This window comes from Sphingobacterium micropteri (genome assembly GCF_014692515.1).
GTDB classification, from domain to species: domain Bacteria; phylum Bacteroidota; class Bacteroidia; order Sphingobacteriales; family Sphingobacteriaceae; genus Sphingobacterium; species Sphingobacterium micropteri.
The window spans coordinates 173,015-340,653 of record NZ_JACOIK010000007.1; the positions used below are offsets into that span (position 1 = coordinate 173,015).

General features: G+C 43.0%; 136 protein-coding genes and 1 tRNA gene (1 of these 137 cut by a window edge). 97 read left to right on the forward strand and 40 right to left on the reverse strand.

The genetic code is table 11. From position 1 onward, the window contains the following. Positions 1-352, reverse strand: the 5' end (the start) of a protein-coding gene (locus H8B06_RS11150) for a tetratricopeptide repeat protein (protein WP_190994358.1). Its footprint begins 1,031 nt before the window's first position; only the first 352 of its 1,383 coding nucleotides appear in the window; it begins with the start codon at positions 350-352; the stop codon falls past the left edge of the window. A 144-nt stretch (positions 353-496) separates the two neighbouring features. On the opposite strand from H8B06_RS11150, the gene H8B06_RS11155 reads away from it, so the two are divergent. After that, entirely contained in the window at positions 497-1,528 is a 1,032-nt protein-coding gene (locus tag H8B06_RS11155) for a threonine aldolase family protein (RefSeq protein WP_190994359.1), read from the forward strand. Between the two features lie 44 nt (positions 1,529-1,572). Here the strand turns inward: H8B06_RS11155 and H8B06_RS11160 are convergent, their stop codons facing one another. Continuing rightward, positions 1,573-2,082: a GNAT family N-acetyltransferase gene (locus H8B06_RS11160; protein WP_190994360.1), complete on the reverse strand. Its 510-nt coding sequence runs from the start codon at positions 2,080-2,082 to the stop codon at positions 1,573-1,575. 152 nt (positions 2,083-2,234) lie between these two features. Between H8B06_RS11160 and H8B06_RS11165 the strand changes: the two genes are divergently transcribed. After that, on the forward strand, positions 2,235-3,179 hold the full coding sequence (locus tag H8B06_RS11165) for an aldo/keto reductase (protein WP_190994361.1): 945 nt from the start codon (positions 2,235-2,237) through the stop codon (positions 3,177-3,179). Positions 3,180-3,209: 30 nt separating this feature from the next. Here H8B06_RS11165 and H8B06_RS11170 read toward each other — a convergent pair whose 3' ends face one another. The 3 genes from H8B06_RS11170 to H8B06_RS11180 form a co-directional block, all read right to left on the reverse strand. Continuing rightward, the gene (locus H8B06_RS11170) at positions 3,210-3,764 is read right to left on the reverse strand and encodes a hypothetical protein (RefSeq protein WP_190994362.1); all 555 of its coding nucleotides are present in this window, start codon (positions 3,762-3,764) and stop codon (positions 3,210-3,212) included. 27 nt (positions 3,765-3,791) lie between these two features. Then, positions 3,792-4,478 (reverse strand): hypothetical protein, encoded by a 687-nt coding sequence (locus tag H8B06_RS11175; protein ID WP_190994363.1) that lies wholly within the window; start codon positions 4,476-4,478, stop codon positions 3,792-3,794. Between the two features lie 86 nt (positions 4,479-4,564). After that, a complete protein-coding gene (locus tag H8B06_RS11180) occupies positions 4,565-4,900 on the reverse strand; it encodes a DUF4870 domain-containing protein (RefSeq protein WP_190994364.1) in 336 nt (111 codons plus the stop codon). Between the two features lie 263 nt (positions 4,901-5,163). Between H8B06_RS11180 and H8B06_RS11185 the strand changes: the two genes are divergently transcribed. Next, positions 5,164-6,984, forward strand: a complete 1,821-nt coding sequence (locus H8B06_RS11185) for a DUF3435 domain-containing protein (RefSeq protein ID WP_190994365.1) — start codon at positions 5,164-5,166, stop codon at positions 6,982-6,984. A gap of 14 nt (positions 6,985-6,998) precedes the next feature. On the opposite strand, the gene H8B06_RS11190 is transcribed toward H8B06_RS11185, so the two are convergent. After that, on the reverse strand, positions 6,999-7,853 hold the full coding sequence (locus H8B06_RS11190) for an AraC family transcriptional regulator (RefSeq protein WP_190994366.1): 855 nt from the start codon (positions 7,851-7,853) through the stop codon (positions 6,999-7,001). A gap of 249 nt (positions 7,854-8,102) precedes the next feature. Between H8B06_RS11190 and H8B06_RS11195 the strand changes: the two genes are divergently transcribed. From H8B06_RS11195 to H8B06_RS11215, 5 genes are all read left to right on the forward strand, one after another. Then, entirely contained in the window at positions 8,103-9,710 is a 1,608-nt protein-coding gene (locus tag H8B06_RS11195) for a fucose isomerase (protein WP_190994367.1), read from the forward strand. Between the two features lie 3 nt (positions 9,711-9,713). Beyond that, positions 9,714-11,270, forward strand: a complete 1,557-nt coding sequence (locus H8B06_RS11200) for a sodium:solute symporter (protein ID WP_190994368.1) — start codon at positions 9,714-9,716, stop codon at positions 11,268-11,270. A gap of 51 nt (positions 11,271-11,321) precedes the next feature. After that, positions 11,322-12,245, forward strand: a complete 924-nt coding sequence (locus H8B06_RS11205) for a dihydrodipicolinate synthase family protein (protein WP_190994369.1) — start codon at positions 11,322-11,324, stop codon at positions 12,243-12,245. Between the two features lie 70 nt (positions 12,246-12,315). Further along, on the forward strand, positions 12,316-13,629 hold the full coding sequence (locus tag H8B06_RS11210; RefSeq protein ID WP_190994370.1) for a DUF3748 domain-containing protein: 1,314 nt from the start codon (positions 12,316-12,318) through the stop codon (positions 13,627-13,629). Positions 13,630-13,683: 54 nt separating this feature from the next. Further along, positions 13,684-14,991: an acetylxylan esterase gene (locus tag H8B06_RS11215; protein WP_223857622.1), complete on the forward strand. Its 1,308-nt coding sequence runs from the start codon at positions 13,684-13,686 to the stop codon at positions 14,989-14,991. Between the two features lie 70 nt (positions 14,992-15,061). Here H8B06_RS11215 and H8B06_RS11220 read toward each other — a convergent pair whose 3' ends face one another. Next, positions 15,062-16,102, reverse strand: a complete 1,041-nt coding sequence (locus H8B06_RS11220) for a linear amide C-N hydrolase (protein ID WP_190994372.1) — start codon at positions 16,100-16,102, stop codon at positions 15,062-15,064. Between the two features lie 128 nt (positions 16,103-16,230). Between H8B06_RS11220 and H8B06_RS11225 the strand changes: the two genes are divergently transcribed. The 8 genes from H8B06_RS11225 to H8B06_RS11260 all read left to right on the forward strand — a co-directional run bounded on the left by H8B06_RS11225 (position 16,231) and on the right by H8B06_RS11260 (position 24,744). Continuing rightward, entirely contained in the window at positions 16,231-16,659 is a 429-nt protein-coding gene (locus tag H8B06_RS11225) for a hypothetical protein (protein ID WP_190994373.1), read from the forward strand. Between the two features lie 32 nt (positions 16,660-16,691). Further along, positions 16,692-17,921, forward strand: a complete 1,230-nt coding sequence (locus tag H8B06_RS11230) for a glycosyltransferase (RefSeq protein ID WP_190994374.1) — start codon at positions 16,692-16,694, stop codon at positions 17,919-17,921. Between the two features lie 179 nt (positions 17,922-18,100). After that, on the forward strand, positions 18,101-19,837 hold the full coding sequence (locus tag H8B06_RS11235; protein ID WP_190994375.1) for a GMC oxidoreductase: 1,737 nt from the start codon (positions 18,101-18,103) through the stop codon (positions 19,835-19,837). An 11-nt stretch (positions 19,838-19,848) separates the two neighbouring features. Beyond that, a complete protein-coding gene (locus tag H8B06_RS11240; RefSeq protein WP_190994376.1) occupies positions 19,849-20,487 on the forward strand; it encodes a gluconate 2-dehydrogenase subunit 3 family protein in 639 nt (212 codons plus the stop codon). A gap of 73 nt (positions 20,488-20,560) precedes the next feature. Then, complete coding sequence (miaE, locus tag H8B06_RS11245; RefSeq protein ID WP_190994377.1) at positions 20,561-21,142, forward strand: tRNA-(ms[2]io[6]A)-hydroxylase; 582 nt, start codon at positions 20,561-20,563, stop codon at positions 21,140-21,142. A gap of 548 nt (positions 21,143-21,690) precedes the next feature. Beyond that, a complete protein-coding gene (locus tag H8B06_RS11250; RefSeq protein ID WP_223857623.1) occupies positions 21,691-22,725 on the forward strand; it encodes an LLM class flavin-dependent oxidoreductase in 1,035 nt (344 codons plus the stop codon). Positions 22,726-22,744: 19 nt separating this feature from the next. Next, on the forward strand, positions 22,745-23,803 hold the full coding sequence (gene rlmN / locus H8B06_RS11255) for a 23S rRNA (adenine(2503)-C(2))-methyltransferase RlmN (RefSeq protein WP_190994378.1): 1,059 nt from the start codon (positions 22,745-22,747) through the stop codon (positions 23,801-23,803). Between the two features lie 248 nt (positions 23,804-24,051). Beyond that, positions 24,052-24,744 (forward strand): ComF family protein, encoded by a 693-nt coding sequence (locus H8B06_RS11260; RefSeq protein WP_190994379.1) that lies wholly within the window; start codon positions 24,052-24,054, stop codon positions 24,742-24,744. 11 nt (positions 24,745-24,755) lie between these two features. Here H8B06_RS11260 and H8B06_RS11265 read toward each other — a convergent pair whose 3' ends face one another. Then, a complete protein-coding gene (locus tag H8B06_RS11265) occupies positions 24,756-25,124 on the reverse strand; it encodes a VanZ family protein (protein ID WP_223857624.1) in 369 nt (122 codons plus the stop codon). A 227-nt stretch (positions 25,125-25,351) separates the two neighbouring features. Between H8B06_RS11265 and H8B06_RS11270 the strand changes: the two genes are divergently transcribed. From H8B06_RS11270 to H8B06_RS11290, 5 genes are all read left to right on the forward strand, one after another. Continuing rightward, positions 25,352-25,687 carry a PadR family transcriptional regulator gene (locus tag H8B06_RS11270; RefSeq protein WP_190994380.1) on the forward strand — a complete coding sequence of 112 codons (336 nt, stop codon included), beginning with the start codon at positions 25,352-25,354 and terminating at the stop codon, positions 25,685-25,687. 29 nt (positions 25,688-25,716) lie between these two features. Further along, positions 25,717-27,468 carry a PspC domain-containing protein gene (locus H8B06_RS11275; RefSeq protein ID WP_190994381.1) on the forward strand — a complete coding sequence of 584 codons (1,752 nt, stop codon included), beginning with the start codon at positions 25,717-25,719 and terminating at the stop codon, positions 27,466-27,468. Positions 27,469-27,471: 3 nt separating this feature from the next. After that, positions 27,472-29,880: a TonB-dependent receptor domain-containing protein gene (locus H8B06_RS11280; protein WP_190994382.1), complete on the forward strand. Its 2,409-nt coding sequence runs from the start codon at positions 27,472-27,474 to the stop codon at positions 29,878-29,880. Positions 29,881-29,939: 59 nt separating this feature from the next. After that, a complete protein-coding gene (locus tag H8B06_RS11285; RefSeq protein ID WP_223857625.1) occupies positions 29,940-30,821 on the forward strand; it encodes an SMP-30/gluconolactonase/LRE family protein in 882 nt (293 codons plus the stop codon). 67 nt (positions 30,822-30,888) lie between these two features. Then, a complete protein-coding gene (locus H8B06_RS11290; protein ID WP_190994383.1) occupies positions 30,889-32,190 on the forward strand; it encodes a UDP-N-acetylmuramoyl-tripeptide--D-alanyl-D-alanine ligase in 1,302 nt (433 codons plus the stop codon). 83 nt (positions 32,191-32,273) lie between these two features. Here H8B06_RS11290 and H8B06_RS11295 read toward each other — a convergent pair whose 3' ends face one another. From H8B06_RS11295 to uvrA, 3 genes are all read right to left on the reverse strand, one after another. Next, positions 32,274-32,711 carry an RrF2 family transcriptional regulator gene (locus H8B06_RS11295; RefSeq protein WP_190994384.1) on the reverse strand — a complete coding sequence of 146 codons (438 nt, stop codon included), beginning with the start codon at positions 32,709-32,711 and terminating at the stop codon, positions 32,274-32,276. A 67-nt stretch (positions 32,712-32,778) separates the two neighbouring features. Continuing rightward, positions 32,779-34,416 carry an alkaline phosphatase PafA gene (gene pafA, locus H8B06_RS11300; protein ID WP_190994385.1) on the reverse strand — a complete coding sequence of 546 codons (1,638 nt, stop codon included), beginning with the start codon at positions 34,414-34,416 and terminating at the stop codon, positions 32,779-32,781. Between the two features lie 11 nt (positions 34,417-34,427). After that, on the reverse strand, positions 34,428-37,244 hold the full coding sequence (uvrA, locus tag H8B06_RS11305) for an excinuclease ABC subunit UvrA (RefSeq protein WP_190994386.1): 2,817 nt from the start codon (positions 37,242-37,244) through the stop codon (positions 34,428-34,430). Positions 37,245-37,319: 75 nt separating this feature from the next. Here uvrA and H8B06_RS11310 point away from each other — a divergent pair, with 75 nt between their 5' ends. Next, the gene (locus tag H8B06_RS11310; RefSeq protein ID WP_190994387.1) at positions 37,320-39,437 is read left to right on the forward strand and encodes a M3 family metallopeptidase; all 2,118 of its coding nucleotides are present in this window, start codon (positions 37,320-37,322) and stop codon (positions 39,435-39,437) included. 51 nt (positions 39,438-39,488) lie between these two features. On the opposite strand, the gene H8B06_RS11315 is transcribed toward H8B06_RS11310, so the two are convergent. After that, the gene (locus H8B06_RS11315; protein ID WP_190994388.1) at positions 39,489-40,205 is read right to left on the reverse strand and encodes a hypothetical protein; all 717 of its coding nucleotides are present in this window, start codon (positions 40,203-40,205) and stop codon (positions 39,489-39,491) included. A 145-nt stretch (positions 40,206-40,350) separates the two neighbouring features. Between H8B06_RS11315 and H8B06_RS11320 the strand changes: the two genes are divergently transcribed. Then, positions 40,351-40,941: an outer membrane beta-barrel protein gene (locus tag H8B06_RS11320; RefSeq protein ID WP_190994389.1), complete on the forward strand. Its 591-nt coding sequence runs from the start codon at positions 40,351-40,353 to the stop codon at positions 40,939-40,941. Here the strand turns inward: H8B06_RS11320 and H8B06_RS11325 are convergent, their stop codons facing one another. Next, the gene (locus H8B06_RS11325; protein ID WP_190994485.1) at positions 40,942-42,654 is read right to left on the reverse strand and encodes an ABC transporter ATP-binding protein; all 1,713 of its coding nucleotides are present in this window, start codon (positions 42,652-42,654) and stop codon (positions 40,942-40,944) included. It abuts the gene before it with no gap. Between the two features lie 50 nt (positions 42,655-42,704). After that, positions 42,705-43,472 (reverse strand): tRNA pseudouridine(38-40) synthase TruA, encoded by a 768-nt coding sequence (gene truA, locus H8B06_RS11330; protein WP_190994390.1) that lies wholly within the window; start codon positions 43,470-43,472, stop codon positions 42,705-42,707. Positions 43,473-43,896: 424 nt separating this feature from the next. Between truA and H8B06_RS11335 the strand changes: the two genes are divergently transcribed. Both H8B06_RS11335 and H8B06_RS11340 read left to right on the forward strand, forming a co-directional pair. Further along, positions 43,897-44,370 (forward strand): DUF4293 domain-containing protein, encoded by a 474-nt coding sequence (locus H8B06_RS11335; RefSeq protein WP_190994391.1) that lies wholly within the window; start codon positions 43,897-43,899, stop codon positions 44,368-44,370. Next, complete coding sequence (locus H8B06_RS11340) at positions 44,367-44,831, forward strand: hypothetical protein (protein ID WP_190994392.1); 465 nt, start codon at positions 44,367-44,369, stop codon at positions 44,829-44,831. The genes H8B06_RS11335 and H8B06_RS11340 overlap by 4 nt, the downstream gene beginning before the upstream one ends. A gap of 14 nt (positions 44,832-44,845) precedes the next feature. Here H8B06_RS11340 and H8B06_RS11345 read toward each other — a convergent pair whose 3' ends face one another. Continuing rightward, complete coding sequence (locus tag H8B06_RS11345; protein ID WP_130142094.1) at positions 44,846-45,385, reverse strand: DUF2892 domain-containing protein; 540 nt, start codon at positions 45,383-45,385, stop codon at positions 44,846-44,848. Between the two features lie 106 nt (positions 45,386-45,491). Here H8B06_RS11345 and ung point away from each other — a divergent pair, with 106 nt between their 5' ends. Next, the gene (ung, locus tag H8B06_RS11350; protein ID WP_190994393.1) at positions 45,492-46,163 is read left to right on the forward strand and encodes a uracil-DNA glycosylase; all 672 of its coding nucleotides are present in this window, start codon (positions 45,492-45,494) and stop codon (positions 46,161-46,163) included. Here the strand turns inward: ung and H8B06_RS11355 are convergent. Together H8B06_RS11355 and H8B06_RS11360 are read right to left on the reverse strand one after the other, a co-directional pair. Next, positions 46,160-47,236: a DUF6695 family protein gene (locus H8B06_RS11355; RefSeq protein ID WP_190994394.1), complete on the reverse strand. Its 1,077-nt coding sequence runs from the start codon at positions 47,234-47,236 to the stop codon at positions 46,160-46,162. The genes ung and H8B06_RS11355 overlap by 4 nt on opposite strands. A gap of 16 nt (positions 47,237-47,252) precedes the next feature. Beyond that, a complete protein-coding gene (locus H8B06_RS11360; protein WP_130142091.1) occupies positions 47,253-47,723 on the reverse strand; it encodes an Lrp/AsnC family transcriptional regulator in 471 nt (156 codons plus the stop codon). Between the two features lie 330 nt (positions 47,724-48,053). Between H8B06_RS11360 and sufB the strand changes: the two genes are divergently transcribed. Genes sufB through sufD form a run of 3 tightly spaced genes read left to right on the forward strand, consistent with a single transcriptional unit; the run spans position 48,054 to position 51,648 of the window. Beyond that, a complete protein-coding gene (sufB, locus tag H8B06_RS11365; RefSeq protein WP_130142090.1) occupies positions 48,054-49,505 on the forward strand; it encodes a Fe-S cluster assembly protein SufB in 1,452 nt (483 codons plus the stop codon). 28 nt (positions 49,506-49,533) lie between these two features. Beyond that, entirely contained in the window at positions 49,534-50,292 is a 759-nt protein-coding gene (sufC, locus tag H8B06_RS11370) for a Fe-S cluster assembly ATPase SufC (protein WP_190994395.1), read from the forward strand. Positions 50,293-50,340: 48 nt separating this feature from the next. Next, on the forward strand, positions 50,341-51,648 hold the full coding sequence (sufD, locus tag H8B06_RS11375; RefSeq protein ID WP_223857626.1) for a Fe-S cluster assembly protein SufD: 1,308 nt from the start codon (positions 50,341-50,343) through the stop codon (positions 51,646-51,648). Between the two features lie 162 nt (positions 51,649-51,810). Here sufD and H8B06_RS11380 read toward each other — a convergent pair. Next, positions 51,811-51,883, reverse strand: a tRNA-Gly gene (locus H8B06_RS11380). Positions 51,884-52,002: 119 nt separating this feature from the next. Between H8B06_RS11380 and H8B06_RS11385 the strand changes: the two genes are divergently transcribed. The 5 genes from H8B06_RS11385 (at position 52,003) to H8B06_RS11405 (ending at position 56,856) form a co-directional block, all read left to right on the forward strand. After that, positions 52,003-53,562 carry an NAD(P)/FAD-dependent oxidoreductase gene (locus H8B06_RS11385; RefSeq protein WP_190994397.1) on the forward strand — a complete coding sequence of 520 codons (1,560 nt, stop codon included), beginning with the start codon at positions 52,003-52,005 and terminating at the stop codon, positions 53,560-53,562. Between the two features lie 256 nt (positions 53,563-53,818). Next, positions 53,819-54,397, forward strand: coding sequence for a LemA family protein (locus H8B06_RS11390; RefSeq protein ID WP_130142086.1), 579 nt, complete (start codon positions 53,819-53,821; stop codon positions 54,395-54,397). Positions 54,398-54,405: 8 nt separating this feature from the next. Beyond that, positions 54,406-54,840, forward strand: coding sequence for a TPM domain-containing protein (locus H8B06_RS11395; RefSeq protein WP_190994398.1), 435 nt, complete (start codon positions 54,406-54,408; stop codon positions 54,838-54,840). A gap of 38 nt (positions 54,841-54,878) precedes the next feature. Then, on the forward strand, positions 54,879-55,667 hold the full coding sequence (locus tag H8B06_RS11400) for a TPM domain-containing protein (protein WP_190994486.1): 789 nt from the start codon (positions 54,879-54,881) through the stop codon (positions 55,665-55,667). 49 nt (positions 55,668-55,716) lie between these two features. After that, the gene (locus tag H8B06_RS11405) at positions 55,717-56,856 is read left to right on the forward strand and encodes a TlpA disulfide reductase family protein (RefSeq protein ID WP_190994399.1); all 1,140 of its coding nucleotides are present in this window, start codon (positions 55,717-55,719) and stop codon (positions 56,854-56,856) included. A gap of 61 nt (positions 56,857-56,917) precedes the next feature. On the opposite strand, the gene pgi is transcribed toward H8B06_RS11405, so the two are convergent. After that, entirely contained in the window at positions 56,918-58,564 is a 1,647-nt protein-coding gene (gene pgi, locus H8B06_RS11410; RefSeq protein ID WP_190994400.1) for a glucose-6-phosphate isomerase, read from the reverse strand. 95 nt (positions 58,565-58,659) lie between these two features. On the opposite strand from pgi, the gene prfB reads away from it, so the two are divergent. Further along, positions 58,660-59,737, forward strand: a protein-coding gene (gene prfB, locus H8B06_RS11415; RefSeq protein ID WP_190994401.1) for a peptide chain release factor 2 whose coding sequence is annotated in 2 segments (ribosomal slippage) — positions 58,660-58,719 and positions 58,721-59,737 — 1,077 coding nt in all. Because the reading frame shifts where the segments join, the coding sequence is not laid out codon by codon here. 29 nt (positions 59,738-59,766) lie between these two features. On the opposite strand, the gene dcd is transcribed toward prfB, so the two are convergent. Together dcd and H8B06_RS11425 are read right to left on the reverse strand one after the other, a co-directional pair. Next, positions 59,767-60,303 (reverse strand): dCTP deaminase, encoded by a 537-nt coding sequence (dcd, locus tag H8B06_RS11420; RefSeq protein ID WP_190994402.1) that lies wholly within the window; start codon positions 60,301-60,303, stop codon positions 59,767-59,769. 10 nt (positions 60,304-60,313) lie between these two features. Beyond that, the gene (locus tag H8B06_RS11425; protein ID WP_190994403.1) at positions 60,314-61,276 is read right to left on the reverse strand and encodes an isopenicillin N synthase family dioxygenase; all 963 of its coding nucleotides are present in this window, start codon (positions 61,274-61,276) and stop codon (positions 60,314-60,316) included. 297 nt (positions 61,277-61,573) lie between these two features. Here H8B06_RS11425 and H8B06_RS11430 point away from each other — a divergent pair, with 297 nt between their 5' ends. Together H8B06_RS11430 and H8B06_RS11435 are read left to right on the forward strand one after the other, a co-directional pair. Further along, on the forward strand, positions 61,574-62,023 hold the full coding sequence (locus H8B06_RS11430; protein WP_190994404.1) for an acyl-CoA thioesterase: 450 nt from the start codon (positions 61,574-61,576) through the stop codon (positions 62,021-62,023). Beyond that, positions 61,993-63,168, forward strand: a complete 1,176-nt coding sequence (locus H8B06_RS11435) for a beta-ketoacyl synthase N-terminal-like domain-containing protein (RefSeq protein WP_223857628.1) — start codon at positions 61,993-61,995, stop codon at positions 63,166-63,168. The genes H8B06_RS11430 and H8B06_RS11435 overlap by 31 nt, the downstream gene beginning before the upstream one ends. A gap of 23 nt (positions 63,169-63,191) precedes the next feature. On the opposite strand, the gene H8B06_RS11440 is transcribed toward H8B06_RS11435, so the two are convergent. From H8B06_RS11440 to H8B06_RS11450, 3 genes are all read right to left on the reverse strand, one after another. Beyond that, positions 63,192-63,863 carry a hypothetical protein gene (locus H8B06_RS11440; RefSeq protein ID WP_190994405.1) on the reverse strand — a complete coding sequence of 224 codons (672 nt, stop codon included), beginning with the start codon at positions 63,861-63,863 and terminating at the stop codon, positions 63,192-63,194. An 86-nt stretch (positions 63,864-63,949) separates the two neighbouring features. Then, complete coding sequence (locus tag H8B06_RS11445) at positions 63,950-64,558, reverse strand: fibronectin type III domain-containing protein (protein WP_190994406.1); 609 nt, start codon at positions 64,556-64,558, stop codon at positions 63,950-63,952. A 673-nt stretch (positions 64,559-65,231) separates the two neighbouring features. Next, the gene (locus H8B06_RS11450) at positions 65,232-66,197 is read right to left on the reverse strand and encodes a helix-turn-helix domain-containing protein (protein WP_223857629.1); all 966 of its coding nucleotides are present in this window, start codon (positions 66,195-66,197) and stop codon (positions 65,232-65,234) included. A 135-nt stretch (positions 66,198-66,332) separates the two neighbouring features. Between H8B06_RS11450 and H8B06_RS11455 the strand changes: the two genes are divergently transcribed. The 23 genes from H8B06_RS11455 (at position 66,333) to H8B06_RS11565 (ending at position 101,279) form a co-directional block, all read left to right on the forward strand. After that, positions 66,333-67,208, forward strand: coding sequence for a hypothetical protein (locus H8B06_RS11455; RefSeq protein ID WP_190994408.1), 876 nt, complete (start codon positions 66,333-66,335; stop codon positions 67,206-67,208). Between the two features lie 8 nt (positions 67,209-67,216). After that, positions 67,217-69,061: a DUF5123 domain-containing protein gene (locus H8B06_RS11460; RefSeq protein ID WP_190994409.1), complete on the forward strand. Its 1,845-nt coding sequence runs from the start codon at positions 67,217-67,219 to the stop codon at positions 69,059-69,061. A 28-nt stretch (positions 69,062-69,089) separates the two neighbouring features. After that, positions 69,090-71,441: a BACON domain-containing protein gene (locus tag H8B06_RS11465; protein WP_190994410.1), complete on the forward strand. Its 2,352-nt coding sequence runs from the start codon at positions 69,090-69,092 to the stop codon at positions 71,439-71,441. 47 nt (positions 71,442-71,488) lie between these two features. Continuing rightward, on the forward strand, positions 71,489-74,704 hold the full coding sequence (locus tag H8B06_RS11470; protein ID WP_223857630.1) for a SusC/RagA family TonB-linked outer membrane protein: 3,216 nt from the start codon (positions 71,489-71,491) through the stop codon (positions 74,702-74,704). Between the two features lie 26 nt (positions 74,705-74,730). Continuing rightward, a complete protein-coding gene (locus tag H8B06_RS11475; RefSeq protein WP_190994411.1) occupies positions 74,731-76,623 on the forward strand; it encodes a RagB/SusD family nutrient uptake outer membrane protein in 1,893 nt (630 codons plus the stop codon). Positions 76,624-76,642: 19 nt separating this feature from the next. Next, complete coding sequence (locus H8B06_RS11480; RefSeq protein ID WP_190994412.1) at positions 76,643-78,274, forward strand: DUF5123 domain-containing protein; 1,632 nt, start codon at positions 76,643-76,645, stop codon at positions 78,272-78,274. A 208-nt stretch (positions 78,275-78,482) separates the two neighbouring features. Further along, the gene (locus H8B06_RS11485) at positions 78,483-82,820 is read left to right on the forward strand and encodes a hybrid sensor histidine kinase/response regulator transcription factor (RefSeq protein ID WP_190994413.1); all 4,338 of its coding nucleotides are present in this window, start codon (positions 78,483-78,485) and stop codon (positions 82,818-82,820) included. A gap of 125 nt (positions 82,821-82,945) precedes the next feature. Continuing rightward, positions 82,946-84,541 (forward strand): glycoside hydrolase family 28 protein, encoded by a 1,596-nt coding sequence (locus H8B06_RS11490; protein ID WP_190994414.1) that lies wholly within the window; start codon positions 82,946-82,948, stop codon positions 84,539-84,541. Between the two features lie 42 nt (positions 84,542-84,583). Continuing rightward, on the forward strand, positions 84,584-87,172 hold the full coding sequence (gene xyl3A, locus H8B06_RS11495) for a xylan 1,4-beta-xylosidase (RefSeq protein ID WP_223857631.1): 2,589 nt from the start codon (positions 84,584-84,586) through the stop codon (positions 87,170-87,172). Positions 87,173-87,282: 110 nt separating this feature from the next. Continuing rightward, positions 87,283-87,579, forward strand: coding sequence for a type II toxin-antitoxin system HigB family toxin (locus H8B06_RS11500; protein ID WP_190994416.1), 297 nt, complete (start codon positions 87,283-87,285; stop codon positions 87,577-87,579). An 18-nt stretch (positions 87,580-87,597) separates the two neighbouring features. After that, positions 87,598-87,984: a helix-turn-helix domain-containing protein gene (locus tag H8B06_RS11505; protein ID WP_190994417.1), complete on the forward strand. Its 387-nt coding sequence runs from the start codon at positions 87,598-87,600 to the stop codon at positions 87,982-87,984. A gap of 133 nt (positions 87,985-88,117) precedes the next feature. Next, complete coding sequence (locus H8B06_RS11510) at positions 88,118-88,666, forward strand: beta-ketoacyl-[acyl-carrier-protein] synthase family protein (protein WP_190994418.1); 549 nt, start codon at positions 88,118-88,120, stop codon at positions 88,664-88,666. Between the two features lie 46 nt (positions 88,667-88,712). Then, entirely contained in the window at positions 88,713-88,970 is a 258-nt protein-coding gene (locus H8B06_RS11515) for a phosphopantetheine-binding protein (protein ID WP_190994419.1), read from the forward strand. After that, a complete protein-coding gene (locus H8B06_RS11520; protein WP_190994420.1) occupies positions 88,970-90,169 on the forward strand; it encodes a beta-ketoacyl-[acyl-carrier-protein] synthase family protein in 1,200 nt (399 codons plus the stop codon). Before H8B06_RS11515 ends, H8B06_RS11520 begins: the two co-directional genes overlap by 1 nt. After that, complete coding sequence (locus H8B06_RS11525) at positions 90,166-91,230, forward strand: beta-ketoacyl synthase chain length factor (protein ID WP_190994421.1); 1,065 nt, start codon at positions 90,166-90,168, stop codon at positions 91,228-91,230. Before H8B06_RS11520 ends, H8B06_RS11525 begins: the two co-directional genes overlap by 4 nt. Next, entirely contained in the window at positions 91,224-91,994 is a 771-nt protein-coding gene (locus tag H8B06_RS11530; protein ID WP_223857632.1) for a polysaccharide deacetylase family protein, read from the forward strand. Before H8B06_RS11525 ends, H8B06_RS11530 begins: the two co-directional genes overlap by 7 nt. Next, positions 91,987-92,613, forward strand: coding sequence for an outer membrane lipoprotein carrier protein LolA (locus H8B06_RS11535; protein WP_190994422.1), 627 nt, complete (start codon positions 91,987-91,989; stop codon positions 92,611-92,613). The genes H8B06_RS11530 and H8B06_RS11535 overlap by 8 nt, the downstream gene beginning before the upstream one ends. Further along, positions 92,591-93,220: a hypothetical protein gene (locus H8B06_RS11540; protein ID WP_190994423.1), complete on the forward strand. Its 630-nt coding sequence runs from the start codon at positions 92,591-92,593 to the stop codon at positions 93,218-93,220. Before H8B06_RS11535 ends, H8B06_RS11540 begins: the two co-directional genes overlap by 23 nt. A gap of 10 nt (positions 93,221-93,230) precedes the next feature. Further along, complete coding sequence (locus H8B06_RS11545) at positions 93,231-93,605, forward strand: hotdog family protein (protein ID WP_190994424.1); 375 nt, start codon at positions 93,231-93,233, stop codon at positions 93,603-93,605. Between the two features lie 12 nt (positions 93,606-93,617). Next, positions 93,618-94,802, forward strand: a complete 1,185-nt coding sequence (locus H8B06_RS11550; protein ID WP_190994425.1) for a DUF2062 domain-containing protein — start codon at positions 93,618-93,620, stop codon at positions 94,800-94,802. After that, positions 94,802-98,449, forward strand: coding sequence for a 1-acyl-sn-glycerol-3-phosphate acyltransferase (locus H8B06_RS11555; protein WP_190994426.1), 3,648 nt, complete (start codon positions 94,802-94,804; stop codon positions 98,447-98,449). The genes H8B06_RS11550 and H8B06_RS11555 overlap by 1 nt, the downstream gene beginning before the upstream one ends. Then, positions 98,446-99,978: a phytoene desaturase family protein gene (locus H8B06_RS11560; RefSeq protein WP_190994427.1), complete on the forward strand. Its 1,533-nt coding sequence runs from the start codon at positions 98,446-98,448 to the stop codon at positions 99,976-99,978. The genes H8B06_RS11555 and H8B06_RS11560 overlap by 4 nt, the downstream gene beginning before the upstream one ends. Before the next feature lie 14 nt (positions 99,979-99,992). Further along, complete coding sequence (locus H8B06_RS11565; protein ID WP_223857633.1) at positions 99,993-101,279, forward strand: phenylacetate--CoA ligase family protein; 1,287 nt, start codon at positions 99,993-99,995, stop codon at positions 101,277-101,279. Here the strand turns inward: H8B06_RS11565 and H8B06_RS11570 are convergent. Together H8B06_RS11570 and dapF are read right to left on the reverse strand one after the other, a co-directional pair. Next, positions 101,271-104,147 carry a DEAD/DEAH box helicase gene (locus H8B06_RS11570; protein WP_190994429.1) on the reverse strand — a complete coding sequence of 959 codons (2,877 nt, stop codon included), beginning with the start codon at positions 104,145-104,147 and terminating at the stop codon, positions 101,271-101,273. The genes H8B06_RS11565 and H8B06_RS11570 overlap by 9 nt on opposite strands. Before the next feature lie 518 nt (positions 104,148-104,665). Then, positions 104,666-105,460: a diaminopimelate epimerase gene (gene dapF / locus H8B06_RS11575; RefSeq protein ID WP_190994430.1), complete on the reverse strand. Its 795-nt coding sequence runs from the start codon at positions 105,458-105,460 to the stop codon at positions 104,666-104,668. 232 nt (positions 105,461-105,692) lie between these two features. Between dapF and H8B06_RS11580 the strand changes: the two genes are divergently transcribed. The 5 genes from H8B06_RS11580 (at position 105,693) to H8B06_RS11600 (ending at position 109,750) form a co-directional block, all read left to right on the forward strand. Beyond that, positions 105,693-107,219 (forward strand): Do family serine endopeptidase, encoded by a 1,527-nt coding sequence (locus H8B06_RS11580; protein ID WP_223857634.1) that lies wholly within the window; start codon positions 105,693-105,695, stop codon positions 107,217-107,219. A 135-nt stretch (positions 107,220-107,354) separates the two neighbouring features. Next, on the forward strand, positions 107,355-107,792 hold the full coding sequence (locus tag H8B06_RS11585) for a low molecular weight protein-tyrosine-phosphatase (protein WP_190994432.1): 438 nt from the start codon (positions 107,355-107,357) through the stop codon (positions 107,790-107,792). Positions 107,793-107,812: 20 nt separating this feature from the next. Continuing rightward, positions 107,813-108,163, forward strand: coding sequence for a hypothetical protein (locus H8B06_RS11590; RefSeq protein WP_190994433.1), 351 nt, complete (start codon positions 107,813-107,815; stop codon positions 108,161-108,163). A 9-nt stretch (positions 108,164-108,172) separates the two neighbouring features. Continuing rightward, the gene (locus H8B06_RS11595; protein ID WP_190994434.1) at positions 108,173-108,937 is read left to right on the forward strand and encodes a peptidylprolyl isomerase; all 765 of its coding nucleotides are present in this window, start codon (positions 108,173-108,175) and stop codon (positions 108,935-108,937) included. A gap of 48 nt (positions 108,938-108,985) precedes the next feature. Then, a complete protein-coding gene (locus H8B06_RS11600) occupies positions 108,986-109,750 on the forward strand; it encodes an exodeoxyribonuclease III (protein WP_130142042.1) in 765 nt (254 codons plus the stop codon). A 14-nt stretch (positions 109,751-109,764) separates the two neighbouring features. Here H8B06_RS11600 and H8B06_RS11605 read toward each other — a convergent pair whose 3' ends face one another. From H8B06_RS11605 to H8B06_RS11625, 5 genes are all read right to left on the reverse strand, one after another. Further along, the gene (locus H8B06_RS11605; RefSeq protein ID WP_190994435.1) at positions 109,765-111,885 is read right to left on the reverse strand and encodes an ATP-binding response regulator; all 2,121 of its coding nucleotides are present in this window, start codon (positions 111,883-111,885) and stop codon (positions 109,765-109,767) included. Between the two features lie 29 nt (positions 111,886-111,914). Further along, a complete protein-coding gene (trhO, locus tag H8B06_RS11610) occupies positions 111,915-112,901 on the reverse strand; it encodes an oxygen-dependent tRNA uridine(34) hydroxylase TrhO (RefSeq protein WP_190994436.1) in 987 nt (328 codons plus the stop codon). Positions 112,902-112,973: 72 nt separating this feature from the next. Next, positions 112,974-113,210: a DUF3820 family protein gene (locus tag H8B06_RS11615; protein ID WP_190994437.1), complete on the reverse strand. Its 237-nt coding sequence runs from the start codon at positions 113,208-113,210 to the stop codon at positions 112,974-112,976. Further along, on the reverse strand, positions 113,191-113,949 hold the full coding sequence (locus tag H8B06_RS11620; protein WP_190994438.1) for a glycosyltransferase family 2 protein: 759 nt from the start codon (positions 113,947-113,949) through the stop codon (positions 113,191-113,193). The genes H8B06_RS11615 and H8B06_RS11620 overlap by 20 nt, the downstream gene beginning before the upstream one ends. An 8-nt stretch (positions 113,950-113,957) precedes the next feature. Then, a complete protein-coding gene (locus H8B06_RS11625; protein WP_190994439.1) occupies positions 113,958-114,866 on the reverse strand; it encodes a glycosyltransferase family protein in 909 nt (302 codons plus the stop codon). A 148-nt stretch (positions 114,867-115,014) separates the two neighbouring features. On the opposite strand from H8B06_RS11625, the gene H8B06_RS11630 reads away from it, so the two are divergent. Genes H8B06_RS11630 through H8B06_RS11645 form a run of 4 tightly spaced genes read left to right on the forward strand, consistent with a single transcriptional unit; the run spans position 115,015 to position 119,653 of the window. Further along, on the forward strand, positions 115,015-115,695 hold the full coding sequence (locus H8B06_RS11630; protein WP_190994440.1) for an FkbM family methyltransferase: 681 nt from the start codon (positions 115,015-115,017) through the stop codon (positions 115,693-115,695). A gap of 46 nt (positions 115,696-115,741) precedes the next feature. Continuing rightward, positions 115,742-117,196, forward strand: a complete 1,455-nt coding sequence (locus H8B06_RS11635; RefSeq protein ID WP_190994441.1) for a lipopolysaccharide biosynthesis protein — start codon at positions 115,742-115,744, stop codon at positions 117,194-117,196. Beyond that, positions 117,196-118,560 carry an asparagine synthetase B family protein gene (locus H8B06_RS11640; RefSeq protein WP_190994442.1) on the forward strand — a complete coding sequence of 455 codons (1,365 nt, stop codon included), beginning with the start codon at positions 117,196-117,198 and terminating at the stop codon, positions 118,558-118,560. The genes H8B06_RS11635 and H8B06_RS11640 overlap by 1 nt, the downstream gene beginning before the upstream one ends. Further along, positions 118,550-119,653, forward strand: coding sequence for a CapA family protein (locus tag H8B06_RS11645; protein ID WP_190994443.1), 1,104 nt, complete (start codon positions 118,550-118,552; stop codon positions 119,651-119,653). Before H8B06_RS11640 ends, H8B06_RS11645 begins: the two co-directional genes overlap by 11 nt. 10 nt (positions 119,654-119,663) lie before the next feature. Here the strand turns inward: H8B06_RS11645 and H8B06_RS11650 are convergent, their stop codons facing one another. Together H8B06_RS11650 and H8B06_RS11655 are read right to left on the reverse strand one after the other, a co-directional pair. Next, a complete protein-coding gene (locus tag H8B06_RS11650) occupies positions 119,664-120,407 on the reverse strand; it encodes a DeoR/GlpR family DNA-binding transcription regulator (RefSeq protein WP_130142032.1) in 744 nt (247 codons plus the stop codon). Between the two features lie 417 nt (positions 120,408-120,824). Then, positions 120,825-121,814 (reverse strand): aspartate-semialdehyde dehydrogenase, encoded by a 990-nt coding sequence (locus H8B06_RS11655; RefSeq protein ID WP_190994444.1) that lies wholly within the window; start codon positions 121,812-121,814, stop codon positions 120,825-120,827. A gap of 214 nt (positions 121,815-122,028) precedes the next feature. On the opposite strand from H8B06_RS11655, the gene H8B06_RS11660 reads away from it, so the two are divergent. The 3 genes from H8B06_RS11660 to H8B06_RS11670 are packed head-to-tail and all read left to right on the forward strand — an operon-like array spanning position 122,029 to position 124,635. After that, entirely contained in the window at positions 122,029-122,976 is a 948-nt protein-coding gene (locus H8B06_RS11660) for an NAD-dependent epimerase/dehydratase family protein (RefSeq protein ID WP_190994445.1), read from the forward strand. 4 nt (positions 122,977-122,980) lie between these two features. Further along, the gene (locus H8B06_RS11665) at positions 122,981-123,706 is read left to right on the forward strand and encodes a YebC/PmpR family DNA-binding transcriptional regulator (protein WP_190994446.1); all 726 of its coding nucleotides are present in this window, start codon (positions 122,981-122,983) and stop codon (positions 123,704-123,706) included. A 14-nt stretch (positions 123,707-123,720) separates the two neighbouring features. After that, positions 123,721-124,635, forward strand: coding sequence for a hypothetical protein (locus tag H8B06_RS11670; RefSeq protein ID WP_190994447.1), 915 nt, complete (start codon positions 123,721-123,723; stop codon positions 124,633-124,635). Here the strand turns inward: H8B06_RS11670 and H8B06_RS11675 are convergent. Then, the gene (locus H8B06_RS11675) at positions 124,632-125,867 is read right to left on the reverse strand and encodes an NAD(P)/FAD-dependent oxidoreductase (RefSeq protein WP_190994448.1); all 1,236 of its coding nucleotides are present in this window, start codon (positions 125,865-125,867) and stop codon (positions 124,632-124,634) included. The two genes, H8B06_RS11670 and H8B06_RS11675, sit on opposite strands and share 4 nt — an antisense overlap. Before the next feature lie 138 nt (positions 125,868-126,005). Between H8B06_RS11675 and H8B06_RS11680 the strand changes: the two genes are divergently transcribed. From H8B06_RS11680 to proB, 8 genes are all read left to right on the forward strand, one after another. Beyond that, entirely contained in the window at positions 126,006-127,523 is a 1,518-nt protein-coding gene (locus H8B06_RS11680) for an HAL/PAL/TAL family ammonia-lyase (RefSeq protein WP_190994449.1), read from the forward strand. 1 nt (position 127,524) lies between these two features. Continuing rightward, positions 127,525-128,256, forward strand: coding sequence for a 3-oxoacyl-ACP reductase FabG (gene fabG / locus H8B06_RS11685; RefSeq protein ID WP_190994450.1), 732 nt, complete (start codon positions 127,525-127,527; stop codon positions 128,254-128,256). Positions 128,257-128,265: 9 nt separating this feature from the next. Then, on the forward strand, positions 128,266-129,492 hold the full coding sequence (locus H8B06_RS11690) for a beta-ketoacyl-[acyl-carrier-protein] synthase family protein (protein WP_190994451.1): 1,227 nt from the start codon (positions 128,266-128,268) through the stop codon (positions 129,490-129,492). Beyond that, positions 129,485-129,736, forward strand: a complete 252-nt coding sequence (locus tag H8B06_RS11695) for an acyl carrier protein (protein WP_130142023.1) — start codon at positions 129,485-129,487, stop codon at positions 129,734-129,736. The genes H8B06_RS11690 and H8B06_RS11695 overlap by 8 nt, the downstream gene beginning before the upstream one ends. A gap of 13 nt (positions 129,737-129,749) precedes the next feature. Continuing rightward, positions 129,750-130,622 carry an LpxL/LpxP family acyltransferase gene (locus H8B06_RS11700; RefSeq protein ID WP_190994452.1) on the forward strand — a complete coding sequence of 291 codons (873 nt, stop codon included), beginning with the start codon at positions 129,750-129,752 and terminating at the stop codon, positions 130,620-130,622. Then, positions 130,613-131,047 carry a hypothetical protein gene (locus H8B06_RS11705; RefSeq protein WP_223857635.1) on the forward strand — a complete coding sequence of 145 codons (435 nt, stop codon included), beginning with the start codon at positions 130,613-130,615 and terminating at the stop codon, positions 131,045-131,047. Before H8B06_RS11700 ends, H8B06_RS11705 begins: the two co-directional genes overlap by 10 nt. Before the next feature lie 295 nt (positions 131,048-131,342). Beyond that, a complete protein-coding gene (gene proC, locus H8B06_RS11710) occupies positions 131,343-132,155 on the forward strand; it encodes a pyrroline-5-carboxylate reductase (protein WP_130142021.1) in 813 nt (270 codons plus the stop codon). A gap of 2 nt (positions 132,156-132,157) precedes the next feature. Continuing rightward, entirely contained in the window at positions 132,158-132,928 is a 771-nt protein-coding gene (proB, locus tag H8B06_RS11715; protein ID WP_190994453.1) for a glutamate 5-kinase, read from the forward strand. A gap of 64 nt (positions 132,929-132,992) precedes the next feature. On the opposite strand, the gene xseB is transcribed toward proB, so the two are convergent. Next, entirely contained in the window at positions 132,993-133,232 is a 240-nt protein-coding gene (gene xseB, locus H8B06_RS11720; protein WP_190994454.1) for an exodeoxyribonuclease VII small subunit, read from the reverse strand. Between the two features lie 15 nt (positions 133,233-133,247). Next, positions 133,248-134,504, reverse strand: a complete 1,257-nt coding sequence (gene xseA, locus H8B06_RS11725; RefSeq protein WP_190994455.1) for an exodeoxyribonuclease VII large subunit — start codon at positions 134,502-134,504, stop codon at positions 133,248-133,250. Positions 134,505-134,592: 88 nt separating this feature from the next. On the opposite strand from xseA, the gene H8B06_RS11730 reads away from it, so the two are divergent. From H8B06_RS11730 to H8B06_RS11795, 14 genes are all read left to right on the forward strand, one after another. After that, positions 134,593-136,305, forward strand: coding sequence for a serine hydrolase domain-containing protein (locus tag H8B06_RS11730; RefSeq protein WP_190994456.1), 1,713 nt, complete (start codon positions 134,593-134,595; stop codon positions 136,303-136,305). Positions 136,306-136,408: 103 nt separating this feature from the next. Further along, positions 136,409-136,933 carry an RNA polymerase sigma-70 factor gene (locus H8B06_RS11735; RefSeq protein WP_190994457.1) on the forward strand — a complete coding sequence of 175 codons (525 nt, stop codon included), beginning with the start codon at positions 136,409-136,411 and terminating at the stop codon, positions 136,931-136,933. A 124-nt stretch (positions 136,934-137,057) separates the two neighbouring features. Beyond that, on the forward strand, positions 137,058-138,152 hold the full coding sequence (locus H8B06_RS11740) for a FecR family protein (protein WP_190994458.1): 1,095 nt from the start codon (positions 137,058-137,060) through the stop codon (positions 138,150-138,152). Positions 138,153-138,205: 53 nt separating this feature from the next. Then, entirely contained in the window at positions 138,206-141,214 is a 3,009-nt protein-coding gene (locus tag H8B06_RS11745; RefSeq protein WP_223857636.1) for a SusC/RagA family TonB-linked outer membrane protein, read from the forward strand. Positions 141,215-141,228: 14 nt separating this feature from the next. Further along, positions 141,229-142,884: a RagB/SusD family nutrient uptake outer membrane protein gene (locus tag H8B06_RS11750; protein WP_190994460.1), complete on the forward strand. Its 1,656-nt coding sequence runs from the start codon at positions 141,229-141,231 to the stop codon at positions 142,882-142,884. Between the two features lie 135 nt (positions 142,885-143,019). Continuing rightward, positions 143,020-144,405 carry a DNA repair protein RadA gene (radA, locus tag H8B06_RS11755; RefSeq protein WP_190994461.1) on the forward strand — a complete coding sequence of 462 codons (1,386 nt, stop codon included), beginning with the start codon at positions 143,020-143,022 and terminating at the stop codon, positions 144,403-144,405. Positions 144,406-144,453: 48 nt separating this feature from the next. Further along, positions 144,454-145,317 carry a DUF808 domain-containing protein gene (locus H8B06_RS11760; protein ID WP_190994462.1) on the forward strand — a complete coding sequence of 288 codons (864 nt, stop codon included), beginning with the start codon at positions 144,454-144,456 and terminating at the stop codon, positions 145,315-145,317. A gap of 21 nt (positions 145,318-145,338) precedes the next feature. After that, positions 145,339-147,015 (forward strand): DUF6377 domain-containing protein, encoded by a 1,677-nt coding sequence (locus H8B06_RS11765; protein ID WP_190994463.1) that lies wholly within the window; start codon positions 145,339-145,341, stop codon positions 147,013-147,015. Positions 147,016-147,226: 211 nt separating this feature from the next. Next, positions 147,227-150,229 (forward strand): SusC/RagA family TonB-linked outer membrane protein, encoded by a 3,003-nt coding sequence (locus H8B06_RS11770; RefSeq protein ID WP_223857637.1) that lies wholly within the window; start codon positions 147,227-147,229, stop codon positions 150,227-150,229. A gap of 19 nt (positions 150,230-150,248) precedes the next feature. Further along, entirely contained in the window at positions 150,249-151,736 is a 1,488-nt protein-coding gene (locus tag H8B06_RS11775; RefSeq protein WP_190994464.1) for a RagB/SusD family nutrient uptake outer membrane protein, read from the forward strand. A 10-nt stretch (positions 151,737-151,746) separates the two neighbouring features. Further along, entirely contained in the window at positions 151,747-153,210 is a 1,464-nt protein-coding gene (locus H8B06_RS11780) for a SusF/SusE family outer membrane protein (protein ID WP_190994465.1), read from the forward strand. An 11-nt stretch (positions 153,211-153,221) separates the two neighbouring features. Then, positions 153,222-154,982 (forward strand): endo-dextranase, encoded by a 1,761-nt coding sequence (locus H8B06_RS11785; protein ID WP_190994466.1) that lies wholly within the window; start codon positions 153,222-153,224, stop codon positions 154,980-154,982. Between the two features lie 4 nt (positions 154,983-154,986). Beyond that, a complete protein-coding gene (locus tag H8B06_RS11790) occupies positions 154,987-157,497 on the forward strand; it encodes a glycoside hydrolase family 31 protein (RefSeq protein WP_190994467.1) in 2,511 nt (836 codons plus the stop codon). A gap of 1 nt (position 157,498) precedes the next feature. Then, the gene (locus tag H8B06_RS11795; protein ID WP_190994468.1) at positions 157,499-159,673 is read left to right on the forward strand and encodes a glycoside hydrolase family 97 protein; all 2,175 of its coding nucleotides are present in this window, start codon (positions 157,499-157,501) and stop codon (positions 159,671-159,673) included. A gap of 135 nt (positions 159,674-159,808) precedes the next feature. On the opposite strand, the gene H8B06_RS11800 is transcribed toward H8B06_RS11795, so the two are convergent. Next, a complete protein-coding gene (locus tag H8B06_RS11800; RefSeq protein ID WP_223857638.1) occupies positions 159,809-160,669 on the reverse strand; it encodes an AraC family transcriptional regulator in 861 nt (286 codons plus the stop codon). 302 nt (positions 160,670-160,971) lie between these two features. Between H8B06_RS11800 and H8B06_RS11805 the strand changes: the two genes are divergently transcribed. Both H8B06_RS11805 and H8B06_RS11810 read left to right on the forward strand, forming a co-directional pair. Continuing rightward, complete coding sequence (locus H8B06_RS11805; RefSeq protein ID WP_190994469.1) at positions 160,972-161,376, forward strand: L-rhamnose mutarotase; 405 nt, start codon at positions 160,972-160,974, stop codon at positions 161,374-161,376. Between the two features lie 177 nt (positions 161,377-161,553). Continuing rightward, positions 161,554-163,188: an alpha-L-fucosidase gene (locus H8B06_RS11810; RefSeq protein WP_190994470.1), complete on the forward strand. Its 1,635-nt coding sequence runs from the start codon at positions 161,554-161,556 to the stop codon at positions 163,186-163,188. 176 nt (positions 163,189-163,364) lie between these two features. On the opposite strand, the gene H8B06_RS11815 is transcribed toward H8B06_RS11810, so the two are convergent. Then, positions 163,365-164,039: a peroxiredoxin family protein gene (locus H8B06_RS11815; RefSeq protein WP_190994471.1), complete on the reverse strand. Its 675-nt coding sequence runs from the start codon at positions 164,037-164,039 to the stop codon at positions 163,365-163,367. Positions 164,040-164,259: 220 nt separating this feature from the next. Here H8B06_RS11815 and H8B06_RS11820 point away from each other — a divergent pair, with 220 nt between their 5' ends. Next, positions 164,260-165,138 (forward strand): helix-turn-helix transcriptional regulator, encoded by an 879-nt coding sequence (locus tag H8B06_RS11820; protein ID WP_190994472.1) that lies wholly within the window; start codon positions 164,260-164,262, stop codon positions 165,136-165,138. Here the strand turns inward: H8B06_RS11820 and nagB are convergent. Beyond that, positions 165,135-167,057: a glucosamine-6-phosphate deaminase gene (nagB, locus tag H8B06_RS11825; protein ID WP_190994473.1), complete on the reverse strand. Its 1,923-nt coding sequence runs from the start codon at positions 167,055-167,057 to the stop codon at positions 165,135-165,137. The two genes, H8B06_RS11820 and nagB, sit on opposite strands and share 4 nt — an antisense overlap. A 244-nt stretch (positions 167,058-167,301) precedes the next feature. Then, positions 167,302-167,639: hypothetical protein (locus tag H8B06_RS20665; RefSeq protein WP_223857639.1), on the reverse strand; the 338-nt coding region annotated here is incomplete at its 5' end.

The window sequence follows — 167,639 nt, forward strand, 5'->3', positions numbered from 1 at the left end:
GAAGTAAAGGATAGCCTTTTTGGTCTGTAAACAGATATATAGGAGTTGTGAGGCGATAGGTCTTATGAAGTGGGTGGTCAATACTGTCCGACTTAAGTCTGACCATACCTGAGGTAAATTGTTCGCTGAGAATATCCTTGGTTTTTTGTGATATAGAGGTGTTAAAAGGAGAGAACTGTTCATTACGTTGGTGAATTATCAGGAACATTGGCTTTTGTTGCTGTTTCGCAAGGCTAAGCAAGCTATCGTAATCCATCTCTTGCGGGAATTTTGGTTGAGCAACGAGTTGGAAGGAAATGAACCAACTTAAGAAGAACAAAAAAATAACTTTAATAGAAGACTGGTCGATCATCTGATAATAGGATTATGGATTGTTGTTTGTTAAGTAAATATAACAGGCTTGGATGATATCTGCAAGTATAGGGTAGCTATGGGGGAAGTTTCCGAATTTCTTCGAGACTATTTACTTTTGCCTTGATAAAAAGTAAATAGTGATATGTACAGTTTCAAAAATGATTACGCAGAGGGTGCACATCCCAATATTCTCCATAAGCTTATAGAAACCAATTTGGTACAGCAAATGGGCTATGGCGAAGACGGATATTCTGTAGAGGCAAAGGAAATACTTCGCCAGAAGATACAAAATCACGATGCAGCCATCTATTTTGTTTCGGGGGGCACACAAACGAATCTAATCGTCATATCATCTCTGTTACGGCCGCACGAAGCGGTTATTAGTGCCGAGACAGGACATATCTACGCCAATGAGGCGGGAGCAATCGAGGCTACTGGACATCGGGTAATCACTGTTGAAACGAAAGATGGTAAACTGAAACCTGATGGTATTGAAAATATATTACAAGCGTACTCCCTTAGGCCTCATGTTGTGAAGCCTAAATTAGTGTACATCTCCAATTCGACTGAAATAGGAACAATTTATACCAAATCAGAAATAGAACGATTATCGATTTACTGCAAATCCAAAGAATTATATCTATTTCTGGATGGTGCAAGATTAGGGCATGCGTTGACAGCAAAGAACAATGACTTGACCTTATCCGATATTTCTCATTTTACAGATGTTTTTTATATCGGAGGGACGAAGAATGGAGCTTTATTGGGCGAAGCTGTTATCTTTAATAGAGCTGATCTTGCAACAGATTTTGATTATATGTTGAAGCAGAAAGGAGCACTGTTAGCCAAAGGACGCTTATTAGGTCTCCAATTCCTAGAACTGTTTAGAGATGATTTATACTTTTCGTTGGCAAAACACGCCAATGAAATGGCAATGAAAATAGCCCGTGCGATAGAAGCACAAGGTTATTCTTTTCTTACGCCACCGCACACAAACCAGATTTTCCCTATTCTTCCCAAAGCAGTGATTGACGAACTCATGCAACAATATGATTTTTACGAATGGGAAGCTGTTGATGAGCAGCGATCTGTTGTTCGAATCATTACATCGTGGGCTACAAACGAAAATATAGTGGATACGTTTATTGATAGTCTGAAAGGAATAACAAATTAATTTTGTCACAAAATTATCCTATCACAGCTTAATAGGATGGATTTTTAATGTGCTAGAACTTTTTCAAAGGCTTTTCTAGGTGCTCCTCGAAAAATGACCTCCCCACAATAGGTATAGCCCAATTTTTTGAATATATTGAGCATGCCTGGATTATCAAAGTTCGTGTCAGCTTTAACACTGTATATGCTATGTTTTCGCGCGAAATCTTCGATATGCAGTAGCATTTTTTGCGCCAATCCCTTACCTAAATAATTTTCGGAAATAGCCACTCGATGGTAAACAACGAAATCACCTTCCGTTAACCATTTTCCGCTCAAATTGGCGTACTCCGGCTCGTCATTTATCAATATTGCACAATAACCCACGATGGTATTGCCATCTATTAATACGTAGCCGTTTCCCTTTTCTATATCTGCTTTGATCGCGGACGGATTCGGATAACCATCTTGCCATTGATTACTTCCATCTTCTTTTCTCCGTTGTATGGCGCGTGCTAAGATTTCCCAGATTTGGGACGCGTCTACTTGTTGTGCCTGTCTAAAAGAATATTCCATTTTTTACAATACGAATTTACGCTATTTATTACAAACAAATAACATGGTCTCTTTTAATAATCACTAAATTTAAAAATGGTACATAATTCAATGTATCGCTATCCGTCGATTGGCGGATTTGCCTTTTGCGTATGAACAATAAATAATATAATATGGACAAAGTAACAATTAAAAACACCGATTTAGAAATAGCACCTGTTAACTTTGGCGGCAACGTTTTAGGTTGGACATTAGACGAACAAGCATCTTTTGATATATTGGATAAGTTTACTGCTGCCGGTTTCAACTTTATCGATACTGCGGATACCTATGCCTGGTGGGTAAATGGAACCGGAGGACAATCCGAGGAAATTATTGGCAAATGGCTGAAAAGCCGTGGCAATCGAAACCAAGTCGTGATTGCCACAAAAGTAGGTTCGGAAACGAAGGAACATGGGTTTGACATCAGCAAAAAACACATCTTAAAGTCTGCCGATGAATCATTGAGACGATTAGGAGTCGATTGTATTGATTTATACTATACCCATTTTGATGATCATGTCACATCGATAGAGGAAACGCTGTCTGCTTATGATACATTAATTAAAGCTGGCAAAGTCCGCTACATTGCGGCATCCAACCTTTCTCCGGGTCGACTTACCGAGAGTTTTGAGATTGCGGAGAAAAATGGTTTGCCGAAATATGTCGCTTTGCAACCGCATTATAATTTGGTGGAACGTACAGCCTTTGAAACCGATTATGCAGATTTAGTGGAACAGTATAATCTAAGCGTTTTCCCATATTGGTCATTGGCAGCTGGATTTCTGACAGGAAAATACCGAACGGAGGAGGATTTTAATAAAACGATCCGCGGTGGTAGTGTTAAAAAATATTTCGATGATAGAGGGAAAGCTGTTTTGAAAGCATTGGATACCGTTGCGGAGAAACATAGTGCAAAACAAGCTACCGTAGCGCTAGCTTGGCTATTAGCAAATCCGCTGATTACAGCACCTATCGTAAGTGCAACTAGTGAGAGCCAACTGCAGACCCTGTTTGCTGCGCCTGAGCTGAAATTGGATGCCGAGGATTTGGCAATATTGGACGAGGCTAGTAAATAGCATATAGACCCCAGTTTTATTTGGGGTCTTCTACCACCATGCTGCTACGGGCAAAGCATAGTAAGCCGTATCCGGCTCAGCCTGCCAAGGAGCTTGATGGAAGTGCCAGCATTTTTCAATCTTGTAATGGTTTTTTGTAATGTCTTGTTCTCCCCATTGATAGCCCACCTTATATGCCTTGTCGCCATCAGTTATCGTACCAAATATGGTAGGATAGGAAGACCCTGAAACACCGTTGGTATATTGGATAGCCTTTTCCAGTGTCAGTTTTGTTCCTGCTGGAAATATTTTAATCTCGGTGACGTCACCAATTTCTTTTTGTTCACGGATATATTCCCATCGAGGATGCAGACTGTCCAGTAAAACGTATGGATATTTGCTATTCGGATTCATCTTTATTTTTTCTTCGAATACGACAGTTTCCTCATCGAGCGTAACGGTGTTTCCTACCCATTCCTTAAAAGGATCGTATTTATCCAAGTTGGTAGATTTGGTTTTTATCGTAGCATAAAGGAAAAAGGCAAATAGTCCGATGCAGCCAACAATGACCAGCGTGATGATACCCATAATTTTCTTTGCTGTCATGGTGATTTATAAAATGATTACCATCTTTTATTTCTTATCCGTGATATATATCTCTGTCAATCCATCGTCTGATAAGAAACGTATGTTATAACCTGTTTGTTCTGTTAGTTTCACCGGAGGCATGCTTTCCGTTTCAAAATCTGTACTATTAAGCTGTTCTTTTGGCTTATGCCCTTTGTTCATTTCGGTCGATTTTGCGATGTGATAAATGTCTCCTTCAACTTGAAGGACTTTAAACCAGCCAAAACGCCCTTCCATCCCCAGAGGATTTCCTTTTTCTTTATAGATCTCGTAACGGCCAAAGTAGATATCGCCTTCCGCGGGTGCCTGTTCCATAGCAACATACGTAGCTGATTTAGGTAAAGGAGGTTTCAGTTCATTATAAACAATCATGCCGAATACGCCGGTCATGAGGAGGACAAATATCCATCCGATAATGGTGATCTTGAAGATATAGGGAGGCCGGGGAGCTTCTAATGCTTTTTCCTTATAGAACGCTTTCATTTCCGGTGTCCATAAGCGTTTTGGAATCTTTTTATTTTCTATTTTATCCCAATATTCACCATAGGTTTTTTTGGAATTTACGATGTAAAGTGCTGTGCGTATTTTATTACGATAAATGCCCAATACCATAACGTTCCCCGGAGCTTTAGGATTTTGCAGTTTGTCTGTATGATGAGCGCTTTGTTCTATTTTATCAATGGCTATAAACATAATTTATCTTATTAAAGGGGCGTGTTGTTGTAGCAATGCTTGTCGTTCTGTATTAAATACATTGGTCTCCGTTGTCGAAACATTCATTACTCCTTGGAGCTATCTAAAAACGGAAACTGGTCTTCAAATAATTTGCCGATTAAAGGTAAGGGCTTTCGGACTTCATTTGCGGCATTGATAATGCCGAATATCATCAAAATTAAGAATACTACGCTTATCAAACTAAGAGGAGTGCTTAATGTGGGCACAAGCATAATGATGATGTTTAACATTAAATTTACAAGAGTAGCGACGACTAAAAGGCCTAATCCTTGTCGGAGATGATAAGTGCTTAAACTATCTCTTTTTTGCTTTCCGCCGAAGTAAGCAACTAACCATAAAATGCCTAGATAACTCAGAATAGATTGTGTTTTTGAACTCATAATAATAACCTTTAGAAATGTGAAGTGAAGTTCAATATAAAATGTCAAAACCTATGCCTATAATGCTTAACAAAGCGTCTACGGGTATATTTTGCGTATATACAAAGCATCTACATTTTTTGTATGTTTCTGTTTTTCAGTATGTTGTTTTTTTTGTTTCTGTTGGTGATCATTTCCAATACGTTATTTTTTATTAATCTTACGTTAATTAATAATGTATTTTTGTTTATCTCAATTATGTAGATATTATAGCTAAATAAATAATGGATTTAAAGATTTGTTTGTTGGTTGCTATTTCCATAGTATGTCATTCGATTGTCCGGGGACAGCATATTCGTACGTCCACGCAGGAGGTCTTGGATAAGGTAGAACAATTGCAACTACAAAATAGACCACAGGAAATACCGGTAATTTTAGAAGACGCTATACAATCAACACAATCAGCGGATGATCTTGCTTATTTGTATGCATATAAAAGCAGCTATTACATTTCTCAGGACAGCCTTCTAATCGGTAAGAAGTTTTTGGATCTAAGTCTTGAAAATGCCGGTAAATCAAAAAAAGGTACATCCAAAGCTATTGCCTATAGAGCCAAAGCATTTTTTAACAATAGGTTGAATTTACCTGATTCCGTCATAAAGGACGCACTAACAGGATTGAAATATGTGGAAAGCAGCTCGGATGATCCGGTCACGAAATGCGGTCTTAATTATTTGCTTTACGGTGCCTATAGCAAGTGGGATGATGGAGAAAAGATGGAAAAGTATATTCGAGCTAGTGCGAAATATGCGCTTGAGGCTGAAAATGTAAATCTTCAGGCAAATGCTGCCAATGGCATTTCCAGTATGTATCAAGCACGTTATCGGAAAACACCAGAAAGAAATCTCATAGATAGTTCCTTTATTTACCTCAACAAGTCGTTTGCGCTTCACCAAAAGAATCCCGACAAAGTAAGTGGAAATACCTTCGCGATCACGTGTATTAATCTTGCGAATTATTATCTGGAGTTTTCTACCGAAGAAGGAGAAGTAAAAAAACAAAAGGCATTTGAATATTTAGATTATGCGGAGCATAAACTGGAAAAGAAGGAAGCGCTGGATGATATGCTGGTCAATATACTCGGTATTAGAAGTAGTTTTGCGCAGCGAGATGGGGATCTGAAGAAGGCCGAACAGTATCTATTAAAAGGTTTAGGTCTACTGAGAAGTGATAATAGAAATCACTACAAACTGGAGTATGCTGTAAACAAGGATCTGAAAGAGATCGCATTAAAAAACAATGACCTAAAAAGCGCGTTGGCATACCAACAAAGGACCGAGGACTTACTAAGGAAGTCTTTTGACGAACAGCAACTTTTCAATGCCCAGAAATTAGAAGTACAATACGAAACAGAGAAAAAAGATCAGCAGTTGAAACTATTAAGGGAGCGGGAGGAATTCCGTAAGAAACAAAACTATCTGTATGGCGGTATTGCCGTAGCCTTGTTATTCGGAATAATTTTTATGTTTTCTTCCTACCATTTTAAATTAAAGTATTCTATCGAAAGAGAAAAGAAACTCGCTAAAGAAAAGGAAGATGCGGATCATCAAGCAGCATTACAACTTAAAATCGAAAGAGAAGAACAGGCGAGACTAAAGGCTGAGCAGGAACTGTCCGATTTAAAACGTCAGCAATTGGAGAAGGAGGCACTGGCAAATTCCCTGATCATAGATCATAAAAATGAAATGCTTAAACAAATTCAAGGGAAGATTCAAGGCGGTGGCGAGGCTGGAGATATTCAGAAATTGCTGAAAGAAGAAATGTTGTTGCGAGCAGACTTTGAGGATGTTAAAATGCAAATACAGCAGCTCCATCCAACTTTTTTCAACCAATTAACGGAAAAGGCAGTCCAAAAACTGACATCGCTCGATTTAAAATATTGTGCTTATATATATCTGCAAATGACTACAAAGCAAATCGCACAGGCACTGCATGTGGAACCGCAAAGTGTAAGGATGTTTAAATATCGACTAAAACAAAAATTTGAGTTGGGTAAGGATGTTGATTTGGAAAAGTTTTTGATTGATTTAACCGCGTCCATATAGCTCTTTGCACCGAACTATACTAATCTTTTCCTATACCCCGTTGGTGTGATTCCTTTAAAATTTTTAAAATGCCGATAGAAATTGGACGTATTTTCAAAACCACTTTCTACCGCAATATGTTGCATTGTCAGATCGGAATCGATAATAAGCCTGCAAGCGTGATTCAAGCGAACCTCGGTTAGAAAATCAAAATAGGACTTGTTGGTAATCATCTTGAAGTAGCGACAGAAGGATGTGCTGCTTAAATTGCATAATATGGACACATCTTCTATGGATATCTTTTCCCTAAAATTTGTTAACGTATGAGAGAATACCTTATCCATGCGGCTTTCATCAATCTTGTTCAGCTTGTTATAGGCAAAGCTGCTGGATAATGTTTCGTATTCTTCACTGGTAGCGAGTACACGGAATATCGCAAAAAGATAAATTAGTTTTTCCAGACCATTGGTATACTGCATGGCCGCCATTAATTCCTTGATTCGCTCTTTCGTGTCTCCGTGAATGATCAGTCCATTTTTCGATAGTTGCAATAATTTTAATATTTCCTGCGTCTCCGAAACGGTCAAAAACTCTTTGCCAAAACATTCCGGATGAAAATGTAATACGAGCGCCTCCACATGGTTTTCCCCCTGTTTTATTTCGTTGCATTTCCAAGTGTGTGGAAGATTAGAACCTAGTAAAACCATATCGTCTTCGCCAAAATGGTCGATATGGTCACCAATAAATCGCACACCTTCTCCTTTGATAAGATAATGTAATTCTATTTCGGGATGATAATGCCATATCGTACCAAAATGGGGCAATATATCATGCCTTATACTGAAGGCATTGTTGAATGGTTTCGGAACCTGGTGAAACTTCGCTTTCATCTGGATATCTTTTGTTTTTTATTTGTCAGATGGAGCCTTTGATGATTAAAATAATCATTGCTTATGTGCTAATGATTATTTTAATTATGTCGGGTTCATTACATTATATATTTATAAATGGTGTCATGTAATTTAGCTAAAGTCTCCATTTTATACAAATATGTGATAAAATGTTGGATACTTTGGAAAAATTACGCCATGAAATGGCTGGTTTTCCAATGCATCTTTGTAATACCAAATATAAATCACATGACGACAACAAATAATAATCAAGCTTATTTAGTGTGTAGTGGAGACTTAAGACCTTCAGCAAATATCAAGTGTTGGCCGATGCAACAGCAAATGGAAGAAAAACTCCATATCGCCTTGCAAAAGCTAGGCTGGACGATCAAACGGGCGCATACATACGATGAAGAAAAAGGACATGGTTTTATTGACTATCAGCATGTGGGCATCAAAATCTTTAGAGAAATTGATAAAAAAGCCCCACTTATTGTCGCTGAAAGTGTGTGGCAGTATAGCCATCATGTTCTAGCAGGACTAATTTCCCACGAAGGACCGATCCTGATTGTTGCCAATTGGGATGGTACTTATCCGGGATTGGTAGGCGCGTTGAATCTGACAGGCTCTCTTACAAAAGCGGATGTGCAATATAGTTTTCTTTGGAGTAAGGACTTCACGGATGATTTTTTCATTAACAAACTTCAAGACTGGTTGAACACAGGTGCAGTTGAACATGATTATACGCATGTAAAGGCTTTTGAGCCTACATCAATGAAAGCAACAGACCGTGAATTGGCAGCGGGATTCGCAAAAAGAATACAAGATGGTAAGGTGGTTATGGGTGTCTTTGACGAAGGTTGTATGGGAATGTTCAATGCTATTGTACCCGACGCACTGATTCACCAATTGGGTATTTTCAAGGAAAGACTCAGCCAGTCGACGTTGTACGCGAAGATGTTGACTGTATCAGATGAAGAAGCACACGCTGTTTTGGATTGGTTGCTGAAAAAAGGAATGAAGTTCAGTTGGGGGGCAGATCCTGTTAACGAACTGACCAAAGAACAGACATTGGAGCAGTGTAAAATGTATATTGCAGCACTTCGTCTAGCGGATGAATTTGGATGTGATACCATTGGTATACAATACCAACAAGGATTAAAAGATTTAGTGGCGGCGAGTGATTTGGTAGAAGGACTTCTGAACAATACCGAGCGACCTCCTGTTTATGATGAAAAAGGCAAAGAGTTATATCCTGGCGAAGCTTTACCACATTTCAATGAAGTAGATGAATGTGCGGGTATCGATGGGTATGTCACCTATCACCTTTGGAGACAGTTAGGATTGAACGGCGATAATACGCTGCATGATTTGCGTTATGGCGAAAACTTCGTTGTGGATGGAAAAGAGGAATTTGTTTGGGTGTTCTTGATCTCCGGGGCGGTGCCCGCTTCCCACTTTGCTAATGGGTATGCCGGCGCAAGCAGCATGCGTCAACCACCTATGTTCTTTAAAAAAGGAGGAGGAACGCTTCGTGGCGTCAGTCGTCCGGGCAACATCGTGTGGAGCAGAATATATATCGAACAAGACGAATTGTGGTGTGATATCGGTACAGGGCGGGCCGTGGAGCTACCGAAGGAGGAAACAGAAAGACGATGGGCACTCACTGATCCGCAATGGCCGATTATGCACGGGGTATTGGATGGTGTGCGTAGAGATCAGATGATGGCCAAACACAAAGCCAATCATATACAAGTCGCCTATGTTGACGGTGATTTTGAGGTGAGACGAGCAGCAGAAATTAAAGCGGCAGCATTACAAGCACTGGGGATTAAAGTGAATTTTTGCGGTATTTAGGTAATGACAAATCTACCCCTATTTGATTTAGGCATTATTCTGATCTATTTGGTTGGAATGGTTTTGGTCGGTGTCTATTTTTCTCGACGTAATACATCGGCCGATGAATTTACCAAAGCGGCAGGTCGTATCCCTGGCTGGGCGATTGGTATTTCTATTTATGCTACTTTCTTGAGTTCCAATACTTTTTTGGGCGTACCGGGAAAGGCTTACGGAGCTAATTGGAATGCTTTTGTGTTTAGTTTATCCATGCCTTTCGCCGCTTGGTTGGCGACAAAGTACTTCGTCCCGTTCTACAGAAGTACGGGAGAGGTATCCGCTTATACGAATCTGGAAAAGCGATTCGGTACCTGGGCCAGAACCTACGCCGTTGTATGTTTTTTATTAACACAATTGGCTCGGATAGGGTCGATCTTTTTCGGAATCTCCTTGACCTTGCAGGCACTAACCGGATTCGGATTGGTGACGATTATGGTGGTGACTGGTATTTGTATCGTCATATATACAGTGATGGGAGGTATAGAAGCCGTGATATGGACGGAGGTGGTACAAGGTGTCCTAAAGACTTTAGGAGCCATCATTATCATCTTTTTGGTTGTACGTGAAATACCGGGAGGCATATCGGAAATTGTTTCGGTAGCGACTACACATGATAAATTCAGTCTAGGGACCTTTGAACTTGATTTTGTTTCCTCCAGTTTTTGGGTAGTGCTTCTATACGGGTTCTTTATAAACCTGAACAATTTTGGGATGGATCAGAATTATGTGCAACGTTACCATACGGCTACTTCGCAGCAGGAAGCCAATAAATCGGTATGGCTTTGCGTATGGATTTATGTGCCGGTCTCTTTATTGTTCTTTATCATCGGAACCTGTCTGTTTGTGTATTACCAACAACATCCAGAGTTGATCGAGGGCTTGAAATTGCAGGCTGCGGCGGAGCGTCTTGGCATGCCAGAAACGAATTCACAAGTGGTGGCGTTGGCACAACAAATGACAACGGAAGATTATGGTGATAAGGTTATGCCTCATTTTATGGTCAATATGATTCCTACAGGTTTATTGGGACTGATTGTTTCCGCCATTCTATCGGCGGCAATGAGTACGATCAGTTCTGGAATGAATGCTTCAGCTACGGTATTTACCGAGGATATATACAAGCGCTATATCAACCAACAGAGTACAGAGCGCAAGAGCTTAAAAGTATTGTACACGGCAACGGTATTGGTCGGTGTGCTAGGGATGTGTTGTGGTATTGCGATGATCGGGGTGAAGAGTTTGCTTGATATATGGTGGACATTGTCGGGTATTTTTGCCGGAGGTATGTTAGGCCTTTTCCTGCTAGGTATCATCTCGAAAAAAGCAACAAACCGTGCGGCTATCATGGGCGTAACCGTAGGGGTGCTGGTCATTCTCTGGATGTCCTTGTCTTACTTATTGCCTGCCAATTTGGATTATCTTAAATATCCGTTGCATGCGAATATGATCATCGTTATCGGAACGTTGACCATCTGTTTGGTCGGTATGTTGGTTACAAAATTGAGCGGAAACAAAAATTAGGTAGTGGCGACCCCTTGCGGTTGCCCATGAATGATAAATTAAAAAGAAAAAATGAATAACAGCAAAAAATTTGTACCGGTGATGTTGATGCCGTTTAAAGAAGATTTGTCTATTGATTACGATGCATTGGGTAAATTGATTGACTTTTATTTGGAGAGTGGGGCAGGAGGCCTGTTTGCCAACTGTCTGTCTAGCGAAATGTACCAACTATCGGTAGCAGAAATGGTGGATTCCGTGGGTTATATTGTGCAGCGTGTCAATGGGCGTGTTCCTATCGTGGCAACAGGTTCTTTTGGCGAAACCATTGTGGAACAGGCGGAGAATGTGAAGAAAATATATGAAACGGGTGTTTCTGCGATTATTTTAATATCTGGTCTATTGGCGAAGGAGGAAGATTCCGAAGCGGAATTTAGAAAAAATGTCTACGAATTACTAAATTTAACAGGAGACATACCGGTCGGATTTTACGAATGCCCTGTACCTTACAAGCGTATTATATCGCCTGAATTGTTAGGGGAATTGGTCAGCACAGGACGTGTAAAATACCATAAAGATACCTGTCTGGATATCGTAAATGTGCGTCAGAAAATCGCTAATACCCAAAGGGAACCTGCTTTTGGACTGTATGATGCTTATATGGTGCACGCTGTAGATTCTTTAAAGGCCGGTTCTGCTGGGCTATCCTGTATCCAAGGAAACTATTTTCCGGAGCTTGTGGTATGGCTATGCGACAACTACGCAAATACGGAAAGACAAGGCGAGGTAGCTAAAGTGCAAGAATTTTTTGAAACGAATATGGATGTCATGCATGACACCTATCCGGCTAGTGCGAAATATATTTTACAACAACGAGGTTTGAATATCGGATCGGCTTGCAGAAACGGAAGTGTGTTGCCGAATGAAGAAGTAAAAGAGCAGCTGGATTTGTTGTTGCGAGAGTTTGCATACTTATCCGCTGAAATAGATTTGAAGTAGGTTAACCGAAATAAAAGACATATCAAAAGGCTCGGTAATCGTCCTTTCCCTATCTTGTCTAGAAAGTTGTATGGATATTAAGAATAAAGTAGCAGAAAACGAAACCGTTGTAAACATGACGGTTTCCCAAAAAGGCCACACGTTGCATCATAATGGGGTATTTTCTCCTGACGGCAAATGGATTGTATTTGATGGAAGAAACGACGATACAAAAATCGGTGAAACCGCTACCATAGGTATGGTGAATGTAGAAACCGGTGAAGAACGAATTGTTTATCAAACAACGAATCAAACGATGTACGGTCCGGGGGTAGGAGCAGCGTCTTTTAGTCCGGTTCGAGATAGGATCGTTTTTATCCATGGGCTTCCCAATGCCGATCAGGAAAAGCCGTACGATATAACGCGCCGTACAGGGGTTGCCGTAGATTTGGAGAAACCCATGACCCCGGTTTTTTTGGATGCGAGAGATATAGCCGTGCCATATACACCAGGCTCTTTAAGGGGGGGAACACACTCACATTGTTGGAGTGGGGATGGGAATATGCTCAGCTTCACGTATAATGATGAGATGGTAGACCCTCAGCTTCGTGTGGTAGGCGTGATGGTGCCTCATGAGAAAAAGATTGATGTCGATGTAGTTGTGGGTAATAATCACGGGGAAATGTATGCTGCGATTGTATCGGATGTGGTGGCTGAACCGATCCTCGGTACTGATCAAATTAATAAAGCCTTTGACGAATGTTGGATAGGTAGAAAGGGTTATCTGACATCCGAAGGACAACACGTTCCTTATGCCATTGCTTTTCAGGGAAATGTGTTGGACGAGCACGGTGTAACTGTCACTGAGATATTCATTGTGGATATCGATATCGAAAAAATAACGGCCGATACAAGTGCTGTAGGGAAGGTGGGAGAGCGCCCAAAAGTGCCCCAAGGCATTCGTCAAAGACGCCTAACATATGGTGCAGACCTCTCGGATCGGAGACATTGGCTCCGCTCAAGCCATGATGGAAAATATATCTATGCTTTGGCGAAGGATGAAAAAGGTAATAACCAGATAGTAAGATGTGATGTAAACACTGGAGAACTATCTTTTGTGACAAATAATCCGTTTTCTATAACTTCTCCATTTAATCTCTGTAAAGAAAGCAACAAGATTACGTTTGTTGCAGAAAATAATGTGTTCGTTTATGATATGGATCGAGATGAAAATCTCCGGCTTACCCGAAATGATTTGAATGATACACGGGTGATTGGCATACCTTCGTTTTCACCAGATGGAGAGTTTGTGGTATACAATCAGTACGAGCGTGTGGGTAGCGAAGAATATTTGCAGATAAAGCGAGCGATGATTAGCGATAAGACTTCTGTTTTAAAACCCTGAACTTTCTCTTTATAATTCCTTATCTTGAACCGTCAAAAATAATATAAATCGGTTATGAATAGATTCAACTTTATGAAGTTTTTAGCAACGCTATGTTGCTGTGTTTTTGTTTCGTTAGCAGGTTTTTCGCAATCGCGATCAACCCACCCCATCCAAGTACTCGTTTCCCCAGATAAGCTAGACTGGACGTATGAACCTAACGAAGAGGCCTCGTTTAGCATACAGGTATTGAAGCATCAGGTACCGCTCAACGATGTTGAAATAACGTATGCAGTAGGGCCAGAAAAGATGACTCCAGTAAACGAAGGCAAGCTGCAGTTGAAAAATGGCACGGCAGTAGTTAAAGGAAAGTTGTCAGCACCAGGCTTTTTACGTTGCGAAGCGAATGTCACGATCGATGGTAATAGCTACCGTGGTATTGCAACGGCAGGATACGCGCCGCTGAACATCCAACCTACACAAAAGCTGCCCGATGACTTTCAAGAGTTTTGGAACGAGGCAAAGGCAAAAGCGGCAAAAATCCCGATGGATGCAAAGTTGACCTTATTGCCAGAACGTTGCACGGAAACAGTAGATGTGTTTCAAGTCAATATTCAAAACGCTATGGTAGGAAATCGCCTATATGGTATATTGGCTAAACCGAAGAAAGAGGGCAAGTATCCAGCTGTGTTATCAGTGCCGGGAGCAGGAGTTCGTCCATATGCCGGTATTATAGATCTGGCTGAAAAAGGGATCATTACACTACAAATCGGTATACATGGTATTCCGGTCACATACGAAGCGGGGTTGTATGCCGATCTAGGTAGTGGAGCACTGCGCGGATATCCCTTTTTTAACCTCGATAATCGCGATAGCTATTACTATAACAAAGTATATCTAGGTTGTGTAAGAGCAATAGATTTTTTATACTCTTTGTCTGCGTTTGATGCAAACAATCTGCTGGTATGGGGAGGTAGTCAAGGTGGAGCATTGGCGATTATTACAGCTTCTTTGGACGACCGTGTAAAAGGGTTGGTGTCTATTTATCCTGCGTTGAGCGATCTAACCGGTTATCTACATAATCGCGCGGGAGGATGGCCGCATATGTTTAATGCGGCGAATGCATCACAGATGGCTACGGAAGATAAAATTAACGTATCTGCTTATTATGACGTCGTTAATTTTGCGCGGAACCTGAAAATACCTGGGTTTTATACTTGGGGATATAATGACGATACTTGCCCTCCTACCTCTTACTATGCAGCCTATAATGTGATTGATGCGCCTAAAGAATTGTATTTAGTACAAGAGACCGGGCATTGGACTTATCCGGAGCAACAACACCAGATTAGGGAATGGATATTAAAACAGTTAGGGAAATAGGAAAAATATAACAGGGCATCTCTCGCAGATGCCCTATTTGTAAAGTAAGCCAACGAAAATTGATTGGGGATTAAATGCCCATAAACTTAAAAGGTTTAGCTTCTTTAAAAGAGCTGTTTGATAAACCGTTGAATGTAGCATGCCCTTTTAAATCCAACATCATTGTTTTAGCGCCTTCCTGCAAATCAAATTTGGTGAGGTCGACCCAAAATGTATTCGGAGTTAAAACCGTTTCGAAATAATAGACTTTGTTCTTGTGGTCTGCTACAGACCGCCAACGTGTGGATGAGATATTTGGTTCTGCCTCCGAGCTAATGCCAAAAGGCACAGAACAATTTCGGATAACACTGAATACACTGGCAATCGCTATCCGCGTATCGTCCGTTTGCGGAATGGCATTTATGTAATAGGAAGCTCTGACAAACCGATCTGCTGCCCGGTTTGTGCCCGGCAACATAATAGTCCCCGGAATACCTTGCCAATAGTTATTTAAAGCGAGCTGCTGATCGAAAACAGGAGAGTTGGTCATCACGGTATGGGAAGGATCGTGATGGATAACAAGTTTTCCATCTATATATTCGAAAATGGCATTGTCACCTGTAGCATCTGAAATGGACAGATGGAGAGTTGTAAATTTTGTTGTACCAGGAACATAGTCGCTGACGACAACAAAAGGTTCGTCTTTTAATGCTGTTACCGCTTCGTTGACGGTAGCAAAATTATCCAAGACGTATTGCGCCCAAGCCGAGATGGCAATACCTTTTTTCGTGCCTTGAGGATCAAATTTAGGGTAGCTGGATTCTACTAGCCACAACACATTCGCAACAAGCCCTTTTTCATTTAAGCCGTCCGTTGTTGCAATGTCCCAAGCACTCGAAATCACACTTCCATATTTGGAAACCCACGTAACCGATTGCGGGCCAGCTTCTCCACTTCTTGCGATACCGCGGGGAAATACCCAAATGTTGGCCGCAATATCGTCTTTCCAATCCATACTGCGAGCCGTGATAACAGTCTCGTTCGGACCCTTATACACTACCCGTGTACATGCGATTGTTTTCTGTTGAAAGCAAACCAATGCCCCCAAAATAAAAGAGAGAAAATACTTCATAATGAACTAAGTTTATATCAATTAACCTTTATATAGTTTTTTTGTTTTAACGTAAGCCGATTTTTAATTGACTATTTTGGCATCATACTTGGATACCTCCTTTTGTACTTTTAAAGTTTATATCAATAATGAAAGGATGGACATTAACATATAGGAGCTGGGTATTCTTGTTTGTTGGGATGATTTTGGTAGGACTATCGTCCTGTAGTAAAGAGACAGTAGATAATATAGGCCGTGATACTGCCTTGAATATTATTCGTTCAAATAAGTGGTTTGATGTAGTAAAAACGACTTCAAAAACGGATGAAGACCCAGTGCGAGAAGTATTGGTAGGAGAGGGAGAAACGATGGAGTTCAAATCAAACGGATATGCATATGTATATAAAGGTGCAGGAGAAACAGGCTCCTATACTTATAGTATGCCTACCAGTAAAAAAATGATTTTTGCTGGTGTGGAGTATGAAATTCCAGAAAATCTGGTTCAAACGGTAGCTAAATTTACTTTGGTAAATATAACAGGCGATATCACGACAAAAATTGAATTTAGACGGAGATAGCTTTCAAAACGTAAATTCCTTATTTTAGTCCGATGAAAACAATACTTTTCGTCGGACTAGTTTGGCCAGAGCCCCAGTCATCCGCCGCAGGAGTACGTATCCTGCAATTAGTTCGGATGTTCCAAAGTGCCGGTTATCAAGTGGTTTTCGCTTCGGCTGCTGCCAAATCACCCTATAGCCATCCGCTTTCCCAAGAGCGTATTCGGGAGGAAGATATTCAGCTCAATGATAGTCGTTTTGACGCTTTTGTTATCTCATTAAAACCAGATATCATTGTTTTTGATCGCTTTGTCACGGAGGAGCAATACGGATGGCGCGTAAGACACCACTGCCCGTCTGCGCTAACCATATTAGATACAGAAGATCTGCACTTTTTACGACGAGCAAGACAGTTAGCGGTAAAGCAGAACACGACAACAGACTATTATAATGATATTACCATACGAGAAATAGCCGCTATACTACGTTGTGACCTATCCTTGATTATCTCAAAGCACGAAATGCGTCTTCTTTTGGAAACATTTCATTTGCCTGATGACCTATTGTATTATCTCCCTTTCTTAGAACCGGCGATAGAAGAATCAACTAGAAATAATTGGCTTCCATTTGAGCAAAGAAAAGATTTTGTATTCATTGGAAATTTTCTGCATGAGCCTAATTGGCATACCGTTCGGATACTAAAAGGGCACATATGGCCGAAAATAAGGAAATATTTGCCAACGGTGGAGTTGCATATTTACGGTGCATATGCTAGTGAAAAGGTTTATCAACTCCATCAACCCCAAGAGAATTTTTTGATAAAAGGAAGAGCGGAAGATGCCCGAAAAACGCTGGAAGCCTATAGAGTGCTCATTGCTCCGATTCCATTTGGAGCAGGAGTCAAAGGTAAATTTATCGATGCCATGCAAGCGGGGACACCGTCGGTTACGACTACCGTAGGAGCAGAATCGATGTCGGTTGATGGGCGTTGGAATGGATATATGGAGGATGATCCGGATTGCTTTTCCGAGAAAGCGACGCGGCTGTATGGAGACAGGAAGATATGGTACGAATCACAGGAAAGGGGTATAAATATGCTACATGCGACGAGTAGTAAAGAACAATTCGAAGTGCCATTTCTTAGGCATATAAATGAACTGAACATCGGATTAGATACACATCGTCGGAAAAATTTTATCGGGCAGATCTTACATCATCAGCAGCATAATGCTAGCAAATACATGTCACGCTGGATTGAAGAGAAAAACAAACATCTTCGGTAATAAATAGGTTAACATTCTTTTTAAATTAGATTTTTTTTTACTTTAGTTCCGGCTAAGCAGTTATTTGGCTGAAACCTATAAGCTATTTGCTAAAAGGATTAAGCTGTAGGTTTCCGTGTGTTAAAGACAATGTCGTACTTACGGCATAGGGTACAGCAATATAAGAGAGAGAAATATATATGGTTGACTATCAGATAAAAGAAGGACCGGAAGTTTATGACGCTATTGTAGTGGGATCTGGAGCGGGTGGTGGTATGGCAGGTTATATCCTAGCTCACGCCGGACTTAATGTGTTAATGTTGGAGGCGGGGCCTTTTTATGACCCAGCAAAAGATGCATTACAGTTGCGATGGCCGTGGGAATCGCCTCGCAGAGGGGCGGGAACGACTCGCCCGTTTGGAGACTTTGATGCGGCTTATGGAGGCTGGCAATTAGACGGAGAACCTTATACCACGGTAAATGGAACAGAATTTGAATGGTTTCGCGCCCGCATGCTAGGTGGTCGAACTAATCACTGGGGACGTATTTCTTTACGGATGGGCCCTGATGATTTTAAACCAACAGATGGCATTACCGACGAGTGGCCCATCACGTACGAAGAGGTGAAACCGTTTTATGATCGTGTGGACCGGATGATTGGTATCTACGGAACGGTAGAAGGTATACGCAATGAACCCGATGGGATCTTTATGAAACCTCCGAAACCTCGTTTGGGAGAACTTTATATTGCTAAAGGGGCAAAGAAAGCTGGTGTTCCGGTTATCCCTGGACGAGGTGCTGTTTTGACAGAATCTTCTCCGGAGATTAAAGGACGTGGAACGTGTTTTTATTGCGGGCAATGTGGGAGATCCTGTAAGGTTTACGGGGATTTTTCGTCCTCGTCTTGTCTGGTTATGCCGGCTATGAAAACGGGAAACCTAAAAGTGATCGATAATGCAATGGTTCGTGAGGTGCTTACAAACGACGAAGGACTGGCAACCGGTGTTTCTTATGTTGATACGAAAAGCCTGCAAGAATATGCTGTAAGGGGAAAGACCGTTATACTTGGTGCGAGTGCTTGTGAAAGTGCGCGTATTATGTTGAATTCCAAGTCATCGGCTCACCCCGGGGGATTAGCGAACAGCACTGGTTTGGTAGGACGATATCTACATGACTCTACGGGGTCAAGTGCTTGGGGATTCTTGCCTCAATTATTAGATAGGAAACGTTATAATGAAGATGGTGTAGGTAGTGTGCATATTTATTCTCCGTGGTGGGAAGATAATAAAAAGCTGACTTTCCCAAGAGGCTATCATATAGAGTACGGCAGTGGCCTGAATATGCCGGGGTATGGGTTCTTGAACTGGGTTCCTGGCGCTGTTGGAATGGTAGTTGGCAACGGCGGAGAAAAGCGGGACAGTGGTGGATATGGAGCCCTGCTCAAACAAGATTATCGTCGCTTCTACGGAGCGTCTATTGGGATGGCCGGACGAGGTACCGCGTTGGCGAGAAAAGATAATTATTGTGAAATTGATCCTACACGTGTGGATAAATACGGTATCCCCGTATTGCGCTTTCACTACAAATGGGCCAACGAGGAAATTGAGCAAGCCAAACATATGCAAGATACATTTAAGGCTGTTATGCACGAGATGGGTGCCATTGTTTTGTCGGACGAGCAGGGACCGGAAACAAAATATGGACTGGAAGCTCCGGGTGTAATTATCCACGAGGGAGGAACAACCCGTATGGGTAACGATCCCAAGCAATCGGTATTGAACAAATGGGGGCAAGCGCATGATTGCAAGAACTTGTATGTGGTAGATGCAGGTCCTTTTGTGCAGCAAGGGGATAAAAACCTAACTTGGACTATCTTGGCCATGTCCATGCGGACTGCGGAATATATATTGGAAGAGAAGAAAAAGTTAAACGGCTGATCGAAAAAGATATGAACAGAAGAGAATCCCTTAAAGCATTAGGTTTACTTGCGGCAGGAGCGGGTGTGTTAGCTACAGCCTGTAATGGCGAGAGTGCGAAAGAAGCAAGAATCGCCAGCGAGACTGCTAATAAGCTGCCGGGCGTAGAGGATTGGGAACATGAACGTACGCAGAAACTGTTGGAAGAAAAGTTTTTTACGGACCACGAAATGGCGACCATTACGGTGTTAGCGGATATTATTATTCCAAAAGACGAGGTCTCGGGCAGTGCCTCCGAAGCAGGTGTGCCGGAATTTATTGAATTTATCGTGAAGGATCTACCATCGAACAAGATCCCGATGCGTGGTGGGCTAAAGTGGACGGACGTAGAATGTCAAAAGCGATTTGGCCAGGCTTTTATAAAGTGTACGGAGGAGCAACAACTGGCGTTTATCGATGATATTGCCTACCCCGATAAAGCGAAGCCAGAAATGCGTCAAGGGGTTGCCTTTTTCTCCTTAATGCGTAACTTGACGTCGTCAGGGTTTTATACGACTGAAATGGGGGTTAAAGATATTGGTTATGTGGGAAATAGACCGGGCGTATGGAATGGCGTTCCGGAAGACGTATTAAAAGCACACGGGTTTGATCCCGAAAAATTTTTTGGATAGTTTACGGTGAGGGTGTCTAAAAATTGGTGCTTAATGACCTTTTTAGACACCTACATTATTAATGTATCGAAATATGTTAGGATTAAAATTGTTGACAGACCCACGTTGGGCAAATATCGCTGAATCCAATCTGGATGAAATCTTGACGGATCACGCTTGGTGTGAACAGAAAGCGGCATCCAATGCGATCACCTTGATTACGCAGAATCCCGAACATGAAGACCTCGTTCATGAATTGACCGCGATTGCTATCGAAGAAATGCAGCATTTCCAGATGGTGATTGATATTATTAAAGCCCGTGGATATGTGTTAGGAAGAGAAAGAAAAGATGACTATGTAGGACAGCTGATGAAATTCTCTAAGAAAGATGGTTCCCGTAATCAAGCGTTTGTCGATCGTTTACTATTTGCAGCGATGATAGAAGCGCGTAGCTGTGAACGCTTTCGTGTGCTTTCTAAAAATATAAATGACCAGGAGCTAGCAACATTCTACCATGATTTGATGGTTTCGGAAGCAAATCATTATACCACTTTTCTCCATTTTGCACGCAAGTACACAACAGATGTCGATGTCGATAAAAGATGGCAGGAATGGTTGGACTTTGAAGGGGAGCTGATACAGCGTTACGGGAAAAAGGAATATATTCATGGTTAATTGAGGTACTTTTTTTAAGAAAAAAGTACGACAAAAAATCGTCACTTCGAATGTTTGAGAGGAGGAGCAGTACTAAGGATGAATTTCTACATACCTCAAACATTCGTATGTGACCCTTTATGTTAATAAGGGGTAGTACAATGGTATAGTGTGTTAACTCTTTTCAGTTTCGAAAGCACCTAATAAACAGGGATAAAGATGAACAGGGGGTATAAGATAGCACGGATGTAGACACCCACGCACGCGGCACGCGGGCTAAAACGGCCTTATATTGTTTTGCGGTCATTTTTCAGCAGGATATTCCGTTAAAAACGAGCATAATGTTTGAGCGGAGCGAGTATATGCTGTTTAGGAATAGAAGAGAAAAAATAGCAGAACTATACAAATCGTGATTTATGGATTCGTGTTTATTTTGGTATCCATGAGCTCACTACGTTCGGTTTTTTTTCTTTTCCATCTAGGGACAAGAAAAAAGAAATACTTCTTGATATAGGTCAATGCCAGCTGATAAAAACATCCCTACTTTTGTGATAGAAAGGAAAAAAGCTATGATTGAATTAGGAATCGGCATGTTTGGGGATGTACATATAGATCCCATAACAGGCAAAATGCAATCTGCAGCACAACGCACGCAGGAGATAATCGAAGAAATTAAATTGATGGATGAGGTAGGGGTGGATTTCTTTGGGATGGGTGAACACCATCGTATAGAATATGCCATTTCTTCTCCCGAAATTATATTGGCGGCAGCTGCTACGGTAACCAAGAACATTAAATTAGGCAGCGCGGTTTCCGTTATCAGTTCGGCGGATCCCGTTAAGCTATTTCAAGACTTTTCAACGGTAGACCTTATCTCAAATGGACGAGCGGAGATTATGGCTGGTCGCGGATCTTTTATCGAATCTTTCCCGCTGTTTGGCTACGACCTAAAAGACTACGCTGAACTTTTTGAGGAAAAATTAGCATTGCTATTGCGACTTAATAAGCAGGAAACCGTTACTTGGTCGGGGAAGTTCCGAAAACCATTGATAAATCAGGAAGTATTTCCAAGGCCCGTTCATGGTTCCTTACCGATTTGGGTGGCTGTTGGAGGCACTACTTCTTCGGTAATCCGCGCAGGTAAGCTAGGACTTCCAGTCATGTTTGCGATTATAGGGGGGGCAATTGAAAACTTTAAGCATCTAGTTGAGATGTACCAACAAGCTTGGGAGGATAATGGACATTCCATGGAAGACTTTCAAGTGGGCGTTCACATGCATGCGTTTTTTGGAGAAAACGGACAAGAAGTGGCCAACCAATACTATCCACTTTATGCTGCACAGATGAATAGAATCGGTGCTTCAAGAGGGTGGCCGCCTTATCAACGTTCGCAATATGATTTCGGAAGATCTATTCATGGGCATTTGGTGGTAGGGGATGTGAACCAATCGGTGGAAAAGATTCTACATGTGATCGAAATGTTTGGCTTGACTCGTTTTTCCGCGCACATGGATGTGGGTAGTCCGAATCATAAGGACATGATGAAAGCCATAGAGTTATATGGTACGCACATCATACCGAAGGTAAAAGAGGCGTTGAAATAAAATTTGTTATCTTTGCACCGTGGTACAGCAGAGTAAATTAATAGATATCAGAAGTTTAAGCTTATCTGCGTTGAAAGATAAGCTTACTGCGATGGGTGAGCAAGGGTTCCGGGCGAAGCAGGTATATGAATGGCTATGGTCAAAATCATGTACGGATTTCGACCAGATGACAAACCTAAGTAAGGCATTACGCGAGACATTAAAAAATAACTTCGAGATACGTGCTGTGAAGGTCCGGGAGTCACAGGTGAGCTCGGACAAGACCATCAAGAGTAGCTTTACCCTCTATGATGGAAATGTGATTGAAGGGGTACTGATTCCGACTCCGGATCGGATGACAGCTTGTGTAAGCTCGCAGGTAGGGTGTAGCTTGACCTGTAAATTTTGTGCGACGGGCTATATGGAGCGTAAGCGGAATCTCCAAGCTGATGAAATTTACGATCAAGTTGTCCTCATTGCTAATCAGGCGGCAGAAAAGTATAGTCAACCACTGACGAATATTGTCTATATGGGTATGGGTGAGCCGTTGCTGAACTACAGCGGTATGATGAAATCAGTAGAGCGTATCACTGCTCCCGATGGATTGAATATGGCCGCAAAGCGTATCACCGTGTCTACTGCGGGGATCGCCAAGATGATCAAAAAATTAGGCGACGACGAAGTTCGCTTTAATTTAGCGTTATCCTTACATGCGGCGAATGATGAAAAGCGAAATCAGATCATGCCGATAAATGAACAGAATTCCTTAGACGCATTGGCAGACGCCCTAAAATATTATTACGCCAAAACCAAGAATCCTGTAACATTTGAATACATTGTGTTTCATAACTTCAATGATGAACTGCAAGATGCGAAGGAGCTTGCCCGGTTTTGTAAACATGTGCCATGTAAAGTGAATATCATTGAATATAACCCTATCGCATTAGCTGATTTTGTGAATGCAGAGGCAGATAAAATTGAGCAGTTTGCAGAATACCTGCGTAGTCAGCAAATCATCACGAATGTCCGCCGCAGCCGCGGAAAAGATATTGATGCCGCCTGCGGCCAGCTTGCCATCAAAGAAGAAGCCGCAGTTTAGAAAGTAAAGAATAAGGATAGCAGGCGACGAGATGTACCAGTCCCCATTAACAGAGGATAAATAGACAAGATAACACGCTATACAAATGCACTCCCCCCATTAATAGATGATGTGGCATCCGGATGTTTTACAACTGTAGAAATTCATCCTTAGCACTACCCAATATGTAAAATATCCGAAGCCACGAGGTTTTTGCTTCTTTTTTACGGAAAAAAAGAAGTAAATTTGTCGTTACCAATTGTAACAATATGCAAATCAAATCGTATTGGAAGAGTTTTGTCTCCATTTTGTTCCCGCCGTTATGCGTTTCCTGCGAAAATGTCCTTTTGTATCAAGAGGAGTTTATTTGTACCGCGTGTCGCTACCATTTTCCCCTAAATGATCACTATCGTTTCCTACAGAATGAATTAACGCAACGCTTAGTCGGTAAAGCCTCTGTTTATACAGGGGCAGCTTATCTTTCGTTTTCTAAATCGTCTTCTGTACAGACCATCGTTCACAAATTAAAATACCGCGATGATTATCATATTGGAAGATATCTCGGTAAATGCTTTGGTAGGCAGTTACTTGTTTCCCCATTCTATGCCGACATCGATGTGGTGGTTCCGCTGCCACTACACCAGCAGAAAAAACGTAGTCGAGGGTATAATCAGAGTGAATATATTGCAGAAGGTATTGCGGAGGGGATGTCTTTGCCGGTAAATCAGGTGGATTTTATCCGGACGATAAATACAGAAACACAAACAAAGAAAAGTCGTATGGAACGGTATGATAATGTCGAAAATGCTTTTTCCTGCGTTACACCCTCGGCTTTTGAAAATAAACATGTATTGTTGGTAGACGACGTTTTCACAACCGGAGCCACTATAGCTTCGGCAGCACAAACACTCATTGAACAGTGTAACTGTAAAGTTTCAATAGCCGTATTAGCGATAGCGTAGCAACCTTCATACTATATCGACCGTTTCCGATAAAACAAAATATAACTAAAAAGTGCCATTCCGATTCCGACATAATCTGCGAAAATATCCCACCAATCCGCTTGGCGTCCTGTTGATAGATAATATTGAATGGCCTCTGTACCAAAAGCAAAAATACTGGCAACGAAGAACGAGATAAAGACTGCTTTCATTTTGGATGGATTGCCGGCTGGTCGTGACATGGAGCCCCATAATAGCAATGCCGTAAAAACAAAAAAGAAGCCGCAATGTGCCATCTTATCAAACCCTTCAAAAAATCCGACTCCCGGGATATCGTCTGAAGGTAAGCCCATTAGCAATAGCATAAAAATGCCCCAAACGATGGCCCAAATGTAGTTCAACAGGTTTTTCAACATGAGGGATAAAAGTCGTATAAATTGAGGAGCTTTCAAAGCAATTTTATATTAAAAAAAGATTATGGATAAGTATAGATAGCGAATAGGCAATCTGCTGGAACATAAAATAAAAAATTAATTAGCTGAAAATAAGCATGTTGTCATGGTTTTTTGTATTTTTATAGTACTATGTATTGCATAGTACAATATAAAACATATAACTTTGTATTGTTATGATAGCAGAAAACACACAGACCCAAATGCGGAAAGGGATATTAGAATACTGTATCCTTTCCATCATTTCCCGAGGGGAGATTTATGCTTCAGATATTATTGCGGAACTAAAGAAAGCCCAGTTGCTGGTCGTGGAAGGGACGTTGTATCCTTTATTGACGCGCTTGAAGAATAATGGGTTATTGAGCTATACATGGAAGGAATCAAGCTCCGGTCCGCCTCGTAAATATTATCAGATTACGACGGAGGGCCGAACGGTGTTATCTCGGCTAGACGTAACATGGAAAGAACTTGTTTTCGCGGTGGAAACATCCCTGCAAGGACGAAACGACTAATAAGAGCATCTACATATATTAACAAGGTCATGAATAGGACAATTATTATAAATATCAACAGTATCGTCTTCCATATCGAGGAAGACGCTTACGACACGCTACGGTCGTATATGATTGATATTAAAAAGCATTTTGGAAATACAGCTGAAAGCAAGGAGATATTGGAGGATATTGAAAATCGGATTGCCGAAATGTTTAACGAGCGTATCCAAACAGGGCGTAAAGAGGTCATCAATTTAGAAGATGTGCAACGCGTCATTACACAAATGGGTCAGGTGAGCGATTTTGAAGAAAGTGAGGGCACTGCTGTGAACGAGGATTTTCGGCACGAGCAACGGACGGGTCAAGCACCTCATGTGGAATATGTTGGTAAGAAATTGATGCGCGATCCGGATGACAAAATGTTGGGCGGAGTGTGTAGTGGCTTGGCGCGTTATTTCGGTATAGAACCCATTTGGATACGGATTCTATTGGTTCTCTTCTTCTTACTTGGTGGTTCTGGTGTTTTGGCCTATATCATTCTTTGGATAGTGATGCCTATCGCGGAAACCCGTGCCGACAAAATGGCGATGCGGGGTGAAGAACCAAATTTACAAAATTTTAAAAAGTCCTTCGATGAAGAAGCGAAGAACCTTTCCGAAACTTTTTCTGACACAGGAGAGCGTCATGACCGAGGGTCACGTACAGCCGGAAATCTATTGAGTGGTTGTTTAGGGCTGATTGGGAAGATGATTGCGTGGATTATGCTGATTTTTGCGGGACTAAATTTATTGGGCTTGTTCATCTTCTATGTGTTTAATATGATGAACTTCTTTGGACTGGAAAATCCGATGTTTTTCCCACCATTGAAAGGGCTGGCGACCAACGATGGCATTATTGCATTGACTTTTGGCTTTTTGGCGATCGCCATACCATTTTTTGCTTTGTTTTTCTGGCTTACACGTATCTTATTTAAAACAGACAAACTGAACAGCTACTTATCGTTGACGATGTTTGCGGCCTGGATCGTATCCATCGTCGGTATTATCTACTATTGCATAGCCACAGCACAAGATTTTCGGGAAAAGAGTACCATCAACGTGCAAAAAAACATACAACGACAAGAAGTCTACTATTTCGATGAGAAAGATATTCGGGTATTGGATGCCAGCGAACAGGATTCCTTACAGTCTAAATTTAATATTCAGCTAGATGGACAAGACTTGCGGAATTATCTGCATAGTGATATTAATATCTATTTCGAAAGTATCGATTCACTTAGTCAACCCTACATACAGTACAGTTATTCCGCGAAGGGCAAAACTTATCAATTGGCTTCTGAGCGTGCACATAATATTGCTTATGAAGCTATTCAAGAAGGTTCGACGTTCTTGTTTCCCAGTCATTTTTTGCTGATGAAAAACACGTTGGATAGAGATCAGCAGGTGAGAGTGACCGTTTATCTACCGAAAGGTGCAAGAGTCGTGCTTCAGCGGAGTATAGAACCGAAAATTCGGGATATTTCCTATTGGGAATGTTTGAACAATTATCCGGAGGCGGCACAGCAAAAATATACCGATTGGACGATGTCAGGAGCGGGTTTAGTATGTGTACAAAAACCACAGCCCGTGCCAGAAGAGGAGGAGGAGGAAGAAGAAGCCGTGAAATCTAAGATGAAAGCATTATTAGAGGAGATAAAAGATAAGAAAGATTCTATTATCCGGATTGATGGTTCTGATGTGACGATTGAAGTGAAAGATAATAGTGTAAGAATCAATACCAAAAAACAAGAGGAAAACTAATCCATGCGTATTATTTTAAGTTTTTGTGTTCTCCTGTTCACTGTATTTACCGTACAGGCCCAACAAGGAGAGGTAAGCGGTCGTGTCTTTAATGAACAGCGAGAACCGTTGGCAAATGCATCGATTTATGTATTGACTGCAAAAGTAGGAGCTCTCCTAAAAACAGAGGTGACGGATGGACAAGGTCGATATATCATAAAAAATATACCTCCAGGAGAATTTGTGATCCAGGCGTCTTCGGTAGGATACGAAACGACGAAATCTGTCCCCATAATGGTCATGAAGCAATCCGTTGTTGTGGATGATTTAATACTGACCGTACAATCTCGGACAATAGACGAGGTTACTGTAGAAGGGCAGGTACCCCTCGTGCAACAGCGGGATGGGAAACTGGTGTTAAACGTCGAAAATTCTACGCTGGCCGCGGGGAACAATGCCTTAGAAGTGGTACAGCGCGCACCTGGAGTAAGTGTGGATAAAGACGAGAACCTCCAATTAATGGGACAACAGGGCGTGAATGTGACTATTGACGGTAGGCAGACATATATGAGTGGCGAGCAGCTTACGGCATTTCTCAAAGCGACCAATGGCGACCAGATCAAGAGCGTGGAAGTCAGTACGATCCGAAGCGCGAAAGAGGATGCGGAAGGAACGGTAGGTACGATCAACATCGTGTTGAAGAAAAACAGATTAGAAGGTTTTAATGGTTCATTTCTGGCAAGTGCTGCCCACGGTAAACATGCCCGGGGAAATTCTTCGTTGAACCTCAATTACCGAAAAAACAATACGACTATCTTTGGTACTTATGGTTTTACCCGGAATAAAAGACAATTTGATTTGGGTATGGAAAGGGTTATTCCGTCAGATGGTGCCGATCGCGTATTTGATCAGGATGCCTATCTTATAGAGACAAACAAAACGCATAATTATAGAATAGGAGTAGAACAGAAAACCTCGGAAAAAAACACCATGTTATTGCAGTTTTCAGGTGATAACGATGAGGAAATTTCAGATAATACCAGCCTCACAAACATCGGCCCACGCATCGGCGTTGTCGATTCTGTATTGGATGCCTCTTCGAAATCTGTAACACCTTTTAACCGGTATTCCGTCAACTTTAACAACGAGCTCCAATTGGATACGCTGGGGAGTAAATTGGTGCTGGATTTGGACTGGAGTGCTTTCCGCAACAACTCCAATATCAACTATGCATATCGCACTTCCGATCCTGCCGGAAACCTGTTGTATGATCCCGAGCTAGAAAGAAGTCGGATGCCTGTAGATATTGATATCTATGTTGCCAAGTTGGATTTTGAAAAGATGTTGCGAAAGGGTGGAAAATTAGAGACAGGTCTAAAGTATAGTAATGTGCGTTCGGATAATGACTTGCAGTTTGAACATTTTGTAGATAACCAATGGCAAGACTATGCAGGACGTCCCAACCATTTTGTATATACAGAACAGATAGCCGCAGCTTATGCCGACTATAGCCGTGGATTCGGACAATGGTCGATGAAACTGGGGCTTCGAACGGAGTACACCGTTTCCGATGGAAACTCTATTACACTGGAGAAACGTGTGAAACGTGATTATTTAGATTGGTTCCCCTCGGCAAACGTATCCTATACACTGAATGAAAACAATATCCTTTCGCTCAGCTATGCCCGAAAGATAGGGCGTCCAAACTACAGGCATTTGAACCCATTCGAATATTATATCGACAAATTTACATTTATGAGGGGGAACCCTTATGTCAATCCGCAGTATACCAATGGTTTTACTTTAAATTATACCCTGTACAAGATGTTCAATTTTACATTAGGAACGGATTTGACCAGGGATGCGATGGTAGAAAGCTTAGGACAGGATTCGGTGACCGGCCAGGCGTGGATTACCCGGGAAAATTTAGCGAATACGGTAACATCTTATTTGAATATTAATGCGCCGGTAAGAATAGGTAAGTTTTGGACAATGAACAATAACCTGACAACTATTTATATGCATTTCAAAGGGCCTATAGCCGGAGAATATGCCGACTTAGGCTCGGCTTTCTTTCAAGGGCGTAGCATGAATAGCTTTAAACTGAACAAAGCGTTTTCTGCAGAATTGTCTGTTAATTATAATAGTGCATTCCTATATAATGTTTATAAAATTCACGCCCGTTGGGGGACAGATATCGGCGTTAACTATAATTTCAAAGATGATCGAAGCTCTTTGAAATTGGCCGGGACAGATATTTTCCGTACACAACAAAATAATGTTTCTACAGATTTTGGGCAGTTCAACTCCATGATCCGTCAGTATAACGACAATCAAACAATTCGGCTGACCTATACCTATAAATTCGGTAATTTGAAACAGCAAATCAAAAAAAGAGACAACGAATCGGAAGAGGCTAGCCGCGCGCGGTAAATCGTAAACCAAACTCCTAAAAAATTGTTATCTTGTCAGGATTTAAACAAAAGATGATTATGAAAGGATTACTTCTTTTTGCTGTAACGGCTGTAGGAACTACATTATTGACAACCGCATGCGGTCAACGGCAACAACAGGGACAACAAGACGAACAGGAACAACAGGAGCATCAATTACAATTGACGGAACTGTGGGAAACGAAAGATTTACCGACACCGGAATCTGTACTCTATCACGAGGGAAACAACGTATTATATGTGTCGTTGATTGATGGTGATGGGACTGCGAAAGACGGAAAGGGTGGAGTTGCTATATTGAATCTAGACGGAAGCGTCAAGGATCAAAATTGGGTAACCGGCATGAACGCACCCAAAGGCATGGCCATTCATGAGAATTTGTTATATGTGGCCGATATTACCGCCGTCGCTGTCATTGATCTGGAAACAGGCGATGTGCTTCATGAAATTGAATTTCCTGATGCGGTTTTTTTGAATGATGTTACAGTTGACGACGATGGTATAGTTTATGTGTCCGACACCCGTACCGGTACGATCTATCAGATGCAGGATAACCAACCTACAGTATTTTTAAAAGACGCACCGAATGCTAATGGTTTGAAGGTTGTGGACGGAAACCTTTACGCGTTAATAGGTCCCGAGTTATGGAAAATCGATGCTGATAAGAATAGTACGGTAATTACAAAAGGCTTCGAGCTCGGTGGCGATGGACTGGAACCCGTAGGTGATAAGGGGGATTTTCTGGTGACCTGTTGGGGAGGTTTGGTATATTATGTGAAAGCAGATGGTAGTTTCGAGAAGTTGATGGATGTACAAGGGGAGATGAATACAGCAGATTTGGGTATACATCCCGAAAGCAATACGATATACATTCCCACATTCAATAGCAATAGCGTCAAAGCATTTAAGTTGGAAAAATAAATAAAAGAGAGGAGGAAACTCCTCTTCTTTTTTTGAAGGATAACTATCTTTGTCGACGATGAACAGTATGACGACAGAACAATTATATCAACGCTATCGAGAAAGCGGGACGGTATCTACGGATACCCGAAATATAATACCTAACAGTATATTTTTCGCCTTAAAAGGAGAGCGCTTCAATGCCAATGAATTTGCAGCGCAAGCATTGGAAAGCGGTGCTAAATGGGCGGTTGTCGACGAAGCGAAATATGCTGTTGACGAACGCTATATTCTGGTAGCAGATGTGCTGAGTACGTTGCAGGATCTGGCCCGGTATCACCGTCGCCAACTAAATATCCCCATTATAGGAATTACCGGTACAAACGGAAAGACGACGACCAAGGAGTTGTTATATGCTGTGCTGTCGCAACGCTTTAAAACGTATGCTACAAAAGGAAATCTCAATAACCATATAGGTGTTCCGCTCACGTTGCTTTCCATCGATGACAGTATCGAAATGGCCGTTATTGAAATGGGCGCAAATCATCAGCAAGAAATTGCATTTCTGTGTGACATCGCCCTGCCGACACACGGGCTTATCACCAATGTCGGAAAGGCGCATTTGGAAGGCTTTGGCTCGTTTGACGGGGTGAAGAAAGCCAAAGGGGAGCTATATGATTTCCTCAAAATGCAGGATGGGGTGTTGTTCCTTCAAGGAGATAATGAATACCTGCGCGAAATGGAAATGCAACGCGGTATTTCAAAAACTGTTCGCTATGGTTTTTCGTCGGAAAATGATATCGTAGGAAGATTGGAATATGCTAATCCTCTACTTTGTATCTCGTGGAAAACAGACGATACGAAAGATGTTCATGTCGTACAGACCCAACTGACAGGTACTTATAATATAGAGAATATATTAGCTGCGATTGCGGTAGGGCATTTTTTTGGTATAGATGATATACGTATCAATCACGGCGTTGAGGGATATACGCCTACCAATAATCGTTCGCAGATCACAAAGACAGTACATAATACAGTTATCGCCGATTATTATAATGCGAATGTAAGTAGTATGGAGGCTGCTCTGGCAAATATAGCTGTTATAGAAGCCGTTTATAAGGTAATTATACTGGGCGATATGTTCGAATTGGGAGAGGATGCGTGGATAGAGCATCGACGGGTCGTGGATCGGGCGCTAGCCGTGGAGGCGAAGCGGACAATTTTTGTGGGTGAGGCATTCTATGCCCAGAGAAATCCAAAAGCAGAGTTTTACAAAACGACGGATGATGCGAAAGAAGCTCTCCGTGAACGTCCTGTTGTGGATAGTACGGTTCTTCTGAAAGCTTCTCGTGGAATGGCATTTGAAAAGCTGATGGAGGCGTTATAGAACTCATCGCCATAACTCCAGCAAGAGCTATTATTTTGGATTGTTTATAACAGCGAACATTGGGAATAATATATGTCTGAGGTCTACACATCCAGAGACAGGTGCTTCTCTTTATTGATAAGCTGTGCTATACTGGTATCATTTAGGATCTGCAGCATTGCGTTTCGTACCTCGGCAAAAGTGTCTCGAATGCCGCAAGCGTGCTCTTCGACACATTCCTCACAAGAGCGATAAAAATTAAGACTCACACAGGGTAATAATGCGATCGGTCCATCGATTAATCGCATAACCTGGGAAAGGTAGATGTCTTCGGGTGCTTTGTTTAAGCTGTAGCCTCCACCGGCTCCCTTTTTGGAATACAATATACCCGCATTGCGCATTTCTAGAAGAATCTGCTCTAAGAATTTTTTCGGAATACGTTCCTCTTCTGCAATCCTTACAATCTGCATAGGTTCTTTTCCGTAGTTACGTCCTAGCACCATAAGCGCCTTAATGGCGTATTTTGTTTTCTTAGAAAGCATACGTTCCCTTTTTATGGATCAATCAATAATAACCACAAAGATACGGAAAAAATAATATGCTCTTGACTTATTGCCCTAATACCTCTATGATTGGCTTTCCAATGTTACCATTCGGCTCCATAATATGCAAAAGCGAAGCGATCGTTGGAGCGATGTCTACAACATGTACTTCCTTGTTGCTTACACCATGTTGTACTCCCCATCCCATAAATATCAATGGTATATGGGAGTCGTACGGCGACCACACGCCGTGGGTGGTTCCCGGACTACGCGGTGTGCCCGAATACCATTGTGGATCGGCGATAATCTGTATAGCACCACTATGTCTGCGGTTGTAACCGTTGATAATTTTCTCGCGGAGTGGAGCAGGTATAAACATATTTTGATTCCCCTCCATGTCAATAACATACGTAATGCCCTCTTCCTTTTGAAGCGTTTGGATAATAGTCTCCTTAACCTTATTTATATCCAGCTGAAGAGAATCTAGGAGCGAATAGTTGAGATGGACCTGATAGTTTAATAAGCTTCTAACAATTTTATCACTACCAAATTTATCTTGAAGTTCGCTATTTAGATTACGTTGAATCTGACGGGTGAATAAATAACCTGCATTTCCTTTTTCATCTGTGTAATACATTGGGTTGTAGGAAGCGGCGTGATCCGCAGAGAGGAAAAAAGTATAATTACCTTTGCCTACATGCTTATCAAGATAGGCTAAAAAATCGGCGATATCCTTATCGAGTCGGAGGTAGGTGTCTTCAATCTCAACAGCCGAAAGGGAATAGCGATGGCCAACATAATCTGTTGCCGATAAGCTCACACACAAAAAATCGGTATTGCCAGACGGATTATTGCCCAGTTGCTCGTGTTCGAGTGCTTTTTTTGCGAAATCTAGGGTGAGCGTATTTCCTTTAGGAACAGATTTAATCATCTCGTAGCCGGCATCTTTCATCAATTCCGAAGTTTTACGAGGGAAGGTAGGTGTTTCTTCGCCTGCCCATTTGCCTTCATACGGATTGTCATCGGAAATACTATTGATATACGTATCTATAGGGTAAAGTGTATTCCAATCTTCTTTTAAATATTTATCCGCCAGATGCTGCTTATTGAAAGACGCTACCCAGTCGGGCAGATTTTTCATGTAGAACGAACTGGAAATCCAATTTCCCGATTTTCCTTCAAACCAGTATGCGGCGTCCGCAAAATGACCCGCCGGCAGAATAGCACCGCGGTCTTTTAGCGATATACCGATCACTTTCGATTGAAAGTTGGTGCCAAGCTTCAGTTGGTCAGTCATGGTGGAGGCTAGTAGGTTGCGCGGCGACTGCTGTCCGGCTTTTTCCGTCGTGCCTATGCCTTGTACGTTGTCATCCTGTGTACAGTACATGGGCTGGCCCGTTGCTTGGATGATCCAATCATTTCCAGCGATACCATGAATAGAAGGAACCGATCCTGTGTAAACAGAACTATGCCCTATAGCTGTAAATGTGGGAATATAATTAAGTAGCGTGTTTTCACATGAAAATCCTTCATTTAGCAGACGTTTGAAACCATCATCACCATATCTGTCCGCAAATCGATAGAGGTAATCCCATCGCATTTGGTCTACCATCAATCCCACCACCAACTTTGGACGTGCAGGTTGGGCATGTCCTTGCAACATTATAGTTACGGTCAGTAAACCGGTAAAGAAAAATTTCCACATATTAGTTTAGTTTACTTAGAAAGAGTAGATAAAGGTAAATGATTTTTTAAATACTTCCCAGTATAAGATTCGTTACATTCCACCAGATCCTCTGGTGTTCCTTCGAAAACAACCTCTCCCCCCTTATTTCCACCTTCCGGTCCGATGTCGATAACCCAATCGGCCGTTTTTATCATTTCCATATTGTGCTCAATGACCAAGATGCTGTTTCCTAGCGCAATCAACGCATCAAAAGCTTTAAGCAGTTTGTGGATGTCGTGGAAATGCAATCCAGTTGTCGGTTCGTCGAAAATGAAAAGCGTTTTCTTACTGTTGTTCCCTTTGATTAAAAAAGAAGCAAGCTTGATACGTTGGGCTTCGCCTCCCGATAAAGTACTCGATGGCTGACCAAGTTTTACGTAACCCAATCCCACGTCCTGTAAAGGTTTAATTTTCGCAATAACTTTAGGCAGATCACTGAAGAACTCCATAGCTTCGTCCACACTGAGGTCTAAAACGTCAGCTACCGATTTACCTTTGTATTCCACATCTAACACATGTTGTTTGAACCGTTTACCACCACACGCCTCACATGGAAGTACGATGTCGGCCATGAATTGCATTTCGATTTTGACCTCACCGTCCCCCTGGCATACATCGCAACGACCCCCTTCCACATTAAATGAGAAAGCGGCCGGCTTTAACCCGGAAGCCTTCGCCGCAGGCAAATTAGCATAAACCGACCTCACTTCATCCCAACCTTTTACATACGTTACTGGATTGGAACGGGAGGACCTGCCGATCGGGTTCTGATCGATCATTTCGATTTGTTCAATACTTGTTATATCGCCTTCAAGGGCATCGAATATACCTGTTTGCTCTCCGCTGTAATTGCCGATGGCTTTTTGTAAGGCGGGGTATAGAATACGTTTGATAAGGGAGGTTTTCCCCGACCCCGATACACCGGTTACGACGGTAAATACGTTTAACGGAAAGGTTACGTTAATTCCTTTTAAATTGTTTTCCCGAGCCCCTTTTACGATAAGGGAATCACGCCATTTACGTCGCGTTTTAGGCGTAGGAATGGTCAGTTGACTGTTTAGATATTGCCCTGTTAAGCTGTCTTTATCTCGAATAATTTCTGAATAGGTGCCGGCGAAAACGAGTTGACCGCCATTTATTCCGGCTTCCGGACCGATGTCAATAAGATAATCGGCGGCTTCCATCATTTCTTGTTCGTGTTCCACAACAATCACTGTATTACCGACATCGCGTAACGATTTCAATACACCGATTAGTCGCTGGGTATCGCGCGGGTGCAAACCGATACTTGGTTCGTCTAATACATAGATAGAGCCCACGAGCGAACTCCCTAACGATGTTGCTAAATTGATGCGTTGCGATTCTCCACCCGAAAGTGTGTTGCTCAACCGGTTTAAGGTGAGGTAGCTTAATCCAACATCACACAAAAACTGGAGCCTGTTGACAATCTCGGCAAGCAAACGCTTTGCGATTAGTTGTTCATGCTCCGTTAATTTAAGTTCTTTAAAGAATTGGAGAGCTTCTTCCAATGGCAATAAAACAATATCCGTAATCGATTTGCCAGCGATTTTGACATACGTAGCATCTTTGCGTAAACGCGATCCCTTACAATCAGGACAATCGGTTTTTCCACGATAACGGGATAACATGACGCGGTATTGTATTTTGTAGGTTTGTTGTTCCAGCTCTTCAAAAAATTGGTTCAATCCGCCGAAATATTTGTTCCCTGTCCATAATAGTTCCTGTTGTTCAGGTGTAAGATCACCATAGGCACGATGTATGGGGAAATCAAACTTAAGCGCGCTGCGTACCAGACGGTTTAGCCATTCGCCCATTTTCTCTCCCCGCCAGGGAGCAATAGCTCCATCATACGTCGAGCGGCTTTTGTCGGGAATAACCAAATCGGCGTCTATTCCGATGACCTTACCATACCCCTCGCAGCGTTTGCAGGCACCATATGGGTTGTTAAAGCTAAAGAAGTTTGGAGTTGGCTCTTCGAATAGGATGCCGTCTAGTTCGAATTTGTCGGAATAATGCTTTCTATCACCATCGATATCGACGTAACATTCGCCTTTTCCTTCAAAAAAAGCGGTCTGTAGGGAATCAGCCATACGACTGTTCGTCTCGTCTTGTTTATCTAGCCGTATACGGTCTACCACAATCTGGACTTCTCCTGCTTTGAAATCTTTATTTGGTATACGCGTATCTTCGATAATACTTTCTATCTTCTGTATCTTTTCTTCAAACAGAACCCGTACGAATCCTTTTTGAAGCAATAAGGATAATTCTTCTTTTAGCTTTCGTTTATTAATAGGAATAAGTTCCGCGAAAATAGTGATAGTCGTATCTTCCGGATAGGACATCAATTCATCAATAATAGACGATGTGGTGTCTTTCGTAACCTGCTTACCCGAAATTGGAGAAAAGGTCTTGCCAATCCGGGCATAAAGGAGTTTAAGATAATCGTATATCTCCGTGGACGTACCTACAGTAGAGCGCGGATTGGACGTGATTACTTTTTGTTCGATGGCAATTGCCGGAGCGATCCCTTTAATATAGTCTACTTCAGGTTTATTCATCCGTCCCATAAACTGTCTGGCATAAGAAGATAGACTTTCCACGTAGCGTCGCTGACCTTCCGCATAAAGGGTGTCAAAAGCAAGGGAAGATTTCCCTGAACCCGACGTTCCTGTAATGACAACGAGCTTATTTTTAGGGATGTCAACATCGATGTTTTTCAGATTGTTGACCCGCGCACCCTTAATTTGGATAAACGACTTTGCGTTTTGTTCCGATTTTTTTGACATAACCCACAAAGGTAAGGATTTTGTCTGACTCTAATTTGTAATCCTTATCTTTGCCAAAAAACTAAACAACAACGAATGAATAAATTAAAATTTTTACCATTTTGTATAGTCGTTGCTACGGTGGTCGTGGGTTGCCGGGAGGCAGACAACACCCAAGACACAAACAATCCCCTGCTCTCGACTTATGATACCCCGTTCCAAGTGCCACCATTCGACAAAATTAAGGATGAACACTTTCGGCCGGCATTTAAAGCAGCATTAGAACAACACAATCAAGAAATTGATGTTATTGTAAACGATACAGAAAGCCCTACTTTCGAGAATACGATCGTAGCGTTGGAAAATGCAGGAAGCACATTGGGAAATATTTCACGTGTATTTTTTAATCTTAATTCCGCACATACCAATGATTCAATTCAGGCAATAGCCAAAGATATGGCCCCTGTACTATCTGCGCATGGCGATGAAATTTCCTTGAATGAAAAGCTGTTTGCACGTGTAAAAACAGTATATGACAAACGTGACTCTTTACAGCTAGATGCAGAAGATACCAAGTTATTGGAAGAAACCTATAAAGGGTTTGTCCGTGCCGGTGCTAATCTTTCGGAAAGCGATAAGGAGAAGCTAAAGAAAATAAATGCGGAGTTATCGGTGTTAACGAACGACTTCGGACAAAACTTGTTGGCCGAGACCAATGCTTACGAATTGCTCGTGGATAAGGAAGAAGATCTCGCTGGACTTCCTGCTGCTTTAAAACAAGCTGCTGCGGATGCGGCTAAAGCAAAAGGACAAGAAGGAAAATGGATTTTTACACTTCAGAATCCTTCCGTAATGCCTTTCTTACAGTATGCCGATAACCGGGAGTTACGTCAAGAAATTTGGAATGCCTACCAAATGCGTGGAAACAACGGTAACGATAATGACAATAAAGAAATCCTGCTTAAAACGGCAAATCTTCGTTTAGAGAAAGCGAAATTATTGGGTTATAGTTCGCACGCTGCCTATGTGTTGGAAGAAGCCATGGCGGAAAATCCGACAAATGTATATGCGTTATTAAATAGAATATGGACGCCTGCATTAGAAAAAGCAAAAGCTGAAGCAGCCGACATTCAAAAGGAAATTGAAGCCGCGGGAGGAGATTTTCAGGTAGCGCCACATGATTGGAGATATTACCAAGAAAAAATCCGTAAAGCGAAATATGCGCTGAATGAAGAAGAAATTAAGCCTTATTTCAGTTTAGCGGCAGTACGACAAGGTGCTTTTGATACCGCCAATAAATTGTACGGATTAAGTTTTGTGGCATTAAGTAACGTGCCTACTTACCATGAGGAAGTAGAGGTATATGAAGTAAAAGACAGCGATGGCGAACATTTGGGCTTGCTTTACGCAGATTTCTTCCCAAGAGAATCGAAAAGAGGAGGGGCATGGATGACGTCCTATCGTTCACAGCATACAAAAGATGGCGTGCGTGTAGCTCCGGTTATTTCTATTGTGTGCAACTTTACAAAACCCGTCGGCGATGCGCCTGCACTGTTGACGTTTGATGAAGCGACGACACTATTCCATGAATTTGGACATGCTTTGCACGGGCTGTTATCGGATGTAAAATACCGCAGTTTAGCGGGTACGTCTGTGTCACGCGATTTCGTGGAATTGCCATCACAGGTGATGGAAAACTGGGCGGCTGACCCCGAGGTACTGAAGACCTATGCAAAACATTATCAAACAGGCGAAGCTATTCCAGATACATTGATTGAAAAAATGGAACAGGCCGGAACATTTGATCAAGGATTCGCAACCGTAGAGTATGTGGCGGCATCTTTGTTAGATTTGGATTATCATGCTACGACAAAACCTATAGAAGGCGATATAAATGCATTTGAAGCAGCCGGTATGCAAAAAATTGGATTAATTGATGCGATTATTCCGCGCTACAGAAGTACGTATTTCCAGCATATTTTCTCGGGAGGATATTCGGCAGGTTACTATGCGTATATCTGGGCAGAAGTATTGGATTCCGATGCTTTCGCAGCCTTCAAGGAGAACGGTCTTTTTGATCAGGCTACAGCTACTTCTTTCCGGAAGAATATCTTGGAAAAAGGCGGTACGGGTAATCCTGCAGAAATGTACAAACAATTTAGAGGTAAAGACCCTGATCCGGTTCACTTGATGAAAAAGCGTGGATTGAATTAACGACGGATATATTCGTCAATTTCTATAAAAAAGTTTCTCATAGAGCCGCACCTAATATGGTTGCGGCTCTTTGTGATTATTGTGCTCCTGTGTGTAGGGTATAATGTTGTTTTTCACGGATGTATGCGGAGTAGCTATATTGTTCTTCCATAACTTACGCTCCACGATAAAAAACTCGATAGCGGCAATTAAAATGAATAGATAACCGTAGAGTTCCAGACATTCTTCTGCAGCATTTTTCACTCCCCTGAAATAGCTGTCTTCCATTACAGTCTGCCAGAATATTCTACGACCAAACAATCGGGAAAATACATAAGTCGTGATGATACCGGACGTAAGCAGACCAGCTGAAAAAGTGTACCGATAACGGTTAAGTTGCGCAACAAAACGCTGCCAATTTCGAACCACGAGGTATAAGGCTGCTATCAGAATGATCAGAACGGGGAAAAACCAAGCTGTTTGACCAATTAAATTTTCAAAATAAACATCCTGTTCGCGAATCAGGGATACGCTGGTAAAAGCAAAAAGTAAAAGGGCAAGATAGGACCTCGGTCGGGATCGTTTATAGATGATAAAAAGTAGGATACTTGATGTAAGTAAAAAAAAGCTTTGCATATACTCTGTATAGGAATCTTCCGAGAACTTTGTTTCTATCGAACCAATTTGGGCGTCAAATCGTATAAGTTCAGCAAGCAGGAAAGCTGCTGCAACGTAGATAAAAAAACGTATTCCTTGACCTATAAGCGCGCGAATTTTTGAACTTTCCATGTGTGTGTTGTTTTAAAAAAGATAATAAAATGTAATGGTGCAAATATATAGTTGACTTTCACGTTTAATAAGTCAGATTTGATTTGTTGACTAAACTTTTACAATAGTCAGATTTTTGGTGTGCTATCTTTGTATACATTTGTGTATGCTGAAAAGTGATAAAGCCAAGACATTTCGTCTTTTAGTTCTTACATTGCTATTTTTGACCTCTTTAAGTGAGGGTTTTTCACAAGTTGGGGTTGGTGTTAAAGTAGGTGGAAATTTATCAGACGCGGATGCGCTTTCTTTTCGTTCATCGAAACGTCTAGGTTTTCAAGTTGGGATGGCAGTAAGTTATCATTTCCGTCCGAATATGGCCATTCAAGCAGAACCGACGTTTAATCTAACCCGTATACGGGCAAATTCAGAAACCGTCCATGAAACTAAAGGTATTGATAAAGGAAACAAAGCTCTTCATTTTTTTGATCTACCTGTGTTGTTTAGGTTAGATGTTACATCTGGGTTTGCGCTGTTGGGAGGAGTAGAGTTCAACTCGCTTCTCAATGCAGACAGGTACCGTCTGAATAACAGTGACCAGGCTTTTAAAAGTGGAATCCGACTGGGATATACAGTCGGGTTGGAACTGGGTAAATTCTATTTTCGCTATCGTGGATTTGAACGGTCGACGGAGGTGCACCGTAGTTGGACCACTGCGATTCAGCAATATCAAGTCGGCGTAAAATGGAATATCCGCTGATTATATACCTAAAGAATTAAATTGTAAATCGTACAGTTTTTTGTAATAGCCATCCTCGATAGTAAGCAACTCTCGATGTGTGCCAACTTCCTTGATTTCTCCTTTATCGAATACGATGATTTTATCCGCTTTTTGAATCGTGGATAGGCGATGTGCAATAACGATAGCCGTTCTGCCGACCATCATATTTTCGATAGCGGTCTGAATAAGTAACTCGGTTTCTGTATCTATAGACGATGTCGCTTCATCCAGTATCAATATAGCAGGGTCGTGCACCAATGCCCGGATAAAGGAAATTAGCTGCGCCTGTCCAGAAGAGAGGGTGGCTCCCCGTTCTTGAACCTGATAGTCAAACCCTCCCGGCAAACGCATGATAAAATCATATGCTCCAACTCTTTTGGCCGCTTCGATAACTTCTTCCTCGGTAATATGGGGGTTATAAAGGGTGATGTTGTTGAAAATGGTATCGGAGAATAAGAAAACATCCTGTAAAACAGTAGCGATGTGGTGACGCAGCGAATCGAGTTTGTATTGCCGTATATCTTTGCCATCTATTAAAATACGGCCTTGCTGTATCTCATAAAAACGGCTGAGGATATTAATAGTAGATGACTTTCCGGCACCTGTGGCTCCGACTAATGCCAACGTTTCGCCCGGATGGATATGGAAACTAACATTTTTCAACACCCAGTTTCCTTCATTATAAGCAAACCATACGTTATCAAACTCGATTTCACCCTCCATGCTGTCTGGCGAGAAAACACCATTATCCGGTGTAAATTCTTTCGTATCCAATACGTCAAATACCCGCTCCGCAGAAACCATCCCCATTTGTAGGGTATTAAATTTATCTATCAGTTCTCGAATAGGTCGGAAAATCATGTTGATGTACATCAGAAATGCGACCACCACTCCCGGAGAGATCGCATTGGCGAGAATCTGCTTCGATCCGTACCATACCAAAAGACCGATTGCAATAGCCAGGATAATTTCCAAAACAGGAAAAAAGATAGAAAAATACCAATTTGCCCGAATGTGTGCATCCCGATGTTTGCTATTGGCGGTTTTAAACTTCTCCATTTCCTGTTTTTCCCGTGCGAAATACTGGATAATAGCCATTCCACTAATATGCTCCTGCAAGAATGTATTGAGGTTGGATACCCAGGTACGGACATCCACAAAAGCCGATTTCATGGCTTCTTTAAAAATATAGGTCGCCCATATTAAGAGTGGCATAGGAATGAGCACGATAAGGGTCAATTGCCAGTCTGTATAAAACATAACCCCGAAGATGACAACAAGCTGTAGTAGATCTCCAATAATTTGGATGAGTCCCTGGGAGAAAATATTGGATATAGTCTCCAAATCAGAGATGGTACGGGTAATCAATTTCCCGATAGCGGTATTATCAAAATATTTTAATCGTAGATTGATAATATGGTTAAATACTTGTATGCGGATATCACGAATGACATTTTGACCTAATACGTTCGTTGCCAAGGTGTGATAATAGCGAATTATCGTTTGTATGATAAGCAGCGCTATCATGGCCATGAGCATCCAGGTAAGTCCCGATGCATCGGCTTTCAAAATATATTTATCCAAGGTGTACTCCACTAGCATAGGGAGCGCCGGGGCGACCGCAGCCAACAAAATGGTTAATATGACGGAAGCCCAGAATATTCCTTTGTAAGGATCCATGTAGCGAGCCATTCGCTGCAGGAGTTTCGTGTCGTAAGTTTTTCCAGTTATTTTTTGTTCGCTCAAAATGCTGTGTCAATATAAGGATAAACAACTTTTGTTAAATACAAACCGTGTGCCGGTACCGAAGTGCCGGCCTTTGCCCGGTCTTTGCTGCCGATGATGTCTAGCATGGATTCCGGTGCTTTATTCTTCAACCCGATATCCAGCAAGGTTCCCACGATTGCCCGAACCATGTTCCGAAGAAATCGGTTCGCAGTAATATGAAATACGAGTCCCTCATCCGTTTCTTGCCAATATGCTTGTGTTACCGTGCAGATATTTGTGTACACTTGTGTGTGGCTTTTTGAAAAACACCCGAAATCCTGCGTACCTATCAGAAACATCGCGGCGTTATTCATAATCAATACATCAGGGATTTCTCGTAGCTGCCAAGATTTGTGTCGAAGAAATGGGTTTTTCCGAAAGTGGACATGATATTCATAAGCTCTTTCCGTAGCATCGAACCGGGCATGCGCGTCTTGGTCTACGGGAAAAATACGATATACCGCGATGTCGGGAGGAAGCAGTGCATTTAATGAATGCAAAAAGCGACTTTCATCGGGTATACTCGCTTTGGGTATATCCAGATGGATGAACAGTTGTTTCGCGTGTACACCCGTATCTGTCCTGCCAGCACCTATAGTTTCAATTGGATAACGCAAAATCTTATGGAGTGCTTCATTCAGTTTTTGCTGTACGGAGACAGCATTATGCTGTATCTGCCAGCCATGATAAGCCGTTCCGTCGTACGCTATTTCCAGAAAAAAACGTTGTAATGTATCTTCCACTTGACAAAGGTAATGGTTTTCTTTGTTCTTTTTTTCCTCAAAAAAGAACCAAAAAAATCGTCACTTCAAATGTTTTACATATAGGATAGTGCAGAAATAAGTTTGTACAGTTGTAAAACATTTGGATGTGACCTTTTATGTTAATTAAGGGATAGTACAATGCGTAGATAAAAGCGGTCAATAAAGCTCCGCGGTTATGCGGGATAGAACGACCTTGCGTTTTTTCGCGGCCATCTTTATGCCGGCTATTCCGTTAAAAACAGAATGCTGTTTGACCGAAGGGAGTTTCATTCTGTTTAGGAATAGGCAAGTAAAGATAGCGAAAACATGCTCAGTCTTGATTTTTTGTCCCCTTTTTTATCAAGAAAAAAGGGGTAGAAGAACATAAAAAACTATCTTTGTTAAACAAGAATAAAGTATAGTTATGATCCAACGTATTCAAACACTATGGCTGTTGGCAGCCGCTGTTATTTTATTAGGGCTTTTTGTTTTTCCTTATGTGAGCTTTATTGACTTGGTAGGGCTTGGCAAGCAGATTTATGTTACCGGGATATATTCTTCGAATAATAACGAATCTGTGCGGGAGTCGGCCTCTATTGCCTTAGCAATTTATGCCGGAATCGTAACGATCGTACCCTTATTAATTGTTTTTCAATATAAAAACAGAAAGCGACAGGTTCTTTTTATTATAGTTGAAATTGTACTCATTGTACTATTAGGTATATGGATGTGGAGTGCCGCACACGCGACCTTAGATGTTATCAGCCAAAAGCTGCAGGCCGGTAATATTGGCGTAGGTTTTTTCCTTTTGCCCGTAGCCATCATTTTCTTAGGAATGGCTATCGGTGGTATCCGTAAAGACGAAAAATTGATAAAATCAGCAGACCGTTTGCGATGAGAAACTGGGTATATTTCTTGTTTTTAACGTTAGGTATTTTCCTTTCGGGCGAGCTTCTTGCACAAGAACAGGACGAAGACAGCTTAAAAAATATAAAAGATGACATCCAAGTAGATGTGAAATCAGTGAGTACTATAGCTAATGGTGACACACTTTCCATTGAGCTGTTTCTCATTTCTTACCAAATGGATCCGCGGGAATTTAAACTGAATGCGTTTGCTACGCAGGTTTTGGATAGCGAGGGCCATAAACACCTGCTTACCCACATGAAGATGGGGCGGGTGTTGGTGCAATTGGCAGACCGGCAAAATTATTTACATTATTTATTGGAAGAGGATATGCCTGTACCTTTAACGATGCAAGTAGGAGACTGGAAAGGAAAGAAAGCGTCGAAAGTATTATTAGTATTTGAAGACAGTACGGAAGAAGGGCGGTTTATAACACAAGAGGTTGACTTATAGTCAACCTCCGTTTCTTATCTGGAATACCTAAATTGTTGCTTATCCATCAATCCCATTTGATTTTTCATCATTTTAATCTGATCGGCAAGTAATTTATTTTTGTCTGCCTTCTTAGCCTCCGCCAGAAGTTTTTCGGCTTCGCGTTTATTGCGTTTTGCCATGGCCACGCCAGCTAAGCTTAATTTTGCCAAAGCAATGTTATGACTCATGTGTAGGCCCAGTGACAAGGCTTTCTTGAAATATTTTTCGGATTGTAAAGGTGCGCGTTGTGATTCCAAGATACCTAACAGCATGTGATAATATCCATGTTGCGCACTGATTAGTTGGTTTTCATAATTCTTGATGTTTCCTAGCCACTGTTCCGCTTTAGCCATGTTCTCTTTTCTAAGAAACCACTGTGCAATGAGCATATTTTCGTTGAAAAATACCGTAACCCAGGCCAGAATGGTAATAAGAATTCCTAAGATACCCCATCCCCAATGGCCGAACCAAAATAGTGCTACCGTTCCCACCAAAAGTAAGCTACTAAGAATTATACGAACTATATTTGACATATATTTTTATCTGCGTAATTTAAACTAAAGGCAAATATCCGGTTATTTTGGAGTTTATCCAACTTGTTTGCGTGATAAAATTGTAAAATTTATTTAGGTTTGTGTTATGGCAGAACGTTATGACCCCAGTTGGGAACCTATTTTAAAGCCTTTGTTTCGACAAGACTATATGCGTAGTCTTTCCGCTTTTGTGCAACATGAACGGAAACAGGGCTTAGTCTTTCCGCCCGAAAATCTCGTTTTAAACGCTTTTAGACTAACGCCTTTTGAAGATATTAAGGTCGTCATATTGGGACAAGACCCTTACCACAATGATGGACAGGCCCATGGATTGTCATTCTCCGTTCCGGAAGGGATAGCGCTTCCCCCGTCCTTGCGGAATATCTATACGGAGTTGGTGTCTGATATTTCGGGGTTTCAGTACCCGACTTCCGGTAATTTAACGAAATGGGCTAAGCAGGGTGTGTTATTGTTAAATGCGACGCTTACTGTACGAGCGCACCAAGCAGCCTCCCATCAAAAAAGAGGCTGGGAAGAGTTTACTGATCAGATTATTCATCTGGTGTCTCAAAAGCTGGAAAATGTCGTTTTTATATTGTGGGGGAGCTATGCGCAAAAGAAAGCTATGCTGATTGATGCACAAAAGCACCTGATACTAAAAGCTGTTCATCCGTCACCCCTGTCCGCACATCGCGGATTTTTCGGCTGTAAGCATTTTTCCCAAGCCAATGCTTATTTAGAAGCTAAAGGCAGAAAGCGTATTGATTGGCAGATTTAAGCGAAGCGTTCTTTTAGCACGCTAAATTGATATTCCTGATTCGCCAGACGCTGTAGATGGTGGATGCGTATTTTTCTTCCATGCTGTTTTATATGTGTAAAGAGGAGATGGCTGTCATACGTAATTTCAAAAGGTTGTGATAAATCGAAAGATTCCATTGCTTCACCGAGAATGACATATTCCAATTCTCCTTTTGTGGTGAACCGCTTGATAATGACCTGGTCTTCTGGAGCAGGCTGTAGACTGAACCAAGCCCCATCACCTACACCACCTAGATATTGGGCATCCCTTGGCACCGTAATAGGCTTGGAAGTGAACTTCATATAGCCGATAATCAGGTCGTTAGGTAAAAGGTTTGCTTTCTTCTGTGTTACATTGTCTCTCAGCTTCTTTAACAAAAAGCCGAAAGATTGCCAACGGTTCATTCTAAAGTGCTTTAACCCTTGCTCGGGCGAGAACGAATAAATCATACGGTTTGGGACAGCATTTACCACATTGCTGATGGGGCTGGCCTTGATCGTTTCCGGAAAATTAATGCTATGTCGCCAGGTATACTGTTTGGACGAGCGAATGAGCATGCGGGCAATAAAGCGTGAACAATTGTTGTTATTGCGAGCTACAGCACCGTAAGGAAAAGTTCCCTGATGAACACAATCATCGCCATATGCTTTCGCAAGCTCAAAGTTAATATGACGGGCGATAGAAAAATAAAGAACACCGTCTCCATACATGGCGGGTTTCAATGCCTCGAACTGTTCTACAAGTTCTTCCAGGTTGGCAATATTGTTGTTTTCAAATTTGGCTTTGAGTTTTATCTCTAAACGCGGGTCTGAAAATTTGGAGCGCGCGCGGCCGTATCCCCGAGGCGTGATGTAGCGCCCGAAATCATAGAAGAGCATCTCACCGGTTTCTCGCTTAATGATAACGATGCCCGTATGACCCACTTTGAAATTCAAGTTTTTTACAATGCCGATTTTCTTAAAAAACATCATCCACTTTTCGTCTCCCCGGATGGTGGCATCAGGCCATGTTAAAATAAGGGCTAGATCATTATACGTTATACTTGATTGCATGAAATTCCTTTTTAGTTTAATATTCTAAAGGGATGATAGGCTCTTTTTTGCTCGTCGACATGATCATCATGGTCTGAAAGGTCTTGACGAATGGTATTTTCGCAATTTTCTCCATAATGACGGCTTCATATGCTTTGATGTCTTTTACGTATACCTTTAGCATAAAGTCACAATTCCCGGTAACGTGGTGACATTCCGTTACTTCTGGGATGGTTTTGACAGCTTCCACAAATTCTGGGATAGCATTATGCGTGTGAAAGTCTAGCGATATTTGTATGAATGACTTAATGCCCAGTCCCAGTTTTTCTTCATCTACAAACGCATGGTAGCTTTTGATAAATCCCGAGTTTTCCAATTTGCGGACACGTTCCAATGTTGGCGCAGGAGAAAGTCCAATGTTGGAAGCTAGTTGTAAGTTGGTTATCCTTCCATTTTCCTGTAAAAGCTTCAGGATTTTTAAGTCAGTCTTATCTGGTTGATATGGCATTTCTATAGTCGGCTAACGTGAATATTATATTTTATAAAATGTAAATGTACAAAATATTATTTGGCGAGCAAAAAAGTTGCCAGCGTCATATTTGTTATAGATAAAATTTATTTTCTTTTGCTTTCGACATTGTTAAATATTATTTCGAATCATGGTAATGTCAAAAATACTTTAACGAGATGCATTTAGGGGCGTATAAATGACGTTTGTCATTTTTTTTGCTAAAAAGTAGGCTAACGAGGTCGTTAACTTAGGGTATGTCGTCTTTTAATCGTATCTTTGTAGTCCAAAATAAGGTAGGAATCGCCGAATTAAAAAAGGGGTAGAGAAATGAGTACCAAAGACGATGAATTACTAAAAGAGCTGGAGCTCGAAGAATATAAATACGGGTTCACGACGGATATTGAAATGGAAATAGCCGCTAAGGGGCTAAGTGAAGATACTGTTCGTTTCATTTCCGCAAAGAAAAATGAACCTGAATGGTTGTTAGAATGGCGGCTGAAAGCATTGCGTCATTTTCTGACGATGAAGATGCCTACGTGGCAAAACTTTGAAAGTCCGGATGTGGATTTTCAGGATATTTCCTATTATGCCGCGCCAAAGCCAAAAAAACAGTTGGAAAGTTTGGATGAGGTAGATCCAGAGTTGCTTTCGACATTCGAAAAATTGGGAATCCCGTTGGACGAGCAGAAAGTTTTAGCTGGCGTGGTGGCTGTTGATGCGGTGTTTGATTCCGTTTCTGTCAAGACGACGTTTCGGGAGAAGTTGAAAGAGCAGGGCGTTATTTTCTGTTCTTTTGGTGAAGCCGTTCAAGAGCATCCAGATTTGGTAAAGAAATATCTGGGTACGGTCGTGCCACAAACCGATAATATCTATGCGGCTTTAAATTCTGCTGTATTTTCAGATGGTTCCTTTGTGTATATTCCGAAAGGCGTAAGGTGTCCGATGGAACTTTCTACGTATTTCCGGATAAATGCGGAGAACACCGGACAGTTTGAGCGTACATTAATCGTGGCAGAAGAAGGATCGTATGTTTCCTATCTGGAAGGTTGTACAGCTCCAATGCGTGATGAAAATCAACTGCATGCAGCCGTGGTCGAACTGATTGCTGAGCGGGATGCGGAAATTAAATATTCGACTGTGCAGAACTGGTATCCGGGGGATAAGGATGGCAAGGGCGGTATCTATAATTTTGTGACGAAGCGTGGTATTTGCAAAGGAGACAATGCAAAGATTTCGTGGACACAAGTGGAAACAGGTTCTGCCATTACGTGGAAATATCCAGGTGTTATCTTGAAAGGTGATAATTCTGTAGGTGAATTTTATTCTGTCGCAATGACACGTAATAAACAGATCGCTGATACCGGAACAAAAATGGTCCATCTTGGTAAAAACACACGTTCTAAGATTGTGTCAAAAGGTATTTCTGCCGGTTTGAGCCACAACAGCTATAGAGGGTTGGTGAAAATAGGTCCAAATGCCGACAAAGCGAGAAACTTTACCCAATGTGACTCGCTGTTGATTGGAGATCGTTGCGGAGCGCACACGTTCCCTTATATAGAAAGTAGAAACCGTACAGCGATGTTGGAACATGAGGCAACAACATCGAAGATTGGTGAAGATCAGGTTTTCTATCTAAACCAAAGAGGGATTGACCCAGAGAAGGCTGTTGGTTTGATTGTTAACGGCTACGCCAAAGAGGTATTAAATCAACTGCCGATGGAGTTTGCGGTAGAAGCGCAAAAGTTATTGGCGATTTCCTTGGAAGGATCGGTAGGGTAGTCATATTTAAATTTCCAAATTAAAGAAAATGTTATCAGTTAAGAATTTACACGCGTCTGTAGACGGTAAACAAATATTAAAAGGATTAGATTTAGAAGTCAAAGCAGGCGAAATTCACGCTATTATGGGGCCGAACGGCGCCGGAAAAAGTACGTTAGGAAATGTGCTGGCTGGTCGTGACGCTTATGAGGTTACGGAGGGCTCTGCATTGTTGGAGGGCGTTGATTTATTAGATTTATCACCGGAAGATCGGGCTCGTGAAGGTCTTTTCTTAGCGTTTCAATATCCGGTAGAAATTCCGGGGGTATCCAATATTAATTTCTTGAAGACCGCTGTAAACGATATACGGGAGTATAAAGGCTTGCCACCAATGGAGGCAAAAGAGTTTTTACAATTGGTGAAAGAAAAGCAGAAGCTGGTCGATTTTTCCGCAAACCTCGCTAACCGTTCCTTGAACGAAGGGTTTTCGGGAGGTGAAAAGAAGCGTAACGAGATATTCCAACTTGCGATGTTAAATCCGAAGTTAGCGATCTTAGATGAGACCGATTCAGGTCTTGATATTGATGCGTTGCGTATTGTAGCCAATGGGGTAAACCAGTTGCGTTCTGAAAACAATGCATTTGTAGTCATTACACACTACCAACGTTTGTTAGATTATATCATACCAGACTTTGTTCACGTATTGTATAACGGACGCATTGTGAAAACCGGTCCCAAAGAGTTGGCGCTGGAGTTGGAGGAAAAAGGTTACGATTGGCTAAAAGAATACGACACGCAAACCGCATAACGAAATTTATCCATGGATAAAGTAGATAGCGGATTGATAAAAAAGAACATGAGTACAATAGTTGCAGATTCATTATATCAACAGTTGGTTTCGAGTTTTCAAGAGCTCGATATGCAAGAACCGTCACATTTGACAACCTTGCGTCAGGAGGCTTTTGAACGGTTTCAACAAGAGGGTTTTCCAACTGTTAAGAACGAAGAATGGAAATATACCAATATACACCCTCTAATCAATGCAACCTATGCGTTGAACCCTTCGATAGATCCGGACACTGCGAATGTCGATAAAGCGAATATTCCCGGTTTGGATGCCCATCGAATAGTATTGATTAACGGGCAGTATGTTTTGGCGTTCTCTTCTCTTGAAGATGAGATTGGTTTAGTGGTGAAATCCATTAACGAAGCGCATACAGAAGCTAACTTTGAAAAACACTACGCACAGCATGCCGATAAATCGGATAACGTGATGGTGCAATTAAACACGGCGCTCAATACAGCGGGCGTGTATTTGTCGGTTGCGAAAGGCAAAGTGATTTCCAAACCTATTCACATCGTGCATGTAGCAATGGGCGAGGAAGCTTTTTTTGCGCAGACACGTAACCTAATCGTGGTAGAAGCCCATGCAGAGGTGGAAATTATAGAATCTTTTGTTACGATGGATGGTACAGCTCACAATGTACATAACAAAGTGACAGAGATTGTCGTAGAAGAGCATGCGAAAGTGCAGCATTACTATCTACAAGTGGCTGATGCAACGAGCCATTATATCATGCATACGGAGGTTTATCAAGAACAATATAGTCTGTATAACAACTATAACTGTAATTTGCCCGGTGCATCTTTTGTACGGCACAACATCAATGTCCGTTTGGACGCTGAGCAGGTGGAATCACATTTATATGGTATTAATTTAACGGCAGATAAACAGTTGGTCGACAACCATACCATTGTGGATCATATGAAACCACATTGCGAATCTTATGAATGGTATAAGAATATCCCGCAGGACGAATCCACCGCGGTATTCAATGGTAAGATTTTTGTACGTGAAGATGCCCAAAAAACAAATGCCTTTCAACAAAACAACAATATGCTTATCGGCGATAAGTCAGCTGTATATACCAAACCCCAATTAGAAATTTTTGCAGATGACGTGAAATGTTCACATGGTTGTACCATGGGGCAGTTTGATGACGATGCTTTGTTTTATTTACGTGCTCGCGGTATCGGTGAGGAAGCTGCTCGGGTATTATTGGTACACGCATTTGCCTTTGATGTTACCTCCCGTTTCTCTAATGAGAAGGTTCGTCAATATATAGAACATCTCGTAGAAAAGGGATTAGAAAAGAATAAGTAGTTTTTCATATATATTATTAGTGATAAAGGCGTCAGAATCGATTCTGACGCTTTTTTTTGATGTTTATCCTTCTCTATAAAATCAGTAGGAAATATGATGACAGGGGCTCATCCTGATTTACAAAAAAGGAGCCTCCGAATATTTTCAGAGGCTCCTCTTGTGAGCGAAAGACGAGATTCGAACTCGCGACCCCAACCTTGGCAAGGTTGTGCTCTACCAACTGAGCTACTTTCGCTGATGGTGGTACAAAGATAGCGATTCGGAATATATCTGTCAATAGCCTTTGTTTCTTTTTTCGTCGAAAAAAGAAATTACCTTTGTATTGATTTTGGGATAAAAACCCAGCCAACAGCTATGCAGAAAGAAATAGAAATTGCGGTAGCACCGGAAAATATCCAGGACACCGAACATCTGATCGTACTCGGTTGTAAACAGCTGAACGTGGAACGTTCCCGCATACAGGGGCATCATGTCCGCAAACGCTCTATCGACGCTCGAGGGCGCAAAGTGGTATATCGTCTTCGGGTCGTTTTTTATATCGACGGACCACCTATTCCCGACATTCATTTGCCTTCCATTAAGCGGGTACATGATGCCACACGAGTCATCATTATTGGCGCAGGTCCGGCAGGTTTATTTGCCGCATACCGTTGCCTGGAACGCGGACTGAAGCCTATCGTGATCGAACGCGGGAAGCCCGTAAAGGAAAGACGGCGCGATCTTGCTAAAATAAACCGGGAAGGCTTTGTAAACCCCGAGTCCAACTACTGCTTTGGTGAAGGTGGAGCAGGCACTTATTCAGACGGTAAACTCTATACCCGGTCCGATAAGCGCGGCGACGTGGATAAGGTGCTGCGTATTTTTGTACAACATGGTGCGCCGGAAGATATTCTGGTAGATGCTCGTCCGCATATTGGCACGAACAAACTTCCCCACATCATCGAAGACATGCGGAATACCATTTTGGAATTTGGTGGTGAGATCAGGTTCGATTGCCGTGTTGATGATATCTTGGTCGATTTCGGGCAGGTAAAGGCGGTGCGGACATCGACCGGAGAAACGATAAAAGCAGATCATGTCATTGTTGCGACCGGGCACTCCGCTCGTGATATCTTTCATCTTTTCCGGCAGAAAGGCTGGCTGATCGAAGCCAAACCGTTTGCACTGGGCGTTCGCATCGAACACCCGCAGCAGATTATCGATCAGGTACAATACCATTGTTCGACGCGGCCGCAAAACCTTCCGCCAGCTTATTATAGCTTGGTAGAACAGGTCAATCAGCGGGGTGTTTTTTCCTTTTGTATGTGTCCGGGTGGGGTTATTGCCCCCTGCTCTACGGAGCCAGACGAAATTGTGGTGAACGGCTGGTCTCCCTCAAAACGGAATAATCCACATGCCAATTCCGGCACAGTGATCCAGATCAATATGGAGGATGTGCCGAGCGCGCTATCCGATCCTTTTGCTTTATTGCGCTTTCAGCAGGATATCGAACAGCAGGCTTTTCGTTTAGGCGGGGGCAGCTTGGTAGCACCAGCACAACGGATGGTAGATTTTGTCCAGCAGAAAGTATCCGCCACGCTCCCCGAAAATTCCTATAAACCCGGAACAAAAAGCGTCGACCTCAACGAAGTATTGCCAAGCTTCGTACATGAAGCCCTGCGGGGCGCACTCCCGCTTTTCGGCAAAAAGATGAAGGGGTATTATACGAATGAAGCTATATTGGTGGGTGTTGAATCCCGTACATCTTCTCCCGTCCGAATTCCACGGAACAAGGAAACGCTGCAACATCCGGAAATTTCGGGACTTTATCCTTGCGGAGAAGGCGCAGGCTACGCCGGAGGGATCGTTTCCGCAGCCATTGACGGTATAAATTGTGTGGACGCCATCTCAAGAAATGTATACAATATGAGATAGGTAGGCAATGATACGGCATGAAGCCATAATAAAGGAGTCCGTAAAATTTGAGCGATGTCAAATATTCACACTTGAAAGATTGCACTACCCCTCCTTAGCCTCTAAAGGCCACATCCAGGTATTTGAGATATGTACAAACTACCCATAGCACTATCCCTTCCACTCAAATATCTGAAGTGGCGATTTTTTCCGTCCTTTTTTCTAAAAAAAGGACAATAAATAGTATTTTTATAAAAATTTGAATAATATTTTACAGATGAAAAGATTAGTTATTGCAATCGTAGGTTTGTTTACGGCGCTGTCATTCAGCTCTTGTGGATATAACACCATGGTCTCCAAAGATGAGAATGTAAAAGGGAAATGGGCACAGGTAGAAAATGCCTATCAACGTCGTGCAGACTTGATTCCTAATTTGGTCGCAACGGTAAAAGGTGCTGCTGAACACGAAGAAGGCACATTGACCGCGGTTGTGGAAGCACGGGCCAAAGCTACATCCGTAACAGTTGACCCTTCTAATCTATCGGAAGAAGCTATTGCCAACTACCAACAAACGCAGGACGCCCTGTCGCAGTCCATCGGAAGATTGTTAGTGAGTGTGGAAGCTTATCCGGATTTGAAAGCGAATTCGAATTTTCAAGAATTGCAAGTACAGTTAGAGGGAACGGAAAACCGTATTTCTGTAGAACGCCGTTCCTACAATGAAGCTGTTCAAGATTATAATACCACGGTACGGAGCTTTCCAAATAATATTATGGCCGGCATTTTCGGCTTTAAACCGAAAGGAACGTTTCAAGCCGCCGAAGGGTCCGATAAGGCACCTACGGTAGAATTTTAGTGTTTGATATGGACATATTTTCACTGGAAGAACAAGACCGCATTGTTCATGCTATTAGTGTGGCGGAAGCCAAAACTTCGGGAGAGATTCGGTTGGTAATCGATAAACGATTAAGAGCAGCTTCTGCAATGGATGCGGCTGTTTCCTATTTCGAGGAGCTGGAAATGCATAAAACAGGTCTCCGTAATGGTGTCCTTATTTATATGGCCATCGATGACCATGAATTTGCCATTATAGGCGACCGAGGTCTAGATACCAATGTAGAAGCTAATTTTTGGGACGAAACCAAAGAACTGATGGTTTCCTTTTTTCGCCGCAATGATATAGTGCAAGGACTAATTGAGGGGATACACGATGTAGGAGAACAGTTGCAGAAATATTTTCCGCGTGGTGTTGATGATGTAAATGAACTTCCAAATGATATTCATTTTGGAACAAATTAAAAAAACCAATGCGAGTATATATGTTGATTAAACCGACCATGAAATGGATTGGAGTGATGTTGTTTGTGTTATGGAGTTCGATTTTTTCGCTTTATGCACAAAATTTGCCGGAAGCACCGAACCATTTGGTTACCGATTATACGGGAACATTGACTGGAACGGAAGTTCAGGCATTAGAAAGAAAACTACTCGCATTCGAGGACTCTACATCAACGCAGATTGCGGTAGTATTGATACGAACAACAGATGGCTATGACGTCGCAGACTACGCCGTTCGGTTAGGGCAAAAATGGGGCGTCGGGGGAAAGAAATACAACAACGGTGTTCTTTTGTTAGCTGCCCTGGACGACCGGACAGTCACTATTCAAACAGGTTACGGTATGGAAGGCGTATTGCCGGATATTATAGCACATCGGATTATCCAGAATGAAATACGGCCTAATTTTAGTCAGCAGAACTATTATCAAGGACTTGATGCGGCGACAAATGCCATTATTGCCTATACAAAAGGCGAATACAAAGCAGATCCTCGAGAGCGAAGAGAAGGTGGAGGAGGTGTTCCTGTTATCTTGATTGTCATTATAGCGATCGTGATCATCAGCTTGTTTTCGAAAGGCGGTGGCGGTAAGGGCGGACGTGGTGGACGCGTGATGACCGGTAGAGGAGCTTCTGATATTTTCTGGTGGACACTCCTTAGTGGTATGGGAAGAAGTGGAGGCGGCGGCAGTGGCGGTTTCGGAGGTAGTGGTGGCTTCGGTGGAGGAGGAGGTTTCGGCGGGTTTGGCGGCGGCGGCTTTGGTGGTGGCGGCGCGAGTGGACGTTGGTAACAATTCTTATATGTTGTAACAAATTGTTGTCTATGCACGTTATCATAGTATGAGAAAAGGATTATTGATGCTTTTAGGCGTGCTCCCCCTAATGGTGTTTGCGCAGGAAGATTTTACATTAAAGGGGAAAGTGAAGGGGCTCCCCGAAGGAGCAAAAGTTTTTATTCAATACCGAGATAAGGGACAAACGGTTTTAGACTCCGCTGTTGTTAAAAAGAATAAATTCACGTATCATGGATCGGTATCGCAACCTACTCCTGCGGGATTAATTTTAGCCAGCAATGGCGAAACTATGGCCGCATTGCAGAAAAGTAAAGAGAAGCCAACGGAGAATTCCGTTTTTTTAGCCCAAGGCGTTGTCAAATTTGAGGGTAAGGATTTTTTAACCGCCAGAGGAAAAGGAAATACCATTAATAACGTTTACACCAAATATAGAAAGCTGGCAGAGGAAATATATGCGAATTTTACAGCTTTAGAAGCTGAATACGATGCTGCGCCAGATGAACAAAAGCGAGATGAGGCTTTTCTCCAAGAATTGGATACAAAAGCGGAAATGCTTTATAAAAAGCAACATACTCTTGATGAAGAATTTGTAAAAGCTCATCCCAATAACTATATATCGTTGTCGATTTTGGATGAAATCGCGTCTACAGAAAATTTAATCAGTTTGGTAAAGCCGGAATATGAACGCATGTCAAACAGTTTAAAGGCAACTGATTTAGGAAAGCGACTGGAGAAAAAGATAGCGAGCATGGAAAAGTTTGCTGTTGGAGCAGTTGCGCCCGATTTTACATTGCCCGATACCGTTGGTAATAAACTTTCTCTTTCTTCGTTACGTGGTAAATATGTATTGGTTGACTTCTGGGCGAGTTGGTGTGGTCCCTGCCGGTATGAAAACCCAACGGTGGTTGCCGCTTTTGACAAATTTAAAGATAAAGATTTTACGGTTTTGGGCGTATCGCTTGATCGTCCCGGAAGGAAAGCGGATTGGTTAAGGGCCATAAACGAGGATAACCTTGGGCAATGGGCGAATGTATCCGATCTACAATATTTCAATTCACCTGTTGTGGAGCTGTATGCTGTCAGGAGTATTCCGCAGAACTATTTAATTGATCCAGAAGGAAAAATTGTGGCTTCGAATCTAAGAGGGCCTGCGTTGGAGCAAAAGCTACAGGAGATATTAAATTAGCTTTCGAAAAATAAATATAAACATAGGGGCTGTCCATAAGGATGCAGCCCCTATCTTTTTTTTATCGCCAGGCTTTATATTGATTGATTAAGCCATTAGTAGAGACATCGTGTGCATGTACCGGTTCATCGTTTTCCAATTCAGGAAGAATCTTATTCGCCAGTTGTTTGCCGAGCTCCACGCCCCATTGGTCGAAGCTGAATATATTCCAGATAACGCCCTGAACAAATATTTTATGCTCATACAAGGCGATCAAACAGCCTAAAGTGTACGGTGTGATTTTCTTCAGCAGGAAGGAGTTGGTCGGACGGTTGCCTTCAAATACCTTGAAATTTTTCAAGGCCGCAATTTCTGCTTCCGTTTTTCCAGCTTTCTGCAGCTCACCGACTACCTCTTCTTCTGTCTTTCCGTTCATGAGGGCCTCCGTCTGTGCGAAAAAGTTAGATAGCAGTAATTGATGGTGATTGCCGAGGGTGTTATGAGAAACCGCAGGCGCGATAAAATCACAAGGAATTAATTTAGTGCCTTGATGGATGAGCTGATAAAACGCATGTTGTCCGTTCGTGCCCGGCTCACCCCAGATAATCGGCCCCGTTTGATAGTCCACCCGATTACCGTTTCTATCGACATACTTACCATTACTTTCCATATCGCCCTGTTGGAAATAGGCCGCAAAGCGGTGCATATATTGATCATACGGTAAAATGGCATGGCTCTCCGCATCAAAGAAATTGTTGTACCACACACCCAATAAAGCGAGTATGACCGGGATATTCTGTTCAAATTCTGTTTCTTTAAAGTGTATATCCGCAGCATAGGCACCTGCTAACAATTGTTCAAAATTATCATAGCCAATACCCAAGGCGATGGACAGTCCGATTGCGGACCATAGCGAATAGCGACCACCTACCCAATCCCAAAATTCAAACATATTCTTGGTGTCGATACCAAAAGCAGCTACGCCCTTCTCGTTGGTGCTTAGTGCGGCAAAATGTTTGGCTACATCAGCTTCTTTGGCACCCGCTTTCAAAAACCAATCTTTCGCCGATTGGGCATTTGCCATCGTTTCTTGTGTGGTAAACGTTTTGGAAGCGATAAGGAATAAGGTCGTTTCCGGGTTCAATCCTTTTAACGTTTCCGCAATATGCGTACCATCCACATTGGAAACAAAGTGCATATTCAGCCGTGTTTTGTAAGCTTTTAACGCTTCGGTTACCATCACGGGTCCCAGATCGGAACCCCCGATGCCGATATTCACGACATCTGTTATTTCCTGGCCTGTATAACCTTTCCATTCCCCCGAAAGAATCCTGTTGGTGAAATCTTTCATTTGCGCCTGTACGGCCCTTACTTTAGGCATCACATCTTCGCCGTCGACGATAATGGCGTCGCTAGACTGGTTACGTAATGCGGTATGCAACACCTGCCGTCCTTCGGTCTGATTAATTTTTTCGCCGGCAAACATCGCATTGATCGCGTCGTCCAGTTGGCATTCTTTCGCAAGCTGTATCAGCAGTGCCAGGGTCTCATCATCTATCCTATTCTTTGAAAAATCTAATAGAATATCCCCCAAGTTTAAAGAGAATTTCTCGAAGCGCTGTGGATCCTCGGCGAATAGCTGCTTTAGCGATTTCTCATTAATCGAGATATAATGATCTGCCAGGTATTTGTAAGCCTGTGTGGTCGTAAAATCTACGTTTGGAAACATATAATTATTCGTTTATTTGTTAATCAACCAAAGATAGTTTTTTTTGTCTTCTTTTCTGAATTAGGATTCATGAAGGTTTTATTTTACTTTTGAGCATGACCAAAGAACAAATACAAGACTTGAGGGATAGAGTAGGCTCCCTGAGGAGGCATCTTTGACATCGATGCACGAAAATCAGAGATAACAGAAAAGACAGCAATCACCCTACAGCCTGATTTTTGGGATAATCCCAAAGCGGCTGAAAAGGTCATGCATGAGATTAAGAATATAAAGCTATGGACCGAGCATTTCGATGCCGTGTCGGCGGTAGTCGATGATGTCGGTGTGATGTACGAATTTTTTCAGTCTGGCGATGCGAGCGAACAAGATGTGAATGAGCAATATGAGCTCGCGTTGGAGCAAGTAGAGGAGTTGGAGTTTAAAAATATGCTCAGCTCCGAAGAAGATCAGCTTGACGCTATTTTACAGATTACAGCCGGAGCTGGTGGTACCGAATCTTGCGATTGGGCCGCTATGTTGATGCGTATGTATATCATGTGGGGCGAGAAACACGGGTGCAAAGTCGTGGAACAAGATTATCAGGAAGGCGATGTAGCCGGAATTAAAACGGTGACATTGCAATTTTCGGGGAATTTTGCCTATGGCTACCTGAAAGGCGAAAATGGTGTACATCGTTTAGTTCGGATTTCTCCTTTTGATTCCAATGCAAAACGGCATACGTCTTTTGCATCAGTCTATGTGTATCCGTTGGTGGATGATAATATTGAGATCGACGTGAAAGATGCGGATATAGAGTGGGACACGTTCCGTTCGGGTGGTGCCGGAGGTCAAAACGTGAATAAAGTGGAGACCGCTGTTCGCTTACACCACAAACCGACAGGTATCATCATTAAGAACCAGGAATCGCGCTCACAACTTCAGAATAAGGAAAATGCATTGCGTTTATTGAAATCCCAGCTTTATGAGATCGAGATGCGTAAGCGCCAAGAAGCAACAGCCGCTATCGAAGGTTCTAAGAAAAAGATAGAATGGGGATCGCAGATCCGTAATTACGTATTACATCCTTATAAATTGATCAAGGATCTACGCACAAATGTAGAAACCTCCAATACCCAAGCGGTATTAGATGGTGATCTCGACCTGTTTTTGAAAGCGTATTTAATGGAATTCTAAAAGGGGCGTCTATTTAGACGCCTTCTTTTTTAGAATGCATTTTTCCACATCATGCTCTCTACTGGGCGGATGGTTTTATTATTGTATTTGGCGTTTCCTTTGGTATTATACAAGGTTTCGATATCGCCATCGACAACAAAATAAATAAGCTGCCCTACCGGCATGCCGGCATAGACCCGCACGGGCTGTGCCACGGATATTTCCAGTGTCCATGTATTGCAAAACCCCACATCCCCTTTACCAGCTGTCGCGTGGATGTCAATTCCCAAACGCCCCGTACTGGATTTCCCTTCCAAAAAAGGAACGTGCCCGTGTGTTTCGGTGTACTCTAGGGTAACTCCTAAATAAAGTTTGCCCGGCTGCAGCATAAATCCTTCTTCCGGTATTTCGAAATGTGCAATTTCGTTATGCTTTTTAGCATCGAGTACATCGTCTTTATAGGTGGCCAGATACTTGCCCAGGTGAACATCGTATGAGTTTGTCCCCAGGCATTTTCTGTCAAAAGGTTCGATCACGATGGAGCCCTTATCTATTTCTTCTAGAATTCTTTTATCTGATAATATCATGGTTTTGTTATTACATCTTCAATCCAATCTCCCGTAGGCGTTCATCCAAATATTGTCCGGCAGTGTAATCCTGATAAGTCTTTGGATAAGCATCGGAAATGCAAGATTCCAAACAAGCTAGGCTCATGGAAGCCTTTGGATGCAGGAAGAACGGCACCGAATAACGGGAGGTCTTCATCAGTTCTCGTGGTGGATTTACCACACGATGGGTGGTAGACTTGAGTTTATTGTTCGTTAGCCGTTGCAACATATCGCCCACATTGACGACGATATCTTCTCCTTTTGCTTTGATCGGAAACCATGCGCCATCTTTGGTCCAGACTTCCAGGCCATCTGCACTGGCTCCGATAAGTAAGGTGATTAAATTAATGTCTTCATGGGCACCGGCACGAACGGCATCAGCGGGGATCGTGTCTGGATTTTCGATCGGGAAGTAGTGAATCGCCCGCAGAATGGAGTTGCCGTTGATGACAAATTTTTCGAAATAATCTTCTTCCAAATCTAAATACGAAGCGATGGCTTTCAACAAGGCACGTCCGGCATCCTCCAATTTTTTGTACACCTCGCCTGTCACCTCGTTGAATCGAGGCAATTCTTCTACCATAATGTTATCCGGAAAATCCGTTTTCGAGTAATCTTCACCCACGATGGTTTGTCCGCGTTGCCAAAATTCTTTTAAATCCGGTGTGCTGGCATCTTTTGCTTTCTCTTTCCCCTTGGAGGTATATCCCCGTTGTCCGGCTAACTCCGGAAATTCATATTTCCGTTTGACTGCTTCCGGAAGCTCAAAAAAAGATTTTACAACGGCATAAAGCTCATCGATAAGTTCTTGGCTCAACCCATGGTTGGCGATGGTTACGAACCCCGTTTCGTTAAATGCCTTTCCTATATCTTGTACAAATTGTTTTTGTTCTTCCGCACTACCCTGCGTATATTGAAGCAAATCCAACCGGGGAATGTTTACTAATGCCATCGCTTTTTTTCTGTAAAAATAAGGAAAATTGTTTTGATCTTCTTTTTCCCCGTGAAAAAGAAGCAAAAACCTCGTCGCTTCAGATGTTTGAGGAGAGAGATAGTACTAAGAATTAATTTGTACATGCCCCAAACATCTGGATGCGACATTTGAACGTTAAGGGAGGGATCATGCAATTGTACGTTCGGTTTTTGGTTACTTTTTTTACAGAAAGAAGGGTAACCTATTTATATTGCATATGAAAATGAATTTACTTAGGTTTGCTTTACACAGAAGCACGTATTCTTGCTATGCTATATGATAAAAAGAAGAAAACAATTTTATGTGGAGTCCGGGCTGACAGAAACGGTTGACATTCCGGTACGCTTTAGCGAAGTGGATTCACTAGGTATCGTATGGCATGGGCATTATATCCTCTACTTTGAGCAAGGGAGAGAAGCTTTTGGGAAAAGCTACGGTATCGATTATATGACCGTACAAAAGGCCGGATATACCACCCCTATTGTGAAATCCACCTGTACACATAAATTGCCCCTACGATACGGGGATACGGCACGCGTTGTGACCTCTTATCTAGATACCCCTGCGGCCAAAATGATCTTTCGGTTTAAAGTCTATAATAGTAAAGACCAATTGGTTTGTGAAGGTGAAACCATTCAGGTTTTCTTGGATAAAGGCGATAATCTGGTGTTAAACGTTCCCGATTTTATCTTGGATTGGAAAACAAAGGTGGGGTTACGGTCATGATGTTTGATCCGATATATATACACGACAAGAACATCGTCACGCCGTTGGGTGCCACACGGTATTCTGCCGCCGAGCCTTTTGTGATTAATTGGTTGTCACATTGGCCCGAGCTGTTGATGGGAAAAAACAGCATTTTCATGAATGATGTCGGCCGGGATACGCTGATACATGCGTCGAAATTTGACCTGGAGGAAACCAGATACTTGGAGACATTTGCGGATGACAGTACCTTGTTAGAACAGTTGTTATTTAACACGGCGAAACCGGTTGTCGATGCACACGTACCGACGGCACGGACAGCGCTGGTGTTGGCGACGACGAAAGGAAATGTTTCTTTTTTGAAGGAGGCGAGAGCAGCAGATGCACAGCTCCCGGTATTGGCGAAAAAAATGGCGAAGGTATTGGGGTTCCAAACCGAACCTATTATTATATCGCAGGCCTGTGTATCGGGTTTGCTGGCGTTATCGGTCGCCAAGCGGCTGATCCAGATGGGGCAGTACGACGATGCGGTGGTGCTCGCCGGGGATGTTATCAGTGAATTTGTTTTATCTGGTTTCGAAGCATTCCACGCGGTGAGCCGGCTTCCATGTAAGCCTTTTGATAGCGATCGAGACGGATTATCATTGGGCGAAGCCGCTGCCTGTGTATATGTTTCTAAAGAAAAGGGAGAGTTTAAGATCTTGGGCGAAGCGGCCATAAACGATGCGCATCATATTTCGGGGCCATCCCGAACCGGCGAGGGGTTGGTACAAAGTGTTTTGCGCGCTAGAAAAGAAGCAAACATCGATATAAAAGATATAGACTTCATCTCGGCACACGGAACTGCTACCCTGTACAACGATGAGATGGAAGCGATTGCCTTTAATCGGCTGGGGCTTCAGGATGTTCCGCTCCATAGTCTGAAAGGATATTTCGGGCATACATTGGGTGCTGCTGGATTGCTCGAAACAGTTGTTGGGCTGATGTGCCTGCAATTCGGGACGTTGATTCCAACGAAAGGGTTTGAAACATTGGGGGTGTCTCAGCCACTAAATATTATTCAGCAACTAGACTATGCCAAAATGACCCGCTTTTTAAAGACAGCTTCCGGCTTTGGGGGGAGTAATGCAGCGATGATCATAGAAAAAACAACGGCTACCCCGTAAGCATAGCCGTTGTTCAGATAGCGTTACTGTTTTACCGGAAGGGACTTCTGTGTCCAGAGCGTTTGATCAAAATTGTCTATGGCTTCAAAAAAATCCTCCAGCCGTTCATTCAGATCTGTATAGCTATCCACGAGGGCATCCATCTCATCGTAGTATCTTCCTTGCTGTTTTCGGACGAGGCCCAGCGATCTCTTGAAGTCGTCAAGGTCTTCATCAAAGAATACCATGTCGACCGAGCAATCTTTGTAGTTTTCGAAGATGGTCCTGAATTGCGGAAAAGCGACATCCTCCATCCATTTGTCCTGAGCGAAGAGATACTCTTCAGCATCGTAATAATCTTTGGTCAACGTTACCAGTTCGGGTACAAACCGGTCCATGAATGTACGGATCTCCGCCAGCATCCGTATCAGCTGTATCCGGATGGTTGGTTTATACGGATTGGTTTCGTACGCCGTCTGTAGATGTTTAAATTTGGCTTTCGCCTCCTCCAGCAGGCCTTCCAGTTCTTCGACTTGGATACAGAAACCCGTTATCGGCAGCCTTCCCTTGTTTATCCGCTGCTTCATTTCCCAGGTGCGATCGTGGATCTCCTGAAAATACTGTAGTGCCCGTATTTCAAACTCCGATGCTGTTTTCGAGCGGTCGTACCGCAGCGTAATGGTTCGCAAAGGATGGGATTGGGTTGTTATTTCCATTTTTAAAGTTAAGAAGTTAAATGGTTAAAATGTTAATATTTTAAAGAAAGGGAAGCCTCAGATGGAGGTCTTCCCCTTCGATTGTGCTAGACGACTAGTGCCGTAACGGTATCGCTGAAGTTCAGCTCGATGTCCCGTCCGATGTAGGAAGCCCGGAACTCATATTCCTGCAGCTTCTCCAGATTGCGCAGCTCGATGGTCGATTTGCTGTGCAGCACACCTGTCCAATCTTCCGCTCCCTTCTTGCGGTATTCGTAGCGGTATAACCGTGCCGGAGTCCATGATTTCACCCCGATACGGACAATACCCAGTCCCACTTGTACATGTGATACCCGCACGTTTTCCGCTTTGGGCGTCCGGTCGTTACGGTTGGTGTTGCTTTCCGAAGGCCGGTATCCTGCTGCAACAATGATAGCTGGATTGCCCTGCGCCACCGCATCCACATAGTGCGAAAGGCGGTAGATGACATCCTGCAGGTTTTTTCCTGTTTGTCCTTTGAGGATAACGGCGCGTTGGTCGCGGAACGAAGCTTCCGCAAACGCTGCACGATACGCTGTCAAACTGTTTTCCAGCGTTTCTAAACTTGGAACGGGATCGATAAACATATCCTCATTCTCTACCATTTTTTGAAAGATCTGTTCTGCATAACGCAATAGTTCCGTTGCGTTTTTGCATCTAAAATTGGGTTTTGCCATTTTTTTTCTGTTTTGTTCTCCATTCTCGGAGAAGGGTTTAAAATTTAATGAATTACTCCTGTTGTACGTACAGTACAAAGATGCGGTACAAAAACAGGCAAAAGGTGCGTATTTTCGCCAATTTCAAGGGGGGGACGAAAAACTTCTTGGCGAAAAAGCGCATCTTTACGAACGTTGTTGCTTTTCGTTTTTCTGTAAAAATAGAGCTGTAGATGCTTTTAAGGCTGGTTTTAGGTCAAGGTGAGTGAAAAATAAGACGTATAATTTAACTACTTATTTTTCCAGAACTAGTAGTAGTTTTTCCCGAATGAGTAGTTGGTTGATAAAAATAAATAGTTGTTCTGTCCTGTGAAGTAGTTCGTTGGGAAAAATAGGTAGTTGCTCCAATAGAAGAAGTATGTAGAAACATAAAACAACTACTTTGCACGGTAGGATAGGTAGTTGTTTTGGTAGAAAAGGTAACTCTTTTAAAGAAACAGGTAGTTTGCCTCTAAAACCAACTAGCTAGCTGCTCAAGTGAACGCGTTGTTTCTGCCCTGAAACTAGTTCGCAGAGTGAGAACGATAACTTATTTATCAAATGAACTATTTAAAAAAGAAAATGAATTGGTTATCTGCTCCATATCACTACTTTTTTCAGTCTAACAAATAGTTGGATTATGGACATAGTTCGTTTACATGGTCTTGATCAGTGCTTTTCGTTCCTCCCGGGGTGTCCGATGAAAATGTTTCTTATACCGGTTAGCAAAATGTTGTGCATGAGGAAAGTGAAGCATGCTCGCAATATATTCCACAGAGAGTTCGGGCTTTTGCTTTAATAGTTCGCGCGCTTTATGCAGGCGTATCAACATGATAGACGAATTTAAGTTGGTAGTACGTCCTTCGAATGCCCGACTAAGGCTTCGCGTGGAACAATGAAGCGCCTCGGCAATGGTCATCCGATTGAGATCTGCACGCATATAATGCTCGGTAACGTAGCTGATGGCTCGGTGATAAAGCTGGATCAATCCTTCTTCTTTGTCATGCCCTCCTTGCTTATCCAGCTGTTGCATATAGGCGGTATACAACTCGCCCAGTGCCAGCCCGATATGGTGAACGGTTGTAAACGGACCGAATGTTTTTTTGGAGAACTGTTCCAATACCTTCCGTTCGTTATAAGAAATGGTCACTGGGATCGTGATATTGCTTTCCTGCTGATCGTACTGTTTTCGCAACAAGGGCTGTTCAGCCAGAAGCTGCGGTCGCGATGCTCCGGTAATGCCCAGAAGTAGCATCCATTGTTTTTCAACGGCAACTGTTAGGAGATTTTCCTCTTCGGTTACCGTAAAAGAGAAGATGGTGTCGGGCTGGCTTACTTTTCCCGTAGGAAACGATAGCGTACCCTGAAATTGCAGACAGAGCCAGAGGATTTTCTCTTCTTTTTGTGGCAATGGAAAAGCGGTCAACTCGTTTGGTCGCCCTTTTAGCTCACAGAGTATAAAATCATGCGTTTCAAATTGGATATATAAAAGGTGTTCACCTAGCTTCTGTCGCGTTGCCTGATGCAGCACCGTGAGATGCATCCCCTTGAAGGTATCCCGCGTGGCGGGTCTGGCCGACAGGGTTTCTTTCCATACGTGAACAGGGTTTTTATCGAGCATGGTCATAATTTGTGTTGCTCTAATATAGGGATTTTGTACTCTTTTTCCAATTTACCCCCTAAGATTTGCCAAAATTACGCGGTCGCTTTTTGCTGATTGCCGCTACTTTTGCTCCGTAAACCTTAATGAAGTATTATGAAACACCTATTAAGCATGCTGCTTTTTGCCTTATTGCTATCTGCCTGTTCGGATAAGGAAAATAACGAACTGGAGCCGAAGCACATTTCAGAAAACCCTTCTATTTCAACCACCATGAAACTAAAGCTGAACGCGGCTTCCCTGACTGCATTTGCAGCACAGAATGTCAGTGCGATCGATGTTTTTGTCTATCTGGGAGATTCCTTGGTTTTTGGGAAGAATTTAGCACTTGGCGACGGAAACCTACAGATTGAAGTGCCCCTGGGCGAAAGCCTCAAAACCTTTGCTGTCGCAAATGCCGGAGAGATTATCGATCCAGAATCACTACAGAAGGTGCTTATCTCCCAGGATGTTGGTAGTCAAAAGGAAATATATGTTTCCGCCCTAACGACATTTATGTCCGACAAAACGGTAAGTACGGTCAATTTAGAGCTCAAACGGATGGTGGGACAGGCGGTTTTCCAGCCGGTCGAAGCCGTCGAAGAATTGACAGGTATCACGACTTTTGATGCGCTGGACGTCCATTTCAATAATGTGGTGATCGGCTATATGCCCGGTGCCAATCGCTTTGTAATGGATAAGGTGATTGTACGTACCAACATGGCCACGGGCTTTAAAGCATCGGTTTATTCGTTTCCTACACCGGATGCCAATCTAGGCAATATAGAGGTGGTTTACCTAAACGAGGGGAGCGAAGTAAACAGGACATTACGGCCTCTAAGTGTTGCCATAAAATATGAAAGCTCCAAACGCACAGTTGTGAATATGCCTATTCTGAATCCGGCTTTTCTAGCGCATAAATTATCCGCATCCTCCCGGTCAGCTTCCAGCGGTACCTCATCCGGTGTTACCTTTCAGGAGTATCAATTCTAACCCTAAATATGATGAAGAAGAATATACTATACCTATTTTTCCATGTGCTGATCCTTGCTTCGGTATGTGGATGTGCTAAACAGGACGCATACGATTCATCTGTCGTCAGGCAGTACAACATTTACCTGAATGGTAAACCTTGGCAGCTTAATCCCGGGATTTCTACCAAGCCTTTTTTTATATATAAGGATGATACAGGAGATTTTATAGCGAATTATACGAGCCATTACCGCTTTTCTCTTCAAAATGGCAGTTATCGTTTTGTAGCAAGCCCCATGCCGGCTAATCTGATTCCGGATTCGGTCTTGTCGACCAATCTGAAAGATCTGGTGATCAAGCAAGCACCGCGTGCGGATCAGCACGTACAGATTTCTGCAGCAGTGCTGTACAGTTCTCCTTTTGAGCAACCTTTACATATCGATATGATCAGCAGAACCGGAAGGCTACGTCTACAGGCGACAGATACCAAATCCGATAGAAGCTACACCACCGTCCGCGCGGTCGTTACGGTAAAGCGGTCCGGTTATCGGGTCATTGACGAGCGTTATGTTGAAACACCATTGGAAGTGACCCGCTCGATGGCTACAGACAGAGGCGGAGTCAACTATACAGATGATTTCGTGCTGTTTAATACTAAAAATGAAGAAAATGGCGTAGATGTTCGGCTTGAATTGCTGGACGGAACCGGTAGTATTGTTCGTACACGTAAGCTGGATGCACCGATCTCTATATTTTCGGATTCCCTGACGTTGGTACAATTTGGACTCAACGATTCTGAAGATCCAATGATACAGAAGTATAGTGTTACCGTTTTACCCGAAAATTGGACAGAAGAAGAATACGATGCAGAAGAGCCCTTTAGTATACCCGAAGGATTTACGGTGCTAGCGCCGGATGATGACATCAACACGGTATACAATGCATTGAAGAATGACAACGAGGTAAGCGAAGTGAAGCTTTTCTTGAGTGCCGGAACCAGTTATTTCTTTGCTAACGGTACATTGAGCAATATCGTTAAACCGCTGCATATCGTAGGGCAGCAGACTGCTGCAGGACAGCCCGCAGCCACACTCGCTATACAGGGCAATGTTAGTATGGGTACAAATACCGGTACACCGCTCAAGATCAGTACCATCCGTTTTGAAAACCTAGATCTAAAACCTTCCGCAGATTTCTTTAGGTTCCGTGATCAGGATTTTGAAGTGGACAACGTCATATTCCGCAATTGCGAATTCAGGGATCTACCCGCGACGATGTGGTATCAGCAGTCCGATGGAGACCTGATGCAGATCATTCACAACTTTCTTATCGAAGATTGCCGTTTTATCAATCTCAACTTAGGTAGTAGCGGACTGCTGGGGCTAGGAAATAGGCAGATACTACCGATCTATAATATTGTCTTCAAAAACTCGACTTTCCATGCTAAGACTTTGGGAACTGCCGCATTGATTACCAATCTCAATAGGATCGATAGGAATCTCTCCGTGACTATTGAAAATTGTACGATGGTCAATCTTGCCGGCGGAGATATGAAATTCTTTGATCTCAATGGCGCTAATACCGATGCATTCCATCTAACTGTAAAGAATAATCTGATAAGTGGGAATGCCGATGCAGGTCGAGGCACCTGGCTTATTTTGAACAAGGTCAGTAGTAGAGACATAACGAATAACTACTACACCAGTGGCTTTGTACTCAACAACTGGGGCGTATTGACCGGAGAGGAGCCAGTGGCGACACTGTTGCCTATGGCAGCATTGTTCGAGGATCCAATAGCAGGAGACCTGCATATTAAGGATAAGACATCGGAAGTTTATCTGCATAAGATAGGCGATCCGCATTGGCTTAAGTAATTTATTGAAAAACCAATAATCAAAGCAGATGAAAACGATTGCACTAGTTTTAATGATAACTATCCTATGTTCTGGTTGTGCGACTAAGCATGACCTGGATATAAAAAAGGAAGCCGTTGCGTTTAACGTATCCAAAGCCACGGTCAATCTAGCCAATGCTAAGGGCTCCGCAACAATCAATGTAATTGCGGAGGGAGACTGGAGCGCAACAGTAGAAAGTGGAGCAGATTGGATCTCCTTGGGCTCGTCCGAAGGTAGCGGTAATGGCCCGGTCCGTATCATGGTCTCCGATAATACAGCAGAAGGTACCCGCAATGGAAAGATTAATGTATCACAAACAAGCGGTGGGACAAAGGTTTCCAAGGAAGTGGAGGTAAATCAGCTTGGGGCAGATCCGGATATTTTGATAGAATATGCTACGGATGTCATGTCAGCTGCTGGCGGGGAACTGATCGTGACGGTAACATCCAATACAACCTGGGAAGCAGCAATCGATGAGACCTATTACTGGCTTACCGCAGCAGAGCGATTGAAAGCGAAGTCTACCCTTGTTACCGAGGAATTAAAGGTTTTGGTTGCGCCCAATGCAGACGTACAAAGAACGGGCAAGGTTCTGATACAGTCTACCGGGCCCTATGTCATCAATCGATCTGTAGACATTACGCAGGAAGAATCTTTCGCAGAGTTGAGTCTGACGCAGGACGAGTATATCGTTCCGTTCAAGACGGCACAGCTGAACGTACCGGTCGATTTAGGCAACAACGGTACCCGATATAGCATTACTGCGGATCAGGACTGGGTCACTTGGGATGAGGAGGCTTCGACATCTACACAGATCGCCTTGAAATTAAAAGACAATAGCCTGTCTGATTTTCCGCGTACAGCGCGGGTAACAGTCACGAATGTCAACCTATCAGAGACTTTTACCGTATTTCAGTACGGCAAACCTAATCCGCGTATCGGTGACGATGTGACGGTCGTGCCCCAAGCTTTTCCGGGGGCTGAGGGAGGAGGACGATTCACGACGGGTGGTCGCGGAGGCATCGTCTATCATGTCACCAATTTACAGGACTACGATCGTGGAGAATCTCCTATACCCGGAAGTTTGCGCTATGGACTAGATCTCACCGTACCTCGGACAATCGTGTTTGATGTCTCTGGTATGATTGAGCTGAAGCGAAGACTGGGCGTCGTACAGCCCAATGTCAGTATCATCGGGCAGACAGCACCTGGCGATGGGATTACGTTAAAAAACTATCAGCTGGAGATTTCGTCTACGCTTCATAGTGTGAACGCCATCATCCGCTTCCTTCGGTGCCGGACAGGTGACGAGAGGAGTGATCATGAAGATGATGCTATAGGTGGACGCTGGTTCAGGCAAGCAATTATTGACCATGTTAGTTCCAGCTGGTCGGTGGATGAGACCATGTCATTCTATGGTGCCAAAGATCTTACTGTGCAATGGTCTATTGCTTCGGAGAGCCTGAGCGAATCACAGCATGAGAAAGGAGCCCATGGCTACGGCGGTATGTTCAGTGGCGACAACGCGACATCCCATCATGTGCTCTTTGCACATCACGGTAGCCGGGTACCCCGTATCTCCGACCTATCTGCCGACGGACCTGGTATCCCCAACGACTACCACGGCTATTTCGACGTAAGGAATAATGTGTATTACAATTGGAATGGTGCCGGACAAGGGGCATACGGTGGCGCAAATGCCAAGTTCAATCTCGTGAAGAGTTACTACAAAGCAGGACCGGCGACCAATAGTAAGCGCACGAGGATACTTTCCTCTGATCCTTCTGCCCGGATATTTGCAGAAGGGAATTACGCCACCGCGGATCCAAATGTGGTTAACGATAATTGGACGAACGGTATCTGGAATGAGTTTTTTCATACCCTCAATCCTACCGAACAGGAAAAGCAGGCGATGAAGATGGATCAACCTTTCCCTTTTGAAAAAGTGACAACGCATGCGCCGGAGGATGCCTACCGTCGTGTTGCCGATTATGCTGGCGCTTCGCTTCGTCGAGATGCCGTGGATAAGCGGATTGTTAACGAACTGCTGACCGGTACCACGACGTATATAGGCTCGATATCGACCTCGCCTAAGCCCGGTATCATCGATAAAGTTTCCGATACGGACGGTTATCCGGTACTGAAATCTTTGGCAGCATGGCCCGATACGGACGGGGATGGTATTCCTGATATCTGGGAGGAGGCCTACGGACTGGATAAGGGGAATGCGCAGGATGCCAAGGGGTTTGACGTAGATCCTATGGGGCGCTATTCCAACTTAGAGGTATACTTTCACAATCTGGTCCAGCATATTGTCTACTACCAAAATTTAGGAGGTATCCAACAGGAAAAGAAATGAGAAACGAAAATATAATAATAGGTAACCAATTTATAAGCTAAAAATTTATGATGAGCAAAAGATTTTTTTTTAGTTGTTGTGCGATGCTGTTCGCAGCGATTAGCTTTGCGCAAACCGTTGTGACCGGCGTCGTTTCAGATAATGTCAAACCCTTGGGTGGGGTGACGGTCACGGTACGGGGAACCAGCACAGCGGCATCTACTGATAGCAATGGGAATTTTAGAATCAGCGTCGCCGACCCGGAGACAGCGGTATTGTTATTCAGGTTTATGGGGATGCACGAGCAGGAAGTGCGGGTGGATGGACGTCTCTCCGGTATCGAAGTGCAGCTGGTCAATCTGGAAAATCAGATGGAAGACGTCGTGGTGATCGGCTACGGAACGCAGAAGAGGGGAAGCCTAACGGGAACCGTCGCGTCCATATCGGGAGACGTACTGGCCAAAGTTCCGACGGCATCTGTGGCCGAGGCCATGGTCGGAAGGCTGCCCGGTGTACAGATCACAGCGGTGGATGGCGCGCCCGATGCGGATATCACGATCCGTGTACGGGGAGGAGGGTCAATTACACAGGATAATTCTCCCCTCATATTGGTCGATGGATTTGAGGTCGCGAATCTAAATGATGTTCCACCATCAGATATAGAGTCGGTAAATGTGCTAAAGGATGCGTCCTCTACAGCGATATATGGTGCACGTGGAGCCAACGGCGTAATTTTGGTCACAACCAAGCGCCCAAAAGCCGGACGTGCAGTCCTTACCGCGAACTCCTTTTGGCAGATGAAAACGCTTTCGCGTAAGCTCGATGTTATGGATCCTTATGAGTTTGTCATGATGCAGTACGAATATGATCGGCAGCGCTCGTCTAATCCAAGTGGCTTTTTCAACAAGTATGGACAAGCTTTCGAGATGTATAATTACCAGGGGATACGTGGCGTGGACTGGCAGAAGGAGATCTTTGGAGAGAATCCGATTGCCCGGTTCACCGATATCAATCTTTCTGGTGGTAGCGAGAAGACGAGGTACAAATTTTCGTTGGCAAATCAGGATCAACCGGGTATTTTGGTAGGTAACGGGCTGGCTCAAACGAATATCAACTTGACATTGGACACCAAATTGTCTGACCGTCTGACTTTAGAATACCGTACGCGCTTTACGAATCAGCAACTGGATGGTGCAGGTACGGAGGGTGTAAATCTGTTGGATGCCCTGCGTACTGCTCCGACTGAGGGTCTGGATGATTTTATGGCCCTACCCGAGGATAACACCTACTTTGATCCGGACGATTTCATCGAGGTTGTTCGGATGAATCCACAACAGAAGGCGGCAAACAACTACCGTAAGCGGGTGACGCGTACGTTCAACACGGCGGCAGGACTGACTTGGAATGTTTGGGAGAAGCTTTCTTTTAAGACGGAGATATCCGGTGAGTACAAGTACCTTGAAGACCAGCGTTTCTGGGGTGTAGATGAAAATGTAGCCCGCAATAACAATAATTTGCCGGTGATCCAATGGAGTATGAATAAGAATCCCAGATGGCAATGGACCAACCGATTGAACTATGACTTTAATTGGAAAGATATACACGAATTCCAGTTTATGATTGGGCAGGAGGTTCGACACCATGCGAACAGCGGAAAGTCCTATTCATCGCGTTATTTCCCTGAAAATATTACTGGCGAAAAGGCCTTTGACAATATTGCTTTAGGTACGGTCTATGAAAGCTCCTCCTCTGCAGGTTCACCGGTAAGAATTTCGTCCTTTTTCGGCCGTGCTTATTACGGTTATGACGATCGATATCTGGTGACCCTTGCGATGCGTGCCGATGGGTCGACGAAGTTTGCTCCTGGCAATCAATGGGGATTGTTCCCTGCTGTATCTGCAGCTTGGCGTGTGATGAATGAGGAATTTATGCAGGAGGTAGATTACCTGTCCAATCTAAAGGTACGCATCGGATATGGTATCTCGGGCAACGACAGGATCGGAAGTGACCTCTTCGCGAAGTATTATCGTGTGAATCGCAACCGTCCTGTCGGATGGGGTGAGGAGATGGATCATTACTATTACAATTTTTTTGACACGAACAACCTCTACAACCCTACGGTTAGATGGGAGACCACGATTTCGCGTAACGCGGGTTTAGATTTTGGATTTTTTAATGAAAAAATAAATGGTACGGTGGATGTCTATTGGAATACGGTAAAAGACCTGTTGGTACCTTCGGATATTCCGGCGCATTCGGGTTATACCAAGATTATGACCAATGTTGGACAGACATCCAATAGGGGTATTGATGTAGCATTGAATGCTTATGTCGTCGATAAAAGAGACTTTTCTTTGAACGTTAACTTTAACATAGGGTATAATCGGACGCGGATCGACAACCTAGCTACGGGCGAGAATGAATGGATCTTGTCTTCAAATTGGGCGGGTTCACAACTGCTCAATACGGACGATTATCGTGCCTATGTGGGCGGGACTAAAGGTTTAATCTTTGGCTTCGTTAATGACGGTATGTATACAATGGATGATTTTTCTTCCTTCAATACCACTACCAGAACATGGGTGCTCAAGGATGGTGTTGCCAATTCCCGAAATCTTTCGGGAGACCCTCGTCCGGGTAATGCGAAGTTTAAAAAGTTGACACCTGTAGATCCCAATGACCCCAATACCTATGTCATCGGAGACAATGACCGTACGGTCATTGGGGAGACGACTCCGGACTTTTCGGGTGGTTTCGGGCTCGACGCGAGGTATAAAAATTTTGATTTCACCGTATTCTTCAATTATATGGTAGGTTTTGATGTCTTCAACGCCAATAAGGTGATGATGACGTCCTGGTATAACAATAATCGCAACAACCTAAGCATGGATGTGGGAATGGATAAGCGTTGGCGGAATTTTGACGATATGGGCAATGAGATACGTTATAGCCCGGATGCTTTGGCTAAATTCAATGAAAATGCAACCATGTGGAACCCTACATCCATTGGACGTCCTATTGCGATGTCTTATGCGGTGGAGGATGGGTCTTTCCTGCGGTTGAATATGGCCTCTCTGGGTTATACCTTGCCCCAGTCGCTAACCAAACGGGTAGGCATCAATAGGGCACGGATTTATGCGACGGGATACAATCTTTTGACTATTACCAGTTATACTGGATATGATCCGGAAGTCAATATAGAGACTGGGCTTACACCAAATATCGATTATAATTCATACCCTAGAAGTAGGACGTATACCTGCGGGGTACAGTTTACATTTTAATCTTAAAGACTAAAACGAAAGAAACAATGAAAAAGTCATTATATGCAATTTTTGTGGGGTTGATGGTGTCGCTGTCATCATGTGACGATTTTCTCGCGGTAGAGCCACCGACCGGATTTACATCCGAATATATCTATTCGTCCGAATCGGAGATTAAGGCTGCATTGGCCGGTGTATATTCACTGATGCTCCGGGACGATGCCTACGGCAATAGGCTGGCCTATGTCTACAACTCCAACACGGACGTGGAAATGTCCGGAATCGCAACGAGTGCGGCGAACGTAAACGGAGGTGATATGGCTTGCTTTGAGCCCAAGCCCTATTGGACGACATTGAACGGAACCTGGAACACGATGTATGCAACCATCAATCTGACCAACGACATTATTCAGGGGGTAGAAACTTCCGAACTATATCAAAATGCGGATAAGACCAAGACTTCCACTATTACACAAATGTACGGTGAGGCGAAAACATTGCGCGCTATGCTGTACCTTGACCTAATCCGTATCTGGGGTGATGTGGTATTCCGTACAGTGCCTTCCTCTTCCGAGGAAGACTTGTTGGTAGGTGTTACCGACCGCAATGAGATATTGGAGTTTTTGATTGATGATCTGAAGGCGGTCGAACCGCTGATGTTTTACGCCGGCGAATTGGATTATGGCGTAGAACGTGCTTCACGTGAGTTCTGTCAGGGGCTCATCGGGTTGTTGGCGATGAATAGAGGTGGCTGGGCACTGCGGCCCAACGTAAGCAATCCGGCTAGCATAGGCTATATGGAACGGGGTGAGAACCATGCACATTACTATGATATAGCTATTGAATACCTAGGCAAGGTCATTAACGATGGTCGGCATAACCTGACCTTGAGTTTTGAAGAACTGTGGGACAGGGAAAATAATTGGTCAACCCCACACAACGATGATATTATCTTTTCTATTCCGATGCTGAAAAACTCGTCCAGCCAATTTGCCTACTACCTAGGGATTCCCATTACGGCAGGTACGCATCCTTATGGCGGAGCTTCCGGCAATCTCAACCTCAGTGCGCTATATTTATATTCCTTCGATAAGATGGATCTCCGGCGGGACGTTACCTGTGCGCCTTACCGCTACAACGAACGCCTAAATCAGGAGATTCGGCTGGATTTGGCGACATTGCCCACCGGAAAATGGTCCAAACTGAAAATGAATAACCCATTGGGAGCTTCCAGCCAAGCCGGCACCGGAATCAATTTTACATGGATGCGTTTTGCCGATGTGCTGTTGCTTTATGCCGAAGCGGTAAACGAGCAGTTCGGTCCACGCGAAGACGCGAAGGAATGTCTGAAACGCGTCAGAAGGCGAGCATTTGAATCTTCGGATTGGAGTAGCAAGGTGGATGCCTATGTAGATGTGCTCGGCAATAAAGAAGATTTCTTCAAAGCGATTATGGATGAGCGGAAGTGGGAATTTGGTGGAGAAGGTATCCGGAAATTTGATCTGGCTCGCTGGAACAAATACAGTGAAGTGATTTACCAGCTCTACCATGACATGATCAGCTGGGGTAAAGTGGCCAATGGTGGTTTTGATCCGGATATTCCAGATGCCGCAGCCAGCGTCTACTGGCGGAATATACCCGATCCCAACAATTCGGATCGCACGATTCTGGATATAGTGGGTATTGATGAATTCGTACATGCTAGGCCGGCGGGATATACGGAGCACGAACTTGCAAAAAAATGGTATGCACTGGATAATGCCACTGAAAGCTATGAGCCTATTCCTGCTATACGTTGGAGCTTTAGAGGTTTTATCAATTACAATAATGCGGCCCAGGTTAGTCCAACCGACCCCTTGCGGTACCTGTGTCCATACCCAAGTAAGGTGATCACCGACCACCGTGGTAAAATACAGAATTATTACGGGTTTAATTATTAAGGTTATGAAATACAAAACAATGATGAAAAGACTATCTATTTTATCCATCCTGTTCTTAGCCGGTTTTTTTACCTTGCTTTTTAATGCATGCAAAGAGCTAAACTATGATGAAGATATCGACTTGTTTCAGCCCAGATTCGTGTTGTCCGAGCCGCGTGTAGAGAGCAACTCTATCGCTTGTGTCTGGTATAAAGTCAATGATGCGGTATCTTACCAAGTGGACTTTTACCTGGACAATTATTACACCGATCAATTTGCATCGTATACGGTCACCGAGCCGCAGATATTCATAGACGATATTCCGTATGCCACACGATATTATATCCGTGTACGATCTGTAGCTGCGGATACGTTGAACAATTCGCGTTGGACGACGACAAGTGCTTTGACGCAACCGCGCCCGGCATATGCCAGCTTATTGGAGCGTGTGGCCAAAGGGGATATACTGGAAAATTCGGCTATTATACGTTGGACGATTGATTCCGATAATCCGGTGGATAGTATCAGCCTTGTGCCTGCCATGGATGCTGCGCTACCCACTATCACTCGGTACCTGACGGCAGAGGAGATTAACCAAGGGTATGCGGATATTGGCGGACTGGAGAAAAACACATTATATAATGTAGATATTTACGATACCCACAAGCCACGTAAATACGACAAACCTTATAATACGGTTACCTTCCGCACAGCAGGCCCTTCTGCGGAGACGGTCATTGTGGGTGCTACCGACAATTTACAGCAGATATTGACCGAGGCCAATAATAATGCAGATATCCCTGAAGGTGTGGAGTATTATATTCCTGCCGGCTCATTCTACAAACTGGCGCCATTCCAGATTAGGAAAGGTTTTAAGCTTGTAGGTGCGCCAGGAAGCACTAAAGCGCAGATCGAAATGACAGGCAACTGGGATATTTCTTCAAATGCCTATATTGCCAGTCTTGAGTTTGAAAATATTGAGTTCTTTCAAAATTTGGAGGCTGGTTATTTTCTCAATAGTGGTGGAGGCTGGAATTTGGAACAGGTAATTTTCTTTAACTGTAATTTCAAACATTTCAAACGGGGATTCTGGCGTCATCAGGGTAGCTCTTACAAACGGATCGGTCGCCTGGAAATGGAAAACTGTCTTTTCGACGAAAACGGAGGACATACCGGACCATATGGATTATTTTCCATCAACTCCGGAGGCAATGACAATATCGAACATGCCAGTTTTACCAACTGTACCTTTATGCGGGACTACTACGGGACAACAGACCGTACCCGAAATATGCGACATCTGTTTGACTACGGTTCCTCAGCCTATCCGATCAAGCTGGAGTATCGCAATATTTCGATTTATGATTATGCCTACAATCAACGATTGATCAACATCTCTTCGGCAGCAGGCTCGTCATTGGTGTTTGAGAAAGTTCTGATTGCTTCGGCTTCCGGCGCTCCATATGCGATCGCTGCGGCTACGGCGACCAGTTTCGATCAGAATTATGCGACAACGGATTACCTTCCGGGATTGACGCCTATTGCTGGTACGGCATTGGGCGTTAGTGCGGCAGATCTGTTTGTCAATCCGACAGCAGGCAATCTGACCATAAAAGATGTAAACTCACCGATCGTCACCAATCGGGTAGGAGATACGCGCTGGTTGCCTTAACAGGATAATTTAGTTGTGCAATGTGATGAAAGCCCTCCTCGTGAGGGCTTTCTTGGGTGATGTGCTATTATAGCTATAAAACAAGAATGTTGGTGTTTTGGAATATTTAGGTGGGTGAATTGGCATTACTCATCACAAATTAAACCCCAGGCTTGCTTTTTAGCACAAAGACCGTAATATTTGTTTTTGTTTATTGCGAGAGAAGAGGATGAAAATATTTACGCTAACCTTGCTGTTGTTGTCAGTTTTCGTGCGGTTGTGCAGCCAGCCCAGATCGTCTATACAGCATTATAGCCTGCAGGAGGGACTGCCACAGCGTAATATCATGGGCATCACACAGGATAGGAAAGGGTTTATCTGGCTGGGTACTTGGGATGGTATCTGTAAATTTGACGGACATACATTCACCTCGTACAAAACCAGTCCGGAGGATGCTGTGGTAATGACCACCAATCGGGTGGACAAGATATTGGAAGATAAATATGGTTATATATGGCTTTGTGCCTATAACCAGGAGACCTTCAAGTTTGACCCCCGTACAGAAAAGTTCGTAGCTCGCCATCCGGCCGGCAATATGACATTCAAGACCTCGCATATACGCGTACAGCCCTCAGGTAATGTATGGTTGACCTCGGAGAAAGAGGGCGCGGTATGTGTCACGAAATCCGGTGAACATGCTTTTTCCTTGGAAAGAAACAATCTGCCAGGGAATAAAGTCTATTCGGTTTACGAAGATCAAGAAGGGGTATCCTGGATACTTACGGATAATGGTGTGACGCAGGTATCGATAGCTTTGGAAGCGAGTCGGATATTAAATAACTTCTATGCAGCACCCCAATCCGCATCGGTTAAGATGCCATTTTTTTGTGCATTGGAAACCGACGACGAAATCTGGTTTGGTTCCGGCCGAGGGAAGATACTTTGTTATCAAAAAGGAAGTAAAAGCTTTTTGCCTTTTGAAACCGGACTGTCCTCCGATATCGTATCGATGGCCAAAGTCTATGATAACTTATTGGTGATATTGAGTTCTAAAGACGGCTTTATCATCTGTGATCGACAGCGTAGCCAACTAAAAAAAGTGGATAGTTCGACCGCTAAAGAGCTTCCTACCAACGAGATGATCTCCTGCTTTGTGGATAAAAGCCATAATATATGGCTGGAAACCAATTCAAAAGGTTTGGCGCGATATAATATTATAGAGGACAAACTCCGTTATTACAGCCCGAATGATTATGGAAACAATAAGGCGGTGCATCCTTCTTTCTTTATTGTGGAGGACAAGATGGGTGGGATATGGACACATCCGCACGGAGGTTTTTCATTTTACGATCCCAAGACGGATAGGTTGGTGCCCTTCTATAATAATCCGCTATCGTCTGAGTGGCGGTTTTCGGATATGCTGCACAATATTTTTCAGGATCGACAGGGCAATCTTTGGATGAGTGCCCGCTCGGGAGGGCTCGAAAAGATTGTATTTGATAATCCGCTCTTCAGGTTAAATGATTTTTACTCCAATAAGATTTCGGCAACAGGGTTTGAAGTTAGGTCTTTTTTACAGGATGATAAACAACGTATCTGGTTGGGCAGTATGAATGGTTACATTTCTGTTTATGATGCAAACAAAGAGTTTTTAGGTTTTCTAAATAAGGATGGCAGCATTTCAAAAAGCGGAACACCGCTTCGATCGGCTGCAGCCTATAGCTTTCTTCAGGATCGTAAGGGCAAAATATGGATCGGTACCAAGGGGAATGGGGTATACGTGCTTACACCGCATAATGCACAAGGAGAAACATTTCATATCCAGCAGTTCACACACGATGCTTTAGATCGGTTCAGTCTGAGCCACAACGCGGTATATGCTATGCACGAAGATGATCAAGGCCATATCTGGATAGGAACTTTTGGTGGTGGAATCAATCTCTTTGATACACAGCAGCAAAGATTTATCAACCAGAACAACAGGTTTGCCAATTATCCATCGGAAATCGGCCTGCGGATCCGCGATATCAAGAGTCGAGGAAATAAAGTGTATGTGGGCACCACGTTAGGACTGCTCGTGTTAGATATGGATTATGGACAGCGGCAGATTAAAACCCATAGGGTCTATGCTAAACGCGACAAAAAGGAGAGCAGTCTTCGCGCCAACGACGTGTACGACGTGTTGGTAACAGGTAAAAATGAAGTGTATGTGGCTACATTCGGAGGTGGACTGGCAAAAGTTCAACACTTCGATGCAGAGGGATTTCCCGGAACATTCAAGATTTATGATCGCCAGAACGGTCTGTTGTCCAGTATTGTGCTGTCTATTTCCGAGGATGGAGATCAAAATTTATGGATAAATAGTGAGGGTAGCCTCTCACGCTTCGATCCCCGTACGGAATCGTTTGAGCAGTTCAACGACGTGAGTAGGGCCATTCGTAATCAGAATTTTACGGAAGCATCGCCCTTGTTGACGAAAGAGGGAGATCTGATTTACGGATGTGCACACGGTACGTTATCTTTTTCTACACACCAGATCGCTAAAAATACATTCACCCCTTATCTGGCACTGACTAATTTCAAGGTCGCTAATCAGAATTACGCCCTCGCAGTGCAGCTTGATGATGCTGATAAGGTGGTTTTGCAACATGATCAAAATACGTTCAGTGTGGAGTATGCAGCACTCGACTATGCAGACCCCAATAGTATCACATATGCGTATATGTTGGAGGGTTTCGATGAAGATTGGATTTATGGACAACAGCAGCGTATCGCCAACTATACCAATATTCCACCAGGTGAGTATGTATTCAAGGTCCGATCTACCAATAGCAATGGGAGCTGGACATCCAATACCCGAACGATGGCGTTGCTTATCCAGCCATCCTTTTGGCTCACAAAATGGGCCTACTTTATATATATTGTGTCTTTTGGCGCATTGCTGTATATTATCTTTAGGTCGCTGTTCGTTTTCTACCGCATGCGTGACCGCATCAAACTGGAGCAGGAACAGGCGGAGCTGAAGACGCGATTTTTCACCGATATATCACATGAAATCAGGACGCCACTGACGATGATCGTGTCGCCAATCGAACACATGTTACAGCACGGTAAGACCCACGAGGTTCTCAAACCGCAGCTTCAGTTGGTCCTGCGTAACGCCAACCGCATGTTGAAGATGGTCAATCAGATTCTCGATTTTCGAAAGATCCAAAACCGAACCCTACAGATACGGGAGGTTCCGGTCGGAACATTTATGGAAGAGCTCTGTCGGGGATCTTTTCAGATTATTGCGGATCAGGGCGTCACGCTAGTAGTGGACAATCAGGTGGGAGATATGAAAATATGGGTGGATTCCGAAGGACTGGAAAAGCTGGCCTACAACCTCATCTCCAATGCCGTCAAGCATGCTGCAGAAGGTAAGCGCATAGAAGTTTCGGTCCTCTCCAAGGAGAATGCAGTTGCATTGCAGATCAGAGACTATGGAGAAGGCATGACCAAAGATACCCTAAGTAAGCTGTTCACCCGGTTTGTATCTTTCAGTAAGGACAAGAGCAAACCAAGTACCGGTATCGGACTTTCCATTGTACAAGAGATCGTGGACAAGCACCACGCGAAGATATACGTAGACAGTGAGGTTGGTAGAGGTACGACGTTTACTGTCGAGTTTCTATTGGGCCTGGATCATTTTGCCCACGATGCCGAAGTCGAGATCTGTAAGAATGGAGATGCACGGCAGGATTTGGCTATCCCCATTATAGACACCGTCGAACCTGTAGTGCCAACAGATAAAATGTCTGTTCTGGTTGTGGAAGACGATCCAGATCTCCGAACTTTTATCGCTTCGTTGCTTCAGGAACATTACGACGTATGTGTTGCCGGTGATGGAAAGGAAGGATATGAAAAGACCTTAGCGTATATGCCAGATTTTATTTTGAGCGATAGCATGATGCCAACCGTTGACGGGATTACCTTCTTACAAAATGTACGTGAAAACAGGGATATTAGTCATATTCCATTTATTCTATTGACAGCTAAGGCGGGAGAACAGCACGAACTGGAAGGTATCCGCATGGGAGCAGATGACTATATTACGAAGCCGTTCCACGTCAACCTGTTGATCGCCAAGATTGACAACATCCTCAAGCAAAGACGTCTGCATGCCGACCATCTACGAAGTAAGCCAGCCCCGGAACAGACGGAAGAAGTAAAATCTGCTGTACATAATGCCATTACTGTTCAAGACGAGCTGTTTTTACAGAAATTGCAGGAAAGTATACTAGAGCATATTGACGATAGTGCGTTTACAATTGATGATTTGGTCAATTCGACACATCTGAGCCGCCGGGTTTTTTTTAATAAAATAAAGAGCCTCACCGGATTGGCTCCAGTAGAGTTTGTGCGGGATATACGTCTTACCCATGCGTCGACACTTTTAAAGACCCAGTTATATATGATCAAAGAAGTGGTGTATATGGTCGGATTTTCTGACGTACGTTATTTTACCCAGTGTTTTAAGGAAAAATATCAAGTGACCCCAGGACAGTACAAGAATCGGTTTAAATAAGATGGCTATGCCAATTTGACTAACGAATAGTTCCAAAATGTCCACGGTATTTATAGGGTTTATCCCCTATTATTGCAAGACTTGAATAGTTAATTAATACACATTTTAAACTTACAAACTGGTATATGATCAATCTCTGGACAAAAAAAAATATTCGATTCGCCGTTTTGTGCTGTTTGTTGAGCGTCGGATTCCATATAGCTCGGGCTTCAGAAATTCCGTACAAGGATTATCAGCGCTTGTATAAGAAGCTTCCTTTTGAAATGCCCGTTCTTGAGCGCCCTGTATTTCCACAAACTACGGTCAATATCAAAGACTATGGTGGTCAGGCTGACGGAGTTACGTTGAATACAGAAGCTTTCGAAAAGGCAATGGTTGGTCTGTCTGCCCAAGGTGGGGGTACGCTGATTGTGCCATCAGGCGTCTGGCTGACTGGCCCTATCACGTTACGGTCCCATATTAATCTGCACCTGCAGAAAGGTGCGATTTTATTGTTTTCTTCGGATTTTAACCTGTATCCTTTAGTAACGGCTGTTTTTGAAGGTAGGGAGAGTAGACGTTGCCAATCGCCAATATCTGGAAAGAACTTGGAGAACGTGGCGATTACCTGGAAAGGTGTCATCAATGGTTCGGGCGAAGCCTGGCGGCCGCTAAAAAAGATGAAGGTTTCTGAAGCACACTGGAAGAAGGTGGTACAGTCCGGTGGTGTACTTAAAGACCCCGGTCTATGGTATCCTTCGGCCAATGCCCTAAAAGGAGATACCGCCGATCGACAGTCCTTTTCGTCCGAAGCAGATTGGTTGTCCATCAAAGATTTTCTACGTCCTGTCATGATAAGCTTGGTGGAGTGCAGAAATGTGTTATTGGAGGGCGTACTTTTCGAAAACTCTCCAAGCTGGAATATCCATCCCTTCCTTTGCGAAAATCTCATTATCGACAATATACAGGTGCGCAATCCGTCTTATGCGCAAAATGGCGATGGATTAGATATCGAATCCTGTAAGAATGTAATTGTAACCGGGTCTACCTTTGATGTGGGGGACGATGGAATATGCATCAAGTCGGGTAAAGACGAAGAAGGCCGTGAGCGCGGTCGTCCTACGGAAAATGTTATTATCGAAAACTGTAGAGTGTTCCGCGGACACGGCGGTTTTGTCATTGGAAGCGAGATGTCTGGAGGCGTCCGGAACGTATTTGTCTCGGATTGCCAGTTTTTGGGCACGAATATCGGCCTACGGTTCAAGAGCGCCCGCGGTCGGGGAGGTGTGGTCGAGAATATCTATATCCAACGGGTCAATATGTTTGATATTGTCCACGAACCCATGTCTTTTGATTTGTATTATTTTACCAAAAGGACAGACAGCATTCCTGTGGTCGACGTTTCGACACCGGTCTTTAAAGATATATACATCAGCGATATTGTAGCAAGCAATGTGGACAAGGCTATGTTTTTCAACGGTTTACCGGAAATGAATATGTCCAATATCAACGTGAGCAATACCGTTATCACGGCTAGGCGGGGCGCAGAACTATCTGATGTAACACAGGTGAAATTTGAGAATGTGGCGATTTATCCCCAGGAAGGTCCGGCACTGCTGCTGAACAATGTGAAGGATATGTTGGTTAAAGGATTTAAGTACCCGGAGCAAATGAAAGAGCCTGTGCTGATCAAAGGAGCGGAGTCCAGAAACATAAACCTACCGCGTGGTATCGCAAACTAAGAATATACCGAGATAGTACGAATTATTTAAATGAAAATAAATATGATAAGATTTTTTTTAGCTTTTAGCTTATTTATTGCCGGTACAGTGTACGCACAGGAACCCTATAAGAACCCGCAGCTGAGTTTTGAAGTCCGCGTGGAAGATTTATTAAAGCGCCTGACATTAGAAGAGAAAATTGCTTTAATGCAGGATGTTTCGCAGCCTATCGAGCGGTTAGGTATGAAGACTTATAATTGGTGGAATGAGGCTCTTCATGGTGTGGCACGTGCGGGGATCGCTACGGTATATCCGCAGCCGATAGGCATGGCGGCGACGTTTGACAATGAGGCGGTATTTAATGTATTCACCGCTGTGTCAGACGAGGGTAGAGCCAAGAATAGCTACTACCGGCAGCGTGGTGAATATGGACGTTATCAAGGTTTGACCATGTGGACCCCGACGATCAATATCTATCGGGATCCGCGTTGGGGAAGAGGGATTGAAACTTATGGAGAGGATCCCTACCTGACCAGTTTAATGGGCGTGGCTGCCGTGAAAGGACTTCAAGGGCCATCGGATGAAAAGTATGATAAGTTGCACGCCTGTGCTAAGCATTTTGCGGTGCATTCCGGCCCAGAGTGGAACAGGCACTCCTTTGATGCCAACAATATCAAAGCCCGTGATTTGTGGGAAACCTACTTGCCGGCATTTGAAGCGTTGGTCAAGGATGCACAGGTCAAAGAGGTGATGTGTGCTTACAATCGGTTTGAAGGAGAGCCTTGTTGCGGTAGCAATCAGTTGCTCCACCAGATTCTGCGGGAGAAGTGGGGGTTTCAGGGAATTGTAGTCGCCGATTGTGGGGCTATCCGCGACTTCTATGGAAAGGGTGCGCATGAGACACATCCGGATGCGGAAAGTGCTTCGGGACATGCGGTGTTGGCCGGAACAGATTTGGATTGTGGTTCGAGCTACAAAGCACTGGAAGAGAGTGTGCGCAAAGGGTATATTAAAGAATCGGATATCGACGTATCTGTTCGGAGATTGCTATTAGCTCGTTTTCAACTCGGCGAGGTGGATGATAGTAATTTAGTGTCTTGGACCAAAATACCGTACAATGTTGTCGCTTCCGAAGCCCACGATGAACTGGCGGTAGACATCGCCCGCAAGTCGATGACGCTGTTGCAGAATAAAAACAATGTTTTGCCGTTGAGACGAGGGAATCTCACCGTAGCGGTTGTTGGCCCCAACGCCAACGATTCCATTATGCAGTGGGGCAATTATAATGGTACACCGGCTCGTACGATCACTATTTTGGAAGGTATCCGTGCAGCTTTGGGTAGTACGGACAAGCTGATCTATGACAGGGGATCTTCCCTGGTCGAGAATACGCTGATGGAAAGTGCCTTCGGTCAATGTCGTTCGGTAGATGGGCCAGGGTTTAGTGCACAGTACTGGAACAATATGGAGCGTAGCGGAAAGGCCGATGTCAAGACACAGATCACCACGCCTTTCAATTTTAACACTATGGGCGCTACCGTATTTGCAGCAGGTGTGGAACTTACCGATTTCTCCGCACGTTACAATACAGTATTTGTTCCGAAGCGTTCGGGCGAGGTCGTGTTTGATTTTTATGTGAACGGTATCGCTAATTTATTGGTAGATGGCAAAGAGGTCAAGGGCGTGAAGGCGAATCACGGGAGTCGTAAGATGTCTCATGGAATGAAAGTGGAGGCTGGGAAATCTTATGACCTGCAGATAGACTTCTTCTACAACAGAGGCGACGCCCAGTTGATGTTCGATTTTGGATATAAGGAAGAAATTAATGTGGCCAAGACAGTCGAAAAGGTAAAAGATGCTGATGTTGTCATTTTTGTAGGGGGGATCTCTCCGTCGCTGGAAGGTGAGGAGATGGGCGTTAATTTGCCCGGATTTAAGGGAGGTGATCGTACCGATATCGAACTCCCTGCCGTACAGCGTAATTTAATAAAAGCGTTAAAAGACGCAGGAAAGAAAGTGATTTTGGTTAATTGTTCCGGCTCGCCGATAGGATTCGAGCCGGAAGTAGATAACTGCGAGGCCATCTTGCAGGCCTGGTATCCCGGACAATCTGGCGGTAAGGCCGTGGCGGATGTGCTATTTGGGGATTACAACCCCGCGGGTCGTCTGCCGGTAACCTTCTATAAAAATGTACAGCAGCTGCCTGATTTCGAAAATTATGATATGGAAGGCCGCACGTACCGTTATATGAACGAGAAACCGCTGTTTCCTTTTGGATATGGTTTGAGTTACACCACGTTCGCATATGGTAAACCTCGTCTGGATAAGGCTAAAGTAAGGGTCGGAGAGACCGTCCGTGTGACCGTTCCGGTAACTAATACAGGTGGTATGGATGGTGAAGAGGTCGTGCAGGTATATCTGAATAAAGCAAAAGACAAAAGTGGTCCGCATAAAACGCTAAAAGCATTCCAGCGTTTGCATATTCTTGCAGGGCAGACTGTCGATGTTGTACTCGAGCTCTCGGCCAAACAATTCGAGTGGTGGAACGAAGCTACGCAGGAGATGGATGTTAGCGCAGGCAAATTCAATGTTTTTGTGGGTAGCAGTTCGCAGGACAGTGATTTGAAAAAGATAAGTCTGGAACTGTGGTAGGTAGGTTTTTGTAATTATTTTGCAGTATGACAGGGCATCACTAATTTTTTGTGTTAATTTCAAAAATCAAAATAAATTTCAAAAAATAAAATTATCCTTATCTTTGTGTTATGGTAATCATTGCCAAAACATTCATTAATATTTTTGCTCAAAAGCATTCCGCGTCTAGAGCTGCCTTGAATAGTTGGTATCAGATTGTCAAGGAAGTTGATTGGGGAAACTTTAATGATGTACGTCAAACCTTTGGAAGCGTAGATGCGGTTGGGAACGATCGCTATGTATTCAATATCAAAGGGAATGATTACCGATTGATTGCTATGATATTTTTTGATAAACGCACCGTATATATTCGATTTATCGGTACACATGCAGAATACGACAAGCTAAAAGATTGTTCGAAAGCGTAATATTAGACAGGAGGAATCATGATTAACAAAATACGGAACGACAAACAATATCATCAAGTAATGGAGATGATTGAGGGATATCTCCAAAAAGCTACAGATGGCGGAGGATTCCATGCCTTGAATCAACAAGAAGCCGATGAGTTGGAGAAATTAAGCCTATTAGCTGAACGGTACGAGGATGAGGAAATGAAATTGATGCCCGTGCCGTTGACACTTCATGCAATAGTCGAAGCAAAGAGAGAGGAATTAGGAGTTACGCAGAAAGGACTAGCTTCCATTCTTGGGATTGGGGCGCCGAAATTGTCACAGATTCTCAATGGTAAGCGTGATCCTGATGTGGGGTTTCTGAAATCATTGCATCAGAAATTGGGAATTGACGGAAATTTTATTTTAGAAAAGGTGTAGAAATTATCGTCTTTTACCGAGCATGGTTATAACTTGTGTTGCTCTAATATGAACCGCGCATTTATATTTTTGTTTCGCCGAGATTGATGAATAGGACAAATTTTTCTATGTTTGAGGAGAGAATCATGCCCGCATGCTAGAAAACCTCAACATACGGAAATCCTGTGCCATTGAACAACATCAGATTGTTGTCGATGATAAACTGATCTGGTCAAGCGAACCCGATATGCCGTTTTTGGATTTTGCGAAAGGAGCCTTTCATCATCTGGATATCGACTATCCAAAATTCTATAAGATGGATGCGTTGAGCAAGCTCGCATTTTTGGCTGCTGAATATATATTGCGGGGTGAAGATAAGGATGAGCTAGCGCTTGTCTTAGCCAACAGATCCGGTAGTCTGGATACCGATGTAAAACACCAGGAAAGTATTCAGGATACGGAAAACTATTACCCCCGGCCAGCTACTTTTGTCTACACGCTATCCAATATCTGCGCTGGCGAGATTGCTATCCGGCACGGTTTGCAAACAGAGCAAGCTTTTTTTATTGCCGAGGAGTTTCCCGAAGGGACGATCACTGCATATGGTGATTACCTGCTGCAATCCGGTAAAGCAAAGCGCGTCTTATGTGGATGGGTAGAATATTTTCAAGAAGAATATCGGGCACTTTTGTATATTTTTTAGCGAAAGCAGTACATTTTATCTAAGTTTGAGTTTATTTTGAAGAGTGATGACAGCATTAAAAGAAGAGCTAAAAGGAAAAATTATCGACGTACTAAATCTGGAAGATATTACCCCCGAGGATATACAGGATGGCGAGGCATTATTTGACGAAGGGTTAGGTTTAGACTCTATCGATGCATTGGAGCTGATTGTATTGATGGATAAAGAGTATGGTATTAAATTGTCTGATCCGAAGCTGGGCAAGTCTATTTTTCAGTCTATCGAAACGATGGCAACCTATATTTCGGAAAATAGAACGAAGTAATGACAGGCGAGGGCGTTGCGGTAACCGGTTTGGGTGTTATTTCTTCGATTGGCAATACGGTGGAAGAAAACCTGCAGGCTTTACAGGCAGGTAAACATGGCCTTTCACGAATCGCAAACTTTCCGACACGTTTACAAGAACATATTTGGGTGGGCGAGATAAAATCCAGCAACGACGAACTGTCAGACAATCTGGAACTGTTGCCGCCTCATGCCTTCACGCGAACAGCTCTTTTAGGCGCTTATGCTGCCCGCCAAGCGCTAAAATCCGCTAACGTTGACGATGTCAATCAGATAAGGACGGGATTCCTATCATCAACAAGCGTCGGTGGTATGGACTATACCGAACGATATGGTCCCACCTATCTTACATCATCGGAATGGCGTCGTTATATCCCTTCGCATCCAGCAGGTGATTCCTCCCATAAAATAGCGAAATATCTGGGTATAAAGGGACTCGTCACGACCGTAAGCACCGCGTGTTCATCAGCAGCCAATGCCATCATGATGGGCGCCCGTTTGATTCGTTCTGGACGCCTGGATCGCGTCATCGTAGGCGGAACGGATGCCTTGAGCAAGTTTACGATTAATGGATTTCACACCTTGATGATCTTATCGGATGCCCCTTGTCGACCCTTCGACAAGCACCGTAATGGGCTTAACCTGGGAGAGGGTGCGGCATATCTCGTGTTAGAATCTCAAAAAACGGTAAAACAGCAAAGTAAAAATGTGTTGGCCTACCTAACGGGCTATGGCAACGCAAATGACGCGTTTCACCAAACAGCATCTTCGGAAAACGGAGAAGGAGCATTCTTGGCGATGCAAAAGGCCTTAGCCGTTGCGCAGTTGCGACCACAAGAAATCGATTATGTCAATGTGCATGGAACAGCTACACCGAACAACGATTTGTCGGAAGGGCGAGCCATGCGACGTATTTTTAAAAATAAGACACCATCTTTTAGCTCAACGAAGCCTTTTACAGGTCATACATTGGCTGCAGCAGGTGCCATCGAAGCTGTATATAGCATTTTGGCATTGCAACAGGATCTGGTATTTCCGAACCTTCATTTCGATACACCGATGGAAGAATTCGATATGATACCGCAGACAACGGTACAATACCGATCGACGTCTCATGTGCTCTCTAACTCTTTTGGGTTCGGGGGTAATTGTTCATCCCTTATTTTTTCAAAAGCTTGAAAAGACGTGTATTTATAAACGGTATTGGTGCAGTGACGACGCAGGGGGTGTGGCGACCGGATTTTTTTTCAGAAGCACGGGAAATCGATCAGGCTATTACCACTGCTGATCAACCCTCGTATAAAGGACTGGCTTCGCCAGCGGTGATCCGTCGTATGTCGAGAGGTATGAAGATGGGGATGTATGCCGCACAACAAGCGCTGGCGGAGGCTGCTGTGACGACGCCGGATGCCATTATTACCGGAACCGGACTGGGATGCTCCGAAGATTCTGATAAATTCCTCCGTAGTATGTGGGAAAACGACGAACAATTTCTCACACCAACATCTTTTATCCAATCTACGCACAATACCGTCGCTGCCCAGATCGCGCTCCAGCTGTCCTGCAAAGGATACAACGTAACACATGTAAACGGAGCAAGTTCTTTTGAATCGGCTTTGTTGGATACATTATTGTTGTTCGTATCTGGAGAGCATAAAAATGTGTTACTGGGCGGAATTGATGAGGTCGCCAAACAGACTTATGCTTTTCTGCAGGCTGCGGGATATATCAAAGGAGATGGTGTCCGGGAAACGGTTAAAAACAGTCTGTCGCCGGGAGTTAATTATGCAGAAGGTGCACACTTCTTTTCCATGGGCGTTGATCAAACAGCGACCTCCTATGGTGAAGTTGTGGATGTTGCCTTGCAAAACGAGCTGGATATAGCAGAAATAGGACCCTTTTTACAGGATTTCCTGGCGACAAACGATATACAGCCAACGACTATCGATGCGGTTGTCCTAGGCTATAATGGTGATGAACAGGATGATTTGTTCTATGTAGCTATACAGCAAATACTTCCATTCGCCACACCGTTATATTATAAGCAGTTAAGTGGTCAGTTTGATAGTTGTTCGGCTTTTGGGTTAACGGTGGCTGCTTCTGTGCTACAGCAGCAGACTGTTCCTTCTATGTTGTATTGGAACGATAAAAGTCTGCCGAAAACTGCCTGGAAAAATATCTTGATCTATAATCATTATCGGGGTAAAGATCATTCTCTCGTTTTTGTTCGGGCATGTTAAAGCATAAGGTATTATATCCCTTGTTTCTGGTAGCCGGATTTATCACGATGCTCATCGGCATCTTTGGGTACTCTTTTGCCTGGTTTCTTGTCGTTTTACTGTTGTCGGTTGGTTTGACCGCTTGGGGTACGTTTGATATCCGTCTAGGATATTTTATCCCCACTTTTTTTCGGAAAAAACATCATGCGCAACGACAGGTCGCACTGACTTTCGATGATGGTCCTTCTCCTCATACGATCGAAGTGCTGCAATTATTAAAAGCCTACCAGTTTAAAGCGACCTTTTTCTGTATCGGAAAACAGGTTTCGGCGTATCCGCATATCGCCAGGATGATTATCGACGAAGGGCATACCATCGGTAATCATACCTACAGCCATTCTAAAAGTTTTGGTTTTTTAAAAGAAAGGGAAATTGTTACAGAACTGGAGCGATGTAATTTAATTATACAACAAATCGTAGGCAAAAAGCCACAATTCTTCCGTCCGCCGTTTGGGGTGACTAATCCATTGGTAGCAAAGGCTGTCCAACATACAAAACAGCATGTCATCGGGTGGAGCAATCGCTCGTTAGATACGGTGATAGGAGATGATGATAAAATCTATCGCCGGGTGCGCCAAAAGTTGAAATCTGGGGATATTATCCTTTTTCATGATACCTCACAACGTACGGTCGATGCCCTAAAACAATTGCTGCCTTATTTACAGAAACAAGGATATATATCGGTTTCTGTAGATGATTTGTTAAATTTGCAGGGATATGAATGATAAATTACTGTATTTATTGTTTTTTTTGATGCCTTATTGCGGATGGGCACAGACGAGGGAAATGACGGCGAATGAACAAGCCCGCTTCCAGAAGTCCTTACAACAGCTTGTCGAAATCAAGACCGTATCGGCAGATTTTGTACAATACAAGCATCTTAGCTTTATGAAAAAACCGGTGGAGTCGACTGGAAAGCTGTATGTAAAACATCCCGATAAATTGAGTTGGGCATATACGGCACCTTTTCAGTATAAGATGGTGTTTAAAGACAATAAAATCTATATCGATGACCAGGGGAAGAAGCAAACGATTACGATCGGAAACAGTAAGCAATTTGAAAAAATAAGTACGTTGATTTCTTCCAGTCTGCGCGGCGGTAAATACGACGAGAAGGAATTTGCGGTTTCTTATCTGAAGCAAGGCAACGCCGACATGGTGCGTTTGATACCGAAATTAGCGGGAGCGAAAAAGTATATTAAAGAGATTGTACTGTTATTTTCGCCGACGGATAAGCACGTTGAGGAGGTGAAGCTTGTCGAACCTTCCAATGACTATACACGTTTTGTGATAAAGAATAGAAAAGTAAATACAACGATTGATGAATCGATTTTTAACCTGTAGTTTTTTCCTGCTGTTATTTTTTGCTTCTTGTGGCACATACCGTTATCCAAATGCCTCGGGAATCCGCGAATCAACGGCCCAGGAACTGAATAATTATTACATCGATACCACGCAGACTTTTGTGTATCGGGCGAAACTGCATGCCTTTAAAAAGGATATGAATGGTAGTTTGATGATCAAAACCTTGGGGCGAAATGAACATCGTATAGCGTTGGTGAGTGACTTTGGTCAGACCTTGTTTGATGTCAGTCTATCTCCGGATGGATATGAATTGCACTATGCGATGCACGACTTGAATAAACGCCGCGTAGTAAGGGAAATTGTTCATATTTTTCGGACAATGACTGCACAGCGCCATGCGACATCCGCTGTGATGTTTGCCAATCAACAACATTATTATCCGGTGTATGTGTTGGATGACTGCTATTACGTGATAAAAGAACGTAAAGTCGAGCGGATCCAGCAAGCGAAAGGAGCTAAGGAGTATTTAGCGATTGTTTATCAGGAATGGAATGCAGAAGATATTCCCACGAGCATAGCGATAGAACATAAAAAGTATCCCATAACAATAGATCTTGCGCTAGATGTAAATCAATCTATCCTATAAAACGAGTGATATGACCTTATTACCGGATTTTTATCACGTGGAGCATATACGATCTCCGTCGAATAACGTATATGTGGCGGAGGTACATCTAAACCCGTCCCACGCCATATTTGACGGTCATTTCCCGGGTAATCCGGTTGCTCCCGGGGTGTGTATGATGCAGATCGTGAAGGAGCTAACAGAGACAGTCGAACAGAAAACACTTTTCTTAATGCGTGCCACCAATGTAAAGTTTATGGCCTTAATCAATCCCGAGAGAAATCCGGTGTTGCAGTTTGCATTCGAAATCTCCTACGATAACGAGGGGCAAGTAAAAGTCAAAAATACCACAACCTTTGGCGAAACCATGGCACTCAAATTGACGCATACATACAGGGTCGTATAGGAAAATGTAGAAATGGTTGAACACGAAACGATAACAAGAGAAATAGAACGTTTGGGTATTGTCGTTATTATACCGACATATAATAACGAGAAGACCTTGAAACGTGTATTGGATGGTGTGCTTTTATACACACCTGACGTTATGGTAGTCAACGACGGTTCTACAGATACGACATCCACGATCTTGGCCGAATATCCGCAGGTCGAAGTCCTTACCGCCGCATATAATCAGGGAAAGGGCATGGCACTGCGAAAGGGAATAAAGCGGGCGAGAGATCGGCATTTCGAATATGCCATAACCATCGATTCCGATGGTCAACACTACCCGTCTGATATTCCGGTGTTTGTTGATGCTATTGCTAATGCGACCGGTCCGGTTTTACTGATCGGAAGCCGTAACATGCGTCATGATTCTGTGCCGCGAAAGAGTAGCTTTGGAAATAAATTCTCGAATTTCTGGTATTGGTTGGAAACGGGTATCAAATTGACCGATACGCAATCGGGATTTCGGGCCTATCCGCTCCGTGCTATATCACAAAAATTTTATACCCGTAAGTTTGAGTTTGAAATTGAGATTATCGTTCGGGCAGCTTGGCGCGGTGTTGATGTAAAAAACGTGCCGGTTGGGGTGTTATATGATCCGGATGAACGCGTGTCCCACTTTCGACCTTTTAAAGATTTTACGCGTATCAGTATATTAAATACCGCACTGGTTTTTTGGACATTTTTTTATATTCTCCCCCGTAATTTTATCCGAAGCTTTAAAAAAAAAAGATGGTCTGACTTCGTACGGGAAAATATATTAGGCAGTACGGATTCTCCTATAAAAAAAGCATTGTCGATTGGGCTGGGTGTCTTTATGGGTATAGCACCTTTTTGGGGATTTCAGACCGCTATCACGATTACGTTAGCGGTTTTCCTACGATTGAATAAGGTACTTGCTTTCGTTTTTTCCAATATTAGTTTTGCACCATTTATTCCGGTAGTGATATACGCCTCCTTATTGGTGGGCGGTTTGGTATACCCGTCTTCGTCATCATTTCAGCTCGAGGGGGTATCTTTAGATACGATTAAATCCCACCTTTGGCAATATATTATCGGTAGCTTTTTGTTAGCGAGTGGCATGGCTATTTTAATAGGTGTTGTCAGTTATTTTTTTATCAAATTCTACCGCCAAAAATCTGTTTCATCGCCATAATGGAGAAGATATTCTATCATATCTATGTTTGGGTTCAGCGTCATAAAGCGCTTGCCGCCTTTGTCGCTGTCGTCTTTTTAGTGGGTTGCGGCCTACTGGTTTCCCAGCTTCGCTTTGAAGAAGATATTACACAGGTTATCCCGAAAAATGAGCAGGCAGATGAATTTTCCAGAGCGCTGAAGCAAATCAATTTCGCAGATAAAATAACGGTTTTAATTGAAAATAAGAACCATACCGAACCCGACGCCCTTACAGCGGTGGCGCAAGCGTTTATAGATTCCATCCAAACAGACAGTTTATATATCCGTGGCATTACGGGTAGAATAGGACAAGAAGAAATGGAGGATACGTATGATTTTGTGTATCAAAACCTTCCGCTGTTTTTAAACCTAGGGGATTATCGCTCGATCGCACAACGAATACAACCTGACACTATTTCGGAACGGGTTGCTCAAAATTACCGTACCTTGATTTCGCCAACAGGTTTTGTGATGCGGAATTTTGTGCTAAAAGATCCGTTGGGATTGGCTTTGTTAGGTTTGCAAAGGATGCAGCAGCATACGGTGGGTGAAAATTTTAGGCTCTATAATGGGTTTATAACCAGCACCGACACCAGCCAATTACTGCTTTTTCTGGATCCCATTTTTCAGGGTGCAGATACAGAACATAATACGGCTCTGGTAGATCATCTTTATCGTTTGCGAGACACCTTGCAGCAACAGTTTGAGCAGAAAGCCACGATTTCCTATTATGGAACCGCTTTTATTGCAGTGGCGAATGCCAAGCAGATTAAGATGGATATTTCGACCACCGTGCTGATCTCGATGTCGGTACTCATGCTTTTGCTGATCTTGTTTTATCAGCGAATATATATTCCGCTATTGGTCTTTATACCCACCATTTTCGCCAGCTTATTTGGCGCGGCTTGCCTCTACCTGTACAAACCTGTCATCTCGGCAATTTCGTTGAGTGTGGCCGCCGTGCTGGTCGGTATTACAATTGATTATGCGCTGCATATCCTGACACACTATAAGAAATCAGGGAATGTCCGCGAGTTATACCGGGAATTGACGCGTCCGCTGTTGATGAGTGGAGCAACGAATGCGGTGGTGTTTCTCTGTCTGTTATTTGTACGTTCGGAAGCACTGGTGGACTTGGGTATCTTTGCTTCGATCTGTATTTTTTCTTCCGCTATTTTTACCTTGCTCATCGTGCCGCATCTTTATCGTCCGAAGCGTGAACTTCGGACAAATGCTATCTTGGATAAATTGGCGGCATTTCCTTTTGAACGAAGTAAGGTACTGATCGCTATCTGCTTGGTTCTCTTAGTGCTGAGCTGCTTTACAAGCGGGCGGGTAGGGTACAACCATAATTTAGCGGATTTGAATTTTGTACCGCCTGCGTTGCGGGAAACAGCGTATAAATTAGATCAACTCACCAATACTTCTTCCAAATCTGTTTATCTAGTGGCTACGGGCGAAACCTTTGACGAGGTGGCCAAGAAGACAGATCGTTTAATGGGATTTCTGCGTGAGGCGAAAACCAACCAAGAAATTGTAGATTATAATGGTTTTATGCTACCTCTTTCCGCTAGTTTACAACAAGAGAAGATTACGGTCTGGAATCAGTTTTGGAAAAGCCATGCAAAGGAGGAACTTATCGAGCAATTACAAGATGAAGGCGAAAAATATGGTTTTGAAAGGGAAACGCATGCTGATTTTTATACCCTATTAAAAGAATCACCAAAGCCGTTGACGTGGGGCGACTTTCAGTCACAAAAGGCTTTGGGATTGGCAGATTTCATGGCGGAGCAAGATAGCTTTTTCACCATTTCCACCTTAGTAAAGCTGGATGAAGCGAAGCAGGGATCTTTCCTTCAGGCGATCGGGGAAAATACGGATGTCTTTGTTGTCGATCGCCAGCAGCTGAACGAAACATTTTTAGGACAACTGCGTGCTGATTTTAACCGTTTAGTGAGCTATTCCTTCTTTGCGGTGATTTTTATACTTTGGATGTTTTTTCGTCGATTGGAGTTGGTGCTGTTGAGCGCAATTCCAATCGGTCTTACCGGGTTGGTCACGGCGGGGCTTATGGGATTATTTGGGCTGGAGCTTAATATATTTAGTGCGATTGTATGTACGTTGGTTTTCGGACATGGCGTGGACTTCAGTATCTTCATGACGGCCGCGTTGCAGAAGCAGTACAGTACGGGTAAAGATACGCTGCAAACCTATCGTACCTCGATCTTGTTGGCGGTATTGACCACCGTGTTGGCGATTGGTGCGTTGGTCTTCGCTAAACATCCTGCATTATTGTCTATCGCATCGGTTTCCTTGATAGGTGTCTTTTCGGCGGTCATCATTACCTTCGTATTCTACCCGATGTTGTTTCGTTTCTTTATTTCCAATCGGGCGGAGCAAGGGAAATCTCCTTTTACGATAACGATCCTCTTATTGTCGCTGGTATTTTTTGTTTACTACGGAATAGGCTGTTTGGTCATTTCTTTTTTCGGGAGGGTGGTCGTTGCGGTTTTACCGCTGTCAAAGGAAAAGAAAGACGTGTTTTTTAGAAAGACGATGGCTGCATTTATGAAATCGGTGTTATATCTTCACCCACAAACAAGGCATAAGACTATTAATTTAACGGGGGAAACATTTGAAAAACCGGCTGTTATTATTGCCAATCACAGTTCATTCCTTGATACCTTATCGCTAGGGATGCTTGTACCTAAAGCTATTTTTCTCGTAAATGATTGGGTTTGGAACTCACCCATTTTTGGACGTGCTGTGAAGGCTTTGGGGTTTTATCCCGTTAGCCAGGGGCTGGAGAATGGTATGGATATTCTCCGGGAGAAAGTTGCTCAAGGTTACGCGTTGATCGTGTTTCCCGAGGGAACGCGTTCTTATGACAATGTGGTAAAGCGTTTTCATAAAGGGGCATGCTATCTGGCGGAACAGCTGCAGCTGGATGTATTGCCTATATATCTCCTAGGGAACGGGGATGTATTACCGAAGGGTGATGTACTTATCTTTGGTGGTGCTATGACACCGGTTATTGGAGAACGAATAGGGGTAGATGATGTTCGGTTCGGCGAGGGATATCTGGCGCGTACAAAAAGTATTATGCAGTATTTCCGACAACAGTATAGTGCTTTGCGCCGAAAAGAAGAAGGGATGTTCTATTTTCAACGGAAAATACAGCTCGCGTATTATTATAAAGACGAGGATATTTTAAGATCCGTTAAGCATAATATAATGCAATTTGCGGCTTGTTATCACGAACTGCATAAGCATTTAGGAGACGCTGAGCAGATTGTGCATATTTCTGACACATATGGTGAATTTGATTATCTGTTGTCTTTACAAAGTGGCCGCCGGAAAGTATTAGGTATCATCGCGAATCAAAAAAAGCGTTCGGTAGCGGATAGCATTTATTGGAAAAAACAGCGCCAAGTTTGTTTTGTTCCACACCTAGAGGGACAATATGCGGTGCTCGTTGTCCATCCGCTCGTTGAATTTATGCGTTTGCCGATTTCCTCTTTGGAGAGCTTTAAAGAAATCTATACCTTTAAAAAAGAACAGGGTTTACAGTCGTTAGGGTGGAAAGAAGACGTATTATCGGACACACTAATTCGCTATTATAAATGACGGAAGCAACGGATAAACAATATGATGTCGTTATCGTAGGGAGCGGACTCGGGGGCTTGGTGTCGGCAGTTATACTGGCTAAGGAGGGATTGCGCGTTTGTGTGTTGGAAAAAAACAATCAGTTTGGCGGGAATCTACAAACATTTTCCCGTGATAAGAAAGTGTTTGACACCGGTGTACACTATATCGGGGGCTTGACGAAAGGGCAAAACTTACACCTTTATTTTTCCTATCTCGGGATTATGCCGCATCTTCAACTCGAACGTATGCCGGAGGTTTTCGACCATATTTGTTTTGCAGATGAAGAGATCTGTTACCCTATTACACAGGGCTATGATGCGTTTGTGGATGGCTTATCCGCGTATTTTCCGGCGGAACGCGCCGCCTTGGAACAGTATGTTGCTGATTTACAATATACTTGTAAGGCGTTTCCTTTGTATTATGCGGAAGAAGGAGAGGGGTATGCATCGGAGGTTATAAGCCAACGTGTGAAAGACTATTTTACGGAATTGACAGGGAATGAACGGTTACGGGCGGTATTAGTCGGTCATAATTTTTTATATGCAGGGGAAGACGATAAAACCCCGTTTTACGTTCATGCACTTGCGGTGAATTCCTATATCCAAAGTGCTTACAAATGTACGCTTGGCGGAAGCCAGATCAGTAAATTGTTGATTCGGGAACTGCGGAAACTGGGTGGGGAGGCATATAAACGTGAAGAGGTCATGAAATTGGAAATCAAGGAGGGACGGATACGTTGTGCAATAACGGCTCATGGCAAACGGGTTAACGGAAAATTGTTTATTATGAATGTTGACCCTAAACGAGCTTTACAATTGGTAGGAAAAGCGCATTTTCGGAAAGCTTTTTATGACCGTATTCAAACGTTACCTGTCACAACCTCTTCCTTTAGTGTACACGCTGTGTTGCGACCAGCAGAGGTTCCATACCATGCCCATAATGTATATTGCCACCAAAACGCGCATACGGTATGGCACGCAGCTGCTTACAAAAAAGACGATTGGGGCAATATGTTTATGCTGTCGATGACGGAAGACCCTCGGCATCCCGGTTATGCAGAGACCTTTACAGTCTTGACCTATATGCATTTTGAGGAAGTGGAGGCTTGGGCGGATACAATGAATACGGTCGTTCATCCCGATGAGAGAGGATCGGCGTATGAAGCTTTTAAAGAAGATAAAACGAAACAGTTATTCCAGAAAATGAAACATCGTTTTCCTGAGTTGGTGAAGGCTGTGCATCGAACGTATGTATCGACGCCTTTATCCTATCGAGACTATATCGGGATGTACAGGGGTAATCTATATGGTCATATGAAGGATGCCAGCAATCCTTTGAAGACGTTCATTGCACCAAAAACAAAGGTGGAGAATCTGTATTTGACGGGGCATGGGGTGTATATGCACGGTATTTTGGGCGTGACAGTAGGTGCAATAGCAACCTGTTCTGAAATACTAGGGAGATCCTATTTGTTAAACAAGATCGGAAAACGCAAGACAACATCATGAAACAACAGGTCATTATGGAGAAACAATCCCAGGAAGAAATCAGGGCTTACCAAGAGGAACTTTTGCGAAGGCAATTGATTTATTTGCGGGAGCATTCCCCCTATTATAAACAATTGTTTGAAGTTTATCATATTGACATCGACACGATTCGTACCTTGACAGATTTAGGACGGATACCGACAACAAGTAAAGATGATATCCAAGCGCATAATGATGATTTCTTTTGTGTGGAACGCGAAAAGATTATCGACTATTGTACCACCTCGGGAACCTTGGGTAAACCGGTAACTTTTGGACTTACAAACGATGATTTGGAACGTTTGGCTTACAACGAAATGCGGTCGTTTCAGACTATCGGTGTGGATCCGGGAGATGTGGTGCAATTGATGACAACGATGGACAGGCGATTTATGGCGGGTTTGGCCTACTTTCTCGGTCTACGGAAGCTCGGTGCGGGTGTTTTACGTGTGGGATCGGGTATCCCACAACTGCAATGGGATGTTATTTTACAGCATAAGCCCCGATTTTTGATTGCCGTACCTTCTTTTCTCTTAAAGATGATTGAATATGCAGAACAGCAAAACATTGATTATCGCAACGCTGGTATAGAAGCGGTTTTGTGTATAGGTGAGTCTTTGCGGGATGCCTCGCTCAACGATTCTTTGTTAACACAACGCATTCGTGAAAAGTGGCCGTTAAAATTGTATTCTACGTATGCATCGACAGAGATGGGGGCGGCTTTTACCGAATGTGAGGCTTTCCAAGGCGGACATGTGCATGAAGATCTTATTATTACGGAAGTACTGGATGAGGAAGAGCAGCCTGTACCTGACGGTGATCCTGGAGAGCTCGTTATCACGACCTTAGGTGTCCAAGGTGTACCGTTATTACGATTTAAAACGGGTGATATCGTCCGAAAACATACTGCACCTTGTGCCTGTGGTCGTCACACTTATCGGATTGGTCCGGTAGAAGGGAGAAAGCAGCAGATGGTAAAATATAAGGGTACGACCTTGTATCCACCTGCCATGCACGACTTACTTGTTGGCTTTCCCGAAATTGAACAGCATGTCATCGAAATATCGCACAATGATATTGGGACGGATGAAATTGTCATTTATATCAGTACAAAGGAGACAGCCGAAGAATTCCTGATGCAGATCAAAGATCACTTCCGGGCAAAATTACGGGTGGCACCTCGTGTGGAAAAACGACCGTCGGAAGAGCTACAGCGGATTATTTTTAATCCGTTGAGCCGCAAACCGATTACGTTCATAGACAGGCGGGAAAAGCTACCGTAACAATTCCTGTATATCCGCTGTTGATAACGATTTTATAAAGCTTTCTTCTGTGGTAATTAGCGTGGATGACAGTGCTTTCTTTTGGCCTTGGAGCGCTAGTATTTTTTCCTCTACGGTATCTTTGCTAATGAATTTGTATATAAATACATTTTTCGTTTGTCCGATACGATGTGAGCGGTCAATAGCTTGTTGTTCTACTGCCGGGTTCCACCAGGGATCTAAAATAAATACGTAATCTGCTTCGGTAAGGTTAAGTCCTACACCTCCTGCTTTAATGGAGATTAAAAAGATTTGTGTGTTTTCCTGTTCTTTAAAAGTGTTTACCGCATCGGCTCTGTTTTTGGTGTTTCCATCCAGGTAAGCATAGGCTATTTTTTCGCGGTCGAAATAATCTCGAAACAATTGTAAGTGTTTTACAAACTGGGAGAAGATAAGCACTTTATGGCGCTCGGCGATAATAGATTGCAGCATCTCCACCACGGTATCAAATTTACCCGATGAAAAAGCTTCCTCCTCGTTTATCATGATGGGATGGTTGGCTATCTGTCTAAGCTTGGTGAGTCCCTGTAACAACATAATCTGGTTCCCCTGTCCGTTTTGTTGCAGCTGATTGTCCAGCAGGGCATTCCGGTATTCCGATTTTATACGTTCGTATAGCTTCATCTGTTCCTCTGTCATTTCGCAATAAACGGTTTGTTCGGTTTTTGGAGGAAGTTCCTTGGCTACCTGGTCTTTGGTGCGCCGGAGAATAAATGGCTTGATGATGGCTTGTAGACGAGCCGCTTTTTCTTCGTCTTTCTTTTTCTCAATAGGTATTACAAATTCTTTCTGAAAATAACTGTACGAACCGAGCAGGCCCGGATTTACAAAATGCATCTGCGACCATATATCGCCAACGGAATTCTCTATGGGCGTACCGCTTAATACCAATCGATGTTTGCTTTTAAGACTTTTAATCGCCTTAAAGGATTTGGAAGTGGGGTTTTTGATATGCTGGCTTTCATCTAGAATAATATAGTTGAAGAAAAATTTGCTTAACATTTCTACATCGCTACGTACAACGCCATAGGTCGTGATCACCAAATCAAAATGGGAAAAGCCAAATGTATCTTTTAGACGATTTGAGCCGGTGTGAAGATGTATACGAAGCTTCGGCGCAAATTTTTCGGCTTCTTTCTGCCAATTGTAAAGGAGTGATGTGGGCAGTATCAGCAGGGAAGCTTTGGCATGGTCTGTTTCTTTTAAATACTCTTTTTGCCGTTGTAGCAAAGCGAGTGTCTGTACGGTTTTGCCCAAGCCCATATCATCTGCAAGGCATCCGCCAAACTTGTATTCCTGCAGAAAGTGAAACCAATTGTAACCGGCGCGCTGATAGGGGCGAAGTTCGCCTCGAAATCCGGTTGGCATTGGTGCTTCCGCGATACTGTCAAAATTTAATAATTGTTCTAGTTTGCGATGAAAAGAAAGCTCCGTATGCTCCGATATCTCATATAATAGCCCGATATGGGTTTTGTTTAGCTTTAAGCTATGCTTATTCGTCGTAAAAAGGAATAGATGTTCATATTGGGAGAACCACTCTTCCGGAATTAGCGCAATTTCGCCATTAGGTAATGTGAATTCTTTGTTTTTACTTAAAATATGTTCCCGTAAGGCTATAAATGGGATCTCATAGGGGCCAAAATGTGCCACCGCCTTTATGTCAAACCAATCATTACCCTCTTCGATAGCCATTTCCAGAGAAGTCTTTCCGATGAAAATACGTCGGTCACTTTTTGCCTGGGTGATGATAAACCCCTTCTCTAAAAGCAAGTGTTGCTGGTTATTTAACCAATCAACAATAGATTCACGTTCTCCTTTGACGACATAATTTGCGAACAACAAATCTTTTTTGCGAAGGCCTAATTCTTCGATGAAAGTACCTTGTTTTTTTTCCCATACTAGCGAGCGCTTTATCCGATGAAAAATATACGTGTCTGCTTCCTCATGGTGTACTAATCGTACCGTAACAGGATGCTCTGTGCCAGCCGAAAATTCATAAGGGCCATACGCAAAAGTCAGTTGTAAAAAAGACTGGCCGGAAGGGACGTAAAATAGCTTGAGGATGGGGGTTGCGTTTTCTTTATGGGTCTTAATTTCAAACCCCTCGGCATACACATGGTGTTTTTCGATCAGGTTGCTTACAAAAGTTTCAAAGTATCGCCTTTCGGTATTGCGGACGACGCTGATATAACGTTTGTTCAGAAACGGGCTGAGTTTCTTGCCATCTATATCCTGATCAAAATAGTATAAGGTGTTTTCTACCAACAGCCAAGCCTCCTTATTCACGATAACTTGTGCTCCTTTATACATGAAGTCCAATCGATGGCCTTTGTATTTTAGGGTAGGGAAATAGCGTGTTTCTGTCTCGTTACGCCGAAAATGGAATAAGATAGAGGTAGGCTCATCGGCAATATGTATTTCCTGATCGGCAGGATAACCGTCTTTACTCATTAAAAAAAGCGGCTTATCCTGCAACTGCTTTAGTACGGTGAGCATTTTCTGCTCAATTTTCGGACGTATCCGATCGTAAATTTTTTCATCGAAAACATTTCCGAAAAAATCTACAGGACGTATGGCTTTTTTGTTGAATGCTTTGATAATATGTGTTTGTTCGATCTCATCTAATAACGTAATAAGATGATAATCGGTTTCGTCCAATGCCGGTGCAAAATCACCAATAGTATTCGTGAAAATACGTTTATAGCTCAGCGAATAAGAACCATTAGTGTTCAATTGAACAATATGGGGTTCTATCAAGTAGCCCAAATAAGGGTGTTGTCCTAACGAATAGATTAACTTGAATGGTAATTTGCTATCAACCTGCTGCATTAAAATTCCTGAAGTCTTTCAAAAAAGTCTCTAATATAGCGTTTTTTGTTGTTCTTTTTTTAGAAAAAAGAACGGAAAAAATCGTCACTTCGGATATTTGAAATAATGGATCGTGCTAAGGATGAATTTCTACATACTTCAAACATCCGTATGTGACCCTTTGTGTTAATAGGGGATTGTGCAAATGCATGGCGTGTTAACTCTTTTTAGTTTCGGAAGCGCCTAATGAACAGAGATATAAGGTAAAAAAGGAAATAAGATAAACAGGGATAGAGATAAGACGGATGTAGACACCCATGCACGCGGAACGCGGGCAAAAACGGCCTAGCATTTTTCCGCGGTCAGCTTTACGCTGGCTATTCCGTTAAAAGAACAAGAGGGATTAGTGCGCTTGGGTATATGCATTATCCTCCTTTGACATTTAATCTCGCATCCGGATTTTTGAGGTATGTAGAAATTCATCCTTAGTATTATCCCTTATCTCAAGAATCCGAAGGGAGGAGGTTTTTGCTTCTTTTTCACGGGGAAAAAGAAGGCATAGCGCCTTTGAAAACAAATTGAGCCGGCCCTTTCAGCCGGACCTCCGTAAATTGATCACCTATTTTGTGAAAACTGATATATAATTGTCCGCCGAGAACACGAATTGGAATTTCTTGGTATCCCTCTAAGCCTTGGTGTAATGCAACGGTCATAGCAGCAGCAGTTGCACCGGTGCCACAAGCTAGTGTTTCATCTTCTACACCACGTTCAAATGTCCGTACGAAATACCCTTGTTCTTCTTGTTCGATAAAATTGACATTGATACCTTCTTTTTTGTACGTTTCATTATTCCGGATCGCGGATCCTATTTCATAGACATTCTTGTGCTGGAGATCACTGATCCAAGTAACGTAATGAGGAGAGCCGGTATTCAACACATAGGCGTCGCCATCACGCTGTATAGCGGAGACATCAATCATTCCTAAATCAACTTGGTTGTCTTGGATGATGGCTTGATGCTCTCCGTCGACTGCCAAAAAGACAGTTTTTTCTTGAATAATCCCTAAGTCGCGAGCGAAAGCGACGATACACCTCCCCCCATTGCCACACATACTTGCTTCTCCGCCATTGGCATTATAATAAATCATTTCGAAATCAAAATTTTCATTATTTTGAAGAAGCATTAAACCGTCTGCACCAATTCCAAATCTTCTGTCACATATCGCTTTTACTAAATCTTCGTTTTCGCGGTCGAAAAAACCGCTTCTATTGTCGATAAGCACAAAATCATTTCCGGCACCTTGATATTTCGAAAATTTTATTTTTCTATCCATTTGTTTGATTTTTTTATCAAAAATTAATATTCTTGTTACAATACAGCGTTTGATTGTTAAATCATGTTAAAAACCAGATTTATGCCTTTTCGTTAACATTTTTTAACTGTCAAAACTTCCCATGCAATTTCTAATGGTACTACATTTGAACAAGCCATAAAACAAAAGTAAAAGAAAATATTTTTAAAGATAAAAGATCATTACAGTAATTAAGACAATGAAGAAAATAGGAATGAGTTTATTAATAGCTGCCGTTGGAGGTGCGGTGGCTATCGGAGGGTACAAGCTCTTCGAAAATAAGCAAAACGAGCAAATGACCTTCGAAGAGAAACAAAAGGTTTATTTTGCCAATAATCCGGGGAGCGAAATCTTGTCGTCGACAGGGAATCCAGATTTTACAGAAGCTGCTGCAGCGGTTTCACCAGGTGTAGTGCACATCAAGGTGACGATGACACGGCGGGCATCGCAGGGAGGTGGAGGATCTCCTTTCGATATGTTTGAAGAGTTTTTTGGGATGCCGCAGCGCCGTCAACAGCAACAGCCTCGACAAGCAACTGCTTCCGGATCTGGGGTCTTGATTTCACCTGATGGCTACATCGTTACGAATAACCATGTGGTGGAAGATGCAGATAAAATTGAAGTGAAACTAACGGATCAACGAACATTCGAAGCAAAGGTTATCGGTAGAGATGCTGATTTCGACTTGGCGTTACTTAAAGTTAGTGCATCTAGTCTGCCTTTTGTGAAATTCGGTGATTCAGATCATGTGCGGATCGGTGAGTGGGTTTTGGCAGTTGGTTACCCTTTGAGTTTGCAATCTACAGTTACGGCCGGTATTGTTAGTGCAAAAGGACGACAAATCGGTATTCTCGGGGAGCAAGGACAAGGTTCGCCATACGGTTATGGACAGCCCCAAGAGCCCATCGTGCGGACTGCGGTAGAGTCGTTTATCCAAACAGATGCGGTTATCAATAAAGGAAATAGCGGTGGAGCATTAGTAAATACACGCGGAGAGTTAATTGGAATCAATGCGGCTATTGCTTCTCCTACTGGTGTCTATGCGGGTTATGGGTTTGCCATTCCGGTCAATTTAGTGAAAAAGATTGTGAATGACTTTAAGGAATTCGGTACGGTGCAACGTGGCTATGTCGGCGTGAATTTCCGTGAGGTAAACGCGGCTATTAGAGAGGAATTTAAGATTGATGATATTCATGGTCTGTACGTGTTTGATGTAGTGAAGGATGGAGCAGCGGCAGCGGCGGGTATCCAAAAAGGGGACGTACTGACGAAGGTGGAAGGAAACATCATTTATTCGTCTTCTGACTTACAGGAGCGCGTAGCACGGTTAAATCCTGGAGATAAACTAAAACTTACCTACAAACGTGACGGGAAAGAACGTGATGTGACGGTTACCCTAAAAGCACAGGATACCAAGAAATCTGCTACAGAGGAAGAGGCGAGTGCGAGTGCAACAGAAATCTTCAATAAGTTGGGTGCCAGCTTTACGCCTGCTTCCGATGCACAGAAGAAAAAATTTGGTGTAAACTCGGGTGTAGTGATCACACAGGTGCACCGTGGTGGAATGTTTGAGTACTTTGGCGTGGAGAGGGGCTTAGTGGTAACACATGTAAACGGAAAGCCTGTCAATAGTGTGGACGATGTAGAATCGGCATTGGGTAGCACCAAACGAAATATTGTTCGTGTTACCGGCGTTTCGGAAAGTGGAACGACGGAATTCAACTTCCCGATACAGTATTAGTAAGGATCGTCGATTACTTCATAAAATAAATACGCGTCATCTGCTGAAAAAGTAGATGACGCGTTTTTTATCATATAGGTATCAACTTTCTGGATTACCTTTTTGTATTCAAAAGAATAGCGTTATTTTAGAAGCATGAAGATTTTGATGGTTTGTTTAGGTAATATCTGTCGATCGCCACTGGCACATGGCGTAATGCAGCATTTAGTAGAACAGGAGGGGTTAGACTGGGAAATAGATTCCGCGGGGACGGGCGATTGGCATGTGGGACATCAACCAGACAAGCGTTCCATAGCGGTGGCTAAGAAATATGGGGTGGATATAACGCAACAACGAGCCCAATGGTTCCAACGAGATTTTTTTGAACGCTATGATCACATCTATGTGATGGACAATAACAACTTTCGAGACGTTACAGCACTGGCCGAATGTGATGAAGACAGGGCCAAAGTACGTATGTTTTTGTTGAAAGATATCGTGCCAGATCCCTATTTCGATGAAAATCAGTTTGAGCCTGTGTACCATATGATTGAGAAACGCTGTCGCGAACTTATTCGTGAACTGCGTAAATAATTCCCTACTTTTGCTAAGATATGAAAGCATCGGAGATTAATAAAAAATGGACTGAACTACAGCGCGTTATTGCAAGTGATTTCGATATGGAACTTCCCGATATTAAGGTTATGCTGTTTCTCATCGGTGTTCAAGAGCTGGGAAAAGGGCCACAGCAGTTTTCCAAACGGCAAAAAGAAGAGCTTATGCATATTGCTACTTGTCGTTTGTTTAGCGCTATGGGCTTCTACGAACTGAAAGGATTGGATGAAGAAGGGTGGCCGCATTGGGATTTAGTAAAGGCCATTCCCAACTATACGTTGTTAGAACAAGAGATGATTCTAAAATCGTTGATTATTGATTATTTTGAGGATACCTATACCTTATCGTAATTTGTAGTTATGAAGAAATATTTTAAGGAGATAGGCATGCTTATGTTGGGCATGTTTCTGGTTACAGGGGCGTGGGCGAAAATACCGCAATATCATTATGTATCGATAACAACCGATAAAGGTGCGTGTTTATTGAAGCTGTATAACGAAACACCCAAACATCGGGATAATTTCGTTAAATTGGTTAAAGAGGGTTACTATGAAGATTTGATGTTTCATCGGGTTATCCAGAACTTTATGGTGCAGGGTGGCGATCCTAACTCACGTTATGCCGCACAGAAGCAGTCGCTTGGGGATGGCGGATCCGATTACAAGATTCCAGCAGAGATTCAGGAAGGCCTTATGCATAAAAAAGGAACAATCGGTGCTGCACGAGATGATAACCCGGCAAAGCAGTCCTCGGCTTCTCAGTTTTATTTGGTACAGGGACGCGTGTTCTCATCTGCGGCATTAGATTCTTTAGAAGAGTTTCGATTGAAAGGAAAGAAGCTGACTGCACAGCAAAGAGAACTGTATTCGACGATTGGAGGAGCACCGCACCTAGATGGAAATTATACCGTGTTTGGAGAACTATTGCAAGGCGTAGAAACCATCGATAAGATTGCGGTTGTAGAAACAGATGAACGAGATCGTCCATTGGAGGATGTGCGGATGTCGATGAAGTTACTGACTAGAAGAGAGGCTTTAAATCTTGAACGGGAAATGGAAGGACTCTCTCCCAAGACCGGCTTTTTGACTAAGTTTTTTGATCTTTTCCACCCGCGGTATTATTGAGGGATGAAGTTAACCTCTTAACTCTTTAACTTCTTAACAATTAAAAAAATGAAGATCATAACCTATAACGTAAACGGCTTGCGCGCTGCTCTTAAAAAAGATTGGTTGGGCTGGATGAAAATAGTGAATGCAGACGTCGTTTGCTTGCAGGAAATTAAAGCTACGCAAGACCAAATTCCAGAAATTCTCTTATTGGAACAGATGGGATATGAACACTATTGGTACCCGGCGCAAAAGAAAGGATATAGTGGTACGGCTATTTTTACGCGGATTACACCTAAGCATGTGGAATATGGTTGTGGGCATGAAGATTATGACTTTGAAGGGCGTACCATTCGTGCTGATTTTGACGATGTATCCGTGATGAGTGTATATTTCCCTTCTGGAACAACGGGTGATATACGACAGGACTTCAAATACCGTTTCTTAGATGATTTTCAGATATATAGTGATAAGCTCTTGCAGGAAAAGCCAAAACTAGTGATTTCGGGTGATTATAATATATGCCATCGTGCCATTGATATTCATAATCCAAAGTCCAATGCAAATAGCTCTGGATTCTTGCCAGCGGAACGTGAATGGATGGAAAATTTTATCAATTCCGGATATGTAGACTCCTTTCGGCATTTAAACCCCCAACCGCATCATTATACTTGGTGGAGCTATCGTGCAGGGGCACGAGCGAGAAATCTCGGCTGGCGGATTGACTATAATATGGTTTCTACCTCGTTGGCAGACAGCATAGTTAGGGCAGAGATTATGCCTTCTGCTGTGCATTCCGATCACTGTCCGGTGTTGTTGGAACTTCGATAAAACAATAAATAGTTTTACCCGATAATACAAGAAACGAGCTGATGCTCATCCAATGGTTTGCTTAAGATACAGTCGAAGACATACGTTTGACTTTTCTTCATCTCACCTTCCAGGTGCATCGTGTCGGCGGTGAACGCAAATACTTTAACGTCCTCTTTTTCCGGATTATTCCGGATTTCTCGCAACACATCCCAACCGTCGATCTCTGGCATCGAGATATCTGTGATAACGGCGTCTACGGGGTGCTGTTGTAGGAATGTCAACGCATCCTGCGCTTTTTCAAACGTATATACGTTTGGAAAGTCTTTGAAATAATGTTTTAAATAGAGAATATTGATCCGGTTGTCATCTACTAGCACGAGCTGTACGTCTTTTGGGAGGTCGGCCAACGTATAAGCGTTGGACGCATTGCTTTCCAAGCGTTTTTGATTAATAGGTGCAGACAGGATAAAGGTCGAACCTTTTCCCACTGTGCTGTTTAGGGTAATATCACCCTGAAGTTGCTCCGATAGTAATTTGGAAATATAAAGTCCAAGACCAAAGCCCTTCGTTTTACTCCTGTTGTCCGTCATGTAATATTGACGGAAAATTTGAGATTGGTGCTCTGGTGCGATGCCTAAGCCCGTATCCTTCACTTCTACGAAGAGTGTATCTTGGTTGTTTACTTTTTTTGTATATGCTTTTACGCCGACTTCGCCTTTTGGTGTATACTTTATCGCATTGCTAATCAAGTTAGAGACGATCTGTTTTATGCGGAAAGCGCTGCTGTAAATTTCCAATTTGGGATCAATATCTATTTGCTGCGTTAACGATAGGTTCTTCTTTCGTGCTTGATAGGTGTGCAAGCTTATAATGTCCAATAATAGCCGGTAAGGCGGGAAGTATTCATTTTTTACTTCTAATGCTCCTACCTCTAGCTTGCTAAGGTTTAAGATGTCATTCACCGTACTATTTATGACAGAGATTTCATGCGCTGCAGAATCCAGGTATTCGGGCTGAATAGTATCCTTGCTGCCGTTCTTCCGCAAGATATCGATAATCCCTAGGAGTGAATTAATAGGTGACCGTACTTCGTGGCTTATGTTGGCTAAAACGCTCGTCTTTTCTTCCGCAACTTTTGCGGCATAATCCTTTTCTTTTTCCAGTTTCTTTTCGTAGGTGGTAGCTTTGGATTGGTAGTAAAGAATAAACAGAATCATGAGCAACATAACAGATAGGGAGATGATAAGCTGTCCGCGAAGTTGATTTATATTTTCTTGATAGTGTTCCAAGTCTCTAGCCTCCGCCTCCCGTATCGAGACACGCTCTAATTCTTGTATTTTCTCTACGCCTGTACGTAGATTGTTTAGCAGCAGATAATTTGCTTGTATCAGATTACGCTCTTTTTGCCGCATTACAGCGAAATTTTGCTGTAATGTACGCAGACCTCGGTTATAGCTTGTTTGGTTCTGTACAATCAGGTTCTCGACGTTGCGTTGCAGTACATCAATTTGATGGGCATTAAATTGCTGGGTAATAGCAGAATTTAGCAAGGTATCATCCTTCGCATTAAAAACACGATTGAATAGACTTTGCTTTTTGCGTACCGCGGTATCTACGTTAATCTTGTTAAGGGCGGTATCGTTAAGAATTTTACGCATAACAGCGTCTGTCGAAACATGCCTCGGCGGCATAACCTTTTGGCTTTGGGTTAATGCTGACAGGGAATCCTGTGCCATAAAAACGAGATCATTAACGATCTTTTTAAGTTCTGCGAATTCCCCGGCCAGAAGGTCTCTTTTTTGTATATCAGCATTGCTGTGTTGTAAAGAACTGTTCCCGGTGGGAATGTTGGACAACGTGTCAAGATATAATTTAATCGTATCAAGTTTCGCCCGATATTCGTTGTAGGTCTCTTGATCGAAATCTACCGTATATTGTCTAAAAAGATTATCGGCTTCGCCATAAACCGAAAATAGTTGGTATAATGTAGAAGACTGCTTTAACCCAAATGAATAAGCTGCGTCAAGCCGTTCTTTGACTTTTTGGTAGGCTATATACTGGTAAATAAAGACAATACTTATGTATGCAAAAATGGTAATAATTGCACCGATAAGTACTTTTCGCAGTAAAAATGTTTTCTTACTTTTTGGCACGGCTACTGTATTTAGTGGTAGTTTAACCGTTAAACTTTAGCATGCTGTCCCGCCGGACGGTTTTTATGTTTTCTTTTGCTGATTTTTTCTACATTGACCGGTTGAGGTACTTTTACATAATATCCTGTGCCGTCATAAGGCCGTTTACGAGGATGCTCCATACATACCACCGAACAGCAGCCATCCATTTCCCAACCACACGCATCACATTGTGTGAAATGCTCGTTGCATTCGGGGTTGGCACAATTAATCATCTTCGAAGTCACCTTTCCGCAATTTCTGCATGTAGATACGACAGAGGGATTAACGGTGTTGACGTCTACCGTAACGCGATTGTCAAAAACGTAACACTGCCCTTCGAAATCTTTACCGTCGACTTCCTTACCGTATTTAATGATACCACCATGCAGTTGATAAACATCTTGAAATCCTTCTTTTAGCAATAGCGCAGAAGCTTTTTCACATTTAATCCCGCCGGTACAGTAGGTTAGTATCTTTTTGTCTTTATATTGTTCCAGTTCTTTTATCTTTTCGGGAAATTCGCGAAAGTTCTCTATGTCTAATGTTACGGCATTTTTAAACCGACCTACAGCATGTTCGTAATTGGAGCGTACGTCCAAAATCACGACATCTTCCTGGTCCTTCATCTCCAGGAAATCTTTCGGATCCAGGTGTTTTCCTGTCTCCTTGTTAGGATCGATTATTGCCGGATTACGTAAACCGGAATGGACGATTTCGGGTTTGTACCGACAATGCATCTTAATAAAAGAGGGTTCATCCACATCATCTACCTTAAAATCTGTTTTGCGGAATCGCTCGTCGGCATGGGCTGCATCCATATAGGCTTTACAAGCCTCTGGTGTTCCCGAAACCGTGCCGTTTAGTCCTTCGTCGGCTACGATGATGCGACCTACAAGACCAAGTGATTTACAAAATTCGAGATGTTCTGCAGCAAATTGTTCTGCATTTTCGATTGGACTGTAGCAATAGTACAGTAGTGTTTGATATTTTGCCATATTCATTGATACCGCTGCAAACGGCGTTTAATGTTAAAAAATAATTTAATTGCAAAAATAAAGAAAACTTTCTTATTTCTTTATAAGTGGTTTGAGTAAGTACTCCAAACCATTCAGCTTTATTTCATAAAGGGTTGCCAATTGCATACCGAGTTTACCTTTTGGAAATCCTTTTTGATGAAACCAGTTCAGATAGGGTTCGGGCAGATTACATAGTAACCAACCCTGGTATTTGCCAAAAGGCATTTTGGTATTCGCAAGTTCTACTAATATTTCGGGGTTGAATACGTTATTCTCTTGTTTTGCCATGTTTTAATCGGTATAAAATAAGACGGGCGGCAATAACGCCATGATTAACCACGTTGGCGAACGTACCATAGTACTTTTTAAAGATTGCATAACGTTCTTTCAAGCTTTGTCGGTGGCGTTTTTGAGTTGTTCCTCCCACCAGATATTTAGCCACGTATTGGTTAACGTTCACTATTTTATTAGCCTTTTTTGCAGCGCGGATGACCCAATCGATATCCGCACTGAGCTCGTATTGTAAATCATAAGGCGCGGCAATACTTCGTTTTACGTAAATGGCTTGATGACAGATATTCATGCCATAGCGAAACGACTTCCAGTCAAAATGTTTTGGTGTTTTATGACGGCGATCACCGATAATGTTGCGTTCTGCGTCTATCAATTTCGTTTCGCCGTAATAAATGTCTGCATTTTCTGCAGATGAAAAGACTTTTTCCAGCGTCATGTCTTCATATAATTCATCCCCGGAATTGAGAAACAGGACGTACTCACCAGTGGCGACAGAAAGTCCCTTATTCATGGCGTCATAAATACCCTGGTCCTTTTCCGAAATGACAATAGATACCTCTTCTCTGTATCGGTCTATCACAGCAAGGGTGCCGTCGGTAGAGAGGCCGTCTATAATAATATATTCCAATTCGACATAGGTTTGTTTCATGACCGACCGGATCGTGTGTTCAATGCCATGGACATCATTGTAGACAACAGTGATAATAGAAACTTTCGGTAAAAGTTTATTCATTTGTCGTGTCATTTTCTCCTAAATTTTTTAATTAAAAACCGGATTAAGCGTTCGGCTATATTTCCTTTTCGATGTGCATAAAAATGTTTAATAGCCTCATAAGCCTTTTCGTTCTCCCTGATTTCACGCGGAAAATACTTTACCTTTTGGGTCGCCAGTTCTACATGGTAGACATCGTCTATATCCGAGTGGGTTCCCGAACCGTCTGTTCCGATATTCTGTACCATAGAATGTCGAGGGTAGAGGACTAAACCATCCTGATTGAAGACAGAAAGATACCACCGGATAGCCCAGGAGTTAATCTTTCCCGCTTTATACGCCTTAACCTGTTTCCAAAAATTCTCGTTCCCTTCGATACTAAAACGTCTTATATCTTTCCGCTTGAAATGTTTTGTTAACGCATCGATGTCGGGATTAAATTGGCTCCACGCTCTTTTCCATGTGGCCCAACCCCAACTATTTGCAACCCTAAAAAAGAACGTTTTGGGCAAGCGTTTTGGATTTTCTACTGGATACATATAGCCACTGATCTCCATAACCCGTTCGTCATGCTCGTAACAGTGTAGTGCATCATTGAAATAGGTCAGCGCATAGGGTGCGGTCTCCAAATCATCTTCCAGTATGATAGCTTTGCCATGCTCCTCCATGATTTTGGTAACGCCATCAATTACATTTTCGGCAAGCCCCCAATTTTTTTGACGTTCCATAATCGTTATATGCTTAAAATCCCAAGGTTCGCGGATAATAGCACGAACCTGATTGACATTTTCTACGGCATCCGCATTTTTCGCGGCATCCGAGATAATATATAACAGGGAATCCTTGGCCAATAGATTCTTTTCCAACGCCACAAGCGTCCGTCTAGTGTGCTTAGGACGGTTGTATACAAATAATATGATAGGAGCCGGTGTTTGCATGCATTACAAAGGAACAAAGAATGATTCAAAAACCGTGCTAATATTTATTTAATGTATACGGATACCGTAGAAGGCATACATGTGATACTTTTTTTTGGAGTTGGAAAAAATAATATTAATTTGTTGGTTTATTAAGGTGACTGCAAGGATGTTTTCTTTAAAAAAGATTATTTTAAAATATATACCCTTTGACAAATTTTTAAGTGTTCGATCCTATTCGCAGGAAGGAGAGGACGCCGTTCTATTAGGTTTCTATGAGGGAAGGAAGAAATATAAAGGCTTTTACGTAGATGTGGGGGCCCATCATCCCTATCGATTTTCCAATACCATGGCTTTTTACAAAAGAGGGTGGAGAGGTATTAATATAGAGCCAAACCCACAAGCGATGAAGTGGTTTAGATGGTTCCGAAAACGAGACATCAATCTCAATGTCGGCATAGCTGAAAATAACGGAACACTAACATATTACTGCTTTAATGAACCAGCCTTGAATGGCTTCTCAAAAAGAATATCGGAAGAGCGGAATAATAGAACACGGTATTCTATTGTAAACACAATAGATGTTCCTGTTAGAAGATTAGACGCTATTCTCGATGAATACCTTAAAGAAAACACAGAAATCGATTTTTTTTCAATTGATGCAGAAGGATTTGATTTGGCTGTATTGCAATCTAATAATTGGGATAAATATCGACCTCGCTACATCTTAGTTGAAGACGCTTTTGAAATCGGAATGGTTCCAACTACACCGGTTATAGATTTCCTCAAACAACAAGGTTACCGCATGGTCGCAAAGACCAAAAGAACATTGTTTTTTAGCATGGTGTGACGTGTAACGGAAATCTTTGCTAACTTTATAGCTTCAATGTCTTTGCATGAGCGAGAATATCAAGCAAAATACCCTTAAAGGATTGTTTTGGAATGCTATCGACCGATTTGGATACCAATTGGTGATAACGGTGGTGGGTATTATCATCGCTCGTATATCTCCGGTGGAAGATTTCGGGTTAGTAGCAGTTTTGATGATTTTTACCGTAATCTCGACTGCAATCGTAGATAGTGGGTTGGCTACCTCACTCGTGCGTTCCACCCATGTAGATGAAAAAGACTACTCCAGTATGTTTGTTTTCAATCTGGTTGGGAGTGCGGTAGTGTATCTTCTACTGTTTTTTTTAGCGCCTGCTATCGAACGCTTTAATAATATTGATAATTTAGCCTTCTATGCTCGAGTGCTGTTTCTGCAATTGGTGGTACATTCGTTCGGTATTGTGCAATACGTCAAGTTGTTGAGAAATTTTGATTTCAAAAAAACAGCCCGAATCAATGTCCTTTCGGTAATATGTATGGGAATAGTATCTATTTCCTTGGCGCTGATGGGGTTTGAGGTATGGGCCGTTTTGTTGCAGCCGTTGTTTTATTCCATCTTTCGAACCTCTCTGTTGTGGATATGGGGAAATTGGCGAATAAGCTTATTCTTTTCGGGTAGCTCTTTGCGCCGGCATTTGCAATTCTCTCTTTCCTTTATGGTCGGGAACGTATTGGGTAAGTCCTTCTCCTCGATTTATTATTCCTTTATCGGGAAGCATTTTACCACAGAGGAAACGGCTTACTATTATCAAGGAAACAAGTGGGGCGAGACACCTAATCTACTAATTTCCTCTATTATTCAAGGAACAACACTGTCAACCTTGGCTCCAATTCAAAACGACTATTCTCGGTTTTTGAATGCTTGTAGAAAGACCATGCAGACTTTAGCCTTCATCGTCTTTCCGGTGAGCTTCTGTGCTATTGCTGTTGCACAACCGGCTTTTGTCACTTTTTTGACTGATAAATGGAATCACTCCATACCATATTTTCAATGGTTGTGCTTTGCGGGGATATTTATTTCGTTAACGGATCTAAATGTTAATTTTCTGAATATCAAAGGGAAATCCAATTATACCCTATGGTTGGAACTGTCCAAATTTGCAATTGCGATACTTGTTCTGTGGGCAACTTATCGTTTTGGCATTCTATATATTATCTATGGACAGCTAGCTGTACGGCTGTTGCTTTATTTTGTGAATACGATGGTGAGCGGGACAGTGTACGGTTATGGTTTCTGGAAACAGCTTGGGGATATCTTTCCTGCTTTTCTAACAAGCTTAGCAGCTTTCCTGGCTGCTCGGGGAATAGCATATTGCATAGTAGATGTGCCGCATTTAGTTCTGCTATTAGTACAAAGCACTATATTTGTGCTGGTATATATTACAGGAAGTCATGTTTCGCGCAACGTCGTATGGCTGGAATTGCTGGAAATAGGAAAACGTAAATTACCGAAGCAGAAATAATGGAAACAATACATGGAAATTGGGTAGGGTATGGAACTGTTTTTTATAACGAAAAGACAGGAGCCGTTAGTACATCTATAGAAGATGTTATCGACTACAGCAATTTAGAGATAGACGTAAACGGACTAGCCGCATACCTGGATTATGGTTATGCTGTATTTGGGCGAACAGCGGTTAAACATGTAAGGTATCTCTTGCCAAACGAAATGTTATCTGTTGTCGACGGTAAAGTCCAGATAACGGAATATGAAGACCGTATGGTGGACGAATTGGGAAAGCGTTCAAGAGAAGAGGATGTCTTAGGGATGATGGAAGAGCGGATAAATAATTGGGCTGCGTCATTTCAAGAAGATATTCTGATTCCGACTAGTGGCGGTTTTGATTCACGGTTGTTGAATGTTCTGTTAAAGGATCGCCGCAGGATTCGCGCCTATACGTATGGAACATCTTTTAACCAAAATCTTTCGCGTGAAACTGTATATGCAAAAGCACTATCCGAGCGGTTAGGAATACATTGGCAACGGATTGATCTTGGAGAGTTTAATAATTACATTGCCGAATGGTACGCGTTATACGGTGTCTCCATTGCAGCGTCTGGCACCTATCATCTTGAATTTTATAAGCAAATATCCGATCTTGAAAATCATAGAAAACTACATTTGCTCAGTGGTATTATAGGTGATGCATGGGCTGGCGCATTTACTGTCCCCGAAGTTAAAACAATAGCTTCATATCGGACACTAGGACATACTCATGGTATGAGTGCAGATGTAAAACAGGCCGTAGAGGCAGATTATAAGGATGAGTTGGTAGCACCTTTTTTTGAAAAACAAAAGGAATTTTTAAAGATACCAGAATATCGACTGCTAACCACGATGCGTACGAAGATGATGATGTTGCAGTTTTTGGTAACCTTACCGCCTCACTATGGCTTTGACAGCTATTCTCCTTTTTTGGAACAGGATATTGCTTTTGCGATGCTAAATCTCGCGCCAGAAAGAAGAGCAAACAGACAATGGCAACGCGACTTCTTTAAAAAATATAACGTGCTATTTGAAGAGGAAAAACATCGATATACCTATCAGAATTCGCTCAATTATTACGCACTTCTTCATCACCGGTTGGAACCCTTAAATGTTTCGTTGTTGAGAGAGATTATACGCCCTGCTTATCTGGAGTGGATTAATACAACATTAGCATGTATAAATTGGAAAGAGCGTGTCTTCCAAATGTTAATGCATACCCCGAAAGTCAAAGAAGGACTAAAACTATTGGGTTTTAAAAATAGCTTGATACAAGCTTATTTTGCTTATATAACCATCAAACCTTTAGAAATCATGTTATTGAAAAGAAATGCATCATAAGTTACTTTTCGTCGGCGATATTGTTTTGGAAACGGAGCCTGTTTTATCTACAGAACTTCAAGAGATATTTGCGAAGAATGTCATCCGCTCCTGTAATGTGGAGGCTCCTCTACGCGGTAAAGGGCAAGCTATTGAAAAAACCGGTCCATTGCTGAACCAACGTCCCGATGCCGCACGTTTGCTCCAGACGATGGATTTTAATTTATTTGTGATGGCGAATAATCATATCTTTGACTATGGTGAAGAGGCCATGTTTCATACGATATCATCGTTAGGTAAAGAAGAGACAATCGGAGCGGGAGATAAGGAGCAAGCCTACCGACTGTTGGTGAGAACAATAGATAATATCCGTTATGGCTTTTTGGCTTATGGCGAAAGCGGCTATGGAGCGTTAGACGGAAAGAGCACATTAGGATATGCCTGGGTAAATCACCCAAGGGTAAATTCGGATATAGCGGCATATCGGGCAACAGTCGACATGTTGATTGTACAGGTGCATGCAGGTGTCGAAATGATCGATGTGCCTATCCCCGAATGGCGAGATCGATATCGGGAATTGATAGACTGCGGTGCTGATATCGTGATAGGACACCATCCACACATTGTGCAGGGAGTGGAATATTATAAAAGCAAGCCTATTTTTTATAGTCTGGGTAACTTTTATTTTGATGGTATTGCGAACACGAGTATATGGAATACAGGGGCTATCTTACAATTAGAGGTGAAGGATGGGCAGCTGTCTGAGTTTGATTTTCATTTAGTGGAGAAGAGTGGACAAAAGCTTGTACTAAAACCGCAAAACGAATCGAAAGAAATATTGGAAAAACGAAGTGAGATGATGTCCAATGAATCGGAGTACCTGGAATATATTAACAAGGTTGCTGTACAGGAATGGCAGAAACATCACTCCAATTATTATGCAAAAGCTTTCAACGGATTATCTAGTTATACATTTCGTTCGTTATTGAAGCATGTTAAGCGGTTAATTTTCAATAGAAAAATAGATTATAACATCATGTGGCACAATCTAGCTATCGAAAGTAATCTTTGGATCGTTCGACGTGCCATTGAAAGACTTCATCGACAAAAATAGCCTCCCCTCCTTATCTCACCTCAATCTGGTGCGCAAACTCCCTTAATTTAGGATGTTTGGGGTCGAGATCCGTAACTAAATAGGTGACGTCTCGTAGAGGGGCGACACGCATTTTCTGATTAGAATTCAATTTTTCTGCAATACTTAGGATGGCGAGGTTTTTAGAACATTTAATCATTGCGCGTTTAATTTGCACAACTTCCCAATCCGAATCCGTAATACCTTCGTCCAGTGACAAACTGTTTGTTCCAAGTAAACAGAGATCTACTCGTAAGTCAGAAAGCTCATTGATAACCTGTGCACCCGAAACAATGTTTGTGTTCCGAGATAATTTCCCACCGATAAGAATGACATCAATGTTGTCCTTCTCTGCTAATTCCAGTGCAACGAGCGGACTAATGGTGAAGAATGTACATTGAAGATCGTTCGGAACTGATCGTGCCAATTCAATCATGGTTGTTCCACCACCCACTAATACGGTCATCCCACTTTGTATTAATCCAATAGCCTTGTGGGCAATCTCTTTTTTTGATTCTTTCGCATACACATTCCCTTCCTGAAAAGGGAATTGAAAAGATTTGGATAAGGCACCTCCGTATACTTTTAATACCTGTCCGTTCTCGGCCAGTTCGTTTAAATCGCGTCGTATGGTGTCTTCGGACACGTTCAATTGTACACTTAAGTCGGACGATAATACCTTGTTGTGTAGGTTTATCTGGTGAATGATATAGGCTTGCCGTTCTTCTTTTAGCATAATATCTACTTTTATCTTCTTTTTCCCCGTGAAAAAGAAGCAAAACCGATCCCGCCATTTGGCGGGGAGCTCATGGACATCAAAATAAACACTTGTCCATAAAACTCGCCACTTTAAAATTTGATGCGTCCCTCTACCCCGCACTTCTCCCGCATCGAGAATAGTTTTGAATGAAGGGGTAGTGCATCAATGATATTTCTACATATCCAAAATTTCACATGTGGCATTTAGGGGCTAAGGGTGGAACAATACAATTGCATGGGTCCTTCCTTAACTTTAATTGTCGCATCCAGATGTTTGAGGTATGTAGAAACTCATTCTTCGTACTATCCACTATCTCAAACATCTGAAGCGACGAGTTTTTTTGCATACTTTTTTTGAGGTAAAAAAAGTATGAGCCAGTCGCGGCTTGAGCGACTAAATCAATCCTCTTTTAAGGAGTAATTCAGCGATTTGCACCGCATTGGTTGCTGCTCCTTTTCTAAGGTTATCTGCCACAACCCAAAGATTTAATGTTTTGTCTTGCGACTCATCACGACGAATACGGCCAACTAAAACCTCGTCTTTACCATGTGCATCTTTTGGCATCGGATATTGGAGATTAGCAGGGTCGTCAACCACAATAACACCCTCTTGTGCGGCTAGTATCTGACGAACTTCAGCTAGGTCGAAATCATTTTCGAATTCGATATTTACTGCTTCTGAATGTCCTCCCATAACCGGAATACGCACCGTTGTGGCCGTAACACGAATAGAGTCATCACCCATAATCTTATTCGTTTCCTGAATCATTTTCATCTCCTCTTTTGTATATCCATTGTCTTGGAATACATCGATATGAGGGATAACGTTTAAGTCGATTTGATAAGGGTATGCTTTTTCCCCATCTTTTCCCGCCCGCTCATCCATCAATTGATTAACAGCTTTTACACCTGTTCCAGTGACAGATTGATAGGTGGATACGACAACACGTTTAATGGTATATTTTGCGTGTAGCGGTTGGAGTACAACTACCATCTGGATAGTCGAACAATTTGGGTTTGCAATGATCTTATCCGCTGCGGATAGTACATCACCGTTCACCTCCGGAACAATTAACTTCTTGGTTGGGTCCATACGCCATGCCGACGAATTGTCCACTACAGTAATGCCTGCTTCGGCAAACTGTGGCGCATATTCTGTTGAAGTGCCACCGCCTGCAGAAAATAACGCTACATCAGGTCGGAGTGCAATAGCTTCGGCTGGTGTAACGACCTTGTACTTCTTCCCCTTAAACTCGATTTCCTTGCCCTTGCTCCGTTCCGATGCTACAGGAATCAACTCTGTTACCGGGAAATTACGTTCCGATAAAACGGTCAAAATCTCTGACCCTACAAGGCCCGTTGCGCCTACTACTGCAACTTTCATAATTGAATTTGTTTTATTTGTTTATGATATTAAATAATTTACAATAAATTAAGATACCAAAAGTAAGAAAATAAAAATAAATTTTGCAATTTATTGCACACAACGCAACGTTTTTCCATGAAAATTTACAGATTTATAATTCTGGTAAAAAAGGATAAACGAAGCAATCGATTGCTGTCCAATTTTGCCTAAAAAATGCGCTAACTTTGTTTCAATGAAAGAGCGTATACTCATGATTGGTTCGAATGGCCAAATTGGATCGGAGTTAGCAACAGCACTTCGTCGTAAATTCGGTACAGAAAATGTTATCACTTCAGACATTCGGGAGCCGACGGTCTTAAAAAAAGACGAAATTTTTGAAATTATCAATGTGTTGGACAAGCCTGCATTAACGGATTTGTTTGAAAAATATAAACCTACACAACTTTATCTGCTTGCAGCTATGCTTTCTGCAACCGGTGAGAAATATCCGCAAAAAGCTTGGGACCTCAATATAAATGGTCTATTAAATGTGTTGGACTTGGCGGTCGAATTGGATATTAAAAAGATTTTTTGGCCTAGTTCTATTGCTGTTTTTGGTCCACATTCTCCCAAACAAAACACGGATCAATATTGTGTGATGGATCCTGTTAGTATATATGGCGTCAGTAAACTAGCAGGCGAAAGACTTTGTGAATACTATCATCATAAATATAAGTTGGACATCCGCAGCGTTCGCTATCCGGGTATTATCTCCTGGAAGACTGCGCCTGGAGGAGGAACAACGGACTATGCTGTCGATATTTTTATCGAAGCGTTAAAGTATGGTAAATATACCTGTTTCCTCTCCGCCAACACGGCTTTGCCAATGCTCTATATGGAGGATGCGGTGCGTGGAACGATTGAACTAATGGATGCACCTATAGAACAAATTTCCATCCGTTCAAGCTATAATCTCGGTGGATTATCGTTCACTCCTTCGGAGATTGCCAAAGAAATTAAAAAAATTCTTCCTAATTTTGAAATGTCTTATGTTGATGACGACCCTCGTCAAGCAATTGCTGACACGTGGCCGGCAAGTATTGATGATACCTACGCACGCCGGGATTGGAGTTGGGAACCAAAATTTGATTTAGCGTCGATAACAGAAGACATGATTGCGAACCTCAAAACAAACGTATAGAAAAATGGGCAGAGCCTTTGAATTTAGAAAAGAAAGAAAATTTAAACGTTGGGCCAAAATGGCCGTACAGTTTACACGCTTAGGAAAAGAAATAGCCATTGCGGTAAAAGAGAGCGGTCCACACCCCGAAAATAACTCGCGTTTGCGTACAGCTGTTCAAAATGCGAAAGCAGTTAACATGCCGAAAGATCGTGTTGAAGCAGCGATTAAAAGAGCTTCTGAAAAGGACGCGAAAGGATATGAAGAATTTGTATATGAAGGATATGGTCCACATGGCGTACCGGTTTTGATAGAAACGGCAACCGATAATACCAACCGTACGGTAGCTAACATCAGAAGTTATTTTACGAAATCAGGTGGATCATTGGGTAAAACAGGATCACTTGACTTTATCTTTCAACGGAAATCGGTATTCCGTTTTGAAGCTGCGGAAGATATTGATGTGGAAGAATTGGAACTGGAACTTATCGATGGGGGATTGGAAGAATTATATGTAGAAGCTGATGAAGAAGGTAAGGATATTGTCGTCGTCCAAACTTCATTTGAGGATTTTGGAAATATGCAAAGCCTTTTAGAAGAAAAAGGAATTGAAGTGAAATCTGCCAAATTAGAACGTATTGCCCTATCTCATACTTCATTGAATGAAGAACAAGCTGCCGATGTCCTCAAATTAATCGACAAGATTGAAGAAGACGATGATGTACAGGCGGTGTATCATAATATGGATTAGAGGAGTGGAATAGCATGACATTTGAGGAATTTTTTGCCAAAAAGAAAATAGACTTGTCACAATTGCAGGGTGATAATCAGATGCTGTATGATGAGTTTAGGCAGCATTATACTCAAATGGGCGAAAAAAGTTTCGACCATACCAAGAAGTTTTGGTTTAATAAATTACGAAAGCAGTATACGTTGATTGAGGAGGAAACGGTGGTTAGAGATCAAACTGTTTCTGCGGAGATATTAGAGGAGCTTTCTTCGGATCCGGCAACACCAGTAGCTCCTTCGAGCAAGCCAGCAGGTTTCAAGCCGAGGTTTAAGGCGGGCGCTACCAAAGCTGCAGAACCGGAAAAGCCGAAGGAGGAAGAAGAAATCAAACCGGTAGAGCCAGTAGCTCCTTCGAGCAAGCCAGCAGGTTTCAAGCCGAGGTTTAAGGCGGGCGCTACCAAAGCTGCAGAACCGGAAAAGCCGAAGGAGGAAGAAGAAATCAAACCGGTAGAGCCAGTAGCTCCTTCGAGCAAGCCAGCAGGTTTCAAGCCGAGGTTTAAGGCGGGCGCTACCAAAGCTGCAGAACCGGAAAAGCCGAAGGAGGAAGAAGAAATCAAACCGGTAGAGCCAGGAGCTCCTTCGAGCAAGCCAGTAGGTTTCAAGCCGAGGTTTAAGGCGGGTGCTACCAAAGCTGCAGAACCGGAAAAGCCGAAGGAGGAAGAAGAAATCAAACCGGTAGAGCCAGCAACTCCTTCGAGCAAGCCAGCAGGTTTCAAGCCGAGGTTTAAGGCGGGTGCTACCAAAGCTGCAGAACCGGAAAAGCCGAAGGAGGAAGAAGAAATCAAACCGGTAGAGCCAGCAACTCCTTCGAGCAAGCCAACGGGTTTCAAGCCGAGGTTTAAGGCCGGCGTAACCAAAACACAACCGCCTAAAACAGGGGAAGACGATTAAGGATTATTTTCTAACATATACGCCAACGTGCGTATTACCCTGTCATGTTTTTTGACAAACGGATTCTCTTCGTTCCAGACATAGCCCGCTAACACAGCACATATCTTACGTTTGACATCTGGATTTTCAGGACGGTGGAAGAAAAGCGTTTGTAGATTGCCCGTATACCATTCTTTCACATAAGTCGTAAAGACATTAATACCGCGTTGCATATAATCAGCATATTCGACTTGCCAGTCTATTTTCTCTCCCCGCAATTGACGGTGAGCTAGTTTTGCAGAAAGAATGCCTGATTCTGTTGCAAAGCACACACCGGAAGAAAATACAGGGTCTAAAAATTCCGCACTATTTCCCGTTAATGCAAACCCATTTCCAAACATTTTGGAGACAGCAGCAGAATAGTTTTTAAGATGAATAGGTTCGAATTCGAAGTCTGTATTCGCAAAACGTTTGACATAAAAATCAGACAGCTTAATCGCTCTTTTTAAGGCTTCTGCCGTACCGTCGTCTCCCTTCAACTGCTCGATAAAATCCGTGTGTGCAACGATACCCAAGCTTGTCACCCCATTGGAGAAAGGAATTACCCATAGCCAGACCTCGGTATCCAGTACATCAAATGAAATTTGCGTACCTTCTATACCTTCGGGACGGTTAATATCCTTAACATGCGAAAAGATGGCGGAATGTGGATTAAGCTGTGATGGTTTGTCTAAATGCAGTAAACGCGGAAGGACACGTCCGTATCCGCTGGCATCGATGACGAATTTGGCTCTTATTTGTGAGCTGTTCCCAGTTTTATCTTGGATGGTTGTTAAAGAGTCCTTGCCATCAAATTGAATCGCCGTAACAGTGGTCTCAAAAGTGATGTCCACATGTTTTTGTTGCAATGCCTCTGTCATGGCGTAATCAAAATCGGCGCGTGGAACTTGCCAAGTCCAATCCCAACCCTCTCCAAATTTATCACTAAAATCGAAGTCGCTAATGACGTCCCTTCGAATAAAACGTGCCCCCGGTTTTTCCTGAAAATTTTGCGCTTGTAACGCAGGCAACAGTCCCGCTTCGTCGAAATGATCCATGACGCGTGGAATAAGACTCTCGCCTACAACCAAACGCGGAAATTTGGATTTTTCGATAACTTTGATGTGGACATCTTGTTGTTCTAAATAACCCGCGGCAACACAACCCGAAGGTCCCGCACCGATAATTAAAATATCTACTTCCTCGACATGCATAGCTTGATGAATTAAGTAAATTAAAATTAAATTATAGTATTTTTGCAAACGGCTCGATACGATATTGTCCGACAAAAATAGCAGTAAAATCTGTGCTTTTTGATGGTAAATAAAAATTAGTGAAGAATATAGGCGTACATGATTTCGGTAGATAAAAAATTAACATTGTCTCAGTTTTATGAGATTATATTTAAAGGTGAATCTCTTGATATAGAACCGGAGGTACTCCGAGTAGTAGAAGAAAGCCATACTTTCCTGAAAGAATTTGCTGCGAATAGGGTAATCTATGGTGTGAATACCGGCTTTGGGCCGATGGCACAATATCGTATACAAAATGAAGACACGAACCAGTTGCAATACAATTTGATCCGTAGTCATGCTGCGGGAACGGGTGATGTTTTGTCGTTACTTCATGTAAAAGCAGCCATGCTGACGCGTTTGACAAATCTCTCTAAAGGGAAATCTGGCGTGCACGCAAGTGTTATTGAACTGCTCAAGGAATTAATTAATCGAAATATTATACCCGTCATTTTTGCACATGGTGGCGTAGGAGCAAGTGGTGATTTGGTGCAGCTCGCGCATTTGGCGCTGGTGTTAATTGGAGAAGGGGAGGTGATCTATGACAATGAACGTAGGCCTACAATGGCCGTTTTCGAAGAAGAGGGATTAAAGCCTATTGAGGTGGTCGTACGCGAAGGGCTATCGCTGATTAACGGCACATCTGTAATGACAGGCATTGGCATCGTCAATTATTGCTATGCATCTAAACTGCTGGACTGGTCGATTTGGCTTTCTTGTGCGATGAATGAAATTGTTAAGGCGCATGACGACCATTATTCTGTGAGCTTGAATACGGTAAAGTTACATGTTGGACAAAACCGGGTTGCCGCTCTTATGCAGGAGCATCTGATGGATAGCCAATTGATAAAAAAGCGAGAAGACGATTTATATTCGGGGAATAATCAGGAAGACATTTTTAAAGATAAAGTGCAAGAGTATTATTCGTTACGTTGTGTCCCACAGATTTTAGGGCCGATTTTGGAGACCATTGAGCAAGCAGGGAAAATCCTGGAGGATGAGCTAAACTCTGTAAGTGACAATCCGATTATTTCGGTGGAAGACCAAAATGTGTATCATGGGGGGAATTTTCACGGCGACTATATCTCCTTGGAAATGGATAAGCTGAAGTTAGCTATTACGCGATTGACGATGCTATCGGAACGACAGTTAAATTATCTTATGAATGCTAAAATCAATGGATTACTACCGCCGTTCGTGAATATGGGTAAGCTTGGTTTTAATTTTGGGATGCAGGGTGCCCAATTTACGGCTACCTCTACTACCGCTGAAAACCAAACACTTTCCACTTCCATGTATGTGCACAGTATTCCGAATAACAACGATAATCAAGATATTGTAAGTATGGGAACAAATGCTGCGGTGATAGCGAATCGTGTGATCGTGAATGCATTTGAAGTGCTTGCTGTGCAAATTATCGCTGTGAGACAAGCAATTGATATTTTAAATTATCAAAATTTAGTATCTTCAAAAACAAAAGCGGTATACGATGAGATTAGCGAGATTATCCCTGCCTTTTCGGATGACAACCCGCTTTATCCTGCCATTCAGCGGGTTAAAGAATATTTAATGAACTAATATGAAGTGTGCAGTAGTAACAGGTGGGTCAAGGGGTATCGGACGGGCAATATGTAAAAAGTTAGCGGTCGAATTGGGATACCATGTGTTAATTAATTATCAGGGGAATGAAGAAGCCGCTAAAGAAACATTAGCCGCATTGAAAGATGAGGGTGCAACAGGTGAGATTATTAAGTTTAATGTTGGAGATATAACCGATGTAAAGCAAGCATTACAACGATGGAGTGATCGTCATCCTGAAGCAATCGTGGAGGTCATTGTCAACAATGCAGGTATTGCGAGAGATGGTCTGTTTATGTGGATGTCTCCGGAAGATTGGTCTTCTGTGCTAGACGTTTCTTTGCAGGGCTTTTACAACGTGACACATTTTTTTATTCAGAAACTATTACGTCAACGATATGGTCGAATTATAAATATCGTTTCGGTATCGGGCGTTAAAGGAACTGCGGGACAAGTTAATTATTCGGCGGCGAAGGCTGGTGTTGTAGGTGCTACAAAAGCATTGGCACAAGAAATTGGAAAGAGAAACATCACCGTCAATGCTGTTGCTCCTGGTTTTATCCGTTCCGACATGACAGAAGGGATGGATGAAAAAGAATTGAGAAAGATTATTCCCGTAAACCGATTCGGTGAAGTAGAAGAGGTGGCTGATCTAGTCTGTTTCCTGGCCTCCAAGAAAGCTGGTTATATCACGGGAGAAATTATCAATATAAATGGTGGAATTTATGCTTAGGGTTGTAAGATGAGGAAACGTGTAGTCATTACGGGAATGGGTATCTATTCTTGTATCGGTAAGAATTTGGAAGAGGTCAGGCAATCGCTTTTTGAGGGTAAATCCGGTATTGTGATTGATGAAGCCCGATTAGCCTTTGGGTTTCAATCTCCGTTGACGGGCGTGGTGCCTGCACCGGATTTAAAGAGAGTGCTCAGCAGGCGCCAACGTATCAGTATGGGGGAGGAGTCAGAGTATGCTTATATGGCAACAATGGAGGCGTTAGATCAGGCGAATTTGCGAGAAGAAGATCTTGGTAAGCGAGAGGTAGGCATTCTTTTCGGAAACGACAGTGTTTCCAAAGCGGTTATCGAGGCCACAGATATCGTACGAGAAAAGAAAGATACCCAGCTCATTGGTTCTGGAGCAATCTTTAAATCGATGAATTCTACCGTTACGATGAATTTGGCCACAATTTTCGGATTGTCTGGGATTAATATGACGATTAGTGCTGCTTGTGCTAGTGGTTCGCACGCTATTGGCCTAGGTTATATGTTTATCCAGCAAGGATTGCAGGATATGATTATTTGTGGAGGAGCACAGGAAATCAACCCTTATGCTATGGCTAGTTTTGATGGTTTAGGTGTCTTTGCGACGGATATTAGCCACCCACAACAAGCATCAAGACCTTTTGATAAAAGACGTACGGGATTGGTGCCTAGTGGTGGAGCAGCAACAGTCATATTGGAGAGTTATGAATCGGCCGTAAATAGGGGCGCACCTGTCATCGCAGAAATAATAGGTTATGGTTTTTCTTCCAATGGAGGGCATATATCAACCCCTAACATCGAAGGACCTGCGAAAGCGATGCGACGAGCACTCGAACAGGCCAATATACGGGCTGAAGATATTGCCTATATAAACGCACATGCCACATCAACCCCAATTGGTGATGCAAATGAAGCAAAGGCTATTTTAGAAGTATTTGGGAATAGGCCCTATGTTAGTTCTACAAAATCCATGACAGGACATGAGTGTTGGATGGCGGGCGCGTCGGAGATCGTATATTCTACCTTGATGATGCAGCATGGGTTCATCGCCCCAAATATTAATTTGGAGGAACCGGATGATGATATCAGCGAATTAAATTTTGTTTCCCACACCATAAAACAAGAATTTGATATATATTTGTCTAATTCTTTCGGATTTGGTGGAACCAATTCCGCGTTGGTGGTCAAGAAATTTAACGATGGATAAAGCGAGTATATATCAAAAGATAAATGAAATCTTGGTGGAAGAGTTTGAAGTAGATGAGGAGATTATCAGTCCGGAAGCGTCTTTAAAAGAATCTCTTGATCTGGATAGTTTAGACTATGTAGATTTGGTTGTTATTATCGAATCTAATTTTGGCGTTAAACTCGTTGAGGCGGATTTTGATGAAGTAGTTACGTTCCAGGATTTCTATAACGTCGTAGAACAAAAAATGACGATAAGGAGTTAAATCGGAGGGTAATATGAGCCAATGGGACGGAAAATCAAAAGGGACACTCCTTGGCTATAAGATATTTGTCTTTTTAATAAAAAAATTAGGGGTTCGAGCCGCCTACTCATTGCTTGTTTTTGTAGCATTCTATTATTTTCTTTTCTCTCCCAAAAGTTTCCGGGCTATTTATTATTATTTGCGTCATCGGCAGGGTTATGGGGCTTGGAAAGCATTTTGGAAAGTTTATCAAACCTACTTTGTATTTGGACAAACCATCATCGATAAGGTGGCTATCTCTTCTGGTCTACGCGACAGATTTACCTATGAATTTGACGGGATAGATACGTTAAAGGAAGTTCTGGCAAATAAAAACGGGGGTGTTCTCATTTCGGCACATGTGGGAAACTTTGAAATTGCCGATAAATTTTTCGCTGATATTGATTTGGATCTTCAGATTAACCTGGTGACAGCAGATCAAGAGCGTACAATCATTAAAGAATATATCGAACGTATTTCTGAAAAACCGAGTGTTAAGTTCATCCATATTCAAGAAGATATGTCTCATGTCTTTGCTATTAACGAAGCCTTGTCCAGTAACCAATTAATTTGCTTCACCGGCGATCGGTATTTTGATGGTGCTAAAACGCTCACCGCTTCTCTGCTTGGTGAAGAAGCCCATTTTCCGGCGGGGCCTTTTCGTATTGCATCTCGCTTATCTGCTCCCGTTATTTTTGTATATGTCATGCGCGAATCCGGACTTCACTATCATCTTTATGCACGTAAGGCAATCGATGTAAAACGGCGTGATCCACAATCTTTTCTGGCAGCGTACACAAGCAGTGTGGAAAGTATATTGCGGAAGTATCCGCTACAGTGGTTTAACTTTTTTGATTTTTGGAAATGATCTCTTTACCTATTTCGGGCGAAAAGCTATTATCACTCATCCCACAACGCCCACCGATTGTTATGGTGTCTAGTTTAGAAAGCTATGACGATAAGGAACTGGTGTCGACTTTTGTTGTTCGTGAAGGAAATATATTTGTTAATGGAGCAATGTTGGCAGAAAGTGGTTTACTTGAACATATGGCACAATCCATTGCATTGCATACCGGGTATAGTTATTTCTTGAAGGGGGAAGATGCACCGATGGGTTATATTGGTTCTATGCAGAATGTAGAAATTCAGGATCTACCTGTAATAGGAGAGACCGTTTTTTCTACTATCACAATTCTACAAGAATTTATGGGCGTTACATTGGTTGAGATCGAAACAAAATTGGAAGACAGGATCATCGCTCGCGCTCGCATCAAGACGGTGATTGCAAAATAGCATGTCGGCTTTTGTAGTCATTTTGGCAGGAGTGACACCTGCCTCATTTGAAAAAATATGAAAAAAGTTAATGTGTAGGATAAATGCCTACTTGACAGCGGGTTGTGTCGCGTATTTTTTTAAGATCTCCTAGTTTATTTTGCATTGTATTAATTTTCAGCACGTTCCTTGTGGGGTTATGTGTGAACTAATGTTATTACAACAAAAATTTAATCCGATGAAACTTGTATATGCTGCCTTTAAGGAAAGGTTGGTTTATGCAAAGCTTGATCATTTTTAAAAAACAAATTTTACGATGAAAATTCTAGTAATTGGCGCCGGAAACATGGGGCTAACGTATGCTCATGGGATGGCCCAATCAGACTTGTTGAAAGAGAAAGATTTAATGATTTTAGACAACTCAGCAGAAAAAATTGCTGAATTACGAGCAGAGAATACGTTCGATGTCTACGAAAAATTGGAAGATTGTTTGCCTAAAGCAGACATTGTATTTATTGCCGTGAAACCTTATCACAGCGATGAGGTTTTTGAAGCGATCAAAGCGCACAAAAAACCAGATCAGATTTTTGTTTCCATTATGGCAGGCGTCACGATAAAGACTATGCAGGAAGCGATGGATATTAAGAAGGTGGTACGTGCGATGCCAAACCTGGCAGCACAGGTTGGTCACGGGTTTACGTCGTTTATAGGATCCAAAGAGGTTTCCCGGTTGGAACTACTCACGGTAGAAAAATTAATCGACACGACTGGCCGCTCCATCAAGCTTGCGAATGAAATGGAAATCGATAAATCTACCGGTATATCCGGTTCAGGTCCCGCTTACGTATTCTATTTTATGGAATCGATGATGGAAGCCGCTGTCAAAATGGGTTTCAGAGAGAAGGATGCGCGCTTGATGGTCGCACAGACTTTTCAAGGAGCTGTGGAACTCTTTAATAGCTCCGACCTTAATCCGACCGATTGGATGGATAGGGTGGCCTCTAAAGGAGGAACTACGCGTGCCGCATTAGATTCTATGGAAGAAAATAATGTCAAAGAATTGATTAAAGATGCAGCCTATGCCGCGTTTGACAGGGCGGTACAGCTGGGAAAGGAAAGCAATAAATAAACATGTATAAAAAGAGAATTGTTATTAAAGTTGGTACAAGCGTAATGGCCAATCGGGATAATCGGATTATGCTATCGGCTTTAAATAAACTGGTTGATCAAATAGCAAAATTGTATGAAGACAATATCATGACGGTACTGGTCTCCTCAGGTTCGGTAAATGCTGGACGCGAAATATTGGGAGACAGTGTGATAGAAGACAAATCGCAACGAAGACAAGTGTACTCTGCTATAGGACAGCCGCGATTGATGCGCCATTATTATACCCTTTTTCAGAATTATGGTATGCGCTGCGCCCAGGTGCTGGCTACGAAGCGTGATTTCAATCCGGGAGAGCATCGTACCAATATGATTAATTGTTATGAAGGGTTGATGTCAGAAGGTGTTATTCCTATCGCGAACGAGGATGATGCCGTTTCCGTGTCCCATTCGATGTTTTCAGATAATGATGAGTTGGCGAGTTTAATTGCCGAATTAATTCATGCCGATATGCTTATTATTTTAACGGATATTGATGGATTTTATACGGGACATCCTGCCGATGAAAGTTCGAAGTTGATTAGCGAAATTAAGGTTGATCAGCAGGTAGAGCAATACGTCACGAAGACAAACAAAGGCGAGACATCCGGTCGTGGGGGGATGGAGTCGAAACTTAAGGTTGCCAAACATACGGCCGCAAAACATATTCCGACGTATATTGCTAATGGCAAAAGAGATGGTATTATTTTAGACATCATAGCGGGCAAGCCTGTTGGAACGAAAGTGACGGCTTAATGCTTTGTAGATTAAGAACATATCTCCATGCAACATGTTGTGTGGAGATATGTTTTTGATCAAATTATTCCTCTTCCCCGCTACCCAGGACTTCGTCATCGGCTGCGGATTCGACCAGTTTTGCTAGCAGCTTTTCTACTTCCTCTTCTGATGAGGTGAGCTTAGCTTTGCAAATGGCGATGAGTTGAGATGCTCGACGTATCTTTTCTGTTAGCTGGTCGACATCGGTTTGTCCAGATTCGATTTCCGATACAATCCGTTGAAGTTCTTCAAACGCATCATTATAGGTGTATGTATTTTCCATTGTTGGTTTATCTGTTTAACGTTTTTTCATCACTTTACTATATACTGTTCCGTCATACAGGATGGTTTCGATTTCATCGCCCACCTTTATCGAAATCCCCTTCGTAACAGCATGACCGTTAATTTTAGTAATACTAAATCCTTTTTTAAGCAACTGCTTTGGATCTGCCAATTGTAGTAATCTTTGTATACTGTTAAGATCTGCTTTTCGGTCTTTCAGCAATTGCCTACAGAAGAGTTGCAAGTGATTGGTTAATGTTGTCAGTTTATGGTCTTCAGTAGCTAATATAGCTTTGCTATTCCACGATATCGACTGGCTATATTGGGCTAATAGGCGATCTTCTTTTTCAAATAAACTTTTTGAGGCTTGTATGATACGGTTTTGAGCTTCATCCACCGGAATAGCAAATTGATGAAATTTCTGTATTAAGAAGTCGGCTAGCTCACTAGGGGTAATCGCATTCTGATATGCAACCATCTCGCTGACGGTCTCGTTTGTAGAATGCCCGATACCGGTGATAACCGGAATAGGAAAAATAGCAATTGCCTTAGCCAGTTGATAGTTGTTGTAAGAAGAAAGTCCCACCTCTCCACCGCCGCCACGAATAATCGCTACAGCATCAAATGCCTCGGTTTTCGCTGCAATATTGGCTAATTGTCGAATAATAGAGGGAATAGATTTGTCTCCTTGCAATAGTGCGGGAAACAAGGTATACTCGAATTTATATTTCCAGGGATTTCGCTGAATAATTTTAAAAAAATCGGATAGCCCTTTACTCGTTTCCACAGAGACGATTGCGAGGCGCTTAGGCAGGAGGGGAAAAGGTAAGTTTTTATTAGCCCGGAATATACCTTCTGCCTGGAGCTTTTGTATACTTTCTCGTTTCTCTCTTTCCAACTCACCCAACACAAACGTGGGATCTATATCGACGATTTTAAGGCTAAAGCCATACAACGGGTCGTAAGAAATACCTGCTTGGAATAAAATGGTAATGCCGTCTCTCAAGGGCTCATTTAACAGCTTGTGGAACTGCTCATTAATTCGTTGGTAATCAGTTTTCCAGAGTATCGAACGCATCTCTGCTACCACCTTCCCCTCTTTTTTCTCGACAAGTTCTGGATAACAATGTCCCGAGTGGGTATAGTGGTTAAGTTTGTTCATCTCCGCTTTAATCCAATATAGACTTCTGTATCGTTCCGCAATAGTTTTCTGAATACTGCGGGATACTTCCAAAAGAGAAAAAATAGTCTTATTGTCTATAACTTCGGGCATAAATCAAATATAGGGTTTTTGTGTTCTTTTTTTCTCAAAAAATCTTGCGTATATTTTAATACATTTATATTCTAAAATGGCAGTTAAAATGAAAAGTACGATAACTTATTTTTATTTATTACTACTATTATATACCACCGACAGCTTTGCGCAATATAAACAGACTGTTGTCAACAAAGCCATTATGGCTCAAAATGCAGGAAGTATAGTTCCGTTAAAGCGTTTGGATAGGCACCGCATGGCGGTGATTACGCCTTTTCCTAACAAATATGTCCATTTTGTAAATATGGTAAAGCGTTATGCTGATGTGGAAAGTTTTGATTTCAACGGTTATGAAGAGCATACAAAATATCACAATACTATTATTATTGCTGGCACAAAGGAAGATCTCCGAAACGATTTATTGTTGATGGTTCAACAATCAATAGTACATAATAAACAAGTTATTGTCGTACGATTTGAAAATAAGGCTACAACTTCAAGTTGGTCACCGGGGCGTTTACAAGGTCGATTTTCGGAATTGATTTATCCCGAATTTAATAAGGAAGCTCAGCAGTATGCTGCCATGTCGGTTTTTGGGGGGCTAGCTATCACAGAGGGACAAAATAAAACGGAACAGACTCGCTTGCAGTATGCGACGGAAAATTCCTGCGGATTGGATATGGAGGGCATGACAAAAAAGATTGATGCCATTGCTGCGGAAGCTATTCGCGAACACGCGGCACCGGGTATGGTTGTTATGGCCGTGAAAGATGGACAGGTTATTTTTGATAAAGCGTATGGCACGCATACTTATGGTACGAATGCAAAAACGACAACCTCCGATATATTCGATCTCGCATCCGTCAGTAAGATTGCAGGTACAACGCCTGTAATCATGCATTTGCAAGAAAGAGATATTATTCATTTGGATAGCACTATGGGGTGTTATTTAGGGCAGGCACAAGAGACAAATAAAAAGGATATTACACTTCGCAGCGTATTGTTACATGAAGCAGGGTTTACCCCTTTTATCCCGTTTTATCGAAACCTGAAACCAGGTGATTTGGTACATAAACCAGATACAGCTCATCAAGTGCGCGTGGCAGACAAAGCCTATCTCCGGAACAACTATTATAGGGATGTAATGTGGCCTCAAATGCTGGCGTCACCTGTAAAACCGGTTGGCAATTATGTCTATAGCGATATTAGTATGTACGTCATGAAAGAAATTACGGAGCGTATGACGTCCAAGCCAATGGAAGAATATGTGCAGGAACTGCTGTATCAGCCCATTGGTATGAAAACAGCGGGCTATAATCCGCGGCAGCGTTTTGCGAAAGAACGCATTTTACCAACGCAGAACGATACGGTTTTTCGAAAAGAGCTCTTGCAGGGATATGTACATGATGAAGGTGCGGCAATGGCTGGCGGCGTAGCGGGTCATGCGGGACTTTTTGCGACAGCAAATGATCTGGCTATTTACGGTCAATTACTGTTAAATAGAGGTGAGTACGGTGGTATCCGGTATTTCAGGCCGGAGACAGTCGATTTATTTACATCCAGACAATCGTTGACCAGCCGGCGTGGGCTAGTTTTTGATCGAGCTGATCCGGATAAGAAAAAAGAATATCCTTCTCGATTGGCAAATGAATCCGTGTTTGGGCATACAGGTTATACCGGCACGTGTATATGGATCGATCCCCAAAATCAACTTATTTACATTTTCTTGTCCAATCGGGTTCATCCGCAAGTATCGACAAAGCTGTTGGATTTAAATATACGTAGTCGAATACAAGATGCTATTTACGAAAGTTTGTAACCATGACATAAGAATAAAAACGTAATCAATCGAGAATGTTCATAAAAGGATAATATAAGCTTAACCAAGACCCGAGTATAAACCCACTAACTTTGCCTTTCTTATGGAGCACATCAGAGCAATCAAAGAAGATGACCAACGCGCTTTTCAGCAGGTGTATGCGTGTTATCACGCGCGGATTTACGGCTTTATACTACAGCGGACAAAGTCGGAATATGTAGCCGAAGAGGTTACCCAGCTAACTTTTATCAAGCTGTGGAAACAACGGGGAATCCTTAGCGAGCAATTATCTATTGACGTGCAATTGTTTGGTATGGCTCGGCAAGTTATGATTGATGTGCTTCGCAAAGAAGCTACTCGTTTCAAATATGAAGGAGAATTTGCAGAAACCCCGTTTACCAATAGTCTGATTGATGCTATAGAAAGTAAAGACCTATTACAGATCCTAGAACGGGATATTCAGAATATGCCTAAAATGAGACGCTTGGTGTTTGAGCTTAGTCGAAAGCAAGGGCTATCACATAAAGAGATTGCAAACATCTTCTCTATTTCACCTAAAGCCGTCGAATATCATATCGGCAAAGCACTTTTGCAGCTCAAGCAGCACCTCTATTCTATTATGCTGTAGAGCTGTGTCTCCAGCAGGGTTCCATGGATCGGCCGCTAACCGATAGCCCATCAATCCTAGGCTCTAATATTAAAAAATTGTAAAGTCACTGGGGATACCTTGTTGAGCCACGTAATATCTATATATGAGGTTCAGAAGGAAACAACGACGTGGCGAAGCCGACTTGCCAGACGCTAAACAGCAGGTGCGGAAAAAGATCTGGGAAGATCCCACGATCATTGAAGAAATGTTTAACGATGCTGAATGGCAACAATATCAGGAAGGCACAGAAAGTCAAATGCCATCTCAGAAGATGGCACAGCATATTGAGGAAGAGATCCGTCGAGAAGAAAGAAAGGCTCAACAGCGTGAAATACGTTTACAGCGCTCCAGTCGAATTATGCAGGGAGGCATAGCTGCTGCAATTCTCCTTCTTATCTCCTTCCAGGTTTGGCATCAATCACAACAGATAAACCAACACGCGCAGCATCCTAATGTACAAAAAGACATTGCGGTTGACGCAGTACAACCGCAATGGATCTCCGTTGTGAATAATACGGACAAGATGGATACTATACGGCTGCCCGACCATTCCATAGTACATCTATTTGCCCAGAGTAGCTTGCGTTACCGACATGATTTTGTCGGAGAATCACGTGATATACAGCTGGATGGAAAAGCCTACTTCGATGTCGCGAAAGATTCGAAAAGACCATTTAGTGTATACGCGAACGGTACAAAAACCACAGCCCTCGGAACTTCTTTTACAATCGACACCCGCGTGGAACGAGAACACACCGTGGTGGAGCTCCACAGCGGGAAAGTCGTTGTGGCGTCCACAGCCGATATCCCCGTTTTTGAAAACGTGTTTCTTGATCAAAAAGGGGCGAGCTTACTATTTGACGCGAGTATGCATATTGTCCGCCACCAACGAGGTGTAGCGGAAAGGCCTGAGAAAGTAGAGGTTGTGACAGAAAATCCAGAAATGCTGACAACAGGAAACCTGCTGCACATGGAAAATATCCCCTTATCAAATGTTTTTCATGTTTTGCAGGAGACCTACGGTATACCTATACATGCTCGAGAAAACAATATTAACCGTATTCAGTATACGGGGGTCATCAATACGGAAAGTGAAACCCTTGCCGACGTATTAACGGTTATTTGCCTGATTAATGAACTGCATTATGAGCAGGATGAAGAAGGTGCGTATATTATTTATCGCCAAAACGAACAATAAGGAGATGAAACATAAAAACCTATAAGTCAAAACATATGTTTAACACGTATCAATTGAAAAAAAAGAGCGTTCTGTGCTTTGCATTGCTCGTTGCCGGCTTAGTTGAGGCACAGGCCCAGCAAGCACAAGTAAAAGGCGCGACACAAAACGAATCCGGAGAGTTCCTTTCCGGAGTGAGTATCAAGGCCGTACACGGCGAATCCGGCAGAAGCTTTAATACGAGTTCTTCCGATCGAGGTCTCTTTAGTTTTAGTAATCTACCCGAAGGGGGGCCTTACCAGTTCATCTTCAGCTATATCGGTTTCCAGCCGGACACCCTCTCTGGATACCGTATCCAAACCGGAAAGCCATTAGCGTTGAGTGTCAAACTGCAGCCGGTCACTACGGCATTAGAAGAGGTAGTGATTGGCTATGGAACCATCTCTCGGCGGGATGTAACCAGTTCTATTACCACCATCAAAGCCGAAGATATGAATGTTGGCGTATTCTCTTCGCCCGCCCAAATGTTGCAGGGGAAAGTACCGGGACTGACGATCTCGACGAATAACAGTAATCCGAATGCAACACCTTCCATCAGCTTGCGCGGTGCTTCTACGCTGCGTAGCGGCGAGGCGATGGAACCTTATTATGTGATTGACGGGGTTCCGGGCGCATCCCTCAGCCTCGTAGCTCCCGACGATATCGAGTCTATCGATATCCTTAGGGATGCTTCGGCAACAGCTATCTATGGATCGAAGGCAGCAAACGGTGTGATCATCGTTACGACCAAAAGGGGCAAGGCCGGTCAGACTGATATTAGTTATAACGGATATGTCGCGATTGACCAGGTCGCCAACCGCTATGAGATGATGACAGGCGATCAGTACCGAAGCTTTGTGAATGACAATGGCTTCTCGATGGAACCGACCGACGATCTCGGAGCAAATACCGATTGGCAGCGTGAGGTAGAACGTACCGGCGTTTCAAACAATCATAATATCTCGCTATTGGGTGGTACAGAGAAAACACAGTATAGTGCTAGTCTCAATACAATTAAAAACAATGGTGTGATCAAGGGTACAGATATGGGACGGCAGATTGGGCGCGGCTTCGTCCGCACCAAAGCCTTGAACGATCGCTTGACGGCTTCCTTTAATATCAATACCAGTATAACCAAGCAAAATGATGTTTTAGCCCTAGGCGACGGTGTAAGTGTATACGATGCCATGTATTATTACCTGCCGGTATCGCCCGTACGGACCGAGACGGGTGCTTGGTTTGAAAAAACCGATCGTTCGCAATATGTAAACCCTGTATCGTTGATCGAAGAAAACACCAATTTTTCGAAAACGAAAGTGATACAGGCGCATGTAAAAGCCGGTTACGAAATCTTACCCAGCTTGATCTACAATATCGATCTCTCCTTGCAGAATCGCCAGTTTAATCATTCCCAGTATTACACCGCACTATCGATGGCGGCAAGAAATCAGAATGGTAAATCTATTCGTGCTGCTGTGGAAGACGAACGGAAGGTCATGGAGATGAACTTGAGCTACGACAAAACTTTTGACGGTGTTCATAAGATATCGGCATTGGCCGGTTACTCCTGGGAAGAAAACAATAACAATGATGGCTTCCAGCTAACCACTTCGGATTTCTACGACGATGGTTTGACCTACTATAATCCCGGAATGGCTAATGTTGTGGATCTATTAGGTTTTGGCAACTATTACCTTTCCACTTTGCGCATGATTTCTGTTTATGGACGGGTGAACTATGCATACAATAGTAAATATCTCTTCCAGGCAACCGTCAGAAGAGACGGATCCTCTGCTTTTGGAGCAAACAACCGTTGGGCTACTTTTCCGTCTATATCTGCTGCCTGGCGCTTATCCGAGGAACCTTTTATACAGCAATCTGGCATCTTTGATGACTTAAAACTACGTGCCGGTTATGGTGTGAGCGGTAACTCTATGGGGTTTGACGTATTCACTGCACGGCAGGTATACGGCGCGACCTCCAGTTTTTATACCGATGCTTTCGGGAATGACCTCCGCACATTGGCCGCGTTACGCAATGCCAATCCAGATCTACGTTGGGAGCGTACAGGTATGCTCAACCTCGGCGTGGATTTTGCTTTTCTAGGTAATCGATTGAGTGGTAGCATCGAATACTATGATAAAAATACAACTGATCTCATTTATGATTATGCGGTTTCGACGACAAAATACCTTTATGGTTCGTTGACGGCGAATGTCGGCGAAATCAATAATAAAGGTGTTGAGCTGAGCTTACAGGCAATCCCGGTTCGCTCGGGTAGTTTCACCTGGTCGACCGGTGTGGTAGCCTCCCACAATAAGAATATGGTAACACGTATCTCCAATCAAGAGTTTTCCACCGATTATATAGATCTGAGTGACCTTGGTGGAGCCGGGCAAAGTAATGCTTTTCAACAGCGCTTGATGGAAGGCGCACCGATCGGCCAGTTTTATGCCTGGGAATGGGCGGGTTACGATGAAGACGGTATATCTACTTTCTATGTGCGTGATCCAGAAACCGGAGAAAGAACTGGTGAGACCACGATCACGCCGGCTAACAAAGACCGGGCTGTTATCGGTAGCGCACAACCTAAAGTGACGTTAGGGTGGAACAACAGCCTTACCTATCAAAACTTTACGTTAACGGGTATGTTCCAAGGTGTATTCGGTAACAAGGTCATGAACGCAACGCGTGCAAGACACACCAATGTCGTGGGCAATGCCGGCCAGAAAAATCTGTTGGCGAGTGTGCTTGAAACAGAGAACGTAAATGATATCAATGCCCACTATCTGTCCGATCGCTATTTAGAAAAAGGAGATTACCTCCGCCTAGCGAATCTAACGCTATCGTATAATATCCGTAATCTGAGCAGCCAGTTTAAGAATATCCGCGTTTATGCCACGGTAAATAATGCTTTTGTCTTGACCGGCTACAAAGGAGTAGACCCTGAGGTAGACTTAGGCGGACTGACTCCTGGCATTGACAACCGTCAAACTTATCCGCGCACACGTACCTTTATGTTTGGACTAAACTTTAATTTATAACTAGGAAATTCATCATGAAATCAAAACAATATATCCGTTTACTTTCTTTGTCAGCTCTTGCTGCCACCCTTGTGGCCTGTACTGATTTAGAGGTTGATATCAAATCCCAATATACCGAATTCCCTTCTACAGAAAGAGCGGCCGAAGCTATTTCTGCAGACGTCTATGCAGCATATCGTGAAGCGTTAGGATACAATCATTGGATGGTGCAAACATTATCGTCTGACGAGGCGGTGAGTCTCGCCTTGGGTACCGACTACTACGATGGTGGACGCTTCCGGGAGCTCCATGTACATAACTGGACACCGGACAATGCCATACTCCCGGGCATCTGGAATGGGGCAATGACGGGAATTAATCTTGCAAACAATGTGCTGACCATTTTCAACGATGACGAAAGCGAGATGGCCGCACCGATGCGTGCCATGCGTGCCTATTTTTACTTTATTCTCGTGGATAATTTCGGGGATGCACCGCTGATTACCGGAAAAGTAGACCGTATACCAGACCGGTCACCGCGAGCGGAAATCGCGCGCTTCATCGAATCGGAACTGTTAGCTGTCCGGGATCGGTTGCCGACAGAAGTTTCTGCCGCCACATACGGTAAGGCGACACGTTACATGGCCGATGCGCTGTTGGCTAAATTATACCTAAACTGGGCGGTATATACATCTGGAGATGTGGCGACCTATACCCCCTCCATGCCGAATTCGAAGCTTGACCAAGTAGTCGCTATGTGTGACGATATTATTGAATCTGGGCAGTTTAACTTGACAAGTCATAAGTTTCTGGAAAAATTTCGCCCCAACAATGGCCCACAAATTAAAGACTTTATTTTCGCCATGCCGTTCGACCGGGAGAAACAGCAAGGGATGACGTATGCCCGCTTCTGGATCCACCGCAGTGGGCAGAATCAATTTGCGCCATTGCCGCAAAGCGTTGGGGGGACATTTCGCGTCTTACCGGCCTTTCTTGCTAAATTTAATCTGGAGGGAGATGATAGAAATGGATCTTACATGGGCGGCCTTCAATATTACTGGTCCGACTATGCTCCGGATTTAAGTCGGCCATTTTTAATCAGAACGTCAAAGAGAGGCATCGATCAGGATTACACCGGCGATGACGGAAATGTCACTTTTGATTGGCATATGGAGACGACAAAAGAAATTGAACTTCGTCCAGATGGCGGTCCGACTCTCAATGCCGGTAATGACCAAAAAGGTCGCTCTATGGGATACCGTTCCGTTAAGTTCTATATGGATGTGAACGTTACAGCGGCGAACAATCGGAACCAGAGTAATGACGTGCCTGTTTTTCGATATGCTGATATATTGCTTATGAAGGCGGAAGCCATACTTCGAGGAGCAGCACCCACCAAAGGGGATTCTCCGCAATCACTCATCAACCAAATCCGGGCCTATGTGAATGCCCCCGTCCTTGTTGCAGCCCCAACGCTTGATGATCTGCTGGATGAACGAGCTAGAGAATTTTCGGATGAATCTTGGCGCAGAAATGATTTGATCCGTTATGGCAAGTTTGAGGAAGATTGGGGGTTTAAATCGCTATACGCCGCCGGATTTTCCGAGCGATTCCGCCGGATATTCCCTATACCGCGCCCTGTAATGGAAGTAAACACGAACTGGACGCAGAACGACGGTTATATTAAATAATAAACATAAAACGAAGATGTTTTGGAAAAGCACCCTGGGCAGCGCCTTAGGGTGCTTTTTTATTATCGCTGATTTTGAATGTTCGTCCTTGATATGTACGATGTCGAAGTTAATTGTTTTTCTTATTTTCGCTTAATGGCGAAAGCAAAAACAACATATTTCTGTCAGCAATGCGGCTATGAATCTCCCAAGTGGTTGGGGCAATGTCCTTCCTGCAAGCAATGGAACACTTTTGTCGAAGAAGTGGTAGAAAAGACAGGTTCTAAGGTGCCCGAGTGGCGAAGTACCACGACGCCGACATCCTCACGACGAACAAACAAAGCGGCGATCATCAACGAAATTGTTTATCAGGATGAACAACGTTTGACAACACCTGATAAGGAATTTAATCGGGTGTTAGGAGGAGGTATTGTACCGGGATCTCTTGTCCTGATCGGTGGTGAGCCTGGGATTGGTAAATCAACGCTGATGCTGCAATTGGCGCTGGGCATACCCAAAGTCAAAACACTTTATATCTCGGGTGAGGAGAGCGAACAGCAGATTAAAATGCGGGCAGAACGACTTGCGCAGAGCGCAACTGCAAATTGCTATATCCTGACCGAGACATCCACACAGCAGATTTTTAAGCAGATAGAAACGGTGCAACCCGACATGGTGGTTATCGACTCGATTCAGACGCTGCACTCTTCCCAGATAGAGTCAGCTCCAGGCTCGGTATCACAAGTGCGGGAATGTACGGCTGAACTCTTGCGTTTTGCTAAAGAGACCAGTACACCTGTATTTATTGTAGGGCATATTACTAAGGACGGTTCTATTGCAGGGCCAAAAGTATTGGAGCACATGGTCGATACGGTATTACAATTTGAAGGGGATCGGAATCATGTGTATCGTATCCTACGAGCCGTAAAGAATCGCTTTGGTTCATCCTCCGAGTTAGGGATATATGAAATGCAGGGATCAGGACTTCGGGAAGTTTCCAATCCTTCGGAGATTATGATCTCCCAGCGTGACGAACCTGTCAGTGGAGTCGCTATTGCTGCCATGTTGGAGGGTATGCGTCCGCTCATGATTGAAGTGCAGGCTTTGGTGAGTAACTCTGCTTTTGGTACCCCACAGCGAACCTCAACGGGATTTGATACAAAACGGTTAAGCATGCTACTTGCCGTTTTGGAAAAACGCTTTGGTTTCCGGCTCAGCGCGCAGGATGTCTTCTTGAATATTGCCGGTGGATTACGTGTGGAAGACCCTGCTATTGATCTAGCTGTTATTGCGGCGTTAATATCCTCTCAACAAGACATTCCATTGCCATCACAGGTAACATTTGCGGGAGAAGTAGGATTATCTGGGGAAATCCGTGCTGTAAACCGTATCGAACAGCGCATTGCGGAAGCAGAAAAATTGGGATTCGAAGGAATTTTTATCTCGAAATATAATACGAAGGGGCTGGATGCTAAAAAATACGACATTGCTATTCGTCCACTGGCTACATTAGAGGATTTGTTCAGCGCGTTGTTTGGCTAGGGACATATAAAGATTTATTTCTATTTTTATCTAGATTAAAAATTATATATGGCATCAGGTATTTTTGCGATTTTGGACGATATCGCGGCATTAATGGACGATGTAGCCGTGACGGCTAAAGTTGCTACTCGCAAAACCGCAGGTATTTTGGGAGACGATTTAGCGGTTAATGCCGAAAAGGCAACAGGTTTTTTATCCTCTCGGGAAATACCTGTTCTATGGGCTATAACAAAGGGTTCATTTATCAATAAACTTATTATTGTTCCAATTGCATTATTGTTAAACACTTTTTTCCCGATTGCTATAAAGATTGCTTTAATTTTGGGTGGTTTTTATCTTGCCTATGAAGGGGCGGAAAAAATTATCGAATATTTCTTTCATCGCCCGAAGGGTGATACGCTCATTGTGGAGAAAAAAGAAGAAGAAAGCAGTGAAGTCGAGAAAGCGAAAATTAGATCGGCGATAACAACCGATTTTATCCTTTCCGTTGAGATTGTCATTATTGCACTGGGGACGGTGCTGGATCGAAGCCTTACCATACAGATTCTAACGGTTTCCGTTGTGGCTCTTTTGGCAACGGTAGGGGTGTATGGCATTGTAGCGCTTATTGTCCGTATGGATGATACCGGTTATCGTCTGATTAAATATAGTAACGAGAAAGGATTTTTGTCGGTTTTAGGACGTCTGCTCGTGAAATCATTGCCTATCGTGATCAAATCGTTATCGGTTATCGGTACGGTTGCGCTGATATTAGTCTCAGGTGGTATCTTTGTACATAATATTGATTATATCCACCATCTTTTTCCATCGTTGCCCGCCATTATTAAGGAATTTGTAGTCGGATTAATTGCAGGAGTATTAGTAGTTGCAATTGTTACTGCGGTTAAAAAGATATATCACCTATTCCTGTAACTATCCTATATTGGTTATTCTATGTATAGACGACTGTTACTTCTTTTTCTGATTACGATACCATCATCTATGGCCTTGTGTCAGGTGATAATGAGAGATGATGCTACCTTGACGGACTTGCTACAGCTTATCGATAGAAAGCAGGAATTTATGGAAGTGAAGGAGATGAAGATCCGAGGTTTAGTACAAGCGTTCAACCAACTTACCGACTACGATAGTACCCGATATTTAATCGCCAAACAGCTTTATCAGGAGTATACACCCTACAAATTGGATTCGGCCATTGTATACGCAGAATATAGTTTGCAACTCGCCCGGCGGTATGGCAATGCCGAATGGATAACAGAGAGTCACCTCGATCTGGCAGCCTTACATTTCACGGCCGGTATGTATATCGACTCTTATAATATCTTACAAGATATATCGAGTGAGCGACTCCCCTCGCCTTTACGTGTGAAATATTATGACGCCCGGAAAAGACTATATAAGTTCTACTCTTCTGCCAATCACTACGACGAAAAATATGAAGCTTGGAGTGATCTTTATCGGGATTCGTTGCTTAATGAATTGGATCCCGAAAGCACGCAATACCAGATTGTTTATGCAGAGAAACTACTGGATCATGAAGAGTTAGAGAAAGCCAAAACGATATTAACGCGGCTTCTGAATCAATCTGAGGAAGAGAACCACGAGCGGGCAATCCTTTGCTATGCGCTGGCAACGGTCTTTAAGCAGGAGGGGAATATCTCCCTACAGCGTCGGTATTTGATACAGTCTGCTATATACGACATCAAGAACGCTATTAAGGAAAATGCCGCCATGCAAGCATTGGCCTCTTTGCTCTACGAAACGGAACATATCGAAGAAGCCTATAAATGTATACAGTCCTCCATGGAGGATGCTATCTTTTGCAATGCTCGTTTCCGGGCCTATGAAGCCTCGCAGATTTTTCCGATCATCGATTCCGCATATCAAGAAAATGAAGCGCAGAAAAAGGATATGCTGACAGGCTTTTTGTTGTTGGTGTCTGTACTTTCTATTTTTCTGGCTTTGGCGATTATTTATGTGTATCGGCAGATGAAAAGGATAAATCGGGTACGGGAAGAGCTGTTCGAAGCGAACCAACGTTTGCAGGAATTGAATGCCCGGTTGAATACAACCAACGACGCCCTGCATAAGACGAATCTTGAAGTATCCTCTATTAATAAAGACTTGGCAGAGGCCAATCACATTAAAGAAGCCTATATCGGTCAATTCTTGGATCTGTGCTCGACGTATATCGATAAACTGGAGCACTTTCAGACCGTGCTGAAAAAGATGGTCATGGGCGGTAAAATGGATGAGCTCCTGAAGCGTTTAAAATCAAGAGATATGATTGAACGGGAAGTAAAAGAGCTGTTTTCTACGTTTGACCATATTTTTCTTCATATCTACCCGAATTTTGTCGAAGACTTTAATGCGCTATTGATGGAAGAAGAGCGCTTTGTGCTGAAAAACAATGAACTTTTAAATACGGAACTCCGCATATTTGCTTTAATCCGACTGGGCATTACAGATAGTTCAAAAATTGCAGGGTTTCTTCACTATTCTACCAACACGATTTATAGTTATCGCACACGGATAAGAAATAAAGCACGTGTCCCTAGAGAAGAATTTGACGATATGGTCATGAAAATCGGAAGAATTAGCAAGATTTAGCGTTATACTTTCTATATTTTTTACATTCTATTTTTTATGTAATTGTTTGTTTGTCAGAAAGTTGATTTGTTTTTAGGTCTATATTTTACCTTGATGCCCTTTTTTAGACCTAATTCCCTCCCTAGCTTTGTATAAGACTTCCAAGAGTAAACCTGATAGAGGCTGGCGGTCAATTATAAATTGTGTTATTCATTAAAATAAAGCGTTATTTATGAAAATCTTTTTGTGTCACAGACGTACTGCAGTGATGTATGTCCTACTGGCTATGTGGAGTGTGCTGTTGCATGTCGATGCGTATGCGCAGCAGCGAAGCATCTCCGGAACGATATCCGATGGAGCAGGTAATCCTGTTGCAGGGGCTTCGGTAGCTGTTTTGGGGAAAAGCGAAGCAACGCGTACCGATGCGGACGGACAATTTTCGCTACAGGCAGAAACGGGGGATGTACTGCACGTTACCTCGATTGGCTATTCATTGATTGAGCAACCTGTAGATGCTTCATCTGTTTATCAGATCACCCTGCTGGAAAGCCAGGAAGAACTGGAGGAGATTGTCGTGGTGGGGTATGGTACCGTGCGAAAACGTGATCTAACGGGGTCAATGGCTTCGGTCGGTTCGGAGGCCATGAAAGATCGACCTGTCGCCAATATCGGAGAAGCACTGCAAGGACGCGCATCCGGTGTACAGATTGTGAATAGTGGAGCGCCGGGAAGCAATGTATCTATTCAGATACGTGGATTGGGGTCGATCAATAATAGTGCTCCCCTATTAGTTATTGACGGTGTGCCGACCGATCTTGCATTGAACGCCTTGAATCCCAATGATGTAGAAACAATTGATATCCTCAAAGATGCGTCAGCAACGGCTATTTACGGTTCACGCGGTGCAAATGGTGTGGTGCTGATTACGACCAAAAAGGGACATAAGGATAAGGGAACCTTCGCTGCCAGTGCCAATTTTGCAACGCAGGAGGCAACCAGTCTTCCAAAAATGTTGAATGCCGCGCAGTTCGCCTCGTTGCACAATGAAATGATGGCCAATAATAATGAACGGCAACGGCCTGACTTTGCCGATCCTACGCTTTTGGGAGAAGGCACTGACTGGACTGACGCGCTATTGCGTAGGGATCGTCTATCCAATTATTCGCTATCTTATTCGGGGGGAGGAGAGAAAAATACCTATTACGTTTCAGGTGGTATCTTGAGCCAAGATGGTATTGTATTGAATACGTCCTACAAGCGTTATACCTTTCAGTTTAATAATGAGGCCCAACAGACCTCTTGGCTGAAAATGGGGAATAACCTGAGCTTGAGCCATGATATTAAAAAGAATGGTTCTTACAGTGTTTTGAATACATTGGCCTCGTTGCCCACGCAACCCATATACAATGAAGACGGTAGCTTCTCCGGGCCGGGAAATGAAGCGATTTTCTATGGAGATTTGAGGAACCCCATCGGTACCGCCTTATTGGATCAAAATACCACCAATGGATATAATCTGTTGGGCAACTTGTATGCTGAGGCAAAGTTTTTAGACCATTTTACATTCAAAACCATCGTTGGCCTGGACTATAAAGCATGGGACAATGTGAACTTTGCTCCCAAATATGATTGGAAACCCATTCCCGTGCCGAATTCATTCCAGAGCGAGAGTTCCAACAAGAGCCTGACGTATCTGTGGGATAATACGTTGACGTATACCAATACCTTCGATGGGATTCACGACGTCAACATTATGGTCGGTTCCAGTGCCCAGAACAATGAGTATAACTACATGACGGGCAGTATTAAGGAGTTTCTGTCCGATAACAATAACCAGCTCAACAACGGCTTGCTTGACCCGACGGTTGGCGGTAGTCGGAATGAATGGGCACTTCTTTCTTTTTTCGGTCGTGCCAATTATACCTTCGACAATAAGTATTTACTGACGGCCACGGTACGTCATGACGGAACCTCCCGTATTGCACCAGGCAATCGTTGGGGAACGTTTCCTTCCTTTGCGGCTGCTTGGCGGATCTCCGAAGAAGATTTCTTTAACAAGAACCATATTTTCGGAGATGTAAAAGTACGCGCCGGATATGGTGTCACCGGTAATCAGGCCGTTTTGGATATCTATGCGGCATCCGCACGCCTCAATACATCCAGATACGTGTTTAATGACACGCCGGTCTCTACGTTGTATCCATTGGTCATGCCAAACCCAAATATTCGCTGGGAAACGATCAAACAGACGAATGTCGGGGTCGATGCCGCATTTTTTGAAAACAGGATCAATGTCACATTTGATGCCTATATCAAGAAAACCTCCGATATGTTGGTCAGTATGGTTGTACCGATCACCACGGGATATTCCGATATCTATACGCCAATGATCAATGCGGGTGAGGTAGAAAATAAAGGATGGGAATTGACCATCGGAAGTGATAACCTACGTGGCGATTTCAAATGGCATTCTGATTTTAATATTTCGTACAACAGAAATAAGATTGTCAACCTGCATGGTGATGTGCCGATCTATTTCGGATACCAGTCCCATACCGTTGGACAGCCTGTATCGGGATTTTATGGCTGGCGTACCAACGGTCTTTTCCAAAATTGGGATGAGGTGAATAGCTACGCACATCAATACCAGGGTGCAGACCCGGCGAATAGTACGGCGCCCGGAGACATCAAATTTTTAGATTTAAATAAAGATGGTGTGGTCAATGACTACGACCGAACCTATTTGGGGAATCCAACGCCAAGCTGGAGTTTTGCCATGGGCAACAGATTGTCTTATAAAAACTTTGATATGGAACTGTTTTTACAAGGTGTGGCAGGCAATCAGATATATAATGCCAACCGGGTGACATTGGAAGGTATGTACACGATTCGTAACCAGACGACAAAAGTACAAGAGCGTTGGACAGGTGAAGGAACGAGCAATGAAATGCCTCGTGCAATCTACAGTGACCCTAACCGAAACACCCGTAATTCGGATCGTTTTATCGAAGAAGGTAAGTATTTGCGCCTGAAGAATGTGACAATAGGCTATACGCTGCCGAATGTCCTATCGGAGCGCGCAAAAATCAGCAGTTTACGTTTTTATCTGTCGGGACAGAACTTGCTGACCTGGACGAATTACTCGGGTTTTGATCCGGAAGTAATCGGTGGAGTAGACAACAGTAATTATCCGATTACCCGAAACCTGAGTTTAGGTGTAGATTTTAGATTCTAAAACATTCAGCATAACGATTATGAACAAGATATTTTATACGGCTTTTTTAATTTTTCCTTTACTATTCAGTGCTTGCTCGGGTTTCTTGGATAAAGAACCCTTTGAAGACCCGAGTGCCGAATCGGTAAAAGACGCTGCTTCAGCCGTGGCGATGGTTAATGCCGCCTATCAGCCTTTGCAGCGCCCTAAATTATACAACATGCGGATCTGGTCATTGGATATCATGGCGGGAAACAGTGTCGTGGGTGCTGGCGGTGGCGATGATGGTATCGAAACAATCCAGTTGGCTAACTTTTCTACGGGTCCCGACAATTTTGCGGCAGTTGACCTCTGGCGGGGGCCGAACCCGGGAATATTGTATTGCAACACGGTGTTGGAAAATGTGCCCGATATGGATATTGACGAGAACCTTAAAAACCGGATTATCGGAGAGGCAAAGTTCCTACGGGCGCATTATTATTTCCTGTTGGTACAGCTTTTTGGCGATGTGCCGTTGAGTTTGATTCCCCCGAAACCAGATGATGATTTGAACCAGGAACGGATAGACAAAAACCGCATTTATAATGAAGTCATTATACCCGATCTGAATGATGCCATCAATCTGTTGCCCCGACGGGAAGAATATGGAGACGAAGATAAAGGGCGTGCAACAAAAGGAGCGGCCGCAGGGATATTGGCAAAGGTATACCTAACGCTGAAACAATATGAGCAAGCAGTCGAGATGTGTAATCTCGTAGCTGATTACGGCTATGTACTCAATCCAGATTATAGTGATTGCTTTGGCGGGGAAAAAAGACATAAAAACACATCCGAATCACTCTTTGAAGTACAATATTATGGACTTACAAATGCAGGTTTTTGGGATGATGAAAACCAGGCAAATTGGCTGAGTACCTACATGGGGCCGCGTAATTCCAGCTGGGTAGGTGGCGGCTACGGTTGGAACCAACCGACGGACGAATTCGTTAGCCAATATGAACAAGGCGATTTGCGCAAAGATAAAACCGTACTCTATGAAGGAGGGCCTTTGTTTGACGGCAAGCAATACAAATCCAATATGTCTTCCACGGGATATAACGTCCGGAAATTTCTGGTACCCCTGTCGGTATCACCAGATTACAACACAAATGCGGCAAATATCGTGGTGTTACGTTATGCCGATGTATTGCTGATGAAAGCCGAAGCGCTGAACGAGCTTGGCCGTACCGGAGAAGCTGTAGAGCCGCTGTATGGGGTTCGTGAACGTGCAGGTTTGACCAATAAGCAGGAGCTGGAAAATTTGTCGCAAAGTGAGATGCGCGAGAAAATCCGTCAAGAGCGGCGTATCGAGCTGGCTTTTGAAGGACACCGTTGGTTTGATATGATACGGTGGGATAACGGACAGTATGCGTTGGACTTTCTGCACAGTATCGGTAAGCTGAACGCAGCCAGAAAGCACCTATTGCTTCCTATTCCACAAGTAGAACGGGATGCCAACCCGAAATTGAGACAGAATCCCGGTTATTAATATGTTTACGATGAAGAAGATATATCATATCCTGAGCTTATGTTTGGTAATTCCCATGCTATTGAGCTCTTGTAAAGAAGATTTTGGCGGGGTAGATTATCCCGATGGGCCGTTGGCCTTATCCGTAGATGAATCGGAAATCGTTTTGGATGTGGCCGCTCCGGAAAGCGATGCGATTACCTTTCAGTGGACTCCGGGATCGAATTTTGGATCCAATGCGGCGATAAAATATACTTTTGAGCTGGCGGTAAGGGGGACAAATTTTGACGAAGCGGTCAGTAGTACGCACGACCAGGGAAATACGATACTGGCCTATCGGACGGCCGTCCTCAACAGGTTATTGCTTGATGATTTTGGCGTGGAACCCGGGAGCTCGGTAGAACTCGAGACCCGTGTAACGGCGCATGTGCAGGCAGAAGGTATAGCACCTCAAGTTTCTGACGTTGTCGTGATAACCGTGCAGACCTATAAACCTGTTAGTTCCACGTTATTCCTGATTGGCAGTGCCACACCGAATGGATGGAGTGCAGATGAGCCAACACCAATGAATGCCATGCAGGGTACGCCGGGAGGCTTTATGTGGCAAGGTAATTTAGTTCCGGGTGAGTTTAAGTTTATCACAACAGAAGGCCAGTTTACGCCTTCCTACAACCGTGGCGAAAACAACAATACCCTGTATTTTAGGGAGTCAGAAGACGATCCGTATGATGAGCCGTTCCATATCACGGAAGCAGGAACGTATCAGATTAGGGTTAATCTGATTGCCCGGACGATTGATATCGTAGAAGCAGAAGGGCCGCCGTATAGTGAATTGTGGTTTGTCGGAGGCTTTACGGGATGGCAGTTCGAGCCGATGGTGCAGGATGCCAATGATCCGTTTATCTTTTACTACCACGCTGTACTCAGCTCACATGCCGGATCGGATGAATTCAAGATCGCCACCCGGCCGGATTTTGATCAGAGCATCGTATTCCTACGTCCGGAAACCAACGGACAGGGAGCGGGTACGGATCTGCCGGTAGTGAGCTGGTCGGAAAGTGAGAACGCAGCGGACTATAAATGGAAAATATCGGATGGAACGTACAAAATCAGGTTGGATCTGCGTGAAAATAAAATCGATATTGTACCCTTCACACCTTATGCTAATATGTATCTGGTTGGGGATGCAACACCCAACGGATGGGATATGGAAAATGCAACAGCCATGGCAAAAGGGAGTACCGCTTACCAATTTACATGGACGGGTGCGCTAAAAGCCGGGGAGTTAAAATTTAGCTGTGATAAGCAGGCAGACTGGAATGGAGCTTGGTTCCTGGCTCTGGCCAATGGGATAGAGCCTACCGGTGATGTGGAACAGATACTGTTCAGTAATCCCGGCTCTAATCCGGATAATAAGTGGAAGATCGCGTCTGCGGGAACATATACGATTACCCTGGATCAGTTAAAACATACCGTAATCATTGAAAAACAATAGGAAGAAAGAAAATGAAGAAAATACCTTGGTCTTTACTGATTTGTACTACCCTGTTATGGGGAAGTTGCAAAGATTATTATGATGTCAACGCAGATCCAGTGACGTATGGTGAAACCTACTTTAAGGCAGCTCTGCATAAAGATCGGGCAGTATATAGTCCCGGCGATCAGGTAAAACTCTCTTTGGATGGCAAAATCGATCCACAGGAATTAACGGTTTGCTATACACATCTCGGAGAGGTATTAAAAGAAGAGAAGCTAACAGGTCCTTCTTGGACTTGGACAGCACCATCGGATGACTTTAAGGGTTATTTGGTGTATGTGTACAAGAGCGATGATCCACAAAAGAAAGCGCTGCACAGCATGGCGATCGATGTGTCGTCGGAATGGACGAAATTTCCGAGATATGGTTTTGTTTCCAGTTACGGGCGCTTATCGCCAGAGATCATTCAACGGAATATCGAGAACCTAAGCCGTTTTCATATCAATGGCGTACAATTCTACGACTGGAAATACGATCATCAGAAACCCCTTGCCGGAACACCGGAAAACCCGGCCGAAAGCTGGCTAGACTTGATCGGACGGACAAACTACAAGTCTACCGTAGCGGGTTATATCCAGGCAGCACATGATAAGGGGATGAAAGCGATGTTTTATAACTTGTTGTTCGGTGCGTTATCGAATGCCGCGGGTGATGGTGTACGGGAAGAGTGGTATCTGTTCAAGGATGCAGAACGGAATGAAAAAGATGTGCATCCATTGGATCCGCCGTTTCGCAGCAGTATTTATCTGACAAACCCTGCGAATACGGAATGGCAGAATTACCTCAATAAACGTCATCAGGAAGTGTACGACGTATTTGATTTTGACGGTTTTCATATTGACCAATTGGGCAATCGCGGAACCGTTTATGACTATGATGGTCAGGAGGTGGATCTGGCTCAAGCGTATGGCCCGTTTATTGAATCCACTGTTGCGGCATTTCCAGATAAATACCATGTGATGAACTCCGTCACACAATATGGGCAGGAGAGTCCGATAGCAACTTCGGGTGTAGACTTCCTGTACACCGAAGTTTGGGATCCGTTTAATTCATTTAATGACCTCGTGGGCATTATCCACGATAACTATCGGTACAGCGGTTATGAGAAAAACAGTGTGCTGGCAGCGTATATGAACTATGGACGTTCCAATCAACCCGGATTTGTCAACGAGCCGGGAATCCTGCTCACCAATTCGGTTATCTTTGCCAATGGCGGAGCACATCTGGAAATCGGTGAACATTATCTCACGAACGAATATTTCCCCAATAATAACCTACAGTTGCGAGGAACAACTAAAGATAAGCTGATTACCTACTATGATTTCATGGTGGGCTACCAGAACTTACTGCGCGACGGGGGAGAGGTCTTTGAGCCTGCTGTCGAAGCACAAGACGAGGGTATAACCGTAGCGAATGGAACCGCTGTCCAAGGAAATATAACGAGTTACGGGCGTCGGTTCAGTAACCGTGATGTTGTTCATCTTGTCAATTTCAACAATGCCAGTACCATGGAATGGCGCGACAGCAATGGTACGCAACGCGAACCGAATACCGTGACCGATGTGTCTTTGCGGATTCCGGTAAGCAAAACGGTGCGTAAGGTATGGATGGCAACGCCGGATATCGCTGCCGGTGCACCCACGGAACTTTCTGCAGAGCAGCAAGGAAATACGTTGATGGTTAGCTTGCCAAGCCTTCAATATTGGGATATGTTGGTTATAGAATATTAAGGATATGAAGTTAATAAGATATATAGCAGTATGGTGTACGGTGTTTCTGTCAGCTTTCGGAGCAACGGCACAGCAGGAAGCGAAATCGCAAGGCTGTTCAAGTTATACTATAGATGGAAACGTAGTTACTTTTCATGGAGATGCCGGCGCGAAGCTGCAATTGAAATTCAACAGCAGTTCGATGGTACGGATCTGGTTTGATCCAACCGGTGAACTGAAACGAAGCAACCCCTCCTTTGCCGTGATAAATGAAGGGCTGGAAGATGTGGGGGAGATTTCGGTGAATGACGAACCGTCGAGTTATGAGATTTACACCGCCAAGTTACGGGTGAGGCTGCATAAAAAAGATATGCAATTGCTCATCTACGACAAATGGCAGAAATTGATTTTTAGCGATTATCAGGATCGAGGACATGAGGTCGACGGTACGCGTATAGTGGCGCATAAGGTTCTGCGGAGCGACGAGAACATCTTCGGGCTTGGCGAGAAAACAGGGCCGCTCAACAGACGCGGGCGTGCCTACAAAATGTGGAATAGCGACCGACCTTGCTATAGTGCTCAGGAGGATCCGCTCTATAAGAGTATCCCTTTCTTTATGAGCAGTTATAATTATGGGGTTTTTCTGGATAATACCTACAAAACGGAGTTTAAATTCGGTACTGAGTCGGATGAGTTCTATTCTTTTGAGGCCCCTGACGGCGCTTTTATTTACTATTTTATCTATGGCAAAGATTATAAAGATATTCAGGCCCAATATATCGCCCTAACCGGTAAGCCGATCATGCCGCCGAAGTGGGCTTTTGGCTTTGCACAGAGCCGTGGGCTGTACACCCGGGAAGATCAGGCACTCGAAATCGCTACGGAATTTAGAAAACGGCAGATACCCATTGATATTATATACCAGGACATTGGCTGGACACAGTGGCTACAGGATTTTGAATGGCGGAAAGGAAATTATGAAAACCCCAAAGCCATGTTGGAGGAGCTGAAGCAAAATGGTTTTAAAATGATCCTGTCGCAGGATCCTGTTATTTCACAGGCGAACAAAAAGCAGTGGGAGGAAGCCGATGCCAAGGGGTTCTTTGTTAAGGATAGCCGTACAGGCAAATCGTATGATATGCCCTGGCCATGGGGCGGTAATTGCGGTGTCGTAGACTTTACGATACCGGAGGTAGCCGACTGGTGGGGCGAGCAGCAGCAAAAGCCATTAGCCGACGGTGCGCATGGGTTTTGGACGGATATGGGTGAACCGGCTTGGAGTAACGAAGAGGATGCCGACCGTCTTTATATGCAGCACCATATCGGTATGCACGATGAAATTCACAATGTATACGGCCTCACTTGGGATAAGGTAGTGAAAGAGCAGTTTGAGAAGCATAATCCCAACAAGCGGGTGTTTCAGATGACCAGGGCAGCTTATGCCGGATTGCAGCGTTATACATTTGGCTGGTCGGGCGATAGCGGAAACGGCGCGGATGTCTTGCAGGGTTGGGGGCAGTTTGCCAACCAGGTTGCGGTGGGCATTTCCGCCGGACTTGGGGGAATACCGTTCTGGACGACCGATATTTCGGGCTATTGTGGAGATATTACAGATTATCCGGCTATGGCAGAACTGTATACCCGCTGGATGCAATTCGGAATCTTTAATCCGCTGAGCCGTGCACACCACGAAGGCGACAATGCGGTAGAACCTTGGCTCTTTGGTGAGGTAGCCGAAAAAAATGCGAAAGCGGCTATCGAGCTTAAATATCAATTATTTCCATATTTGTATACCTACGGCCGGCAGGCTTATGATACCGGACTTCCGATTCTGCGCGGATTGTTTATGGAGTATCCGGATGACGAGCAGGCGGTTAAGGTGGAAGACCAGTTTATATTCGGACAGGAATTGCTCGTAGCGCCGGTGCTAAAAAAAGGCGAGCGCGTAAAACGGCTGTATCTTCCCGAAGGCGAATGGATTGATTTCCACGATAAGAAGACCGTTTATTTCGGTGGTGAACGAATTGCCTACCGGGCACCGCTAAACGTCATTCCGATGTTTGTGAAAAAAGGATCTATCGTGCCGATGATGCCGGTGATGCAATATATCCACGAAAGAGAAGATTATCCACTGTATATGCACATTTTTCCAAATTATGAGGGAGAACAGGCTTCTTTTACCGTCTATGAAGACGATGGGGAGAGTTTGGATTATCAAAACAACGTTTCTTCGCAAACCGGTTTTATCTGCATCACAACAGATACAGGATATACGATGGAAGTTACGCCGCAGGATAAAGGGTATATGCCGGCAAAAGGCCGGAATATCGTCTTGCGCTTCCATATCGAGCAAACTCCGGCAGCTGTAAAAGTAGATGGTAAGGCTATTTCCGATAACCCGGATTTGTTTACGGTGGAAACACTGGACGGAAATAGTCCGGAAACCGCTTGGTCTTGGAATGAAGAAACGGGCGAATGCATGGTGCGTTTCCCAGACAATAGAAAGAAAGTAACAATACAGATAAATGGAATATAACATGATAAAGAAATGGTTTTGGGTAGTCGGATTTTGTTGTCTGGGGCTTTGGAGCGCGGCACAGGAATTGAAATCACCAAACGGTAACCTGTCGTTGTCGTTTGCTGTGGAAGATGGAGGTGGGCCTACCTATTCCCTGCACTATAAAAATAAAACGGTTGTGAAACCCAGTAAATTGGGTTTTACGTTGACAGGGAATACACGCAAATCGGAGTTTGGCGGAGAAACGGATGCAGGTAAAACACAGGAGGAAAGTTTACTTGCAACCGGATTTAAGGTCATAGATCGTCAGGAGTCAACTTTTGACGAAACCTGGCAACCGGTGTGGGGCGAATCTAAGGATATCCGCAACCATTACAACGAGCTGGCGGTAACATTGCAACAGGATGACTCGAAACGAAAAATGGTGATCCGGTTTCGGCTTTACGACGAAGGGGTAGGTTTCCGCTATGAATTTCCGGAGCAACAGGATCTGGCCTATCTGGTCGTGAAAGAAGAAGAAACGGAATTCGCCATGACGGGCGACCATATGGCATTTTGGATTCCCGGAGATTATGATACGCAGGAGTATAATTATACCACTTCTCGATTGTCCGAAATACGTGATCTAATGCAGGAGGCTATTACACCTAATGCATCGCAGACCCCGTTTTCGCCAACGGGCGTACAAACGGCCTTGATGATGAAAACAGATGACGGCCTGTATATCAATATACATGAAGCGGCGTTGATTAATTTTGCCTGTATGCACTTGAATCTGGACGATAAAAATTTTGTCTTTAAATCTTGGTTGACACCGGATGCAAACGGTACGAAAGGTAATTTACAGACACCGGCACGTAGTCCGTGGAGAACCATTATGGTGAGTGATGATGCCCGTGATATTTTAGCGGCCAACCTAACGCTGAATCTGAATGAGCCCTCAAAGATCGAGGATACCTCATGGATTAAGCCGACGAAGTATGTCGGGGTGTGGTGGGAAATGATTACCGGAAAAAGCGAATGGTCATATACTTATGACTTACCAAGTGTGCATATTGGAAAAACCGATTATACGCAGGTAAAACCACACGGCAGACATGGTGCGACTACGGCGAACGTGAAGCGTTACGTCGATTTCGCAGCCGCGCATGGCTTTGATGGGGTACTCGTCGAAGGATGGAATATTGGTTGGGAAGATTGGTTTGGAAATGCGAAAGACTATGTCTTTGATTTTGTGACGCCTTATCCGGATTTTGATCTGGATGAAATACGTACGTATGCGAAGAGCAAAGGTGTGAAGATGATTATGCACCATGAAACTTCAGGTTCGATACGAAATTACGAACGGCACTTAGATCAAGCCTATCAATTCATGAGAGATAATGGTTATGATGCGGTGAAAACAGGTTATGTTGGCAATATTATTCCCCGTGGAGAATACCATTATAGCCAATGGATCAACAACCATTATCAGTATGCGTTGGAAAAGGCAGCGGAATATCAGATTATGATCAATGCACACGAAGCGGTACGCCCAACAGGATTGAGCCGGACTTGGCCGAACCTCATTGGAAATGAATCTGCCCGTGGCACCGAATATCAAGCATTCGGGGGAGACAGAAACCACCCGAATCACGTCACGATATTACCGTTCACCCGGCAGATAGGAGGGCCTATGGACTACACGCCGGGTATTTTTGAAATGGATATATCTAAGGTGAATCCGAATAACGACTCTTGGGTCAACAGTACATTGGCGAATCAGTTAGCGCTTTATGTAACCATGTACAGCCCCTTACAGATGGCAGCCGATCTGCCGGAAAACTACGAACGGTTTATGGATGCTTTCCAATTCATCAAAGATGTTGCCTTGGATTGGGATGAGAGTAAGTACCTAGAGGCTGAGCCGGGGGAGTACGTGACCGTAGCACGCAAGGCAAAAGGAACAAATACTTGGTTTGTTGGAAATGTAGCAGGAGAAAATGGCCATACCTCGGAGTTGGAATTCGGATTTCTAGATCCAGGAAAGAAATATACGGCAACGATATATGCCGATGCGAAAGATGCGCATTATAAGGATAATCCGCAAGCGTATACGATTTCAAAAAAATCGATTACACATAAGTCTAAGCTGAAATTGAGAAGTGCGCCGGGAGGAGGCTATGCTATTCATATTCAAGAAGTGGAGAGGTGATTTTTCAAGGTTTTGCCGTATGGAAGCGTCATGGCGAGGTACTTCTTTGAGTTGGCGTGGTAACGATGGATGCCGTCGCCGACCTCCGTTGCGGTATGGATGACATGGTTGCTGAAGGGCTTATCTAAACAATTATCACATATTTAAACGCTTTTTGTATTGTGATGGATTTTCTCCGGTCAGTTTTTTGAAAAGCCTATTGAAATAGGAAACATTTTCGAACCCTAACCGGAATGCAAGTTCCTGTATGCTATAATTTTCGATTAACATCATCAATTGTGCTTTTTCAATTTTTTTCTGATTGATGTATTTCCCTGGAGTACAATTGAGCTGTTTTTTGAATAATCTTATGAAATGATCTTTCGTTAAGAACGATATTTCTGCCAACTTATCAATATGAATGGGAGTATGGATGTTCGTATGTATATACTCGAGTACTCTTGACATACGCTCATCAACATTTGGTGTCTTCGGTGTTGCGTAAGCAAAAAACCGTGATAATAATTGCTGAATTATACCTCGGCTTTCCAACTCTAATGCTAGGGGTGTGTTGCCTTGCATCGCAATATTCTTTATTAATTCAGTCGAGTTATCGTAGGCGCCTGGATCGTAAAAAGATAATTCCCTTCCGGGATTGATCAAATATAGTCGTTCGACTAAATCTAAAAGTAAAGCGTCTCCCTCAATCTCTACAGGAAAGTTCATCTGATCAAAGATGCTGGATTTCTTCTCTAAAGTTTCATATATGTGGATGTAATAAAGATAAAACTCATTATCGCACTCATAACTATGTGGAGTATAGGAGGGTGTTAAATATAAATGTTGTGTGTTTAATGGATGTTTATTACCATCTCGGAGAAGCCAAGCATTCCCTCTTGTAACAACATGAATCCTGGTAAAGGGACTGTTTATGTTTTTCCAGTTCCAGTCGGCATGATGTTCAGCATAGCCAATATTTAATAAAATAAATTCAGATAGATGTTTTTCTTTTCGCAAGACTCCTCCTTTGTTTTTCTCCCTAATATTCTTAAGCTGGTTATATCGTAAAACTAATTGTATTTAATGGTTTATAATTAAACATTATTAAAGGTATATTTTTTATCTATTATTGTCAATATTATTGCGAATCAAAAGTCGATATAGTATATGTTTTTATCGATTCTTGTAAAGATTTTTTTTGTTTTAGTATATATCTTCGAAATATTATAAACCTATACAAAGGCAGATATTTCGAGGCTAAAATAGGAACTGAGAGTACGACGTGGCTATAAGACAAAACACACAAGAAAATAATAAAAATGGATATTATAACTCGCAAAATAGGCAACGTTCAAAAACAGCATCATCAAATCGTAAAAAGATATTGTCTGATACTAGATCTTATAGACGAGAAACATCTTATTAATGAATATATCAGCGCGCATAGCGAAAAAAATCATTGGAAGGAGATTAGGAGAGGACTTCGGGAGATAGGAATATTGGAAATGGAGATATATGTATATGGCAATAGGTTGGTTATGATCGTCGAAACTGGTTTGGATTTTGATTGGGAAGTAGCATTTTCAAAATTGGAAACATTACCCAGGCAGGTTGAATGGGAGACAAAGATGTCTTTTTTTCAACGTACAAAAGGGGAGAGACCAGACGAAAAATGGCTGATGATGGACAGGATATTTCATCTTTATGATTCAGAAGCATTATAATTGGACGTGTTAATTTTAAAGTCGATAATGTGCTAGTTTTTATCGATAACGTTGCCTCCTCGATATTTTAAATGAGCTAATTTTGATATTAGAGAATGAACCTTTTTTATAAGCCGAATGAGCTATCCCTGTTTTGGACGATCTCAGTTAGATTATAATAATTAAAATACAGTTATTATGGATAGAAGAACAGTAATTAAGATTTTAGGAGGAGCACTACCAGCACTTTATTTGCGTAAAAAGAGCTTTGGAATGGAAACCTGGGGGAAAGTTCCGTTTAAGCCAGATTGGTCGTCATTGGAGCAGTATCAGGTGCCGAGATGGTTTAGGGATGCTAAATTTGGTATATGGGCCCACTGGGGTCCTCAATGTCAGCCGGAGAGAGGGGACTGGTATGCTCGAGGTATGTATGAGGAAGGTTCTGATCAATATAAGTACCATATTAAAAAATATGGACATCCATCGGTTTTTGGATTTAAAGATGTCATCAATGAATGGAAAGCCGAAAAGTGGGACCCGGAAGCTCTTATGGATTTATATAAAAGCACGGGTGCACAATATTTTATGGCGCTAGCTAATCATCATGACAACTTGGACCTTTTCAAAAGCCAACATCATAAGTGGAATAGCACGAATGTCGGCCCGAAGAAAGATTTGGTACGTGGATGGGCAAAGGCCGCGAAAAAACGAGGATTGAAGTTTGGTGTAAGTGTTCACGCGGCACATGCTTGGACATGGTATGAGACAGCTCAACGTGCTGATCAGAACGGACCGCTCAAAGATGTTCACTACGACGGTAAGCTGACCAAAGCGGACGGCGAGGGAAAGTGGTGGCAGGGATACGATCCGCAGGAATTATATGCGCAGAATCACCCATTGAGCAAGGGGAGTGAGGAGGGGCATACCATACACGGGCAATGGCATTGGGATGTGGATTCTGGCGTTAATATTCCCGCCGAGTCTTATTGTGAGAATTTTAAAGACAGGACATTGGAACTGATAAATAACTACCATCCCGATGTCGTATATTTTGATGATACAGCCCTACCACTCTGGCCAATTAGCAATGTAGGCTTGGAAATTGCAGCTCACTACTATAATAAGAGTGCGAGGGAAAATAAAGGGAAGGCAGAAGTAGTGATAAATGGTAAAATCCTGAACGAACAACAGCGTAAATGTATGGTGTGGGATATTGAGCGAGGGCAGAGTGATAAAATCGAACCAGAGCCTTGGCAAACCTGTACCTGTATCGGAGCATGGCACTACGATCGCCGGATTTATGATAATAACCACTATAAATCAGCTAAAACCGTTATACACATGCTTGTGGACGTAGTCAGTAAGAATGGGAATTTATTGCTAAGTGTTCCGCTGCGAGGAGATGGATCATTAGATGATAAAGCAAGAGCTGTAGTAGAAGGTATTGCCGACTGGATGAAAATCAACGCAGAATCTATAATAGGAACCCGGCCATGGCGTGTCTTTGGAGAAGGCCCGGCGCAAGAAGATGCACCGGAACTACATGCACAAGGCTTTAATGAAGGGAGAGGTAAGCCATTCACCAGTGATGACATTCGGTTTACCCAGAAAGGGAATACGTTGTATGCTATCATCATGGGCGTTTCTGATAAAAAATCTTTTAGGATCTCGTCTCTTGGTAAAGAAAAGGCTAATCAAAAGGTTGTAAATAAAGTTGAAATATTGGGCCATAATGGAGATGTGAAATATAAGCAGAATAATGAAGGACTTCATGTATTCATCCCCGAAGGGGTGGTTCAACATAATATTGCTACAGTCTTAAAAATTACCTAAATAGAATGATTCCCGATTAATTGCAGATAAGCATCATACCTAAATTTTACAGAGTCAGTTCATAGTCGCTCCTGTGTAGACGCTATGAGCACACTGACGGTAAAACTTTAACAACTAAAATAACAATCATACAAAAAGATCAATCCACTTCCGATTCCTGTTAATAACGATCTCTGTTATAATACTTCCCGTAACTTAGCATTCAGCTCCTCACCACGTATATTTCGAGCAACAATAATCCCTTCTGGATCAACGAGAATATTCTGTGGAATCGCACGTACACCATATAGTGTCCCCGCTGCATTCTGCCAAGACTGTAGATCAGAGATATGTTTCCAAGTTAACTTTTCTTTTTCAATGGCAGCAACCCAATCTTCAAGTTTGCGATCAAAAGAAACACCGAGGATCTCAAAATTTTTATTCTTAAATTCCGCATATGTCTTCACGAGGTTAGGGTTTTCTCTACGGCAATCCGGACACCAAGAAGCCCAGAATTCGATTAGTACATATTTGCCTCGAAGATCCGAAAGAGAAAAAGGTTCGCCTTCAGGAGTAAGCTGAGTGATAGCTGGGGCTTTTTTGCCTATCGACGAGTTCTCTAGACGTTTCAGGTAGTAATTAAACTGTTTACCCTGTTCCGATTTCCGTACAGATTTGTCCATGCCTTTGAATAACATACGGAGCTCTTTGTAGTCTGGATTATACCCACCTACTCGCTGTATCGTTTTCAGTGTTTCAACACTGGAGGGATTGGCTTTGACCTGTGCTATAAGCTCTTCTTTGCTTTCTTTAATCTGGGCGAAAAGAAGGGTTGGTATGGTGAATAGGAGTAACGCTATATATTTTTTCATTTTCATCTTTTTTATTTCTCCAAAGATAAAGAATTTCTATTTTCTGGAAGGTATCTCCGGTCAGTAAATTGAACGTAGAGGAGTCTCGGATTTGAGAGCGAAATAAACCACGTAGTGCTCATGAATGCCTTAGAAAGCATACGATTATGAATAATTCTTTTTTTTGTATTTAAAAATGAATTTATTTAGGTTTGTTTTGCATAGAATCAATCTAAATAAAATGGAGAATAGTTGTGCACTTACGGTTACACAATACGCCTTTCAACATCAATATATTAAAGGGAGTGCGCTATTTTCTTATAAAACAGAAAAAGCGTGTTATATTAATATCCTCTCCCATAATGGCTCGCGAATAGTTCATTATACATTGTCCCATAGCGCTTGCATTTTACCGGAAGGACATAATGTTATTCACTATGTCGATGCGTACAGTACTATTGAAATACGAAGCGAAGATGCATGTAATCATCTGGTTGTTGTATTGATTATGCCCGAAAGTCTTCACTTTTTTCACGACAAATATCAGCAAGAGTCGGTGAGGTTTGCAAAGGGTTTTGTAACGAAGAGTGATACGCGCTTTCGACTTTTATTTGAGCAGCTCCATTCGTTGTCAGAGACAGATTTGCTTTACCAGATGCGTTCGGAGTTGATTATTTTGGAAATTATATTTCATCAAATACAATCGCTGGCAGTAGAAAACAAAAATACACAGCATGTAATTGTGATGAAAGGTCATTATGAGAAAATCTTACTTGCCAAAGAGATTATCGAAGAAGATCTTTCTAAGAATCATAGTATTCCCGAGTTAGCCAAACAGGTGGGGACAAATGTGCAGTATCTAAAAAAATACTTTAAGCAGTATTTTGGGAAAACGGTAATGAATTATATCACCGAGAAAAAAATGGAACATGCCAAGGAACTTATTCTCACGGGAAACCACTTAGTCTCCGATGTGGCTCGAATGACGGGGTATAAGCATTCTACTCATTTCACCACCGCTTTTAAAAAACATTTTGGCTTTATCCCCAATTCCTTAAAATACAGTTTCCTGATCCAGCAGGGCGCTGAAGTTTTAATGGAATTGGGGTATATTTTTTAATCAAATCTCCATCTTACAAAGGCTTCGATAGCTTCGTAGTCTGCCAATCCGAGTTTATGATATAGCTCTGCCGTTTCACTGGTACGATCCTCCGCACGTACCCAGAATTCACGTGGGTCATCCCCCGGAAACACCGGTACATCTTTTTGTGATTGGTGCTTGAAGATAGCGAGACGCTTGCGTTTCACTTCTTGTGGAGAAAGCGGAACTGCCATTTCAATTTCATGAATCGGATATTCATGCCAAGCTCCTCGATACAGCCATAACCAGCAATCTTTCGTCCATTCCTCTGTTTTTGATAGGCGTTTCAAAGCTTCGAATATAATATCAAAACATACTCTATGTGTCCCATGTGGATCTGCAAAATCACCTGCAGCAAATACCTGATGCGGTTTTACTGCCTGGAGTAATTCCATCGTTTGCTGGATATCGTCTTCATAGGAAACTTCCTTAGAAAATTTACCCCGATCATAAAAGGGTAAATCTTGGAAATGAATGTTACTGTCTGGAAGCCCAACATAACGTGCTCCCGCAATAGCTTCTCCTTTACGGATCAGCGCCTTAATTGTACGAATAATTTCCGGATCAACCTGATTAGGCTGTTTTGTTTTGAAGAATTCTTTCGCTTCGTTGTAGATATTTGTTGTAACGCCATTGTCGTCATCAATTGCAACGGCAAAATCTTGAACAAATTCCAAATACCGCAAAACATCATCGTCCCAAACAGCCGTGTTGCCTGAAGTTTGATAAGCAACATGTACATTATGCCCTTGGTCAGCTAAACGGATGAATGTTCCGCCCATAGAAATAACATCGTCATCGGGATGAGGAGAGAACAGGATAACATTTTTTCGTCCCGGTTCCGCTCGCTCCGGTCTATTCGTATCATCTACGTTGGGTTTTCCTCCTGGCCAGCCAGTGATCGTACGCTGCAGTTCATTGAAAATCTTAATATTGATACTGTATGCCGGTCCTTTCTCCGTAACCAATTGGGCCATACCGTTATTGTTATAATCGTCATCGGTTAACTTTAAAATGGCTTTATTCAATTTCAAAGATAGCCACACCACCGCTTTCTTTATCAACGTATCCGTCCAGGCAACCTCGTGTGCTAACCAAGGCAGGTCGAATCGCGTCAATTGTGAAGCAGCATCCGTGTCCAATATAAATTCTACCGAATCAGAAAGTTGAAGATACGTTGCCGGAATGTCGGATGATATTTCTCCTTCCACCGCTTTTTTAACGATCTCCGCTTTTTTCTCATTCCAAGCCATAAGCACAATCTCTTTTGCTTTGAAGATGGTGCCAACGCCCATCGTTAACGCTTTGGTAGGGACGTTTTCTTTACCTCCAAAATCACGGGAAGCGTCTCGACGTGTTAGATCGTCCAACACGACCAAACGGGTACCTGAGTTTGGTGCTGATCCGGGCTCGTTAAATCCGATATGTCCCGTCCGCCCGATACCTAGCAACTGGATATCGATGCCTCCCAAATTGGATATCTTCTGCTCATATGCTTCACAATAGGCATGTATACCTTCTTCTGGTAATGTTCCATCGGGAATATTGATGTTCTCTTCAGGAATATCAATATGGTCGAACAAATTTTTGTTCATGAAGGTCACATAACTTTGGGGAGCATCAGGTTTCATGGGGTAATACTCGTCCAAATTGAATGTGACAACATTTTTAAAGCTTAATCCCTCTTCTGTATGAAGACGGACTAATTCTTTATACACTTTAACAGGTGTAGCACCGGTAGCCAGACCTAGTACCGCCGTTTCGCCGTTTTCCTGTTTTTTTTTAATGATGCTAGCTATACGATTAGCAACATCCACCGAGGCCTCGTTTTGGTTAGCATATACCTTTACCGGTACGCGTTCAAAACGAGTCTCCTCCAATAAGTTTAATCTTGCCATGGAATGAGAAATAATTTTTATTGTTTACAACCTGAATAACAAATTTAAACATAAAACCTTTCTAAACCGAACAAAATAGGCAAAATCATGCAAAAAAAAGCATAAATAAGGAGCGCAATCGGTTGTTTTGAGGGACTACTTTGTCATGGCGTCGTTGTGTTCTCCGCTGACGACGGGGTTCCTACACATCTTGCGGGGGTATAGATGTTGTTGTTGGTCGGTGAAGCGTGCAGGAGTATGGTCTTCAGGCTGCGGTTGGGGATAATGGGCGTTGTTTTACGCCTACTTGTCTGTGGGTATGGGTGCATAAAGCGTTATGTTGGGTTATCTTCGCCTGCATTTGGAGGGCTAATGGACCGGCTTGCCCTGCTGTGGAATAAAGTGGTATGCATAAGCGTGCCGGTAGGGGTTCCCGCCAGCGTTGTCGGTCGACAAGTTTGTATAGAAGGGGAGAATGTCTATTCCTAGAATAGCTTGACACTTTTTCGGTAAAAAAGAGGAAAAAGATGTCAAAATCAACAGGAGGAAAACAGAAAGAGATTTTACTGAAGGACCGCTTCAGTGATGACAGTTCCAGCCAGC

Coding starts and splice junctions, on each gene's coding strand:
- H8B06_RS11155 (WP_190994359.1), top strand. CDS start 497: ATGTACAGTTTCAAAAATGATTACGCAGAGGGTGCACATCCCAATATT.
- H8B06_RS11160 (WP_190994360.1), bottom strand. CDS start 2,082: ATGGAATATTCTTTTAGACAGGCACAACAAGTAGACGCGTCCCAAATC.
- H8B06_RS11165 (WP_190994361.1), top strand. CDS start 2,235: ATGGACAAAGTAACAATTAAAAACACCGATTTAGAAATAGCACCTGTT.
- H8B06_RS11170 (WP_190994362.1), bottom strand. CDS start 3,764: ATGACAGCAAAGAAAATTATGGGTATCATCACGCTGGTCATTGTTGGC.
- H8B06_RS11175 (WP_190994363.1), bottom strand. CDS start 4,478: ATGTTTATAGCCATTGATAAAATAGAACAAAGCGCTCATCATACAGAC.
- H8B06_RS11180 (WP_190994364.1), bottom strand. CDS start 4,900: ATGAGTTCAAAAACACAATCTATTCTGAGTTATCTAGGCATTTTATGG.
- H8B06_RS11185 (WP_190994365.1), top strand. CDS start 5,164: ATGGATTTAAAGATTTGTTTGTTGGTTGCTATTTCCATAGTATGTCAT.
- H8B06_RS11190 (WP_190994366.1), bottom strand. CDS start 7,853: ATGAAAGCGAAGTTTCACCAGGTTCCGAAACCATTCAACAATGCCTTC.
- H8B06_RS11195 (WP_190994367.1), top strand. CDS start 8,103: ATGACGACAACAAATAATAATCAAGCTTATTTAGTGTGTAGTGGAGAC.
- H8B06_RS11200 (WP_190994368.1), top strand. CDS start 9,714: ATGACAAATCTACCCCTATTTGATTTAGGCATTATTCTGATCTATTTG.
- H8B06_RS11205 (WP_190994369.1), top strand. CDS start 11,322: ATGAATAACAGCAAAAAATTTGTACCGGTGATGTTGATGCCGTTTAAA.
- H8B06_RS11210 (WP_190994370.1), top strand. CDS start 12,316: ATGGATATTAAGAATAAAGTAGCAGAAAACGAAACCGTTGTAAACATG.
- H8B06_RS11215 (WP_223857622.1), top strand. CDS start 13,684: ATGAATAGATTCAACTTTATGAAGTTTTTAGCAACGCTATGTTGCTGT.
- H8B06_RS11220 (WP_190994372.1), bottom strand. CDS start 16,102: ATGAAGTATTTTCTCTCTTTTATTTTGGGGGCATTGGTTTGCTTTCAA.
- H8B06_RS11225 (WP_190994373.1), top strand. CDS start 16,231: ATGAAAGGATGGACATTAACATATAGGAGCTGGGTATTCTTGTTTGTT.
- H8B06_RS11230 (WP_190994374.1), top strand. CDS start 16,692: ATGAAAACAATACTTTTCGTCGGACTAGTTTGGCCAGAGCCCCAGTCA.
- H8B06_RS11235 (WP_190994375.1), top strand. CDS start 18,101: ATGGTTGACTATCAGATAAAAGAAGGACCGGAAGTTTATGACGCTATT.
- H8B06_RS11240 (WP_190994376.1), top strand. CDS start 19,849: ATGAACAGAAGAGAATCCCTTAAAGCATTAGGTTTACTTGCGGCAGGA.
- miaE (WP_190994377.1), top strand. CDS start 20,561: ATGTTAGGATTAAAATTGTTGACAGACCCACGTTGGGCAAATATCGCT.
- H8B06_RS11250 (WP_223857623.1), top strand. CDS start 21,691: ATGATTGAATTAGGAATCGGCATGTTTGGGGATGTACATATAGATCCC.
- H8B06_RS11260 (WP_190994379.1), top strand. CDS start 24,052: ATGCAAATCAAATCGTATTGGAAGAGTTTTGTCTCCATTTTGTTCCCG.
- H8B06_RS11270 (WP_190994380.1), top strand. CDS start 25,352: ATGATAGCAGAAAACACACAGACCCAAATGCGGAAAGGGATATTAGAA.
- H8B06_RS11275 (WP_190994381.1), top strand. CDS start 25,717: ATGAATAGGACAATTATTATAAATATCAACAGTATCGTCTTCCATATC.
- H8B06_RS11280 (WP_190994382.1), top strand. CDS start 27,472: ATGCGTATTATTTTAAGTTTTTGTGTTCTCCTGTTCACTGTATTTACC.
- H8B06_RS11285 (WP_223857625.1), top strand. CDS start 29,940: ATGAAAGGATTACTTCTTTTTGCTGTAACGGCTGTAGGAACTACATTA.
- H8B06_RS11290 (WP_190994383.1), top strand. CDS start 30,889: ATGACGACAGAACAATTATATCAACGCTATCGAGAAAGCGGGACGGTA.
- H8B06_RS11295 (WP_190994384.1), bottom strand. CDS start 32,711: ATGCTTTCTAAGAAAACAAAATACGCCATTAAGGCGCTTATGGTGCTA.
- pafA (WP_190994385.1), bottom strand. CDS start 34,416: ATGTGGAAATTTTTCTTTACCGGTTTACTGACCGTAACTATAATGTTG.
- uvrA (WP_190994386.1), bottom strand. CDS start 37,244: ATGTCAAAAAAATCGGAACAAAACGCAAAGTCGTTTATCCAAATTAAG.
- H8B06_RS11310 (WP_190994387.1), top strand. CDS start 37,320: ATGAATAAATTAAAATTTTTACCATTTTGTATAGTCGTTGCTACGGTG.
- H8B06_RS11315 (WP_190994388.1), bottom strand. CDS start 40,205: ATGGAAAGTTCAAAAATTCGCGCGCTTATAGGTCAAGGAATACGTTTT.
- H8B06_RS11320 (WP_190994389.1), top strand. CDS start 40,351: ATGCTGAAAAGTGATAAAGCCAAGACATTTCGTCTTTTAGTTCTTACA.
- H8B06_RS11325 (WP_190994485.1), bottom strand. CDS start 42,654: ATGGCTCGCTACATGGATCCTTACAAAGGAATATTCTGGGCTTCCGTC.
- H8B06_RS11335 (WP_190994391.1), top strand. CDS start 43,897: ATGATCCAACGTATTCAAACACTATGGCTGTTGGCAGCCGCTGTTATT.
- H8B06_RS11340 (WP_190994392.1), top strand. CDS start 44,367: ATGAGAAACTGGGTATATTTCTTGTTTTTAACGTTAGGTATTTTCCTT.
- H8B06_RS11345 (WP_130142094.1), bottom strand. CDS start 45,385: ATGTCAAATATAGTTCGTATAATTCTTAGTAGCTTACTTTTGGTGGGA.
- ung (WP_190994393.1), top strand. CDS start 45,492: ATGGCAGAACGTTATGACCCCAGTTGGGAACCTATTTTAAAGCCTTTG.
- H8B06_RS11355 (WP_190994394.1), bottom strand. CDS start 47,236: ATGCAATCAAGTATAACGTATAATGATCTAGCCCTTATTTTAACATGG.
- H8B06_RS11360 (WP_130142091.1), bottom strand. CDS start 47,723: ATGCCATATCAACCAGATAAGACTGACTTAAAAATCCTGAAGCTTTTA.
- sufB (WP_130142090.1), top strand. CDS start 48,054: ATGAGTACCAAAGACGATGAATTACTAAAAGAGCTGGAGCTCGAAGAA.
- sufC (WP_190994395.1), top strand. CDS start 49,534: ATGTTATCAGTTAAGAATTTACACGCGTCTGTAGACGGTAAACAAATA.
- sufD (WP_223857626.1), top strand. CDS start 50,341: ATGAGTACAATAGTTGCAGATTCATTATATCAACAGTTGGTTTCGAGT.
- H8B06_RS11385 (WP_190994397.1), top strand. CDS start 52,003: ATGCAGAAAGAAATAGAAATTGCGGTAGCACCGGAAAATATCCAGGAC.
- H8B06_RS11390 (WP_130142086.1), top strand. CDS start 53,819: ATGAAAAGATTAGTTATTGCAATCGTAGGTTTGTTTACGGCGCTGTCA.
- H8B06_RS11395 (WP_190994398.1), top strand. CDS start 54,406: ATGGACATATTTTCACTGGAAGAACAAGACCGCATTGTTCATGCTATT.
- H8B06_RS11400 (WP_190994486.1), top strand. CDS start 54,879: ATGAAATGGATTGGAGTGATGTTGTTTGTGTTATGGAGTTCGATTTTT.
- H8B06_RS11405 (WP_190994399.1), top strand. CDS start 55,717: ATGAGAAAAGGATTATTGATGCTTTTAGGCGTGCTCCCCCTAATGGTG.
- pgi (WP_190994400.1), bottom strand. CDS start 58,564: ATGTTTCCAAACGTAGATTTTACGACCACACAGGCTTACAAATACCTG.
- dcd (WP_190994402.1), bottom strand. CDS start 60,303: ATGATATTATCAGATAAAAGAATTCTAGAAGAAATAGATAAGGGCTCC.
- H8B06_RS11425 (WP_190994403.1), bottom strand. CDS start 61,276: ATGGCATTAGTAAACATTCCCCGGTTGGATTTGCTTCAATATACGCAG.
- H8B06_RS11430 (WP_190994404.1), top strand. CDS start 61,574: ATGATAAAAAGAAGAAAACAATTTTATGTGGAGTCCGGGCTGACAGAA.
- H8B06_RS11440 (WP_190994405.1), bottom strand. CDS start 63,863: ATGGAAATAACAACCCAATCCCATCCTTTGCGAACCATTACGCTGCGG.
- H8B06_RS11445 (WP_190994406.1), bottom strand. CDS start 64,558: ATGGCAAAACCCAATTTTAGATGCAAAAACGCAACGGAACTATTGCGT.
- H8B06_RS11450 (WP_223857629.1), bottom strand. CDS start 66,197: ATGCTCGATAAAAACCCTGTTCACGTATGGAAAGAAACCCTGTCGGCC.
- H8B06_RS11455 (WP_190994408.1), top strand. CDS start 66,333: ATGAAACACCTATTAAGCATGCTGCTTTTTGCCTTATTGCTATCTGCC.
- H8B06_RS11460 (WP_190994409.1), top strand. CDS start 67,217: ATGATGAAGAAGAATATACTATACCTATTTTTCCATGTGCTGATCCTT.
- H8B06_RS11465 (WP_190994410.1), top strand. CDS start 69,090: ATGAAAACGATTGCACTAGTTTTAATGATAACTATCCTATGTTCTGGT.
- H8B06_RS11470 (WP_223857630.1), top strand. CDS start 71,489: ATGATGAGCAAAAGATTTTTTTTTAGTTGTTGTGCGATGCTGTTCGCA.
- H8B06_RS11475 (WP_190994411.1), top strand. CDS start 74,731: ATGAAAAAGTCATTATATGCAATTTTTGTGGGGTTGATGGTGTCGCTG.
- H8B06_RS11480 (WP_190994412.1), top strand. CDS start 76,643: ATGATGAAAAGACTATCTATTTTATCCATCCTGTTCTTAGCCGGTTTT.
- H8B06_RS11485 (WP_190994413.1), top strand. CDS start 78,483: ATGAAAATATTTACGCTAACCTTGCTGTTGTTGTCAGTTTTCGTGCGG.
- H8B06_RS11490 (WP_190994414.1), top strand. CDS start 82,946: ATGATCAATCTCTGGACAAAAAAAAATATTCGATTCGCCGTTTTGTGC.
- xyl3A (WP_223857631.1), top strand. CDS start 84,584: ATGATAAGATTTTTTTTAGCTTTTAGCTTATTTATTGCCGGTACAGTG.
- H8B06_RS11500 (WP_190994416.1), top strand. CDS start 87,283: ATGGTAATCATTGCCAAAACATTCATTAATATTTTTGCTCAAAAGCAT.
- H8B06_RS11505 (WP_190994417.1), top strand. CDS start 87,598: ATGATTAACAAAATACGGAACGACAAACAATATCATCAAGTAATGGAG.
- H8B06_RS11510 (WP_190994418.1), top strand. CDS start 88,118: ATGCTAGAAAACCTCAACATACGGAAATCCTGTGCCATTGAACAACAT.
- H8B06_RS11515 (WP_190994419.1), top strand. CDS start 88,713: ATGACAGCATTAAAAGAAGAGCTAAAAGGAAAAATTATCGACGTACTA.
- H8B06_RS11520 (WP_190994420.1), top strand. CDS start 88,970: ATGACAGGCGAGGGCGTTGCGGTAACCGGTTTGGGTGTTATTTCTTCG.
- H8B06_RS11530 (WP_223857632.1), top strand. CDS start 91,224: ATGTTAAAGCATAAGGTATTATATCCCTTGTTTCTGGTAGCCGGATTT.
- H8B06_RS11535 (WP_190994422.1), top strand. CDS start 91,987: ATGAATGATAAATTACTGTATTTATTGTTTTTTTTGATGCCTTATTGC.
- H8B06_RS11540 (WP_190994423.1), top strand. CDS start 92,591: ATGAATCGATTTTTAACCTGTAGTTTTTTCCTGCTGTTATTTTTTGCT.
- H8B06_RS11545 (WP_190994424.1), top strand. CDS start 93,231: ATGACCTTATTACCGGATTTTTATCACGTGGAGCATATACGATCTCCG.
- H8B06_RS11550 (WP_190994425.1), top strand. CDS start 93,618: ATGGTTGAACACGAAACGATAACAAGAGAAATAGAACGTTTGGGTATT.
- H8B06_RS11555 (WP_190994426.1), top strand. CDS start 94,802: ATGGAGAAGATATTCTATCATATCTATGTTTGGGTTCAGCGTCATAAA.
- H8B06_RS11560 (WP_190994427.1), top strand. CDS start 98,446: ATGACGGAAGCAACGGATAAACAATATGATGTCGTTATCGTAGGGAGC.
- H8B06_RS11565 (WP_223857633.1), top strand. CDS start 99,993: ATGGAGAAACAATCCCAGGAAGAAATCAGGGCTTACCAAGAGGAACTT.
- H8B06_RS11570 (WP_190994429.1), bottom strand. CDS start 104,147: ATGCAGCAGGTTGATAGCAAATTACCATTCAAGTTAATCTATTCGTTA.
- dapF (WP_190994430.1), bottom strand. CDS start 105,460: ATGGATAGAAAAATAAAATTTTCGAAATATCAAGGTGCCGGAAATGAT.
- H8B06_RS11580 (WP_223857634.1), top strand. CDS start 105,693: ATGAGTTTATTAATAGCTGCCGTTGGAGGTGCGGTGGCTATCGGAGGG.
- H8B06_RS11585 (WP_190994432.1), top strand. CDS start 107,355: ATGAAGATTTTGATGGTTTGTTTAGGTAATATCTGTCGATCGCCACTG.
- H8B06_RS11590 (WP_190994433.1), top strand. CDS start 107,813: ATGAAAGCATCGGAGATTAATAAAAAATGGACTGAACTACAGCGCGTT.
- H8B06_RS11595 (WP_190994434.1), top strand. CDS start 108,173: ATGAAGAAATATTTTAAGGAGATAGGCATGCTTATGTTGGGCATGTTT.
- H8B06_RS11600 (WP_130142042.1), top strand. CDS start 108,986: ATGAAGATCATAACCTATAACGTAAACGGCTTGCGCGCTGCTCTTAAA.
- trhO (WP_190994436.1), bottom strand. CDS start 112,901: ATGGCAAAATATCAAACACTACTGTACTATTGCTACAGTCCAATCGAA.
- H8B06_RS11615 (WP_190994437.1), bottom strand. CDS start 113,210: ATGGCAAAACAAGAGAATAACGTATTCAACCCCGAAATATTAGTAGAA.
- H8B06_RS11620 (WP_190994438.1), bottom strand. CDS start 113,949: ATGAATAAACTTTTACCGAAAGTTTCTATTATCACTGTTGTCTACAAT.
- H8B06_RS11625 (WP_190994439.1), bottom strand. CDS start 114,866: ATGCAAACACCGGCTCCTATCATATTATTTGTATACAACCGTCCTAAG.
- H8B06_RS11630 (WP_190994440.1), top strand. CDS start 115,015: ATGTTTTCTTTAAAAAAGATTATTTTAAAATATATACCCTTTGACAAA.
- H8B06_RS11635 (WP_190994441.1), top strand. CDS start 115,742: ATGAGCGAGAATATCAAGCAAAATACCCTTAAAGGATTGTTTTGGAAT.
- H8B06_RS11640 (WP_190994442.1), top strand. CDS start 117,196: ATGGAAACAATACATGGAAATTGGGTAGGGTATGGAACTGTTTTTTAT.
- H8B06_RS11645 (WP_190994443.1), top strand. CDS start 118,550: ATGCATCATAAGTTACTTTTCGTCGGCGATATTGTTTTGGAAACGGAG.
- H8B06_RS11650 (WP_130142032.1), bottom strand. CDS start 120,407: ATGCTAAAAGAAGAACGGCAAGCCTATATCATTCACCAGATAAACCTA.
- H8B06_RS11655 (WP_190994444.1), bottom strand. CDS start 121,814: ATGAAAGTTGCAGTAGTAGGCGCAACGGGCCTTGTAGGGTCAGAGATT.
- H8B06_RS11660 (WP_190994445.1), top strand. CDS start 122,029: ATGAAAGAGCGTATACTCATGATTGGTTCGAATGGCCAAATTGGATCG.
- H8B06_RS11665 (WP_190994446.1), top strand. CDS start 122,981: ATGGGCAGAGCCTTTGAATTTAGAAAAGAAAGAAAATTTAAACGTTGG.
- H8B06_RS11670 (WP_190994447.1), top strand. CDS start 123,721: ATGACATTTGAGGAATTTTTTGCCAAAAAGAAAATAGACTTGTCACAA.
- H8B06_RS11675 (WP_190994448.1), bottom strand. CDS start 125,867: ATGCATGTCGAGGAAGTAGATATTTTAATTATCGGTGCGGGACCTTCG.
- H8B06_RS11680 (WP_190994449.1), top strand. CDS start 126,006: ATGATTTCGGTAGATAAAAAATTAACATTGTCTCAGTTTTATGAGATT.
- fabG (WP_190994450.1), top strand. CDS start 127,525: ATGAAGTGTGCAGTAGTAACAGGTGGGTCAAGGGGTATCGGACGGGCA.
- H8B06_RS11690 (WP_190994451.1), top strand. CDS start 128,266: ATGAGGAAACGTGTAGTCATTACGGGAATGGGTATCTATTCTTGTATC.
- H8B06_RS11695 (WP_130142023.1), top strand. CDS start 129,485: ATGGATAAAGCGAGTATATATCAAAAGATAAATGAAATCTTGGTGGAA.
- H8B06_RS11700 (WP_190994452.1), top strand. CDS start 129,750: ATGAGCCAATGGGACGGAAAATCAAAAGGGACACTCCTTGGCTATAAG.
- proC (WP_130142021.1), top strand. CDS start 131,343: ATGAAAATTCTAGTAATTGGCGCCGGAAACATGGGGCTAACGTATGCT.
- proB (WP_190994453.1), top strand. CDS start 132,158: ATGTATAAAAAGAGAATTGTTATTAAAGTTGGTACAAGCGTAATGGCC.
- xseB (WP_190994454.1), bottom strand. CDS start 133,232: ATGGAAAATACATACACCTATAATGATGCGTTTGAAGAACTTCAACGG.
- xseA (WP_190994455.1), bottom strand. CDS start 134,504: ATGCCCGAAGTTATAGACAATAAGACTATTTTTTCTCTTTTGGAAGTA.
- H8B06_RS11730 (WP_190994456.1), top strand. CDS start 134,593: ATGAAAAGTACGATAACTTATTTTTATTTATTACTACTATTATATACC.
- H8B06_RS11735 (WP_190994457.1), top strand. CDS start 136,409: ATGGAGCACATCAGAGCAATCAAAGAAGATGACCAACGCGCTTTTCAG.
- H8B06_RS11740 (WP_190994458.1), top strand. CDS start 137,058: ATGAGGTTCAGAAGGAAACAACGACGTGGCGAAGCCGACTTGCCAGAC.
- H8B06_RS11750 (WP_190994460.1), top strand. CDS start 141,229: ATGAAATCAAAACAATATATCCGTTTACTTTCTTTGTCAGCTCTTGCT.
- radA (WP_190994461.1), top strand. CDS start 143,020: ATGGCGAAAGCAAAAACAACATATTTCTGTCAGCAATGCGGCTATGAA.
- H8B06_RS11760 (WP_190994462.1), top strand. CDS start 144,454: ATGGCATCAGGTATTTTTGCGATTTTGGACGATATCGCGGCATTAATG.
- H8B06_RS11765 (WP_190994463.1), top strand. CDS start 145,339: ATGTATAGACGACTGTTACTTCTTTTTCTGATTACGATACCATCATCT.
- H8B06_RS11770 (WP_223857637.1), top strand. CDS start 147,227: ATGAAAATCTTTTTGTGTCACAGACGTACTGCAGTGATGTATGTCCTA.
- H8B06_RS11775 (WP_190994464.1), top strand. CDS start 150,249: ATGAACAAGATATTTTATACGGCTTTTTTAATTTTTCCTTTACTATTC.
- H8B06_RS11780 (WP_190994465.1), top strand. CDS start 151,747: ATGAAGAAGATATATCATATCCTGAGCTTATGTTTGGTAATTCCCATG.
- H8B06_RS11785 (WP_190994466.1), top strand. CDS start 153,222: ATGAAGAAAATACCTTGGTCTTTACTGATTTGTACTACCCTGTTATGG.
- H8B06_RS11790 (WP_190994467.1), top strand. CDS start 154,987: ATGAAGTTAATAAGATATATAGCAGTATGGTGTACGGTGTTTCTGTCA.
- H8B06_RS11795 (WP_190994468.1), top strand. CDS start 157,499: ATGATAAAGAAATGGTTTTGGGTAGTCGGATTTTGTTGTCTGGGGCTT.
- H8B06_RS11805 (WP_190994469.1), top strand. CDS start 160,972: ATGGATATTATAACTCGCAAAATAGGCAACGTTCAAAAACAGCATCAT.
- H8B06_RS11810 (WP_190994470.1), top strand. CDS start 161,554: ATGGATAGAAGAACAGTAATTAAGATTTTAGGAGGAGCACTACCAGCA.
- H8B06_RS11815 (WP_190994471.1), bottom strand. CDS start 164,039: ATGAAAAAATATATAGCGTTACTCCTATTCACCATACCAACCCTTCTT.
- H8B06_RS11820 (WP_190994472.1), top strand. CDS start 164,260: ATGGAGAATAGTTGTGCACTTACGGTTACACAATACGCCTTTCAACAT.
- nagB (WP_190994473.1), bottom strand. CDS start 167,057: ATGGCAAGATTAAACTTATTGGAGGAGACTCGTTTTGAACGCGTACCG.